The 224,767-nt window shown below is 62.8% G+C and carries 224 protein-coding genes, 6 tRNA genes and 1 pseudogene (1 of these 231 cut by a window edge); 114 read left to right on the top strand and 117 right to left on the bottom strand.

Annotated features, from left to right (window positions below; translation table 11 throughout):
* The 3 genes and pseudogenes from KUV74_RS20870 to KUV74_RS12100 all read left to right on the top strand — a co-directional run.
* Positions 1-159: pseudogene (locus tag KUV74_RS20870) on the top strand (C4-dicarboxylate ABC transporter permease); the annotation flags it as partial.
* A gap of 176 nt (positions 160-335) precedes the next feature.
* On the top strand, positions 336-1,352 hold the full coding sequence (gene araD1, locus KUV74_RS12095) for an AraD1 family protein (protein WP_222516430.1): 1,017 nt from the start codon (positions 336-338) through the stop codon (positions 1,350-1,352).
* Positions 1,353-1,483: 131 nt separating this feature from the next.
* Positions 1,484-3,061 (top strand): aldehyde dehydrogenase (NADP(+)), encoded by a 1,578-nt coding sequence (locus KUV74_RS12100; RefSeq protein ID WP_222516431.1) that lies wholly within the window; start codon positions 1,484-1,486, stop codon positions 3,059-3,061.
* A gap of 568 nt (positions 3,062-3,629) precedes the next feature.
* On the opposite strand, the gene KUV74_RS12105 is transcribed toward KUV74_RS12100, so the two are convergent.
* On the bottom strand, positions 3,630-4,595 hold the full coding sequence (locus KUV74_RS12105; RefSeq protein ID WP_083970676.1) for a LysR family transcriptional regulator: 966 nt from the start codon (positions 4,593-4,595) through the stop codon (positions 3,630-3,632).
* A gap of 231 nt (positions 4,596-4,826) precedes the next feature.
* Between KUV74_RS12105 and KUV74_RS12110 the strand changes: the two genes are divergently transcribed.
* The 12 genes from KUV74_RS12110 to KUV74_RS12165 all read left to right on the top strand — a co-directional run bounded on the left by KUV74_RS12110 (position 4,827) and on the right by KUV74_RS12165 (position 19,543).
* Complete coding sequence (locus KUV74_RS12110; RefSeq protein ID WP_124804894.1) at positions 4,827-6,140, top strand: L-fuconate dehydratase; 1,314 nt, start codon at positions 4,827-4,829, stop codon at positions 6,138-6,140.
* A gap of 119 nt (positions 6,141-6,259) precedes the next feature.
* Entirely contained in the window at positions 6,260-7,348 is a 1,089-nt protein-coding gene (locus KUV74_RS12115; RefSeq protein WP_124804835.1) for a TRAP transporter substrate-binding protein, read from the top strand.
* A gap of 59 nt (positions 7,349-7,407) precedes the next feature.
* Positions 7,408-7,899, top strand: a complete 492-nt coding sequence (locus KUV74_RS12120) for a TRAP transporter small permease (protein WP_045995049.1) — start codon at positions 7,408-7,410, stop codon at positions 7,897-7,899.
* Entirely contained in the window at positions 7,896-9,152 is a 1,257-nt protein-coding gene (locus KUV74_RS12125; RefSeq protein ID WP_124804836.1) for a TRAP transporter large permease, read from the top strand. Before KUV74_RS12120 ends, KUV74_RS12125 begins: the two co-directional genes overlap by 4 nt.
* A gap of 58 nt (positions 9,153-9,210) precedes the next feature.
* A complete protein-coding gene (locus tag KUV74_RS12130) occupies positions 9,211-10,632 on the top strand; it encodes an FAD-binding oxidoreductase (RefSeq protein ID WP_222516432.1) in 1,422 nt (473 codons plus the stop codon).
* A 39-nt stretch (positions 10,633-10,671) separates the two neighbouring features.
* Positions 10,672-11,829 (top strand): fumarylacetoacetate hydrolase family protein, encoded by a 1,158-nt coding sequence (locus KUV74_RS12135; RefSeq protein ID WP_222516433.1) that lies wholly within the window; start codon positions 10,672-10,674, stop codon positions 11,827-11,829.
* Between the two features lie 501 nt (positions 11,830-12,330).
* Complete coding sequence (locus KUV74_RS12140; RefSeq protein ID WP_124804839.1) at positions 12,331-12,942, top strand: cytochrome P460 family protein; 612 nt, start codon at positions 12,331-12,333, stop codon at positions 12,940-12,942.
* Positions 12,943-13,675: 733 nt separating this feature from the next.
* Positions 13,676-14,425, top strand: a complete 750-nt coding sequence (locus KUV74_RS12145) for an SDR family oxidoreductase (RefSeq protein WP_108133185.1) — start codon at positions 13,676-13,678, stop codon at positions 14,423-14,425.
* Positions 14,426-14,608: 183 nt separating this feature from the next.
* On the top strand, positions 14,609-15,460 hold the full coding sequence (locus KUV74_RS12150; protein ID WP_108133184.1) for a fumarylacetoacetate hydrolase family protein: 852 nt from the start codon (positions 14,609-14,611) through the stop codon (positions 15,458-15,460).
* Positions 15,457-16,512: a zinc-binding alcohol dehydrogenase family protein gene (locus tag KUV74_RS12155; RefSeq protein WP_261395385.1), complete on the top strand. Its 1,056-nt coding sequence runs from the start codon at positions 15,457-15,459 to the stop codon at positions 16,510-16,512. The genes KUV74_RS12150 and KUV74_RS12155 overlap by 4 nt, the downstream gene beginning before the upstream one ends.
* Positions 16,513-16,656: 144 nt before the next feature.
* On the top strand, positions 16,657-18,357 hold the full coding sequence (locus tag KUV74_RS12160) for a UxaA family hydrolase (RefSeq protein ID WP_108133183.1): 1,701 nt from the start codon (positions 16,657-16,659) through the stop codon (positions 18,355-18,357).
* Between the two features lie 37 nt (positions 18,358-18,394).
* On the top strand, positions 18,395-19,543 hold the full coding sequence (locus KUV74_RS12165; protein WP_108133182.1) for a mannitol dehydrogenase: 1,149 nt from the start codon (positions 18,395-18,397) through the stop codon (positions 19,541-19,543).
* Positions 19,544-19,704: 161 nt separating this feature from the next.
* Here the strand turns inward: KUV74_RS12165 and nanR are convergent, their stop codons facing one another.
* The 5 genes from nanR to KUV74_RS12190 form a co-directional block, all read right to left on the bottom strand.
* Complete coding sequence (gene nanR, locus KUV74_RS12170; protein ID WP_108133181.1) at positions 19,705-20,436, bottom strand: transcriptional regulator NanR; 732 nt, start codon at positions 20,434-20,436, stop codon at positions 19,705-19,707.
* 141 nt (positions 20,437-20,577) lie between these two features.
* On the bottom strand, positions 20,578-21,654 hold the full coding sequence (locus KUV74_RS12175) for an Ldh family oxidoreductase (RefSeq protein WP_222516434.1): 1,077 nt from the start codon (positions 21,652-21,654) through the stop codon (positions 20,578-20,580).
* 105 nt (positions 21,655-21,759) lie between these two features.
* Complete coding sequence (locus tag KUV74_RS12180) at positions 21,760-23,139, bottom strand: TRAP transporter large permease (protein WP_108450206.1); 1,380 nt, start codon at positions 23,137-23,139, stop codon at positions 21,760-21,762.
* 24 nt (positions 23,140-23,163) lie between these two features.
* Positions 23,164-23,730: a TRAP transporter small permease gene (locus KUV74_RS12185; RefSeq protein WP_108133178.1), complete on the bottom strand. Its 567-nt coding sequence runs from the start codon at positions 23,728-23,730 to the stop codon at positions 23,164-23,166.
* A gap of 46 nt (positions 23,731-23,776) precedes the next feature.
* Positions 23,777-24,838 (bottom strand): sialic acid TRAP transporter substrate-binding protein SiaP, encoded by a 1,062-nt coding sequence (locus KUV74_RS12190; protein WP_261395386.1) that lies wholly within the window; start codon positions 24,836-24,838, stop codon positions 23,777-23,779.
* A gap of 378 nt (positions 24,839-25,216) precedes the next feature.
* Between KUV74_RS12190 and KUV74_RS12195 the strand changes: the two genes are divergently transcribed.
* The 4 genes from KUV74_RS12195 (at position 25,217) to KUV74_RS12210 (ending at position 35,237) form a co-directional block, all read left to right on the top strand.
* Positions 25,217-27,076 (top strand): DUF4231 domain-containing protein, encoded by a 1,860-nt coding sequence (locus KUV74_RS12195; protein ID WP_222516435.1) that lies wholly within the window; start codon positions 25,217-25,219, stop codon positions 27,074-27,076.
* A 360-nt stretch (positions 27,077-27,436) separates the two neighbouring features.
* A complete protein-coding gene (locus KUV74_RS12200; RefSeq protein ID WP_222516436.1) occupies positions 27,437-28,264 on the top strand; it encodes a hypothetical protein in 828 nt (275 codons plus the stop codon).
* 51 nt (positions 28,265-28,315) lie between these two features.
* A complete protein-coding gene (locus KUV74_RS12205) occupies positions 28,316-29,788 on the top strand; it encodes a type IV secretory system conjugative DNA transfer family protein (protein ID WP_222516437.1) in 1,473 nt (490 codons plus the stop codon).
* 22 nt (positions 29,789-29,810) lie between these two features.
* Positions 29,811-35,237, top strand: a complete 5,427-nt coding sequence (locus KUV74_RS12210; protein ID WP_222516438.1) for an ankyrin repeat domain-containing protein — start codon at positions 29,811-29,813, stop codon at positions 35,235-35,237.
* A gap of 14 nt (positions 35,238-35,251) precedes the next feature.
* Here the strand turns inward: KUV74_RS12210 and KUV74_RS12215 are convergent, their stop codons facing one another.
* Positions 35,252-36,001 carry a hypothetical protein gene (locus tag KUV74_RS12215; protein WP_222516439.1) on the bottom strand — a complete coding sequence of 250 codons (750 nt, stop codon included), beginning with the start codon at positions 35,999-36,001 and terminating at the stop codon, positions 35,252-35,254.
* Positions 36,002-36,538: 537 nt separating this feature from the next.
* On the opposite strand from KUV74_RS12215, the gene KUV74_RS12220 reads away from it, so the two are divergent.
* The 6 genes from KUV74_RS12220 (at position 36,539) to KUV74_RS12245 (ending at position 40,190) form a co-directional block, all read left to right on the top strand.
* Positions 36,539-37,183: a response regulator gene (locus KUV74_RS12220; RefSeq protein WP_045994188.1), complete on the top strand. Its 645-nt coding sequence runs from the start codon at positions 36,539-36,541 to the stop codon at positions 37,181-37,183.
* 112 nt (positions 37,184-37,295) lie between these two features.
* Positions 37,296-39,110: an excinuclease ABC subunit UvrC gene (gene uvrC, locus KUV74_RS12225; RefSeq protein ID WP_045994189.1), complete on the top strand. Its 1,815-nt coding sequence runs from the start codon at positions 37,296-37,298 to the stop codon at positions 39,108-39,110.
* A 94-nt stretch (positions 39,111-39,204) separates the two neighbouring features.
* Positions 39,205-39,753, top strand: coding sequence for a CDP-diacylglycerol--glycerol-3-phosphate 3-phosphatidyltransferase (gene pgsA, locus KUV74_RS12230; RefSeq protein WP_045994190.1), 549 nt, complete (start codon positions 39,205-39,207; stop codon positions 39,751-39,753).
* A gap of 92 nt (positions 39,754-39,845) precedes the next feature.
* Positions 39,846-39,920, top strand: a tRNA-Gly gene (locus tag KUV74_RS12235).
* A gap of 25 nt (positions 39,921-39,945) precedes the next feature.
* A tRNA-Cys gene (locus KUV74_RS12240) sits at positions 39,946-40,019 on the top strand.
* 84 nt (positions 40,020-40,103) lie between these two features.
* A tRNA-Leu gene (locus KUV74_RS12245) sits at positions 40,104-40,190 on the top strand.
* 6 nt (positions 40,191-40,196) lie between these two features.
* Here KUV74_RS12245 and KUV74_RS12250 read toward each other — a convergent pair.
* From KUV74_RS12250 to KUV74_RS12325, 16 genes are all read right to left on the bottom strand, one after another.
* On the bottom strand, positions 40,197-41,039 hold the full coding sequence (locus tag KUV74_RS12250) for a tyrosine-type recombinase/integrase (protein ID WP_222516440.1): 843 nt from the start codon (positions 41,037-41,039) through the stop codon (positions 40,197-40,199).
* A gap of 50 nt (positions 41,040-41,089) precedes the next feature.
* Positions 41,090-41,413, bottom strand: a complete 324-nt coding sequence (locus KUV74_RS12255) for a helix-turn-helix domain-containing protein (RefSeq protein ID WP_181248717.1) — start codon at positions 41,411-41,413, stop codon at positions 41,090-41,092.
* A gap of 62 nt (positions 41,414-41,475) precedes the next feature.
* Positions 41,476-41,748: an ArsR/SmtB family transcription factor gene (locus KUV74_RS21075; protein ID WP_222516441.1), complete on the bottom strand. Its 273-nt coding sequence runs from the start codon at positions 41,746-41,748 to the stop codon at positions 41,476-41,478.
* Between the two features lie 138 nt (positions 41,749-41,886).
* On the bottom strand, positions 41,887-42,234 hold the full coding sequence (locus KUV74_RS21080; RefSeq protein ID WP_409996590.1) for a Lar family restriction alleviation protein: 348 nt from the start codon (positions 42,232-42,234) through the stop codon (positions 41,887-41,889).
* Positions 42,194-42,607, bottom strand: a complete 414-nt coding sequence (locus tag KUV74_RS12270) for a hypothetical protein (RefSeq protein WP_222516443.1) — start codon at positions 42,605-42,607, stop codon at positions 42,194-42,196. Before KUV74_RS12270 ends, KUV74_RS21080 begins: the two co-directional genes overlap by 41 nt.
* 94 nt (positions 42,608-42,701) lie before the next feature.
* On the bottom strand, positions 42,702-42,947 hold the full coding sequence (locus KUV74_RS12275; protein ID WP_222516444.1) for a hypothetical protein: 246 nt from the start codon (positions 42,945-42,947) through the stop codon (positions 42,702-42,704).
* Positions 42,948-43,044: 97 nt separating this feature from the next.
* Positions 43,045-43,212: a hypothetical protein gene (locus tag KUV74_RS12280; RefSeq protein WP_222516445.1), complete on the bottom strand. Its 168-nt coding sequence runs from the start codon at positions 43,210-43,212 to the stop codon at positions 43,045-43,047.
* Positions 43,213-43,311: 99 nt separating this feature from the next.
* Positions 43,312-43,902, bottom strand: coding sequence for a hypothetical protein (locus KUV74_RS12285; RefSeq protein ID WP_222516446.1), 591 nt, complete (start codon positions 43,900-43,902; stop codon positions 43,312-43,314).
* 232 nt (positions 43,903-44,134) lie between these two features.
* Positions 44,135-44,545, bottom strand: a complete 411-nt coding sequence (locus tag KUV74_RS12290; RefSeq protein ID WP_222516447.1) for a hypothetical protein — start codon at positions 44,543-44,545, stop codon at positions 44,135-44,137.
* Positions 44,546-44,587: 42 nt separating this feature from the next.
* Positions 44,588-46,207 carry a YqaJ viral recombinase family protein gene (locus tag KUV74_RS12295; RefSeq protein ID WP_222516448.1) on the bottom strand — a complete coding sequence of 540 codons (1,620 nt, stop codon included), beginning with the start codon at positions 46,205-46,207 and terminating at the stop codon, positions 44,588-44,590.
* Positions 46,204-46,944 carry a recombinase RecT gene (locus tag KUV74_RS12300; RefSeq protein ID WP_222516449.1) on the bottom strand — a complete coding sequence of 247 codons (741 nt, stop codon included), beginning with the start codon at positions 46,942-46,944 and terminating at the stop codon, positions 46,204-46,206. Before KUV74_RS12300 ends, KUV74_RS12295 begins: the two co-directional genes overlap by 4 nt.
* Positions 46,945-47,017: 73 nt before the next feature.
* Positions 47,018-47,164, bottom strand: a complete 147-nt coding sequence (locus KUV74_RS12305; RefSeq protein WP_222516450.1) for a hypothetical protein — start codon at positions 47,162-47,164, stop codon at positions 47,018-47,020.
* Positions 47,165-47,174: 10 nt separating this feature from the next.
* Positions 47,175-47,426: a hypothetical protein gene (locus KUV74_RS12310; protein ID WP_222516451.1), complete on the bottom strand. Its 252-nt coding sequence runs from the start codon at positions 47,424-47,426 to the stop codon at positions 47,175-47,177.
* Positions 47,423-47,566, bottom strand: a complete 144-nt coding sequence (locus KUV74_RS12315) for a hypothetical protein (RefSeq protein WP_213226952.1) — start codon at positions 47,564-47,566, stop codon at positions 47,423-47,425. Before KUV74_RS12315 ends, KUV74_RS12310 begins: the two co-directional genes overlap by 4 nt.
* Before the next feature lie 193 nt (positions 47,567-47,759).
* The gene (locus tag KUV74_RS12320) at positions 47,760-48,146 is read right to left on the bottom strand and encodes a hypothetical protein (RefSeq protein ID WP_222516452.1); all 387 of its coding nucleotides are present in this window, start codon (positions 48,144-48,146) and stop codon (positions 47,760-47,762) included.
* Positions 48,143-48,325: a hypothetical protein gene (locus KUV74_RS12325; RefSeq protein WP_222516453.1), complete on the bottom strand. Its 183-nt coding sequence runs from the start codon at positions 48,323-48,325 to the stop codon at positions 48,143-48,145. Before KUV74_RS12325 ends, KUV74_RS12320 begins: the two co-directional genes overlap by 4 nt.
* 447 nt (positions 48,326-48,772) lie before the next feature.
* Here KUV74_RS12325 and KUV74_RS12330 point away from each other — a divergent pair, with 447 nt between their 5' ends.
* The gene (locus KUV74_RS12330) at positions 48,773-49,234 is read left to right on the top strand and encodes a hypothetical protein (protein ID WP_222516454.1); all 462 of its coding nucleotides are present in this window, start codon (positions 48,773-48,775) and stop codon (positions 49,232-49,234) included.
* A 407-nt stretch (positions 49,235-49,641) separates the two neighbouring features.
* Here the strand turns inward: KUV74_RS12330 and KUV74_RS12335 are convergent, their stop codons facing one another.
* From KUV74_RS12335 to KUV74_RS12345, 3 genes are all read right to left on the bottom strand, one after another.
* On the bottom strand, positions 49,642-49,986 hold the full coding sequence (locus tag KUV74_RS12335) for a hypothetical protein (protein ID WP_222516455.1): 345 nt from the start codon (positions 49,984-49,986) through the stop codon (positions 49,642-49,644).
* Between the two features lie 539 nt (positions 49,987-50,525).
* On the bottom strand, positions 50,526-51,164 hold the full coding sequence (locus KUV74_RS20995; protein WP_222516456.1) for a type VI secretion system-associated protein TagO: 639 nt from the start codon (positions 51,162-51,164) through the stop codon (positions 50,526-50,528).
* 62 nt (positions 51,165-51,226) lie between these two features.
* Positions 51,227-52,045, bottom strand: a complete 819-nt coding sequence (locus KUV74_RS12345; RefSeq protein ID WP_222516457.1) for an XRE family transcriptional regulator — start codon at positions 52,043-52,045, stop codon at positions 51,227-51,229.
* A 1-nt stretch (position 52,046) separates the two neighbouring features.
* Here KUV74_RS12345 and KUV74_RS12350 point away from each other — a divergent pair, with 1 nt between their 5' ends.
* The 18 genes from KUV74_RS12350 to KUV74_RS12435 all read left to right on the top strand — a co-directional run bounded on the left by KUV74_RS12350 (position 52,047) and on the right by KUV74_RS12435 (position 62,198).
* Positions 52,047-52,253: a transcriptional regulator gene (locus KUV74_RS12350; protein ID WP_261395391.1), complete on the top strand. Its 207-nt coding sequence runs from the start codon at positions 52,047-52,049 to the stop codon at positions 52,251-52,253.
* A 64-nt stretch (positions 52,254-52,317) separates the two neighbouring features.
* Entirely contained in the window at positions 52,318-52,806 is a 489-nt protein-coding gene (locus tag KUV74_RS12355; protein WP_222516459.1) for a phage regulatory CII family protein, read from the top strand.
* Positions 52,807-52,871: 65 nt separating this feature from the next.
* Entirely contained in the window at positions 52,872-53,567 is a 696-nt protein-coding gene (locus KUV74_RS12360) for a phage antirepressor KilAC domain-containing protein (RefSeq protein ID WP_222516460.1), read from the top strand.
* Positions 53,568-53,590: 23 nt separating this feature from the next.
* A complete protein-coding gene (locus KUV74_RS12365) occupies positions 53,591-54,496 on the top strand; it encodes a helix-turn-helix domain-containing protein (RefSeq protein ID WP_222516461.1) in 906 nt (301 codons plus the stop codon).
* Between the two features lie 2 nt (positions 54,497-54,498).
* A complete protein-coding gene (locus KUV74_RS12370; RefSeq protein ID WP_222516462.1) occupies positions 54,499-55,233 on the top strand; it encodes a hypothetical protein in 735 nt (244 codons plus the stop codon).
* Complete coding sequence (locus KUV74_RS12375; RefSeq protein WP_222516463.1) at positions 55,230-55,412, top strand: hypothetical protein; 183 nt, start codon at positions 55,230-55,232, stop codon at positions 55,410-55,412. The genes KUV74_RS12370 and KUV74_RS12375 overlap by 4 nt, the downstream gene beginning before the upstream one ends.
* Before the next feature lie 76 nt (positions 55,413-55,488).
* Positions 55,489-55,929: a recombination protein NinB gene (locus tag KUV74_RS12380; protein ID WP_261395392.1), complete on the top strand. Its 441-nt coding sequence runs from the start codon at positions 55,489-55,491 to the stop codon at positions 55,927-55,929.
* The gene (locus KUV74_RS12385) at positions 55,926-56,075 is read left to right on the top strand and encodes a hypothetical protein (RefSeq protein ID WP_222516464.1); all 150 of its coding nucleotides are present in this window, start codon (positions 55,926-55,928) and stop codon (positions 56,073-56,075) included. The genes KUV74_RS12380 and KUV74_RS12385 overlap by 4 nt, the downstream gene beginning before the upstream one ends.
* Positions 56,072-56,509: a DUF968 domain-containing protein gene (locus KUV74_RS12390; protein ID WP_222516465.1), complete on the top strand. Its 438-nt coding sequence runs from the start codon at positions 56,072-56,074 to the stop codon at positions 56,507-56,509. Before KUV74_RS12385 ends, KUV74_RS12390 begins: the two co-directional genes overlap by 4 nt.
* The gene (locus tag KUV74_RS12395) at positions 56,502-56,807 is read left to right on the top strand and encodes a hypothetical protein (protein ID WP_222516466.1); all 306 of its coding nucleotides are present in this window, start codon (positions 56,502-56,504) and stop codon (positions 56,805-56,807) included. The genes KUV74_RS12390 and KUV74_RS12395 overlap by 8 nt, the downstream gene beginning before the upstream one ends.
* Positions 56,804-57,271: a hypothetical protein gene (locus tag KUV74_RS12400; protein WP_222516467.1), complete on the top strand. Its 468-nt coding sequence runs from the start codon at positions 56,804-56,806 to the stop codon at positions 57,269-57,271. Before KUV74_RS12395 ends, KUV74_RS12400 begins: the two co-directional genes overlap by 4 nt.
* Before the next feature lie 109 nt (positions 57,272-57,380).
* Positions 57,381-57,548 carry a hypothetical protein gene (locus tag KUV74_RS12405; protein ID WP_222516468.1) on the top strand — a complete coding sequence of 56 codons (168 nt, stop codon included), beginning with the start codon at positions 57,381-57,383 and terminating at the stop codon, positions 57,546-57,548.
* Positions 57,549-57,714: 166 nt separating this feature from the next.
* Positions 57,715-58,329, top strand: a complete 615-nt coding sequence (locus KUV74_RS12410; RefSeq protein ID WP_222516469.1) for a hypothetical protein — start codon at positions 57,715-57,717, stop codon at positions 58,327-58,329.
* A gap of 318 nt (positions 58,330-58,647) precedes the next feature.
* Complete coding sequence (locus KUV74_RS12415; RefSeq protein WP_222516470.1) at positions 58,648-59,580, top strand: sensor domain-containing diguanylate cyclase; 933 nt, start codon at positions 58,648-58,650, stop codon at positions 59,578-59,580.
* A 270-nt stretch (positions 59,581-59,850) separates the two neighbouring features.
* The gene (locus KUV74_RS12420) at positions 59,851-60,354 is read left to right on the top strand and encodes a lysozyme (protein WP_222516471.1); all 504 of its coding nucleotides are present in this window, start codon (positions 59,851-59,853) and stop codon (positions 60,352-60,354) included.
* Between the two features lie 37 nt (positions 60,355-60,391).
* Positions 60,392-60,706, top strand: coding sequence for a hypothetical protein (locus KUV74_RS12425; RefSeq protein WP_222516472.1), 315 nt, complete (start codon positions 60,392-60,394; stop codon positions 60,704-60,706).
* Between the two features lie 80 nt (positions 60,707-60,786).
* Positions 60,787-61,293, top strand: a complete 507-nt coding sequence (locus tag KUV74_RS12430; RefSeq protein WP_222516473.1) for a hypothetical protein — start codon at positions 60,787-60,789, stop codon at positions 61,291-61,293.
* 638 nt (positions 61,294-61,931) lie between these two features.
* Positions 61,932-62,198 (top strand): hypothetical protein, encoded by a 267-nt coding sequence (locus KUV74_RS12435; RefSeq protein WP_222516474.1) that lies wholly within the window; start codon positions 61,932-61,934, stop codon positions 62,196-62,198.
* Positions 62,199-62,326: 128 nt separating this feature from the next.
* On the opposite strand, the gene KUV74_RS12440 is transcribed toward KUV74_RS12435, so the two are convergent.
* Positions 62,327-62,611: a hypothetical protein gene (locus KUV74_RS12440; protein WP_222516475.1), complete on the bottom strand. Its 285-nt coding sequence runs from the start codon at positions 62,609-62,611 to the stop codon at positions 62,327-62,329.
* A gap of 36 nt (positions 62,612-62,647) precedes the next feature.
* Between KUV74_RS12440 and KUV74_RS12445 the strand changes: the two genes are divergently transcribed.
* From KUV74_RS12445 to KUV74_RS12515, 15 genes are all read left to right on the top strand, one after another.
* A complete protein-coding gene (locus KUV74_RS12445; RefSeq protein WP_222516476.1) occupies positions 62,648-63,106 on the top strand; it encodes a hypothetical protein in 459 nt (152 codons plus the stop codon).
* Positions 63,069-64,394 carry a terminase large subunit domain-containing protein gene (locus KUV74_RS12450; protein ID WP_222516477.1) on the top strand — a complete coding sequence of 442 codons (1,326 nt, stop codon included), beginning with the start codon at positions 63,069-63,071 and terminating at the stop codon, positions 64,392-64,394. The genes KUV74_RS12445 and KUV74_RS12450 overlap by 38 nt, the downstream gene beginning before the upstream one ends.
* 1 nt (position 64,395) lies before the next feature.
* Positions 64,396-65,778, top strand: a complete 1,383-nt coding sequence (locus KUV74_RS12455) for a DUF4055 domain-containing protein (RefSeq protein WP_222516478.1) — start codon at positions 64,396-64,398, stop codon at positions 65,776-65,778.
* On the top strand, positions 65,771-66,931 hold the full coding sequence (locus tag KUV74_RS12460; protein WP_222516479.1) for a phage minor head protein: 1,161 nt from the start codon (positions 65,771-65,773) through the stop codon (positions 66,929-66,931). The genes KUV74_RS12455 and KUV74_RS12460 overlap by 8 nt, the downstream gene beginning before the upstream one ends.
* Positions 66,932-66,945: 14 nt before the next feature.
* Positions 66,946-67,098: a hypothetical protein gene (locus KUV74_RS12465; RefSeq protein ID WP_157033133.1), complete on the top strand. Its 153-nt coding sequence runs from the start codon at positions 66,946-66,948 to the stop codon at positions 67,096-67,098.
* A 95-nt stretch (positions 67,099-67,193) separates the two neighbouring features.
* Positions 67,194-67,919, top strand: coding sequence for a hypothetical protein (locus KUV74_RS12470; protein WP_045994880.1), 726 nt, complete (start codon positions 67,194-67,196; stop codon positions 67,917-67,919).
* A gap of 11 nt (positions 67,920-67,930) precedes the next feature.
* The gene (locus tag KUV74_RS12475; protein ID WP_222516480.1) at positions 67,931-68,890 is read left to right on the top strand and encodes a major capsid protein; all 960 of its coding nucleotides are present in this window, start codon (positions 67,931-67,933) and stop codon (positions 68,888-68,890) included.
* 53 nt (positions 68,891-68,943) lie between these two features.
* Positions 68,944-69,297, top strand: coding sequence for a hypothetical protein (locus KUV74_RS12480; protein WP_222516481.1), 354 nt, complete (start codon positions 68,944-68,946; stop codon positions 69,295-69,297).
* A gap of 3 nt (positions 69,298-69,300) precedes the next feature.
* Positions 69,301-69,675, top strand: coding sequence for a DnaT-like ssDNA-binding protein (locus tag KUV74_RS12485; protein WP_222516482.1), 375 nt, complete (start codon positions 69,301-69,303; stop codon positions 69,673-69,675).
* Entirely contained in the window at positions 69,675-70,049 is a 375-nt protein-coding gene (locus KUV74_RS12490) for a hypothetical protein (protein ID WP_222516483.1), read from the top strand. Before KUV74_RS12485 ends, KUV74_RS12490 begins: the two co-directional genes overlap by 1 nt.
* Before the next feature lies 1 nt (position 70,050).
* Complete coding sequence (locus tag KUV74_RS12495; RefSeq protein ID WP_222516484.1) at positions 70,051-70,338, top strand: hypothetical protein; 288 nt, start codon at positions 70,051-70,053, stop codon at positions 70,336-70,338.
* Positions 70,339-70,340: 2 nt separating this feature from the next.
* Complete coding sequence (locus tag KUV74_RS12500; protein WP_222516485.1) at positions 70,341-70,535, top strand: hypothetical protein; 195 nt, start codon at positions 70,341-70,343, stop codon at positions 70,533-70,535.
* 57 nt (positions 70,536-70,592) lie between these two features.
* Complete coding sequence (locus KUV74_RS12505; RefSeq protein ID WP_222516486.1) at positions 70,593-70,973, top strand: hypothetical protein; 381 nt, start codon at positions 70,593-70,595, stop codon at positions 70,971-70,973.
* Between the two features lie 50 nt (positions 70,974-71,023).
* A complete protein-coding gene (locus tag KUV74_RS12510) occupies positions 71,024-71,413 on the top strand; it encodes a hypothetical protein (RefSeq protein ID WP_222516487.1) in 390 nt (129 codons plus the stop codon).
* Entirely contained in the window at positions 71,410-71,808 is a 399-nt protein-coding gene (locus tag KUV74_RS12515; protein ID WP_222516488.1) for a phage tail terminator-like protein, read from the top strand. The genes KUV74_RS12510 and KUV74_RS12515 overlap by 4 nt, the downstream gene beginning before the upstream one ends.
* Positions 71,809-71,820: 12 nt before the next feature.
* Here KUV74_RS12515 and KUV74_RS12520 read toward each other — a convergent pair whose 3' ends face one another.
* On the bottom strand, positions 71,821-72,282 hold the full coding sequence (locus tag KUV74_RS12520) for a hypothetical protein (protein WP_222516489.1): 462 nt from the start codon (positions 72,280-72,282) through the stop codon (positions 71,821-71,823).
* 62 nt (positions 72,283-72,344) lie between these two features.
* Between KUV74_RS12520 and KUV74_RS12525 the strand changes: the two genes are divergently transcribed.
* The 14 genes from KUV74_RS12525 (at position 72,345) to KUV74_RS12590 (ending at position 85,841) form a co-directional block, all read left to right on the top strand.
* Positions 72,345-73,259, top strand: coding sequence for a phage tail tube protein (locus KUV74_RS12525; RefSeq protein ID WP_222516490.1), 915 nt, complete (start codon positions 72,345-72,347; stop codon positions 73,257-73,259).
* A gap of 10 nt (positions 73,260-73,269) precedes the next feature.
* A complete protein-coding gene (locus KUV74_RS12530; protein WP_222516491.1) occupies positions 73,270-73,665 on the top strand; it encodes a hypothetical protein in 396 nt (131 codons plus the stop codon).
* A gap of 282 nt (positions 73,666-73,947) precedes the next feature.
* Positions 73,948-74,250: a hypothetical protein gene (locus tag KUV74_RS12535; protein WP_222516492.1), complete on the top strand. Its 303-nt coding sequence runs from the start codon at positions 73,948-73,950 to the stop codon at positions 74,248-74,250.
* Positions 74,251-74,336: 86 nt separating this feature from the next.
* A complete protein-coding gene (locus KUV74_RS12540) occupies positions 74,337-76,295 on the top strand; it encodes a hypothetical protein (RefSeq protein ID WP_222516493.1) in 1,959 nt (652 codons plus the stop codon).
* Between the two features lie 3 nt (positions 76,296-76,298).
* Positions 76,299-76,655, top strand: a complete 357-nt coding sequence (locus tag KUV74_RS12545) for a phage tail protein (RefSeq protein WP_222516494.1) — start codon at positions 76,299-76,301, stop codon at positions 76,653-76,655.
* Positions 76,652-77,362 (top strand): phage minor tail protein L, encoded by a 711-nt coding sequence (locus tag KUV74_RS12550; protein WP_222516495.1) that lies wholly within the window; start codon positions 76,652-76,654, stop codon positions 77,360-77,362. The genes KUV74_RS12545 and KUV74_RS12550 overlap by 4 nt, the downstream gene beginning before the upstream one ends.
* A 436-nt stretch (positions 77,363-77,798) precedes the next feature.
* The gene (locus KUV74_RS12555) at positions 77,799-78,518 is read left to right on the top strand and encodes an NlpC/P60 family protein (protein WP_222516496.1); all 720 of its coding nucleotides are present in this window, start codon (positions 77,799-77,801) and stop codon (positions 78,516-78,518) included.
* Complete coding sequence (locus tag KUV74_RS12560; RefSeq protein WP_222516497.1) at positions 78,518-79,093, top strand: tail assembly protein; 576 nt, start codon at positions 78,518-78,520, stop codon at positions 79,091-79,093. Before KUV74_RS12555 ends, KUV74_RS12560 begins: the two co-directional genes overlap by 1 nt.
* Entirely contained in the window at positions 79,090-82,428 is a 3,339-nt protein-coding gene (locus KUV74_RS12565) for a host specificity protein J (protein ID WP_222516498.1), read from the top strand. The genes KUV74_RS12560 and KUV74_RS12565 overlap by 4 nt, the downstream gene beginning before the upstream one ends.
* Complete coding sequence (locus tag KUV74_RS12570; RefSeq protein ID WP_222516499.1) at positions 82,425-82,811, top strand: hypothetical protein; 387 nt, start codon at positions 82,425-82,427, stop codon at positions 82,809-82,811. Before KUV74_RS12565 ends, KUV74_RS12570 begins: the two co-directional genes overlap by 4 nt.
* Complete coding sequence (locus tag KUV74_RS12575) at positions 82,804-83,163, top strand: hypothetical protein (RefSeq protein WP_222516500.1); 360 nt, start codon at positions 82,804-82,806, stop codon at positions 83,161-83,163. The genes KUV74_RS12570 and KUV74_RS12575 overlap by 8 nt, the downstream gene beginning before the upstream one ends.
* A gap of 39 nt (positions 83,164-83,202) precedes the next feature.
* The gene (locus KUV74_RS12580) at positions 83,203-85,116 is read left to right on the top strand and encodes a prophage tail fiber N-terminal domain-containing protein (RefSeq protein ID WP_222516501.1); all 1,914 of its coding nucleotides are present in this window, start codon (positions 83,203-83,205) and stop codon (positions 85,114-85,116) included.
* Positions 85,117-85,125: 9 nt separating this feature from the next.
* On the top strand, positions 85,126-85,452 hold the full coding sequence (locus tag KUV74_RS12585; RefSeq protein WP_222516502.1) for a hypothetical protein: 327 nt from the start codon (positions 85,126-85,128) through the stop codon (positions 85,450-85,452).
* A 68-nt stretch (positions 85,453-85,520) separates the two neighbouring features.
* A complete protein-coding gene (locus KUV74_RS12590; RefSeq protein WP_222516503.1) occupies positions 85,521-85,841 on the top strand; it encodes a hypothetical protein in 321 nt (106 codons plus the stop codon).
* 126 nt (positions 85,842-85,967) lie between these two features.
* On the opposite strand, the gene KUV74_RS12595 is transcribed toward KUV74_RS12590, so the two are convergent.
* Both KUV74_RS12595 and KUV74_RS12600 read right to left on the bottom strand, forming a co-directional pair.
* Positions 85,968-86,999 carry an HAD family hydrolase gene (locus KUV74_RS12595; RefSeq protein ID WP_222516504.1) on the bottom strand — a complete coding sequence of 344 codons (1,032 nt, stop codon included), beginning with the start codon at positions 86,997-86,999 and terminating at the stop codon, positions 85,968-85,970.
* Positions 87,000-87,055: 56 nt separating this feature from the next.
* A complete protein-coding gene (locus KUV74_RS12600) occupies positions 87,056-88,681 on the bottom strand; it encodes an arylsulfatase (RefSeq protein WP_222516505.1) in 1,626 nt (541 codons plus the stop codon).
* A gap of 415 nt (positions 88,682-89,096) precedes the next feature.
* Here KUV74_RS12600 and KUV74_RS12605 point away from each other — a divergent pair, with 415 nt between their 5' ends.
* Positions 89,097-89,432: a hypothetical protein gene (locus tag KUV74_RS12605; RefSeq protein WP_222516506.1), complete on the top strand. Its 336-nt coding sequence runs from the start codon at positions 89,097-89,099 to the stop codon at positions 89,430-89,432.
* A gap of 1,567 nt (positions 89,433-90,999) precedes the next feature.
* Here the strand turns inward: KUV74_RS12605 and KUV74_RS12610 are convergent.
* On the bottom strand, positions 91,000-91,218 hold the full coding sequence (locus KUV74_RS12610; RefSeq protein WP_222516507.1) for a hypothetical protein: 219 nt from the start codon (positions 91,216-91,218) through the stop codon (positions 91,000-91,002).
* Between the two features lie 523 nt (positions 91,219-91,741).
* On the opposite strand from KUV74_RS12610, the gene KUV74_RS12615 reads away from it, so the two are divergent.
* The 3 genes from KUV74_RS12615 to nadB all read left to right on the top strand — a co-directional run bounded on the left by KUV74_RS12615 (position 91,742) and on the right by nadB (position 95,014).
* Positions 91,742-91,960, top strand: a complete 219-nt coding sequence (locus tag KUV74_RS12615; protein ID WP_045994191.1) for a hypothetical protein — start codon at positions 91,742-91,744, stop codon at positions 91,958-91,960.
* 356 nt (positions 91,961-92,316) lie between these two features.
* Entirely contained in the window at positions 92,317-93,462 is a 1,146-nt protein-coding gene (locus KUV74_RS12620; protein WP_045994192.1) for an FUSC family protein, read from the top strand.
* The gene (gene nadB / locus KUV74_RS12625; protein ID WP_124804848.1) at positions 93,443-95,014 is read left to right on the top strand and encodes an L-aspartate oxidase; all 1,572 of its coding nucleotides are present in this window, start codon (positions 93,443-93,445) and stop codon (positions 95,012-95,014) included. The genes KUV74_RS12620 and nadB overlap by 20 nt, the downstream gene beginning before the upstream one ends.
* Positions 95,015-95,039: 25 nt before the next feature.
* Here nadB and KUV74_RS12630 read toward each other — a convergent pair whose 3' ends face one another.
* Together KUV74_RS12630 and purU are read right to left on the bottom strand one after the other, a co-directional pair.
* The gene (locus tag KUV74_RS12630) at positions 95,040-95,732 is read right to left on the bottom strand and encodes an energy-coupling factor ABC transporter permease (protein WP_222516508.1); all 693 of its coding nucleotides are present in this window, start codon (positions 95,730-95,732) and stop codon (positions 95,040-95,042) included.
* Positions 95,733-95,937: 205 nt separating this feature from the next.
* Positions 95,938-96,792, bottom strand: a complete 855-nt coding sequence (gene purU / locus KUV74_RS12635; RefSeq protein WP_222516509.1) for a formyltetrahydrofolate deformylase — start codon at positions 96,790-96,792, stop codon at positions 95,938-95,940.
* 289 nt (positions 96,793-97,081) lie between these two features.
* Here purU and KUV74_RS12640 point away from each other — a divergent pair, with 289 nt between their 5' ends.
* A complete protein-coding gene (locus KUV74_RS12640; RefSeq protein ID WP_222516510.1) occupies positions 97,082-98,668 on the top strand; it encodes a ribonuclease J in 1,587 nt (528 codons plus the stop codon).
* 216 nt (positions 98,669-98,884) lie between these two features.
* Here KUV74_RS12640 and KUV74_RS12645 read toward each other — a convergent pair whose 3' ends face one another.
* From KUV74_RS12645 to mobA, 7 genes are all read right to left on the bottom strand, one after another.
* On the bottom strand, positions 98,885-99,169 hold the full coding sequence (locus KUV74_RS12645; protein WP_045994196.1) for a hypothetical protein: 285 nt from the start codon (positions 99,167-99,169) through the stop codon (positions 98,885-98,887).
* A 303-nt stretch (positions 99,170-99,472) separates the two neighbouring features.
* A complete protein-coding gene (moaA, locus tag KUV74_RS12650; protein WP_222516511.1) occupies positions 99,473-100,465 on the bottom strand; it encodes a GTP 3',8-cyclase MoaA in 993 nt (330 codons plus the stop codon).
* Positions 100,462-100,920 (bottom strand): molybdopterin synthase catalytic subunit MoaE, encoded by a 459-nt coding sequence (gene moaE, locus KUV74_RS12655; RefSeq protein WP_222516512.1) that lies wholly within the window; start codon positions 100,918-100,920, stop codon positions 100,462-100,464. The genes moaA and moaE overlap by 4 nt, the downstream gene beginning before the upstream one ends.
* 3 nt (positions 100,921-100,923) lie before the next feature.
* Complete coding sequence (moaC, locus tag KUV74_RS12660) at positions 100,924-101,742, bottom strand: cyclic pyranopterin monophosphate synthase MoaC (protein WP_222516513.1); 819 nt, start codon at positions 101,740-101,742, stop codon at positions 100,924-100,926.
* Positions 101,743-101,751: 9 nt separating this feature from the next.
* The gene (glp, locus tag KUV74_RS12665; RefSeq protein ID WP_222516514.1) at positions 101,752-103,002 is read right to left on the bottom strand and encodes a gephyrin-like molybdotransferase Glp; all 1,251 of its coding nucleotides are present in this window, start codon (positions 103,000-103,002) and stop codon (positions 101,752-101,754) included.
* The gene (gene mobB, locus KUV74_RS12670; protein WP_222516515.1) at positions 102,999-103,568 is read right to left on the bottom strand and encodes a molybdopterin-guanine dinucleotide biosynthesis protein B; all 570 of its coding nucleotides are present in this window, start codon (positions 103,566-103,568) and stop codon (positions 102,999-103,001) included. The genes glp (KUV74_RS12665) and mobB overlap by 4 nt, the downstream gene beginning before the upstream one ends.
* Positions 103,565-104,176 carry a molybdenum cofactor guanylyltransferase MobA gene (mobA, locus tag KUV74_RS12675; protein WP_222516516.1) on the bottom strand — a complete coding sequence of 204 codons (612 nt, stop codon included), beginning with the start codon at positions 104,174-104,176 and terminating at the stop codon, positions 103,565-103,567. The genes mobB and mobA overlap by 4 nt, the downstream gene beginning before the upstream one ends.
* 175 nt (positions 104,177-104,351) lie before the next feature.
* Here mobA and KUV74_RS12680 point away from each other — a divergent pair, with 175 nt between their 5' ends.
* On the top strand, positions 104,352-104,933 hold the full coding sequence (locus KUV74_RS12680; protein ID WP_108133103.1) for a cupin domain-containing protein: 582 nt from the start codon (positions 104,352-104,354) through the stop codon (positions 104,931-104,933).
* A 310-nt stretch (positions 104,934-105,243) separates the two neighbouring features.
* Here the strand turns inward: KUV74_RS12680 and KUV74_RS12685 are convergent, their stop codons facing one another.
* From KUV74_RS12685 to KUV74_RS12755, 15 genes are all read right to left on the bottom strand, one after another.
* A complete protein-coding gene (locus KUV74_RS12685) occupies positions 105,244-106,497 on the bottom strand; it encodes a uracil-xanthine permease family protein (protein WP_045994204.1) in 1,254 nt (417 codons plus the stop codon).
* A 265-nt stretch (positions 106,498-106,762) separates the two neighbouring features.
* Positions 106,763-108,502: an ABC transporter substrate-binding protein gene (locus KUV74_RS12690; RefSeq protein ID WP_045994205.1), complete on the bottom strand. Its 1,740-nt coding sequence runs from the start codon at positions 108,500-108,502 to the stop codon at positions 106,763-106,765.
* A gap of 66 nt (positions 108,503-108,568) precedes the next feature.
* Positions 108,569-108,841 carry a DUF2160 domain-containing protein gene (locus tag KUV74_RS12695; protein ID WP_108133102.1) on the bottom strand — a complete coding sequence of 91 codons (273 nt, stop codon included), beginning with the start codon at positions 108,839-108,841 and terminating at the stop codon, positions 108,569-108,571.
* Between the two features lie 11 nt (positions 108,842-108,852).
* Entirely contained in the window at positions 108,853-109,746 is an 894-nt protein-coding gene (locus tag KUV74_RS12700) for a carbohydrate ABC transporter permease (RefSeq protein ID WP_124804854.1), read from the bottom strand.
* Positions 109,739-110,626 carry a carbohydrate ABC transporter permease gene (locus tag KUV74_RS12705; protein ID WP_045994208.1) on the bottom strand — a complete coding sequence of 296 codons (888 nt, stop codon included), beginning with the start codon at positions 110,624-110,626 and terminating at the stop codon, positions 109,739-109,741. Before KUV74_RS12705 ends, KUV74_RS12700 begins: the two co-directional genes overlap by 8 nt.
* The gene (locus KUV74_RS12710; protein WP_222516517.1) at positions 110,623-111,726 is read right to left on the bottom strand and encodes an ABC transporter ATP-binding protein; all 1,104 of its coding nucleotides are present in this window, start codon (positions 111,724-111,726) and stop codon (positions 110,623-110,625) included. The genes KUV74_RS12705 and KUV74_RS12710 overlap by 4 nt, the downstream gene beginning before the upstream one ends.
* A 1-nt stretch (position 111,727) precedes the next feature.
* Positions 111,728-112,882: an ABC transporter ATP-binding protein gene (locus tag KUV74_RS12715; protein ID WP_222516518.1), complete on the bottom strand. Its 1,155-nt coding sequence runs from the start codon at positions 112,880-112,882 to the stop codon at positions 111,728-111,730.
* A 309-nt stretch (positions 112,883-113,191) separates the two neighbouring features.
* Positions 113,192-113,542 (bottom strand): hypothetical protein, encoded by a 351-nt coding sequence (locus tag KUV74_RS12720; protein ID WP_222516519.1) that lies wholly within the window; start codon positions 113,540-113,542, stop codon positions 113,192-113,194.
* A 224-nt stretch (positions 113,543-113,766) separates the two neighbouring features.
* Entirely contained in the window at positions 113,767-114,396 is a 630-nt protein-coding gene (gene upp, locus KUV74_RS12725; protein WP_045994211.1) for a uracil phosphoribosyltransferase, read from the bottom strand.
* A gap of 160 nt (positions 114,397-114,556) precedes the next feature.
* On the bottom strand, positions 114,557-115,240 hold the full coding sequence (gene ung, locus KUV74_RS12730) for a uracil-DNA glycosylase (protein WP_222516520.1): 684 nt from the start codon (positions 115,238-115,240) through the stop codon (positions 114,557-114,559).
* Positions 115,241-115,245: 5 nt separating this feature from the next.
* Positions 115,246-115,722 carry a xanthine phosphoribosyltransferase gene (gpt, locus tag KUV74_RS12735; protein ID WP_045994212.1) on the bottom strand — a complete coding sequence of 159 codons (477 nt, stop codon included), beginning with the start codon at positions 115,720-115,722 and terminating at the stop codon, positions 115,246-115,248.
* A gap of 3 nt (positions 115,723-115,725) precedes the next feature.
* The gene (locus KUV74_RS12740) at positions 115,726-116,271 is read right to left on the bottom strand and encodes an adenine phosphoribosyltransferase (protein ID WP_108133097.1); all 546 of its coding nucleotides are present in this window, start codon (positions 116,269-116,271) and stop codon (positions 115,726-115,728) included.
* A gap of 133 nt (positions 116,272-116,404) precedes the next feature.
* Positions 116,405-117,736, bottom strand: coding sequence for an NCS2 family permease (locus KUV74_RS12745; RefSeq protein ID WP_108133096.1), 1,332 nt, complete (start codon positions 117,734-117,736; stop codon positions 116,405-116,407).
* A gap of 318 nt (positions 117,737-118,054) precedes the next feature.
* On the bottom strand, positions 118,055-118,612 hold the full coding sequence (locus KUV74_RS12750; protein ID WP_231498667.1) for a cytochrome P460 family protein: 558 nt from the start codon (positions 118,610-118,612) through the stop codon (positions 118,055-118,057).
* A gap of 154 nt (positions 118,613-118,766) precedes the next feature.
* Positions 118,767-119,387, bottom strand: a complete 621-nt coding sequence (locus KUV74_RS12755) for a riboflavin synthase subunit alpha (protein WP_108133095.1) — start codon at positions 119,385-119,387, stop codon at positions 118,767-118,769.
* Positions 119,388-119,802: 415 nt separating this feature from the next.
* Here KUV74_RS12755 and KUV74_RS12760 point away from each other — a divergent pair, with 415 nt between their 5' ends.
* The 4 genes from KUV74_RS12760 (at position 119,803) to KUV74_RS12775 (ending at position 122,923) form a co-directional block, all read left to right on the top strand.
* Entirely contained in the window at positions 119,803-120,846 is a 1,044-nt protein-coding gene (locus tag KUV74_RS12760) for a methionine ABC transporter ATP-binding protein (protein ID WP_108133094.1), read from the top strand.
* On the top strand, positions 120,827-121,480 hold the full coding sequence (locus tag KUV74_RS12765) for a methionine ABC transporter permease (RefSeq protein WP_045992473.1): 654 nt from the start codon (positions 120,827-120,829) through the stop codon (positions 121,478-121,480). Before KUV74_RS12760 ends, KUV74_RS12765 begins: the two co-directional genes overlap by 20 nt.
* A gap of 104 nt (positions 121,481-121,584) precedes the next feature.
* Positions 121,585-122,379: a MetQ/NlpA family ABC transporter substrate-binding protein gene (locus tag KUV74_RS12770; protein WP_045992474.1), complete on the top strand. Its 795-nt coding sequence runs from the start codon at positions 121,585-121,587 to the stop codon at positions 122,377-122,379.
* A 79-nt stretch (positions 122,380-122,458) separates the two neighbouring features.
* Positions 122,459-122,923 carry a GAF domain-containing protein gene (locus KUV74_RS12775; RefSeq protein WP_045992475.1) on the top strand — a complete coding sequence of 155 codons (465 nt, stop codon included), beginning with the start codon at positions 122,459-122,461 and terminating at the stop codon, positions 122,921-122,923.
* 179 nt (positions 122,924-123,102) lie between these two features.
* Here the strand turns inward: KUV74_RS12775 and KUV74_RS12780 are convergent.
* The 3 genes from KUV74_RS12780 to KUV74_RS12790 form a co-directional block, all read right to left on the bottom strand.
* A tRNA-Val gene (locus KUV74_RS12780) sits at positions 123,103-123,179 on the bottom strand.
* 61 nt (positions 123,180-123,240) lie between these two features.
* Positions 123,241-123,317 (bottom strand) — tRNA-Val (locus KUV74_RS12785).
* Between the two features lie 24 nt (positions 123,318-123,341).
* Positions 123,342-123,418, bottom strand: a tRNA-Val gene (locus KUV74_RS12790).
* Between the two features lie 441 nt (positions 123,419-123,859).
* Here KUV74_RS12790 and KUV74_RS12795 point away from each other — a divergent pair.
* The 4 genes from KUV74_RS12795 to KUV74_RS12810 all read left to right on the top strand — a co-directional run bounded on the left by KUV74_RS12795 (position 123,860) and on the right by KUV74_RS12810 (position 129,428).
* Positions 123,860-124,618 (top strand): DeoR/GlpR family transcriptional regulator, encoded by a 759-nt coding sequence (locus tag KUV74_RS12795; protein WP_222516521.1) that lies wholly within the window; start codon positions 123,860-123,862, stop codon positions 124,616-124,618.
* Between the two features lie 389 nt (positions 124,619-125,007).
* On the top strand, positions 125,008-126,510 hold the full coding sequence (gene glpK, locus KUV74_RS12800; RefSeq protein ID WP_222516522.1) for a glycerol kinase GlpK: 1,503 nt from the start codon (positions 125,008-125,010) through the stop codon (positions 126,508-126,510).
* 103 nt (positions 126,511-126,613) lie between these two features.
* Positions 126,614-128,242: a glycerol-3-phosphate dehydrogenase/oxidase gene (locus KUV74_RS12805; RefSeq protein ID WP_222516523.1), complete on the top strand. Its 1,629-nt coding sequence runs from the start codon at positions 126,614-126,616 to the stop codon at positions 128,240-128,242.
* 109 nt (positions 128,243-128,351) lie between these two features.
* Positions 128,352-129,428 (top strand): endonuclease/exonuclease/phosphatase family protein, encoded by a 1,077-nt coding sequence (locus KUV74_RS12810; protein WP_222516524.1) that lies wholly within the window; start codon positions 128,352-128,354, stop codon positions 129,426-129,428.
* Between the two features lie 218 nt (positions 129,429-129,646).
* Here the strand turns inward: KUV74_RS12810 and KUV74_RS12815 are convergent, their stop codons facing one another.
* Positions 129,647-131,026, bottom strand: coding sequence for a class II fumarate hydratase (locus KUV74_RS12815; RefSeq protein ID WP_045992480.1), 1,380 nt, complete (start codon positions 131,024-131,026; stop codon positions 129,647-129,649).
* A gap of 407 nt (positions 131,027-131,433) precedes the next feature.
* Here KUV74_RS12815 and KUV74_RS12820 point away from each other — a divergent pair, with 407 nt between their 5' ends.
* Together KUV74_RS12820 and KUV74_RS12825 are read left to right on the top strand one after the other, a co-directional pair.
* On the top strand, positions 131,434-131,817 hold the full coding sequence (locus tag KUV74_RS12820; protein ID WP_222516710.1) for a phasin family protein: 384 nt from the start codon (positions 131,434-131,436) through the stop codon (positions 131,815-131,817).
* Between the two features lie 271 nt (positions 131,818-132,088).
* Complete coding sequence (locus tag KUV74_RS12825) at positions 132,089-132,688, top strand: carboxypeptidase-like regulatory domain-containing protein (RefSeq protein ID WP_108133089.1); 600 nt, start codon at positions 132,089-132,091, stop codon at positions 132,686-132,688.
* Between the two features lie 101 nt (positions 132,689-132,789).
* Here KUV74_RS12825 and hda read toward each other — a convergent pair whose 3' ends face one another.
* Both hda and KUV74_RS12835 read right to left on the bottom strand, forming a co-directional pair.
* Complete coding sequence (gene hda / locus KUV74_RS12830; RefSeq protein ID WP_045992482.1) at positions 132,790-133,491, bottom strand: DnaA regulatory inactivator Hda; 702 nt, start codon at positions 133,489-133,491, stop codon at positions 132,790-132,792.
* The gene (locus KUV74_RS12835; protein WP_045992483.1) at positions 133,488-134,582 is read right to left on the bottom strand and encodes an AI-2E family transporter; all 1,095 of its coding nucleotides are present in this window, start codon (positions 134,580-134,582) and stop codon (positions 133,488-133,490) included. Before KUV74_RS12835 ends, hda begins: the two co-directional genes overlap by 4 nt.
* A 174-nt stretch (positions 134,583-134,756) precedes the next feature.
* On the opposite strand from KUV74_RS12835, the gene purM reads away from it, so the two are divergent.
* A complete protein-coding gene (purM, locus tag KUV74_RS12840) occupies positions 134,757-135,830 on the top strand; it encodes a phosphoribosylformylglycinamidine cyclo-ligase (protein ID WP_108133088.1) in 1,074 nt (357 codons plus the stop codon).
* Positions 135,827-136,567 carry a phosphoribosylglycinamide formyltransferase gene (purN, locus tag KUV74_RS12845; RefSeq protein WP_045992485.1) on the top strand — a complete coding sequence of 247 codons (741 nt, stop codon included), beginning with the start codon at positions 135,827-135,829 and terminating at the stop codon, positions 136,565-136,567. The genes purM and purN overlap by 4 nt, the downstream gene beginning before the upstream one ends.
* 117 nt (positions 136,568-136,684) lie before the next feature.
* Here the strand turns inward: purN and dcd are convergent, their stop codons facing one another.
* From dcd to KUV74_RS12870, 5 genes are all read right to left on the bottom strand, one after another.
* Positions 136,685-137,251, bottom strand: a complete 567-nt coding sequence (gene dcd / locus KUV74_RS12850; RefSeq protein ID WP_045992486.1) for a dCTP deaminase — start codon at positions 137,249-137,251, stop codon at positions 136,685-136,687.
* Between the two features lie 159 nt (positions 137,252-137,410).
* Positions 137,411-138,214, bottom strand: coding sequence for an iron-sulfur cluster carrier protein ApbC (gene apbC, locus KUV74_RS12855; RefSeq protein ID WP_222516711.1), 804 nt, complete (start codon positions 138,212-138,214; stop codon positions 137,411-137,413).
* A gap of 177 nt (positions 138,215-138,391) precedes the next feature.
* Positions 138,392-140,023 carry a hypothetical protein gene (locus tag KUV74_RS12860; RefSeq protein ID WP_222516525.1) on the bottom strand — a complete coding sequence of 544 codons (1,632 nt, stop codon included), beginning with the start codon at positions 140,021-140,023 and terminating at the stop codon, positions 138,392-138,394.
* 248 nt (positions 140,024-140,271) lie between these two features.
* A complete protein-coding gene (gene arfB / locus KUV74_RS12865; protein WP_045992488.1) occupies positions 140,272-140,682 on the bottom strand; it encodes an alternative ribosome rescue aminoacyl-tRNA hydrolase ArfB in 411 nt (136 codons plus the stop codon).
* A 178-nt stretch (positions 140,683-140,860) separates the two neighbouring features.
* Positions 140,861-141,259 (bottom strand): DCC1-like thiol-disulfide oxidoreductase family protein, encoded by a 399-nt coding sequence (locus KUV74_RS12870; protein ID WP_045992489.1) that lies wholly within the window; start codon positions 141,257-141,259, stop codon positions 140,861-140,863.
* A gap of 111 nt (positions 141,260-141,370) precedes the next feature.
* On the opposite strand from KUV74_RS12870, the gene KUV74_RS12875 reads away from it, so the two are divergent.
* Positions 141,371-142,354 carry a YihY/virulence factor BrkB family protein gene (locus tag KUV74_RS12875; RefSeq protein WP_083970369.1) on the top strand — a complete coding sequence of 328 codons (984 nt, stop codon included), beginning with the start codon at positions 141,371-141,373 and terminating at the stop codon, positions 142,352-142,354.
* On the opposite strand, the gene KUV74_RS12880 is transcribed toward KUV74_RS12875, so the two are convergent.
* From KUV74_RS12880 to KUV74_RS12970, 19 genes are all read right to left on the bottom strand, one after another.
* Complete coding sequence (locus KUV74_RS12880) at positions 142,290-142,511, bottom strand: DUF1049 domain-containing protein (RefSeq protein ID WP_045992490.1); 222 nt, start codon at positions 142,509-142,511, stop codon at positions 142,290-142,292. The two genes, KUV74_RS12875 and KUV74_RS12880, sit on opposite strands and share 65 nt — an antisense overlap.
* A gap of 189 nt (positions 142,512-142,700) precedes the next feature.
* On the bottom strand, positions 142,701-144,143 hold the full coding sequence (locus KUV74_RS12885; RefSeq protein WP_222516526.1) for a phospholipase D-like domain-containing protein: 1,443 nt from the start codon (positions 144,141-144,143) through the stop codon (positions 142,701-142,703).
* Positions 144,144-144,312: 169 nt separating this feature from the next.
* The gene (locus tag KUV74_RS12890) at positions 144,313-144,927 is read right to left on the bottom strand and encodes a HupE/UreJ family protein (protein ID WP_108133082.1); all 615 of its coding nucleotides are present in this window, start codon (positions 144,925-144,927) and stop codon (positions 144,313-144,315) included.
* Positions 144,928-144,983: 56 nt separating this feature from the next.
* Entirely contained in the window at positions 144,984-145,634 is a 651-nt protein-coding gene (gene ureG, locus KUV74_RS12895; RefSeq protein ID WP_045992492.1) for an urease accessory protein UreG, read from the bottom strand.
* Positions 145,635-145,735: 101 nt separating this feature from the next.
* Positions 145,736-146,431 carry an urease accessory protein UreF gene (locus tag KUV74_RS12900; RefSeq protein WP_108448796.1) on the bottom strand — a complete coding sequence of 232 codons (696 nt, stop codon included), beginning with the start codon at positions 146,429-146,431 and terminating at the stop codon, positions 145,736-145,738.
* Complete coding sequence (gene ureE / locus KUV74_RS12905; protein ID WP_222516527.1) at positions 146,431-147,072, bottom strand: urease accessory protein UreE; 642 nt, start codon at positions 147,070-147,072, stop codon at positions 146,431-146,433. The genes KUV74_RS12900 and ureE overlap by 1 nt, the downstream gene beginning before the upstream one ends.
* 55 nt (positions 147,073-147,127) lie before the next feature.
* Entirely contained in the window at positions 147,128-148,831 is a 1,704-nt protein-coding gene (gene ureC, locus KUV74_RS12910; RefSeq protein WP_045992494.1) for an urease subunit alpha, read from the bottom strand.
* Entirely contained in the window at positions 148,828-149,181 is a 354-nt protein-coding gene (locus KUV74_RS12915; RefSeq protein WP_045992495.1) for an urease subunit beta, read from the bottom strand. Before KUV74_RS12915 ends, ureC begins: the two co-directional genes overlap by 4 nt.
* A 74-nt stretch (positions 149,182-149,255) precedes the next feature.
* Complete coding sequence (gene ureA, locus KUV74_RS12920; RefSeq protein ID WP_045992496.1) at positions 149,256-149,558, bottom strand: urease subunit gamma; 303 nt, start codon at positions 149,556-149,558, stop codon at positions 149,256-149,258.
* 61 nt (positions 149,559-149,619) lie between these two features.
* The gene (locus KUV74_RS12925; RefSeq protein WP_108133077.1) at positions 149,620-150,543 is read right to left on the bottom strand and encodes an urease accessory protein UreD; all 924 of its coding nucleotides are present in this window, start codon (positions 150,541-150,543) and stop codon (positions 149,620-149,622) included.
* 256 nt (positions 150,544-150,799) lie between these two features.
* Entirely contained in the window at positions 150,800-151,498 is a 699-nt protein-coding gene (urtE, locus tag KUV74_RS12930; RefSeq protein WP_045992498.1) for an urea ABC transporter ATP-binding subunit UrtE, read from the bottom strand.
* Positions 151,499-151,637: 139 nt separating this feature from the next.
* A complete protein-coding gene (gene urtD, locus KUV74_RS12935) occupies positions 151,638-152,471 on the bottom strand; it encodes an urea ABC transporter ATP-binding protein UrtD (protein ID WP_045992499.1) in 834 nt (277 codons plus the stop codon).
* The gene (gene urtC / locus KUV74_RS12940) at positions 152,468-153,643 is read right to left on the bottom strand and encodes an urea ABC transporter permease subunit UrtC (RefSeq protein ID WP_222516528.1); all 1,176 of its coding nucleotides are present in this window, start codon (positions 153,641-153,643) and stop codon (positions 152,468-152,470) included. Before urtC ends, urtD begins: the two co-directional genes overlap by 4 nt.
* A 3-nt stretch (positions 153,644-153,646) precedes the next feature.
* Entirely contained in the window at positions 153,647-155,281 is a 1,635-nt protein-coding gene (urtB, locus tag KUV74_RS12945) for an urea ABC transporter permease subunit UrtB (RefSeq protein ID WP_222516529.1), read from the bottom strand.
* Positions 155,282-155,382: 101 nt separating this feature from the next.
* Complete coding sequence (gene urtA, locus KUV74_RS12950) at positions 155,383-156,738, bottom strand: urea ABC transporter substrate-binding protein (RefSeq protein WP_213227086.1); 1,356 nt, start codon at positions 156,736-156,738, stop codon at positions 155,383-155,385.
* 396 nt (positions 156,739-157,134) lie between these two features.
* The gene (locus KUV74_RS12955) at positions 157,135-158,229 is read right to left on the bottom strand and encodes an isocitrate/isopropylmalate dehydrogenase family protein (protein WP_222516530.1); all 1,095 of its coding nucleotides are present in this window, start codon (positions 158,227-158,229) and stop codon (positions 157,135-157,137) included.
* Between the two features lie 110 nt (positions 158,230-158,339).
* Positions 158,340-158,909 (bottom strand): GNAT family N-acetyltransferase, encoded by a 570-nt coding sequence (locus tag KUV74_RS12960; RefSeq protein WP_222516531.1) that lies wholly within the window; start codon positions 158,907-158,909, stop codon positions 158,340-158,342.
* Between the two features lie 214 nt (positions 158,910-159,123).
* Complete coding sequence (locus KUV74_RS12965) at positions 159,124-159,792, bottom strand: FMN-binding negative transcriptional regulator (RefSeq protein WP_222516532.1); 669 nt, start codon at positions 159,790-159,792, stop codon at positions 159,124-159,126.
* Between the two features lie 61 nt (positions 159,793-159,853).
* Complete coding sequence (locus KUV74_RS12970) at positions 159,854-160,315, bottom strand: GNAT family N-acetyltransferase (RefSeq protein ID WP_222516533.1); 462 nt, start codon at positions 160,313-160,315, stop codon at positions 159,854-159,856.
* A gap of 183 nt (positions 160,316-160,498) precedes the next feature.
* Between KUV74_RS12970 and KUV74_RS12975 the strand changes: the two genes are divergently transcribed.
* Positions 160,499-161,959: a PLP-dependent aminotransferase family protein gene (locus KUV74_RS12975; RefSeq protein WP_222516712.1), complete on the top strand. Its 1,461-nt coding sequence runs from the start codon at positions 160,499-160,501 to the stop codon at positions 161,957-161,959.
* 124 nt (positions 161,960-162,083) lie between these two features.
* Here the strand turns inward: KUV74_RS12975 and KUV74_RS12980 are convergent, their stop codons facing one another.
* From KUV74_RS12980 to KUV74_RS12990, 3 genes are read right to left on the bottom strand one after another with little or no spacing between them, the layout of a single operon-like run.
* Positions 162,084-163,607: a tripartite tricarboxylate transporter permease gene (locus tag KUV74_RS12980; RefSeq protein WP_108133069.1), complete on the bottom strand. Its 1,524-nt coding sequence runs from the start codon at positions 163,605-163,607 to the stop codon at positions 162,084-162,086.
* On the bottom strand, positions 163,607-164,062 hold the full coding sequence (locus KUV74_RS12985; RefSeq protein WP_045994006.1) for a tripartite tricarboxylate transporter TctB family protein: 456 nt from the start codon (positions 164,060-164,062) through the stop codon (positions 163,607-163,609). The genes KUV74_RS12980 and KUV74_RS12985 overlap by 1 nt, the downstream gene beginning before the upstream one ends.
* Complete coding sequence (locus tag KUV74_RS12990; protein ID WP_045994007.1) at positions 164,059-165,048, bottom strand: Bug family tripartite tricarboxylate transporter substrate binding protein; 990 nt, start codon at positions 165,046-165,048, stop codon at positions 164,059-164,061. The genes KUV74_RS12985 and KUV74_RS12990 overlap by 4 nt, the downstream gene beginning before the upstream one ends.
* 252 nt (positions 165,049-165,300) lie before the next feature.
* Between KUV74_RS12990 and KUV74_RS12995 the strand changes: the two genes are divergently transcribed.
* From KUV74_RS12995 to KUV74_RS13010, 4 genes are read left to right on the top strand one after another with little or no spacing between them, the layout of a single operon-like run.
* Positions 165,301-165,906: a helix-turn-helix domain-containing protein gene (locus KUV74_RS12995; protein ID WP_213227107.1), complete on the top strand. Its 606-nt coding sequence runs from the start codon at positions 165,301-165,303 to the stop codon at positions 165,904-165,906.
* The gene (locus KUV74_RS13000; RefSeq protein WP_045994009.1) at positions 165,903-166,562 is read left to right on the top strand and encodes a response regulator transcription factor; all 660 of its coding nucleotides are present in this window, start codon (positions 165,903-165,905) and stop codon (positions 166,560-166,562) included. Before KUV74_RS12995 ends, KUV74_RS13000 begins: the two co-directional genes overlap by 4 nt.
* A complete protein-coding gene (locus KUV74_RS13005) occupies positions 166,559-167,968 on the top strand; it encodes a sensor histidine kinase (RefSeq protein ID WP_222516534.1) in 1,410 nt (469 codons plus the stop codon). The genes KUV74_RS13000 and KUV74_RS13005 overlap by 4 nt, the downstream gene beginning before the upstream one ends.
* Positions 167,965-169,170 carry an ABC transporter substrate-binding protein gene (locus KUV74_RS13010; protein WP_261395405.1) on the top strand — a complete coding sequence of 402 codons (1,206 nt, stop codon included), beginning with the start codon at positions 167,965-167,967 and terminating at the stop codon, positions 169,168-169,170. Before KUV74_RS13005 ends, KUV74_RS13010 begins: the two co-directional genes overlap by 4 nt.
* A gap of 134 nt (positions 169,171-169,304) precedes the next feature.
* On the opposite strand, the gene KUV74_RS13015 is transcribed toward KUV74_RS13010, so the two are convergent.
* The 5 genes from KUV74_RS13015 to KUV74_RS13035 all read right to left on the bottom strand — a co-directional run bounded on the left by KUV74_RS13015 (position 169,305) and on the right by KUV74_RS13035 (position 174,461).
* Positions 169,305-169,625 carry a septal ring lytic transglycosylase RlpA family protein gene (locus KUV74_RS13015; protein WP_371931866.1) on the bottom strand — a complete coding sequence of 107 codons (321 nt, stop codon included), beginning with the start codon at positions 169,623-169,625 and terminating at the stop codon, positions 169,305-169,307.
* 179 nt (positions 169,626-169,804) lie between these two features.
* A complete protein-coding gene (gene cobA, locus KUV74_RS13020) occupies positions 169,805-170,647 on the bottom strand; it encodes a uroporphyrinogen-III C-methyltransferase (RefSeq protein ID WP_045994011.1) in 843 nt (280 codons plus the stop codon).
* A gap of 201 nt (positions 170,648-170,848) precedes the next feature.
* Entirely contained in the window at positions 170,849-172,315 is a 1,467-nt protein-coding gene (locus tag KUV74_RS13025; RefSeq protein ID WP_222516535.1) for a sodium-dependent transporter, read from the bottom strand.
* A gap of 235 nt (positions 172,316-172,550) precedes the next feature.
* On the bottom strand, positions 172,551-173,639 hold the full coding sequence (gene hppD, locus KUV74_RS13030) for a 4-hydroxyphenylpyruvate dioxygenase (protein WP_222516536.1): 1,089 nt from the start codon (positions 173,637-173,639) through the stop codon (positions 172,551-172,553).
* Positions 173,640-173,855: 216 nt separating this feature from the next.
* Entirely contained in the window at positions 173,856-174,461 is a 606-nt protein-coding gene (locus KUV74_RS13035; RefSeq protein ID WP_222516537.1) for a LysE/ArgO family amino acid transporter, read from the bottom strand.
* Between the two features lie 153 nt (positions 174,462-174,614).
* Here KUV74_RS13035 and KUV74_RS13040 point away from each other — a divergent pair, with 153 nt between their 5' ends.
* Positions 174,615-175,505: a LysR family transcriptional regulator ArgP gene (locus KUV74_RS13040; RefSeq protein WP_222516538.1), complete on the top strand. Its 891-nt coding sequence runs from the start codon at positions 174,615-174,617 to the stop codon at positions 175,503-175,505.
* A 91-nt stretch (positions 175,506-175,596) separates the two neighbouring features.
* Here KUV74_RS13040 and KUV74_RS13045 read toward each other — a convergent pair whose 3' ends face one another.
* A complete protein-coding gene (locus tag KUV74_RS13045; RefSeq protein ID WP_222516539.1) occupies positions 175,597-175,899 on the bottom strand; it encodes an MTH1187 family thiamine-binding protein in 303 nt (100 codons plus the stop codon).
* Positions 175,900-176,114: 215 nt separating this feature from the next.
* Here KUV74_RS13045 and cfa point away from each other — a divergent pair, with 215 nt between their 5' ends.
* The 3 genes from cfa (at position 176,115) to KUV74_RS13060 (ending at position 180,611) form a co-directional block, all read left to right on the top strand.
* Entirely contained in the window at positions 176,115-177,281 is a 1,167-nt protein-coding gene (gene cfa / locus KUV74_RS13050) for a cyclopropane fatty acyl phospholipid synthase (RefSeq protein ID WP_222516540.1), read from the top strand.
* Between the two features lie 332 nt (positions 177,282-177,613).
* Positions 177,614-178,546 carry a GGDEF domain-containing protein gene (locus KUV74_RS13055; protein ID WP_213227121.1) on the top strand — a complete coding sequence of 311 codons (933 nt, stop codon included), beginning with the start codon at positions 177,614-177,616 and terminating at the stop codon, positions 178,544-178,546.
* A gap of 106 nt (positions 178,547-178,652) precedes the next feature.
* Positions 178,653-180,611, top strand: coding sequence for an ATP-dependent DNA helicase RecQ (locus KUV74_RS13060; protein ID WP_222516541.1), 1,959 nt, complete (start codon positions 178,653-178,655; stop codon positions 180,609-180,611).
* 119 nt (positions 180,612-180,730) lie between these two features.
* Here KUV74_RS13060 and KUV74_RS13065 read toward each other — a convergent pair whose 3' ends face one another.
* The gene (locus KUV74_RS13065; protein ID WP_045994019.1) at positions 180,731-182,293 is read right to left on the bottom strand and encodes a sigma-54-dependent transcriptional regulator; all 1,563 of its coding nucleotides are present in this window, start codon (positions 182,291-182,293) and stop codon (positions 180,731-180,733) included.
* 284 nt (positions 182,294-182,577) lie between these two features.
* Here KUV74_RS13065 and phhA point away from each other — a divergent pair, with 284 nt between their 5' ends.
* The 3 genes from phhA to KUV74_RS13080 are packed head-to-tail and all read left to right on the top strand — an operon-like array spanning position 182,578 to position 185,070.
* Positions 182,578-183,489 (top strand): phenylalanine 4-monooxygenase, encoded by a 912-nt coding sequence (gene phhA, locus KUV74_RS13070; RefSeq protein ID WP_222516542.1) that lies wholly within the window; start codon positions 182,578-182,580, stop codon positions 183,487-183,489.
* A 38-nt stretch (positions 183,490-183,527) separates the two neighbouring features.
* Positions 183,528-183,878, top strand: a complete 351-nt coding sequence (locus KUV74_RS13075; protein ID WP_045994020.1) for a 4a-hydroxytetrahydrobiopterin dehydratase — start codon at positions 183,528-183,530, stop codon at positions 183,876-183,878.
* 1 nt (position 183,879) lies between these two features.
* Positions 183,880-185,070 (top strand): aromatic amino acid transaminase, encoded by a 1,191-nt coding sequence (locus KUV74_RS13080; RefSeq protein WP_108133056.1) that lies wholly within the window; start codon positions 183,880-183,882, stop codon positions 185,068-185,070.
* Positions 185,071-185,407: 337 nt separating this feature from the next.
* On the opposite strand, the gene narL is transcribed toward KUV74_RS13080, so the two are convergent.
* Entirely contained in the window at positions 185,408-186,052 is a 645-nt protein-coding gene (narL, locus tag KUV74_RS13085) for a two-component system response regulator NarL (RefSeq protein ID WP_045994022.1), read from the bottom strand.
* A 92-nt stretch (positions 186,053-186,144) separates the two neighbouring features.
* Positions 186,145-187,986, bottom strand: a complete 1,842-nt coding sequence (locus KUV74_RS13090) for a histidine kinase (RefSeq protein WP_108448820.1) — start codon at positions 187,984-187,986, stop codon at positions 186,145-186,147.
* A 249-nt stretch (positions 187,987-188,235) separates the two neighbouring features.
* Here KUV74_RS13090 and KUV74_RS13095 point away from each other — a divergent pair, with 249 nt between their 5' ends.
* The 9 genes from KUV74_RS13095 (at position 188,236) to KUV74_RS13135 (ending at position 201,104) form a co-directional block, all read left to right on the top strand.
* Entirely contained in the window at positions 188,236-190,947 is a 2,712-nt protein-coding gene (locus KUV74_RS13095; protein ID WP_222516543.1) for a nitrate/nitrite transporter, read from the top strand.
* A gap of 82 nt (positions 190,948-191,029) precedes the next feature.
* Positions 191,030-194,797 carry a nitrate reductase subunit alpha gene (locus KUV74_RS13100; RefSeq protein WP_222516544.1) on the top strand — a complete coding sequence of 1,256 codons (3,768 nt, stop codon included), beginning with the start codon at positions 191,030-191,032 and terminating at the stop codon, positions 194,795-194,797.
* Entirely contained in the window at positions 194,794-196,350 is a 1,557-nt protein-coding gene (gene narH / locus KUV74_RS13105) for a nitrate reductase subunit beta (protein WP_222516545.1), read from the top strand. Before KUV74_RS13100 ends, narH begins: the two co-directional genes overlap by 4 nt.
* Positions 196,343-197,098, top strand: a complete 756-nt coding sequence (gene narJ, locus KUV74_RS13110; RefSeq protein ID WP_222516546.1) for a nitrate reductase molybdenum cofactor assembly chaperone — start codon at positions 196,343-196,345, stop codon at positions 197,096-197,098. The genes narH and narJ overlap by 8 nt, the downstream gene beginning before the upstream one ends.
* Positions 197,095-197,772: a respiratory nitrate reductase subunit gamma gene (gene narI / locus KUV74_RS13115; protein ID WP_108133049.1), complete on the top strand. Its 678-nt coding sequence runs from the start codon at positions 197,095-197,097 to the stop codon at positions 197,770-197,772. Before narJ ends, narI begins: the two co-directional genes overlap by 4 nt.
* Before the next feature lie 11 nt (positions 197,773-197,783).
* The gene (locus KUV74_RS13120; protein WP_108448824.1) at positions 197,784-198,599 is read left to right on the top strand and encodes a peptidylprolyl isomerase; all 816 of its coding nucleotides are present in this window, start codon (positions 197,784-197,786) and stop codon (positions 198,597-198,599) included.
* A gap of 149 nt (positions 198,600-198,748) precedes the next feature.
* Positions 198,749-199,360, top strand: coding sequence for a molybdenum cofactor biosynthesis protein B (moaB, locus tag KUV74_RS13125; protein ID WP_222516547.1), 612 nt, complete (start codon positions 198,749-198,751; stop codon positions 199,358-199,360).
* Entirely contained in the window at positions 199,357-200,619 is a 1,263-nt protein-coding gene (glp, locus tag KUV74_RS13130) for a gephyrin-like molybdotransferase Glp (RefSeq protein WP_222516548.1), read from the top strand. The genes moaB and glp (KUV74_RS13130) overlap by 4 nt, the downstream gene beginning before the upstream one ends.
* Positions 200,620-200,678: 59 nt before the next feature.
* Complete coding sequence (locus tag KUV74_RS13135; protein ID WP_222516549.1) at positions 200,679-201,104, top strand: putative zinc-binding protein; 426 nt, start codon at positions 200,679-200,681, stop codon at positions 201,102-201,104.
* 171 nt (positions 201,105-201,275) lie between these two features.
* On the opposite strand, the gene KUV74_RS13140 is transcribed toward KUV74_RS13135, so the two are convergent.
* The 3 genes from KUV74_RS13140 to KUV74_RS13150 all read right to left on the bottom strand — a co-directional run bounded on the left by KUV74_RS13140 (position 201,276) and on the right by KUV74_RS13150 (position 204,544).
* Positions 201,276-201,626, bottom strand: a complete 351-nt coding sequence (locus tag KUV74_RS13140; protein WP_124804880.1) for an antibiotic biosynthesis monooxygenase family protein — start codon at positions 201,624-201,626, stop codon at positions 201,276-201,278.
* Positions 201,627-201,915: 289 nt separating this feature from the next.
* Positions 201,916-203,337 carry a YfcC family protein gene (locus KUV74_RS13145; RefSeq protein ID WP_222516550.1) on the bottom strand — a complete coding sequence of 474 codons (1,422 nt, stop codon included), beginning with the start codon at positions 203,335-203,337 and terminating at the stop codon, positions 201,916-201,918.
* A gap of 10 nt (positions 203,338-203,347) precedes the next feature.
* Positions 203,348-204,544 (bottom strand): M20 aminoacylase family protein, encoded by a 1,197-nt coding sequence (locus tag KUV74_RS13150; protein ID WP_222516551.1) that lies wholly within the window; start codon positions 204,542-204,544, stop codon positions 203,348-203,350.
* A gap of 125 nt (positions 204,545-204,669) precedes the next feature.
* On the opposite strand from KUV74_RS13150, the gene KUV74_RS13155 reads away from it, so the two are divergent.
* The gene (locus KUV74_RS13155; RefSeq protein ID WP_213227135.1) at positions 204,670-205,593 is read left to right on the top strand and encodes a LysR family transcriptional regulator; all 924 of its coding nucleotides are present in this window, start codon (positions 204,670-204,672) and stop codon (positions 205,591-205,593) included.
* Between the two features lie 65 nt (positions 205,594-205,658).
* On the opposite strand, the gene KUV74_RS13160 is transcribed toward KUV74_RS13155, so the two are convergent.
* The 17 genes from KUV74_RS13160 to accD all read right to left on the bottom strand — a co-directional run.
* Positions 205,659-206,042: a hypothetical protein gene (locus KUV74_RS13160; RefSeq protein ID WP_124804884.1), complete on the bottom strand. Its 384-nt coding sequence runs from the start codon at positions 206,040-206,042 to the stop codon at positions 205,659-205,661.
* Positions 206,043-206,199: 157 nt separating this feature from the next.
* Positions 206,200-208,380, bottom strand: a complete 2,181-nt coding sequence (locus tag KUV74_RS13165; RefSeq protein WP_222516552.1) for a hypothetical protein — start codon at positions 208,378-208,380, stop codon at positions 206,200-206,202.
* Positions 208,381-208,382: 2 nt separating this feature from the next.
* The gene (locus tag KUV74_RS13170; RefSeq protein WP_045994426.1) at positions 208,383-208,922 is read right to left on the bottom strand and encodes a hypothetical protein; all 540 of its coding nucleotides are present in this window, start codon (positions 208,920-208,922) and stop codon (positions 208,383-208,385) included.
* Between the two features lie 605 nt (positions 208,923-209,527).
* On the bottom strand, positions 209,528-210,724 hold the full coding sequence (locus tag KUV74_RS13175) for a lyase (RefSeq protein WP_222516553.1): 1,197 nt from the start codon (positions 210,722-210,724) through the stop codon (positions 209,528-209,530).
* A 352-nt stretch (positions 210,725-211,076) separates the two neighbouring features.
* On the bottom strand, positions 211,077-211,631 hold the full coding sequence (locus KUV74_RS13180; protein WP_261395409.1) for a GNAT family N-acetyltransferase: 555 nt from the start codon (positions 211,629-211,631) through the stop codon (positions 211,077-211,079).
* Between the two features lie 293 nt (positions 211,632-211,924).
* On the bottom strand, positions 211,925-212,317 hold the full coding sequence (locus tag KUV74_RS21085) for a GNAT family N-acetyltransferase (RefSeq protein ID WP_222516554.1): 393 nt from the start codon (positions 212,315-212,317) through the stop codon (positions 211,925-211,927).
* A 453-nt stretch (positions 212,318-212,770) separates the two neighbouring features.
* Complete coding sequence (locus KUV74_RS13190; protein ID WP_222516555.1) at positions 212,771-213,376, bottom strand: hypothetical protein; 606 nt, start codon at positions 213,374-213,376, stop codon at positions 212,771-212,773.
* Positions 213,377-214,298: 922 nt separating this feature from the next.
* On the bottom strand, positions 214,299-215,558 hold the full coding sequence (locus tag KUV74_RS13195) for a D-amino acid dehydrogenase (RefSeq protein ID WP_222516556.1): 1,260 nt from the start codon (positions 215,556-215,558) through the stop codon (positions 214,299-214,301).
* 218 nt (positions 215,559-215,776) lie between these two features.
* The gene (locus tag KUV74_RS13200; RefSeq protein WP_222516715.1) at positions 215,777-217,075 is read right to left on the bottom strand and encodes an MATE family efflux transporter; all 1,299 of its coding nucleotides are present in this window, start codon (positions 217,073-217,075) and stop codon (positions 215,777-215,779) included.
* A gap of 183 nt (positions 217,076-217,258) precedes the next feature.
* On the bottom strand, positions 217,259-217,840 hold the full coding sequence (locus KUV74_RS13205) for a YceI family protein (RefSeq protein ID WP_108448841.1): 582 nt from the start codon (positions 217,838-217,840) through the stop codon (positions 217,259-217,261).
* 142 nt (positions 217,841-217,982) lie between these two features.
* A complete protein-coding gene (locus tag KUV74_RS13210; protein ID WP_222516557.1) occupies positions 217,983-218,567 on the bottom strand; it encodes a cytochrome b in 585 nt (194 codons plus the stop codon).
* 235 nt (positions 218,568-218,802) lie between these two features.
* Positions 218,803-219,993, bottom strand: a complete 1,191-nt coding sequence (locus tag KUV74_RS13215; RefSeq protein ID WP_239452535.1) for an O-succinylhomoserine sulfhydrylase — start codon at positions 219,991-219,993, stop codon at positions 218,803-218,805.
* 110 nt (positions 219,994-220,103) lie between these two features.
* A complete protein-coding gene (gene purF / locus KUV74_RS13220) occupies positions 220,104-221,621 on the bottom strand; it encodes an amidophosphoribosyltransferase (RefSeq protein ID WP_045992459.1) in 1,518 nt (505 codons plus the stop codon).
* 69 nt (positions 221,622-221,690) lie between these two features.
* On the bottom strand, positions 221,691-222,293 hold the full coding sequence (locus tag KUV74_RS13225) for a CvpA family protein (RefSeq protein WP_071211105.1): 603 nt from the start codon (positions 222,291-222,293) through the stop codon (positions 221,691-221,693).
* Complete coding sequence (locus tag KUV74_RS13230; protein WP_108133032.1) at positions 222,293-222,970, bottom strand: SPOR domain-containing protein; 678 nt, start codon at positions 222,968-222,970, stop codon at positions 222,293-222,295. The genes KUV74_RS13225 and KUV74_RS13230 overlap by 1 nt, the downstream gene beginning before the upstream one ends.
* Positions 222,967-224,340 (bottom strand): bifunctional tetrahydrofolate synthase/dihydrofolate synthase, encoded by a 1,374-nt coding sequence (gene folC, locus KUV74_RS13235; protein ID WP_108133031.1) that lies wholly within the window; start codon positions 224,338-224,340, stop codon positions 222,967-222,969. The genes KUV74_RS13230 and folC overlap by 4 nt, the downstream gene beginning before the upstream one ends.
* 3 nt (positions 224,341-224,343) lie before the next feature.
* Positions 224,344-224,767: the 3' portion of an acetyl-CoA carboxylase, carboxyltransferase subunit beta gene (gene accD, locus KUV74_RS13240; protein WP_222516558.1), read on the bottom strand. 644 nt of this gene lie beyond the right edge of the window; only the last 424 of its 1,068 coding nucleotides appear in the window; its start codon lies off the right edge, out of view — the gene reads right to left on this strand; the stop codon is at positions 224,344-224,346.

Genomic DNA, 224,767 nt, shown 5'->3' on the forward strand with positions numbered 1-224,767 from the left:
CCGTTCGGTCCCGCGGCCTTCTACCTGAAGGGCGTGGCGCCACCGGAGATCAGCCTCAAGGACATCTTCGTCTCGGTGCTGCCCTTTATCGCCCTGCAGCTATGCGTACTCGCGGCGCTGTTGGTGTGGCCCGAGATGGCCATGTGGCTGGTGCAATGAAGCGGATCGGCCCCTCTCCGGGACCAGGCGCCAGGCTAGACGCCAGCAAAGCCACCTTTCCATAACGTCAACCCATACCTTTGTATGTTGACCATACACCACCCCAGGGGCGTAAGATGCCTCTGGGGCCAACCGTGAACCGGGACAAGGCGCCCACGTCACGCAAGGATATCGCCATGCATCATGACACCCCCGAGACCCTTCGCATCATCCAGTGCCGCCACCAGGGCAGCGTCAGGGCCGCCCTGGTCGAAGGACCGGACCGTGTGCGACTGACCGACGCCGACACCTATACCCTGGCACGCCGTGCGCTGGCCGAGGGCAAGGGCCTGGCGACCACGGTCAAGGAAAGCCTCGGTGACGAGACCCTCGGCTACGCCGATCTGGTCGCGAGCGGTCAGCTACTGCCGCCGCTGACCCATCCGGATCCCGCGCACTGCCTGGTCACCGGCACCGGCCTGACCCATCTGGGCAGCGCCGATACCCGCAGCGCCATGCACGCCGACTCGTCCGAAACCGACGACGCCCAGCTGACCGATTCCATGCGCATGTTCAGGCTCGGCGTCGAGGGCGGCAAGCCCGCCGAAGGCCAGGTGGGCGCCCAGCCCGAGTGGTTCTACAAGGGGGATGGCGACTGCGTGGTGGCCCCCGAGGCGCCGCTGCCCTGGCCATCCTTTGCCGAGGATGCAGGCGAAGAGCCGGAACTCGCCGGGCTCTACCTCATCGATGATCAGGGCCGCCCCCATCGGCTGGGCTTCGCCATCGGCAACGAATTCTCGGATCACATCACCGAACGCTACAACTACCTGTGGCTGGCCCACTCGAAGCTTCGCGCCTGCAGTTTCGGCCCCGAACTGCTGATCGGTGAACTACCCTCTCATCTGGAGGGTACTTCGCGTATCACCAGAGACGGCGAGACCCTGTGGGAGAAGCCGTTCTTGACCGGCGAGGACAACATGGCGCACAGCATCGCCAACCTGGAGCACCACCACTTCAAGTACCCAGGTTTCCGTCGGCCCGGTGACGTCCACGTCCATTTTTTCGGCACCGCCACCCTGAGCTTCGCCGACGGTGTCAGTGTCAAACCGGGCGAGCGCTACGAGATCGAGCTACCGGCCTTCGGGCGTCCACTGCGTAATCCGCTGGCGCCGCCCACCGAGGACGAAGAACAGACCAGCGTCACGCCGATGTAATCGACCGGAGACAGGCTTCGACTGTCCCGAACAATGACGACACGAGCATTGAACGCAGGTCGAGCCGGCGTTGACACTGGTACCAGACAGCAAACCGACAACCCCATCCCCGCAAGCGAAAAGGAGCCAACATGACTCTGGAAGGAAAGCAGCTGATCGGCAGCCAGGCCGTCGAGGCCAAGGGCGAGCCCATCCACGCCGTCAATCCGGCCACCGGTGAGACCCTCGAGCCTGGCTACAAGGCAGGTTCCAAGGCCGAGGTCGAGCGCGCCTGCGAACTGGCCTGGGCAGCCTTCGATAGCTACCGCGAAACCGGCCTCGAGGCCCGTGCGACCTTTCTCGAGACCATCGCCGACGAGATCGAGGCGCTCGGTGATGCCCTGATCGAGCGCGCCATGCAGGAGTCCGGCCTGCCCCAGGCACGTCTGCAGGGCGAGCGCGGCCGTACCTGCGGCCAGCTGCGCCTGTTCGCCTCGGTGGTGCGCGCCGGCGAATGGCTCGACGTGCGGCACGATCCGGCCCTGCCGGACCGTGAACCGATGCCGCGGGTCGACCTGCGCCAGCGCCATATCGCGCTGGGTCCGGTGGCGGTGTTCGGCGCTTCCAACTTCCCGCTGGCGTTCTCGGTGGCCGGTGGCGACACCGCCTCCGCCCTGGCCGCCGGCTGTCCGGTCGTGGTCAAGGCCCACTCGGCCCACCCCGGCACCTCGGAGCTGGTCGGCCGCGCGCTGCAGAAGGCGGTGGCCCGCTGTGAACTGCCGGAAGGCGTGTTCTCGCTGCTGTTCGGTTCCGGTCGCGAGGTCGGCCAGGGCCTGGTCAGCGACGCGCGGATCAAGGCGGTGGGCTTCACCGGCTCGCGCAGCGGTGGCACCGCCCTGATGAAGACCGCCCAGGCGCGTCCCGAGCCGATCCCGGTGTACGCCGAGATGAGCTCGATCAATCCGGTGTTCCTGCTGCCCGAGGCGCTCAAGGCCCGTGGCAAGGAGCTGGGCGAGGCCTTCGTCGGCTCGCTGACCATGGGGGCCGGCCAGTTCTGCACCAACCCGGGGCTGGTGATCGCGGTCAAGGGCGAGGCGCTGGACGGCTTCGTCGAGGCCGCCGCCGAAGCGGTCAAGGGTGCCGGCGCACAGACCATGCTGACGCCGGGCATCCACGACGCCTACACCCAGGGAGTCAACACCCTGGGCGGCAGCGACAAGGCCCGTGAAGTGGCGCGCGGCCCCCAGGGCGACGGACCCAACCAGTGCCAGGCCGGCCTGTTCGTGGCCAAGGCCAGCGACTTCCTCAATGATGAGGCGCTGCAGGCCGAGGTGTTCGGTTCGACCTCGCTGGTGGTCGAGTGTGCCGACCTGGACGAGGTCAAGGCACTGGCCGAAGGGCTCGAGGGCCAGCTGACCGCGACCCTGCAGATGGACGACGGCGACATCGACGCGGCCCGTGGCCTGCTGCCGATCCTCGAGCGGCGTGCCGGTCGGGTGATGGCCAACGGCTGGCCCACCGGGGTCGAGGTGTGCCACGCCATGGTCCACGGTGGCCCCTATCCGGCGACCTCTGACTCGCGCACCACCTCGGTCGGCAGCGCCGCCATCCACCGCTTTCTGCGCCCGGTGTGCTATCAGAACCTGCCGGACGCCCTGCTGCCGCAGGCGCTCAAGGATGGCAACCCGCTGAACGTCAGCCGCCTGGTGGACGGCAAGCGCGAGGCGTAAACCGCCTGGCACACGTCTTCAACCAAGGGTCTTGAACCGACGTAGTTGAAACCATTGCTGAAGACATCGCTGAAAACATGGCTGAACACGTAGCTGAAGCCATGGTTGAAGCGAACGGACGGAGGCGCCGATCATCGGCGCCTCCTGTCTCGTCTTCTTTTTCTTGTTCTTGTCATTCTGTCCCGGTCTTTCTGCCCTGGTCTTTCTGGCCCCGTCTTTCTGTCATCGTCCTGCGGTCCGAATCGCCTGATAAAGACCTGCTGGGAACGATGGCCTTGGGTCATTATTCCACGACGGCTTTCAAGACGCTTAGCTCGCCATCACGTCGCTTATCAAGATTGCCTTGAAGACAGTCATCGAGACATCTATCCAGACACCCATTCAGACATCCTCCCGCCACCGTCTCCTCCTGCCTTTGCAATCACATCCGATCCATAATCGGTGACGTCTCGCGCTTATTCGGCGAATATCTTGGCCATTATTGCCGGCATGAAACGCCCAACTTATTGGCCAAGACATCCCAGAAACATCCTTTCACGCCCACGATCATTCCTGCCCACGATATTGCTCATGGCGCATCCTCTTCTCCGACCAGGCTGGCGACAAACTCGGTCAGTAGTTCAGGCCAGGGCTCGCCCTTGCGCGTGAGCACGCCGTAGTAGCCCAGCGGCTCACCGATGGTCAGCGGCAGTACCGCGAAACGGCCTTGAGAGAAGGTGGTCTTGACCACCGAGCTTGGCAACAGCGACAGGGTATCGGTACTCGCCACCAGCTGAAGCGAGGCCTGGGTGGAGGTGGTCTCGATGACGTTGCGCGGCGAGGCGACGCCGGCCTCGGCCAGGGCCGCCTCGAACAACCCGCGCATGGGGCTCGCCATGGGGTGCAGCACCCAGGGCCAGCGCACCACCTCGGCCAACTCAGGCGTCCCCTGACACAGCGGATGGTCGGGTCGCGCCACCACCGACACCGGCTCCTCCTTGAGCGGCAGAAAGTCGAACAGATGACGCTGGGACGGCTCGGTGTAGCGGCCAATGACGGCGTCGAGCAGCTTGTATTCGAGATCCACCAGCAGTCGATCGCTAGAGTTCTCGATCAACGAGATGGCGAGCCGCGGCCGGTGCGACTTCAACTCCGCCATGGCCCTTGGCAACATCACCGGGGCGGCACCGGGTACCGAGCCAAGCGCCAGCCGACCGTGCCCGCCTTCGCGCAGTGAAGCCAGTTCTTCGACCAGCCGATCGGTGTCGTTGAGCAGACGCCGTGCATAGCGCAATACCGTCACACCGGCGTCGGTCGGTTCCATCCGCCCGGGCTCACGCAGAAACAGCGGTATTCCGAGAAATCCCTCGATGTCCTTGAGCATCTTGCTGGCCGCCGGCTGGCTGATATTCAGCTGCCTTGCAGCCGCGTGCATGTTACGACTTTCGTCCAAGGCGACCAGCAATACCATATGCCTGATCCGTAGCCACGTCTTGGCGTGAATACCGCTGTCATGGGGCATGTAGCGCATCATCCCGATGATTGAAAAACACATGATAACCTGAGGTTATCAAATGGCCAAAAACTTGGATTGGCCGTTCTTTTAGCGCTCTGTTTAGACTGCCCTCACTGACAATAGAACGACGAGACAGCAGCAACAGAGGAACGGGAGAGCAACCAGAGAGGTAGGCGCTTTCCGCAAGCAGCCAACCGCTGATCGACGCCCATGATGCTTTCCCTGGCCACTCGTCGGACAACCAACAATATTCACCACAAGGCCGCCAGCATGACCACCATCACTCGGGTCGACGCCCGCGATATCCGCTTCCCCACCTCACGCCAGCTCGATGGCTCCGATGCCATGAACGAGGCACCGGACTACTCGGCCACCTACGTCATCCTGCACACCGATCAGGAAGACGAGGGCCACGGTCTGAGTTTCACCATCGGCCGCGGCAATGATCTCTGCGTCGCCGCGGTCAACGCCCTGGCACCCACCCTGGTGGGCCGCAAGCTCGAGGACATCACCGCCGACATGGGCACCTTCTGGCGCGAGCTGACCAGTGGCGATAGCCAGCTGCGCTGGCTGGGTCCGGAAAAGGGCGTGATGCACCTGGCCAGCGCCGCCCTGGTCAATGCTATCTGGGACCTGTGGGCCAAGCGTGAAGGCAAGCCGATCTGGAAGCTGCTGGTCGACATGAGCCCGGAACAGCTGGTGCGCTGCCTGGACTTCCGCTTCGTTACCGACGCCATCACCCCCGAGGAGGCCATCGCCCTGCTGCGTCGCAAGGCCGGCACCAAGGGCGAGCGCGAGGCCGAGATGAAGGCCGAGGGCTACCCCGGCTATACCACCTCCGCAGGCTGGCTTGGCTATTCCGAGGAAAAGATGCGTCGACTGTGCCGCGAAGCCCTGGCCGAGGGCTGGCAGCACTTCAAGCAGAAGGTCGGTGGCGACATCGAGGAAGATCGCCGGCGCGCGGCGATCCTGCGCGAGGAGATCGGCGAAGAACGCACCCTGATGATGGACGCCAACCAGATGTGGGATGTGGACGAGACCATCGTCAACATGCGCCGTCTGGCCGAGTTCAATCCTCACTGGATCGAGGAGCCCACCAGCCCCGACGACATCCTCGGTCACGCCGAGATCCGTCGTCGCCTCAGGGGCGGCCTGGAAGGTGGCATCGGCGTCGCCACCGGCGAGCACTGCCACAACCGGGTGATGTTCAAGCAGCTGCTGCAGGCAGGCGCCATCGACTTCTGTCAGCTCGACGCGGCGCGTCTGGGCGGGCTCAACGAGGTCATCATCGTGGTGCTGCTGGCGGCCAAGTACGGCGTGCCGATCTGCCCCCACGGCGGTGGCGTGGGCCTATGCGAATACACCCAACACATCTCCCTGTTCGACTACATCGCCGTCTCCGGTTCGCTGGAAGGTCGCCTGCTGGAGTACGTCGACCACCTGCACGAGCACTTTGTCGACCCGGTGCGTATCCGTCAGGGTCGCTACCTGGTGCCCGAGGCGCCGGGCTACAGCATCACCATGAAGCCCGAGTCCCTCGAGATGCATCGCTACCCCGAAGGCGCGGCCTGGCAAGACGCCTGAGCCGCTCCACCGGCCAGCGGCCCCGGGATGAAACGCTTCCCGGAGCCGCTGGCCAGCACGCCAAGCAAGGGCCAGAGCGTTACGCAATGGCCAGCACGCCACGCAAATTGGAGAGAAGCATGACAACAATCACAACGTCCGTCGCCCCCTTCACCCGTCGCCGCCTGGGCGCGGCCATCGCCGCCCTGACCATCGGCAGCCTGACGCTGGGTGGTGTTGCCACCGCCCAGGCCGCCAGCGAGATGCCGCCGATCCCCGAGGTCGACGGCCCCGTGGCCGAGGGTGACGGCAACGACTACACCCTCAAGTTCAGCATCGGCACCACCCAGTCCGGCGCCCAGTACCGTGGCCTCGAGTACTTCGAGGACATCGTCGAGGCACGCAGTGACGGCCATATCCAGGTCGAGCTGTTCCACAGCGCACAGCTTGGCGATGACCTCCAGGCGGTCAGCGCGCTGCAGTCCGGCACCCTGGAGATGACCGCGCCGTCCACGTCGCCGCTGGTCAACATGTTCCCGGAATTCGCGGTGTTCGACCTGCCGTTCCTGTTCCCCACTCCGGAAGTGGCCGACGAGGTGCTCGACGGCGAGATCGGTGATCGCATGCTGGAAACCGCCAGCACCAATGGCCTCAAGGCCCTCGGCTGGGCCGAGAACGGCTATCGCCAGCTGACCAACAGCCAGAACGCGGTGGCCTCGCCCGAGGATCTGGATGGCCTCAAGGTCAGGACCATGCAGAACCCGATCCACCTGGATATCTGGAAGACCCTGGGCGCCAACCCGACGCCGATGTCCTTCGCCGAGCTGTTCACCGCCCTCGAGCAGGGCGTGGTCGACGGCCAGGAGAACCCCTGGATCACCATTCAATCGTCCAAGTTCAACGAAGTGCAGGACTACGCCACCGAGTCCAACCACGTCTACACGCCCTTTATCACCCTGGTCTCCGAGCGCTTCTGGAGCCGTCTGCCCGAGGGCTATCAGGATCTGCTGTCCGACGCCGCCAAGCAGATGGGCGACTACCAGCGTGAAGTCAGTCGCACCCTCAACGACCAGATCAAGCAGGAGCTGATGGACGAGGGCATGAACATCACCGAGCTGACCCCGGAACAGGTGGCCACCTTCCAAGAGACCCTGTCGCCGGTCTATGACGAGTGGCGCGAGAAGATCGGCGGAGAGCTGATCGACGATATCCGCGCTGTTTCCCAGTAAGCCCTAGCCCGACCCCGCCGCTGTCGGCGGCGGGGTCGTCGTCACCACGGAGGTGACCCATGACCACCCTATCCTCCACTTCCACCCCGGGACTCCTGGGGTGGTTGATTACCACGCTGCGCATCGCCGTCGGATTGCTGGTGCTCGGCGTGGTGTTCTGCGTGACCGCCAACGTCTTCGGTCGCTTCGTGCTCAATACCTCCTACGCCTGGGCCGAGGAGCTGTCCCGGGTGCTGTTCATCTGGCTGGTACTGCTTGGCGCCGGACTCGGCAGCCTCGAGAAGGAACACGTGGCGGTGACCTACTTCAAGGACCTGGCCCCGGCCGGGCTGCGCCGCGTGCTGGGACTGACCGCCGTGGCGGTGATCTACCTCGTCTGCATCTGCATCCTGCTCGGCTTCAAGGAGCTGATCTCCGGCTATACCAGCGCTACCCCCATGCTCGGCATCCCCAAGACCTGGCTCTATAGCGCCATGCCGGTGATGGCAGGGCTGACCCTGATCGCCAACACCCTGGCCCTGGTGGCCCTGCTCAGGAGGTCCGAACCATGATCCTGTGGAGCATCCTTATCGGGCTTGCCATCTGCATCGTCATTGGCATGCCGATCTCGTTTGGCCTCGGCGCCATCAGCCTGTTCATCTTCTTCTATTCCGACTATTCGCTGTCGCCCATCGTCGCCCAGGCAGTCAACGGCCTGGACTCCTTTCCGTTGCTGGCCATTCCGCTGTTCATCCTGGTCGGCGAGGTGATGAGCGAGGGCGGCATCGCCACCCGCCTGGTCCGACTGGCCAGCGCCATGGTCGGCTTCGTCGCCGGTGGCCTGGGTCAGGTGGCGGTGATGACCTCGATGTTCTTCGGTGGCATCAGCGGCTCCGCCGTGGCCGACGCCTCGGCGGTCGGCAGCATGATGATCGAGCCGATGAAGCAGCATCGCTACAGCGCGCCCATGGCCACCGCCATCGTGGTCGCGGCCTCGGTGGTCGGCATCATCATCCCGCCGTCGATCCCGATGATCCTGTTCGGCGTGGTCACCAACACCTCGATCTCCCAGCTGTTCCTGGCCGGCATCGTGCCCGGCATCCTGATCACCCTGGGACTGGCGGCCACCACCTACGTGCAGTCACGCAAGAACGGCAAGGGCCAGGCCTTCTCCTTCCCGGAGCTCGCCAGTGCCCTCAAGGACGCCATCCTGGCGCTGTTGCTGCCGGTGATCATCGTCGGTGGCATCCTCACCGGGGTCTTCACCCCCACCGAGAGCGCCGCCATCGCGCTGGTCTATGCCTTCGCGGTGTCCTTCTTCGTCTATCGCAGCCTGTCGCTCAAGCGCTTCTTCGAGCTGTGCGTGAGCACCGGTCGACTGACAGGTGTGGTCATGCTGCTGCTGGCCTTCGCCAGCGTGCTGGCCTGGCTTCTGACCGCCAACATGATTCCCCAGCAACTGGTAGTGAGCCTGTCGGCCATCACCGAGAACAAGCTTCTGCTGCTGCTGATCCTGTCGGCCTTCCTGCTGGTGGTGGGCTTCTTCATGGACCTGACCCCTGCCATGGTGATCCTGGCACCGCTGATGACGCCGGTGGTGGTCAAGCTTGGCATCGACCCGGTGTACTTCGGCGTGCTGATGTCCTTCATCCTGGGTATCGGCCTGATCACCCCGCCGGTGGGCACCGTGCTCTATGTCGGCTGTGGCGTCGGCAAGGTCGGCATGGAAAGCCTGGTCAAGAGCCTGCTGCCCTTCTACTTCACCCTGGTGGCACTGCTAGTCGTATTCCTGCTGTTCCCGGGAGTGGTGCTGTGGTTCCGATAACCCCGAACTTGAACAACCTGGGCGGCCCCTGGCCGCCCGCCGAGCGGAGAAGCCCCCGATGAGCGCCAACGACGACCTGCTGACCTTTCTGCGAGAGACCCTGGGCAGCACCGGCGTGCTGACAGACGACCTCGAGCGCTATCGGGTCGACTGGGCCGGCGCCCGCGGCGGTTTGCCGTTGGCGGTGGCTCGCCCGGCGACCTCTGAGCAGGTGGCGCAGGTACTCGGCTACTGCCATCGCCACGATATTCCGGTGGTCCCCCAGGGCGGCGGCAGCGGTCTGGTCGAAGGTGCCCTGCCGGACAGCCAGACACCGGAGCTGGTCATCAGCCTGGAGCGGCTTAATAAAATTCGCTCCATCGATCCGATCAACTTCACCGTGAGCGTCGACGCCGGCTGCGTACTGCAGACCATCAAGGACGCCGCCGAGGCCGAGGATTGCACCTTTCCGCTGGCCCTCGGCGCCCAGGGCAGCTGCCAGATCGGCGGCAATATCGCCACCAACGCCGGCGGCCTTAACGTGCTGCGCTACGGCATGATGCGCCAGCTGGTACTGGGTATCGAGGTAGCACTGCCGGACGGCCGTCTGCTCGACGACATGAAGGCACTGCACAAGAACAACACCGGCTACGACCTGAAGCAGCTGTTCATCGGTGCCGAGGGTACCCTGGGCATCGTCACCGGCGCGGTACTCAAGCTCTACCCCCGTCCCCAGGTAACACGCACGGCGCTGATCGGCTGCCCCGACGTGGCCTCGGTGCTGAAACTCTACGCCCAGGCAAGACGCAGCTGCTGCGACCTGCTGACCGCCTTCGAGCTGATTCCGCGGGCCTGCATGGAGCTTGCCCTGGAGGCCGATCCCTCACTGCCGGACCCGCTGGATGCACCCCACCCGGTGTACGTGCTGATGGAAGTCGCCGCCAGCGGGCCTGCCGATCTCGACAGCATGATCGAGTCGCTATTCGAGCGAGGACTCGAGGAAGGCCTGCTGGAGGATGGTGTGCTGGCCACAAGCGATACCCAGGCGGCCCAGCTATGGCAGCTGCGCGAGGCCATGCTGGAAGGCCAGCAGCGCCGCGGCGAGCACCTGCGTACCGACGTCTCGCTGCCGATCTCCCAGCTTACCGCCTTCCATGACCAGGCGGAGGCGGCGATCACCGAGGCCTCGCCAGACTCTCAGGTCATCGCCTACGGCCACGTCGGCGATGGCAACCTGCACTTCAATATCCTGCCGCCGGCGCATCTGGACGACGACGACAAGCGCAGTCTGCTGCATGAGCTGGAAGAGCAGCTGTTTGCCATTGTCGCCGAGTTCGACGGCAGCATCAGCGCCGAGCACGGCATCGGTCGCGTCAAGCAGCCCTACTTCCTCGAAAGCCTGTCGGCGCCGGAGCACGACATCATGCGTGGCCTGAAGCGCCTGCTGGACCCCCGCGGCCTGATGAGCCCCGGGCGTATCCTGCCGAGAATGCAGCGCTGAGCCATCGACTTCCCCTTTTCAACAGATAGAGGTCCTAACATGAGTCCCCGCCTTACCGCCCGCGACATCCTGCCCGACGACGCCGACCGTGCCCTGCTGGTCGGCCGAGTGTGGCGCGACGACCAGCAAGGCCCCGTCCTGGTAACCGTTCGCGATGGCCAGCTTATCGACCTGTCGGCCACCATCAATGTCATGGCCGACCTGCTCGAACGCGACGACGTCGCCGAGCTGATCGCCAACGCCGAGGGCGAGTCCCTGGGTAGCCTGGACAGCCTGCTGGAAAATTCCTGCCAGACACCCCAGCGCGCCCCGCACCTGCTCGCGCCCTGCGACGTCCAGGCGATCAAGGCCTGTGGAGTGACCTTCGCGGTCAGCCTGCTGGAACGCGTCATCGAGGAGCAGGCCGGTGGCGACGCCGCCCGCGCCGGCGAGCTGCGCGAGGAACTCAAGCGCGTGATCGGCGGTGACCTGTCGAAGATCCGTCCCGGCTCCGACGAGGCCATGGCGCTCAAGGCCGAGCTTCAGTCCCGTGGCGCCTGGTCCCAGTACATGGAGGTCGGCATCGGCCCCGACGCCGAGGTCTTCACCAAGTCGCAGCCGCTGTCCGCGGTGGGCCAGGGCGCGGCGGTGGGGCTGCACCCGTCATCGCGCTGGAACAACCCTGAGCCCGAGATCGTGCTGGCGGTGGATGCACAAGGCAACGCCCGCGGCGCGACGCTGGGCAATGACGTCAACCTGCGCGATGTCGAAGGACGCAGTGCCCTGCTGCTGGGCAAGGCCAAGGATAACAACGCCTCCTGTGCCATCGGCCCCTTCATTCGCCTGTTCGATGACCACTTCTCGATCGACGACGTGCGCTCGGCCATGGTCAGCCTGCGCATCGAAGGCAACGACGACTTCCTGCTGGAAGACCAGAGCGACATGCGCGAGATCAGTCGCGACCCGCTGGACCTGGTCGGCCAGACCATCGGCGCGCATCACCAGTACCCCGATGGCTTCATGCTGTTCCTCGGCACCATGTTCTCGCCGATTCAGGACCGCGACGGGCCCGGCCAGGGCTTTACCCATCACCTGGGTGATGTGGTCACCATCTCGACGCCTCGCCTGGGCGCTCTGGTCAATCGCGTCGAACGCTCCGACCAGCTGCCCCCCTGGACCTACGGTATCCGCGCCTGGCTCGCCCACCAGCGCGGCTGACACCACGCAAGACCCGCACGAACCGACATCTCCCTTCTGCCTCGCCCTCGGCGAGGCTTTTTTGTTTCAGGCCGCCAACTGTGCCATTACGCGCTGCTACTCAAGCATTCGCGCATGCGGTATGCGAGTTCCCGCGCCGGACATGGCGAGTGACATGGGCCTGACATATACCTTCAAGACCCCTCCCGCCGATGTCAGTCAGTGAATCGACATATGACGGTTGTTCTTGCGCAAGGCGCGTTACATCGCGAATGCAAGGTCAGGAACAACGCAAGGTCAGGAACAAGACCGGCAACGTCATCGCTGCACTCGCGCGAGCGAGGGGACCAAGGAACATCGACCATCATCAGACAAGGGCCTCAAGGCCCGGATAAAGGACAGGGAGCAAGCCAAAGGCCACCCAAGAAGCCTGCGCCGCCCTTGCCGTGACTCGTCGCCGTCAGCGCAGCACCCGTGGATGGATGCGTCCAGGTGCGCCTCGGTGACCAAGGAGGACAGACCATGCTCAGGATTTCCCGTCTCACCGCCATCGCCGCCGCCATGGGCGCCAGCCTGATCGCCTTCGACGCGGTCGCCGAGACCTACTTCGAGATCACCGACGGGGAGCTCACGCGCCCCACCGGCTTCCGCGAATGGGTGTTCGTCGGCACCCCGCTCACGCCCAATGACATGAACAACGGCAAGGCGCCTTTTCCCGAGTTCCACGCCGTCTACATCGATCCGGAAAGCTGGGACCACTGGAAGGAAACCGGTGAATTCCGCGATGGCGCCATCATGATCAAGGAGCTGATCAGCGTCGGCAGCAAGCAGGCGGCCAGCGGCAACGGCTACTTCATGGGCGAATACATCGGCCTCGAGGCGACCATCAAGAGCAGCGAGCACTTCCCGGACGAGCCCGGCAACTGGGCCTACTACAGCTTCTCGACGCCGGACCACTCGAGCCTCAAGGAGACTGCGGCGCCCTTCCCCACCGCAGCCTGCAACGCCTGCCACGCGGCGGCGGCTGCCGATGACTTCGTCTTTACCCAGTACTACCCGGTACTGACCGCCGGCAAGGGCGCCGGCGACGACGCCGGTGGCGGCACCCAGTCCCAGCTTGGCAACGACGGCTGATCGCCTGTCTGCCCCCGTTCCGACAGTCCAGGGCCTGAACCATCGGCCAGGGAGTCAGAGTCAGGAACGGGGACCATCTGGAATATGGTGCCTAAAGGTGCCACTGAAAGGTGCTATGTAGAAACGTGCGGTACGTGCACATGCGAACCGCAGCCGGCCGTATAGACATATAAACACCCGATACCCAGTAGCACGAAGGCCGGCAAGACAAGCACCTGGCACCACCGAGCATGAAGCGATGGCGGTGACCCTGCGTCACCCTATGGCCTTGCAGGGTACGTCTACCGGCGAGCCACTGGATTCGCCCCGGAGTCCAGAAGTGGCATAGGGGCTGCCCCGAGAGAAGGATGTCTCTCGGCAGCGATATCCGCCATCCTTCTTGCGTTCCCTGCCCTCCTGGCGGCCCTCCCCGGCCGCCTTTTTTTATGTTCTCGGCGCCCTCTTCCCGCGGACGAGCGATATCCGTCCCAGCTCTTTGCTATCGGCCATATTCCGCTGCCCCGGCTCTCTTGATCCTTTACGACCAAAGTCGGCCCTTGGCGCCAATTGCAATCCAGCCAACCTGCGCCATACTACGGATAACGTCATGCTAGCAGCCTGTCATACCACCTAGCGAAAACCGCGACACGAGCAGGCTTCAGTTAGACGGAGAGCACCAGGCCTTCGTCACTACGACACCTGATGTTTCGCCGCCATAGCAACAACCTCGTCGCCCCTGCCAACAGGAGACATCATGCGTCTGTCAGGAAAGACCGCCTTGATCACCGCCGCCGGCCAGGGCATCGGTCGCGCCACCGTCGAGCGCTTTATCGCCGAGGGCGCGGAGGTCCACGCCACCGACCTCGATCCGGCCAAGCTCGAGGATCTGGCAGATCGCCGGGGTGTCCGCTGCCACACCCTGGATGTGACCGACCCTGCGGCGATCGCCGAGCTGGGGGCGAAGATTCCGACACCGACCATCCTGTTCAACTGTGCCGGTTACGTGCATAGCGGCAGCCTGCTGGAGTGCTCCATCGAGGACTTCGATCGCTCCATGGCGATCAACGTCACCGCCATGTACCACACCATCTCGACCTTTCTTCCCGGTATGCTGGAGGCCGGTGGTGGCAGCATCATCAACATGGCGTCGGTCGCCAGCAGCCTGAAAGGTGTTGCCGGACGCTTTGCCTACGGCACCAGCAAGGCCGCCGTCATCGGTCTGACGCGCTCGGTGGCGGCGGACTACGTGACCCACGGCATCCGCTGCAACGCCATCTGTCCGGGTACCGTGGAGTCGCCCTCCCTGGCGCAGCGTATTCGCGCCCAGGCCGAGGCTCAGGGACAGGACGAAGCCCAGGTGCGCCAGGCCTTCCTCGACCGCCAGCCAATGGGACGCCTGGGCAGGCCAGAGGAGATCGCCGCACTGGCCGTCTATCTGGCCTCCGATGAATCGGCGTATACCACAGGCACCAGCCAGATCATCGACGGTGGCTGGCTGGCGTGAAGACACTGATCGACGGCAATGCCATGACGTCGGCGCGATATAACGTCACCGGCACCAGCCAGATCATCGATGGCGGCTGGCTGGCGTGAAGACACTGATCGACGGCAATGCCATGACGTCGGCGCGATATAACACCATCAATTCAGCAAAAACATCCATCCAATCAACGACAAAGGACACCCCATGAAACTGCTGCGATTCGGCGCCCCCGGCCAGGAAGCTCCCGGTATTCTCGACGCCAACGGACGTGTCCGTGACCTGTCCGGCGTCATCGACGACGTTGCCGGAGAGGCCCTCGGACGTGACAGCCTGGCGCGCATCGCCGGCCTCGACCTGGAAAGCCTGCCCGAGGTCCCCGCCGACACCCGTATCGGCCCCTGCGTCGGCCAGGTCGGCAAGTTCATTTGCATCGGCCTCAACTACGCCGATCACGCCGCAGAGAGTGGCGCCGAGGTGCCGCCGGAGCCGGTGATCTTCAACAAGTGGACCAGCGCCATCTGCGGCCCCGACGACGACGTCATCATTCCCCGCGACTCCTCCAAGACCGACTGGGAGGTCGAACTCGGCGTGGTCATCGGCAAGGGTGGTCGCTATATCGACGAAGCCGACGCCCTCGAGCACGTGGCGGGCTACTGCGTGATCAACGACGTATCTGAGCGGGAATTCCAGCTGGAGCGAAGCGGTACCTGGGACAAGGGCAAGGGTTGCGACACCTTCGGGCCCCTCGGCCCCTGGCTGGTGACCCCGGACGAGGTGGAAGATCCCCAGGCGCTGAACCTGTGGCTCGAGGTCGACGGCAAGCGCTACCAGGACGGCAATACCCGCACCATGGTCTATCAGGTGGCCTACCTGATCAGCTACCTGAGCCGCTTCATGAGCCTGCAGCCTGGTGACGTCATCTCCACCGGCACGCCGCCTGGTGTCGGCCTGGGCCAGAATCCGCCGGTGTTCCTGCGTCCGGGTCAGACCATGCGCCTGGGCATCGAGGGCCTCGGGGTACAGACCCAGAAGGTCGTGGCGGACTCCGACGCATGAGCCAGTCCGACCAGCCAATGACCGTGGCGGTCTGCGTCGAACCAGGGCAGATGGCCCTGGAACAGCGCCCCCGCCCCGAGCTTGCCGGCGGCGAGGCCCTGGTGCGCATTTCGCGCATCGGGGTCTGCGGCACCGATATCCACGCCTTCGGCGGCAACCAGCCCTACTTCGAATACCCCCGGGTGCTGGGGCACGAACTGGCCGGTACGGTGGAGGCCCTTGCCGACGACGTGGACGAGGCGACCCGTGCCCGCCTCGAGCACCAGCCGGTGTACGTGATCCCCTACCTGCACTGTGGCGAGTGTCGTGCCTGCCGACGCGGCAAGACCAACTGCTGTCAGGCGATGCAGGTGATCGGCGTCCATCGCGACGGCGGCATGGCCGAGTGGCTGAAGGTTCCGGTCGATCATCTGGTGGCCTGCCCGGCACTGGAACCAGACGAGTTGGCACTGATCGAGTGCCAGGCCATCGGTGCCCACGCGGTGCGCCGGGCCGCGGTGGATGCGGACGAACTGGTGGCGGTGGTCGGCGCCGGACCCATCGGCATCGGCGTCGCCCAGGTCGCCCGCGCCCGCGGTGCACAGGTACTGCTGCTCGATACCAGCGCCGAACGCCTGGCCTTCTGCCGCGAAGCGCTCGGCTTCGAGCAGACCCTAGTAGTGGGCGAGGACGATCCGCAGGCGCGCCTGGCCAGTCTCAACGACGGCGCCCTGGCCGACGTGGTGTTCGACGCCACCGGCAATCCGAGCGCCATGGAGGCCGGCTTCGGCCTGGCCGGACACGGCGGACGCTACGTGTTGGTCAGCATCGTCAAGTCAGACATTCGCTTTGACGACCCGAGCTTTCACGGCCGCGAACTGACCCTGCTCGCCAGCCGCAACGCCACCCGCGAAGACTTCGACTGCGTCACCGAACTGCTGGAAGAAGGCCGTATCCAGGTGCGCCCGATGATCACCCATCGTGCCAAGCTCGAGGCCCTGCCGGAGACCATGCCGGTGTGGTGCGGCGGCGAGGCCGGCGTGATCAAGGCGATGATTCACCTCGATCGATAAGTCGGCGCCAGGACCGGCGAGCCCCCTTCGACGGGCACCGAACACTCTTTCACCAGGCGGCGTACGGCACCCACCGTCATCTGCTGCACCCGATCACCAGGCCGTCACGATAACAACGTCAACGCCTTTGCCGAGGACCGTCCCATGTCCACACAGTCATCGACCACCACGTCATCGACCACCGCTGCATCGAACAAGGCAGCGTCGTCCAACGCGACCATCGCCAGCGACCAGCCCGCCCAGGAAAGCCTGCGGGTCCATCCTGCCGACAATGTGCGTGTCGCCCTGCGCGACCTGCCCCAGGGGCACCGCATCGACGAGGGTGCCGACACCCTGACGCTGGTGGAAGCCATCCGCCACAAGCACAAGTTCGCCCTCGAGGATCTGGCCGTCGGTGACACCGTCACCATGTACGGCGTCACCGTCGGCCGGGCCACCCGGGCGATCGCCCGTGGCAGCGTGATCCGCACCGACAACCTGGAGCACTTCACCCACTCGGATACCCCGGTCACCCGCCGGGAGCACTGGCAGGCACCGGACGTTTCCGCCTTCGAAGATCACACCTTCGATGGCTTCCATCGTCCGGACGGTGGCGTGGGCACCGCCAACCTGTGGCTGGTGGTGCCGCTGGTGTTCTGCGAGAACCGCAATATCGAGGTGCTTCGCCAGTGTGTGGCGGACGCCCTGGGTGACGACCCCTTCCGCGACTACAAGCAGATGGCACGCCAGATGCTTCATGGCGATAGCCCGAGCCATGTGACCGAGCCTCCCTCCTCGCCCTTTCCCAACGTGGACGGCGTGCGTTTTCTGACCCATACCCTGGGCTGCGGTGGCACCGACGACGATGCCCAGGCGCTGTGTAACCTGCTGGCGGGCTACATCACCCACCCCAACGTGGCCGGCGCCACGGTGCTGAGCCTTGGCTGCCAGAAGGCCCAGATCGCCATGCTCAAGCAGGCGGTGGCAAGCAAGGACCCGCAGGGCCTGCGCCCGGTGCACTACCTCGAGCAACAGGCCAGCACCAGCGAAGACGCCTTGATCGAACAGGCCCTGGGCACCATCTTCGATGGCCTGCGCGAGGCCAACCAGGTAACCCGCCAGCCGGCGCCGCTATCGGCCCTGCGTATCGGGGTGGAGTGCGGCGGGTCCGACGGCTTCTCGGGTCTGTCGGCCAACCCGGTGGTGGGCGGTGTCATCGATCGCCTGGTTGCCCTCGGCGGCAGCGGCATCCTCAGCGAATTTCCCGAGCTCTGCGGAGTCGAGCACGAACTGCTGTCGCGCTGCGTCGACGACGCCACCGCCGAACGTTTCTCGTCGCTGATGCAGGCCTACCAGCGCCACGCCGACGCCGTCGGCGCGAGTTTCTCGATGAACCCCTCGCCGGGCAATATCCGCGATGGTCTGATCACCGATGCCATGAAGTCCGCCGGGGCCGCCAAGAAAGGCGGCGACAGCCCGGTGGTCGAGGTCCTCGACTACACCGAGACCGCCACGCGACCCGGCCTGGCGCTGCTGTGCAGTCCCGGCAACGATGTCGAGTCCACTACCGCTCTGGTCGGCTCCGGCGCCAACCTGGTGATCTTCACCACCGGGCTCGGCACGCCCACGGGTAACCCGGTGGCACCGACCCTCAAGGTCGCCAGCAACTCGGACCTGGCCCGCCGCATGGCGGACATCATCGACTTCGATAGCGGAGCGGTGATCCGGGGCGAGGCCTCCATCGACGAGCTCGCCGATGACCTGCTGGCGCTGTGCATCGAGACCGCGTCTGGGCGCTACACCACCCGCGCCGTGGGGCTGGCCCAGCACGACTTCATTCCCTGGAAGCGTGGGGTGTCCTTGTGAGAGAGCCTGTGAGCTTCCCTTGAGAGAGACTGGCAACATGCAAAACGCAACCACCGTCACCCTGATGCAGTTCGGCATCGGCCGTTTTCTGCTGGCCCACGTCGACCTGTTCGCCAGCCAGGCGCGGGACGAACACGGCAGTGATATCCGTATCATTGCGGTACAGAGCTCGGACCGTGCGGCCGGGCGAACCAAGGCCCACGCCCTGGCCCGGGACCCGGTCTACCCGGTCAGGATGCGCGGCCGACGTGATGGCGAATTGATCGATACCACCCATCAGGTCGACAGCATCACCACCGCGCTGGTTGCCAGCGAAGCCTGGGCCGAAGTGGAGCGGCGTTTTCGCGATGAGGTAACTCACGTGGTCTCCAACACCTCCGAGGCGGGCTATCAGGTCCCGGCGGGCGATGGCCCACGGCGGGACTGCCCCGAGAGCTTCCCCGCCAAGCTGACGCACCTGTTGAAGACACGCTTCGACGCCGGCCGTCCCGGCGTCACCCTGCTGCCATGCGAGCTTCTGACCGACAACGCCCTCAAGCTCAAGGACGTCATCCTGGAATTGGCACAGGCCCACTACGACGACGATGGCTTCATGGCATGGCTCGAGCGGGACTGCGTGTGGGCGGTGACCCTGGTGGACCGCATCGTCTCCGCCGAGCTGGATCCGGTGGGCGCCGTCGCCGAGCCCTATGGCCTCTGGGCGATTCAGCAAACGCCCGGGCTGGTGATGCCGTTCTCCCACCCGGACGTACATCTGGTCGACGATATCCGTCCCTTCGAGCGGCGCAAGCTGCACCTCTTGAACCTGGCTCATACCTGGCTGGTCGCTCGCGTCCTGGATCTCGGTCTCGGCGAGGAAGTGACACTGGTTCGCCAGGCGATAGACGACCCCCGCCTGGGAGACGAACTGGAGAAGATGCTGCGCCAGGAGGTGGTGCCGGTGCTCGATCAGGAACTTCCGGGCATGGAACTCGAGGACTACGTCGACAGCATTCTGGATCGTTTCCGCAATCCATGGCTGGACCACCGACTGGGAGATATCGCCCAGAATCATCCCCAGAAGCTGGAGCGAAGGCTGGCGCCGGTGGTACAGATGGCCGCCCGCCAGGGTCGGGACGTACCACGCCTGGCCAGCGCTTTCCCCTCGACGGCTTCCGCGTCGACCTCGTCCCTGTCCTCGACCTGACAACGTCCTGGGCAAACTGGCGGATCACTCAAACAAGGCACCCTTCAATAACACGCCGCCGCCGGATGTCATCCGGCGGCGGCGTATGGCTTCGGCTCACGCCCTTGGCCCAAGGCCGTTCTCGTTGCCCGGTGCAGCACGGGTGCTTCCGCTCCCTCAGCTCAGGCGTCGTCCTGGCGACTCTTGAGGCGTTGCTTGAGCTGCATATAGGTGCCGTAGTGACGATCGAGGTGCCGTCGCATGGCGGCCTCGGCGGCTTCCGGGTCCCGGGCGGCGATGGCCTCGACGATCTCGGTGTGGGCCTCCAGGGCAGCCAGGTCCTCCCCGGGCTGCTGCAGCGCCAGGGCGCGACGGTCATCGAGCCACTCGGATAGTGCCTGATGGATGGCGTCGTAGATGGGGTTGTGCCCGATACTCGCCAGGACGCCATGAAAGTCGTTATCGGCCCGCTTGACGGCGGCATCATCGCCGATCACCGAACGCTGATGCGCCAGAGCGTCGCGCAACGCCTGGATCTCCTCATCGCTTGCGTGCTGCGCCGCCTGACGGGCCAGCGCGACCTCGAAAAGCGCCCGGGCCTCCTGAAAGTACTGCTGCCCTTCGGGTTTGGCCAACAACTGCCGGGTGACCCCGGACAGCCTCGCCATCACGGCCTCGGCGGTGGGCCGGATAACCCGTGCCCGAGTGCCGCTGTTTATCGCGATCAAGCCTAGCTGCTGCAGGTAGAACAGCGCCTCCCGCACGGCCGGGCGCCCGACCCCGAACTGCTCCATCAATTCACGTTCGGACGGCAATTGATCATTCTCGCCCAGCCGCCCTTCGAGGATTTCAGCCTCCAGTTGTTCGGCCACCTGCTCGGACAGCGTCTTGCGCTCCACCCGATATTTGCTCATCGACGCGGGTCTCCCTCGATCCATCACCCGGAGCGTCTCCGGGACACGGCGCACATGGTACTGCAAGGCGCACCCCCTGGGCAGCAAGGCGTCACTGCGGCACACTCGCCCCGGGCCAGGCCAAACCTCGACGGCGCTCGATCAATGCTCGGTCAGCGCCGTCAGCGCAAAGCGCTCGGCGATCTGGCGATACTGATCGCGCTGGGCATGGTCCAGGGGAATGCCGGTCTGCTTGCGCTCGTCGCGGGTCTGCCACTCGCGATCCCCCGGCGCCAGCACCCGCTGACCCTCTACCGGCGTCATCTCGCGCAGATCCTTGAGGTACTCGGCCAGGCGACGCTCGAAGGCGCTGCGCTCCTCGAAGGCGCCCGGGTCCATCACCAGAAAGAAGTGGCCGACGCCGCGGGGAGTCGACATGTCCGGCCCGCCCATCGGCAGCAGGCGAAAACCGTGGACCATGTTGGCCAGGGTCGAACTCAGCACCTCGACCATGCCGCCAAGCCCGGCCCCCTTGAAACCGAAGCCGGCGCCACCTACCGGCAACAAGGCGCTGACCTGGCGGGCGTCGGTGGTCGTGCTGCCGTCGCTGGTCGCGGCGATGTCCGCCGGCAAGGGCCGTCCGATGGCCGCATACTGCTTCACCCGATTCATGGGCACCGAGCTGGTGGCCATGTCCAGCAGATACGGATCCTCGCCGGCCACCGGTGCAGCGAAGGCGATCGGATTGGTGCCGTGGAAGGCCCGCTGACTACCGTGGAGCAGGACGAACGGATCGGAATTGCAAAAGGCCATGCCGAGCATGCCCTGCTCTGCCGCGGCGAGGGCGTAGCAGCCGGCGGCACCGAAGTGCGACGAGTTGCCGACCGCCACCGCACCGATGCCGACCTCCCGGGCCATGCTGACGGCATGATCGATGGCCCGATACCCGGCCAGATGGCCGAAGCCATCATCGGCGTCCAGTACCGCAGTGCCGGCCAGACGCTGCTTGATGCTCGGCGTCGGGCTGCCCTTGATCCGCCCGCCTTGCAGGGCGTTGAGGTAGTGCGGCAATAGCCTCAGGCCGTGGCTGTCGGTGCCCATCAGCGAGGCAGTGACCAACGCCTTGGCCACCGCTTCCCGGGAGGCCTGATCGGCGCCGGCAGCCGCCAGCGCCTGTTCGATAAAGCGATACAGATCCTTGTAATCGACCCGACAGGCCTCGTATTGACTGGCACTCATGGGGATTCCTTGTGAGGGGGATAAGGGCCGCAAGGCGCGCACCGATCGCTCGGCGCCGCCTTGACTCGGCCATACCGCGTCACCGCCGCAGCGGCGACCCGGGACTCAGCGGTAGACCAGCGTCGGCAACCACAGCGAAATCGCCGGAATAAAGGTCACCAGCAACAGCGCCACCACCAGAGGGATCAGGAAAGGCAGGGTGCCGCGCATGCACTTCTCGAAGGAGATATGCGACACCCGCGACAGCACGTAGAGCACCATGCCTACCGGCGGGGTCAACAGGCCGATCATCAGGTTGAGCACCATGATCACACCAAAGTGCACCGGATCCACCCCGGACGCCACCGCTACCGGCAGCAGCACCGGCACCAGGATGGTGATGGCGGCGATGGTCTCCATGAAGCAGCCCACCACGATCAGCACCAGATTGATGATCAGCAGCACGGCGATGGGATTGTCCTGGAAGGGTCCCAGCAGTCCCATGACGTGCTGGGTGACCTGGTTGCTGGTCAGGATCCAGGCGAAGATCGAGGCGCCGGCAACGATGAACAGGATCACCGCGGTGGTCTCGATGGTTTCCATGCTGACCTTCAACAGTCGCCGCCAGGTCAGGGTACGGTAGACCAGTCCCCCCAGAATCAGCGCATAGACCACCGCCGCGATCGCCGCCTCGGTCGGGGTAAAGGCACCGGTGACGATGCCGCCGACGATGATCACCGGGGTCAGCAGCGACAGGAAGGCCCGCGAGAACGTCTTGCCCAGCACCGAGACCGAGAACCGTGCATCGCGCTGGTAGCCGCGACGCCGCGACAGCCAGGTGATCATCACCATCAGCGTCAGACCCATCAGCAGGCCCGGCACCAGGCCGGCGGCGAATAGCTGCCCCACCGAGACCGACGCCATCACCCCATAGATCACCATGGGCAGGCTTGGCGGAATGATCGGGCCGATGGTCGAAGACGCTGCGGTGATGCCTACGGCGAACTCCTGATCGTAGCCGGCGTCGCGCATGGCCTTGATCTCGATGGTGCCGAGGCCACCGGCATCGGCCACGGCGGCACCGGACATCCCCGAGAAGACGATGCTGGCACCGACGTTGACGTGGCCCAAGCCCCCACGCATCCAGCCCATCAGCGCCTTGGCGAAGTCAAAGATGCGGGTGGTGATGCCGCCGTTGTTCATCAGGTTGCCGGCGAGGATAAAGAAAGGGATCGCCAGCAGCGGGAAGCTGTCGATGCCATTGACCATGCGGTGCACCACGACCACGTCGGGCACGCGTCCTGTCAGCAGAACGTACATCAGGCAAGAGCCGGCCAGGCTGATGGCGATGGGCACCCCGCAGACCAGCAGGGTGAACAGGGCGGCAAACAGAAACGAAAGGTAGTTCTCGAAAAACGCCAGCGCGATGCAGCCGACGACCGCCAGTGCCGCCACCACCGGGGGCACTGGCGATCCGCGCCGGGCACTGATCATTGCTTCAGTCATGGGGTTGTTCCTTGTTCGAGGCGCTCAGTCGTCTTCATCGCGACACATCAATTCACTCTCGCCGGTGCGCCAGTGACGCACCGCCAGTTGGATCGAGCGCACCAGCATCAGCACCACCCCGAAGAGCACCACGTAATAGAGCAGACTCTTGGGCAGGTCCACCGACACCATCATCGAGTTGGTGCGCTGGGCCAGCTGCCAGGTGATCCAGGCCAGCATGCCGAGAAAGGCGATACGCACCAGATCCACCAGGGTCCACATGACCCGGGCGGTGGGCTCCGACAGGTAGCGATAGAAGAATTCCACGGCGATATGCGAGCCCTTGCGGGCGGCCATGGCGCTGCCGAGAAAACCCACCGCTACCAGCAGGTAGCGGGCGATCTCCTCGGTCCAGGCGATGGAGTTGCCGAGCACGTAGCGACTGAAGAACTGAACAAAGACGTCCAACGCCAGCAGCCAGAAGACCACCAGCGTCAGATAGTCCTCGATGCCGTAGTCACCCGGTCGGATCCGGTCGTCGTCATCGGGCACCTCGAAGGCGCTGGTGGTCTCGTGTTCGACGCCAGGGTCACTCACGTCAGATCGGGTCATGAAGGATCTCCCGAGGGAGGGCGCACGGCGCCCTCCCCTCCGTCGTTTACTGGCCGATAGCCTGGAGGCGATCGTAGGTTTCCTGGTCCCAGGTCGCCGCGTCACCGTTGTGAGCCGGCATCACCGCCTCGCGGAACGGTGCGGTGTCGACCTCGTTGACGGTGACGCCCTGCTCCTCGAACCAGGCCACCAGGTCCTGCTCCTGCTGCACGATGTCGGCGGTGATCTTCTCGCCGGCCTCTTCATAGACGTCGCGGAAGATCTGCCGATCCTCTTCGGACAGGCGATTCCACAGCGGACCGCCGGCAATCGTGATCAGGGAGTCGGTGATATGACCGGTCAGGTTGATGACGTCCTGCACCTCGTAGAAGGCCTTGGCCTTGATCGTGGGCAGCGGGTTTTCCTGGGCGTCGACGACACCCTGCTGCAGGGCCAGATAGACCTCGGCGAAGGCGATCGGCGTGGGATTGGCGTCGACCTGCTCGGGGAACATCATGTACATCGGCGCGTTGGGGACGCGGATCTTCAGGTCCTGCATGTCCTCCGGCGTATTGATCGGCTCGTTGGACGTGGTGTGGCGCTTGCCGTAGTAGTTCATCGCCAGCGGCACGTTGCCGGTGGCGTCCTCATAGCCCTGGGCGATCTCGGCGAACAGGTCGCTGTCGACGTAGGCCTGCCAGTGATCGAAGTCACGGAACATGTAGGGCGCACCGGCGATGCCGATGGGACCGTAAGAACGGCCGGCGAACTGATTGCCGGTAAAGATGAGGTCGACGGTGCCGAGGCTCAGCCCCTCGTTGATGTCGGCTTCCTTGCCCAGTGAAGAGGCTGGGTGCACCTCCACCGAGTAGCGGCCATCGGTGCGTTTCTCGATCTCTTCGCCGGCCCAGACGGCCCACTCGTGGTAAGGCTCCGAAGTCTCGTAGACGTGGGCGAAGGTCAGCGTTTCCGCCTGGGCGGCCGCCGACAGACTGACGCCGACCATGGCGGCGATCAGGCTACGACGAATGAAGCGGGCGGGCGGCTGGCAGTGATTGGGGCGCATCTTGTTGTTCTCCCGGGCTCTTGTGGCGTGTGGAGTGTGCAAGGTGGATGCACGCATTCGCATGGACAGGCTCCATGCCTGGGCGACTGTATACGTGTCATACCACCGAGACTGAATCTAGTTGTCCCCACTGGCCCATGCAAGGAAGTGACGACGAGACTTTGGTCGATGCTCCACCAACGTCGGCCATGACGAGGCACCAGTGCAAGGGAGCTTTGCAGGCGTGTGCGGAAGATCATGGCGCCTACCCACAGGACCTGGGACTTATCCTGCATCGCCCTGACATCACCGGCCTGAGCCTGGTCCCGCAGACGCTCGCCCTGGACGCCAGCAGCCTGCCGTCAGACTCGCTGGCCGGCGAAACGAGGCGACCTCACCTATGCTCCAGTAAGCCACGACGCGATCCCCAGAGGATCCCTTCGACGAGCCCGGAGACACGCCGTGACCGACAACGCCTATCTCGCCCCTCGACTCACCCTGCGCGTGGGCGTGACCGGGCACCGCCCCAAGGACCTGGCGGAGGCCGACCATGATGCGCTGGGCAAGGCGGCTCAGGACATACTCGAACGCCTCGCCACCGAGACGCGCCGGCTGGGAGCACAGGCCGAACCCGGCCTCTATGCCGATGAGCCTGCCTGCATGCGACTGGCCAGCGCCATCGCCGAGGGAGCCGACCGGCTGGTCGCCGAGGCGGCGGCCTCACGTGGCTACGAGATCAACCTGATCCTGCCCTTTCGACGTCGGCAATACGCCGACGACTTCAATGGCGACGCCCTGGCCGACTACTGGCGCTGGTTCGAGCATCCGGCGGTGACCAGCTGTACCGAACTCGACCTCGGCGAGCCCGGCGATCAGCGGGAAGCCGGCTACGAGGCGGCCGGCCATCTGGTGCTGGCGCATTCCGACGTATTACTGGCGGTATGGGACGGCAAGCCCTCCCGAGGGCGTGGAGGTACCGCCGAGATCATCGACGAGGCACGCCTGCGTGGCCTGATCACACTGTGGCTCGACCTGCAGGGCCAGTTGCACCTGTGGGTCCCCCGAGAGCACGTCGTCGAGCCCCTGGAAGACGGCGACTGGAAAGCCCTGACGCCAGGTGACATCAGCCAGCTACTGAACGACCGACTCGAACAGCTGCTGTTGCTGGGCCGCGGCCCCGACGACGCCAGCTGCCCGCTCAAGGGCCTTGGCGACTTTGCCCGCCAGACCCTACGGCCGCGCACCCGTCACTGTGTTCATGAGTGGCTGCGTGCCCTGCTGGTACGCGACATACCCTTCGCCGCATCGGTCGACCTGGGGCTTGAACGTGAACGCAGCGGAGCCTGGAAGGAAACACTCAGAGCCGCACACCATCTTGGCGGTGATAGCTACGAGGCGACCCTGGACCAGCGCCTGCGACAACGCTGGATCGCCGCAGACAATCGCGCCATCGACTACGCTCACCGCTTTCGCAGCGCCTACACCACCAACTTCCTGCTGGCAGCGCTCGCCGTGCTGGTGGGTCTGCTGGCGGTGCTGGCGTGGGACAGCAAGGGCGTCAAGGCGCTGCTGGTCAGCATGGAGCTTGCGATCATCGCCAGCATCCTGCTCATCACCTGGCTCGGGCGTCGTGGGCAGTGGCAGAGCCGCTGGCTGGCCTACCGCAGCCTGGCCGAGGCGATCCGCCCGGCACGGCTATCGCTGCTGATCGGTACCTCACCCGTCGGCGCCGCCGAGCCGCCGGTGGACAACGGTCGCTTCGACTGGATTCCCTGGTACGTGCGCTGCTCACTGCGGGAAATCGGCCCACCCGACGCCGTCGTCTCCGGTGATAGCCTCAGGCGGGCCCTGGACGTGGCCCTGCACGAAGAGATCGACGGCCAGATCGGCTATCACCAAAAAACCGCCGAGCGCCTGGAGACTCAGGACGATCGCCTCGAGTACCTGGCGAAGGGGGCGCTCTGGCTGACGCTGGCCAGTGGCGTCCTGTATCTGGTGTGCTATCTGGTCTACCTCAACGGTCCGGCACTTCCGGCGGAGCTCTACAAGCCCGTAGCCACCCTGCTCGGCGGCTTTCTGCCGGTGCTGGGCGCGGCCATCTTCGGCATCCGCGCCACCGGCGATCTACGTGCCGCCGCTCAGCAGTCCCGGCGCATGAGTCAACGCCTGAAGCGCCTGGGCAGCAAGCTGACCTCTCGCCTGAACACACCGGAGCGCCCCGTGGTCCGTCGTCTGCTCGGTCAGCTGCAACTGACCATGGCCGACGACCTCAAGGTCTGGAGCATGATCTACAGCGAGCGGGAGCTGGTGCCCGGATTCTAGGACTTGTCTGAAAAGTGCCTGCACTCGGTAATACGGCGTTAAAAATCGGCTGGTGCGCCAGCCCGGTCAAAATGCTCATTTACACCCCGTAAACTGCGCTTTCTCACCGATTTTTGCCTTGTCTAACCTTCGCTCGTCGACTTTTCGGACAGCGCCTAGGCCCGTCGGAAAAGTACCTGCTGACCTGGCCGCCTTGAACACGGGATTCATGATCGAGAGACACCAGATTTTTGCCGCTCTGATTGGCGCCGAAGCCGTTGCCAAGACGACGGCGGCTATCTAGGGTGAAGACAGCCCCCCGGCCCCTGCTGCACCACCGGGGCTTCTGAAGCGGTAGCCCCAATACAGGCGGAGGCCTGCATGGACCGAGATCGCTGGGAGACATTTCTCGAGAAGCACCTCACGCCTGCAGACCAGGCCTTTCCCAGCGTGCCGCCCGTCCCGGGGGACTGGAAGACGCTGTCCCCCGAGGACAGTCTGCCGCTGTTGCTGGACCTGACCCAGGCCCAGCTCGCCGACGATATCCGGCCCACCTGCGAGTGCTTTACCGCCCTGGCGATCCGCGCCATGCCACTGTTGTGCTATCGCCGCCATCTGCTCTGCGACGTCCTGCTGGAGACCGAAGAAGGCCCCGGCCTGTTCGCCTTCATCTATGGCCAGAGCGGTGTCTGGCCGCTGGACCTGACCAGCAAGGCGCTGTTTCGACTGAACAGTGTCTATGGCGATCCTGCCACTTCCCCAGCCGCGGCGCTGGAATACCTGCACCTGTTCACCGGGTTCATCATCGGAGGTGCCGAGAGCGGCCGTTTTCGTGTGCTGGAATCCGCCGACTATTTTCCCTGGGTCGATGCCGATCCGCCGCCTCAGGCACTCGATGCGGTCCGTCAGGCGCTGGCCAAGGTGAGCTATCCCCCCCGTGTGGTTTGCGCCAACGACGAAGCCGACGCGCCAGCCCCCATGACCTTGCACAGCGGGGATCTGGCTGAACAGCGCTCTCTCAACAGCGACGTCGACAGTCCGGTCGTCGCCTGGCATATCCAGGTACCGGTGGTCTACGGGCGCTCGCTGTGGGACTGCGACTTCACGGTGCTGCGCGACGGCGAGGTCCACATGGAGGAGGACCGCACCCTGCTCGACGATCTGCCGCTGCGACTGGAACGCTTTATCGGCGCGGTGCGCCTGCCCTGAACCTGTTTGCCCGCGCTGAGCCCCCTTGCCTGCCAACGAGGACCCCACACCATGACCCTGGTACCGGATGATTCGCCTCTGCCCCCTCGTCGCCTGCCGTCATCGGTGGAGGGGGACGGTCTGCTGGTGGGCTGGTCGCTGGAGCAGGGTCAGCCTCATCAGCCGTTCGGTTTCCGCATCGGGGCGCCAAGCACCAACGCGAACCAGGAGCAGCTCGATCCGATCCTGTTCGAGGGCAGCGGCCATCTGATGACCATTGCCCCCACCGGCTCGGGCAAGGGAACCGGCTGCATCATCCCCACCCTGCTGCGTTATCCGGGGCCGGTGATCGTGGTCGACCCCAAGGGCGAGAACGCGGCGGTGACCGCCCGTCGCCGCCGCCAGATGGGCCACAGGGTCATCGTGCTCGACCCCATGGGCATCACCGACCTGCCGGCGGATCGGCTGGACCCCACCGACATCGTCATCCCCAATTCACGCACCGAGCTCGATGACATCGCCATGCTGTCGGAGCTGATGATGGAGTCACACGGCTTCGACGGCCGTGACCGCTTCTGGCTGCAGCGCGCCCAGCAGGTGCTCAATGGTCTGCTGCTCTACCTGATCCGCAGCCAGCCGGAACAGCGCAAGGGGCTGCTCGGCAAGCTACGCAAGATGGTCAGCCAGGATACCGAAGAGCTGGCCAAGCTGGCCGAGCGCATGCGCCAGATGCAGGATCCGGACCTGGAAGCCACCGCCGCCAGTCTGACTCTGCCTGCCGAGACCACCCTGGCCGGCTACATGGCCTTCGCCCAGAACAGTCTCGGCTTCCTGCGCGGTGAAGCGGTACTGGAGGCTACCCAGGACTCCACCTTTTCGCTGGACGACGTCACCCGCGGGGAACTGTTATCGATCTACCTGGTGATTCCCCCCGAGAAGCTCGAATCCCACGGCCGCCTGCTGAGACTGTGGATCGGCGTACTGATCGCGGCGGTGGTGCGCCGACGCCGGGCGCCAACGCTGCGCACCCTGTTCCTGCTCGACGAAGCGCCCCAGCTCGGCCCTCTTCCGCAGCTGCGACAGGCCATCACCCTGCTGCGCGGCTACGGCCTGCAGACCTGGAGCTTCTGGCAGGACATGAGCCAGCTGCGACAGCTGTATCCCCAGGACTGGCAGACCATGCTCAACAACTGTCGGGTGGTGCAGTCCTTTGGCGTACCGAACATGAACGCGGCGATGGACCTGGCGACCCTGACCGGCTTCCCGCGCCCGGAGGAGCTGCTCGACCTGGATTTCGACGAGATGCTTTTGCTGATCGCCGGCGACGAGGCACGCCTGGCCAGGCGACCGGAATACCGCAGCGACCCGCTGTTTCGTGGCCAGTTCGACCGCAACCCCTTGCACGACAGCAGCCGAGAGATCATGCCCCAGGCGCTGCGTCCGCAACGTCGTCTGCGCAGAGTCAGTCCGGCACGGCCCAAGCCTACGCCACCACCGGTGGTCGATCCTGCCTTCCTGGATCGACTGCTGGCGCAGTGGGCCTGACGCCCGGGACAGGACCCAGCCCATGAGCGACGTCTCCCGCGAGCCCCCGAGCGCCACAGCGACCGACCTCCCCCCTCCCGGGACAGCCGGTTCATCCGGTTCATCTGAAAACACCTTTCCGTCGCTGAAACACCCCAGCATCTTTCTTGCGTCACCCGGTGACGTGGCCTACCTGCGCCGCGCCTGCAGGGACGAGATCGAGACGCTGCATCACCAGGCCGCCGACGATCACGGCCTTCGGCTCTACGCCTGGGAGGTCGATACCGCCGAAGACGGTTTCGATGATGCGGTGCCGGCCCAGCAGCAGATTCCCCACCCCTCGGATCCCCTCTGCAGAGGGGTGATCTGCCTTTTCGGTGAAAAGGTCGGTAGCCCTCTGGCAAGCCAGCACCCCATCGATGACCTGCGGGTCCTCGATCCCATGAAGCCCGACGACGGCGGCGATACCCCAGGCCTGGTGATTCCCTGGGATAACGCCTGGGCCGACCGTGGTGGATTCGCCCTTACCGGTTCCACCTTTGAACTGCTGGCCACCCTGGCCTACCGCGAGCGACAGCGCCAGGAGGCATCGGCCGGATCTCGCGCACTGCCACTGCTGCTGTGTCTGGTCGGGCCGAGGGACCTGCTGGACACCACCGAGCCACTGAAAGCCGCCTGGGGCAACTATCGTCACTTTCATGAATGCCAGGACAAGTGCGGAACGGATTCGGCCTGCATCACCCGGCGCCTGGAAGACCGCACCCAGCAGCTCAAGCAACTGATCAATCTGGTGGCCTTCGTGCAACGTCGCGGCCACGTCATTCGTGTCATCGATTCTCAGGACGCCTTTATCGGTGAATTGAGACGTTTCATGGAGCGGGACCTGAACCTGGCCCTGACGGCGTCGGATCGAGACCCCTTCAAGGGTCTGGAGTCCTACGACGTCGGGGACCACGCGCTTTTCTGCGGGCGATCCGACCAGCGAAGCACCTTGAGAGAGGAACTCAAGCAGCGCTGGAACCAGCAGGACCGGGTCCCTGTGGTCTGGGTCGAGGGCGGAAGCGGCTCGGGCAAGTCGTCGTTCCTGCGTGCCGGCATCATCGGAGCCCTGGTAGCGGACAGCGCCGATCATCGCTGCCTTGATTGCATATTGCGCCCTTCCGACCTGGCCCCGGATAGCCGAGCCACGGACGCAGGAAGTGGCGACAGATGCGTGCTGACGATGCTCTTCGACGCCATCGTGAAACGCCTGGAAGGCGCCGGCTGGTGCGATGAACCAACTGCCAGGCGAGCTCGCCGTCTGCTGGGAAGGACGTCAACGGACCTGCGTATCGAAGCCCTGAACGAGGAGTTGTGTCTGCTGCTGGACGCCGCCACCACGCGCCTGGCTCGACCTCCTCGTCTGCTGCTGGGGTTCGACCAGTTCGAGGAGATCGTCGACGCTCTGTATGGCGAACAGCAGGAAGCCGAGTTCTGGGATCCGCTGGTGCAGTGGCTCCACGCGGCCCATTCATGCCGCGCCCTGGCCCCGCGTCTGGGCATCTTTGTCACCCTCCAGGGAAACCGTCAGGAGCTGGTGGAGCGCGACAGTCTGCTCAACGAACTCCATGCCACTGGCCAGGTAACGAGGATGTCGTTTCCTCCTGACAACAGTCTCGACGAAATTATTCGCAAGCCCTTTCGGCTGACCGGACGCCTGGCCATCAGCGACGCCCTGGTGGCCCGGCTCAAGGACAATATCCAGCGGATTCGCGGCCATCATGGTCGAGGCGACGCCCAGGACAGCCTGCTGCCGCTGTTGTCACTGGCGCTGCGCAATCTCTACGAGCACGGCCTGCGGCTCGCCGAAGAAGCCACCATCGCTGACTCGGCGTCCCTGGGTGACGCTATCACCACGAGCTTTGGCCGCAGTGGGGACCGCCAGGCCGACGACGACACCCAAGAGCTCGGCACCAGCGCCACAGCAGGTTTCACCGAGAGCGCGTCTGGCTCCGAGGCCTTCCAGGCCACCGGTCACCTTCGTCCCCCCGACGGGGGCGACCGCCAGCGGGAGCCCCCCCTGTGGGTACTGGACACCGCCAACGCCGAGGGCCACGACAGTATCGAAGGCGCCATCACCCAACTCGCCAATGAGGCCTTCGAGCAGGCCAAGGCGGCGTCCGGCGCGCTGTGGTCGGATAGCGTCGTCGGTGACCTGCTGCGTCGCCTGGTGGATTGGCGCCAGGTCGGCGAAAAGCATTTTACGCTACCCGCCACGGTCTTCCCCGCGGCGGATTCCACAGACGCCTTTCAACTGGCCCGGGCGTTGCGCGAGCGGCGCCTGCTGATCGATGAACGCCACGGGCGTGTCCGCCTGGTCCACGAAGCGGTACTCCATCACTGGCCCCAGGCCAGCGAGTGGCTGGAACGGGAGCGACCTGTGCGCGAATGCGTCCGTCAACTGGTGGGGGAAGCCGAGCACTGTCTTGCCAGCCCGCCCGACGCCGCGCGCTGGAACGCCTATCGCCTGCTCTACCTGGATCGCGCGGCCCGGGTGCTGGCGATCTGGCATGATGTGCTCGGCGAAGGCCCGCCAACGACCAAGGAGCTTGCCCGCCTGCGGGAGTTCTGCCTCACCCTGCTGCTGCTGGAAGCCGATCCTGCAGCGGTGGTCACCCAGAGCCCTCGCAAGCCGACACACCTGATCCTGGCCACCTTCTACCAGCGCGCCGATATCATCGCGGCAATGGTGGCCAGAAGGCCCGAGGCGGTCGATCTACCGCGCAAGGATGGCCGCACCGCGACCTTCTGGGCGGTCTGGAAAAACCGCCTCGACCTGTTGCAACCGCTGCTGGCGGCCGGTGCCGATCCTGACCACGTCGATGAGGACCACTGGCGCCCCGTACACCTGGCGGCACAGGCAGGAGCCGTCGACTGCCTGCAGCGTCTGGTGGAAGCAGGGGCCAGTCTGGACGCACAGCAAGCGCCCCACGGCCAGACACCGATGCACCTGGCCGCGCTCGCCGGCCAGCACAGGGTGCTCGACTACCTGATACAGCAACGCGGCCAGAGCCCCGACCTCACCAACGCCAACCGTCAGACCCCGCTGGAACAGGCGATCGCCAACGATCGAGCCGACACCATCAGCCACCTGATTGCCCTCGGGGCTGACCCGGCAGCCCCCCATCAGACGCACTGGAGCTATCTGCACTTCGCCGCCCGCGGCAATCATGTGAAGGCCGCCGAGGCGCTGGTGGCCCAAGGACTCGAGATCAACGCCAGGTTGGCCAACGACGCCACGCCGTTGCACCTGGCCGCCTACAATGATCATCCGGAAATAGCCCGCTGGCTGATTGAACGCGGCGCCGACCTCGGTGCCCTCGCGCTCGCCGCGGACTGGGGCAAGGAAAGCAGCGCCCGGGAACGGCAGGATGCTTGGCGCAAGGAAGGCGCAAAGGGAGTCCCGTCAGGCAAGCTCGGCGACTTCGAACACACCCCCTTGCACATCGCCGCCGCCCGCGGAGCCACCAGGGTGGCCGAGCTGTTGCTCGAGCACGGGGCCGATCCCGCCGCGGCGATCGGCGACGGCCGCACAGCGCTGCACCTGGCCGCCGAGCACGGCCACCCGGATACCCTGGCCCTGCTCTGCCATACAACTGCCACACTCGACGCCAGAGACCATCGAGAAGACACCAAGGCAGAGCAACCGATCCATCAGACCGCGCTGCAGGCATCGGTGACCGGTGGTCATGTCGCCTGTGCCGAGGTACTGCTACGCGCCGGCAGCGACCCGAACACCCAATTGCACTGGCCTGGTCGCAGCCCCTTTGCCGGCTGGAACCTGGTGCACCTGTGCGCCGATCAGGGACATGCCGAGCCAATCAGGCTGCTGGCTCGCCACGGGGCCGACATGCAGGCCACCACCCCGGATGGCCGCACGGCGCTTCACCTGGCCGCCCTGGCCAATCGAGCCGAGGTCGTCACGGCATTGCTGGATCTCGGCGGCGTATCGGTGGATGTCCTCGACAAGCACGCCATGAGCGCCCTGCAGCTCGCCTGCATCAAGGGCGCGAGCGAGGCGGCCAAGGTCCTGCTCATCGGGCAGGGGGTCCTCGAGCAGGCGGACATCGAGCAGGCAACCGAGCCAGGCGTTGCCACAAGAGAAAGCGCCAAGGCGCCCCTAGCCCCCACTCTGCTCCACCTGGCCTGTGTCGGCGGCGCGCTGGACCTGGTCGAGACGCTTATCATGGCGGGGGCAGACTGTGACGCCAGCGACGCCGAGGGCTGGCACCCTCTGCACCTGGCCGTACAGTTCAATCACCAAACCCTGGTCGAACGGCTTGTAGCCGCCGGCGCAGAGGTCGATGCCTGCGCAGAACAGCCAGGCGTCACCGCCTTGCAACTGGCCGCCGAAGGCGGTTACAAGGACATCGCTATCGTGCTGGCAGACGCCGGAGCCGATATTGACATGGCCACTCGTGACCGCGATGCACCGGTGCTGATCGCGCTGTCACTAGGCCAGTTTCCACTGGCGCTGGCCTTGATTCAGCGAAACGCCGATGCGGCCATGCGAACTCGCGACGGACGCAGCGTCGCCCAGGTATACGCTGAACGTCTGACCCGGACATGCACTCGCGACGACGCTGGACGCGCCCTCGAGGACGGCCCGGTGGCCGACCCCAGGATACTTGCCTGGCTCGAAGGCGCGGGTCAGTCCACCGCGGTTATCGAGAAAGCGGTGGCGGCCTTGCGCGCCCCTGCGGCGGATGGGGACCAGGAACAGTGCGCAGGCACCTCGCCCAACGACATGGACCCCGATCCAGCGATTGCCCGCGGCGCTCTCGCCCCGACCCTGGAAGGCAACCCCTGGCAGTACCCCTGGCGGCGCTGCAGGCCGGCATTTGTCGAGTCCCACTGGCCCTGCGGCAGCCGTATTGATGGAAAGCATCTCGCCGACAACAGACTGGTGGCCGACGCCTGCCGACTGCCCTGGTACCCCGACGCCACCCTGATACGCCTGCAACATCCCGACTGGATGCAGGGCCTGGCGCTGTACTTCGTCGAGGAAGGTGCGGCTGGGGTCCACGCGCCGCGCCCGCTGACCCGGCTGACCGGTACTGCACCGCCGATCCACGAGTTGAACGCTCGCCAGCCGATCCAGCTTTGCGCCGCCAATGCGCTCGGCTACCTGCGCTTCTTCTGCTTCTTCGTCAGGGGGCCGGACGGTCCCTTCTATATTGTCGATTCGCTCGAGGATCCGCTGCTCCCGGTCCATCCCGATATTCAGGCCATCGTCGCCGGAAGCTGTCACGCGCCGCGCCAGGACCCGGCCGATGACGAAGACGTCTATCGCTACCTGGCGACGCTCTACTATGCCGACGCCTTTTTTCTCGCCCGCTTCATGCTGAGCGCCAGCGGCAACATCGAGATGCTCGATGACGAACCCATCGCTGCCGGATTGCCCGAGCGCATCCACGCGCCGCTGGACTGACCAAGCTACGGACGTCAGGACGACGGAACCGAAGAGGCGGTGGCATCTGAACCGCCCCCGGCCATCAGCCGCGATTCGCTCATCGCCAGCGCTTCGGCGATTCGCTCGCCCCCTAGCGGGCCCTTCCTCGAGCGCCAGTACGCCAGAATCTGCGGGAACTGATTGAAGCAAAGCCCCTGTTGACTGACGACCCGCCGATCCAGCGGAAAAAGGCGCAAGCCTTGCTGCATCAGGCCGTCCGCTCGCCCCTCTCCCCTCGCTCTCAGCAACTCGACCAGGGTCAGTGGATCGTCGCTACCGAAGCGTTCTCTGGCGGCGGCTCGCGCCTCCATCACACGCTCCAGCAGGGCGCGTGCTCGCAGTTGCAGCCGCCTGTCGAGGCGCGCAGCAAAAATGACGGGGGCCAGCCGATTGAGGTCCGCCTGGGTCACGCCGGGCAGCCACACCAGTACACCGGAACGCATGGAAGGCACCAGATCCAGGCGATTCACCTGATCACAGAACAGACAGGCCGTCACGATATCATCGACATCGCGACTGTCAGTCCCCTGGGTCACCGCCTGCTGATACTTGGCGCTGCGAAAGCCACAAAAGCGACAACGGTAGTCGTCCCTGGCCCAGACCGCTTCACGCGCGCCTGGCGGGGCGCAAGGTGTCCCCGTGCACTGATAGCCAAGGACGTCATAGGCGCTGGTGGGGCGCGCCAGGCGAAAACGCAACTTGTCGGCGAGCAGGGAGTCTTGTTCAGACAGGGGACAGGACATGGCGCAACCTTGGCCAGACTGGCCATCCAGAGGACTCGATCGGGACACGGGGCCGCACTACGCAGCCAGTGCGCACCAGATCAAGGCGTGTCGTGGACGCAATCGTGCTTTCATTGACGCCGGTCAACTTCAGCATAGCCTGCCGGCGCGTCCGCATGACGGTTTCGCCCGTCCATCGCCATGGTCTCGCCTTGGCGGCGCCCGGTTCACGCCTACGACACTGCACACCCGCCCTGCGGCTGGTAACATGAAATGACGCGACAGGCGGCATCACATCAAGCCAACCAGGACGTTGGGGCTCATGCAGCAGTCCCGGGCGACAAGCGCCCGATACCGAGGCGCGCCGCTATCAGAGATATAGCACACTATCAATGCAGCTATGCTGAAAACGCCGTCGCCCCCCGGAGACCCAATTCCCCTTAGGATCAATTTGTGACAGTCTACTGCGAATCATCATGAGAAGACCCCGCAATGAGCATTGGCTCGCCTCGGTCAAATCCATGATCCCAGTTTTCACCTTTTCCAGGAGTATCGGCATTGATCAGGGTTCTTGTCGCTGACGATCATCACCTGGTACGCACCAGCATCGTTCATCTGCTCAATGCAGAGAAGGACATCAATGTCGTCGGGGAAGCCGCGGACGGAGAAGAGGCCATTGCTCAGACTCGCCGCCTCAATCCCGACGTGGTGGTGATGGACATTCGCATGCCGGGCATCGGCGGGCTCGAGGCCACTCGCAAGATCCGCCGACTGACCTCGGACATCCGTATTCTTGTGCTGACGGCCTTTATCGAGGAAGCCTTTGCCCAGCGGCTGCTGGAGGCCGGTGCCCACGGCTTCATCAGCAAGGGTTCCCAGCACGACGAGATGGTCAAGGCCATCCGCGCGGTGTTCGCCGGACAGCGCTTCGTCAGCCCGGAGATCGCTCAACGGCTGGTACTGTCGCGCATCGACCACGAGGAAAATCCGTTCGATCAGTTGTCCCAGCGCGAGCTTCAGGTCGCGATGATGATCGTAAACGCCCAACGCGTCGCCGACATCGCCGATCGCATGTTCCTGAGCCCGAAGACGGTCAACACCTACCGCTATCGCATCTTCGAAAAGCTCGGCGTCAACTCCGACGTGGCGCTGACCCACCTGGGACTACGGCATGGACTTGTCGAAGGCTTCAAGGAAGACTAGAAGCCAGCCTGAGGCTCTTACCCAATGTGCCGTCGGGGACGATACGTCCCCCGCCAGGCTCTGGTAGCATGAGCTCCCTGACGTGATGTGACAGGGTGAGCCTTACCAGACCATGACCTTCGATGCCCGACGCTTTCTCGAGACCGTCAGCGAATCACCCGGTATCTACCGGATGTTCGATGACCAGTCCAATACCCTCTATATCGGCAAGGCTCGCCGCCTGAAGGCCCGCCTGGCGAGCTATTTCCGCGGCGCACTCAATACCAAGACTCAGGCGCTGGTCGCTCGCATCCACGACATCCAGGTCACGGTGACCAACAGCGAGACCGAGGCGCTGCTGCTCGAACAGACCCTGATAAAGCAGCTCAGACCGCCCTACAACATCCTGTTGCGTGACGACAAGTCCTACCCCTTCGTGTTTGTCACCGACCGTCATCCCTTCCCGGCTCTGGAACACAAGCGCGCACGGACCCGCCACGATGACGGCCGCTATTTCGGGCCCTATCCCTCCAGCGGCGCCGTGCGCGAAACGCTATCGCTGATGCAGAAGGTGTTCCGTATCCGCAACTGCGAGGACGGCGTCTTCGCACACCGCACCCGGCCCTGCCTGCAGTATCAGATTCAGCGCTGCAGCGCCCCCTGCGTGGGCTACATCAGCGAAGAAGACTACCGCCGCGACATCGAACACGCCATCCAGTGCCTGGAAGGACGCAGCGAATCGGTCAGCCAGGAGCTGACCCGCGACATGGAGGCCGCAAGCCAGGCCCTCGACTTCGAGGAAGCGGCACGTCTGCGCGACCAGTTGCAGGATCTGCGCCGTCTGCAGCAGCGCCAGGTGGTGGATACCGGCAGCGGAGACGCCGACGCCTTTGCCCTGGCCTCCCAGCCGGGTGCCCTGTGCATCTCGGTGCTGTCGATTCGTCAGGGGCGTCTGCTGGGGGCGCGGCACTACAGCCCCGCCAACAGCCTCGATCTCGGGGAGCCGGAACTGCTGGGTGACTTCGTCAGCCAGTACTACCTCGGACAGGCCCGGGAGATCCCCACCGAAGTGCTGACCAGCCACGCCGTACCCGACGCTGAACTGATAGCCCGGGCGCTGAGCGAGCATGCCGGACGCCGGGTACGCATGACCGACAAGGTCCGCGGTCACCGCGCCCAGTGGCGTGAACTCGCCCGCACCAACGCCGAGCAGCAACTGGCCGGCCAACTGGCCAACCAGACCCAGCTCGCCAAACGTTTCGAAGATCTTCGCCAGGCACTCGAGCTCGACGAGACGCCGCAACGGCTCGAATGCTTCGATATCAGTCACAGCCACGGCGAGGCCACGGTGGCATCCTGCGTCGTGTTCGACCAGGACGGCCCGCGCAAGAGCGACTATCGGCGTTTCAACATCAAGGGAGTCGCCGCCGGCGATGACTACGCAGCGATGCAGCAGGCGCTGACTCGTCGCTTCAAGCGCTTCAACGAAGGGGAAGGCGTGTTACCCGACATCCTGGTCGTGGACGGCGGCAAGGGCCAGTTGAACATGGCGCGGGAGGTGCTCGCCGAGCTCGCCATCAACGGCGTGATCCTGCTCGGGGTGGCCAAGGGCACCACCCGCAAGGCTGGCCTAGAGACCCTCTTTGTCGAGACCGTGGATCGCTCTCTGGCGCTGCCACCGACCTCGCCGGGTCTTCACCTTATCCAGCACATCCGCGACGAATCGCACCGATTCGCTATCGCTGGCCACCGTGCCAAGCGAGACAAGGCCAGGCGCACCTCGACGCTTCAGGATATCCCCGGCGTCGGCCCCAAACGCCGACGTGAACTGCTGCGCTTCTTCGGCGGACTCCAGGGCATCAAGCAGGCCACCCGCGATGAACTGGCTCGGGTTCCCGGCATCAGCGCCACCATGGCAGACACAATTCATCGTGCCCTGCATGGATGAGTTGAGGTATCACGGATAGAATGAACCACTTTGACGGGCGCCAACGTCGTCCGTCGCTTCTTGTCGCCCCCCTCCAGCAAGGACAGCGGTATCGATGAACATTCCCAACATTCTGACCCTGGCACGCATCGTCTTCATCCCCCTGCTGGTGGTGCTGTTCTACCTGCCCTTCGAATACAGCATGCTGACCGCCGCCGCCCTGTTCGGCCTGGCCTCCATCACCGACTGGCTGGATGGCTATCTGGCGCGCAGGTGGGACCAGTCGACGCCATTTGGCGCCTTCCTCGACCCGGTGGCGGACAAGCTGATGGTGGCAGTGGCGCTGGCACTGCTGATCGAGCGCTACGACGCCGCCTGGCTGACGTTGCCGGCGCTGGTGATCATCGGCCGCGAGATCGTCATCTCGGCACTGCGCGAGTGGATGGCGGAGATGGGCAAGCGCGGTTCGGTCGCGGTGTCCTGGATCGGCAAGGTAAAGACCACCCTGCAGATGGTCGCCCTGCTGCTGCTGCTGGCCTTCCCTCCCGGCCACCTGATCGCCGAACTGGGCGTTGTCACCCTGTACGCCGCCGCCATACTGACGCTGTGGTCGATGATCCAGTACCTGCGGGCCGCCTGGCCGCACCTTAGCCGCTCGCTGTAGGCAGTGCTCTGGCGATCCGGGGCCTATTCGAAAATTCAGGGAAAAGCGTTTGACAGTCACCGACTTATCCGTATAATACGTCCTCGAGTCAGGCGGGAATAGCTCAGTGGTAGAGCACAACCTTGCCAAGGTTGGGGTCGCGAGTTCGAATCTCGTTTCCCGCTCCATCATCAGACGATGGATGACTCATGAGGCTGGATGGCAGAGTGGTTATGCAGCGGACTGCAACTCCGTGTACGCCGGTTCGATTCCGACTCCAGCCTCCATTTTTCCTTTCAGGTGTGCCCCGCTTCCCAGAAGCCGTGTCCGATCCCTTCGGACCCTATCGCCTTACCTCTGGCGACGTTCCTGCCCGGATGGCGAAATTGGTAGACGCAAGGGACTTAAAATCCCTCGGTGGCAACACCGTGCCGGTTCGAGCCCGGCTCCGGGCACCAATAGTTTCAATGCCTTACGCTACCTAGTCCCTCGGCGCCCTCCTCTCTGGTCGCAATTTGGTCGCAAAGCTTCGGCAGCCTGCCAGCCACTTGATCCAAACGCGAGTCGAACATATGCGCGTACCGGCTGGTCACCACCAGGCTGCTGTGGCCAAGTAGCGCCTGCACCGTCGTCATCACCTCCCCCGCCTCAGCCAGCAGGCTGGCGTAGGTGTGGCGAAGGTCATGAAAGCGCAGATCATCACGCTTTATAGCCCGCCGGGCAGCTTCAAACGCCTTACGCAATTGATGAGCGTCAGATGCAAACGGCAGGTTGGCCACCAATGCCGCACCATCCTCCGGCAGCGGCACGACCCTGGCCTTGCCACTCTTGGTCTGCCCTGGTCGCAACACGATGCGACCACCCTGGATGTTGCCAGGGTCCAGCGACAGGAGCTCGCCGCGGCGCAGTCCCGTCAAAGCAGCCAGCGTGATGATTCGCCGCTCCTCCGGATACTCTTCCGGCACAGCCTCAACCAAACGCCGAATATCCCCTGCGGTCAGGTAGACGTGGCGCTCGTTTTTCGGGGTAGGCTTGCGCAGCTTGCCGTCCAGCGGCTGATCCAGCCAATCCCACTCCCGATACGCCAGGCTCAGCACTCGCTTGACCACCTGGGTCCGGTTATTGATTGTGCTTTGGCTGAGCCGCCTCCTACGCATATCCTTCTGCATCGACCGGGCGGCATCCAACACCTCCTGACCAAGAAGCACGTCTTGCGCGTTCTCGTCGAACCAGCGGGCGACTGCACGAATGCTCGCGCCCTGGCTGTTCGTGTCGTACTCGTCGACCCAGCGCAGAAGACCCTCCATGAAGGTCCTCCGCTCCTGCCGACCCATGAGGCCATTGAATTGAGCCTCGTTTAGTTCAGCCTCTCGCTTCGTGGCGAACTGCCTTGCTTCCTTTTCCGTGATAAACGTTCGCTGATATCTGCCGCGCTCACCCGACTCGGTGACGACCCACCTGTTCCGAGATGCGCGGTATCGAACCGTGATACCCATTTTTGTTGCTCCCCTCGTGAGGGGCCGCGCTTGCAGCTCTCAATGTAAGCGTCGACCGCCTCTCGCTCAAACCGTACGTTGCCGCCCAGGGCGACATAGCCAATCAGGTGCTTGATCGCGTAGACCTTGCGCTCACTGATGGCCAAGAGTTCCGCCACCTCGCTCGGCGGCATCAGGGGTGTCATGATCAAGCTCTCCTTCAGGGCAAAAGAAAGCCGCCTCGGTGGGCGGCATGATGATCGGCAGTTCACTGGCGGTATCGTCGCCGCCATTCAAGGAAGTCGCGTAAACAAGGTTCATCTGCAAGGCGGTAGTACACGGTACGGCCTGACCGATCCGCTTTTACAAGACCTGCTTCGCGCATTTTGGTGAGATGCTTGCTGGTCTGATTCTGGGTCAGAGATAGCACCTCAGAAATCCTAGACACACAGATCGGATCGAATTTTTGGACTACATTAAGAATTTCGGCACGAGTAGGGAAAGCGGCTAGATACAGTAGCTCGTCGACATCGAAGGACATGAATGGCTTCCAGTTTTTGCGTTTCACCTACTATACCCCGCACCCTTGCTCGGATGGGCACAATGATGCTCACCAGGCTCACTCTGTTTTCCACGGGCGCCGCTGAACCTATACCTGGCATACCAGGAACCGCACCAGCTAAGGCTCATCGCTGCCTCCCGGCTTCGGCGCCGCTGCGATCATGTCGCAGTAGATCCCCTCGACATGGCACCCTGCTTCCGAAGCAATCTGGCCTGACTCTGCCATCTCCCGCGTCGGCTTCACCGGCACCACCTGCCAGCCGTCTGGCACGTATCGGTCGTTCCACTGAGAGCCGCACGCTCCACCCTCCTCGTTGGACTCAAATCGGCCACCGCCATCAGTGCAAGCCACGATGCAGGACTGTCGTGGTGTGCCCATGCGCTCGAAGTCGGCTTCTCCTCCGCAGAACGGACAGGGCAAGAGCTTATTCATCGCCACCTCCCTCGGCCTGTTGGCGGTATCCATCACGCAATTTGACGGCCTTGGCCCTAACCGGCTCGTCACCCATTCGCGGGAACATCAGAAACTCGTGAAGCGCCTCCGCCTTCTTGGTCGCATCGCGGCGCGCGAGGCTGGCCTCTTTGGTCCTGCTCAGCACCGCCTTTGCATCGTCGGCGTACTCAGGCGTCACGCTTCCGTAGTGCGCCATGGAATGCAGGATGGACTGACACGACGTAAGCTCGCGCACCAAGTCGCTTTGGTGTGCCGCCAGCGCATCCCGGCCTCGCTCAGCGGCCCGTCGATGGTGGCGTTCGGCCTCAAGATCGTGTGCGAGTTCGCAGTTGTGTTCTTCTACCTGCTCCAGCCGCTGCTGTAGCGCTTCAATCGAACTGCTCATACCCTTCTCCTCTGCTCTCTGTACGCCCGCTTCGCCTCTCTCAATACCAGCGCCCCGTCCGCCATGATCAGCAGGCCGAGAATGATGGCCGCGATCATCCCGCCTTCCTCCATGCTGGGATTCCGTCGAGCGTGCCATCGCGCTGGATCCGCCCGTGCTCGTGCCACTGCCGGATCGCCTCGTGCGCGGCCTCCGGCGCTTTCACCAACCGGTACTGGCCCATCACGGCGCCAAGCACCGCCGCCACATGCCGGGCGCTGAACCGCACCGGCAGCCCTTCCCGCACCCTGATCTCCTGCTGCACGGACACCAAGCCGCGCAGCCTGTCTACTCGTTGCATACCCACTCCCTCCACATCTGATCGGCCAGCGCCTGCTCAAAAGCCCTGGCGCCGACCTCGCCCCATACCTCGATGTCGTTGATCCACTCGCCTGGTGTCACCATGCGCCGAACCACGCACCGGTTCCGTGCACCACCGCCACGGGGAAGAAGATCGCCCCGGCAATCAGGAAGCCCCAGGCCTCCTCTGTGAAGCAGACGACGAGGTGCGTCAGCCATGAGCCGAACACCCACAGGAAGATCAGCAGTCCAGCGATTGCTTGCATGTTATGGTCTCCACGAAAAAGCCCCGGCGCGTGCCGAGGCTGGAAAGAAATTGCCGCTTCACGTGCGGCACCCGGGGCGCCCCGGTAGTCGATGATGGGCTACAGGTAGTCCAAGGCTCTTTGATCGCGGGCAGCCTGTTCAGCCTGCTGATACTCGCCGCCGGTGATCTCGACGAATTCTGCGCCTCGCTCCGGCGGCTGGCTGGCAGCTACGTACAGCTCGCCGTTCTGCAGGTCTACAACCATACTCGCACCGGAAAACATCAAATCTGACGCGATGTAGCCGCCGCACAGCCATTGGCCATCGAGCTCGCAAGGCTCTGGCGCCTCATTGATCCAGCGATCCAGCAACTCCTTATGGGCCTGCTTGAGCTCCTCGCCCTTCACGCTGCGAGCCCCCTTGGCGCGAGGCCGGCGAGAGAATCTCGCCTTGGGGTCGGGTTTCGTCCAGAGCTCCGGGTATTCCGGCTCGCCCTCGAAGTAGACGCCGTGCAGCGACAGCCTGGTCATCCCAGTCACATTGACGGCTACACCGCCGAGCGACTTGGCGAACTCAGCGGCGCTTTCCTGAAAATCACGCTTTGCTCGGAGATGGGCTTTCATTGCCTCAACGGGTTCGATATGGCCGTGATCGTCGTGGAGCGGGTTTCCGGACAGCAGTTTGGTAATCTTGAAGTAGCGCTTTGTCATGGTGCCTTCCCCTGAATAAAGGTCGCCCCATCGACTGCAGGGCCAACGAAATTGATGCCCCATCTCGGAGGGGTGGCCGGCCCGCCCTGCCGCCTACTGCTGTGCAGTGAACTCGCCCGCGCTCAGCACGAGTGGAGCTGAGGAGACGGCGGCCAGCGGGCTGACTCCGTTTTGAGGCACGGTGGCCTGGCCTCGTCCCGGTCATTGGCGCCACCGGGCACGGCGCGTTTATTCATGCCGCCCGCTTGATCCGCAGGCGCATGCGATAGGCGTTGCTGGCTTGGCGACGGGCCGCGTTGATGCTGGCCTGAAACTGGACCGAAGCGGGCATCAGCTTGACCCGGTTATTGATGCTGGAATAACAGGTCGATATGCCCTGAAGCCGCAGGTGGCTGACGACTTGACGAATGGACATGCACTGGGCCTCGATACAGTCCTGCACCGTTCGATCGATGTCCGTCCAGTCACGACGACGCCACGCGCCGCGGCGACAGGGATCAGTAAAACCACTGCGCTTGGCCAGGCCATGGACCTGGTCTCGCCCAAGCCCCAACTCTGTTGCGATGTCCTGGTAGGTGGCGCCCTCATCGAGACGGCGCTTCACGTACTTCTTTTCCGTGGTTTTCCATTGGTGCTGTTCCATACCGCCTCCCACAAAAAAAGCCCCGGTGTGGGGCCTGTTTGCTCAAGCGGCGCGAAGATGCTCCATAGCATCGTCATACCCGCTCCAGTTATCGACGCCGGCGGCTTCCAGCGCATCCAGCTTGTCCCGAGCAGCCAGTAGCGCCTCGTACTCCTTGCGACTGATCGTCACCGTGTTGGGCTGCTCGACTTCGCGGGCTGGCTTGAGTGCGGCACCACGTTCGGCAGCGGCAGCGATCTTGCTGGTGTCGAGGGGGCGGCGCTCCTCGGTAGCGGACTCGTCCTTGCCGGCGGCGATGGACTTGTCGATGGCTTCCTTGTTGGCCGCCTGTGCCTTCGCCTTGGCTTCTTCCTCCTGCCGGATCTTCTCCCGCTCCGCCTCGAGCCGCTTCTGCTCCTCCTGCTTGTGGTGCGCGATGCGGTTCTCGACCTGAAGCTTGATGAACTCGGCATCCCGCTGGATCAGGTCGCGCCAGTCGCTAAACAGGAAGCCGTAGTCGCCCTGGTACTTCTCGATCAGCGCCTTGTTCTCGCTGATCTGGTTGGCGAGCTGCTGGCACTCGACCTTGGCTCGGGCCACCTCGTCATCGGCCGCGGACTGCAGGGTGGCGATGGTCTTCTTGCCTTTCATGGCGCCGGCTACGTTGAAGCTGTGACGGGGCTCAACCGGGCAATCCAGCTTGGCCAAGAAGTCGTCAAAGGCCTGGTGCGCCTTCTGCTGGATCTCTAGTCGGCGGTTCTCTTTCTCGGCCTTCACCAGCTTGTCGAGATGCAGGCGCTTCTGGCGCATGGTCTCGCGCAACTCGTCGATGGTGCTGAACAGCTCAGAGATGCTTGCCGTCTGTTCCAGAGCAGCCTTCTTGCTGGCCTCAAGCTGCTTCTCGCCCTTCTGCAGGAACTTCACAGTCTCGGCGGCATCGGCGAAGTGCTGATCGGTAGTCAGCTTGGTGCGGATACCTTCGATCATGCCCATGGCACGGGCCTTGAAGTCGGGCAAGTTACTCGCCTGAACTGCCCCGGTGAGGTCGATCTTGAGCGCCGGCAGTGCTTCGGGCGCCTCGCCCTGGGGCGCGACTGTCTGCTCGGTAGGTTGGTAGGCTTCGAGATCTGCGCTGAACTGCTCCCAGCCGGCGACAAGCTGGCTGGCATGGAAGTCATCGAGAGCGACCCAGGTGCTGACCGTGTTTTCCTCGGTACCGTCCGTGACCATGTAGAGCCACTTGTCTGCACCACTCACTACCAGCTGCTGAACCACCTGCCAGTAGTCCTCTTGCGGCACCTCGCCCGCTCTCACTTCCTCAGCCTTCGAAGCGTTCCACTGTTTGCACTCCCAGCCAATATCCTCAAGCATCGTGATGCCATCGAACGAGGCCAGTAGAGTGCCGTCATCAGCCACCGCGGTGACCGGGTAAAGCTCCTCGCCAACGATGCGTTCCGCGATGGGGCGAGCCGCGGCCTCGATGCGGTGGCCTTTTTCGAGCACGTTCTTCTGGAACCACGCACTGAACTCCTGCTCTGAGCCGGTAGCCTTCATGTGAAGCAGCTCGTTGCGCTTCACGTTCTTCGAGCAGGCCATCATGATCGAGGCCTCGCTGGCAGTGAAATAGCGGGAGCGGTAGGCACACCACTCGTCGCTGCCCTGAACCAAGTCGATGATCTTCATGCCGCTACCTCCAAGATCTGCTGTTTCTGTTCCTCGCTCAGCTCAGCTTTGCTGCTGACCATGTTGATGATCTGCTCAGGCGTGCGCTTGCCGGCTTCGATGGCGTCTCGCCACTTGGGGAAGTTCGCGTTAAAGGAGTCGACGGGATAATGCTCAAGCGCTGGTCGTGCCGGCTGCTGCTGAGCCGGATTGATTTCCCGCTCGGTAGGAATGTCCTGAGCCTCCTCGACGGTGATCAGGCCGCCCAGGGCGTCGGCGAACTTGTCGCGCAACGCATAGCCGCGGGCGCGCCACATGAGCATCCGCTTGGGGTAGGTCTGCCAAGGACCTGCTTTACCCCACAACTTGGCTCGCTCGGCGTCTGCCTGGCTGAAGGTGACCGTGTGCGGCTTGGCGTCACCCTTGCGCCAAACGGTACAGGTGGCGGCCATGCTGGCATCGTCGAATGACTCCTCGTGGCCACCAAAGGCCGAGTGGCTCTGTACCAGAGCAAGCAGAGCGTCGCCGTATATGGCCGGCTTACCGTTGATAACGGCGATGTTCTGCAGCGCCTGGATCGGATTCAGGCCTAACTCCGCCCCCATCATCATGGCAACCAAGGTGTCCTGAGGCTTCTGCTGATATGCCTGCGGGACCATCTGGCTGCTGGCCAGCATCTGAGCCATCTCCATGGCCTCGCTCATACTGTTTGGCTGCAGGGCAAAGCCGCCCCCATTAGGTCGTGCGATTACATTCATGCTGCTATCCTCTTACTTGATGGCATCCAAACACGCCCCAGTCCGATGGCAGTCGGCTCTGGGGCGCTTTTATTCAATCGACGCCGTTACGCATCGGATTGGTGCTTTGCATCATCAACCGCATGGCGTCGTAGCCGTGGCGATGTCCGAATTCCCGGTCGATCGGCTGGCTGCTGCACCCGGCCAAGGCCAGGGCGGTGATCAAAATCAGTGCTCGCATGCTTCCCTCCTCATGCCGCCCAGGCGTCCCGCTTCTCGTGGTATTCGCTGAGCAGTCGTTCGCTGTCGTCGTCGGTGAGCTTGGCCTCGAGCCACGCCGCCGGATAACCGCGGCGGTCGAGGATGTCGAACTCGAATTCATCCGGCTCTGGCGGATCGGCGTCGCCAAACCCTGAGCCGGTGGTGCGCATCGGTGCCCCGGGGCTGTAGAACGTCACCCGGCACCGGCACGGAATACCTGCAACGGTGGTCATGAACGTCATGCCGCCGCCCTCCTCCGGTAGTGCTGGTCCAGGGCGATCTCGATCGCTCGATTGACCTCCGAGCCGCCCCGATAACCGTTGCTCAGAAACACCTCGGCAACGGCCATGATCAGACCGTCCATCGACAGCTGGTCAGCCATCAAAGCCTCTTTGATCGCGTCATCGACCGGGTACGCCCCCGGCTCTCGGCCAGCGTCTCTCAGCGCCTCGATGTCCCTCGAGTGTTTGCTCCATCCGCTCGTGCACATACCTACCTCCTGCCGCACCAAGCGGCGCCGATGAATGCGATGGCGTACAGAATGGCGAACACCACCAGCCAGGATTTATCGGGGGTCATGACTCGCCTCGGGCTTTGGCAAGAGCGGCGCGGGCCTTCATGTAGTCCGCGGCTAATAGCCTGAATTTTGCCCACTCGTCGTCGGGTGTTCGCTCCACCTCGTCATCTCCATCAAGCTGGTCGGCCAATCTCCCAAACACCTCAAGCGCCTCATACAGCTCCGGCGCCGCGGCGATCAGGTGGGCGTTGGCTTTTGTGACACCCTTGCCCATATCGACGAGTCCCTCGTCGGTGAAAGCCGGGTACTGCCTAACCTCGGCCACCTGCCATCCATCGTTGGTTTCCGCCCTCAAGCCATCGCCGCTATCGCCGCCCAGGGGGCCGAAGATGTCGCCGCCGTTGATCACCTCCCACGGCCCCGGTGTAAATTTCGTCTCGCTCATACCGCCCTCCAAATCTCAATCGGCGGCGTCACGCCCCGGGCCGCCATGGCCTTGCGACGCTGCCAGCGCTCTTTGCGCAACCACCGCTTGCGGTGCTCGCTCGTGATGATCTTGTCGGCCCATTGCTCGCCGATGAGAGGCCGCAGCCCGAGGCGACGGCGTGCTGTATCTGCGGTCATGCGACCTCCTGGAAGAAAAAAGCCGCTCGGGTGAGCGGCAATGCAGGCAAATAATTAGCGTTCGTACGTAGACGTAAGGGGGCATTCCGGGCTAAGTCTTACCGCCCCATCTAGAGCCCTCCTCAAAGTTCGTCCATGCACATGATTCCACAACGCTTTCTAACCACTAGGACGAGCTCTTAAGCGCCCCCGTTTTGACGCTTCACCCCAACACATGGCATTCGTACGACATATACTCACAAGCATTAATAACATTCCCAGATAAGCTAAAACTTTAATCACAAACAGATCAGCCACTTGCACCATTAAAAAATAAAAAACTCCTTCCCCCCCAGACGGTCTATACTTATAAAGGCAACAAGTCTTTTGTTTTCGAACGGAGTAGATAGTAAAAGACAATTAAAAAAACTTAACATTTATAACCATCAACTAAAGGATAAAAAACTCATGTCAATCGTAATGAAAGAAGACATCACCAAAACCGATGAATCTTCATTAGACAGGGCTGAAAACGAGGGACTTTGCATGAACGAAGTTCGCTCGCCCGAGAAAAAAGGCATTAAAACGCCGCCTCCTCACGCACACGAAACAGAGGAAAACAACTCTAAATCATCGAAAAAACCAGAAGGATTTTTCTCAAAACTTGGGAAAAGTGCATGTAAACAAATCGGAAAAATAAAAAACCTTTTTTCAAGAAAATACGAAAAAACACCTATCAAGACATCAACAGGCGAGGCAAATTTCAAAAGAATATTTTATATTGAACTTCCTAAACCCTCTACAACAGGATTCCACCCGCCACCATTCATTCGAAATAGCGGTGGTTATTGCTTATTTCCAGAACATAAGATCGCCTCAAACCCTAATGAGAAAAGACTAGAGCAACCATGGAAACAACGAGATAGCTAGTCCAAAAAACCACATAGTGTCACAATAAGAGATCAGGCTTTCTCCAAAACATGGAATTAAACCTACCACCGTTCACCCGCTGCCTTCGGGTGAACTATTGGAATAAGGCATACCGCACCCTATGCCCATAGAATATTTTTAGCCTCATAGATTGGTCGCTGATCCTCAGCGACGAGGTGGAGCGTGGCATGGCGGGCCTGGTGATCGACAATCAAAATCAACGATAAACTCATGGTCATACTGGGAGCAAAACACAGTAACGTCGCAAATTCGTTCGATTTCATTCTCACATTCATAAAACCTTGCGTCGGACCAAAAATCATCAGCGGTGGCTAGATCGACATACACCTCACAATTCGGGCAATCAGCATCCAATGCAATCGATCAGGCGGCATTGGTCCCACTCATCACTCCCCATCGCTCGTAGGCTCCGTTGTCACGCCCTTTAGTTCGGCGATCTCTCGCTTGAGCACCCGAATTTCAGCCTCGTAGCTTGCTGGTGACCGGACCTTCATTTTCAGGCTGCATGCTTCTTCCTGGCGGAAGGTCTCGCCGTTGCGCACTTTTTCAGCTCGCATTGCAATACGGCGCAGCCGCTTGGTCTGCGTCCTCGACGCCCTGGCCATGCGGGCTATGTGATCAAGTGCGTCATGCAGCTGGTTGATAGCGTGGTGGTAGTCGGTGCCATTGCTCACTGCCTTCCCCCTGTCCGTTGTCATCCGAAAGCGGTGGCCGGTGCTGATCTCCGGCATGGGTCGAAGTGTTCCGGTCCATCGTTGCCCGCTACACCGGTTTCGCTGCGCATCAGCCTACGCATTCACCGCTTTCGGATGGGCTCTGCCGCGGCAAAGCCCGGAATCCTGCCGGTCAGCCCCGGCTGCCTCACCACTACGCAGGTGACGCGCTTCGCGCTTCGCTCATAGCTTCCTCCCGTTGTCATCCATCAGCCCTCTCGGCGAGAAGGCTGGTGGATAACCCTTTAGGGTCGCGGCTCGCCCTCTGTTGGGGCCTCGCCTCGCCAGCTCCGACTTCGCTGGGTCTCCGGGTCGGCTACATCCGGTAGCTCGGGTGGTGGGCTGCTGCCCTGTCCACGCCTCCAAATATAGGCATACCTATTTGTGACGTCAACAGCTTTACCTATATTTTATCGCAGCCGCCTATATATCATTGTTTTCCCTATGCGGAATGCGCAAAGGAAAACCGCCTCAAGGGCGGCTATCGGGCGTGAGCGCTACGAGCGGGCACAAAAAACCCGTCGAATGGACGGGTTGTCAGTACTCACCAGGCCTTGCTACCAGTGGCAGGCCTCGCGGAGCGGGGCTATCTCGCTCTCCAAGTCGTGGACGTCGAACGTGACTGTGATGGGCGACTCGTTAAACGGTGTGGCTCGGACCAGCAGCGTTTCGGCGCCAAACATGGACTTGATGACGGGAATTGACTGGCCGCCCCTGAATAGGCCGAGCAGGCTGTTATCAGTAGATGCATCCATACCGATCGTTCGTGCATTGCGAGAGTCGACGCGAAGGTCGACGTCACCCCAGTCGTGGTAACGACTGCTTGCCATGTGGTGCCCGTTGAACTCGATATACAGTGCCGTCGTGTTCTCCATGCACCGAAGCTGGAGCCTAGCAGGCGCAGCGCGTCCAGAGCGATATTTGTGGGGAACAGGCTCGTTGGAATACGTGGTGAGCCAAACATTCATCGAGTCGTCGATGAGGGATGTGTCCTGGCTGACCGACCAGGGGGCACTCGGCTCGGGAGGTGTTGGCGGGAGACTATCTTGCTGGGGCTCGCTGGCCTCGGCGGCGGACGAGGGTGGAGTGCTACTCCCTTCAGATCGCAGCGATTCAGGATCTTGTCCAAAAATCGCGGCCAAGATCAGTACTATGCCGGAAACGCCTATGGTCAAGACTGCATTCTTGCTGGGCACCCTATACTCCTGCTCGTGGGGCTGACCTCAGTAGCCAAGCGCCCTCACCCACATCATAGTGATCAATCGAAGTTTTCCCACCAGAAGACCCTTCCTAGGATCTTAGGGGCGTCCGGATCGGCAAGGCTGTAAACCTCCTCCGGGTACTCAACGCTATTCTCGCTGACCACGCGCACGCGGTTCAGAGGCATGCGGTAGAGGCGCTTCACGCGCAGCATGCCGTCATGGTCGAGGGCGTAGATCTTGCCATCGACGACGCTCCGGCTCCCCTTGTCGATGCCGATAGTGGCGCCATCGTTGATGGCCGGGCACATGGAGTCACCCTTAACGATAGCGAGAGCGGCGTTTTCAGGCTGCACTCCAGCCCTCGACAGGCGCGGCAGGCTAAAGCGCTCCTCCGCCCCGTGGTTCTCGATGACCTGGGTGGCACAGCCATCGCCAGCGGCAAACTCCACCTCTCTGAACACTGGCAACATCACCTCGTCAGGACGCAGCGGCTCGCTACCCTCGATGATCTCGTGGTCAATCAGCTCAGCATTGCCTTCTGCTGGGCGGCGCGGGCGCAAGGTCGAGACGTTGCTGGCACCGAGCATTTCCCCTTTACCCGTTGCCAGCCATTCAGCGCTGACAGAGCACACGTCAGCGATCTGGACGAGGTATGCACTTGAGCGGGATTCACCCTTCTCGAGATCAGAGATAGTGGCCTGCCGAACCCCTACCGCGTCTCCAAGCTGTTTCTGCGTTAAGCCTGCGTTTTTCCGGGCGCGGCGAACCCGATCTCCGATGTTCATACCAGAGAAAGATATAGGCGCACCTATACCGTTGCAAAAAGGAGTTCCTGTATCTACTATATAGGCATTCCTTTTTTCAAAGGCCGGCATGATGGAATCTCCTATTTCTCGACTCATCAAGCACTTCGGTACCCAAGAGCGAACCGCTGAGGCGCTCGGGGTCAGTCAGGCAAGCGTTTCCGGCTGGTCCAGTGGAAAGCACGGCATTTCCGAGCTTCACGCATTGAAGGCTGAGCGACTCACTGGCGGAGCCGTTACGGCTGTCGAGCTTTGCCCCCGCCTGGCGTCCGCCGCCTAACCACACCGAAAGCTTAACCAACCACGCCCGCGAGCGGCACGGTATCGATCAGGAGAATTTCCCCATGGATAAACAACCAGTACGCGACATGGACGCCTTCATCGATCCGGTGCACGACGCGGCGTTCAACAACTGCATCAAGGCCCTTGCCGTAAACGTCGGCATGTCTGCCAAGAGCCTTTATCGCCGTCTGGACGACAACGACGCGATGCCGCTGCGCTTCGTGGACTTCGTTTCGATCTTCTGGAGCGTCGACGACGAGTCGCGCAAGGAAATGATCCAGCCGTTCCTGGAAGACATGGGGATGGTCGCTGTGAAGCGCACAGAGGCAGGCGTGGGCCGTGGTGACGTGCTGGGCTCGGTGCTGGACAGCCAAACAGAAGCCGGTCGCCTGGCCGGCCTGATCCACCAAGTGATCGCCGACGGCGAGGTGGACGAAGACGAAGCAGCAAGCCTGGATGCGCAGTTCAGCGCTATCGAGGCAGCGACAGCCAAGTTGAAAGCAGACCTGGCGTCGATGAAAAGACCTGCCCTGCGATCAGTCGGGCAGTAAACGCAAAACGCCCGGCGTGCTGGGGAGCAAGGGCCGGGCGCTTCTACCGAAAAGGTGATCAAAGTATGAACGACATCATCGAAACCAGCAAGCCCACCATGTCGAGCCGCGAAATCGCGGAGCTGACCGGCAGCCGCCATGACGCTGTCCGGAAGTCAGCCGAGCGCCTAGCTGCTGATCAAATTTTAACCTCGCCACTGGCGACGTTCGCCTATGAGCATCGCGGCAACACATACCAAGAGTACCGGTTCGACAAGCGTGACTCCTTGGTGCTGGTTGCTCGCCTGTCGCCTGAGTTCACAGCAGCTGTCGTTGATCGCTGGCAGCAGCTGGAGCAGCAATTGATCAAGCCTGCCCTGCCCGACTTCACCAATCCTGTCGAAGCCGCCCGTGCCTGGGCCGACGAGGTTGAGAGCAAGCTGCGCGCCGAGGCCGCCCTTGAGCATGCCAAGCCTGCCGTTGAGTTCGTCGAGCGCTACGTCTCCGCCGACTCCGGCAACAAGGGTTTCCGCCAGGTCGCCAAGCTGCTCCAGGCCAACGAGCGCGAGTTCCGCGCCTTCCTGCAAGACAGCCGTGTCATGTACCGCCTGGGCGGCGAGTGGATGCCGTACCAGCAGCACATCGACGCTGACCGCTTCGTCGTCAAGACCGGCGTCACCGATGACGGTGGAGACTCCTACAGCCAGGCCAAATTCACACCCAAGGGCGTCAACTGGATTGCCGGCCTTTGGGCTCAGCACAAGATCGCAGGTGCCGCATGAGCGTAGAAGCAATGACTTGGGCCATGAACCAAGAGATCGTCACTGATGCCGGCGCCCGCTTCGTTCTGGTGGGGCTGGCCAACCACGCAGATAACTGCGGGCGTCACGCCTTCCCGTCCAACGCCACACTGGCCAAGTACACCGGCCTGTCTGGTCGCACTGTTACCCGCAAGATCAATGACCTCCTGTCCCTGGGCGTGATTCGCATGGGGAATCAGGCCATCGCCGCTGCTCACATTGAGCGCGCCGATCAGCGTCCAGTGGTTTACGACATCGTGATGACCGATCTTCCCCGCAAGCGGGGTGACAAGACGTCATCCCGTAAGAAACGGGGTGACACTGGTGCAGCAACGGGGTGTCAGCCTGACACTAACGGGGTGACACCTGTGCAGGAACGGGGTGACACAGTGTCACCCGAACCGTCCTTTGAACCATCCACTGAACCGTCCAATGAACCAGTGTTGGAGCCGGGGGCTACGCCGCCCGTCTCGACCGGCGATCTGGTGGAGCGTGATCAACCTGCTGACGAACCCCGTGTCGCAATCCCTGCCGACATGCCTGGGCCGAAGGATCAGGGCGCCAAGACCTTCAAGCCCTGGGCGAACTACGCCGTGACCTACCGCCGCCGCTACGGCGTCTGGCCGATCTGGAACGCCAAAGTTGCCGGGCAGCTTGGCCAACTGGTTGACCGGGTGGGTGCTGACCTGGCCCCCGGCGTCGCCGCGTACTTCCTGAGCATCAACTCGCAGTACTACGTCACCAAGGGCCACCCCGTCGGCCTGCTGCTGGCTGACTGCGAAAACATCGCGATGCAGATGCAGACCGGAAACCAGATGACCGCCACTCGTGCCCGCCAGATGGACGGCACGCAAGCCAACGCCAGCGCCGCCGACGAGGCCAAGCGCCTGCTGGGTAACTGGGGGGAATGACCATGCCGCTGACACGACAGGACGCCGAACAACTTCTCGAGCAGCTCTACGCCACCGCCGAAGTGCTGGGCAGCGAGATCAAGCCCGCCGCCGCGTCGCTGATGATCCGCGACCTTAAAGACCGGGAGCGCGGTGAAGTCGAACAGGCTCTGGCCCGGTGCCGCTCCGAGCTGTCTGGCCGCTTGACCCTGGCCGCGATCCTCGAGCGCATGTCGAGCAGCGATGACCACCTGACGCCCAACGAGGCGTGGGCCAAGGCGCTGGAATCGCAAGACGAGAACGCCACCGTGGTCTGGACCGACGAGATCGCCAAGGCCATGGGCGCCGCCAGTCCGGTGCTGGAACTTGGCGACAAGGTGGGTGCCCGGATGGCGTTCATCTCCGCCTACGAGCGTGAGGTCGCTGCATCCAAAGCCAGGGGTGATAAGCCTCGCTGGTGGCCCACCCTTGGGGACAGCAAGGAGCTCCGCAAGGAGGCCATTGACGAGGCCATCAAGCAGGGCCGATTGGAGTCGCCCAAGGTGAAGCACCTGCTGCCCGCGCCGACTCGCCCGGAAGACGAGCCAGGATACGACCCGGAAAAGCGCGCCAAGGTCATTGCCCATCTGCGCGACCTTCTGAACCACAACGACGAGGCCGCACGCCAGCGCCGCCAAGAGGAAGTCGAGCGCTTCGAGAAGCGCCGCCAGGAAGTGCTGGAGCAGGCCGAGAAGCATATGGCGGGGGTGCGGTCATGACCACCTTCACCGATTCCGCCGCTGCCATCGACGAGGCCGTCTGGCTTGCCGAGCAAGAAGACCGCCCCCAGGCCATCGTCCGCAGCGATGGCGGCCTGGCGGTCATGAGTTACAGCGATGCCTGGTTCGATCGTCGCGAGATTCTTGAATCCATCACTCCAGTGGAGGGCGCGGCATGACCCTATTTCTGATCGGCCTGTTCATTGGGGCTTCCCTGGGTGTTCTTACCCTGGCAGTGATCGCGGGAGGCAAGGGATGAGCAGGGAATTGACCTACCAGATCGCCACCCTGCGGGACCTGGGTGGCGTTATCCAGATGGCGGCCCGAATGGCTGCTCGGGGCCTGGAGGCGGGCCCTGTCGAGCTGGTGCTTCGCCGGCCCAAGAACCAGCGCAGCCTCGACCAGAACCGCCGCCTATGGGCCGTGCTGGCCGACGTCAGCCGGCAGGTTGAGTGGTATGGCCGGCGCCTCTCCAAGGAGGCCTGGAAGGACATTTTTTCAGCCGCCCTGGAGCGTCAGGACGTGGTGCCGGGCCTCGAGGGTGGCTTCGTCATGATCGGCGGCCGCACCTCGAAGATGACCAAGCAGCGTTTCGCCGACCTGCTGACCCTGATCGACGCCTTCGGGGCCGAGCGCGGCGTCCAGTGGAGCGATCCCGCTCTGCGTGTGTTCGACGAATACCGGGAGGCCGCATGAACCCGACATTCGCCCTATTCGCCTTCGCCATCGTGGCCTGCCTCGGCGCCTGTGCCGCCTTGGCTTGGGCGCAGCGCGAGGAGAAGCGCCGGGCCCGCGAGCCCATCCAGGAGCTGTTGGACAGGATCGACAGGAGGGATGCGTGAGGAGATCAGACCTCCAGCGGAAGACGCCACTCCGCAACCGGGCGCCGATGGCTCGCAAGCCTATGCAGAAGCGCCGCAAGGCAGTACGGAAGACGTCGACCGACACCCGGTGGCGCAGTGAGCGTTACCTGGCGTTCATCCGGTCCCTGCCCTGCTGTGCGTGCGGCGGCCCTGCCACGGACGCGCATCACGTCATCGGGCTGCACTGGGGCCTGTCTGGCATGGGCACCACAGCCCCGGACAGCTTCGCCATGCCCGCCTGCCGGGAGTGCCATCAGGCGATCCATGCCAGCCCCGAGATGCAGGCCCGACAGCCAGGGTGGCTAATCGACACCATCAACCGCGGCCTCGACCACTTCACAGACGAGCCCATCGTCGGCGCCCTGGCCGACGCCCTTGAGTTCATTGCCGCCAAGGAGGATGCCCATGGCTGACCACATCGACAACGCCCTGCTCCGACACGACGAGATTATCGCCAATATCAGAGACCGGGCCTGGTTAATGATCCACGCAGATGAAGAGAAGCCGCGCAACAAGTACCACCGCGAGATCAAGCCTGGCGTGTGGGTTGATGTCTACGACGTCCTCGCCGCCTGGGCCGTCGACAATCCAGCGCTGCAACACCTGATCAAGAAGTCGTTGCAGCCCGGCGAACGGGGTCACAAGACCCGCGAGCAGGATCTGGCCGACATCGTGGCGAGCGCCAAGCGCGCCCAGGAGCTGGAGCAATGATCGTAGGCATCGACCCGGGGCAAGTAGGCGGTATCGCCGGCATTCAGACCTCTGGAGAGTGCGTCGCTCGCCCCATGCCGGTGACTGGCAAGGACATCGACGGCCACGCAATTGCCGCAGAGCTTCAAGCCCTTGAGCCAGAGGTGGTGATTCTTGAAAAGGTGCACGCGATGCCCAAGCAGGGCGTCTCCAGCACGTTCAAGTTCGGTATGGGCTTCGGGCTGGTCATCGGCGTCTGCGAGGCGCTCGGCATTCCCTATCGACTCGTTACCCCTCAAGCCTGGAAGAAGGTCGTGCTGGCAGGCACCGCAAAGGACAAGGACGCCGCTATCTCGTTCGTCCGCCGGGCCTACCCTGCCGTCGACCTCACTCCTGGGCGAAAGCGAGTGCCGCACGACGGCATAGCTGATGCTGTGTGCCTTGCGGAATACGGGCGAGTGCTGATGAACAAGGGGGCCGCATGAGCGACAAGCAATCCGAGAAGCCGCCCGACCGGCGCTACGTGAACAATCCGAGGAGGGCGTGATGGGTAAGCCGAGTTGGAGCGCGGCCCCATATTGGGCTGGATCACTGGTGCAGCGCGACGATGGCCGCTGGGTGTTCTTCGAGGGCGAGGCCGTCATCTACGACGGCATACCGGGCGGCGAATGGGTCAGCGAGACGAACCGGCATGAGCCGATGGGGATCTCTGAGCCGCCGCCTGGCGTTGGGTGGCGCGACACCCTGGAGCGCCGCCCTTGAAGTGGTCACGGAAAAGCGCCTACTCGATCCAAAGCGGCGAATTCGTGATCAGCAAGACGACTCACAGCGGCGTCGACCGCTACACCCTCTGGCGAGGGTTTCAAAGCATCAGCGAACACAGCACGGCGAACGAAGCCAAGGCACGAGCAAAACGGGAGAGCGCGGCATGATTACGACTGATCCGAAACTGGCATGGGCCATGGCACTCGATACCGGTGTTCGCTCTCAGATGGGCCCCATCCTCGAGGAGCTGGAAAGCGGTGGCGGCGTGCAGTTCACCAAGAAGGGTGGTACCGGCGCTGCCCACGGCATTGAGTACGGGCCGGTCTACGCCCGCATCTGCCGTCTGGAGCGTGAGCAGCCCACCCTGGCTGCAATCGGGCATGTGCTGTGCCATCCCTCGACCGAGCAGGCGAACGCCTATCTGGATGACGCTGTAGAAGCCGTCGAGGGCAAGGTGATCGCCAGCATCCCGAACTGGGGTGATGGTCGAGCCTGGCGCCCCGCGAAGAAAGAGCGCGTGCACTACCTGATCCACGTCGCCCTACTGGAGCGGCAACGCAATCTGTCGAACGAGCAGCTGGCATGGGGCCCTGAGCGCATCGGCGCCACGATGGCCGAGTGGTACGGCGTGGCAATCAACACCCGAAAGTGGCATCAAGACTGGATGCCGGTGTGGTCCGTGATCCAGGGGTCGATCAACCACTGGGAGGGCGAAGCCATGGAGCCAATCAGCGAGACGATCGGCGATATGGTGAGAAACATCAGAAAGGCTGCATAAAGTGCTGGATTTCTAAGCCCCGATGCTGTAGCTTATCTTTAAGCTGGACGGCGTACACCCAAACAGCTAGCACATATCAAAGCCTCGCCCTCTCCGGCGGGGTTTTTTCGTATTTCACTAAGCTGCACGATAGCTTAGCTATTCAGGCCGCTCAAACAACGACATACTTCTGCCTCATACCGAAGGCCACGGGAATTGTACTCTTGGCCAATACACCAGCTCGACACTATTCTGCATTCTTCACGAAAATCTAATACGAATGTTAAGAAAGTTGTACAATATAGACAGAAGTCAAAGAGACTGATGCCGGGATGAGCCATGCGGGAATCTGCAAAAAACGAAGATCAGCTCAGCGAGAACGAGATACGCTGCATTTTCCAGAGTCTTGATGCGCTCATTTACGTCAGCGATCTAGATACCCACGAACTTATCTTCGTCAACAAAGCACTCCAAAGTAAATTTGGAGAGCCTTTAGGTAAAAAGTGTTGGCAATATTTACAACAAGACCAAGTCGGTCCGTGCAATTTCTGCACAAATTCTCTGATAGCGCCAGGGAACAAACCCTCGCTAGATCCAGTTGTGTGGGAGTTTAGAAACACTAGAGATAATCGGTGGTATCAATGCCGAGATATTGCAACCGTGTGGCCTGACGGCCGACTGGTTCGCATCGAAATAGCCATCGACATTACTGCGCAGAAGGACCTTGAGGAGAAGCTTCGTGTATCTAAAAAGGCTGCACAAAGGCTCGCATTACAGGATGAGTTGACCCATCTTCCTAATCGCCGATCCTTTCTAGCTGAGTGCGACAACGTACTTACATCCAGTGGTGATAATGCCCCGTTTTCTCTAGTAATGATTGATCTGGATAGCTTCAAGGCTGTTAATGATACCTATGGTCACCCAGCAGGAGACCATGTCTTGCATGCTGCTGCTCAACGCCTAAAAAGTCTAACGCGATCGTCAGACATCATTTGTCGTTTTGGAGGCGAAGAATTTGCCCTTGCGGTGCCTGGGGCGTCTACAGACGAAGCTTTATTATTGGCTGACAGGTTACGAAAAAATCTCAAAAGCTCACCTATTAATTACAAAGATTTTTCCATTACTGTCACTGCAAGCTTTGGAATTTCTGGCACGAATGGACAGGAAGCTTCGAGCCTCTCCCGACTATTAAGAGAAGCTGATATTGCTATGTATCAAGCTAAAAGAAACGGGCGAGATCGCGTGGAGGTCTACTCCTCGAATGAGGTGTGATTCTAAACTCTTCATTCGGCGCAGCAGGCTGTTGCACGACTCAATGATTCCTCGAAGTTAGTAACCGCATACCGTCCTTGATACTCGATCCGTTAGTTCAGGCAGACTTGTTCTTTCCTGCGCCCTGGCCTCCCGCCGGGGCGTAGTTCGTTATGCCGCCCTGCGAGCCTTCCCTCGCCCTGGTCGGGCGGCACCCTTTTCCGTGATTGACGCCGCCACCTGGTGTCTTTGCCCGTTCCTGCGGGCTGTTTTATTCCCCGAGGTGTTGCCATGCAGACCAGCCAGCGCGGACTGAACCTGGTCGCCGAGTTCGAGGGCCTCGAGCTTGAGGCATACCCCGATCCTGGGACCGGCGGCCATCCTTGGACCATCGGACGGGGCACAACTCGTTACCCCGATGGCTCCCCCGTTCAGCCCGGCGACACGATCACCGAGGATGAGGCATTCGCCTTCCTCCGTCATGACGTTGCCCGGTTCGAAGATGACGTCGAGCGCCTGGTGGTTGTACCGCTCAACCAGAACCAGTTCGACGCCCTGGTCTCGTTCACCTACAACGTCGGCCCTACAGCTCTCGAGACCTCTACCCTCCTGCGCAAGATTAATACCGGCGACTACCGTGGCGCCGCGGACGAGCTGCCGCGCTGGAACAAGGCTGGTGGTCGCGTATTGGCTGGGCTGACCCGACGCCGCAAGGCTGAGCGCGAGTTATTCCTGACGCCTGAGAGCGTCCAGTTTCACTGGCTTGACGAGACCGTCAGAGTTTCAAAGCCGTAAATCCGTATTGTCTACGCAGGCCCACCCAGGAGGCGGGATGTCTGAAACGAGTCCCGATACTGCCTTGAAGGCCAAGCCTATTCTCGAGAGGCACGTCCAAACCGTGCTCTTAGCCCTCGTCGTCGGCCTGCTCGCCTGGTCAGGAAACACCACCCTGACTCTGATCGAGACATCAGCGCGCCAGGACGAGCGCATATCCCAGCTGATCACATTGACCGAACAGCTTCGCGCTGACCTGCGAGAGGTCGGCAACGACTACATGACGATCAACGACGCAGCCATGTACCGCGATCAGATCAACAGCCGCATTGATGCCCTGGGCGCCAGGGTGTCGCGCTTGGAGAACCGGTGATGAACTGGAGCGAAGTTGGTGGATTCCTATCAGAGATCGCACCGAGCGTTGGCCAAGCGCTCAAAGAGGCTGCCCCTGGCATGGTTCAGGTCGCAGGCGCCGCGGCTGGCAATGCCGTTGTACCTGGCGCTGGTGGCCTGGTCGGTGCTGCTCTGGGTAAGCGCGTCGCTGACGCACTGGGCACTGAGGCCACGCCGCAGGCGGTAGTGAGTCACGTACAGGCTGATCCGGAAGCGGCCAAGGCCAAGCTGCGCGAGCTCGATATCGAACTGACCCGTCTCTACCTGCAGGATCAGCAGGACGCCCGGGCTATGCAGGTCGCCACGCTCCAGGCTGACAACGCCGGCTGGCTGGCCCGCAACTTCGTGTACCTGCTCGGCACCCTGGTGATCGTCGCTGTGTTCGCCTACATCGGCGCGGTGACGTTCGTGGAGCTGACGCCCACCGGTGAGCGGTATGCCGACATCGCGGTGACGGGCATTGCCGCAGGCCTGGTCAGCAGCGTGATGGGCTTCTTCCTCGGCAGCCGGCAGCGGCAAGAGAGCAGAGCGCCCCGTACGTTCATGGACGCGATTAGAACAAAGTGAACCCGACGGGTATTCAGTCAGCCTCGCTATCTCGGTTGAGTTTTTCTGCTTCTCGTTCAGCTGCTTCGCAGTCGTGGTAGGAAGCAATTACGTCATCGTTCAGGTGCGTATCGACCACCTGCCAGTAATCGACCTTGGTGCTGTCGGGGTCCGTGAGCACTGAGCGAACTTGGAATCTGGCAGGCATTGTGGAGCTACCTCGCAATCAAAGGGGGGCAGCCACAAGGATAGCCTAGGTGACAGGCTGCAAATCGAACGATAGAGCTGCTGCTTCGGCACGGGCTTCTGCCTCATCCACATGCCGCGAAACAACCTCGCGGGACTCCTCATTGTAGTGTCGAGATAGCTTCACCACCGCCCACCTCACTTGACGGCGCGTAGGGGTTAAGTAGCTCTCGACTAAATACTTGTTCACCGCGACCGCTCCTGATGGTGGACTAAAGCGGCAGCAGAGTAGTCGCTGAACGATCCGGTGGCAAGACGCCTATCATCGATCTATCAACGCTTTCTACTTTACGACCGCGGCTAAGAGCGAGTCACTATCGTTCGAGATCGGTGAGGATCCCGCAGGTTCACACGTGATCAAGATGAGGTGATGGATGCAATGCCCTGAATGCCCGAGAGGACGAGACGACTGCATGCCGCTGTCGAACCAGATTTCCGACTGTGGTGGCTCATTCCTCTGCGTGGGCTGCAACCGACCGCAGGATCGGGCGGTGCCTGGTGATCGATTCACCCACTGCTGGAAGAACGACGCTGTGGACGAGCGAGGCCACTGGGATCGCCGCGACCTGCTCGACACAGTGATGGTCATGACGCATGCCCTTAGCCAGGACGAGAACATCCGTGTAGCCGAAGGCATGACTGACGAGCAGATGAACGAAGTCGTGTTCACGCCTGACTGAACACCCTGCAGCACCCGGAGGTGGTCCCCACTTACTAAGGGCGGACGCTGTGAAGCGCTGCACTCCGTAGTCGCCGACGACTCTCAGGCAGCCTCTATGCGATGGTGGCGAAATCGGAGCATCGCTCCTCATCTCGTTCGAAACACAAGGTATGGAACTCCTTCTAGCCCGAAGTAAAAAGAGCCCATCAACTCTTCACCGACCATAGATGCTTTGCTATCTGCCCGTCTCACGACGAAGGAATAAAGCTGTTTAGCCGAATCATCGATGTACCGGTAGTGGATATAGCCAGCTGTAGAACCTTCGTCGTATGTGAAGCCGAGTATCTCTGCAACGGGGAGAGAAAAATTTTGCGGAATATCAGGCGCTTGTTCGTTTGGCAATTTTATTTGCTTAAAAGCTAACTGGGCCATTTTGCCTCCTGCCTAATAAAATTTTGGATATCAATAATGGCCAGACCCACCAAGTACAAAGCGGAGTTCGCCGAGCAGGCCCGCAAGCTGTGCTTGCTGGGAGCCACGGACGCCGAACTCGCTGACTTTTTTGGAGTGGCAGAATCCACTATCAATAAGTGGAAGCTCAATCACAAGGGGTTTTCGGAGTCCATAAAAAGCGGAAAGGTGATGGCAGATGCGGAGGTAGCCACTCGCCTCTATGAGAGAGCTCTCGGCTATAGCCACCCCGAGGAGAAAGTGTTCAACAACCAGGGCGAGATCGTCACCCACCAGACGACTAAGCACTACCCGCCTGACACTACCGCCGCCGCCATATGGCTGAACAACCGCAAGCCAGACAGGTGGCGCAACAAACCCGAACCAGACGGACAGGACGACGCACCTCAACCGGTCAACGTCGTCTTCAAGGTGCAGGATGCCAGCGACCCCGATCGAAACCGAGGCGACGCTTAATCGCCCGCAAGGTCAGTTCCTGGCGATGCAGCAGAAGTTCCGGGCCTATGTTGCCGGCTTTGGCTCTGGAAAGACCTGGGTCGGCTGTAGCGGGATCGGCGCCCATGCTTGGCAGCACCCGCGCATCAACATGGGGTACTTCGCCCCGACCTATCCTCAGATCCGGGACATCTTCTACCCGACCATCGAGGAGGTCGCACACTCGCTTGCCTTGCGCGCGGAGGTGCGAGAGGCAAACCGCGAGGTCCACCTGTATAGCGGCCGGCAGTACCGCGCCACGGTGATATGCCGCTCGATGGATAAGCCGGGCAGCATCGTCGGCTTTAAGATCGGGCATGCCCTGGTTGACGAACTCGACCTGATGGCTACTGCCAAGGCCGAAATGGCCTGGCGCAAGATCATGGCGCGGATGCGCTACAAGGTCGACGGGCTCAGGAACGGCATCGACGTGACGACGACGCCCGAGGGGTTCAAGTTCGTCCATCAGCAGTTCGTCAAAGCGTTGCGTGATAAGCCGTCCATGGCTCAGCGCTACGGTCTGGTTCAGGCATCGACCTATGACAACGAGGCGAACCTGCCAGATGACTACATCGACGCTCTGCTGGAGGCCTATCCGCCGCAGCTGATCGATGCCTACCTGCGTGGCCTATTCGTCAACCTGACCACTGGCACGGTCTACCGTCAGTTCAATCGGGCGCTGAATGCTTGCATGGACACCGTGCAGCAGGGCGAGCCGCTGTTCATCGGCATGGACTTCAACGTCGGCAAGATGGCGGCGGTGACCCATGTTAAGCGTGACGGCGATCCTCGCGCGGTGGACGAAATCATGGGGGGGCACGACACCCCCGACATGATCCGCCGCATCAAAGAGCGCTATTGGCGCTATGACGGCGACGATTACATCAAGACCTGCGAAATCCACGTATACCCCGACGCCTCGGGCGACTCGCGCCGGTCAGTGAATGCGTCGACAACGGACATTGCTCAATTGCGTGACGCCGGCTTTCGGGTGGTGGTGAACGCCAGTAACCCACCCGTCAAGGACCGCGTCAACTCGATGAATGCGGCGTTTTGCAACGCCAAGGGCGAGCGCCGTTACAAGGTAAACCCCTATGCATGCCCAGCTTATACCGACGCGTTAGAGCAGCAGGCATGGAACAAACAGGGCGAACCTGACAAAGAGAACGACAAGGATCACCCCAACGACGCTGCCGGGTACTTCATTGTGAGGGATTACTTGGTCAACAAGCCGAAGGTCGGCATGAAACGCATTCGAGGACTCGCCTGATATGCCTGTCACCACGACACACCCCCAATACGACGACAAGCTCACCGATTGGGAGCTGATGCGCGACAGCATCGAAGGGGAAGGCGCTATCAAGGGTGCTGGCATCGGCTACCTGCCGAAGACCAGCGGTCAGCTGGCCCTCGAGCACCAGGCGAAAACCGACGAAAGCGCGATGCTGTCGCTCGACGAGGCCCGGGAGATCTACCAGTCCTACAAGCGGCGCGCCCAATACCCGCTGTGGGTGAAGGACTCACTGCGTACGATGATGGGGCTTGTGTCTTGCCAGGAACCCGATATAAACCTACCGACCTCCCTAGCCTCCCTTCAGGACGAGGCCACGGCCGACGGCTTCCCGCTCAAGACACTGTTCCTGCGCGCCGTGCGGGACTTGCTGGCCTACGGCCGGCAGCCGCTGCTCGCAGACTGGGATGGCGACGGCCGACCCTATGTGGCCCTCTACGGCGCGCTCGACGCCATCAACTGGCGCGAAGCTGACGTCGATGGGCGTCGCGATCTAGTGCTGACTGTTCTGCGCGAGGCCGTGCACAAGGGCGACGAGTTCAGTCACGACAGTGAGGCCCGCTACCGAGTGCTCGACCTCAACGAGGGCCGATACCGGGTGCGTCTGCTGGATGAGCATGGTGAAGCAGTCGGCGAGGAAGACATGCCGGGCACTAACCAGGCGCCGCTCGACTTCGTCCCCCTGGTCTTCTTGGGCAGCACCGACAACAACGCCGACACCGACGAGATTCCGCTGCTGACCATGGCGAAGGCGGCGCTCAAGAGCTACCAACTCTCGGCAGACTACTACACCAGTCTCCATTACACCTCGCATCCCCAACCGTGGATCGCCGCGGACCTGGGCGAGGACGAGCAATTCAGTGTCAGCGGCCCCATGGCCGCCTGGAATGTGGGCAAGGACGGCAAGGTCGGGTATCTCGAGTTTCAGGGCGCGGGCATCGAGGCCAACCGCACGGCGATGCAGGACCAGCGCAACACCGCGCTCGAGGCCGGAGCCCGGGTGATCGACGCCGGAGCCGACGAATCCGGCGAGGCCCGCAAGGCCCGCCAGAGCGATCAACACACCAGCCTGTACAGCGTCGTGGTGACGGCCGCCGAGGGCATTGAGCAGCTGCTTCGCTACTTCGGCCGCTGGCTGAACTTGCCGCAGGCCGACATCGATGCCATCACGTTCAAGGTCGAGCCCGAATTCACCAAGGCCGAGATCGATGCCGCAATGATGGGCATCGTTCGCGATCTGCGCCTGGCCGACGAGGTGCCGCAGGCGGTGCTGTTCGAGTCGTTGCGCAAGGCCGGGGTCACCAATCTCGCCGACCAGGACCTGTTTGCCCTGCTCGATGGTCAGGTAACCGACGATGAGTGATCGTGAGGACGCACAGCGCCGGATCGTCACCGCTCTGGCGCAGCATGTCTCATACCTGCACCGCACCGGCACGGCGCACGTCAATAAGGCGCTGGCGATCATCGACGAAATGAGCGCCGAGCTTCCCCGGGAGATAGGCGAGCGCCTCGACAACCTGACGCCTGCCGAGCTCCAGGCGTTCGCCCGGGGCCGCTACCACACGACTCGGCTCAAGGGGTTGCGCGAGGCAATCGACCGCTGGGCGGCAACGCTGGCTGAGCGTATAGAGACCATGAGTCTCGAGGAGCTGGCGGCCCTGGCCGATCAGGAGGCGGGATACGTCCGCGACCTCATCGCCCATGCGGTAGAGGGCGAGATCCCGCCGGCTCCTGCTGTGGCATCGGCCGCTCTCTCCCGACCGGTGATGGGGGAGTTCGTCGAGGACATGCTGGCCGACATCGGGCCAGCCACCCGCAACCGGGTCTACAGCACCATCCGCCAAGGCGTCAGCGAGGGCCAGAGTAACAGCCAAATCATCCGGGCCCTGCGCGGGACACCGGCGCTCAAGTTCCGCGACGGCGTGCTGCAGACGACACGCAACAACGTCGACAACGTGGTTCGCACGGCCCGGCAGCACATGAGCAACGAGGCCTACCGGGAGACCTACAACGCCCTGGGCGTCACCCATGTGGTTTGGGTGGCCCAGCTCGAAGGACGGACATGCCGCCGATGTGCGCCGCTGGACGGTCGGCGCTGGAAGATCGACGAGCCACACCCGGAACCGCCGCTTCATCACCGGTGCCGCTGCAGCCTGGCGCCCTCCCTCGACGGAGACTTCATGGGCCAGCGGCCCTACGTGCGCGCCCTCAAGGTCGCCGGACGCGACGACCAGGCCAAGTTCCGCAGCATCGGCAACATGACCAAGAAGCAGCGCGAAGCTGCCGGCCTTGAGGTTGGTCAGGTTAGCGCAGGCACCACATACGCCGACTGGTTCGCGAGCCAGAGCGCCCGGTATCAGCGCGAATGGCTGGGAGACCGGCGCTACCGCCTCTACAAAGAGGGCGGCTACAGCCTGGACCGATTCACCGATCCTCGGCAACGCGAGTACACGCTGGACGAGTTGAGAGCACGCGACCGCGAGACATTCGCCGAGGTGTTTGGCGAGGCGGCATGAGGTAGGCTGACAGCATGACCCCAGCCGATCCCGATTTCATCACCTGGTGGCGACTGTGGCGCCTGCTGCAGTCCGGCAGCGGAACGCTCGCCGACCAACTCCAGGCCCGCCTCTGCTGGAACCTCTCTTTCGAGGTTCGACGCCGCCTAGGCGATTTCGAAGACTGACCAACAATTTTATTCAAAGCCCCGCCATTGAGCGGGGTTTTTTAATGGCTGCTCGCCAGGCGGGCGGCCTCAACGCGCTCAAGGAGCACAACACCATGCCACTGGAAATCGACTTCTCTGAACTCGGCATCGAGCTGGAAGAAGACAAGGCCAAGGCTCTCAAGGAGGCGCTGGACGCCAAACATGAGGAAGCGCTCAACAGCGAGGTCAGCGGCCTCAAGTCAAAGCGCGACCAACTGCTCGAATCACAGAAAACGCTCAAGTCTCAGCTCAAGCAATTCGAGGGGCTGGACCCCGAGCGGGCCCGCAGGCTCGAGCAGCAGCTGGCCGAGAACGAGGAGGCCCAGCTGATCGCCGACGGCAAGCTCGACGAGGTGCTGAACAAGCGCACAGAGCGGATGCGGGAAGGCTATGACCGCCAGCTGAGCGAGGCTCAGCAGACCGCAGAGAGCGCCAAGGCGTTCGCCGACAAGTTCCGCGGCCGGGTCATGAGCGACGAGATCCGAACTGCGGCCGCCGAAGTCGGCATCGTGGACTCGGCTGTTCAAGACGCAGTCTACCGCGCAAGTTCGCTGTTCGAAGTCGATGACGAGGGCAACGTTGTGCCCCGAGAGGAGGCCGGTCTGGATGCAGACGGCAAGCCTCTCACCCCTTCCGCATGGCTTGAGTCCATGCGAGAGAAAGCTCCGCACTGGTTCCCGCAGCCCAAGGGGTCAGGGGCGCCGGGTGGCGGAGGTGGTTCCTCAGCGCCAAGGGCGTGGAAGGACGCGAAGTCTACCGCCGAAAAGGTGGAAATCCTGAAACGCAAGCAAAACCAATGAGGTAGCGCCCTATGGCACTCTCTGATATGAAAGTCTTCAACGACTTCCTGTACTCGGCAGCCACCGAGACCATCCGCCAGCAGATCGAACTGTTCAACGCCGCCACCGGCGGTGCTCTGCAGCTCCAGCAGGCGGGCAACGTGGGCGATTTCGCTCACGAGGCCTCCTACAAGGCCATCGCCAACCTGATGCGTCGTCGCAACGCCTACGGCACCGGCGCCGTCACCCCGACCACTCTGGCCCAGATGGACCATGTAGCGGTGAAGATCGCCGGCGGCACCTCCCCGGTGGAGTTCCAGCCGCAGCAGTTTCAGTGGATCCAGCGTCAGCCCGAAGAGGCCGGTGTGGTGATCGGCGAGCAGGTCGCTCGAGGCGTCATCGCCGATGAGGTGAACACCGCTATTCTGGCCCTGCAGACCGCGATGATCGGCAACTCCGCCGTGGCGCACGACGCCACCGCTGGCACTCTGAATCTGAACGCCCTCAACAAGGGCGCCGGCAAGTTCGGCGATCGCATGATGGACATCATGGTCTGGGTGCTCCACTCCAAGCCGATGACCGACCTGTTCGACGGCGCCCTGACCAACGGCAATCAGCTGTTCGAATTCGGCACCGTGCGCGTCACCCAGGATGGGTTCGGCCGCCGGTTCGTGATGACCGACTCTCCTGCGCTGTACGAGGCCGATGGTGGCGGTGCTGGCACCGACCACTACCACACCCTTGGTCTGGCCGAAGGCGCCGCGGTTGTCGAGGACAACAACGACTACTACGCCACCGTCGAGGAGAAGACCGGCGACGAGAACATCCGCCGGATCTTCCAGGCCGAGTACACCTACAACCTCGGCCTCAAGGGCTACTCCTATGGCGGCACCAAGTCGCCCGACGACGCCACCATCGGCACCGGCGGGAACTGGTCGCAGATCGCCAGCGATGTTAAGGACACCGCCGGCGTGATTATTACTAGCCTGTGATCCACCGCGGGCGGCCTGCGGGTCGCCCGCCGTCCCGACGATAGGAGAGCCCCATGCATCTGATCTACACCACGCGCCGCCGCGGCTTCGAGCCAGGGCGCCAATACCGCAATCCCCGATTCTTTGCCGGCGCCGACAAGGCCGCCACCAGCGTCACCGTCGAGGGCCATCACCCCGACGTGGTCGCCGCCTACGAGGCCGCCGGCATCGAGATCGAGGTGATCGGCGCCGAAGAACCGCGTCCGGACGATGCCGAGTCCGACGAGCGGGCCCGCCGCGCCGAACTGATGGACGCCATCGAGCAGACCACCGGCAAGCGCCCCGGTGCCAACACCAAGACCGAGACCCTGGAACAGCGGATGGCCGAGATCGAGTCCAGCAGCCAGGACGAAGACGGGCAGGAGTAACCCATGGCCACCTACGTCACCGTTGACGATGTCGACACCAAACTGGGCGCGGGCTGGGAAGGCACGGGCGACAAGACGCGCGCCGTGCTGGATGCTAACACCTGGCTGACCGCCAAGCGGGTCCGGCTCTCCGATCCTGTCAATGATGACGTGGTCATGGCCGGCGCCCTGCTGGCCCAGGAGGCGGCGAATGGCCGGCTCTACGCCGACACCGACGGCGCCGTGAAGCGCGAGCGGGTCAGGGCCGACACCGTCGAGGTGGAGACCGAGTACCAGGACGGCGCCCAGGCGCAGACCGGCGCGCTGTCGATGATCTCCGACCTGCTGGCCCCGTACCTGCCGAAGACCAACGGGGTCACCATCCTCAAGAGGTTGTAATGGGCTACATCCAGGACAAGATCAACGCCAAGGTGCCCAAGGCGTTCGACGGCAAGCTGAGTGACGCCGTGCGGCCCTTCACTGGCTCCCGCGAGATAGCCGGCGAGTACGATCCAGTGACTGGCAGCAGTACGATAACGGTGACCTACTCCGGGCGCGGCGTGTTCGGCTCATTTCGCCAGGAGGAAGTCGACGGCCAACACATCTTGAGCACCGACGTGAAGCTGATCGTGCTGCAGTCCGAGCTCACACTCGACAGCGACGGCAGTCTTGCGACACCAAAGGTCGATGACACACTCGACGGCAAGACGGTGAAGAGCATAGGGCAAGACCCGGCTAGTGCGACGTGGACGCTCGGGCTGAGGAGGACGTGACATGGACAATGTTGTGAGCCTTTCGGATCGCAAGCCACACCTTCGCGGGCCGGCCAAATGCCTGGGATGTCAGCACGAATGGGTGGCGGTCCGTCCGGCGGGCCCGCCGGAATATCTCGAGTGTCCCAGTTGCGGGCTGCACAAGGGCGTGTTCGACGGCAATCATGCACCGCCTGAAGATGATGTCGTATACACGTGCTTATGTGGTTGCCAGCACTTCTTTGTCATGACCTACAGCGTGTTTTGCCAGGGCTGTGGCACGGTGACCGACTATTCTGCGCTGGAGTGATCATGGGCCTTCGTGACGACTTGCAAGCAGATCTTGACGAGGCATTCGACGATGACCTGGACGACGCGGTGACGACGTTCACCGGCTCGCGCACTGTCGTGTCGGGCGAGTTCGACCCCATCGACGGCATGCTGGTGGTGAATGTAGGGCAGGATCCGGCCAAAGCCACTTGGACTCGGCAGCTCAGGAGACCGTAAACTGAGTTGGAACAAGCGGCTACAATAGCTACACCTCCCAAACCCGACGGTTACAGAATGGGCAATGACAACGAATTACTGGATCAATTCGCCGTTGAGGCGATGAAGTCTCTGGTCACGGCCGAGGGCGTAGAGCTTCTCAACACCGACACCCGGCATAGGGCAGCGATCGCAAGAACCGCGTACAGCATCGCGGCGGAGATGTTGAAAGAGCGAGAATTGGCTCACAAAGAGCAGGAATGGTCTGCAGTCAATGTTCACGACCTCGTCAAACGCGCAAAGACCAAGTCTTTCCTGCGTCACTTTGGCATATCCAGCGTTGCTCAAGCCATGAAGCTATCCCTTCAGGAGCTGCGCAGAACGGAAGGGGTTGGTCCAGCCCTCATTGAAGATTTGCAGCAAGCTTTGAAACCCTACGGTGGCTTACGATCACGCTAGCTTCTAGCAGCCCGGCCAAAGTGCCGGGCTTTTTACCTCTGGAGGGAGCAATGGCACGCAAGGGCTGGAGCAAATCACTCTCAGGCTTCGCCCGCGAGGTCGAGGCCGAGCAGAACAAGCGGCTGCGGGCCACGGCCTTGCAGGCGCTGAACGGTGTCATCGAGCGTTCGCCGGTCGATACCGGTGCCTTCCGCGGGAACAACAGCGTATCGGTCGGGCAGCCGGATCGCGGCTATGACCCGGACTCACAGGACCGGTCAGGCAGCGAGGCCTTGGGCAACGGTATGCGCATTATCGGTCGCGTCACCAAGGCCTTTGACGTGATCTACATCCAGAACAACCTGCCGTATGCAGAGGAACTGGAGAATGGCAGTTCTACTCAGGCCCCCGCCGGCGTCTACGCCATCACCTTCGACAACCTGCGAGCGCAGAACACATGACCTTCGACGAGATCCGCATCGCTATCGAGTCGCGCATGGTGGCGTGGGATGGCGTGCCTGTGGCCTATGACGGCGCCCCCAACGGACCGAGCGTGGATGCGGCCATCGCCAACCAAGAGCCATGGGTGCGGCTGACCATCCAGCACGGCGATAGCTTCATCGCAGGTCTTGGCTCCGAACCCTGCGTTCGCCGCCCCGGGCTGATCATGTGCCAGGTGTTCACCAAGGACAATCAGGGCAGCCGGCAGGCGTACCAGATCGCCGACTCCCTGGCCGCGCATCTACAATTCTGGCGTACCGGGCACCTTGAGACTCTCGCCTCCTCAGTGCAGCGCGTAGGCCCCTCTGACGGATGGTATCAGGCCTTACTACGAACCCCGTTCAGACAAAGTTAACCCATACCCACGCTACACAAAAGATGAATAGCTATCATATGCCGCCCACACCCAAATGGCCGTGTAGGCCATAAAAATCGTTCGTGAGAAACCTCTAAAGTTGGAGTTTGGAGATTTATCAGAATAGAAGAGGTGTATCGATAGTAGGCCTGGAATCACTGCAATTATGAAATTCACAGCTGGTGCTGTGACTTCACTAACATCAATCACAAAAAAATATACAGCAAAAACACAGGTTACCAATGCCAGCATCATGCAAGAGACAAAATACACATACAAAGAACTGAATAGTGACATAAAATTACTGCGCAGAGGGCGCTTCTCATCAAACAAAAAACGCCATCTCCTATATGCCTCACCGCAATTCTCACACTTATAATCTTTTACCGAAATCTCAGCGTCGTAGTGGTCACACTTATAACCATTTGAAGAATTAGCAGCATTAGAGTGATCACATTTATTGTCTTTTGACATTACTCGTCCCTGGGTAATCGAAAAAATATAAGTTTGCCACAATTAGCTCTTGGAGAAAAATCATGTCCAGCGGCTCTCAGATCGCAACCTACCTCGCTCCCGAGTCTACGCCAGGGGAAACGCCCGATCCGGCGACCTGGGACACCCTGCGCCTCACCGGCAACACCCTGACGCCCAACGTCTCCACCGAGGTCTCTGCCGAGATCCGCGAGACGCGCATGCAGGGCGGCGGCATCATCACCAGCCTCGACTACTCCGGCGACCTGGCCGGCGAGATGAGCGCGGGCACGTTCGACAAGCTGCTCGAGGCAGCCTTCTACGGCACCTGGGCGACTGATGTGCTGGAGATTGGTGCTGACCGCCACACCTTCACCATCGTGAAGGCATTCAAGGACATCGGCGTCTACTCAACCTTCAAGGGCGTGCACATCGGTGCAATGCAGCTCGACATCCCCGAAGAAGGCAAGGTGACCTGCAGCTTCACCGGCATGGGCCTCGGCTATGAGGACGGCGAGGCCGACCCGACCGCTGCTGGCACCGTGAATCCTCAAACAACCACCGTGGCGATGGGCTCGGCCACCAGTGTTGGCGACATCCTGGTCGACGGCGCCACGCTGGCCGGCGAGGCCTGTATCAGCGCCCTGTCCATGTCCATCGACAACACGCTGCAAACCCAACGCTGCCTCGGCAAGGCCGGTCCCGGCGCCCTGATTGCCACGTCGGCCAACGTCTCCGGCTCGCTCACCATGGCCTGGAGCAAGGCAGCCTGGAACCAGTGGAAGAAGATGCTGACCCGCGAAGCCATCGGTGTTTCCTTCCCTCTGACCGATGCCGCTGGCAACAGCTACACCTTCGAGCTGCCCGAGATCGAGATCGATGGCGAGCTGCCTGACGGCGGTAACGAGGACATCGTGCAGGTGTCACTCAATTACACCGCCAAGAACACTCCCATCAAAGTCACCCGCGTGCTGGCATAAGGATTCCCCGATGGCTTTCAATGCAGAGCAGAACGACCCCGCCAAGATCGATGGTGGCGCCTGGGTAGAATTGCGCGGAGCCAAATGGCTGATTGCCCGCTCAGGCAACGCCGCGTACCGCGAGGAGCTTGAAGTCCTGCGCACCAACCTGCCCGAGTCACAAGCGGAGCGCATGGAGGCTGAGGCGCGGGCCCTGGCAAAGGGCATTCTCCGAGGCTGGGAAGATGTCATCGACCGTAATGGCGACCCTATTCCCTTCACGGTGGCCAATGCCACTCGCGTGCTGCTCGACAACGACGACCTTGCCATTGAACTGGCCCAAGAATCACGCCGGCGTGAGCACTTCCGCAGGGAGGACATTGCCGAGCAGGGAAAAAAGCCGCGGCAGCGCTCAAGTATCGGCTGACAGCAGCCGGACGAGAAACCAAGCTCGCCACGATCGCAAAGGCGCTCAATCTCTCGAAACAGGTTGAGCCGCCAGAGATCGACGAGCGCTGCGCTTTCTGGCTGCATCTGTTCGACCTGCTCTCCCCTTCAAGGCCTGCTGGCTTCGGTACCATCCGGCCCATACCGTTGTCTGAGATGGCTGCTTTGCGTCAGATGATGGTGCTACCCTGCTCATCGGATGAATTCATCTCTGTCATTCGGGAGATGGACTGGGCATACATGGAAAGCAGGGGATAACAACATGAAGGGATGGCTGACGCTTGCGGCCGCCGCGCTTCTGACGGGGGAGGTAACAGCTGCCGACCATGATGCTTGCAGCGTGCGGTCGCAGCTTGCCGAGGAGATCATGTGGCATCGTCAGGCAGGCACCCCGATCCGCGAAGTGGTAGACCTGACCTCTCAGGACGGCCCTAGCTCTCCGTACATAACGGCGATGATCAACATGGCTTATGAGCGGCAAGCGGCAAGGTCCGAGGAATACCAAAAGATCCAGAGAACCGAGTTCGGGAACGTGTTTTATCTCCACTGTATGCAGCAGGAGTAAGTCCTCCCGCATTGATTCTCACCGATACCTCCCCTCACTTGTACTCACCCGCCGTTGAGCGGGTTTTTTTATGCCTGGAGATTGTGATGCCCTATTCCAGCCGCCTCGAGTTAGTGATCGACAGCCGAAACGGGGAGCGCTCCTTGTCGCGCATCGAGCGCAAGCTGGAGAGCGTGGATCGCCAAGGGCAAAAGAGCCAGCGATCCCTCTACAACATCGGCAAGGCTGTCAGGCTGGCCAGTGGCGCAGCGGTAGGCCTTGGTGCCATAGGCGGGGCCATGGGCGTCATGGCGAACTACGCCTCGAATGCCGCCGTCGAGATCGAGCGCATGGCCGGCCTAGCCAATACCAGCGTAGAGAGCTTCCAGCGCATGACCTATGCCGCTGGTCAGCACAACATCGAACAGGAAAAGGTCTCAGACATCCTCAAGGATGTGAATGACCGTGTAGGCGAGTTCCTGCAAAGCGGCTCCGGTGAGATGGCCGACTTCTTCGACAATATCGCCCCCAAGATTGGCGTCACCGCTGAGCAGTTTCGCAACCTGTCTGGCCCCCAGGCGCTCCAGCTCTACTATGACAGCCTCGAGAAAGCGGGGCTGAACCAGCAAGAGATGACGTTCTACATGGAGAGCATGGCCGACGAGGCCACCTCTCTGATTCCTCTGCTTCGCAACGGCGGCGAGGAGTTCCGACGGCTTGGTGATGAGGCGCAGAAGAGCGGCCGCATCCTCTCGAGACTGGAGATCGACCGGCTCAAGGACATCAAATCGGAGTTCTCCGACCTTGGGGCGCTGTTGACGACCGAAACATCGCGCGCGGTGTCTCAGTTCGACAACTTGATGAAGTCCTCCCTGGAGGGGATTGCCGGCGGTGTCGAGTACCTGGCGCAGCGCTTCAACGTCCTCATGGATACGTTTCGCAATGCTGACGAGATGCGCAGCCTGGTAGCGATCAATGAGCAAATCGCTGAGATTGAAAACCGAGTCAACCGTGGCATCGGCGCTGGCGGCGGCGCCTTGGGCACCGGCACCCTGGGCGCCGAGATCCGAGCGGCAGCAGGACAAACCGAGGATGACCTCGCCGAACTCATCGCCCTGCGCGCGAGGCGCGAGGAGCTGATGTCGGAGGCGGGGAGCGACAATCGCCCCGACCCAGAGGAGCTTGTTCTTCCCCGCCTCAATAGCAAAGAGCGGGCCGAAGCAGAGCGGGAGCTGGCCAAAGCAGAGCGTGAGCGTATCCGAGAAGAGGAACAACTGGCACAGACCCAGCAGACGCTTCTCGACCGGCTCTATCCGCTGGAGGCCGCACACCGCCTGTATCGCGAAGAACTCGATCTGCTCGATCTCAAGGCCGCAGCCGACGACACACTGAATCTCGCAGACGCCCAGGAGCGACTACGCACACAGTATTCGGTTGAGCTGACCGGCGGCTTCATGGAGCAGATCGCCACCGGCGGGCTGGCTGAGAAGGTCAAGGAGACTGACGACCTCACTCGTGATCTCGGATTGACCTTCTCCAGCGCGTTCGAGGACGCCATCGTGGGTGGCGAGGGTTTCCGAGAAGTCCTGGCCGGCATTGCCGAGGACATTGCTCGCCTTGCGGTTCGCAAGAGCATCACAGAGCCTGCGGTGGACTGGCTTGGAACCGCGCTTTCATTAGGCGCCAGGGCCTTCGGCGGGGGCAGCCCTGTCCAAGGCGGTTTCACCTCAGCCATCGATACCGGGGCAACCTTTATTGGGCAGGCGCACGATGGCATTGACCGCGTTCCCCGGGAAGGCACCTGGCTGCTAGATGGGGGTGAGCGCGTTATGACTTCACCCCAGGCTGACAAGCTCGATCGGTTCCTAGCGTCACAGCAATCCACTCCGGCTGCTACTGCTACCACCATTAACATTCAAGCCCCCATCACCGTGCAGGCACAGCCGGGCACAAGCGATCGAGACGCAGAACGCCAAGGGCGCGCTGCGGGTAAAGCCCTTGAAGCAACAATGGTTCAAGTCATTCAAAACCAGATGCGCCCCGGCGGGCTGCTCGCCAAGAGGTAATCCATGGAGATCGACGTCCTCCCCGATATTGGCCGGGAGCCTGATTATGGGCTGACCGGCGGCGGCTCGTTTGCTGTGGATGCGGTGAGCTTTGGTGACGGGTATGAGCAGCGTCGCCCCGCCGGTATCAACTCGTCCAGGCGAGAGTGGACCGTGACGTGGAGTCTCATCACCCAAGAGCAGATGGAGCGCTTGCGGGATTTCCTGCTGCAACGCCTGGGTGTTTATGCCTTCCTGTGGCAGGTCTCCGGTGAGCCTGAGGCATGGCGCGTGGTCTGCAAAGAGCACCCTAAAGTCTCCGAGGACACCTTCAAGCGGCATACCCTGACAGCCACGTTCACCGAGGACTTCGGGCTATGAGCCAGATCATCGCTTCCGATGCCCAGCGCCTAGAGCAAGATGCGATCGTCACCATGTTTGAGCTTGATGCTCGAAACTACGGTGATGGCATTCTGCGCTTCGCGCCCTACCCGATCGACGGCGGCCCAGTTCGGTTCAATGGCTACGAGTACCAGCCGGTGCCGATCAAGGCCGAGGGCTTCGAGTGGAACGGCCAGGGCACCCTTCCCCGGCCGACACTCACGGTCACCGCCATGGAGCTCGCGTTTTTGTCGCTGGTGATCAGTGCCGACGACCTGGTCGGCGCCCCGGTCAAGCGCCTGCGCACCTACCGCCGGCACCTGGATGACGGCACGGCGCCCGACCCCGAGGCCTTATTCCCGATCGACTACTACGTGATCGAGCGCAAGGCCTTACAGAACCGCCGGCAGATCCAGTTTGAGCTGTCGGTACAGATGGATCAGGAAGGCCGGATGATTCCCCACCGGCAGATCCTGCGGGACTCGTGCACGCATCGTTACCGCTGGTTTGATGGCACCCAGTACCGCTACGAGGGCGTGACCTGCCCTTATTCTGGCTCCGGCGAGTGGGAGGCTGATGGGTCAGATGCCCTGCCCGGTATGGGGCGCGATGTGTGCGGCAAGCGGTTGAGCGACTGCCGGTTGAGGTTCGGGCAGAACGGCGTATTACCAACACGAGCATTCCCCGGCGTTGGCCGGGTGCGATAGGAGAATGACCATGGCAAATGTAATCAGCACTCATGAACCATACAGCGGTAGTGACCCGCAAATGCTGCTCAGAATTTGCGAGGCCATAAAGAAGACCTCGCTTTTCCATGAGTTTGAGAGGGTTCCCGGTTCAACTCTTCGTAAGGCCGGGGAATAGGCTTTCCGCAACCGACCTTGGAATGTCGTCCCCGCAGCCCTGCATGGCGCAGGACTCTAGCGCGGTAGCCATTGCTGCCCTAGCCCGTGGCTCATCGATTGTTTTCAGCATATCGAAGATGACACCAAACATAGCGGCCTGCTGCAGCATTAGTTTTTGTTCAGGCGACATGACGCTCTCCACTGCGATGGGTGAGTCAACAAGCGTCGCTCTACCCTTGTCACCCTGCAACTGGGTATATCCCCACCCTGTCGCTATCCAGCATTTAACGGAGCGTCAATGTTTGATCAATATCAGGCGCAGATCCGTGCTGAAACCCTGGCCGCCTATCCCGATGAGGCAGTGTGGTTGATCACCGACCATGGCTGCCGGCAGGTAGCCAATGTGGCAGACGACCCCCGATCCACCTTCGCCATCGCCAAGCGCGACATGGCAGCGGCCACCGCCCAGGGCCTGCGGGCCATAGTTCACTCACACCCGGACTACCCGGACTGCCCCAGCGAGGCCGACATGCGCGGGCAGATTGCCTCGGGCGTGCCGTGGGGGATCGTGGCCACCGATGGCAACACCACGACACCCATTCGCTGGTGGGGCGGCGGCGACCGGCCTGAGCTGGTCGGCAGGGGCTTCGTCCACGGCGTGACCGACTGCTACGCCCTGATCCGCGACTACTACGCGATGGAACTGGAGATCGATCTTCCCGAGTTCCCTCGCTCATGGGAATGGTGGCTCAAGGGGCAAGACCTCTACCGCCAGGGGTTCGAACAGGCGGGATTCCGCGTCATCGACGCGGATGAGGCCATGCCCGGAGATATGTGGTTCGCCCAGCTTCGCAGCGACGTGCCCAACCATGGCGGCGTCCTGGTGGAGAACGGGCTATGCCTGCACCACCCGTCTGGCCGGCAGCCTGTCGACCCCACCCGGCTCTCGCGCCGAGACCCGGCCGCCCGCTGGCTCCCCTACATCACCCACTGGCTCCGTCACACGTCGAGGGACTGATGAAAACGCTCTATCTGCATGGCTTTCTTGGGGCTCGCTTCGGCGAGTCCTTTTCGTTGGACGTCCGTGATCCTGCTGAGGCCATCCGTGCGCTGCTGATCCAAGTTCCAGGCTTCGAGGCTGTCATTCGTGATGGCGACTGGCACGTCGTGCGCGGCCCCCTCGATGGCGGCGTGTCGCTCGACGAAGAGGGATTGATGGTCGGCATGGATGACGAAACCGAGATTCATCTGCTCCCGGCGGTCGCCGGAGCTGGGGGCGATGGTATCTGGCAGACCATTGCGGGCGCCGTCCTGATGGTTGCCAGCTTCTGGGCTGGCCCCGTTTTCGGGCCCGGGATGTTCAATGCCGGCCTGGCTCTTGCCTTGGGTGGAGTCGCACAGATGCTGTCGCCCACCCCGCAGACAGGCGACTACGGCGAGCGGGAGCGACCCGACGAGCGCCCTTCTTTCCTGTTCGATGGACCCACCAACACCAGCACCCAGGGCCTGCCGGTGCCGGTGATCTACGGCCGCGTGAAGGTCGGCAGCGTCGTGGCATCTGCCGGCATGACTGCTGAGGAGCTGGACGAATGATCGACCCCACCATGGACGAGGCCTACCTAGAGGATGTTCAGCAGTCCCTGTACGGAGAGAAAGGCGGCAAGGGCGGCGGCGATGAAGCCCGTACGCCCCGCGAGGCGCCCAACACCCTTCGCTCCACCTCCAAGGCCAGGATCATCGACGTGCTGGGCGAGGGCCCCATTGTCGGCCTGACCAATGGCCTCAAGAGCATCTATCTCGATGAGACGCCGCTGCAGGACGAGGGCGGCGACTTTAACTTCCAAGGCGTGACCGTTCACACCCGCACTGGTGAGCCTGATCAGTCGCACATCGCCGGCTTCCCTGCGGTGGAGACTGCCAACGATGTATCGACCGAGGTGACCAACGCCACGCCAGTCATTCGCACCGTCACCAACCCGGAGGCCGATGCCGCTCGCGTTACCGTCCAGGTGCAGGCGCTAAGCTATCAGAACGTCGAGAATGGCGATCTGCTGCCCACCGAGGTGGCGGTGGCCGTCGATGTTCGCCCCAATGGAGGCAGCTGGTCCGAGAAGCGCTACGACATCATCAAGGGCAAGACCACCAGCCCCTACCAGCGGTCCTATCGTGTGCCGCTCACCGGCGATGGCCCCTGGGACATCCGCGTGCGCCGAGTGACGCCCGACAACGGCAGCGCCACCCTGCGCAACGCGACGTACTGGGCCACTTACACCGAGATCATCGACGCCAAGCTACAGTATCCCGATACCGCACTGGTCGGGCTCGAGGTCGATGCCCAGGATTTTGGCAGCCAGATCCCCTCGCGGAGCTACGACGTCAAGGGCCTGATCGTCCGGGTGCCGACCAACTACAACCCCGAGACTCGCGAATACACCGGCCTGTGGAACGGCTCGTTCAAGCTGGCATGGACCGACAACCCCGCGTGGTGCTTTCTCGATCTGGCCACCAGCGAGCGGTACGGCGCCGGGCTGGAGAACGTCGACAAGTGGGGCCTCTACCAGATCGCCCAATACTGCGATGAGCTGATCCCTGATGGCTTCGGCGGCCAAGAGCCTCGCTTCACCTTCAACACCGTGCTGTCGAGCCGAGAGGAAGCCATCAAGGCGCTCGACACCCTGGCGACTGCGTTCCGTGGCATGACCTACTGGGGCGCCAATACCGTCATGGCGACAGCCGACATGCCGGCCGATCCGGTCAAGCTGGTGTCACCGGCCAATGTCGTCGACGGTGAGTTCGAGTACAGCGGTACCGCGCTCAAGGCCAGGCACTCGGTCGCTCTGGTGAGCTGGAACGACCCTGGCGACAACTACCGCCTCCAGGTCGAGGTCGTTGAGGATGCCGATGCCGTCCAGCAATTCGGCTGGAAGCAGATCGACGTCACCGCCGTAGGCTGCACCAGTCGCGGCCAGGCGCACCGCCTTGGCAAGTGGATGCTCTACAGCGAGCGCGCTGAGACCGAGACGATCACCTACCAGGCCAGCGTCGACCATGCCGACCTGCGTCCGGGCGACATTATCGCAGTCAACGACCCGACCACGGCCGGCGCCCGGCTCTCTGGCCGAATCGTTCGCCCGGGGCTCTCCGCCCTGGTGCTTGACCAGGTGCCCGAGCAGGTCAGCGGCAGCGATTGGTATCTGGACGTGCTGCTGCCCACCGGGGGGATTGAGCGCCGGCAGGTCGATCGGTTCGCCGGCGATCATGTCGAGCTGGTCAGCCCGCTCTCAGCTGAGCCGATCCGCGGCGCCATTTGGATGCTGTCGAGCCAGGACGTAGAACCGCGCAAATTCCGGGTGCTGTCCGTCGCTGAGCAGGAGACGGCGATCTACCAGATCACCGCCGTTGAGCATGACCCGACGAAGTACGATCGCGTCGAGCAGGGCCTCAACCTGCCGGACGAGGATTACACGCTGATCCCAACCGGCCCGGTGGCGGCGCCCTACTCCATTACCGTCGAGGCATCCAAGTACCTGGCCGGCGGCACCGAGCACCAGAAGATCACTGTCAGCTGGACGCCCAGCGATGATGCTCGCGTCGTCCGTTACATTGCCGAGGTGCAAGGGCCAAATGACGTGTCATGGGGTGAGGCCTTCACCGGCCCGGGCACGTCGTTCGACATCCTCGATGCAGAGCCGGGTGAATGGCAGATCCGAGTCCGCGGCATCACCGGTACCGGCTCCGCGTCGCCCTGGGCGTACCGGACCACCAACGTGGCCGGCCTGCTGCTGCCGACGCCGCCGGATAGCGTGGACATCCGTACGGGAACCTTCGAGATCACGCTGATCCCGAATGGTCTCTACCCTGGGCAGATGTGGGAATTCTGGCGCTCTAACGTCGCACTCGACACAGGACTGATCGAGTCGAATGCAGTGCGCGTCGGTGTGGCGCCCACCCTGATCGACACCGACCTCGAGCCCGACACCACGTATTACTACTACGTGCGCGGCATCAACGCCTACGGCGTCTCGAGCTGGTACCCGGTGCAGGCCACCACCGAGAACGACCCCGGCAAGATCATGTCGGTGATCAGCGGGCAGATCAAACAGACTGATCTGTTCACGGACCTGAGCCAGAACATCGACGGGCTTAACTCCAGCTATGTGCTGAACGTGACCGGCGGCGGTCGAGTGGCGGGCTTCGGCACGGCCTACGACGATGACCAGGACGTCTTCGACTTCGGCGTACTGGCGGACCGGTTCTACATCGCCCAGCCAGGTGACGGCGCCGCCGAGGTGATCCCGTTCATCTTCACCGATGGCACGCTGTACCTGAAAGAAGCGCTAATCCAATACCTGACGTTCACCAAGCTCAAGGCGTCCGATGGCTCGTTCATCGTCGAGAACGGTAAGGTGAAGGCCAGCTACATCCAGGCCGATGAGCTCCATGTGAATTACGGCAATCTGTTCAACATCGACGTGCAGAACGCCCACATTCGTAACGGCGCCATCACCAACGCCAAGATCGGCAATGCAGCGATCACGCGAGCCAAGATCGGAGATGCACAGGTCGACACGCTGCAGATTGCCGGGCAGGCGGTGACCATCCCAGTCGGCACGTCACGCACCTCTGGAAGAAGCAGCAACGGCAGTTGGGTCAGCTGGCTATCGGTGTACCTCAATGCTGAGGGCGGCCGAGTATTCGCCAACTTCGCAGCAACGAATGCGACAGGTGGCGGCGGCCGGCCCTACTTCCGCTGGAAGGTCGATGGCAGTGTCTGGTTCGAGATTCCCACGGGCACCGGCGAGCTCAACCACGCCTGCACCCTCGATGTCGGCAACCGCCATGGCGTCACTATTGCCATTGAGTGTCTCGGTGCCGGCACCGTCAATTCCACCCAATCCACCCTGACAGCAGAGGGCAAAAAGCGATGATCGTCGCAATCTACTGCGAACTGACCGGTGCCATCCTGCGCGTCACAGACTGCCCCGAAGACCATGTCGAGATGCAGTGCGGAGAAGACGAGGGCTATATCGAGGTCGAGGCAGGCTTCGACGACGCTGGCCACTACCTGGACCTGGCAGACGGCCAGATCAAGCCAAAGCGGCGCCGAGATGCTCAGGTTGCCGTCGAGGGCTTAACGGCCACCATCACCGGGCTGGAGCCTGGCACCCTGCTGGCGATGGACGGCCAACAGATGGTCACCACCAGCGACAGCGCCCAAGTCGACGTCGACGTGCCGGGCACCTACCAGATCCAGCTGGTCGGCCCCGCCTGGCGCCTCGATGAAACCCTGGAGGTGGCGATCGATGGATAGGTTGAGCATTCGCCGGTTCTCCTCGCGGGCAGAGGCCGAGCGGCACTATCTGGAATTGGTGGACAACGAGGCCGAGGCGGCCCGCTATGTGTCGCCCGCCCAAGACGCCGTCTACCAGCTCAAGCTGGCCGAGGCTGCACAAGGGTCGGGGCCTATGGTCGAAGCTGAGGCAAACGCCACGGGAGCTGACGTGGCCACGGTCTGCCAGCGCATCAAGCGCGCTCGCACCCGATGGGAAAAGCGTGCTGGCACCATTGAGGAAGCGCGCATCACCGCCAAGGCCGATATTCGACGATCAGGCACACCCGCCGAAATGCATCGCGCCCTGACCCGCTTTCGCAACGCACTCTAACAGCCCGCCACGCGCGGACTTTTTTGTGGGAGACACACCATGGCAGTGACGCTTACCGGCGTACTGAAAGACCCCTATGGCCAGCCGCTGCCCGGGGCGACCATCCGCTTTGACGCCGTCAGGACATCCGCCACCGTCCTGAACCACATTCGTGCCGAGGCGATCACCGACGCCCAGGGCGACTACTCCATCTCCGTCGAGGTGGGTCGCTACGACGTGCGCGTGATGCAAGGCCGGTCATTCCTCGAGCTCGCCAAGAATCTGGAGGTGCGCGCTGACTCCACCGCCACCGATCTCAACGAGCTGGTGGTCGAGTGGCAAGGCGAACAGGACCTGACGCCTGGCATCGTGATCGAGTTCCGGGCATTGGTGGACGAAGCCCGCGAGTACCGGGATGAGGCTGCAAGCTCCGCTGATTCAGCATCAAGCGATGCCGAAGCCACGGCAGCAGACAGAATCCAGACAGGTCAGGACGCCCAGGCCACCGCTGCAGACAGGCAACAGACAGGGCTGGACGCCCAAGCGACGGCCGCCGATCGACAACAAACAGGCCTCAATCGCCAAGCAACATCCGATGACCGACAGTACATGGACGGGCGCGTCACCTATGTGAATGATCAGGTCGATCACATCGATAGCCAGCGTCAGGCTGTTGATACTGCGGCTGGCAACGCTGCGAACAGCGCCAGTGCCGCCGATGGGCACGCAAACGATGCCGGCGACTCCGCCCTAGAAGCCCAACACTGGGCCCAATACCCGAACGATACACCGGTGCCAGAGGGTGACGGCTCCCAGTTCTCCGCCGCTCACTGGGCGGAAGTTTCCCGGCAGCGTGCCGTTAACGCCATGGTCGCCCAGGGCGCCTGGGACGCGAGCACCGGCTCCCTGCCGCCCGAGCCGACCGGGGCCAGCTACTGGCTGGTCACTGGCGCGGCGAATGGCGAGACCGTTGGCGGTGTCGAGTACCGCAACAAGGACATGCTGCTCTGGACGCCCAACGAGAGCGGTGGCGGTGGCACCTGGTCGAAAATCGATAACACCGACAGCGTAGCCAGTGTTGCCGGCAAAACTGGCGCCGTCACGCTCGTACCGGGCGACGTTGGCGCAGACCCCGCTGGAACAGCGGCAAGCGCCGAGCAGGCCGCCAAGGACCACGCTGACACCAAGGTTAGCGAGGCTCAGGCCTACGCGGTACAGCGCTCGAACCATACAGGCTCGCAGACCCTGAGCACGATCTCGGATGCAGGCACAGCGGCAAGTCGGGACGTGGGCACAGCTTCCAACAACCTCATGGAGGTTGGAGCCTTTGGCCTGGGGGTTGCCGAAGGGTGGACAGTAGACTCTCTCAACATCGACGAGCTGAAAACCGCAGGTATTTTCAGCTTCTCGGGTAGCGCAGGAACCCCACCTCCCTGGTTTTCAGGAGAAGGTGGAGCTGTTGTCGTATCCCGACACGGTGGGACGTTCGTGACCCAGGTGGCCACTGCCGGCGGCTCTGGGAAGATGGCGGTAAGGGTAGGCAATGGAACATCGTTTAGCTGGGGAAAATGGCGGCTGATTTACACGTCAAACTCTATTGTCTCCAGTGTTTATGACACTGGAGGCATCCCGGGAGGTGGGATATTAGAGGTTGGATACAATACTAATGGAAGTTTTTTGAAGCTCGCCGATGGCACGTTGGTCTGTGTATTTACAGGCTCTAGAGATATAACCACAGACACAGCTTCGGGCAGCTTATTCAGATCCCCGTTCAGTATTACCTGGACGTTCCCCTCAGCTTTTCACACCGTTCCTTATGCAAGTTTTGAGTTCCGAAAGTCGGGCTCCCTGATCTGGTTTGTGTCCGATGACACTGGATCCAAGGTTCAGATGAGTATGTATGCGATGAGTTCGCACAACGGCAACTACTCGGGCGGATTCTTCCGCGCGTTTGCCGTAGGTCGATGGAAATAAGGAGAAGTTATGAAAGCTATTTTCACGCCACAGAACAGCACAGACATCGCCTACAGCTACCGGGCAGAAGGCGACGTCCTACACGTTACCGTCAACGGAGTCGAGGACTCCTTCGACTTCACCGGCATGCCGGACGGGTCTGCCAGTGACTTCGAGACCGCCTTGGAGCCGAACCCGCTAATCCAGGCCACTAAGGCCGACGGTGAGCTGACTATCACGCTGTTGGGCTGGTACGGCAATGTCCCAGTGCAGGGCGAAGAAGAGACCGACGAGGCTTTCCAGGACCGCCTGGCAGAGTACGAACTGGCCAAGACTGAACGCGAGGTGACCATCTAATGGGTGCAGTGAACTGGGTGCCGGCGCCGACTTCCGAAGAGCTGCTTGACCACGCAAAGGCGACTACCATGCGCCGCATCAACACGGCCTACGAAGCCGAGCTGGCCAGCATCCGCAGCGAGTATCCCGAGTCGGAGCAGATGACGTGGGACAAGCAGGAGCGTGAGGCACGGGCATTCTTGGCTGACTCAAGCACTGCCACGCCCCTAATGGATGCCATGGCTACTGGCCGGGGAATGGACAAGACCGAGCTAGCGACGCGGATCATCGCCAAGGCCGATGCCTGGATGCAGGCAAGCGGCCTGGCGACAGGAAGGCGCCAGGCTCTTGAGGATCAGGTGAAGGCTGCCGAGACATTGGAAGCGGTTGAGGCAATCAGCTGGGAGTAACATGAGATGGCAGAGGAGACACTTCCAGTCACCATTCTTCTTGGCCGCAAATTTTGAGAGCAACACCCAAATGACGAGCTAATTTTTCGCAATCAAACCATGCGGCCAAGGCGCGGCCAAATACATTTAATCAGCGTATGGGTATACCGCGTCCCAATCACTCTCCATGTCAATTAAAGACCACCCTCTAGAGGCTGCCTCATCGAGGCCCTTGTCTAGTTTCCCGATTTCACTATCTCTATCGTACTCTGCTTCTCTTTCACTATCTGTATGATGAATCATTATACCTAGGCGCGGCCCGTCCCCTTCCGTAACCCAAATCATCATTGGCACGTCACCATCAGAATTCCCTCCAGCTATAATAGGCCTTTGTCCAATATGCCGATCAATAGCTTCTATTTTCGCCGGCCCATCGTTATACCAAGATACTCCCGGTGTCTTCATCAGGAGTAATTCACCATCTTGATCGACTACTTCTGTATTGGTACTGCTTCCGATAACATTTTGAGGCTCAATGCCATAAGTTTGAGTGGCAAAAGCCCTCATGAAATGCAGTCCACCAGCAGAGACAATGTAGGTCTCAAAGTCCTTATCACGGAGAAAACTAAGAAGCTCCAACATAGGCTGGTACACCATGTCGTCGTATCGGCGGTTCGTTTCGGGGTGTCGGGCTTCATCTAGCCAGCGAGAAACGATGTCGCTGAAATTGTCAACGCTGAGGTTTGCGTGGGTAAGATCGAAGACTTCCTGAAGCCCTTGCTCGCCCCGTTCAAGTATTGCCTGGGCATCCCCCTGAGCGGCGGCTCTCTGTGCATCGGTGGCAAGGAGGTCGCTGTCGAGCGTGCCCGCTCGGTCCATGGCGAACAAGAGCTGGAAGTAGAGAGGTTGCTCGCCCCAAAGGGTCCCATCATTGTCGAACACTGCAATACGCTGGGGTTCCGGTACATAGTGTTCGCCACCGGGATTGCTAACGGATTCGACGAAGGAAATGATCTGCTTCTTGTTGTCTCCGTCGTTCCAGGAGGGGAGCGGGTCTGCGTGGCTCAGCCCTGCAAAGGAGAGCAGCGAAAGGACCGTAAGGATCGGTGGTGTAAGGTGATGGTGTCGCATAGTCAAATCCCTTTCAATGATCGAGAAAAAGGGGCATACGTCGCGCATGCCCCTTGTCGTCTCCTTGCTATATCAAGCTTGGTGTTCTGTTAGCTCGTTCGGACTTACTGAACGGTGGTCGGCTGCTGGAGGTTTTCCAGTACCTTGTCCAGGCTGAAGCTGGCGGCCTCCATGCGTGGCGGGAACTCTTCGAAGGTTTGCAGGAAGTTCGCCACGTACTGCTGAGCCGGCACCAGCATGAACATGTGGTCGAGCTGCCAGTCATAGAAGGTGTTGGAGGTGAGCTGAGAGCGCTCGTAAGGGTCGCGGCGCAGGTTGAAGATCAGCGGGACGCGAAGCGGGGTGAACGGATTGGCCCAGACCTTCAGGGTGCCCTCTGCACGCTGCTCCATGAAGATCAGTTTCCAGTCATCGTAGCGCATGGCGGTCAAATCGCCATCATCCGAGAAATAGAAGATCTCGTGCCTTGGGGCTTCTTCAGATTCCCCGGTCAGGAACGGCAGGAAGTTGTAGCCGTCGAGGTGCACGTTGTAATCGCGTCCAATGGCCTGCACACCACCTTCGAGAAGATCGTCCTTGACCGAGTCATTGCCGGCCGCCGCCAACAGGGTGGGCATCCAGTCCATATGGTGCATGACCTCGTTTGAAATGGCGCCTTCCTCGATCTGTCCGGGCCAGCGCACCATGGCAGGCACTCGCCAGCCACCTTCCCAGTTGGTGTTCTTCTCGCCACGGAACGGTGTCATGGCAGCATCAGGCCAAGTGTTCATATGGGGGCCGTTGTCGGTCGAGTAGAACACGATGGTATTGTCAGCGATGTCGAGCTCGTCCAGCTTGTCGAGAAACTGGCCCACGTGCATGTCATGTTCGACCATGCCGTCGGAGTACTCGTCCTGGCCGGATATGCCGCGCATCTCGTCCTTGACGTGTGTGCGGAAGTGCATGCGTGTCGCATTCCACCATACAAACCAAGGCGTGCCTTCTGCTGTTTTGCGTTCGATGAAGTCCAGCGCAGCCGCGGATGATTCCTCATCGATAGTTTCCATTCGCTGTTTGGTCAGAGGTCCAGTGTCTTCAACCTCACCGTCAGCAGTAGAGCGAATCACCCCGCGAGGGCCGTAGGCTTCACGGAAGGTCTCACCGCTGGCGAGTTCCATGTCACCCGGATAGTCCGGGAGCTCGGGCTCTTCCTCAGCATTCAAGTGATAAAGATTACCGAAGAACTCATCAAAGCCATGATTGGTCGGAAGATGCTCGTCGCGATCCCCCAGGTGGTTCTTGCCAAACTGCCCGGTGGCGTATCCTTCGGCCTTGAGAAGACCGGCGATTGTCGGGTCTTCGACGCTGATGCCTTCCTGAGCACCTGGCATACCAACCTTGGACAGCCCTGTGCGAAACACACTCTGGCCAAGAATGAATGACGACCGACCAGCGGTGCAGGACTGCTCTCCATAATAGTCGGTAAACATCATTCCTTCGTCGGCGATGCTGTCGATGTTGGGGGTCTGGTACCCCATGAGACCATGAGTATAGGCAGATATATTGGACTGTCCAATGTCATCACCCCATAAAACCAATATATTAGGTTTTGTTGATGAAGACTCTTGTGAACTCCCCTCTTCTTCTTGGCTTTGTTGAGCAAATGATATCGTTGATATAGAACCAAACAAGACAGCCACTAAAGTGGCTGCACTCCTTCTAGAAGTGAGACTTTTATTAAAGATAGCCACATCTTTTCTCCCTGAATCATGAATCCTTATCTCTTGAATTGTCATTTAATAAAAAATGACTACTCAAGTTTAGTACACATTTAAAAATTTTCAAGAACAAAAATATTTAAAATATGTTACAAAGGAATTAAAAAACACGCATACAAAAAGATATTATTATATTTCAAAGAACATATGCCAAAATACAATCTAACGTAATTTTAATAAACAAGAAATTATAAAAAGCCAGACTAAAATGCTTTTAGCGGATTATCTTTTAGCTACGCTGCGCTATTTCACCCAACCATCAATTTCTTTCTCGTGACGTATTGCGCCTGGACAGGTACGGAAGTTTTTCTACGCTTAGTGAGGGGTAGGAAGCTCACCATGCAACTACCCGAATGACTTTCCTTTACACTCGCAACAGGAAAACTCTATGTTAATCAGAAGCTTATGCTCCGTCTCAGTTATTTCTTTAGCCCTCCTTTTTTCTGCGAGCGCCCTATCTTCTGATGCCGAAGAGGAGCATCGTGAGAGCATGGATAAGAGAGCCGCTCAGACTCAGCCCGGCGAAGGCATGATGGAAAAACACAACGAAGGCATGATGGAAGGAAGTGATGCTGCTACAGAAAGGCGTCAGGAGATGATGGTGGAACCCACAGACCCTAGTAGCACGGAAGGAGCATTGAAAGACCAAAGTGATGATGCAATGGAAGGTAGCGACGCGCTCAACGAAAAGAGAGGTGAAATTTTGCAAGAACAGGATGGTTAATTTTTCATCATATTTTCAATAACAAATTAACTCCGTTATTTTCTGCGCTTGGAAAAACTATTCCACGATGGAGCAATTCATTTTCTGGGGAGCGCACACTATCGTTTCATCGTGGTCTCTCAAGTCTACGACAGCAATAACTTGCACCACTAATGGAATCAGCGCCGTGTTTCGCTTGTTCGTTGAGACCGCCGTCCTAAGTGGGAGGTGAAAGCTGAAGCCGAAGCATACCTTCGACTCGAAACGATGACGCGACAACGTGATCTGATAGGTGTCCATTGAGAGCCTTACCAATCAGGCTGCATGGATGCTCTAAGATTTACGTGACCGCAACTCCTGCACTTGATGATGAAGCACCTACCCCAAGGGCCATCTGGCGTCACCTCGAAGAGCGTCCACCCCTTCTTGCCTACCTCTTGAAACTCGGTAGACTGACAAGCCAAACAGCGCATTTCCAGACCGCCCTCAACCACCTGATACCTGATCATTTGCGTGATCATCTCGCCCCCTGCCAACAGTGTGTTAAGGGTTAGCGTAGACTAGGGCTGCACGACAAACCTTAGGCATGTAGTGGCAGACTCGTCAGGAAGGCCTAAAGCGGCTTGCCCGAGCCACTACCATCGCTTGGCTCTCGGCATAACCACACACATTCCCCACATCAAGCCCAATCAAAGGTGCCCTCCCCCCCCCTACTATCGTGCTATGCTGAAACTCGACAGAAGAACTAAGCTCTATGCCGATTTGTCATGGCCTTGCAGAAAACTCTCACGTTCTGTGCAAGTACAGGCCGCCCCCAGAACACGTGGTGATTTTTGCGCTACAGTTAACAACAACACCAAGGAGGTCGCACCAATGTCGATTTCATCATCAATAAAAGTCGAGCCCAGATACACTAATTCTGGAAAAACGGTGACCTGGGAGATAATTGAATATACTAGCAACGGCCGAAGAGCTGCTCTGGCCACTCATGGAAGCGAGACTAGAGCACGACATGACGCTTCGGTGCTTGCGTTTGAAAGGGAAATATCCAGCTCTGCAAAGCGTGTACGAACAAGAAAATAGAGACTATTTCTCCCTATCTTCCAATATTTCCAGCACGCACAAAGCGGAACTAGAGAGCCTAACTATTCTCTTTCTACTAGTTTCGCTTCTCCAATTATTTGAATCAGCGACGTCTTGAATAGAACGCAGCAGAACTCGAAGAAGCTCAATTTCGCTTTGTTCATCTACGCCGCCATCTTGGCGTTGACTCTTTCCATCTTTATGCAAGAAAAATCCTATTTCTACGCTTCGCCGAAAAATGCTGGCATAGAGCTTCGCACTAATCCATAGCAAGCGCGCGAATCGGCACAAGGATTAAGCACCTGTTTCAGTAATAGTTTGTCCTACACGACCGTCCTGTTCGCTCAACCTATCGCGTTGATTAAGAGCGTGCCACCTGTCTGCACTGCGCTGCGACCAGATTGTGTCGCCGTCGACGATGCTGGTCTCCCTAGCGACGGTGCCGCTGCCGTAGGCGGCAAGGGCGAAGGAGGGAAGCGCGGCCAACGCCAAGAAAGCGCGGCCGTTACTCACCGGCCAGGCTGACGCTGCACCCTGTGTAAACGCCTTGAGGATACTTCTCCTCGATCGTCTGTGATTCCGAGACATTGAGACTGACGTAGGTGGGCACAGTGCCAAGCTCCTCGCGGATTTCATTGAATGCCGCTTGGATATGCCGATCGATGATCGACTCCATGGACTGCTTGGTCTCGCGGTACCGATCGACAGTGCTGTCGATGCGCATTATGACCTCCTGTTCGACACGACCTGCCATAGGGTATCCCATGGCGCGCTGTGCTGGCAGGTGGTCGCAATTTGGTCGCACGCACAACGCCTGGTAGGCATTTATGTCCAACATTTCGCGATTTTAAGCTACTGATTTTTATGAAAACCGCATTGCAAGCGCGGCCGCCAATTAGATCAGATCGAACTTAAAATCCCTCGGTGGCAACACCGTGCCGGTTCGAGCCCGGCTCCGGGCACCAACCCTATCGATGTCTTACGTGACCCACTCCCTCGACGACCTGCCTTGTGGTGGTGTTCTGGTCGCGTTCTGGTCGCCCTCTTGTCGCTTTCGCATCGCCTTCTCATCGTTCCCCACATCCTTGCTCATCGCTTGCGCCGAAATATCAATAATGGCGAATAAAGAAATACCTCCTATAGTGAATTGTGCCGGTTCAGTTCACGGACGGCAGAGCGCCATATCGCCTCGATGGAGTGAGCGCGGGCCTTCACAGGGTTCAGGGACGACTTCCAGGAGATGCCACATGAAACGCACGCTAGTCGGATCGACCATGATCGCCGCATTTGTGATGGCGGGCAGCACCTTCGCCATGGATTCGGAAGCCCTGCAGGAGCACATGCAGGAAATCGAGGAAAAAGCTCAGCAGAACAGCGAAGAGGACCGGGTGGAAGCCCTCGAGCAACAGGTCGAGGACCTCAAGGAGCTCATTCACAAGATGATGGAAGAGGACGCTGCCGCCTGAGCCTTTGGCGCTGAGTCCTGCCAAGTCATGACGTGCAGCCATAACGTGTGACCATGACCCACCACGATGACTCACCATGATGAAAGGGGCCCCAGGGACGGGGCCCCTTTCCGTTGTCAGCCACCTGGACACCGTCCCTCGAGACATCATTTGGCTCGGGACGGCACGCGAGCCTGCGTGGTAAACTTCACCCCCATTTTCATCAGCACTGCACGGTCTTCAGCATCTTGAGCGACAATGCTTCTCTACCCCGAGATCCCCTGCCCGACGATCTCGGACAGCGTATGACGGCGCCTCCCACCGCCCACCCTCAACCGGCTCGAGAGCCGGCCCCAGGCCGACAGAGAGGCTGAACCATGCTGCTCGGACGCCTGCGCGACCCTTTCATCAATCACCGCCATCGCCGCCTCTTCCACGTACTCCGGGTCAGTCTGGCACTGATCGTGACCTTTGCCATCGTCCAGACGTTCCCCTTCCAGCACAGTGGCTGGGCGCTGGTGAGCACGGTCATGGTGATGGGCAACCTTCCCCATATCGGGGGCGTACTGGACAAGGGGCGCCAGCGCCTGGCCGGCACCCTGATCGGCGCCGCCCTCGGCCTGGCGCTGATCATCCTCCCGCTGCCAGGCTGGGGGGTACAACTCGGCGCACTGATCGGCATCGCCATCGCCACCTGGGTGGTCTTCGGCGGTCGCCAGGCCTACAGCGGACTGATGTTCGCCATCAGCCTGCTGCTGGTGATCGGCGACGGCTCGCAACAGCTCAGCGTGGCACTCTGGCGAAGCGCCGACGTACTGCTCGGCACCCTGGTCGGCATCGGCGCCACCCTGGTCTTCCTGCCACACAAGGCCACCGACATGCTGCGCTTCCTGCTGGCCGACTGTCTGGATCGCATGGCGCGGTTGTATCACACCCACACCAGTGCCACATCGGCACCGGGCATCGATACCCAGGCACTGTTCAAGGCCGCCAGCCAATTGCTGGTCAAGCAGCGCGGACTGACCGACGCGGTCCACCGCGAAGGACGCCTGACCCGCGGCGAAGTCGACGAGCTGATCTCCTACCAGCGACGCATGCTGTCCACCCTGGAGCTATTGCTCGAGACCCACTGGACCACGCGCGCCGGTCACGAACAGATCGATGCCATGGCAGGACTGCGCGATCAGCAGCACGCCCTGGCGCGGGATCTCGGCACCCTCGCCTTCGAGGTGCGCACCGGACGCCCGGTCACGCTCGAGGTCACGCCCTTCGCGCTGGACGATTTCGCCGACCTCGCCTCCACGGCACGCGCCGAGGATGGCAGAATGCTGTTCAGCCCCAGCGGCTATCTCTGGCTGAACCGGGAGCTGGCCCGCCTGACCGAAGCAACCGCCCGCCGCCTGGGCGGACTCGAGCGGCTACCCAGCAGGCGCCTGCGCCGCCGCGCCCCCCGACACGGGCTCCACCGAGCCCCCTCTTTCGACCGCAAGGAAGGAACCACGCATGGCAAACGCCCCTCTTGACGTCCTCATCATCGGTGGCGGCGTCGCCGGTCTGGCGATGGCCCTGGAGATCGCCGATCGCCGGCCGGTCACCCTGCTGCGCCCCGGTGTCGAGGCGCAAGGTGCCAGTCGCTGGGCCCAGGGTGGTATTGCCGCGGTGCTGTCGCCTCAGGACGACATCGAGGCCCACATCCAGGATACCCTGATTGCCGGGGACGGGCTGTGCGATGAAGCGGCGGTGCGCTTCACCGTGGAAAACGGCCCCGACGCCATCGCCTGGCTGTTGAGTCTTGGCGTGCCCTTCACGCCGGATCCCGAGGCGGCCAGTGGTTATCCCTATCACCTCACGCGGGAAGGCGGCCACAACGCTCGCCGAATCATCCACGCCGACGACGCCACCGGCCGGGCCGTGACCGACACCCTGCTTGCCCGGGTGCGCGCCCATCCGCAGATCACGCTGCGCGACGACCTGATCGCGGTCGAACTGCTCACCGATGACCTGGGTGCCTGCTGCGGTGCCCGCTGCCTGGACGCCCACCAGCGCCCTCACGACCTTGTCGCCCAGGACACCGTCCTGGCTACCGGCGGCGCCAGCGGGCTCTACCTGCATACCACCAGCCCCGCCCCGGCCAGTGGCGAGGGCATGGTCATGGCCTGGGAGATTGGCGCCGAACTGATGAACCTGGAGTTCCAGCAGTTCCACCCCACCTGCCTGTTCGATCCACAGGGACCGCCCTTTCTGGTCAGCGAGGCGGTAAGAGGCGAAGGCGGCCTGCTGCTGAACGTGCGTGGCGAGCGGTTCATGCCCGCCATCGATGAGCGCGCTGAACTAGCCCCGCGAGACGTGGTCGCCCGCGCCATCGACGCCGAGATGCAGCGCACCTCGAGCGACCATGTGCTGCTGGACATCCGTCACCTCGGCGACGCCGCCATACGTCACCACTTCCCCACCATCCACGCTCACTGCCTCACACGCGGCCTGGATATCACCACCCAGGCCATCCCGGTGGTGCCGGCGGCCCACTATAGCTGCGGCGGCGTCGCCACCGACCATCGGGGAGCCACGCGCGTGGCGGGGCTCTACGCCATCGGCGAAGTCGCCTGTACCGGACTGCACGGCGCCAATCGCATGGCCAGCAACTCCTTGCTCGAGTGCCTGGTCTACGCCAGATCCGCCGCTCGCCACCTGAGTGAGCCGGCGCCGGGACGCACCTTGACACCACGGCCGAGCGCAACAACCGGAGATCGACAGGTTTCCAGCGAGAGACTCGCCTCGTTGCGCCAGCGCGTCCGCCAGATCATGAGCGCGAGGGTCGCCATCGTGCGCCAGGACGAAGGGCTGGCCGAGGCACGCACGACCCTCGAGCAACTAGAATCGGAGTTTCATGACCTGACTCGGGGCGGCGCCGCGAGTGTCGAGCTGCACGCCTGTCGCCAGGCGCTCACTCTGGCCAGTCTGACGGTCGCCAGCGCCTGCACCAGGCGAGAATCCCGGGGGCTGCACTACAATCCGGACTGCGCCCGCCACGCGGACCCGACACCGCAACCGTCACGCCAGATCAAACCGGCCTGAGGCAAGGTCGCCGGCCCTGCTCAGCTCACGGGCCCCGGCCGCCGCGACCATCGTCGTCCAGGTAACGGCTGTCGTTGAAGGTGGCGACCCAGTGTGGGTGGTAGAACATCAGAATGCTCAGCAGCATGCCGCTGATAAAGGCCTCCGACGGCATCAGCAGCGGCAGGAAACGCGCGTACTCACTGGCCTGGAATAACGCTGACGGGTCGCTGGCGCCGAGCCGCGTCAAACCCAGCACCGCGAGCCCCGAAGCCAGTGCCGACAACGCCGCGCACCAGAACCCGCCGATAAACAGGAAAGCCATGGGATGAGATGGCAGCCGTCGATCGACCAGGCGCCAGATCAGCACCGTCACCAGCATCGGTACCAGGCCGGTGACCACCAGATTGACGCCCAGCAGTGGCCAGGCGACGCGCCCGGTCAGCACCAGTGACAGATTGACCAGCAGACAGCTCAAGAGCGCCAGGGGGCCTCGAAAGACCAGCGTCATCAGAGTGGTGAACAGCAGGTGCAGACTGAGCCAATCGACCGCCTGGGCCCTTAGTTGCCACAGCATCGCCACCATCAGCGTTGCCGCCAGCCAGCGATGCTGCAGGCCAGTATCTTGAAAGAGGGCGCGCCAGGGACGCTGGAAAAGGGCAAGCACCAGGGCCGACAACGCCACCCCCGCGCAAACCCAGATCAGCCAGGGGGCAAGGATCACCTGAGCAAAGGACATGGCCCCTCCTCTTCCTGCTGCCTACCTGTGCGGGCGATTCCGGCTCGGTTGGCATGCCTGGGTGAGTGACCGGACCAGGCTTTCGACACTCCCTCGATCACCCATTCCCGCGCTCACCCATTCTCACGCAAACCCACTCCCACGCTCCCCCACTCCCGCCCAGGCGCCGGGCGTCGATAGAACGGCCGGCGCCCTTGATGCCGGCTCAGGCAAAGACGACGGTCTTGTTGTCGTGGATCAGCACCCGATCCTCGAGGTGCCAACGCAGCCCCCGTGCCAGCACGGTCTTTTCTACATCGCGCCCAAAACGCACCAGGTCATCCGGCGTATGACAGTGACTGACCCTGTGAATATCCTGCTCGATGATCGGCCCGGCGTCGAGTTCCTCGGTGACGTAGTGGCAGGTCGCACCAATCAGCTTGACGCCGCGCTGGTAAGCCTGGTGATAGGGCTTGGCCCCGGCAAAGGATGGCAGGAAGCTATGGTGAATGTTGATGACTCGCCCACTGTAGCGCTCGCACAGATCAGGCGGAAGAATCTGCATATAGCGCGCCAGCACGATACTGTCGGCCTCGGACGCCTCGACCAGACGCTCGACCTCGGCGAAGGCGGCACTCTTGTCGTCTGCCGAAACCGGCACATGATGGTAGGGAATACCGTGCCACTCGACCATCTTGCGCATGTCGTCATGGTTCGAAATCACCGCCGCGATCTCGCAATCGAGCTCTCCAGCGGTCCATCGATACAACAGATCCACCAGGCAATGAGATTCCCTGGAAACCATCAGCACGACGCGCCGCTTCTGACGAGTGTCGCGCAGCGCCCAGTCCATCTCGAATTCACGCGCTACCGGCGCAAAGGCCTCGCACAGGGCTTCCTTCGACATGCCGATGGAGTCGGCCAGGATTTCGTAGCGCATGAAGAAGCGAGCAGAGGCCAGGTCCGAGTGCTGATTGGCCTCGGTGATGGAACCACCGTGGCCAGCAATGAAGTTCGACACCCTGGCGACAATACCCAGTCGATCGGGACACGACACGACCAGACGATAGAAATGGGACATAACACCTGTATCCTTGGACCAACTCTCGGTGACCAACCTTGCACCACCATGGGGAGGGGCGATGAGCACGCCCATTCGGGGCATGCATTGTAGCGAAAAGTGAGATGGCGAACGACCGCTGCACGGGTCCTTTGACCTCTCGCGTTGAGTCGTGCGCGGTCGATCCCGTATAGTGAAATGAACACCGTCCACGATGCCGAGCATGATGCCGATTCCGCGAGCCCAGATTCGACCACGACGACGCCCACCGGTGCATTTTCTGCCCCTGGGAGGCTGTGGCGAGATCGGCATGAATCTAAGCCTGTACGGCTATCAGGACGCCTGGATTGCCGTCGACTGTGGCATGCTTATTCGCCAGGACCTTCCAGGTGAGCCGCTCCAGGTGCCGGACACCTCGATACTGGATACCCGCGGCATCCGTCCGCAGGCGCTGCTCATTACCCATGGCCACGAAGATCATATCGGTGCCGCCGCCTGGCTATGGCCACGCTGGGCCTGCCCTATTCTGGCGACCCCTCTGGTCGCCGCCATGTTGCGCGTCAAGTTCAGCGAACGGGGACTTCCCACCGACGCGATAGACGTCATCGAACCCGGGGACGCCAGGGACATCGCAGGGTTTTCCCTTCGTTTCCTGCCGCTGACCCATTCCATCCCGGAAAGCTGCGCTCTGCTCATTCAGGCAGGCAACTCGCGCATCCTGCATACCGGCGACTGGAAACTGGACCCAGAGCCGCTGATCGGCCAACCGGTGAACGAAGATCTGTTTCGCGCCCTCGCGCCGGTCGATCTGGTGGTGGGTGATTCCACCAATGCCAACGTGGCCGGCCATTCACGAAGTGAAGGCGAGGTCGCAAGGGCCATGGTGTCTACCATCTCCCGCTGCCAGGGCCGCGTTGTCGTTTCCTGCTTCGCCAGCAATCTGGCACGGGTCCTGGCCATCGGCCGCGCCGCTGCTCGTTGCGGACGCCGGGTCAGCCTGCTCGGGCGCTCCATGGAGCGCATGGTGGGCCATGCCAGGCAACTGGGCTATCTCGACGACTTTCCTGCGCTGGTGCCCGTCAGCGACCTGGGCTATCTACCACCCGAGGAAGTGCTGGTTATTGCCACGGGGAGCCAGGGCGAACCCCGCGCCGCGTTGTCGCGCCTTGCCCAGGGAAGGCACCCCCACTTCGAGCTGACCACTGGCGATACCGTCATCTTCTCGGCCAAGGCCATTCCCGGCAACGAGCACCTTATCGAGCGGCTCAAGCGCGGCCTGGCGCGCTTTCAGGTCACCATCATCGATGATACCAGCCACCCCGAACTGCATGCCTCCGGGCACCCCGCACAGCAGGAACTGGAACGCTTCTATCGCTGGCTCCAGCCGACCAGGCTGCTGCCGGTCCATGGCGAGGAAAACCATCAGTCAGCTCATCAGGAACTGGCCTCTCGCCTGGGCATCGAGGCTCCACTGGCACCTCGCAACGGCGATCTGATCCGCTTCGACCAGGGCGGCCTGACCCGCGAGGAAAGCTTCCCTCTGTCTCAGTGCATCATCGAACGCGGGGGCATCGACCGGCGTCAATCTCCGGCACATGCGCGCAATCGCCACGGCGTACTCTTCCTCGCCATCAGCCTGGTAGCGACCGACACCGGCTGGGCCAGAATTGGCCGGCTGATGATCGACTCAAGCCAGACCAGCCCCCTGGACGAGGACAATTTCATCGACTGGCTCGACGAACAACTCGACGACCTGGCCGTCGATACCCTGTCGGCGCTCCGTCGTGGCCTCTACCCTCGTATTCAGGCCTGGCTGGGCGAACACTTACAGCGTCTGCCACAGGTCGAACTCCAGTTGATGGCGAGCGATATCGAAGGCATCGCCGGCGACGTCTGAGCCTCCCCCCTATAAACAAAACAACCGGCCCTGGACGTTTCCAGGGCCGGTCGCGGCTCGACGTTCGCCGTACTTGTGGCCGTGCCGTCACCATTCACGCGCTTTGCGTCATGCACGCGCCTTGGTGACACAGCGGCCAAGCTGCACTGGCGACGCGACACGTCCGTGCAAGGTCAGGTCAACCGAACTCGCGTGACCACACCTGCGCCAGCAGAATCACTTGGCGTTCTTGGGCGGACGTCCACGCTTGCGCTTGGGCTGCTCCGATACGAGATCATCCAGCGACAGGCCGGCTTCGGTGATCTGCTCACGGATCTCCGCCAGCTTCTGGGCCTTCTGCATCTCTTCTTCCTGGCGCTGGCGCTCCTCGTCGCGCTTCTGATCGATGACCTCCTCGACCACTTCCGCCAGTTTTTGCAGCTGTTCCATGCTCAGTTGACGAGCCGCTGCCCGTGCCACGTTCTTGTTTCTCGCAATGCGTTCCAATGATTCGCTGGACATAGCTCACTCCATAGCTTTGACACCAAGCGGCGCACGCCGCAATTCACTTGAAGAAAAGTATATGCAACCGGCCACTCTTGGCAAGAAATGCTGGAGATTTTTCCTTGTCAATTACCGAAATATTGGCGGTCTTTATACGTCAACAGCGAGCTCATTGGACGAGCCCAGTCACCCCTTGACCGGTCAATATTGGTTGAAACGCTGACACCTCGAGGAAAAAAGACAGCGGCCAGGATACAAAGAGCGGGCGCCCAAGGCGCCCGCGCAGGTAAGGAAACAAACGGTCACTTGGCGAAAGCGCTGTCAGCCACCGGTCATGTTCATGAAGCGAACCACCTGAACATCCCCATCGGTGGTGAAATGGTGCCGCTCAGGCTTTAGCGGCATCGCCTCCACGATGGCGGCCTTGAGCTTCTCCATGTCACCGGGGTAGCGCCTCAATACCGCCCTGAGATCCACCGAATGCTCGTTGCCAAGGCACAGCAGCAGACGCCCTTCCACCGTGACCCGAACACGATTGCAGGAAGAACAGAAGTTATGGCTATGGGGCGAGATGAATCCGACCCGAGTCTCGCTATCCTCCATACGGTAGTAGCGAGAAGGCCCTGCGGTGGCTTCCGTCGTGACCATCAGGGGGTAGCGCTGCTCGATCCTTTCGCGCACTTCGTCACTTGAACAATAGGTCTCGGCACGGGAATGGTCGGAAACATCGCCCAGCGGCATCTCCTCGATAAAGCTGATATCCAGCCCCTCTGCCCTGGAGAACTCGACAAGATCCAGCACCTCGTCTTCGTTGCGCCCCTTGAGTACCACCGCATTGAGCTTGATGCGCTCAAAGCCGGCCTGCCGAGCGGCGCTGATGCCGTCCAGCACCTTGTCGAGGTCACCGGTACGCGTCAGCCGTCGAAAGCGCTCGGGATCCAGCGAATCCAGGCTGATGTTGAGACGCTTCATGCCGCCCTGGCGCAGCGCCTCGGCATGCCGCCTCAGGCCCGCCCCGTTGGTGGTCATGGCAAAGTCCCGAAGCCCCGGCAAGGCCCCTATACTGGACACCAGTTGCTCGATATTGCGACGGACCAGCGGCTCCCCCCCGGTCAAACGAATCTTTTCCACGCCGAGCTCGGTGAAGGCTTGCGCCACCTGAGCGATTTCCTCCAGCGTCAGCACCTGGGCACGTGGCAGGAAGGTCATCTCCTCGCTCATGCAGTAGACGCAGCGAAAGTCGCAGCGGTCGGTGACAGACAATCGGACGTAGGTCACCCGGCGACCGAAACTATCGATCAACTGTTGTGTCATTGCGAAGCGACCTCCCAACGCTTGGCGTCGTCATGATCCTGACGACGTTCAGATACCCAGTAATCGCCGCTTTCGGTGTGCTCCTTCTTCCAGAATGGCGCCCGGGTCTTCAGATGGTCCATCAAGAATTCGCAGGCTTCGAAGGCGGCACGCCGATGGGCGCTGGCCACCACCACCAGTACGATGGGATCACCGGGCTCCAGACGACCGATCCGATGGATCAGGGTTACCTCATCGAGCGGCCAGCGCTGTCGCGCCTCAGCTTCGATCTCGGCCAGCGACGCTTCGGTCATGCCGGGATAATGCTCAAGCGTCAGCGCCGTGACGTCCGGGCGTTCATTGAAGTCCCTGACCAGTCCGGTGAAGCTGACCATCGCTCCGATGTCGGTGCGATGCTCAAGCATCCGGCGCTGTTCATGGCCCGCATCGAAGGCCTCTTGCTGCACGCGTATCATCGATCAGCCTCCTGTCACCGGCGGGAAGAAGGCCACCTCGTCCTCACAGGTCAGACGGGTACCGTCGCTCGCCATCACCTGATTGACGGCGCACAGCACACGCCCTTCATCCAGCCCCTTGAAGCGATCATCCAGGGTCTTCAGTGCCTGCTTGAGACCGGCAACATCGGCACTGGGCAACCTGTCCAGGGGCACCGATGCTTCACCGACGCCAAGCCTTTCGCGCAGTTCAGCCAGGCACTTCACCCTGACACACTGCTCCGCGGCGGACGCAAGCCCCAGGGTCAACGCCGGGCTGTTCTCGGGGCTGGTCACGATCGGCGTTGCCGTCGCAGCGGTCGCGGTCGCGTTCCGACGCAGATAGTCACCGGACTTGCCGCCCTGCTTGGCATCCACGTGGATTTCGCCGATCTCCATCTCCTTGTCCACCGCCTTGCACATGTCGTAAAGGGTGAGACAGGCCACCGATACGGCCGTCAGGGCTTCCATCTCGACCCCGGTCCGTCCGGTCAGACGGCAGGTGGCGGACACCCTGACACAGCTGGATTCGGCGTCGATCTCGAAGTCGACGCTGACCTTGGACAACGCCAGCTGGTGGCAAAGCGGGATCAGCTCGTGGGTGCGTTTCGCGGCCTGAATACCGGCAATCCTGGCGGTCGCCAGCACGTCGCCCTTGGGCAACTTGCCATCGCTCAACAGCGCCAGAGTCTCCGGCGCCATGGAGATGCTTCCGGTCGCCGTCGCCTCCCGTCGGGTCGCTGCCTTGTCGCCGACATCGACCATGTTGGCTTCGCCGCGTGCGTTGAGATGGGAAAGCGTCATGTTCAAGCCTCAGGAAAATCGAAAGAGAGGGAGTACCATCACGATATCATCGATGGACGCCGAGTCCGTATCCTCGGGAATCTCGACCAGGCAATTGGCCGAGACCATGGACGACAGAATACCGGAACCCTGATTGCCTGTATTGACCACCCGCAAGGTCCCGTCCGCATCACAGTGAAAGACACCGCGACTGTAGTCCGTACGTCCGACCCTGCTGCGAAAGGCGCTACCGGCCACGGCCTTCCAGCGTGGCTGAGTGGGTGAGCGCCCTTCCAGAGCCGCCAGCATCGGCACCACAAACACCAGACAGGTCACCATGCAGGCCACCGGGTTACCCGGCAGTCCCAGCAAGGGTGTCTCGTCGGGGCCAATCACCCCACATGCCATGGGCCGGCCTGGCCGCATGGCGATCCGCCACAGGGTCAACCTGCCAAGACGCTCCACCGCTTCCCGGGTGTGGTCGGCCTGTCCCACCGACACTCCGCCACTGGAGACCACCAGATCCGCGGTCCGGGCGGCGTCAGCGAGCTGTTCGACCAGGGCGTCGGTGTCATCGGCGACGATGCCGAGATCGATTACCTCGGCGCCATGCTCCTGCAACAACCCCATCAGAGAATAGCGGTTGGCATCATAGATCGCCGCCTGGGCGCGTGCCTCACCGGGTGCCGTGACCTCATCGCCGGTGGAGAACACGGCTACCCGAGGACGTCGCCGCACCCGGACCTCGGCCTGCCCGAGAGACGCCAACAGGCCAAGCGCGGCGGCTTCGAGGCGCCTGCCTGCTGCAATGGCCACCTGGCCGACACGCAGATCCTCGCCCGCCTGGCGCACGTTCTGCCCCTGCTTGACGCTGTCGGCGCGTGTCACCCTCACACGATCGCCATCTCGCTCGAGCTGTTCGAGCATGACCACGGTGTCGGCCCCTGGCGGCAAGGGCGCCCCCGTGGTGATGGCAATACACTCACCGTCGCCCAGGCGACCCTGAAAAGGCTGCCCCGCCAGGGCTTCTCCCACCTGGAGAAAGACCTCGCCGGGGTCCTCGGTCGACCAGTTGAGCGCCACCCCATCCATCGCCGAGTTGGTATGCCCGGGCACATCGAAAGGCGCTTCTACCGCCTCGGCCAGCACTCGGCCGTGGGCCCTGGCCAGGGGCACCTTTTCCGCCGCCAGGCGACCAGCCACCAGCGTCAACAGGGCATCGCGCGCCTCCTCGACGCCGAGCATGCGCTCACCAAGATCGAAACAGGAGAGCGTTGTCATGACGGTTCTCCTCCCTGGTGCGCGACAAGCCATTCGGGCCATCGCCTCACCCAGGCCTGGACCCAGGCGGCGATGGCGTCATGATCATTGAGATCGAGCACATCGCCCCTGGCCGCCAGGGGGGCGTCACTGGCGACGGCCTGAATCCATGGATCGTCTTCCGCCATCAGCGGCTTTTCCAGCGCCGGCCGATGGAGCTCCAGCTTGGGTAAAGGCCAGTCCTTGAAGCCCTCGACCAGCACCAGCTGCGGTTCCAGCGGCGCGACCATGGCCAGCAGGGTTGCCAGATCGGCCTCTTCGCCGCCCGGCGTCTCCATCATCAATGCCAGCCGGGCGCGGGAGGCGATCAGGATAGGTTCGGCCCCCGCCATACGCAGGCGATGACTGTCCTTGCCAGGCTGGTCTACCTCGAAGCGGTGGTGGGCGTGCTTGATCACCGCCACCTTGAGCCCGGCGCCCTTCAACATCGGTACCAGACGTTCGAGCAGGGTGGTCTTGCCGGTCCCGCTCCAGGCGGCGATACCCAACAGCGGCTGATCGGGGCGCAAGCTCAGCGCCTGCGTCATGAGTCACGCTCCTGGCGACACGCCTCCAGCCGTCGCCTTTCCTCTTCGGTGTTGAGATTGGCGAAGGCGGCAGCGCAGTCGCTGACGTCGACCCGATCCCAGCGGTGGCGATCGTACCAGCGGTCGATCTTGCGTTCGCCCTGCTCCAGTACCGCCGCCAGATCCTCATGCAGGTGACGGGACAGCAACGCCACCACGGGGTGCAGCCGCTCACCGTCATGGGCGACGACAATATCCAGCCCATCGCGCCAGCCAGCCACCAGCCGGGGCACCAGATCGGCGGGCAGCGCCGGGCTGTCACAGGGCACCACCACCACCCAGGGCGTAGAGGACGCGACCAGACCACTGTAGATGCCCATCAAGGGGCCGTGGTAACCCGCCTGGTGATCCTCGACCACTCGATCGGCGAGAGTCGCGTACTCGTCCAGATGGCGATTGGCATTGATCATCACGCTAGCCACATGGGGCTTCAGACAGGCAACGGCGTGCGCCGCCAGCGGCTTGCCGTCGAACGGCACCAGCCCCTTGTCGACTCCCCCCATGCGTCGCCCCTGGCCTCCCGCCAAAACCACGCCGCTTATCTCCTTCGCGTCCAGCCTCGCCACCATTGCACCTCTTTTATTGGTCGTCGACAGCATCCTCCATGATGCCTTAGCCACCCGCAGGCTGCCATGAGCGTATCGGGGTAGACAGTAGACGCCAGGGATGTCGGACAGCGACGTTAGCGGGTATCATGTGTCCATCATTATGCACAACATCGGCTTTGCCGAGACGGGAAACAGGATGGAAGACAGTTTCGACGTCGGCGCCAGATTGCGCCAACTACGACAGGAAAAGCAGCTTTCTCAACGCGAACTGGCGAAAAGAGCCGGCGTGACCAACAGCACCATTTCGCTGATTGAGCTTAACAATGTGAGCCCATCGGTCAGCTCGCTTAAGAAGATTCTTGACGCCTTGCCGGTATCGATCAGCGCTTTCTTCGCGGGTGACGAACCGAACCACCCCAGCCCCTTCTATCGTGCCGCGGAGCTCACCGAGATCGGCGATGGCCATCTGTCCTGGCGGCTTGTCGCGGCCAGACGCCCGGACCGACGCATGTCGGTGCTCCACGAGCGCTATCCGCCCGGAGCCGATACCGGCGAAGAGATGCTTGAACACGACGGCGAGGAAGGCGGCGTCATCATCACCGGCGAGATCGAGATCACCGTCAACGGCGAGACAGGTCTGCTCGGCCCCGGCGACGCCTACTACTTCGACTCACGCCTGCCCCATCGGTTTCGCAACCTGGGGGATCAGGAATGCGTGATTGTCAGTGCGAACACTCCCCCGACCTTTTCCGATGGCGGAGAGCAGCTGCACCATTGAGAAATGCCTTCGACAGGGCATGATTGTCAGTGCCCTGTCGCCAACACCTGCCCCCCCCCACCTTTTCCGATGGTGGAGAGCAGTTGCACCATTGATGAAAGACTACGGCAGGGCATGATTGTCAGCGCCCTGTCGCCAACACCCGTCCCCCCACCTTTTCCGACGGTGGAGAGCAGCTACATCATTGAGTGAACCTGTAGGCAAGCAGCTGCACCATTGATGAAAGACGACGACAGGGCATGATCGTCAGTGCCCTGTCGCCAACAGCCGATGGCCCGGCTGTCGCGCCGGGCCATGGTAATAGCAGGGTTCATTCGTCCTCGCTGGCCCGGGGCAACACCAGGTTGAGGGCGATGCCGATCAAGGCGGCGAGGCTGACCCCCTGCAGGGCGAACTGGCCATCGCCGAACTGCATCCCACCGATGCCGAACACCAGGATCAGCGAGACCACCACCAGGTTACGCGGGGCGGTCAGGGGTTTGCCGGCGCGCACCAGGGTATTCATGCCGACCACCGCGATGGAGCCGAACAGCAGGGTCATGATCCCGCCCATCACCGGGGTAGGAATGGTCTGCAATACTGCCCCCAGCTTGGCAACGAAGGCCAGAGTGATGGCTACCAGTGCGGCGGACACCATGAACATCGGATTGAAGGCGCGGGTCAGGGTGACCGCCCCGGTGACCTCCGAGTAGGTGGTGTTGGGCGGCCCACCGAACAGCGCCGCCGAAATGGTCGCCAGGCCGTCGCCCAACAGGGTGCGATGAAGGCCTGGTTTCTCCAGGTAGTTGCGTCGGGTCACCGAGCCAATCGCCACCATGTCACCGATATGCTCCACCGCCGGCGCGATGGCGACAGGGATCATGAACAGGACCGCCGCCCAGTGAAAGCTCGGCGCGGTGAAGGATGGCAACGCCAGCCAGGCCGCCTCACGTACCGGGCTGAAGTCGACCACCCCCATCAGCAATGCCATCAGATAGCCGGTGACGATCCCCCCCATGATCGGCACCAGGCGCAACAGACCGCGCCCGAAGACCGCCAGGATCAGCGTCACCAGCAGGCTCGACATGGACAGCACCATGGCCTGGGTGTAACCGATGGTCTCGCTGTTCTCGCCGGTGGCCATGCTCACCGCGACCGGTGCCAGGGCCAGACCGATGACCATGATCACCGGTCCTACCACCACCGGCGGCAGCAGCCGATGCAGCCACCCCGTCCCCTTCAGCCGAACCGCCTGGGAGATCGCCACGTAGACGAAACCGGCAGCGATCAGCCCGCCCAGGGTGGCGGAGACACCAAAGTGGGCGATGGAGCCCTGAATAGGGGCAATAAAGGCAAAGGACGACGCCAGAAACACCGGAACCGTCAGACGCGTGGTCAGATGGAACACCAGGGTGCCGATACCGGCGGTGAACATGGCGACGTTGGGATCGAGGCCGGTCAGCAATGGCACCAGCACCAGGGCGCCGAACGCCACGAACAGCATCTGGGCACCGACCAGCGCCAGCCGAGGCAAGGAATCCGCCGATGGGGCGACGGGCGAGGAAGAGGACGAGGGGTCTGACATGGAGGGCTCCGCGGTGGACAAACGCCGGCTATGGTACCAACGCACGCGCAACGTTTCGGCAAAATTTTGCGCGTCTTTCGACGCCACCGCCAACGCTTGGCAGACGCTCCTCTCATCCAGCCTGTGCTATCCAGCCGGCGCCATGTATTGCCCACAAGACACCGGGCCCCCGCTGTCTCCAGCGAGGGCCCGGCGTCCTGCACATCAGGGGCCATGCACGAAAGGCGACCTGCGAAGCGCCGTCACCTGCGCACAGGTCCCCGTCCTACTCACGGGTACCGGCCGACATCCATTCCTCCATCATCTGCTCGTAGGGCACCGTGGTGCCCTGGGGCATCTCGTTGTCCAGCTTGGCCTTGGGCGCGCCGGGCTGGCTCAACCATTCTTCGGGGTCCTTGGGTTCATTGAGCACCGGCGCGTAGGTGGCAAACACCTTGGCCCGCGCCAGACGCGCCATGATGTTGTCGAGGTCACCGGCCAGATTATCCAAGGCCTCCTGGGCGGAGATGTCGCCATTGACCGCGGGGGCCAGATTCTGCCACCACAGCGGCGCCATGCGCGGATAGTCAGGCACGTTGGTGCCGGTAGGCGTCCAGTTGGACTCGTTGGGACTGCGGTAGAATTCCACCAGGCCACCCAGCTTCGGCGCCATCTCGGTCATCTGGTCAGAGAAGATGTCGGACCGGCGGATCGGCGTCAGCCCCGCCATCAGCTTCTCCAGCGAGACGGTCTTGGACACGGTGAACTGGGCAAACAGCCAGGCTGCGCTGCGCCGATCCTCCGGCGTCGAATCGAAGAAGGTCCAGGCCCCCACGTCCTGATAGCCGACCTTCATCCCCTCTTCCCAGTACGGGCCGGTGGGAGACGGCGCCATGCGCCACTTGGGATTGCCCTCATCGTCGGTCACCGCCACATCGGGACTGACCATGTCGGCGGTAAAGGCGGTGTACCAGAACATCTGCTGGGCCACGTTGCCCTGGGCCGGCACCGGCCCGGCCTCGCCGAAGGTCATGCCCTGGGCTTCGGGCGGCGCATAGTCTCGAAGCCACTCCACCATCTTGGTGACGGCGAACACCGAGGCCGGTGAATTGGTGGCGCCGCCACGGCTGACGCTGGCCCCCACCGGGTGGCTCTCTTCATCGACCCGAATGCCCCAGTCGTCTACCGGGTTGCCGAACGGCACCCCGGGACTGCCCATGCCGGCCATGGACAGCCAGGAGTCATGGAAGCGCCACCCCAGCGACGGATCCCGACGGCCGTAGTCCATGTGGCCGTAGACCTTCTGACCGTCGATCTCGCCGACGTGCTCGCTGAAGAACTCGGCGATGTCCTGATAGGCGGTCCAGTTGGTGGGCACACCCAGGTCATAGCCGTAGATGTCCTTGAACTGTGCCTTCAGGTCATCGCGCTGGAACCAGTCATAGCGGAACCAGTAGAGGTTGGCGAACTGCTGATCGGGTAGCTGATAGATGCTGCCGTCGGGCCCGGTGGTGTATTGAATACCGATAAAGTCGTCCAGATCGAGGGTCGGCAGCGTCAGGTCCTTCCACTCGTTGGCCATGGCCTCGCTCAGGTTGATGGTCGAGCCGTAGCGAATGTGGGTACCGATGGCGTCCGAGTCGTTGACGTAGGCGTCATAGATATTGCGCCCAGACTGCATCTGGGTCTGCATGTTCTGCACCACATCACCTTCGCCGATGATGTTGTGGGTGACCTCGATACCGGTCAGCTCGGTAAACGCCGGCGCCAGCACGTCGCGCTCCCAGGTGTGGGTGGTCAGGCCCTCCGCGACGGTGTTGATCTCCATGCCTTCAAACGGCTCGGCAGCCTTGGCAAACCATTCCAGTTCAGCGATGCGTTCCTCGCGGCTCAGGGTCGAGTCCTTGAACACCTCGTCGGCCAGGCGCTCGATCACCGCCGTTCGATCGTCCTGGGCCAGGGCGCCGCCGCTGAGCAGCAATAGCCCCACAGCACCTAGTCTGGTCAGCTTGAGTCTAGCGTTCATGGTCACCTCTATTGTTGTCGTCGACCGTCAGGTCGATCGTTGTCGTCGAAGGGAGCCTGGCCCCCGCTAGCCCCATCGCAGCAGGACCAGCATCCACACCACCGATACGCCCAGCGCCAGCCACAGACTCAGGCTGGTGAAGCCCACGACCGCCAGATGGATGTAGGCCGCCGACAGCATGCCGATGAAGAAACGGTCCCCCCGGGTGGTGCTGATCGGCAGAAAACCGCGCCGTTCCCGCGTCGGCGATACCAGCTCCCAGGTCGTCATGACCACCAGCAACAGCGCAATGACACCAAAGAAGATCGCCGTGGGCAGGGTCCATACCATCCAGTCCATGTCGGTGCTCCTCAGGTCCGGCCCAGGGCAAAGCCCTTGGCGATGTGATGGCGCACGAAGAACACCACCACGATGCCTGGCACGATGGTCAGTACCCCGGCCGCCGCCAGGGTGCCCCAGTCGATGCCCGAGGCGGTCGAGGTTCGCGTCATCACCGAGGCGATGGGCTGGGCCTCGGTGGAGGTCAGAGTGCGTGCCAGCAACAGCTCGACCCAGGAGAACATGAACAGGAAGAACAGCGTCACGCCGATGCCGGAGCGAATCATCGGAATGAACACCTGGACGAAGAAGCGCGGGAAGCTGTAACCATCAATAAAGGCGGTCTCGTCGATCTCCTTGGGCACGCTGGACATGAAGCCTTCGAGGATCCATACCGCCAGCGGAATATTGAACAGACAGTGGGCCAGCGCCACGGCGATGTGGGTATCGAACAGGCCCACCGTGTAGTAGAGCTGAAAGTACGGCAGCAGGAACACCGCCGGTGGCGCCATCATGTTGGTCAACAGCCAGAAGAACAGGTGCTTGTCACCGATGAAACGGTAGCGACTGAAGGCATAGGCCGCCGGCAGCGCCACGCTCATGCTGATCGCCATGTTCATCAACACATAGGTGATCGAGTTGACGTAACCCATGTACCAGCTCGGGTCGGTGAATATCTTGGCGTAGTTGGCCAAGGTCAGCGATTGCGGCCATAGGGTCAGCTCGCCGAGGATCTCGCTATTGGTCTGCAGCGACATGTTGACCAGCCAGTAGATTGGCAGCAGTACAAACACGATGTAGGCCAGCATCAAGAAGCCACTGCGAAAGCGTCGTCCTGTCGAGCGGCCCTGTCGACGGCGGCGGGCCGCCTCCTTTTCCGCGCGCTTTCGCACCTGGTCGGGACTGGATGGCGTGGAATCAGTCATGGCGAGCCCCTCCCTGCCGGTCCTTCTGCAGATTCATGATGGCGGTATAGAACACCCAGCAGACCAGCAGGATGATCAGGAAGTAGATCAGCGAAAAGGCCGCCGAAGGCCCTACATCGAACTGGGCGGTGGCCATGATCGCCAGCGATTGACTGAGGAAGGTGGTCGCGCTTCCCGGCCCGCCGCCGGTCAACACGAAGGGTTCGGCGTAGATCATGAAGGAGTGCATGAAACGCAGCAGCACCCCGATCACCAGTACGTTGGTGAGCTTGGGTAGCTGGATATAGCGAAACACCGCCCAGCGTGAAGCGCGATCGATGCGCGCCGCCTGATAGTAGGCCTCGGGAATCGCCTGCAGACCGCTGTAGCAGAGCAGTGCGATCAGCGAGGTCCAGTGCCAGACATCCATCAGCACGATGGTTACCCAGGCGTCCAGCGGACTCGAGGTGATGTTGTAGGGATAGCCGATCTGGCGCAGGCTCCAGCCCATCAGACCGATGTCGCCACGGGTGAATATCTGCCAGATGCTGCCCACCACGTTCCACGGGATCAACAAGGGCAAGGTCACCAGAATCAACACCAGCGACGCCCGCCAGCCACGCTTGGGCATCAACAGCGCGATTCCCACCCCCAGCGGCACCTGAATCGCCAGAATGGTCAGCGAAAACGCAAACTGCCGGGCCAGCGCCGCCTGCAGCGCCGGATCGTTGAGCATCTTGACGAACCATTCGGTGCCGGTGAAGAACCGGGTATTGGCGTCGAAGACGTCCTGCACCGAGTAGTTGACCACCGTCATCAGCGGCACGATGGCGGAAAAGGCGACCAGCGCCAGCATCGGCAGCACCAGCCACCAGGCGCGATTGTTGGGGACCTTGTTCATGACGCCACCTCTACACGGGATTCATCTACGTACAAAGTCAGCCATCTTTCTGGGAAACGCACCGACACGCGCCCGGAAAGCGCGAGCCCGCCCTCCTCCACGCGCACCTTGAAGCGCGCCTGGTCTAGCGCCAGCGTCAAGATCGAGTAGGTCCCGAGATCCTGGCAGTGGTCCACCACGGCGCTGAGGGTCCCGCTCGTGCCGTCCTCGGCAAGCTCGATGAATTCCGGACGAATGCCCAGCTTGAGGTTGTCGCTGCGTTCACGAGCATCAAGCAGCGAGCGGTGCATCGCGGCGGACAGTTCGAGGAGCTGGCCGTCGATCAGGATGTTGTCGCCATCGATGCACGGCGTGAAGAAGTTCATGCCGGGACTACCGATGAAGTAGCCGACGAAGGTGTGGGCGGGGCTTTCGAACAGCTCGCGCGGGGTACCGAACTGGACGATTCGACCGTCGTACATCACCGCAATCTTGTCGGCAAAGGTCGAGGCTTCGAGTTGATCGTGGGTCACGTAGATCATGGTGATGGCGAAGCGCTGATGGATCTCCTTCAGCTTGCGCCGCAGCTTCCACTTGAGCTGCGGGTCGATCACCGTCAGTGGCTCGTCGAACAGGATGGCCGCCACATCATCACGGACCAGGCCACGCCCCATGGACACCTTCTGTTTCTCGTCGGCACTGAGGTTGCGCGCCTTGCTGGCCAGGCGGTCGGTCAGGTCGAGGATGTCCGCGACCTCCTCGACCCTCTCGCGAACCCGCTCCTCCGGGGTCTTCACGTTGCGCAGCGGGAAGGCCAGGTTGTCGTAGACCGTCATGGTGTCGTAGACCACCGGGAACTGAAACACCTGAGCGATGTTGCGCTCTTCCGGCGGCAGCTCGTTGACCATGACCCCGTCGAAGCGCACCTCGCCCTGGGAAGGTACCAGCAGCCCGGAGATGATATTGAGCAGGGTCGACTTGCCGCAGCCGGATGGCCCCAGCAGGGCATAGGCACCACCCTGCTCCCACACGTGCTCCATCTGTTCGATGGCGTAGTCGCTGCGCTTCGAAGGCGACGCCGAATAGCTGTGCGCCAACTGTGAAAGGCGAATCTCGGCCATGCTAGCGCTCCTCCCCTGACGCCGACGCCGGCGGTGCCTGCCGTGAAGACGGAAGCGGCGGACGCACCCCTCCGTCACCGGCTTCCGGCGGCACGTGCAGGGTCTTGCCATCCATGTCGAACACGAACAGGCGATGCACCGGTACATAGAGTGTGATCGGCTCATCCACACGAAAGCTGTGAACACCGGAAAGATGCGCCACCAGCGACATCCTCTCGTTGCCCACGTGCAGGAAGGTCTCGGAGCCACTGATCTCGGCCAGCTCGACCTTGACGTCAAGCGCCAGGTCATCGTCTGCCCGGGGCTGCATGGCCAGATGAGCCGGCCGCACACCGAAGCGGTAGCCGCCCTCGTCAAGCACCGCCAGAGCTTCATCGAGCGGGAAGTGCACCTCGTCGTCGAAGCTGACCTCACCGTCGCGGATGCGCCCTTCCAGCACATTGATGGGGGGTTCGGAGAACATCTCCGCCGCGGTCAGGGAGGCCGGCTGGCGGAACACCGTAGCGGTCGGGCCATGCTGAACCAGGCGCCCCTCGTGCAGAATTGCCGTATTGCCACCCAGCGCCAGCGCTTCCGCCGGTTCGGTGGTGGCGTAGACCGCGATGCAGTCACGCCGGGCGAACAAGGCACTCAACTCCTCGCGAAACTCCTCGCGCAGCTTGTAGTCGAGGTTGACCAGAGGCTCATCGAACAGCACCAGGTCCGCGTCCTTGACCAGCGCCCGTGCCATGGCGGTGCGCTGCTGCTGGCCACCGGACAGGTCCAGTGGCTGGCGGTCGAGCAGGCCTTCGATGTGCAGCAGCTCAGCGATCTCGTGGACACGTCGCTGGATCTCGCTCTTGGCGACACGGGCCAGCTTCAGCGGAGAGGCAATATTGTCGAAGACACTCTGGTGGGGGTAGTTGATGAACTGCTGGTAGACCATCGCCACGTTGCGTTGGCGAACCCCCTTGCCGGTCACGTCTTCACCCTGCATCAGGATGCGCCCGCGGGTCGGCTGGTCCAGCCCGGCCATCAGGCGCATCAGGCTGGTCTTGCCGGCCAGGGTGCGGCCCAGCAGGACATTGAAGGAACCCGGCTCCAGGGTCAGGCTGATGTCATCGATGTGGGTCTCGCTCGCCACCTTGCGGGTGACGCCGTCGAGGATCAGGGACATGGGCGTACTCTTTCGCGCAGAGGTTCCCCTCGTCTCCGAGGGGCGTCATCTGTACGGTAGTAGAGAATCTCTACTCGCCCGTGATGTTTTTAAACGAAAGGGCCCACCACGCGCCAGAAGACACCCTTTTTATTTCCCATCTTTCTGTTTTTGCTTTACTTCTCCCATGTCATCAACTTTTGTCTAATGCGAAAAGCCACCGCCCTGATAGCTGAGCCTCGGTGCAGATGTTGTTTCCAGAAAAAAAAAGCGCCCAATGTTCGCAAAGGAACATTGGGCGCACGACGGAGGCGGGAGAACCCGCTGACGTCAGTTCAACAGCGTACGCACTGGCTTATCCAGCGCATCATCGACCTTCCCGCCCGCTCGCTCGACGCTGTCGTGTGCAGCATCCACCCGATCGGAAACCCCACCCCGAGCATCGTCGACGTGATCCGCGACCCCGTCCCGGGCGTCATCGACACGATCATTGACGTTGTCCTTGGCGTTTTCCACGGCGCGATCTGCGGTGCAACGACCAGACACCCCCACCGTGGCCTCGAGTGCCGCATTCTTGGCGACCTTTTCAGCATCGCAGTCGGGGCGTATCACCCCAGCTTGAACGCTTGCCGCCAGACTCAGAATTACTGCAGCACTAGCTGCCACACGCAACAACTTCATCCATGCCTCCTTGATTCTTGAATCAACCACCGACAGCCACAACGAGAGCGCGGCGTCTGTCCAGACGGACAATGGCTGAACTGCGTTCCCGCCCAACTGACTTGCGGACACAGCAAAGCAGACATTTCACCTGAAATGTCTGCTTTCGATCATAGGCATGAAACCACTGGGTAAAATGCCACCGCTGGATAGTCTGGCCGTGGCATTGGCGGGATATCGCGTGCTTAGCGGGTACCGAAGATCTTGTCCCCGGCGTCGCCCAGTCCCGGCACGATATAACCGTTTTCGTCGAGGCGCTCGTCCACCGAGGCGGTGTAGATCTCGATATCCGGGTAGGCTTCCTGAACGCGGCGGATGCCTTCGGGAGCTGCCACCAGCACGATCACTCGCATCAACTGGCAGCCACGGTCGCGCAGCATGTCCAGGGTGGCCACCATGGAACCTCCGGTGGCCAGCATCGGATCGATGACCACCGCCATGCGCTCGTCCAGGTCGTTGGCGAACTTGGAGAAATAGGGCACTGGCTCGAGGGTCTCTTCATCGCGGTAGAGACCGACCACGCTGACCCTTGCACTGGGAATCAGGTCGGTGACACCTTCCAGCATGCCAAGTCCCGCTCGCAGGATCGGTACGATGGTGACCTTCTTGCCCTTGAGCTGCTTGACGGTGATGGTCTCGCCACTCCAGCCATCGATGTCATAGTCCTGCAACTCCAGGTCCTGGGTCGCCTCGTAGGTGAGCAGTTTTGCCACCTCGCCGGCCAGTTCACGGAAGCTCTTGGTGCTGATGCCGGCTTCACGCATCAGACCGAGTTTGTGCTGGACCAGGGGGTGATCGATGGCATGGACGCTCATTGGCGAGTCCTCTTTGATAACGGGAGGTGGTGCTTGGACGACCTTCGTCGCATGGACGCGGGCGACAAATTGCGCGCCATTCTACCTGCAACGCCGCGTCAGGTTAACCCGCAGCGTGCACCGAAAGCCGGCGGACGACCACGCCGTCCGCCCAACACGTTCATGGAGTCGGCGGCAGCTGCCAATCCACCGGGGACCGCCCGTGCTCGGCGAGAAAGGCGTTGGCCCGAGAGAAATGGTGATTGCCGAAAAAGCCGCGGTGGGCCGACAACGGCGACGGGTGCGGCGACTCCAGCACCAGATGCCGCTCCTGATCCACCAGCGCCTTCTTCTGGCGCGCGTGGCTGCCCCACAGCAGAAAGACACAGGGCGGCGCCTCGGCGTTGACGGTCTCGATGGCGCGGTCGGTGAAGGCCTCCCATCCCTTGCCCCGGTGGGAGCCGGCGTTGCCCTCCTCCACCGTCAAGGAGGTGTTGAGCAGCAACACCCCCTGGCGCGCCCAGGCCTCGAGGTGGCCGTGGTTGACCGGAGTCACCCCCAGGTCCTGGGCCAGCTCCTTGTAGATATTGACCAGTGACGGCGGCGGCTTGACGCCCTCGCGCACCGAAAAGCACAACCCATGAGCCTGGCCAGGACCGTGGTAGGGATCTTGCCCCAGGATCACCACTCGTACCTCGTCCAGCGGCGTCAGCTCGAAGGCCCGAAACCAGTCCGACGAGTGCGGATAGATGGTCTTCCTGGCGGCCTTCTCTGCCGCCAGAAACGCCTTGAGCTGCTGCATGTAGGGCGCCTGGAACTCGACTCCGAGCCAGCGCTCCCAGCTGTCGGGCAATACCTGAACCATGTCGCTCACCGCCGCTGGTCCGCCAGGGGCTCGACGTAGGCCACGCCCATGTCCCAGGGGAACTGGATCCAGCAGTCCTGGGCGACCTCGGTGAGGTACTGATCCACCAGCGGACGACCCTCGGGCTTGGCGTAGATGGTCACGAAGTGCGCCTTGGGCAGCATCTCGCGCACCTTGCGCGCGGTCTTGCCGGTGTCCACCAGATCATCGACCAGCAGCCATCCTTCGCCGTCGTGATCCACGCCCTTGAGCACCTCGAGGCTGTCCTGCTCCATATGGTCGTAGCTCTTGATGCAGACGGTGTCGATCAGGCGAACATTGAGCTCCCGAGCGATCAGCGCGGCGGGAATCAGCCCACCCCGGGTGATCGCAATGATGCCCTTGGTATCGCGCTCGATCAGGCGATGACACAGCTCGCGCACGTCGCGATGAAGCTGGTCCCAGGACACCACGAAATGGCGATGGTAGCGTTGACTGCTCATGGGTCACTCGTCCTCGGTGAAGGAACACACGGCGAACACGCTGTGGCCAGCGTCACGGATTCTCTGGGAGCCGCCGAGATCCGGCAGATCGACGATGGCAGACGTCTCCACCACATGTCCCCCGCTGCGGCTGATCAGTTCGGCCGCGGCCAGCATGGTGCCACCGGTGGCAATCAGGTCGTCCACCACCAGGATACGGTCGCCATCGCGGAAGGCATCGGAGTGCAGCTCTACCTCGGCCTGGCCGTATTCCAGGGTGTAGGTCTGACTGATGGTCTTGAACGGCAGCTTGCCCTTCTTGCGTACCGGCACAAAACTGCAGCCCAGCTCGTAGGCCACCGGCGCGCCGACGATGAAACCGCGGGCGTCGATGGCGGCGATGGCGTCCAGATCCATCTCCTGATAGCGGTGCACGAAGCTGTCGATCAGCTTGCGAAAGGCCGCACTGTTCTGCAGTAGCGGGGTGATGTCACGAAAGTTGACACCCGGCTGGGGCCAGTCGGGAACGGTGCGAATGACGGACTTGATATAGTCGCCGTAGATACTCATGGCGGTTCTCGCTAGGGGTCGAAAGAAGAATGCATGACACATGCGGCGCCTTGTCTCGGCGCCGCACGGCGGGGCTGGCCAACCTGCCGGCTCAGCCGGTCCTGGTCAGCCAGCCCCGGTCAGCCCGATGGGCTCAATCGAGGTAGATCATCTTGATCGCGAACAGCACACCGAGGATCACCACGGCGGCGTTCAGGTCCTTGAAGCGACCGGACAGGGCCTTGATCGCCACGTAGCTGACGAAGCCGAAGGCGATACCTTCGGCGATGGAGAAGGTCAGCGGCATGGCCAGGGCGGCGATCAATACCGGCGCCGCCTCGGTGGCGTCGTCCCAGTCGGCGTGGGCAAGGCTTCCCGCCATCAGCGACGCCACGTACAGGAGTGCCCCCGCGGTGGCATAGGCCGGAATGGAGCCCGCCAGCGGAGCGAAGAACAGGCTGGCCAGAAACAGTACCGCGACCACCACGGCGGTCAGACCGGTACGCCCACCGGCGGCGATGCCGGCGGTGCTTTCCACATAGCTGGTGGTGGTCGAGGTACCGAGGGCAGCGCCGGCCATGGAGGCGGTGGAGTCCGCCATCAACGCACGGCCCAGGCGCGGCAGCTTGCCGTCCTTGTCGAGCAGGCCACCGCGATGGGCAACGCCCACCAGGGTACCGGAGGTGTCGAACAGATCGACGAACAGGAAGGCAAAGACCACGCTGATCATGGCCACGTCGAAGGCACCGGCCAGGTCCATGGACATCAAGGTCGGCGCGATCGACGGCGGCATCGACACCACCCCGCCGAATTCATTGTGGCCCAGCAGCATGGCCACCAGGGTCACCCCCAGAATGCCGATCATCACCGCCCCGGTGACGCGCAGATGGGCCAGCGCGGTAATCACGAAGAACCCGGCCAGGGCGTACAGCGGGGCCGGCTCGGACAGATCGCCCACCGACACCAGGGTGGCCGGGTTGTCGACGATGATGCCGGCATTCTTCATCGCCACCATGGCCAGAAACAGACCGATACCCGCCGCGATGCCGAGTCTCAAGGTGATCGGAATCGAGTTGATGATCCACTCGCGGATGCGAAAGATGCTGAGCAGAAAGAAGGTAACACCGGACAGGAAGACCGCTCCCAGCGCTGCCTCCCAGGTGTAGCCCATGCCCAGCACCACACCGTAGGTAAAGAAGGCGTTCAAACCCATGCCTGGCGCCAGAGCGATGGGATAGTTGGCCCACAGCCCCATTACCAGACAGCCCACCGCGGCGGCGACACAGGTCGCCACGAAGACCGCCCCGTAGTCCATGCCCGCCTCGGACAGGATGCTCGGGTTGACAAAGATGATGTACGCCATGGTCAGGAAGGTGGTGATCCCGGCGATCACCTCCGTCTTGACGGTGGTGCGGTGCTCACTGAGCTTGAAGAAGCGATCGAGCGGGCTCTTGCCGGAGCTCGGTTCAGGCTGCTGGTTGGACATGCGCTGGGTCCTGCACGTGGAGTCAATAGGGGAGTGTCCAGGACGAGAGTTCGCCGAACGCGCCCTGCCACCCTGCGACTAGTGACACCATATAGCAGGCCGTCCAGGGAATCACGACGATCCTGCACAACCTGGCCAACGCACAGGGAGCACGCAGGGTCGTCCGCGCGACCTCCAGCGCCACCACGTCAAGCAAGGCTGCCCGCCCCATAAAGCGGCATCCCAGCCCTCGACGATCGGCCGGGGCCAAACGCACATCGGGCGCGGTACGGCGAGTCCGCCGTACCGCGCCCGATGTCGGCGACTCTCGAAGGCGCGCTACTCTACCAGAATCGGATAGGCTTCGGTATAGATCCAGTCCTTGTCCTGGGCCGGGACATGACAGCCAAGACAGTCGGCCTTGTAGTCGGCCGAAACGTTGGTGGAAGGATCATCGGTCTTGAACAGCGCCCAACCCCAGCCATCGCCCCAGCTGCCATTGCTGTCGGCAAAGCGGTCGGTGGAGTCCTTGACCATCACGAACCATTGCTTGATGGTCTCGTTCTCGTAGCTCACCCCGGCGCCGGTGGTGTAGTCGCCGGTGCTGTGTGCCCGCAACTCCTTGACCAGCACGGCGCCGTCGGGGAAGACCCCGTTCTCGCGGAAGGACGCGACGCTCTCGGGCTCGGTATAGACGTTATGGAAGCCACTGGCGTCCCCTTCGGGTACGAACCAGGAGCCCAGATGCGCCATCTCGGTGCGGAAGTTGTCCGGCAAGGAGATGGTGCCCTCGCTGTCCACCCAGGGAGACAGATCCTGGGCCACGGCAGCCGTGGCAATTCCCAACGCCGCTGCGGCGCACACGCCTGTCGCCAATGCCTTGGCTGTCATTTTCATGGTAGTCCCTCGCTGATCACGGTCGGTGCACTTAAAGGAATGTTACATCCGGTTAAGTTAGCAGCTTCTCAAGCGAGGGAGACCACCGCCGACGCCCGTCCGGGCGCTGCGGCACAAAGCTACAGCACTTGGCTGCAAAGGTACTTGTCGACGCTCAGCCCCTGGCCGCCATGACCCGCTCTACCGTCTCGACGATGGCCTGGGTCTGGGGATCGATCTCGAGATTGACCCTGTCCCCCGGGCGACGGTCGGCCAGTGTGGTACGGGCCAGCGTTTCCGGGATCAGGTCGACGCAAAAGGCCGGCCCCCGGGTATCGTTGCGCAACTCACCAATGGTCAGGCTGATGCCGTCCACGCCGATGTAGCCCTTGGCAAAGACAAAGCGCTCGAGTCCTTGCGGCAACAGGAACCACAGGCGACGGTTGTTGGGTGCCTCGTCGAGTTCCACCAGCTCCGCCTGCCCCATGACGTGACCGGACATGGCGTGCCCGCCGATCTCGTCACCGAAGCGCGCCGCCCGCTCGACGTTGACGCGATCACCGACGCTCAGACCGCCGAGATTGGTGACCCGCAGGGTTTCGCGCATCAGGTCGAAGCTGACCAGATCCCCGTCGATATCGGTGACGGTCAGACAGACTCCGTTGTGGGCCACCGATGCGCCCAGCTCCAAGCCTTCACACAGGTGACGCGGCATCCGCACCAGATGGCTGCGAAAGGCCTCCGCTTCCTTGATCTCGACCACCTCGGCGGTGCCCTGAACGATACCGGTGAACATCTTTGTCTCCTTGCCATCACGGGGCCTTCCCCGAACCGGCCCAGTCTAGAAGCCGTGCCTCCAAAGGTCCACGCTTGCGCTATTGTTCAGAAAACCTATCGCCAGTCACGGCGTCCGGCGGGCGGATCCACTACGACGTGGCGCCTACCTCGAAAGACCTTGCCAGTGGCTATGCGTAAACGATTGACAGGGTCCTTCGCTCGCCCTATCCTTGCCCGCTACATTTTTAGGCGCCGATTTGTACCCGGATTGCGGGCGCCCGTGCCGCGACGCTCACAAGGCGTCGGTGCATGAAGTGCAGCTAAAAGGGTGTGTCCAGCGTTGATGGCCACCCGTCAGGGTGGCCTTTTTTTATGCCTACCCATTGCCGTTCTCTTGCCCGCCCAGGTCCCTCGGTGCCCACCCGGTAGCTGAGATGATACGACTGACCAACCTTTCCAAGACCTTTGGTGCCGGCTCACGCGCCGTCAAGGCGCTAGCCGACGTCGACCTGCACGTACCCCAGGGGCAGATTCACGGCGTCATCGGCCTGTCCGGCGCCGGCAAGTCGACGCTGATTCGCTGCGTCAACCTGCTCGAGCGGCCTACCTCCGGCACCGTGGAGGTGGATGGCCAGACGTTGACCAGCCTCTCCGGCCCCGCCCTCAATCAGGCGCGCCACCGTATCGGCATGATCTTCCAGCACTTCAATCTGCTGACCTCGCGCACGGTATTCGCCAACATCGCCCTGCCGCTGGAACTGATGGGCGTCAAGCGCGACGAGATCACCAAGCGCGTCACGCCTCTGCTGGAGCTGGTCGGCCTGGCCGACAAGGCCCAGCAGTATCCGGCACAGCTGTCCGGCGGTCAGAAGCAGCGCGTGGCCATCGCCCGCGCCCTGGCCAGCCGCCCTCAGGTACTGCTGTGCGACGAGGCCACCTCGGCGCTGGACCCCCACACCACCGCCTCGATCCTCGAACTGCTCAAGGACATCAACCAGAAGCTCGGGTTGACCATTCTGCTGATCACCCACGAGATGGAGGTGGTCAAGTCGATCTGCCATCGCGTCAGCCTGATCTCCGGTGGCAGGCTGGTCGAGGAAGCCGATGTCGGTGACTTCTTCACCGCCCCGCGCACTCAGCTCGGCCGCGACTTCCTCAACGAATTCCTCGAACTCGAACCGCCCAGGGAGCTGATCGACCGCCTCGAGCAGACCCCCGGGCCGAATTCGCATCCGGTGGTACGCCTGGCGTTTTCCGGCGACGCCGTGTCCACCCCGCTGATCTCGCGGCTGGCGCGGGAGTGCGGCGTGGACGTCAGCATTCTGCAGGCCAAGGTCGAGTCCATCCAGGAGCGAACCCTGGGCCTGATGATCGCCGAACTGATGGGGGACGCCGAGGACACCCGGCGCGCCCTCGCCTACCTGCAATCTCACGACCTGACAGTGGAGGTGCTTGGCCATGTCCAGCGCGATGTTTAACCTCATCCTCGAAGCCACCCTCGACACTCTCTATATGGTGGCGGTGTCCGGTGTGATCGCGGCCCTGGTCGGCATCCCTCTGGGCGTGCTTCTTTATGTCACTCGCCCGGGCCAGATCCTGGCCCAGCCGGTGCTGCAGTCGGTCCTCGGCATCATCACCAACATCGGCCGCTCGATCCCCTTCATCATCCTGATGGTGGCGATCATTCCGTTCACGCGCATGCTGGTGGGGTCGTCCATCGGCACCAACGCTGCCGCCGTGCCGCTGACCATCGCCGCGATTCCGTTTATCGCACGCCTGGTCGAGGGCGCGCTGAACGAGATTTCTCCCGGGCTGGTGGAAGCCGCCCAGTCCATGGGTGCTACCCCTTGGCAGATCATCACCAAGGTACTGCTGCCGGAGGCCCGCGGGGGCATCTTCACCGCCCTGACCGTCACCGCGGTGACCCTGGTCAGCTACTCGGCCATGGCCGGCGCCGTGGGCGGAGGTGGTCTTGGCGACCTGGGCATTCGCTACGGCTACAACCGCTTCAATCCGACCATCATGCTGATCACCGTTGCCATCCTGGTGGTCATGGTTCAGGCCTTCCAGAGCCTGGGTGACTATCTGGTGCGCAAGAGTGACCACAAGTGACATGCACCCTGCATGGCCTTAATAACCAAATTGCATTAGCGAAAGACGTGTTATTCCATTAACATCGCCACACACGTCACACACCGTTTCGGGAGACACTGAAGATGCGCAAGACACTGCTGGGCGCCCTGGCGCTTTCCACCCTGTCACTGGCGATCAGCCAGGCCAACGCCGATGAGCACAGCCTGAAGGTGGGCACCGTCGCCGGCCCCGAGACCGACGTCATGCAGGTCGCCGCCGATCTGGCCGAGGAGCGCTATGGTCTAGAGATCGAGATCATCGAGTTCACCGACTACGTGACGCCCAACGCCGCCCTGGCCGACGGCAGCCTCGACGCCAACGCCTACCAGCACGAGCCCTACATGAACGCCATGGTCAACGACCGCGGCTACGACTTCGCCATCGCCGGGCGCACCTTCGTCTACCCGATCGGGGCCTACTCCGAGAAGTACGAGAGCATCGAGGACCTGCCCGAGGGCGCCACCATCGCGCTGCCCAACGACCCGTCCAACGAAGGCCGCTCACTGATCCTGCTCCACAACGAGGGCCTGATCACCCTGGACGACCCCGAAAACCTGGAAGCCACGCCGCTGAATATCGTGGAAAACCCCCACGACTTCGACTTCCGCGAGATCGAGGCGGCCCAGCTGCCGCGCGTTCTGCCCGACGTGGATATGGCCTTCATCAACAATACCTTCGCCCAGCCGGCCGGCCTGACCCTGGACGACGCCCTGGTCAAGGAAGGCCCCGAGTCGCCCTACGTCAACATCATCGCCGTGCGCGGTGGCGACGAGGATCGCGAGGAGATCCAGCAACTGGTCGACGCCTACCAGAGCGACGAAGTCGCCGCCAAGGCAGAAGAGCTGTTCAAGGGCGCCGCCGTTCCTGGCTGGAAGTAAGCCTGACGCGCGCTCCCTCTCGAGGCCGGCCCCAGGGCCGGCCTCGCCGTTTTCACCCGCGGACACTGCCACACTCGACATGTCTTCCTACGATCTTCTCGACCGCCAGCTCACCGCCCTGCTCGACTCCGGCGACTGGCTGACCAACGCCGCCCAGACCTCGGCCTTCATCATGCAGGAAGTCCCGCGCCTCAACTGGGTCGGCTTCTATCTGCAGCGCCAGCCGCGCATGCTGTCCCTGGGCCCCTTTCAGGGCAAGCCAGCCTGCCATCCGATCCCCTTCGACAAGGGTGTCTGTGGCGCCGCCGCCCGCAGCCGCCAGACCCAACGCGTCGACGACGTCCACGCGGTCGCGGACCATATCGCCTGCGACAGCGCCTCGCGCTCCGAGCTGGTGGTACCGGTGCTCGACAAGGACGGTGAACTATGGGGCGTGCTCGACCTGGACAGCCCCGACCAGGGGCGCTTCAGCGAAGACGACCAGGCCGGCATCGAGCGCCTGGTGGCCACCTTCCGCCGCTTGAGCGGGCTCGGCGACGCCTGAACCGTCCCAACGGATGAATCGCGCCGCCCCGGAGGCGGCGCACTCACTTCAATGCCAACCCGCGGCTCGGCCACTGCGTTGATCAGCCGGTGGCAGCAGTTGCCAAACACCGGCGACGGCGACGACCCTAGAAACGACAAAAGCCCCGAGGCGAGGCCGCGGGGCTTTTGTCTGTAATCTGGTAGGACCAGGCGGATTTGAACCGCCGACCTCCACGATGTCAACGTGGCGCTCTAACCAACTGAGCTATGGTCCTGAAGCAGGAAAGCGAGATGGCACGTCGCAATACGCCTTGCAATGGCACTGCGAGGTAGTGCTGGTAGGACCAGGCGGATTTGAACCGCCGACCTCCACGATGTCAACGTGGCGCTCTAACCAACTGAGCTATGGTCCTGCATCACTCGATGTGCGATCTAGCTGGTAGGACCAGGCGGATTTGAACCGCCGACCTCCACGATGTCAACGTGGCGCTCTAACCAACTGAGCTATGGTCCTACACGGCTGCCGAAACGAGGGAGTCACCACCCTCGCTGCTGACAACGGATGCGAATTCTACGCCTTCGGCAGAATTTTGCAAGCCCTTGAGTTCACCGAATGATTTTTTCCTTCGAGGGGCCCGTGCGGCGTCTCGAACGCCTTCACCGCAGCGCGATTCCACCATCGCCAAATCCGGTCGCGTTCGTTTACGATCATCGGGAATGCGTCTGGTGAAGCGAGATCCACGACAGCCTCATCGGCGTCCCCAAAGCGACGTCCTCGCCGGCAATGTACCAGGACGTTCCATTCACCAGGGCCTGCCTGTTCCAGGGCCATCGATGCACAAGGGCTTTCCATCTATCGAGGCCTTCCATCTATCGAGGCCTTCAATCTACCAGGGCCTTTCAGGCACAAGGGCTTTCCATCTTTCAAGGCCTTCCAAGCACAAGGGCAATCGGGATGAACCAGCAGCAGCGTCAGGACGCCATCATTGCACTGGTCAGTCGCCAGGGATACGCCAGCATCGAGCAGTTGACCGATCACTTCGCGGTGACCCCTCAGACCATCCGCCGCGACCTCAACACACTGGCAAGCGAAGGCCGGTTGCGCCGAGTCCACGGTGGCGCGGGCCTCGAGTCGAGCACCGTCAATACCGCCTACGCCACCCGCAAGACGCTCAACCTCGACGCCAAACGACGCATCGCCGACGCCGTGGCGCGCCGGGTGCCGCACCACGCCTCGCTGTTCATCAATATCGGCACCAGCAATGAACTGGTGGCCGAGGCACTGCTTGAGCATCAAGGCCTGGAGATCATCACCAACAACCTCAACGTGGCGTCCATCCTGCATCACAAGGAAGACTTCAAGGTGATCGTCGCCGGCGGCCAGGTCAGACCCCGTGACGGCGGGATCATCGGCGAAGCGACCATCGACTTCATCCATCAGTTCAAGGTGGACATTGGGCTGATCGGGATCAGCGGCATCGATCAGGACGGCTCCCTGCTCGAGTTCGACTATCAGGAAGTCCGCGTCGCTCAGGCGATTATCGAGAACTCACGTCAGGTGTTTCTGGCCGCCGATCACTCCAAGTTTCACCGCAACCCGGTGGTGCGCCAGGGCAACGTATCCCAACTCGACGCCCTGTTCACCGATCGTGAGCCACCGGAGGCCATCGCACGGCTACTGCAGGAACACGGGGTCGCCCTGCACCTGGCCTGATCCTGCACCTGGCCTGGCCCAGCAGCTCTGTGTCATCTTGCGAAAACGTCAGGCCATCCCGATTCCTCTTCGGCCCCGTGGACGCCTTGGCGCACAAACCCAGCCGAGGCGACGTTCTTCCCCTGCTCTCCAGACGGCACGACCAAAGTGCTATCGAAAACTTTCGCGCTCTGGTTGTTCGTTCACGACCTCAACGCTACCTTTATTTTCGATAACGAACTTGTTGTGGCCTCGTACGACCATTGATCACCCGCGGCGGCGACGTTGCATAGGGGCACCCGACGTCGCTGCATCTGGCCATGTCCCTGCCGGCAGCACTAGACGGAAACCGTCTGCTCACCGAAGGTGAAGGTATCGCTCGACCACAACAACCGTCAGGACACCGGAACATGCCAACACGCTATATTCTCGCCTTTGATCAGGGCACCACCAGCTGCCGGGCCATCCTGTTCGACCAGGACACCCGCATCGTCGGCATCGCGCAGAAGGAATTCACCCAGCACTACCCCAAGCCAGGCCAGGTGGAACACGATGCCATGGAGATCTGGGGCAGCCAGATGGGAGTCGCACGAGAAGTGCTGGAAACCCAGGGCGTCAAGCCGTCCCAGGTAGCCGCCATCGGCATCACCAACCAGCGCGAGACCACCCTGATCTGGGACCGACACACCGGCAAACCGATCCACAACGCCATCGTCTGGCAGGATCGACGCACCGCACCGCTATGCGACGAGCTCAAGGCCCAGGGGCTGGAAGCCCATATCCGCGACACCACCGGCCTGGTGGTCGACGCCTACTTCTCCGCCACCAAGATTCGCTGGATCCTCGACCAGGTGGACGGTGCCCAGCAGCGCGCCGAGGCCGGCGATCTGCTGTTTGGCACCATGGACAGCTGGCTGGTGTGGAACCTGACCCGCGGCGAACGCCACCTTACCGATGTCTCCAACGCCTCGCGCACCATGCTGTTCGACATCAAACGGCTCGACTGGGACGACCGACTGCTCGAGGCCCTCGATATTCCCCGGGCGATGCTGCCCGAGGTCAGGCCATCCAGCGAGGTCTACGGCACCACCGCCAAGGAAATGTTCGGTGGCGCCCAGATCCCCATCGCCGGTATCGCCGGTGACCAGCAAGCCGCCCTGTTCGGCCAGGCCTGCTTCGACAAAGGCATGGTCAAGAACACCTACGGTACCGGCTGTTTTCTGCTGATGAATACCGGCGAGACCCCGGTGCCTTCGACCTCGGGCCTGCTGACCACCATCGCCTGGGGGCTCGACGGCAAGGTCACCTATGCGCTGGAAGGATCGATCTTCATCGCCGGCGCGGCGGTGCAGTGGCTGCGCGACGAACTCAAGATGATCGACTCGGCGGAAGACTCCGAATACTACGCCAGCAAGGTCGAGGATGCCGGTGGTGTCTACGTGGTCCCCGCCTTCGCCGGCCTCGGCGCTCCTTACTGGGACATGTACGCCCGTGGAGCGATCTTCGGCCTGACCCGAGGCTCGGGCAAGGAGCATATCACCCGCGCCACCCTGGACGCCCTGGCCTACCAGACGCGAGACATCATCGACGCCATGCAGAAGGACTCGGGGATCACGCTCAAGGCCCTGCGGGTCGACGGCGGCGCCGTCGCCAATAACATCATGATGCAATTCCAGGCTGACATGCTGGCGGTCGACGTCGAACGCCCCAGGGTCATCGAGAGCACCGCCCTGGGGGCGGCCTACCTGGCGGGGATCGCGGTAGGCATGTGGAACCTGCCGGAGCTCGCCACCCGGGGCGACATCGAACGCACCTTTACGCCCGCCATGGAAGACGCCGAACGGGAACGACGCTACAAGGGCTGGAAAAAGGCCGTGCGACGGACCATGAACTGGGAGCGCGACGAAGAGTGAAAAGAAGGCCGTACAATTATGGCCCATGAACCGGGAGCGCGACGAAGACTGACCACACCGGGGCCTTGCGTCCCGACTCCTTCAGGAACCGCGGGGGACATGCATGCAACTACGTGACGCCAACCTTCAGCGCCTGAAGGAGGAGCACTTCGATGTACTGATCATCGGCGCCGGCATCAACGGCGCCGCCAGCGCCGCTGCACTGGCCGGCAAGGGCGCCCGGGTGGCCTTGATCGACCGTGGCGACTTCGCCGGCGAGACCAGTCAGCACTCGTCCAATCTGGTGTGGGGTGGCATCAAGTACATGGAAAGCTATGACTTTTCGCTGGTGCGCAAGCTATGCAAGAGCCGCAACCACCTGATCAGGAGCTTTCCGTCGACGGTCCAGGAAATACGCTTTCTGACCACCATCGACAGGGGCTTTCGCTATCACCCTCGCATGCTCTGGGCGGGCACCTGGCTGTACTGGCTGATGGGCAACGCCTTCACCCGACTGCCGCGCTACTTGACGCCAAAAGGCATCAACCGACGCGAGCCACTGGTCGATACGCGTGCGGCGATCGGTGGCTTCGAGTACTCCGACGCCTACCTGCATGACAACGATGCCCGCTTTGTCTACAGCTTCGTACGCTCGGCGCTGGACTACGGCGCGGCGGCGGCCAACTACGTCGAGTCGCGGGGGGCACGACGCAGCGACAACGGCTGGGTCGTCGACGCCCGGGACAACCAGAGCGGCGAGACCTTCAGCCTGCGCGCCGGAATCATCATCAATGCCACCGGCCCCTGGGTGGACGACCATAACGCCTTGAGCCGACAGACCACCGATCACCACCACGCCTATTCCAAGGGCATCCACCTGATCGTGCCACGGCTGTCCGAGCGCCAGCGCGTGCTGGCCTTCTTTGCCGACGACGGGCGGCTGTTCTTCGCCATTCCCATGGGGCCGCGCACCTGCATCGGCACCACCGACACCAAGGAAGAGCGCCCGGAGGTCGCGATCAGCGACGCTGACATCGACTTCGTGCTGGACAACATCAACAAGCGCCTGAGTCTGAAACGCCCGCTAGACCGTTCGGACATCATCGCCACCCGCTGCGGCGTGCGCCCGCTGGCGGTCAAGGCCAACGCCGGCAATGGCCGCGACTTTCTCCAGATGTCGCGCAAGCATGCCATCGACATCAACGCCAATGAGCGCCATATCAGCATCTTTGGCGGCAAGCTCACCGACTGCCTCAACGTCGGCGAGGAGATCGTCAGAGAGGTGCAACGATTAGGCCTCGAGCTGCCACAGCCGCGCGCCCGCTGGTACGGCGAACCTTCGGACACTGACAGGCGAGAATTCCTGCACCAGGCAAGCCTGCTGGGCCTCGATGAGCGCACCCCCTCCTCGTCCAGTGAACCTCTGAGCAAGCGCCTGTGGCGTCGCTACGGCCTCAACGCCTTCGACATGCTGGAGCAGATCCGCCAGGACCCGCGACAGGGAGAGCTGTTGATCGAGGGTACCGAGTACCTTCGCTGCGAGCTCGAGCACGCCGCCCGGCGAGAGATGATCACACGACTCGAGGACTTCCTGCGCCGCCGCTCCAAGATCGCCCTGGTGGTGGACACTCAGACCCTGCACGGGTCACCTGGCCTCGATGAGGCCGCCCGAATCCTGTTCGGCGACGAGGCCCATGAACGGCTCGAGGAATACTTCGCGAGTGCCACACCGACATCGCGCGAACGCGCCTGAGGTCCTCAACGGCGCTCCTTGGCTCTATCGTTAAAGGCCGAGGACCGTTAGGCTCGTCATCATCATTGTTGCGCCGAGCCGGTGCGCCGGACCGAAAAGGGACCCCTGCATGCTCTCACTTGTCATCGATACCCTCCTGATCGCGGTGGTGACCATCGTCGCCGGCGCTACCCTGATCGCCAGGATTCCGTCCCACTGGTGGTGGCTCAGGGCCTGTGAGTTCCCCCGTGTCCAGATCGGACTCATCGGGTTGTTCTGTGCTTTGGCAAGCCCGTTGGCGAGCGACTCCCTGACACTCTGGATTGCCACGGTCGGCCTGGTCGTCTTTGCCATCCAGGCTTTCTATGTACTGCCCTGGACACCGCTGTGGCCGGTGCAGGTCATGGCCGCCAAGGGCGACGCCCCGGAGCGTTGCCTGACGCTCTTGATCGCCAATGTACTGACGCCGAACCGGCGCAGCGACGACCTGCTGGAGATCATTGCCGAGCGCGACCCGGACCTGGTGCTGACCCTGGAATCCGACCAATGGTGGGGCGACAAGCTCGATGACGGCCTGGCAGACGACTATCCCCACGCCGTGCGGGTCCCGCTGGACAACCTCTACGGCATGCACCTGTATTCCCGCCGCCCGCTGATCGACCCCGAGGTCAAGTGGCTGATCCAGGATGACATCCCCTCGATCCACTGTGAGGTGGAACTCGAAAGCGGAGATCACATCCGCTTTCGCGCCCTTCACCCCAGGCCACCGGCGCCGAGCGAGAGCGAGGAATCGCTGTGGCGGGACGCGGAGCTTTCGCTGGTCGCCGAAGAGATCCACCAGAACCCGGTACCGACGCTGGTCGCCGGCGACCTCAATGACGTGGCCTGGTCACGCAGCACGCGCCTGTTCTGCCGCGTCAGCGGCATGCTGGACCTGCGGCGCGGCCGCGGCATGTTCTCGAGTTTCCACGCCGGCTATCCGTTCCTGCGCTGGCCGCTGGACCATGTCTTCGTCAGCGAGCACTTCACCCTTGCCAAGATGGATCGACTGCGGGCCTTTGGCTCAGACCATTTCCCGATCCTTGCCACCGTCTGTTATCGCCCCTCCAGAGCCGACGAGCACGACACCCCGGACGCCGACAACGAAGAGCATCACGACGCCCGTGAAACCGTCGAGGAAGCCAGGGAGCGCGATCAGTCGAGTTGAGTTCCCGCCTTCCAGGCGATGTCCATGTCGTGGTAACTAGTGTGGCGGTAAAACGTGTGGCGATGGACTGGCAGCAATAGAAAAAACGGGTAGCAATAGAAAAGAAGAGCCTTGCCGTCGTGGCAAGGCTCTTCTTCTTCAAGGGGCGCTATTCCAAGGGCGCTATTCCAAGAGGCGCTATTCCAAGAGGCGCCATGTCGGCCGCGGCCTCGTCACCTCTATTCGGGAATACCGCCACGGGTCAGGGAGGCAGGATCCAGCAGGCGTTCGAGCTCGTCGCGTCCGAGGTCGGTCTCCTCCTCGGCCACGTCGATGATCGGCCGACCGGCCTGGTAGGCCTTCTTGGCGATGGCCGCTGCGGCGTTATAGCCGATCACCGAATTCAATGCCGTCACCAGGATGGGATTGCGCGCCAGTGGCTCACTCAGGTTGTCCTCACGCACCTTGAAGGTGGCGATCGCCTTGTCCGCCAGCAGCCGCGATGTCTGGCTCATCAGAGTGATCGACGTCAGCAGATTGCTTGCCACCAATGGCAGCATCACGTTGAGCTGGAAGTTGCCGCTCTGTCCGGCCACGGTGACGGCTGTGTCCAGACCGATCACCTGAGCGGCGGCCTGGGCGGCGGATTCGGGTATCACCGGATTGACCTTGCCCGGCATGATCGAACTGCCCGGCTGCAAGGCTTCAAGCTCGATCTCGCCAAGCCCCGCCAGCGGGCCGGAGTTCATCCAGCGCAGATCGTTGGCGATCTTCATCACCACACACGCCAGACCCTTGAGCTGACCCGACAGCTCCACCGCTGCGTCCTGGGAGCCAAGGCTGGCAAAGAAGCTGTCATTGGGCGTCAGAGCGAGCCCGGTGCGGGCGGAGAGCTCGGCGGCCATGCGCTCGGCAAATTCCGGATGGGCATTGATACCCGTGCCGACCGCAGTCCCCCCCTGGGCCAGCCGACACAGCCGCACCATGGCGCTGTCGAGACGCTCGATGGCCTGCCCCACCTGGCTCGACCAGCCACCGAGTTCCTGACCAAGACGCAGTGGCATGGCATCCATCAGGTGAGTGCGTCCGGTCTTGACCACCTCGTCCAGCTCTTCTGCCCTGGCGTCGATGACACCTCTGAGGTGCTCGAGCGCCGGGCGTAGCGTACCGGTAACTTCCAGCGCCGCCGACAGGTGCAGGGCGGTGGGAATGACATCGTTGCTCGACTGCCCCATGTTGACGTGGTCGTTGGGTCCGACGCTCAAGTCATCGGAGCTCGCCAGGTGGGCGATCACCTCGTTGACGTTCATGTTGCTCGAGGTGCCGGACCCGGTCTGAAACACATCGATGGGGAACTGATCATCGTGCTGACCCGCGATGATCGCGTCTGCCGCCTCGACGATGGCACGACGACGATCGTCGTCCAGCAATCCCAGGTCGCCGTTGACCACCGCCGCCGCTCGCTTGATGCGAGCAATGGCGTGGATAAAGGCTGACGGCATCGGCTGGCCCGACACCGGGAAGTTGTTGACCGCACGCTGCGTCTGGGCGCCATAGAGCGCATTGGCGGGAACCTCGAGCTCCCCCATGCTGTCGCGTTCGATACGGGTCTGCGTCATGGATCACTCCTGATCGTCAAAGGCAAAGGGTTAAAGGTACGGTCCTTCGTTTTCTCTTGAATACCATGGTGGCGAGACTTCCTGCTTGCAAGGCTTGCAGGGATCACATCGCTGTCATGTCTCCACACTAGGCTGAAGGTGATCCAGGGGCACGGTGAACTTGCACGCCGGTATCCCATCAAAGGGCGAAGAAGGCTAGATAACGGACTTTTCGTCGTTTTTTCGCTGTTTCAAGCATTCTTTGGATCCAAACCCCTTTTCCCCCGATTCTCGACCCAATCCATGTTGCGATGCACAAAACCCTCTGCTATTGTGCACTGCAACAGACGACGCAACGGCATCGACCACTGGGAATGGTCCCACGGTCATCGCCGACAAGTAGTTCGAAACCCCAGGAGGTTCACATGATGCGCACTATCGATACCAAAGCACTGTTCAACAACGAGCAAGTCGAAAACCTGTTCTTCGGCCCGGCCCGCGCTTACGCCAGCCTGACCGTCGACTTCGCCGAGAAGCTGACCAGCGCCCAGCTGGAAGCCGCCAAGGCCTACACCGAGACCGGTCTGGCCCAGGCTCGCGCCTTCACTTCCGTCAAGGACGTCGAAGGTCTGCGCTCCTACATGGAAGGCCAGCAGAAGGTCGCCAAGGACCTGACCGAGCGCCTGAAAGGCGACGCCGAGAAGGTCGTGGCCCTGCAGCAGGACTTCGTCTCCAAGAGCCAGAAGCTGGCCGAAGAGAACGTCAAGGCGGCCACCGACACCGCCACCAAGGCTACCGCCAACGCCAAGTAATCTGGCTACGGCAGACGCCTGAACGACTCAGGTCGTTCACCAAGCGGCCCCCGATTTCAATCGGGGGCCGTTTTGCGTCTGCAGCCAGCGTCAATCAAGGCGCTGCCTTGTGACACCGCCACCAAGGCTAGCGCCAACGCCAAGTCATCATGACTGGCTCGGGCAGACGCCTATCCGGCCACGCACACGCCACGCGTGGCAATTCCGACGCCGATTCCATAAGCTGACAGCACACAGGGCCCAACGACATTCGTTGCAAGGAGACCGTGCCATGAAGGCACCCTACCCGCTGTTGTCACGCCGATTCCGCCTGGCGGTAATCGCCATCCTCGCCTTGCTGATCACCGGCTGTCAGAGCGTCAGCACCACCGGCACGTCCCGCGCCCCGGAGGTCATCGATATCGGCGAACCCGACACCCCGATCGAACAGCCGGGCCCGAGAGACGACCAGCCCACCGCCGATCAAGCCAGGGTCCCCAGGGAGATCCCCTTCCCCGCCGACGTCTACGCCCAGCTGCCGAAGAGCGGCAGCGCCGTGCTGTCCGGCAGACTCACCCTGAACACCCCCGCAGGCCCGGTCATCGGCGGTGGCGAGACGGTATCGGTCGCACCGATCACCAAGTACTCCGCCGAGGCGGCGGCCCAGGCGCTGGCCGGCCGGGCGGTGGAACGCGCCGACCCACGGGCCCGCGAATACACCCACACCACCCGCACCGACACCAACGGCTACTTTCAGCTACGCGACCTGCCCCCCGGCGACTTCTACGTTTCGGGCACGGTGGTCGATCCGGCCAGTGGCAGCCGCCAGATCGTGATCAAGGAAGTCACGCTAAGAAATGGTGGCCACAGCGAGATTCAGCTCAGCCGCTGATATCGCGTACCGATTCGACCTGGCCCTGACAACAGGACGGCGACCCATTGCGGGTCGCCGTCTTGCTTTCCTGGAGAGCTTTGCTGGAGATGCCCAGACCGCTACCAGTCCAGTGCCTTCTTGACGAAGGGGATGGTCAACTTGCGCTGCGCCGACAGCGAGGCGTTGTCCAGCACCTCGAGCGAGCGAAACAGCTCACTGAGCTCGCGTGCACCACGATGCAGGATGTAGCGTGCCACCTCGTCGGGCAACTCCATGCCACGCAGGTGGGCACGCAGCTTCAACGCTTGCATGCGGTCCTCGTCGGACAGCTGCCTGAGGTGGAAGGTCATGCCCCAGGTCAGCCGTGACGCCAGGTCCGCCAGCTTGATATCGAGCTGCCGGGGCGGGCGATCCGCGGCGATCAACAATCGCTTGCCGCTGTCTCGCAGCCGGTTGAAGGCATGGAACAGCGCCTCCTCCCAGCGCTTGCGCCCCACCACTCGATCCAGATCATCGATGGCCACCAGGTCGAGACGCTCCACATCCTCGAGCATCAACGGCGGGAAGTGGCCCAGCTCCTCCAGTGGTAGATAGAGGGTTCGCAGGTCCCGCGCGGAGGCCTGGTGGCAGGCCGCCTGCAACAGGTGGCTACGACCGACGCCGTCGCCCCCCCACAGGTACAGAAAGGGCTCGCCGTTGTCATCGAACTGATGGCTCAGGCACTCCACCAGGGTGGCGTTGGCTCCCGGATGGTAGTTGTCGAAGGTCGCGTCGTCGCGCAGTCCGACGCCCAGAGGCAACTGCGCGGGGGCTCGACTCATGAGGACTCCTCGTTGGCGGCGGAGGGCTCCTTGTCGGATTCATGCTCCGCGTCATAGAGCGACGAATTCTTATACGTATCATGCAGGTAGCGCAAGATGACCATCACCATGGCCGCCACCGGCAGCGCCAGCAGCACACCGGTGAAGCCGAACAGCTGGCCGCCGGCCAGCACCGCAAAGATGACCGCGACAGGATGCAGGCCAATCTTGTCCCCCAGCAGCTTCGGCTGCAGCAGGGTGCTTTCCACCAGTTGCCCGAAGCCGAACACCAGCCCCACGCCCAGCAGTACCAGCCAGTCGCCGAACTGGAAGAAGGCCACCACACCGGCCACCGAGATCCCCACGATCACGCCCAGATAGGGCACGATGCTGGCAAGTCCTGAGAGCAGCCCGATCAGCAGGCCAAAGCGAACACCCAGCAGCGTCAGTCCGATGGCATAGATGACGCCGAGACACAGCATCACGATCAACTGGCCACGCAGGAAGGCCGCCAGCACCTCGTCGCACTCCTTGGCCAGCCGAACGGCCGTCGGCTCCCACTGACGCGGCAGCAGCCGCCTGACCTTGCCCACCAGCACGTCCCAGTCCAGCAGCAGGTAGAAGGTCACCACCGGAATCAACGCCAGATTGGCCAGCCAGCCGACCAGCGCCATACCCGACCGCGACACCTGGGCCAGTACGCTGGCGGCGACGGTACCGGTTTCTTTCCAGTTTTCCAGTACTGCCTTGCGCAGTGCATCGAAGTCGGTGCTGAGATCGAGCCCGGTCAACGACTGCAGCTCCGGCAACACCGTGCTCTGAATCCAGCTCAGTACCGCCGGCAGCGCTTCCACCAGCTGCCCGATCTGCTGTCCCAGCAGCGGCACCAGCAGCAGCAGCGTCAGCCCTACCAGCAGCGTCAACAGCACAAACACGACGCAGACCGCCCATTGACGCGACAGCCCGCGCTCCTCCAGGCGATCGGCGATAGGGTCACCCAGGTACGCCAGCACCATGCTGACGAAGAAGGGCGCCAACACCGGTTCGATGCTGACGAAGAACCACAGCACAACAGCCGCCACCGCGGCGACAATCCACCACTGCTTGCTCATTCGCTTTTCCCCGAAAGAAACCACCATTCCCTGTGATGCCCGACCGATAGTGTGCCATGGCTGCGATGGCCGAAGCACAGTGCTACAATCTCCGCCCCCAACGTGCCCATTGTCTCACGTTCGTCCGCTGGTGCGCACCACGCCCGCGGCTCGACCGACTCCACAGGATCTGTCATGACCGACTCCTCCTCCTCCCCCGAAAGGGCTTCGCTCAGCTACAAGGACGCCGGTGTCGATATCGACGCCGGCAACGCCCTGGTCGATCGCATCAAGGGCGTCGCCAAACGCACCACCCGCCCCGAGGTAATGGGCGGGCTGGGAGGCTTCGGCGCGCTGTGCCAGCTGCCCAGCGGCTACCGTGAGCCGGTTCTGGTCTCCGGCACCGACGGGGTCGGCACCAAGCTGCGCCTGGCCATGGACCTGGGTCGCCATGACACCATCGGCATCGATCTGGTTGCGATGTGTGTCAACGACCTGGTGGTCGCCGGCGCCGAGCCGCTGCTGTTCCTCGACTACTATGCCACCGGCAAGCTGGACGTCGATATCGCCGCCGACGTGGTCAGCGGCATCGGCGAAGGCTGCGAACGTGCCGGCTGTGCTCTGGTCGGTGGCGAAACCGCCGAGATGCCCGGCATGTACGAAGGTAGCGACTACGATCTGGCCGGCTTCTGTGTCGGCGTGGTGGAGAAGGACGAGATCCTCGACGGCACCAAGGTCGCCGCCGGTGACGTACTGCTGGGCCTGAGCTCATCCGGCCCTCACTCCAATGGCTACTCCCTGATCCGCAAGATCCTCGAGGTGGCTGACGCCGACCTGTCCACCGACATCGACGGCCAGTCACTGGGCGACGCCCTGATGGCGCCGACACGCATCTACGTCAAGCCGCTGCTGGAACTGCTGCGCCACGACGACTATCAGGTCCACGCCCTGTCCCACATCACCGGTGGTGGCCTGCTCGAGAACCTGCCCCGGGTACTTCCCGAGGACCTCACCGCCCACGTCGATACCAGCCTGTGGCAGCGCCCTGCGGTGTTCGACTGGCTCAAGCAGCAGGGCAACGTGGACGAACATGAGATGCACCGCGTGCTCAACTGCGGCATCGGCATGGTGCTGGTGGTACCTGAAGATCAGGCCGACCAGATCCGCGCTCACCTGCAGGCCCAGGGCGAAGGCGTCCATCGCATTGGCCACATCGCCGCGCGCCAGGGCGACGAGGAGCAGGTGCAACTGGAGATGCCGGCGTCATGAGCGAGGGCGTGAACGAGGGCGAGCTCAACGGCTTCACCCCGGAAGAGGCCACCCAGCCACGGGTGGTAGTGCTGATCTCGGGGGGTGGCACCAACCTGCAGGCCCTGATCGACGCCCAGAGCCACGACGAACTGGGTGGCGAGATCGTGGCCGTGGTGTCCAATGTCGCTGACGCCTATGGTCTGAAGCGGGCGCGTGATGCCGGCATCAACGCGGTGGCCCTGCCCCACCGCGAGTACGACAGCCGCGATGCCTTCGACGGCGCCCTGATCAAGGTGATCGAGCGCCACGAGCCTGACCTGGTGGTGCTGGCCGGCTTCATGCGCATCCTGACGCCGCGTTTCGTCCAGCGCTTCATGGGACGGATGATCAACATCCATCCGTCGCTGTTGCCGGCCTATCAGGGCCTGCACACCCACGCCAGGGCACTGGCCGACGGCATCGACGAGCACGGCTGCAGCGTACACTTCGTCACCGAGGAACTCGATGGCGGGCCGGTGGCGATCCAGGCCGTGGTCAAGGTCAACAAGGATGACACCGAAGAGACCCTCAAGGAGCGAGTGCTGAGTCGTGAGCACCTGATCTTCCCGATCGCGGTACGCTGGTTCCTCGAGGGACGTCTGCGCCTGCAGGGCGACATCGCGACCATCGACGGCCAGCCGCTGCCGCCGGGCGGCATGCGACTGTCCCACGAGGACGCCGCCGAGGAACTCGACGAGGACGACGAGTCCCGGTGAAATCTGGCCGCGCTGTCGCCTGAAACAACAAGGCCCGCCGAGCGATCGGCGGGCCTTGTTGTCTGTGGGCCTTGCATGCAGCAGTCGCGTGAGCGGTAAGCCCTCGCCTCTTCGCACTCAGGTGCGCGGCAGAGTCACTCCACGCTGGCCCATGTACTTGCCGCCACGATCGGCGTAGGAAGTGTCACAGATCTCGTCAGATTCCAGAAACAGCATCTGTGCCACGCCCTCGTTGGCGTAGATCTTGGCCGGCAGATTGGTGGTGTTGGAAAACTCGAGGGTCACGTGACCTTCCCACTCCGGCTCCAGCGGCGTCACGTTGACGATGATGCCGCAACGCGCATAGGTGGACTTGCCCAGGCAGATAGTCAGCACGCTGCGCGGGATGCGAAAGTACTCGACGGTCCGCGCCAGCGCGAAGGAGTTGGGCGGAATCACGCAGACGTCGCCCTTGATGTCGACAAAACTCTTCTCGTCGAAGGCCTTGGGATCGACCACCGCCGAGTGAATGTTGGTGAACACCTTGAACTCGTCGGCGCAGCGTACGTCATAGCCGTAGCTCGAGGTCCCATAGGAGATGACCCGCCGGTCGTTGACGTAGCGAACCTGATCGGCCTCGAAGGGCTCGATCATGCCCTCGTTCTCGGCCATGCGGCGGATCCATTTGTCGGACTTGATGCTCATGGGACTTCCTGCTGGGTGCTCGAAGAGTGGACGCGTTCGGTGGGGCCACATGATAGCGGCCCCTCGCTGCCACGTCACGATACAAAGGTGATAGGCGCCTGACAGGCGCTTGATGAGGATCAGCCGGCGACGCCGCCAGGCGTCACCCTCCGCTGGCCCTTACTCGCTGAAGCTGATGCTCGGCCCCTGGTCGCCACCTTCACCGTCGATCTGCTCGGCCACCTGGCGCGCCATGGTGCGGAAGGTCGTCGCCACTTCGCCGTCGGGCTCGGCGACCACGCTGGGACGTCCACCGTCCACCTGCTCACGAATGCCCATCGACAACGGCAGGCGCCCCAGCACCCGGGTTTCGTACTCCGCGGCGATGCGCTCTCCGCCCCCCTCGCCGAAGACCGGCTCACTGTGGCCGCACTTCGAACAGGTATGCAGGCTCATGTTCTCGACCACGCCCAGCACCGGGACCTTGACCTTGCGGAACATCTCGATGCCCTTGCGCGCGTCCAGCAAGGCGATGTCCTGGGGCGTGGTGACGATCACCGCGCCGTCCACCGGTACCTTCTGGGCCAGGGTGAGCTGGATGTCACCGGTGCCCGGCGGCATGTCCACGAACAGATAGTCCAGGTCGCTCCAGCGTGTCTGGTTGAGCATCTGCTGGAAGGCCCCCGCCACCATCGGGCCACGCCACACCATGGGCTCGCGAACGTCGACCATGAACGCCATGGACATGGCCTGGATGCCGTGGGCCTCCAGCGGCAGGAACTGGTTCTCGCCGCTCGCCTGGGGGCGCACGCCTTCGCCGACTCCCAGCATCTGCGCCTGGCTGGGCCCGTAGATATCGGCGTCGAGAACGCCGACGCGATAGCCTTCGGCGGCCATGGCCAGCGCCAGATTCACGGTCACCGTCGACTTGCCGACACCACCCTTGCCCGATGCCACGGCAACGATATGCTTGACCCCTTCGATCACGTCTCGCTCCTGTTTCCAGATGGGCGCGGTTAATCCGCCGGGCCAGTATAGGGCCCAGGCGGCGCGAGGTTAAGCGAAGCGGGACCGCCAAACGCAGCGGCGGGCCCGAAGGCCCGCCGCTGTTGCTTCCCGCAACCTTGCCGACGTCACCGCCGGCAACCGTCTCGCTGACGCTCAGTTGGTGCTTTCGGTGCTGGCGTCGTCGGTGACCGAGGCTGCCGCATCGCGCACCTTCTCGGCAGCCTGACGGGCCACGTCCTTGACCGTCTCGACGGCCTCGGCGGCACCGGAGGCTACCTCATCGGTCCACTGGGTAGACGACTCCTCGCCCTCGGCGGCCGCATCGGCGGAGCCCTCTTCGCTGGCCGCATCCGCCTGGGAAGCGTCGGCGGAGGAACCTTCCCCGCTCTGGGAGGCGTCGGCAGAAGCCTGATCACCCTCGCTGCCACCCGGGGTCTTCTCCATGGACTCGGACGAGGCCACGTCCTCGTCCTCGGCGGCGCTCTCGTTGGAGCCCTGCTCGCTGGCCGAGGCCGCGCTGTTGCCCGAGGACTGAGAAGAGTCCTGCTCCTGCGACGACTGTTCCTCTGCCGCCGACCGCTTCGCCGACTGAACGGCGATATCGGCCTGGCTCATGCCATCACTGCTCTGGTCGCCGCTGTTTTCGCCGCCACCACTCTGGTCGCCATTGCTCTGGTCGCCACCCCCGGAGCTGATGACCTCGACGGAGCCGCTGCTGCTTTCGCCCTGGGACGAGGCCTGCTCATCGGCACTACCCTCGCTGTCGCTGCCTTGACCGGAGGATGCGCCGTCAGAGAGCTCGGCGGTGGCACGATCGAGGTTCTCGAGCTCGATGCGCCAGGTGTCGAGTTGATTGTTGAGACGAGCCAGACGCTGGCGACGCTCGTCGGCACGGGCCTCGAGTTCATCGATCCTGGCCTGCAGCTCATCGCGGCGGGCGACCGCTTCCTCGGCACGGGACTCGGCATGGCGAACACGCGCCTCGGCCTGCTCGCGTTGCTCGGCGGTGCTGGCCAGCGTCTGCTCGAGGCGGGCCTGGGCCTGCTCGGCCTGCTTCTGCGCCTCCTGCTGCTGGCTCTCGAGGCTCGCCACTTCTTCCTCGAGTGAACCGACGGCGCTCTGCTTCTCTTCGATGGAGCTTTCCAGATCACTCAGGCGCTTCTCGGCGTCATCGACCTCACCGGTCAAGGACTCAGCCTCGGACTTGAGCGAATCACGACGCTCCACCAGCTGCTGCTGTTCGTTCTGCGCCTCTTCCAGACGATTGCGCGCCGCCACCAGGTCGGACTGCAAGGATGCCTGGGTGGATTCGAGTTCCTTCAGATCGGCCTGTACCTGGGCGGCCTGCTCTTCGGCTGCCGCCTGGGCGGTACGCGCTTCGGCCTCCTCGGCCTTCAGGGTTTCGAGCTGGGCACGCATTTCCTCAAGCGAGGTCTCGGCCTCTTCCCACTGGGATACCTGGCTCTCGAGCTCGGCACGCTGGGCTTCCAGGGTAGCCTGGCTCTCTTCCAGCCCGGACACCTGCTCGCGCAGGGTCTCGACGCGTGACTCGCTGGCATCGAGTTCCTTGGTCAGGGCAGTGCGTGCCTCGCCGTTGGAACTGGCGCTGAGCTGGGCACCGATGGCCCAGATCAGGCTGACGCCGGCCACCGCCGCCAGGCCCTTGACTCGGTTGTCCTTGAACAGCTCCTTGGCATCCTTGCCGGAGGCTGAAGACTGGGTCGCCTCGGAGGTGTTGCCATCCTTCTCGGTGTTGTTGTCCTTGTCGGGATTGATCTCTTCCATTCGGGGGTCTCCCTTGGGGTGGGACGGGTCCTGAGGTTCGAGGACCAAAGTGATCACAGCATACTGCCTGACTGCGGGCGCGTCAGGGGTGTGCTCCATCAAAAATACGCGCTAGCGAGCATTAGAAAATTGCCGTGTACCCTATCCGAGCATGTTTTCCGCAGAGCGTCGAGCCCCATTACCGAAGCGCAGGAGTCTGCGGAAAGCCGCCCTCACAAGCGTTCAGGATGCAGCGCCTGTTCGACGCACTACGTCTCCGGCTTGCCGCGTAGCGACTTGAGCTTGCCCCGCTGCTTCTTGCCTTCGAGGCGACGCCGCTTGGCCGCCTTGCTGGGCCGGGTGGCGCGACGCGCCTTGGGAATCACCAGTCCCTGCTGCAACAGCGATTTCAGCCTCGCCAGTGCCGCTGCGCGGTTGGCCTCCTGGGTGCGTTCCGACTGGGCCTTGATGATCACCACTCCGTCCTGGGTGATGCGATGATCATTGAGCGCCAAAAGGCGCTCCTTGACGTCGTCAGGCAACGACGATGCCTGAATATCGAAGCGCAGATGAATCGCCGAGGCGACCTTGTTGACGTTCTGGCCACCGGCTCCCTGGGCACGAATCGCACTCATGGCGATCTCGCTATGAGGGACCGACAGACGTCGACTTAGTTGCATCTTGCCTCCCTCCTGGTGGCTTGATAAATGACGGTAGATGAACGGCGTTGGTGGCCAGTATCGCTGGTCGGTGCCGATGCCCGGTGCTGATACCCAGTGCTGATGCCCGTTGCCGATGCTCAATGTTGATGATCAACGCCAGGCCGTCGGCGGCCCCATCCGGTGGGAGCGACACACTTCAAGGCCTGATCGGACCGACGCCGAGCCCCTTGAGCATGACACGACGAACGGCCTTGAGCAGCGGATAGCTGAGGCGTGCTCGCCGTCTCGACGACAGCCACCACAGCATCCCACGCGACAACGGACCTCGACCTCGCCCGGCCACTGCCGCCATACGTACCGCCTGATCACCATGGTAGCGCTCGTCGCCGAGCTCCAGCACCATACCCTCGTCCAGGCGACAGCCCAGACGCTCCAGACGCCGGACCTCTTCGGGGTGATGGCGCGCATCAACGAGATCCAGCCGTCCCTTGGACAGTCCGTAGCGCGACACGAAGCTCCGACACAATGGACACTGTCCATCATAGATCAGCCTGGCGTCGGATTCGGTGCGGGATTCCTGGTCTGCAGATGCCACTCGTTCCTCCCGGCGTACCCCCGCCCTTAGACCATCTGGTTGGGCAAGGGTTTGACGCTGACACTGGCTCCCAGCGTATCATGCCCTATCCCTCAAGGACGATTCGGGCCCATGACAGCACCGCGCTGGTACCAACACGCCGTCTTTACTCTGCTGCCACGGCTCGCCTTCTTCATGTGGCGGGTGCTGACCCACTTTCTGCACAATCGGGGAATGCTGCTGGCGGGCGGGGTCGGCTTCAATATTCTGCTGTCCACCATTCCGCTGTTCGCACTGATGGTGGTGGCGATGGCTCAGGTCGTGGACGAGCAGCAGCTGCTCAATGTGATCGCCATGCAGGCACGCCACATCGCCCCGACCCACGCCGAGGTGATGCTGGAGTCGGTGCGCGCACTGCTGGACTCCCGCGATGCCATCGGTATCTACGGCATCCCGGTGCTGCTGATCTTCAGCTCCTTCGCCTTTCGCATGCTGGAAGACGCCCTGGCGCTGATCTTCAGAAAGCCCGACGTCAAGGACACCCGCAGCCTCTGGGTGTCCTTCCTGTTGCCCTACGCCTTCATGCTGGTACTGAGTGCGGCGCTGCTGGCGCTGGCCATGGCGGTCAGCCTGGCCAGCACCCTCAATGGACTGTGGATGGCGCTATACGGCCGTGAGTTGCCCATGGCCTCGCTGTCGGAGCCGGCCCTCAACCTGACCAGCTTCGTCGGCGTCTTCCTGCTGTTCAGCGCCATCTACAAGGTCCTGCCGGTGGTACGCATTTCCCTGAGGCGCGCCTTGGCCGGGGGCTTTGCCGCCGCCCTGATGTGGGAAGGGGTCAGGATCGCCCTGGTCTACTACTTCGCCAACCTGTCACTGGTAAGCGCGGTCTACGGCCCCCTGGCGACCCTGATCGTGGTGCTGCTGAGCCTCGAGATCGGCGCCGTGATCCTGCTGCTGGGCGCCCAGGTCATCGCAGAGCTCGAGCACAACTGCCGCCTCGGCCTGCCCTGGCACCAGGACCCTCGCAAGCGCTCGCGGGTCGATGCCCTCAGCGGCGCTGCGGCTCCTTGCCCTGCAGGCGACGAATCAGCCCCATCAGGCCGCGACCGCTGATCATGCCCAGCAGGTAGATCACCACCACCAGCAGGGCCATCGGCATGGCAATGGTCCAGCCGAGCAGTTTCACCTGCACCATCTCGATGTTCTGCACCACCAGGATGGCGATCAGCGCCAGAATCACGACCTTTACCACCAACCAGAACTTTTCCATCGAAGACTCTCCTTGTGCCCGACACGGGCGTTGCGATGTCGCCACGCCGAGCTCGAAATTGTGTCAAATCGAGCGTCGGCCAGCGTGTGAAACATGGTCGCGGGGTGGCGGACTGTCAAGCTGGCCGGTCGAGGCACATCCTGCTCCCGCGTCGGTATCTCCACCGTCCTGCACAGCCCACCAGCGAGGTCAGAAGGTGGACAGGCCGCTGGCCTCCATCAATCGATAGCGCCAGCCATCGAACCAGCCAGCCTCGTCCCGCGGCGCCCAGGCTCGGCTGGTTCGACGTCCGTCGCTCGAGTCCCAGCGCTGGTCGAACCAGGCGCCGATTTCGTCGATGGCGGCGACCCCTCGCCCTTTTAGCAAGACGCTGCTTTCAAGATTGAAATCGTCGAGATTGCGTCGGGTCAGGTTGGCCGAGCCCAGAATCACGGCGTCTGCCAGCTCGTCCTGCGCCGGACCCCTTCTCACCAGCACCACCTTGCTGTGGCACTGCTCACCGTCGGTGACACACCAGCGCACCTGAACGCCCGCGTCCAACAGCTCTTCGGCCACCGGCTGGTTGGGCAGGCCTCCCTTTTCGAAACCGAAGGCCTCACGATTGGGGTCAAGCAGCACCCGAACCGCCACTCCTCGCTCGCTGGCCTCCTTCAGCGCCTGGACCACCCCGCGGTGGGCGACGTAGAAAGCGGCGACATCCAGCCGATCGCCAGCGACGGTGTCATCGACCTGAGCGTGCACAGCGTCACGGATGGCGGCTTCGGTCAGCAGTTGCGCCATCGCGCTATCCGATGGCTCGGCCTCGGGCGCTGGCGACTGCGATACCTCGACGCCGGACCAGGACGCCACCTCAGCCTCGGAGGCGATGACGTCACGGGCCACCGGCCCATCGATCCTCAGCGCCACGTTGGAGTGCAGGCTGCTGCCGTCGTGAGGATTGGCCGAGGTGATCAGTGTCGACCACCCTTCGGCGTGATCCACCGTCAGCGTCTTGCGATGATTGGCGCGAAAATTGAGCAGCGCCAGGTAGCTTCTCAGGGTCACCGGCTCGCCACCGAAGGCATTGGGCAGCCAGCCCCCGTCCGGGTCGTTGCCAAGCCGATCCAGTCCCAGATGCCAAAGGCCTGACCACAGCGGGTTGGAGGCGCGCAGGCGATCGAGACGGGTGATGGCAAGCTCGACCCCCGCCGCCTCGAGGCGCTGATAGAGCGGCACCCGCTGGCCTCCATAGAGAGTATTTAGGGGGTCGGTGATCACTACCACTCGCGGCGCCGGTTGGCGCTGGCGGGCGGCGATCAGCGCATCGGCAAGGCGTTCGGCCAGGGGCAGAAAGTCGCCCCCGCCACTGCCCTCGAGGCGATTGAACAGGAACATGTCGACGACGATCAGCCGGCGGGCACCCTCGATCATCGCCACCGCTTCGTCAAAGATGTGCTGATCAAGATGACGGCGGCCACCCTCGTCATACCAGGTTCGATCGGCGAGAAATTCGACCTCGCCCACTGGCCGCTCGGGCCAGGCCTTGCCGACGTTTTCCGGTAGTGGCTTGATACTCTGCCACAGCCCCATCCCCGCCCAGGCGACCAGCAGTACTGCCCCGCTCCATTTGATCGTGCGTCCCAGCCTGGCCATAGCGTCCTCTTGGCGAATTCATCCGTGGCGCACGAGCATAGCCCAAAACGTTTCACCCACACACGTACCCGTCTCCGCCGTCGCAGGCGGGACGATGCAGCAGCCTCAAACGCTCGCGCCCGGCACAGGGCCGGGCGCGAGAGACCATCGACGGTCAGTGGGAGATCGCTCAGCTCAGCGCCAGCACCCCACCGCAGACCGCGATGGCGGCGCCGAGGGCACGCACCAGGCGCTGTTCACGGCTGGCCAGCCAGCCACCCAGCACCCGCGCCAGCATGGTGATGGCAAGCGTCGAGGCCGAAAAGCCCACCACGTAGGCGACGAGTGAGGCGGCTGCGGGCATCTCGGCGCCGTGGGCGATGCCATGCATCGTCATCAGGGCGATCACCAGGCCTCCGCCAAGCGCTGCCGGCAGACGCATCAGCGCCGCCACCATGACCCCGGCGATCAGCACCGACAGGGCAATTCCCCCTTCCACACCGGGCAAGGCGCCGGCGGGAAGCGCGCCGGACAGCGCCAGACCAGCCCCGGCCAGCATGCCAGCCAGTGCCATCAGCGGGGTAAAGCGTCGCATGGCTGCCCCCTGCCCCAGACTCCACAGGCCAATAGCCGCCATCGCCAGCAGGTGATCGAGCCCCAACCAGGGATGCATCAGGCCGGCGGCAAGGCCGCCATGCTCGACGCCGTGGCCGGGGTGCGCCAGCGCCAGCGGTGCGACAAGGCCAGCGGCCATGGCGCCGGCGATCGCCAGGGAACGGGAAGAAACACGAGAACGCTGTGTCATGACAGACTCCTTGTTGACTGAGAACGCAACGCTTCGGCTGCGTGGTAACGGGCGATTCAGGCTTCCACTGCCTCGGCTCGCCGGTCGGGCAACATGCCCCGCTCGAGAATGAAACCGATGATGGTGTCGAGACCGACGCCGTCATACAGATTGGTGAAGACGAAAGGACGTTCGCCACGCATCTTGCGCGAGTCACGGTCCATCACCTCCAGCGAAGCATGCACCTGCTCGGCAATGTCGATCTTGTTGATGATCAACAGATCCGACTTGGTGATGCCCGGCCCGCCCTTGCGCGGGATCTTGTCACCCGCGGAGACGTCGATGACGTAGAGCGTCAGGTCCGACAGCTCAGGACTGAAGGTGGCCGACAGGTTGTCGCCGCCGGACTCCACCAGCACCAGTTCGAGCCCAGGATGGCGGCGGTGCAGCTCGTCGATGGCCGCCAGGTTCATCGAGGCGTCCTCGCGGATCGCGGTGTGCGGACAGCCGCCGGTTTCGACGCCGAGGATGCGATCCGGCGACAGCGCCTCGTTGCGGGTCAGGAAGTCGGCGTCTTCCTTGGTGTAGATGTCGTTGGTCACCACGGCGATATCGTAGTGATCACGCAGGGCCCGACACAGCTGCTTGAGCAGCGCCGTCTTGCCCGAGCCCACCGGGCCGCCCACGCCGACGCGCAGGCACTGGGAGGGAGTGGTTGAAGTGGTCATGGTGTTCTCCTGCCTGTCATGTAAGGCCATTCCCCGACGTGTCGAAGACCGGAGAATGGCGCCGTCGATACCCCGGTATCGATGGCATCGTTGTCACTCGCTCAGCTGCGAAACAGCCGCGAGTACTGGGTTTCGTGCAGGCCGCTGGCCAGGGCAAGCCCCGGCAGCGCCGGCCCCATGTCGTCATCGTCGATGATCAGGGCACGCCCCACCGCCTCGACCAGCGCCGGACGCAGCCGCTCGACCAGTCGCTGGGCCGCGGTATGCCCGAGCGGCAGCGCCTTGCAGGCTGCCGCCAGCTGGTTCTCGAGCCAGGCCCAGGCAAAGCCCAGCATGGCCTGGCGCGGCGGCAACCCGCGGGCTACCGCCAGGGCGCTGAAGGCGGTCACATAGCCAGGCTCGTCAGGCAACCCGGCTTCGGGCGCCAGCCCCAGGCTGCGCATCAGGCGCACCAGCGACGCGCCCAGCTGGCGATCCTCCTCGCGCAGCTCTCGGGTCTCGCGTACCGCCCCCAGCCAGCAGTCCCAATGCGCCACCCTATCCTCGTCGCCCTGCTGCCAGGCCTCGACGAGTCGCGCCAGGGCAGGCAGTTCCGCCACCGCCAGGCCATCCTCCAGCACGCCCTCGAGCCAGTCGCCAAGACTCTTTTCATCGTGAACCCAGCCCAGTTCGAAGGCGCTCTCGAGCCCCTGGGACCAGGCGAAGGCGCCGATCGGCAACGCCGGGCTGACCAGCTGCAGCAGCCCCAGCAGGGCCAGATCATCGTGCGCCTGTGACGCAGACTCGATCCCGGCCATCAGGTGATCCCCTGAGCGTGGCTGTGTGAGGAGCCATGTGAGGAGCCATGTGAAGAGCCATGTGGCGAGCCGTGTGAATGGCCATGCCCGTGCGAATGCCCGTGCCCATGGTCATGGTCATGAGAATCGCTGTGCGAATGACCATGCGAATGCCCACCCATGGTGTAGGCGCCCGGCTCGGGATCAAACGGCGCCTGGTGGTGCTCGAGCCGCGCACCAAGCCGCTCGGCCAGCTCTTCCAGCACATGGTCCGGCGCAAAGCGCACGTAGCAGCAGGCGTCACCCTGGTACTCGCCCTCGCCGATACCGAGGGTCACGTGGCGGTTGCCCAGGTGGTAGCACAACCGAGCCAACGCAAGGCCGGCGTCCGGCCCCGGCGCTACCCAGGCGGTAACCACCGGTTCCGGCGCAGCGATGACCCGGACGCGGCTGCCGTCCTCGGCCTGAAGACCGTCGCCGTGGCGCAGCACCGGACCGCGTTCGAGAAACAGACCCGCCGCACGCCCGCTGTCCAGGGTCACCCGCAGGCGCCCCTTGATGCGATCGTCGTAGCTCAGGGTCAGGGTGTCCTGGACGCCGTCTTGCCCATCGCCGACGGGCAACGGCCCGAGCCGGCGGGTCAGCGACAATAGCGAACTCATGGATGACTCCTTGGTACTGTCAGCGGCACTGTCGAAAACCGTCATCATCGCTGACTCAAAAAAGGTGATAGCGCTGGGCCAACGGCAGCACGTCCAGCGGTTCACAGGTCAGAAGCTCGCCATCGCAGGTGACCTCGTAGGTCTGGGCGTCGACCTTGAGATCCGGGCAACGGTCATTGAGCTTCATGTCGCCCTTGCGCACCGCACGCACATCCCGGCAAGCCACCAGGCGGCTTTGAAGCCCCAGCCGATCCTTGAGCCCCGCATCCAGCGCGGCCTGAGAGACAAAGCTCACCCGGGTCGCCGCGGCGGCCTGGCCCAGCGCCCCGAACATCGGACGGTAGTGCACCGGCTGGGGTGTCGGGATAGAGGCATTGGGGTCGCCCATGGGGGCCATGGCGATCATTCCCCCCTTGAGCACCAGCGCCGGCTTGACGCCGAAGAAGGCCGGATCCCACAGCACCAGGTCAGCAAGCTTGCCCACCTCGACAGAACCGATCTCATCGGCCAGGCCGTGGGTGATGGCGGGGTTGATGGTGTACTTGGCCACATAGCGGCGGGCACGCAGGTTGTCGGCGCCACGTTCTTGATCTTCCGGCAGTAAACCACGCTGCACCTTCATCTTGTGAGCGGTCTGCCAGGTCCTGCACACCACCTCACCGACGCGTCCCATGGCCTGCGAATCCGAGGCGATCATCGAGATGACGCCGAGGTCATGCAGGATGTCCTCGGCGGCGATGGTCTCGCGGCGAATGCGCGAATCGGCGAAAGCCACGTCCTCGGGAATGTTGGGGTCGAGGTGATGACATACCATCAGCATGTCCAGGTGCTCGTCGACGGTGTTGACCGTGTAGGGCCGGGTCGGGTTGGTCGACGACGGCAGCACATAGTCCTTCGAGCAGGCGGTGATGATGTCCGGTGCGTGGCCGCCCCCGGCGCCCTCGGTATGGTAGGTATGGATGCCGCGCTGCTTGAACGCCGCCAGGGTGTCCTCGACGAAACCGGACTCGTTGAGGGTGTCGGTGTGGATCGCGATCTGAACGTCGTAGCGCTCGGCCACGCTCAGGCAGGTATCGATGGAGGCCGGGGTGGTACCCCAGTCCTCGTGCAGCTTGAGCCCCATGGCGCCCGCTTCGATCTGGGCCTCCAGCGCCTCAGGCAGGCTGGCGTTGCCCTTGCCGAGCAGACCGATGTTCATCGGCAGGCTGTCGCAGGCCTTGAGCATCTGATGGATGTGCCAGGCCCCCGGCGTGCAGGTGGTGGCGTTCGATCCGGTGGCAGGCCCGGTACCGCCCCCCAGCATGGTGGTGATGCCGCTGGCCAGGGCCTCGTCCACCAGCTGCGGACAGATGAAGTGCACGTGGGCGTCGATGGCGCCGGCGGTGAGGATCTTGCCCTCGCCGGCGATGACCTCGGTGCCGGGTCCGATCACGATGGTGACGTCCGGCTGGGTGTCTGGATTGCCGGCCTTGCCGATGGCGGCGATGCGACCCGCCTGAAGGCCCACGTCGGCCTTGACGATGCCCCACCAGTCAAGGATCAGGGCATTGGTGATGACGGTGTCCATCACCGTCTGGTCGAGACGCTGGCTCTGCCCCATACCGTCACGAATGACCTTGCCACCACCAAACTTGACCTCGTCGCCGTAGTGGGTGGCGTCCTTCTCTACCTCGATCCACAGCTCGGTGTCTCCCAGGCGCACCCGGTCTCCGACGGTGGGGCCATAGATGTCGGCATAAGCCTGACGACTGATCTTCATCGGGCGTCCTCCTGGCCGCTGTCGCCGCTGGGTGCACCGGCATCGTCCAGCGCGCCCATGACTTCACCGCGAAAGCCGTAGATATGACGACGTCCGGCGAAGCTCACCAGGGTGACCTCACGGCTCTGCCCCGGCTCGAAGCGCACCGCGCTGCCGGCGGCCACGTCCAGACGAAAGCCCCGCGCCCTGTCGCGATCGAACGCCAGTGCCGGGTTGGTCTCGGCGAAGTGATAGTGGGATCCGACCTGAATCGGTCGATCTCCGCGATTGGCCACCTCCAGCGTGACCCTGTCGCGACCCTCGCACAGGGCGATGTCACCGTCCTTCAGTTGGTATTCTCCGGGGATCATCCCGCGCCCTCCCTATTGGTATCAGCGTATGAGCCTGTCGCGTCGCCCCCGGATCAAGCCGGGGCCTGGCAGCGTCACGAGATCGGGTTGTGCACCGTTACCAGCTTGGTGCCGTCGGGAAAGGTGGCCTCGACCTGCACCTCGTCGACCATTTCCGCCACCCCTTCCATCACCTCGTCACGCCCCAGTATCTGGCGCCCTCGGCTCATCATCTCGGCCACACTCAGGCCTTCCCGGGCACCCTCCATGATCTCGCAGCTGATCAAGGCCACCGCCTCGGGATAGTTCAGCTTGAGCCCCTTGGCGCGTCGCCGCTCGGCCACCAGGCCAGCGGTAAACAGCAAGAGCTTGTCCTTGTCACGCGGTGTCAGCTCCATCCTTTCATCCTCGATGTTGGTCAGGGTGGCCAGGGGTCGCCTGTCCCGCCCGGCATGACATTCAGGTAAACCAGATGCGTGGCACACAGGCCTCGCGATCCATCAGCATCGGACGCAGCAACGTCCAGGCCGCCTCGCACAGCGACCAGGCCTCGCGCCGCGAGTGACCGAGGTAGCGCAGCAGCAGGACGCCATCACGTACGGTGACGGCCCAGCGCTCGGCTTCACCAGCGCCGGGACTGCCGGCAAGGTCATTCCCTCCCTGCCCCAACCCTTGGCGCAGACGTTCGATCGCCGCGGACTCGTCTTCGAGCCCGACCGCCCACAGGGTTGCCTGGACGCTGCACCCTCGCTGCCCCCAGGCGCCGTGAAAACGACGATGGTCAGGGTCGAGGGGCTGGCGCTCGATCCACAGTGGTCGTCCGTCCCGGGATAACCGGAAGCGCTGTTCGAGGTGGCCGCTGGCAAACGGCAGATCACTGGCCGGCCGGCCCAGCGCCAGCACCTCCCAGCCCAGGCAGCGGGCGCTGCCGGAAAGCTCGATCTCGGTGGCCTGCACCCCTCGCGAGCCGTCGAAGGCGATGGTTTCCTGGGGCAACCACTCGAGCAGCCCGCCCTCCTCGACCACCAGACGAGTGCGCTGGGACCAGGCCACGGCGTTGCGGTCGGCCCGATACAGCTTGTTGGCCGCCGGTGTGGTCAGCAGCGCCCGCGCGCCCGCGCCCACCCGCGCCTGGATATCCAGGATATCGCCGCTGACCAGCCCCCCCGGGGGATGCAGCAGATAGACGTGGCAGGTGCCGTCGCGGCCTTCGGGGTAGAAGGGACGCTGCACCCGCAGGGGGCCGCGATGATCCACCCGATAGAGGCGAGTGGCCTGGCCATCATGGCGAAAGCCGAGATCGAGGCTGGCCTCCCAGCGCCGTCCCGCGTCGAAGCGATGGCCGTGCCGATCGGTCGAATCCTGTGTTGTCTGCGCGCTCATGGCTCTCCCGGGCGGTCCGTCGAGTCGGCGTGGCAAGCGAAAGTAAAAAAGGCCACCACCATTGCCCAATCAAGGTGCAAGCCCCGTACCAGCTTCTCGAATCTCTATTTTTCTACTTAATTTTCAATTTCTTATAGAACAACCAAGGATTGCACCAGAGAAAAGCACGCCTTTGGTCGCGCACAAAAAAAGTGCGCAACCTTACGATTGCGCACCATTGATGTGCAGCGATTCATCCTGATTGACGCGCTACCGCTCAGACGGTCAGGTAGCGCTTCACCACGGCGTCGTCGAGCTCACCGATATCACCGACGGCGACTCTCCGCCCGCGATCGAGGATGGCGAAGTGGTCGGCGAAGCGACGGGCAAAGGGCAGTTTCTGCTCCACCAGCAGCACGGTCAGCCCATCATCGGCGATCAACCGACGGATGACTTCGCCGATCTGGGCGACGATATTGGGCTGGATGCCCTCCCCCGGCTCGTCGAGGATCAACAGCTTCGGCTCGATCACCAGGGCGCGCCCGATCGCCAGCTGCTGCTGCTGACCGCCGGACAGATCGCCGCCACGCCGGTGACGCATCTCCTTGAGTACCGGGAACAGCTCATAGATCCGTTCGGGCACCTGGCGCAGGCCATCACCACGGGCGGCGAGGCCCGTGCGCAGGTTCTCCTCAACCGTCATCAGCGGAAAGATCTGGCGTCCCTGGGGCACATAGCCCACGCCCAGGCGTGAGCGATCCTCGAGGCGACGCTTCTCCAGCGCGACACCGTCGGCGTAGTGAAGCTCACCGCCGGTGATCGGCACCTCGCCCATGATCGCCTTCATCAGGGTGGTCTTGCCGACGCCATTACGACCCAGCACACAGGTACAGGCCGCCCTGGGCACGTCGAGATCGAGATCCCACAGGGTGTGGCTCTCGCCATAGAACTGATTGAGCCCGCGAATGCTCAGCATCGATCCACCTCCTTGCCTGTCTCTCGCGCCCACCGGCCGCAGACCTTCGCCCACAGCGTGGCCAGCCTGCCGCGGGATGCGCCGTCCGCCCAGTACAGCGCTCTTACCGAAGACTGCTGAGGTACTCGCTCCAGTCCGATCATGCCGCCTCCTCGTCGCCACCCAGGTAGACCTCGATCACCCTGGGGTCGCTTGCCACCTTGTCCATACTGCCCTCGGCCAGCACCGAACCCTGATGCAGCACCGTCACCGTGCGGGCGATCGAACGCACAAAGCCCATGTCGTGCTCCACCACCACCACCGAGTGCTTGCCGGCGAGGCTCAACAACAGCTCTGCGGTACGCTCCATCTCCTGCTCGGTCATCCCCGCCACCGGCTCGTCGACCAGCAACAGTCGAGGGCGCTGCATCAACAGCATGCCGATCTCGAGCCACTGCTTCTGTCCGTGGGACAGGATGCCCGCCTGGCGGCGACTGAGCGACGCCAGGCCCACCGTCTCGAGCACCTCCTCGATTCGCGCCAGCACCTCCCCGGTCATGCGCGCCTTGAGCGTCGGCCACAGACTCTTGTCCATGGCCATCGCCAGCTCGAGGTTCTCGAACACCGTCAGCGCCTCGAACACCGTGGGCTTCTGGAACTTGCGCCCGATGCCGAGCCGGGCGATCTCCGGCTCGTTCTTGGTCAACAGGTTGTGGCGGCTGCCGAACCACACGCTGCCCTGATCCGGGCGCGTCTTGCCGGTGATGATGTCCATCATGGTGGTCTTGCCAGCACCGTTGGGGCCGATGATGCAGCGCAGTTCGCCGTCGTCGATGGTCAGGTTGAGATCATTGATGGCCTTGAAGCCGTCGAAGCTCACCGACACGTCCTCGAGATAGAGGATCGGGCCGTGGCGCACGTCGACCGGCGATTGTTCCGGGACCAGGAAGTCGAAGACCCGATCGCGATCGGCCAGGCTCTGAAGAAAGCTCATGGGGTGGCCTCCCTGGGGGTTGCATCCAGCGTGTCGGTTGGCGTGTCGGGTTGCGTGTCGCTGTCATCGTCGCTGCCTTGCTGGCGAGAGCGTGACAAAAGCCCGGCGATGCCCTGGGGCAGCAGCACCGTCACCAGCACGAACAGCGCACCGAGCGCGAACAGCCAGGCCTCCGGCATCACCCCGGTGAACACGCTCTTGGCGTAGTTCACCGCCAGCGCACCGATCACCGCGCCATAGAGGGTGGCACGGCCACCCAGGGCCACCCACACCACCACCTCGATGGAGAACAGCGGCGAGAACTCGCTGGGGTTGATGATGCCAACCTGGGGCACATAGAGGGCGCCGGCGACCCCGGCCAGCATGGCCGAGACGACGAACACGAACAGCTGATAGCGCTCCACCCGGTAGCCGAGAAAGCGGGTGCGGGACTCGGCGTCGCGCACCGCCACGCAGACCCGCCCGAGCTTGCTGACCACGATGGCGCGGCACAGCAGGAAGCCCAGCGCCAGCGCCACGCCGGATGCAATGAACAGCCCCAGTCGTGTGGCGTCGGCGGACAGGTCGAAGCCCAGCAGTTCCTTGAAGTCGGTCAGGCCGTTGTTGCCGCCAAAGCCCATCTCGTTGCGGAAGAACGCCAGCATCAGCGCAAAGGTCAGCGCCTGGGTGATGATCGACAGATAGACCCCGGTGACCCGCGAACGGAACGCCAGGAAGCCGAACACCAGCGCCAGCAGGCCCGGCGCCAGCAGCACCATCACAAAGGCAAAACCGGCCATGTCGAAGCCAAGCCAGTACCAGGGCAGACTGTCCCAGTCGAGGAACACCATGAAGTCCGGCAGCAGTGGATCGCCGTAGACACCGCGGTCGCCGATCTGGCGCATCAGGTACATGCCCATGGCGTAGCCGCCGAGGGCGAAGAAGGCGCCGTGGCCCAGGCTGAGAATCCCCAGGTAACCCCAGACCAGATCCACCGCCACCGCCAGCAGCGCGTAGCACAGGTACTTGCCCAGCAAGGTAACGGTATAAGTAGAGACATGCAGCGGATGCTCCGGCGCCAGCAGCAGATTTGCCGCCACCACCAGCGCCATGGTGGCACCGAGCACCGCCAGGAAGATCAGAGTCGACCGCTCGCCAAACGGGCGAGCCAGCCATAGTCGGGATGATGGCATCGCTCAGCCCTCCGCCGCGCGGCCCTTCTGGGGAAAGAGTCCCCTCGGGCGCTTTTGAATGAACAGAATGATGAACACCAGCACCAGGATCTTGGCCAGTACCGCCCCGGCCCAGGGCTCCAGCACCTGATTGATCACCCCCAGCGAGAGCCCCGCCACCAGGGTGCCCCACAGATTGCCGACCCCGCCGAACACCACCACCATGAAGGAGTCGATGATGTAGTTCTGGCCGAGGTTGGGACCGACGTTGGTGAGCTGTGACAGCGCCACCCCGGCAAGGCCAGCCACCCCCGACCCCAGCGCGAAGGTCAGGATGTCGACGCGGGTCGCGCGAATGCCCATGGAGCGTGCCATGGCACGGTTCTGGGTTACCGCCCGTACCTCCAGTCCCAGCCGGGTGCGGCGCATCACCAGCATCAGGGCGGCAAACACCAGGATGGCGAAGCCGAGCACATAGAGGCGATTGAGGGTCAGCGACAGCGCCTCGTTGATCACCAGCGAGCCGCTCATCCACTCGGGCGTCACCACGGTACGGTTGAGCGGTGAGATCAGGGTGCGCACCAGCTGCTGCAGGATCAGGCTGACGCCGAAGGTCGCCAGCAGGGTTTCCAGCGGACGCCCCTTGAGGAACTGGATGACGCCTCGCTCGATGGCCACACCCACCAGCGCCGCCACCAGAAAGCCCGCCGGAATCGCCAGCAGCAGCGCAAGCCCCGGCTGCCCCGGCAACAGCTGCTGCATCGCCCAGGTGGTGTAGGCCCCCAGCATGATCAGCTCGCCGTGGGCCATGTTGATCACCCCCATGACGCCGAAGGTGATAGCCAGGCCGATCGCCGCCAGTACCAGCACCGAGCCCAGCGACAGGCCGAAGTAGAGCGTCTCGGCGGCGCGGTTGAGCTTGAGCGCCTGCTCGCTCTCGGCCAGCGCCGCCTGGGCGGCTTCCGCCAGCGCCACGTCGTCGCTGCGGCTGGCCTGCATCAGCGCGGCCCTGGCCTGGCCATTGAGGCTGCCGGACAGCGCCTCGACCGCCGCGACGTCCCCCTGCTCGACCCGTGCGATGGCAATGGCCTGCTCCAGGGTCGCGGCCACCTCGGGGTCGCTCTCGGCGGCGGCCAGCTCGCTCAGCGAATCGACGGCCTCGGCCTCGACCTCGCCCAGCAGATCCCGCGCCGCCGCCAGCCGCTGGGCGGGGTCGTCGACACGCAGGTCGATCAGCGCCAGGGTGCTGTCCAGATAGCCCCTGAGACTGTTGTTGATGGAGACGCGGTCGAGCTCGCGGCGCGATATTTTGCCCGCCGGTTCCAGCGTCAGGGCGTCGGCCACGGGCCAGTTGCGACCGCGATTTTCCAGTACCACGACGATAGCGCCGCTGTCCTTGACGCGGGCGAGCTTGCCCTCGGCGAAGCTCTCGAGCCAGCGCCGGGCGCGCTCGTCACCGCTCTCGGCGATGGCGTCGATGGCCGCTTCCTTGTCGCGGAAGCTGGACTCGGCCAGCGCCGACAACAGCGCCGGCCCCTGGTCGGAAGACGCGGCCTTAGAAGCGCCGGCGTCCTGAGCCCAAGCCTGGCCCAGCCCCAGGGCGACGAGGCAAAGCAGCACCAGCGCGCTCAGCCAGTGACGACCTGCAATTAAATTCATGGTGAGGTCCCTTGAGACACCCGGGTGCCGACGGCACCACGGGCAGGGTTGGCGTGATCCGGGCCGGTGCGCCGTGCACACCGGCCCCTTGTCGTTATGTTCTATTCGCTGGAGGCGACGTCTGAGCCACCACCGCAGCTACCCTGCACCACGTTGTAGTTGCCGCACTCAAGCGGAGCACGCCAGTCGCTGATCAGATCGCGGGAGCCTTCCAGATAGTCGGACCAGGCGTCGCCGGCCACGGTGGACGGGGTCTGCCACACCACCGAGAACTGGCCGTTGTCCTGGATCTCGCCGATCAGCACCGGCTTGGTGATGTGGTGGTTGGGCATCATGGTGGCGTAGCCACCGGTGAGATTGGGCACCGACACACCGATGATCGCTTCCTTGACCGCATCTACATCGGTGGTCTCGGCCTTGCGCACCGCCTCGGCCCACATGTTGAAGCCGATATAGTGGGCTTCCATGGGGTCGTTGGTGACGGCGTTGTCGTCGCCGGTGTAGTCGTACCAGGCGTCGATGAAGTCGTAGTTGACGTCTTCATCCACGCTCATGAAGTAGTTCCAGGCCGCCAGGTGGCCGACCAGCGGCGCGGTGTCGAGACCGGACAGCTCCTGCTCGCCCACCGAGAAGGCCACCACCGGGATGTCCGAGGCCTCGACGCCCTGGTTGGCCAGCTCCCGGTAGAAGGGCACGTTGGCGTCGCCATTGATGGTGGAGACCACCGCCGTCTTCTTGCCGGCACCACCGAACTGCTTGATCTCGGAGACGATGTTCTGCCAGTCGGAATGACCGAAGGGGGTGTAGTTGACCATGATGTCCTCGTCGGCCACGCCCTGTGATTTCAGGTAGGCTTCGAGGATCTTGTTGGTCGTGCGCGGATAGACATAGTCGGTACCGGCCAGCACCCAGCGCTCAACACCGACCTCGTTCATCAGGTAGTCCACCGCAGGAATCGCCTGCTGGTTGGGCGCAGCGCCGGTGTAGAAGACGTTTTCGGAGGATTCCTCGCCTTCGTACTGCACCGGATAGAACAGCAGACCGTTGAGCTCCTCGACCACCGGCAGCACCGACTTGCGCGACACCGAGGTCCAGTTGCCGAAGATCACGTCGACCTCTTCCTGCGCCAGCAGCTCGCGGGCCTTCTCGGCAAACAGCGGCCAGTTGGAGGCCGGGTCCACCACCACCGGCTCAAGCTCGCGGCCGAGCAGGCCACCCGCTTCGTTCTGCTGCTCGATCAGCATCAGCATGGTGTCTTTCAGGGTCGACTCGCTGATCGCCATGGTACCGGACAGGGAATGCAGGATACCGACCTTGATCGGGTCCTCCTGGGCGAGCGCCGGTGCGGCGATGGCCAGCGACAGCGTGGACACGGCCAGGCTGGCCAGCGCCTTTCTAGAAAGCGCTTTGGAACGGTGGGCACAAACCTGCGTAGAAGAGATCGAAGCGGTGGGCATGGGAAACCTCCAGGGGTTGCCTTGTCGTTGTGATGGACCATCGTCGAGAGGGAGCCAGGCGGTTCAGGTAAAACCGCTGTATCGCTCAGGCCTGACGTCTTGCGACGTCGACCTCCATCACCACTTCAAGCAAGTCCCATGCCAGCCATATAAAACATTTATAAATTCCGACATTACGTCGGCCAAGACGGGGGCTTACCCACCCCGCCTTGCGCCACAAGAGAGCATCTCGCGCCACCGGGGCGCACCAATGCACCACATGTGGTGCACTTCGCTACCCCGCCCCCTACTTCTGCACCACCACAGCGCCAAGCACCGGTGCACCCCGCAACGGCCGGCACCAGAATGGACCGCATATTACTGGCCCACTCTGTTCAATCTGCCGCGTTAGTACCATTACGCTGGCAGACGGTCGAGCTGGCGGAGCACCTGTTCGGTAAAGGCGCTGCAGCCGGTATCGCCGCCGAATTCCCGGGGCCGAGACCGGCCATCGGACAGTACGCCGTCCACCGCTTGACGCAACCGACCGGCGGCGTCAGACAAACGATCGTCGGCGTGCTCCACCGCCAGCCATTCGAGCATCATGGCCCCGGACAACAGGGTGGCGATGGGGTTGGCGGCGTCCTGCCCGGCGATATCCGGGGCGCTGCCGTGGGCCCCCTGGAACAGACCGTGGCGATCGCCCAGTTCGGCAGACGGCGACACCCCCATCCCGCCGACGGTGGCCGCCCCCAGGTCCGAGATGATGTCACCGAACAGATTCTCGGCAACGATCACGTCATAGAAGTCCGGGCGCTTGACCAGGTGCACCGTCATGGCGTCAACGTAGGCATAGTCGAGTTCGACGTCGTTGAACTCGGCGCCTACCTCGTCGCATACCCGACGGAAGAAGGCGTAGCTTCTGAGGATGTTGGCCTTGTCGCAGACGGTGAGCCGCCGCTTGCCGTCCTTCGGTGCGCCCTGACGTCGCCGTGACAGCTCCAGGGCGAAGCGCGCGACTCGCTCGGTGCCCTTGCGGGTGATCACCAGGCTGTCGCTGGCCATCTCGTCTCGCAGCACCACCCCGGCGCCGCGGCTGGCGTAGAGGCCTTCGGTGTTCTCGCGCACGATGACATAGTCGATGGTACCGGGCTGATGGTGTCTCAGCGGCGACTCGACCCCGGGCAGCAGGCGGATCGGACGCACGTTAGCGTAAAGGTCCAGTCCGAAGCGCAGCTTGAGGTGCAGGTCGTTGCCCACCTCGGTACCGTCGTCGTAGGTCACCCCCGGCAGCCCGGCGGCTCCATGCAGGATGGCGTGACTGGCCCGACAGGCGTCCAGCGTCGACTGGGGCAGCACCTCGCCGGTCTTGTCATAGTGCCCCGCTCCACCGTCGAGCCAGTCGAAACGCAGCACGTCGCTACCCAGCAGCGCTTGCAGTACCTGCACCGTGGCGCCCGCCACCTCCGGGCCAATACCGTCACCAGCGATGGTGGCAATTCGATAACTCACAGAGATTCCCTCGTCTTGTTGTTGTCCATTGATGGTGGCCTCGCAGTATCGTGGTGCAGCGATGTTCTATCCATGGGACCTTATGGTCGATGGCGATGGCGATGGCTACGTCAGAGATCACGCCGCATGATCAGATCCCTGTCCACCACATCGCCCATCTGAAAACTGTGGGTGCCTACCTCGACAAAGCCCCGGGAGCGATAGAAGGCGATGGCGGGATGATTGTTTTCCCACACGCCCAGCCAGACGAAAGCCCTGGCCTGTTCTCGCGCCTCGGTGATGGCCTTGTCGTACAGCATCTTGCCAAGCCCTCGGCCCTGGGCCTCGGCCAGCAGACAGATGCGCTCGATCTCGAGACCATTGTGCTCGCTCAGATCGGTCTGGGCCTCCCCCCAGTTGAGCTTGAGATAGCCGACCGCTACGGGCCCCTTGGCAACGCCCTCGCGCTCCTTTCCCGCTTCACCCGTCTCGCTGCGGCCGGCCTCTTCCAGCAGCCAGAATCGCGACTGTGGGCAGGCCAACTCGCGCTGCACCCTTCCCAGGTCAAAGGCATCACTCAGATAGCGCTCCATGGTCGCCTTGGAGTAAAAGTCGACAAAGGTCTGGTAAAAGGTGCGGCGCCCCAGGGCGGCCAGCGTTTCGGCGTCCTCCAGCGTTGCCTGCCTCAGGCAGTCATTCATCTCGCGTCCTTACTCCATCGTTGTTCATACCCGCACGCAGGATCGTCGTCATGGGTCGCCACTGAGCACGGCGGCGGCGTGGTCAGCAAGCCCATCCCCTCGAAGGCCTTCGCGGATGCCCTCGCGTTCTTCCTGGGCTTGTGCTGCCGGGCTTGTACTAGTCAGCCAAGTGCTTGCCCACCAGTCGCCCGATCTCGAATGCCAGTCCAAGGGGTCAATCGCCTTCGTACCTTGGCGCTGGATCATCTCCACACAGCACGGCAGCGTCACAAGCCGAACGCCCATCCTCTCGAAGGCCTTCGCGGATACCCTCGCGTTCTTCCAACGGCTTGTGCTGGCTGGCCTTGTGTTTGCCCACCAGGCGCGTCACCTCAAGCTCTACCCCCACAATGCCACGACGCATCCCCTCCAGGTAGTCTTCGGGGGCGTCGTCCACCGCCCAGGGCGCTTCCCGGCCCGCCTCGAAGCGATCGACCAGCGACGTCAGGTGCGAGGTGAGCCAATCGCTTTCACGCGGGAAGACGAGCCGACCATGGGCATGCACCACCTGGTAGTTCCAGGTCGGCACCACGCGACCATGGCGGCGCTTGTCGGGATACCAGCCAGGCGAAATATAGGCGTCGGGGCCATGAAAGATCGCCACCGCCTCGATCGCTGCCGCGTCTGCTCGCTCACCCTCACCCAGCCGCCAGAGGGCATTGGCTCGGGCGATATGGCCACGCAGCACCAGCGCGCCCTGTGCCGTCTGCTCGACCATCAGGGGCAGGTGGTCGATACACACCCCCTGGTCACCGTCGGTGACCAGGGTCGCAAAGGGATAGGCTCGGACCACCGCCATCATGGCGTCTTCGTCGGTCATGGCGAAGTGTCTTGGCTGATACAAGGGTCACGCGCTCCTTCAGAGTGGTTGGCATCCATCAATGTTGACTGCGAGAAGTAGAAGTTTATGTGCCCGCAGGGTCATCCAGGTTCAGGGTATAGGCGTAGAAGGCGTCGTTGCGTTGCCAGTTAAGTGACTCATACAGCGCCTGGGCGGTGTGGTTGTGGGTCTGGGTATTAAGCGTCAACTGGCCCACGCCCTGCTCCCTCGCCAGGTTCGCGGCGGCCTCCATCAGCTCACGGCCGATCCCCTTGCCACGCGCCTCGGGCGCCACGAACAGGTCGGCCAGGGTCCAGCGCGGTCCCACCCGTACCGTGGATAGCGTCGGATAGAGCTGAACGAAGCCTTCGAGCACACCCTCGTTGTCGCTGACCAGCAGGCGCGAGTCGGCGAGCACGAGGCGCGTCTGGAGAAAGTCGCGGGCAGCCTGGATGTCGCTTTCCTGTGAATAGAACACCCGGTAGCCATCGAGCAGCTCACTCAGGGGTTGTAGATCGGCGATACAGGCAGGACGAACATGGTTCATGAGTCACCTTTCACATTGGCGGTCGTGTGCGCCGGCTGGCCAGAGGCGCACCGGCTCGTCGGGATGACAGGCACCCAGTCTTGCGCAATAGTGGTCCCACCATAAGAACCAATACTGTCCAGAAAAGGGGAACCAGTGCCCAGCCTTCACCGTCACGCCGAATGGATCACCGAAGCGCTGGCCATGCGCCTGGCGCCACCCGCCGCCGAACCCCCGTCGGGTTCGCTGTCCCAGCGCCTGTACGCGGCCCTGCGCGAGTGGATACAGCAAGGTAGCTTGCCCGCCGCCAGCGCCCTGCCCTCGTCTCGACGGCTGGCCGCGGACCTCGGCATCGGCCGCAACACGGTGCTTGCCGCCATGGACCGCCTGGTGGCAGAAGGCTTCGTCGAGGCGCGCCCGGGGGCCGGGCTATTCGTGGCGTCTTTGGCGCTGCCCGAACCCAGCCCGTTGCCCGGCGCCCCCATCCAGGCGAGCCGCTGGCATTCTCGGCGAGGTCAGCGCCTGCTGGAGAGCTGCGGCGAGATGGAGGGCTCCCGGGATGCCTTCGCCCCGGGCGTCCCCGCCCTCGATCTGTTCCCGCGCGAGGCGTGGCAGCGCCTGCTACGGCGCCATCGCCACCAGGCCAGCCTGGATGCCTTCGGCTACGCCACCAGCGGCGGGCATCACGCCCTCAAGACGGCGCTGTGTGACTACCTGCGTCTATCGCGCTCGGTCAATTGCCAACCACATCAGATCCTGATTACCCAGGGCGCCCAGCAGGGCTTCGAGCTGATCGCCCGCCTGCTGGCCGACCCCGGTGACAGCGTCTGGGTCGAGGATCCCGGCTATGCCGGTGCCAAGGCCTGCTTCAACATGGCCGGGCTAACGCCCGTCCCGGTACCGGTGGACGCACAGGGCATGCAGCCTGAGGCTCTCGCCCCGGATAGCCCGCCACCTCGACTGATCTATGTCACCCCCTCGCATCAGTACCCCTGCGGCGTGACGATGCCGGTGGCACGGCGTCTCGCCCTGCTCGACTTCGCCCGCCACCACGGCGCGCTGATCATCGAGGACGACTACGACAGCGAATTTCGCTATACCACTGCGCCGGTGGCCTCCCTCCAGGGGCTGGCCGGGGGCGGTCCGGTGCTCTACGTCGGCACCTTCAGCAAGGTGCTCTACCCGGGCCTCAGGCTCGGCTACCTGGTACTTCCCGAGGCCCTGGTGGACGACTTTCGCCGCGCCAACGCGCGACTGCATCGGGAAGGCCAGTACGTCTCCCAGTCAGCGCTGGCAGACTTTATCGTCGAGGGACACTTCTCTCGCCACATCGCGCGCATGCGCCACTGCTATCGACAGCGTCAAGCCTGTCTAAGGGAGGCCCTGGCGCCTGCCGTAGAGCAAGGACTTGAACTGTCGGCCGGCCAGGCCGGCATGCACCTGGTGGCAAGGCTCGCCTCACTGAAACAGGAGCAACGCCTGATCGAGCGCGGACGGCGCGAAGGCGTCACCCTGTCGCCGCTATCGGGTCACTACCTGGCGCCTGATGCCATGCCTGGGCTGGTGCTGGGCTACGCCGGCTCGACACCGGGGCGGATCGCCGAGGCCGGCGGCTGGCTGGCCAGGACCTGGATCGATGACCGACAACACCAGCCGGCGGGCTGATATGCCTCCGCATACGCCCGCTCGGTCATGATGCACACAAAAAAAGGGCGCCCCATCGGGGCGCCCAAGGTCGTTAGTCGAGTCGAGCCCGAAGGCCTTCGTCAACCACCGGGAGCGGGGTCGCTCAATCGCCCGGTGTGGTGTGGCCGGTCTGAACCTCCATGCGCTTTCTCAGGATCGGGCCGACGATGTACGGCAGGATCAGGCCGAGACCGGCGAACAGCCACAGGCCGATGGCCAGGCCGCTGTCCCACAGGATCGTCCAGTCGCCGTCGGAGATGTCCATGGCGTGGCGCAGGTTCTTCTCCATTTCGGGGCCAAGCAGCAGACCCAGGATCACCGGCACCAGCGGGATCTCGAGCTTCCTGAGGATGTAGCCACCGACCCCGAAGGCCACCATGAAGTACAGATCAAAGGTGGTGTTGGAGATCGAGTAGATGCCGACGAAGGCCACCATGGTGACGATCGGCAACAGGTACATCGGCGGCACCGACAGCAGCTTGACGAAGATACCGACCAGCGGAATGTTGAGCACCAGCAGCAGGAAGTTGCCGATCAACAGCGCCGCGATCACCCCCCACACGATGTCCGCGTTCTGGGTGAACATCAGCGGACCAGGGGTGATATTCAGCGAGATCAGCAGCGCCAGCAGCACCGCGGTGGTGCCGCTACCCGGGACGCCCAGGGTCAGCATGGGCACCAGGGCACCGCTGGAGGCGCCGTTGTTGCCGGCCTCGGGGCCAGCCACGCCGCGCGGGTCACCTTCACCGAAGTAGCCCTTCTTGCCGACCACCTTCTTCTCGAGGGTGTAGCCGATAAAGCTGCCCAGCGAAGCACCGGCCCCCGGCAGGACGCCGGCGATAAAGCCGAGGATGCCGCCACGGATGCTCGAAGGCATGATGCCCTTGATGTCGGCCCAGGAAAGCTTGAGCTTGTTGACCTTGATGGTCTTCTTGCCCTTGCCGGCACGGTCCTCGATAAAGAACAGAAGCTCCGAGATGGCGAACAGGCCGACGATGGCGATGATGAAGTCGACACCCTCGTAAAGTTCGAGCACCTGGAAGGTGTAGCGCTGCACCCCGGTATTGTCGATACCGATGGTCGCGATCATCAGACCGATGCAGGCGGCCACCACGGTCTTCATCGGGTTCTTGCCGGTGATACCGCCAAGGGTCGCGAAGGCCAGCAGGAACAGCGCGAAGTATTCCGCAGGACCAAAGGTCAGGGCGAAATCGGCCAGGATCGGCGCCAGCAGGATCAGGCCCACGGTGGCGATCAGGCTGCCCATGAAGGAAGCTATGGCGGAGATCGCCAGGGCCTCGGCGGCCTTGCCCTTCTGGGCCATCGGATAGCCGTCGAGGCAGGTCATCATGGCCGGCTCGTCACCGGGAATATTCAACAGAATCGACGAGATACGCCCGCCGTACATGGCGCCAGCGTAGACCGCAGTGAGCATGATCAGGGCGGTCTCGGGCTTGAGCCCAAGGGTAAAGGCCAGCGGGATCAGGATCGCCACACCGTTGGCCGGGCCGAGTCCGGGCAGCGCGCCGATCAGGGTGCCGAGAAAGGCGCCCAGCAGCGCAAACATCAGGTTATGCGGGGCGAGCGCCACCCCGAAGCCATCGATCAGGTAGCCAAGGGTTTCCATCAGCCCACCTCCAGGAAGGACAGCACACCCAGGGGCAGGGGCAGGTCCAGCGCAAAGTTGAAGATCAGAAATACCACCACGCCGGAAATACCGCCGACAATGAAGGCCTTGACCGGCGGCGCGCCCATGCGCCAGCACAGGGTGCCCACCGCCAGCAGGGTCGCCAGGATAAAGCCGAGCGGCTGCAGCAGGGCCGCGTAGAGCACCAGCACCACCAGGGCGATGATCAGCTCGACGCCGGTGCGGCTCCAGGGCCAGGCATTGTCAGGATCCGGGCGCACCACCATGTACAGGCTGGACAGCCCCAGCACCACGGCCAGCAGGTAGGGGAAGGTTTCGGGGCCTACCGCCTCGGCCCCGCCAAAGGGTTCGGGAAACTGGGTGGCGCCCCAGCCGTACGCGACGGCCAGGACGATCATCAAGACCCCGAATACGCGGTCGTTGAACATGCTCATTGCTGGATCAGTCCGATATCTTTGGAGAGCTGGTTGATGTCGGCGATCTGCTCCTTGACGAAGGTCTCGAACTCACCGGCGCTCATGTGGAACGGCATCAGGCCGTTGCTTTCCATGACGTCCTTCCACTCCTGGCTCTCGTAGATGGTGTCCATGGCGTCGACCCAGTACTGCTTGGCGTCTTCAGGAATATCCGCCGGCATGTAGAAGCCGCGCCAGTTCGGACCCACGGCGTCGATGCCCTGCTCCTTGGCGGTGGGGATCTCGCTGAACTCGCCCGGCAGACGCTCCTCGGACAGCACCGCCACCACGCGCAGGTCACCGGACTCCATGAAACCCTGGGCCTCGGTGATGTCACCGGTGAAGGCGTCCACGTGGCCGCCGACCACCTGGGTCATGGCCTCGCCGCCGTTGTTGTAGGACAGGTAGGGGATCCTCGGCAGGTTCTCGACGCCGGCGGCCTGAGCCGCGATCAGCACCTTGAGGTGATCCCAGCCGCCCTTGGCGCTGCCACCGGCGAACTTCACCGCACGCGGGTCTTCCTTGATCGCGTCCATGATGGCGTTGAGGTCCTGGTACTCGCTGTCGGCGCTGACGGCGATGACCCCATAGTCCGCCCCCAGGGCGCCGACCCAGTTGACCATGTCGGCGGTCATTCCCGGGAACTGCCCCTGGGCCAGGCGTGTGGTGGTGGCGGTGGAAGCCGCGACCAGCAGCTGGTCATCACCGGCGCGCTTGCTGACGGTGTGAGCGTAAGCCACGCCACCACCGGCACCGGCCATGTTGACGGTCTGAACACCGCGCGGCACCAGGTCCAGCTCTTCGAGCACGGTACCGACGCTGCGGCAGGTGAAGTCCCAGCCGCCGCCCGGGTCGGCAGGCGCCAGGCACTCGACCTTGCCTTCGGGCTCAAAGGCAACGGCAGTGCTGGCTGCACCGGTGATGGCAGCGATGGCGATCAGTTTGACTGGCGTGTTCATGGACATGACGAAGTCCTCTGTTGTTGTCTGCTGACAGGAGGCACGAGCCGACATCCCGTCGCGATTGACGCCGAGACGGCGCCGAGATTTCCACTTGTTGGAAACTGACACCTGGCTTACAATTCTGTAAGGCAGAACGTCGTTCCCTTGGATGGAAAGCTAAGCCCGGACAGCATCCGGGTCAACGCGCGATCGCGTAATTCCGACCAAAGTTGAATGCCAGCGACATCATTCGCTATCACCGACAGGAAGGTTCACATGGCACAGGATCGCGTCGAGGCGGTCGAACGGGCCCTCTCGGTCCTGGAGGTCTTCGATACTCCTCAGGATAGTTTCAGTCTGGCAGAACTGGCCGACGCCACCGGCTTCTACAAGAGCACCCTGCTCAGGCTTCTGGCCTCGCTGGAACGCTTCGACTACACCCAGCGTGGAGAGGATGGCCGCTGGCGCATTGGCGGTGCTCCGGTGCGCCTCGCCCGTCGCCACGCCCCCAGTCGCGATCTCGCGGCGCTGATCCAGCCGCTGCTCGACGGCCTGGCGCGACAACTCGGCGACACCGCCAGCCTGCTCGAGGTGACCGCCGGCGTGGTTCACTGTCGCCTGGCCGCCCTGCCCGATCAGAGCCTGCGCCATGACCTTGTTCCCGGCAGCCAGTGGCCCCTGCGGGACACCGACGCTCCGGCGCCGGCCCTTGCGGGAGGCATCATGGTGTGTCGGCGGCTGCCGCTGGAAGGTCGTCACGAACTCTGGCTGGCCCTGTCCGGGCCCGAGGGACGGTTGGACACACAGGCCGCCGCGACACGGCTCGACGAGGCGGTGACACAGTTGATCGATCAGCGGGACACCCAAGGGAGGCGCGCATGACACTGCTGCTGGTGGAAGACGATCGGCTTCTGGCCGAGACCCTGGTCGATGCCCTCGGCATCGCAGGCCACGAGGTTGTGCATCTCGACAACGGCATCGACGCCCGCGACCGCCTCCAGGGAAATCACCGACTGGACATGGTACTTCTGGATCTGAACCTTCCTGGGCTCGGCGGCCTGGAGGTGCTGGAGGCGTTGAGACGCCACGACAGCTCGACCCCGGTGCTGATTCTCACCGCTCGCGGCGCGGTAGAAGATCGCGTGCGAGGGCTCGACCTGGGTGCCGATGACTACCTGGCCAAGCCCTTCTCGCTGGAGGAGCTGGAGGCCCGGGTACGCGCCCTGATGCGTCGCCGCGCCCCCTCCGGCCTGATCACCGTGGGCGAACTCAGCTTCGATAGCCTGGCCCAGCGCTTCAGCCTGGGCGACGAGGCGCTGGCACTGCCTCCGCGAGAGCAGCGCCTGCTGGGATGCCTGATGCGACACGCCGGCCAGCCGGTGGACAAGGCTACCCTGGTGCGTGAAGCCTTCGGCGAGGAGGAACTCGGCGACAATGCCATCGAGGTCTACGTGCATCGTCTGCGCAAGCGCCTTCAGGGGCATCGAGTGAACCTGCGCACGGTGCGCGGTCTCGGCTACCTGCTGGAAGCACCATGAGCGGGGATTCACTGCATCGCCGACTGTTGACCTGGCTGCTGCTGCCGATGCTGATCGTCGGCTCGGTGGTGCTGTGGCGGGCCTGGCTGGACGCTCGCCAGACCGCCGACCGGGCCTTCGACCGACTGCTCGACGCCGCCAGTCTGTCGATCGCCGAACAGGCCCAGTGGCAGGACGATCGCCTCTGGCTCGATCTGCCCCCGGCGGCCCTGGAAATGCTCGCCTCGCGCCACGACGAACGGGTGTTCTATACCCTGGTGGACGCTCGCGGTGAGCGGGTCACCGGTAACGCCAACCTGCCCGGCATCGAAGGCGCCGCCCAGGACGCAAGCGACGTCGTCTATGGCGACGTTGACTACCACGATATGCCTCTGCGCCTCGGCGTGCGCCGCTCTCGGCTTGAGGACTGGCGCCTGCGCGAGCCCTTCGAGATCCGGGTCGCCCACACGCGCGAGGGGCGCGACGCGCTCAGCGGCGAGCTGTTTCGCCAGAGCCTCGCCTACCTGCTGGCGGTGGCGGTGCTGTCGGTGGCCGCCCTGCTGATCGCCATTCGCCTGGCGCTGGCACCGCTGACACGACTGCGACGCCAGATACGCACCCGTGATCCGCGCACCCTGGCACCGCTGGAATTGCCGCTGCCGCGAGAGCTGGCCGAGCTGCGCGACACCGTCAACGAGCTGCTGGCACGGATGCGTCGGGTCAAAGCCAACCAGGAACGCTTTATCGGCGACGCCTCGCATCAGCTCCGCACCCCCCTGGCGGGGCTTTCCGCCCGGGCCGAACTGGCCCTGCGCCAGGACGACCCCGCCATCTGGCACTCGGCCCTGGGCGCCATGCAGACCACCAGCCAGAGCGCCTCGCGCCTGGCCATGCAACTGCTGTCACTGACCCGCCTGGACAATCCCGAGTACCAGCCCGAACTGGCCCCCACCGATCTGGTTCAGGTCGCCCGTGAGGCGGTGATGGCCCATTGGCAACGCTGTCAGCGCGTCGGCGTCGACCTTGGACTGGAAGCGCCAGAGGCACCGGTGCACGTGCGGGGGCTCGACTGGCAGCTGGGCGAGGCGCTGGCCAACCTGATCGACAACGCCTGCCACTACGGTGCCAGGCACATCACCGTCGAGGTCAGCGCCAACCCGATCGCGCTGGCGGTCGTCGATGACGGCCCGGGCATCCCCCACGAGCGTCGACTGCTGGTACTGCGCCCCTTCCACCGCGGTGAGCACACCAGCGAAGGCTCGGGTCTGGGCCTGGCCATCGTCGACGGCATCGCCCGCACCCACGGCGCTCGACTGAGCCTCGGTGACGCCCGGCAAGCACCACCGCCGGGCCTGCGAGTCAGCCTGCAATTCGGCGAAGGCGTCGACAAGGGATCGACGTCCGCCCCTTCACGGAGCCAGCCATGATATCCCGCACCCTTGCGCTGCCCCCCTGGATGACCGCCGTTGTCACGCTGGTGGCGTCGCTGGCGCTGTGGTCGCTTCTGCCTGATGAGTCCCTGGCGCAATCCATACCCGAGGCAGGGGCCGACTCCCCCCTCGAGGCATACCCGGGGAACGCCTCGCAGCAGCCAGCCTACGATGAGGTCACCTTCGAAGGTACAGGAGAGTCGTCAGATGCGCTGGTGATCCACGCGGCCCTGGATATCCCCTACGCCCTGCCGCTACTCGAGGACTTCCATCGTCGTCATCCGCGCTACACCATCACCTACCGCAACTTCTCGACGCTGGACGTGCATCAGCGCTTTCTCGACGCCCCCGCAGAGGCCGATGTGGTCATCTCGTCGGCCATGCCCTGGCAGTACCTGCTGGTCAACGAGGGTCACGCCCAGAGCATCGACACCGCCATCACCCAGCGCTGGCCGGACACGGCCAAGTGGCGTCAGGAGCTGTTTGCCTTTACCTTCGAACCCATCGTGATGGTGGTCAGCCGCCGCCTCGAGCAGCGCCTCGGCCCCGTCGACAGCCGCGCCGATCTGCTCGGCCTGCTGGCCGAGGCGCGCTCGCCGCTGCAAGGACGCCTGGTCACCTACGACCCCACCTCCAGCGGCGCCGGCTACACCTACGCCATCGAGGAGTCGCGCCTGTCCCCGCGCTACTGGGATCTGGTGGCGGCGCTGGGCAAGGCAGATACCGCCCTGGTAAATACCACCGGCGCCATGCTGGAAGGCCTCAGGCAGGGTCGCTACGACATCGCCTACAACGTGCTGGGCAGCTATGCCCGGGAAAGGATCGCCGATGACCCCGAGCTCAGGCTGGTGATTCCCGACGACTATGCCCTGGTCATTCGACGTCTGGCCTTCGTGCCTCGCCAGGCGCCGCACGCGGGGGCAGCGCGCCGCTTTATCGACTACCTGCTGAGCGCCGACGGCCAAAGGGTCATCGCCGAGGCCGGCGAACTCGGCGCCCTGCACCCCCAGCTGGATGGCCCGGGCACCGCCACCGCCATGCGCCGCGACTACCCTGACGGCCTGAGGCCGATTCCTCTGAGCCCCGGCTTGCTGGCGACCCTCGATGAGTTGAAGCGCACCGCCCTGCTCGCCCGCTGGCAGCGCGAATTTCACGATCAGCCGGTCGATACCCGGGCGATCGAGCAGTTCTCGCGGTGACGATGCGCCCTGCTATCGTTGCGCAGACACGACAAGGCCCGCCAGGCTTGCCTGGCGGGCCTTGGTCGATCACCTGCGATCGCACATCTTCGTTTCGACGTACCGATGCTTGTGGCCCCTGTTGGTGCCCCGGGTCACGCTCCGGGCAGGTAGGTCAGAAGGACCGGCGCGGTGCCGCGCTTGAGCATGCCTAGCTCGCGGGCGGCACGCTTGGACAGGTCGATGACCCGTCCCTTGACGAAGGGGCCGCGGTCATTGATCTCGACCTCGACGCTCTGGCCGGTATCACGACGGGTGACCAGCACCTTGGTACCGAAGGGCAGACTGCGATGGGCGGCGGTCAGCGCCTGCTGGTCGAAGGACTCGCCGCTGGCGGTTCGACGTCCCTGGAAGCGATCGCTGTAGTAGGAAGCCTGGCCGCGCTGGGAAGCAACCTCTCCGTCGTCACGGGCCATTGCCGGCGCGCTCGCAAGCGACGCCATGGCCAGAACAACGGCGGCCGCCCAGGCGGCCATGGTCGATCGACCGGACAGCATACGACGCAGAGAAATGGACAACATCATCTTCACCTCAGGTAACCCGCGAGACGCGGGGATTCAGAGCCTGGTGCGAAGTCTCCAGCGATGGCGCACGTTCAATCCGAAGAACGTTCTCGGGGTGACGGATGCTTGCCGTGCATCCACCCACGACTCCCCGCTTGCGCATGATCGAACCAGGCCAGTTGCTCGTGCAGCGATACCACGCTGCCGACGATGATCAAGGTGGGCGGTCGAATGATATCCCGATCATTCAACTTCGGCAAATTAGCCAAGCTGGATAGATGGACGCGCTGGCGCTGGGTAGTTCCCTGCTCGACCAGCGCCACCGGGGTGTCCGGACTCAGTCCCTCGCCGATCAGGCCCTGGCTGATGTAGTCGAGGCTGCCAAGCCCCATGTAGAACACCAGCGTCTGACCGGGGCTTGCCAGCGCCCGCCAGTCGAGTTCGCACCCCCCTTCCTTCAAGTGCCCGGTGATAAAGCGCACCGACTGGGCGTGATCACGATGGGTCAAAGGGATGCCGGCGTAGGCGCTGCAGCCGGAAGCCGCGGTGATGCCCGGTACCACTTCCACCTGAACGCCTTCGGCCACCAGGGTCTCAAGCTCCTCACCACCACGACCGAAGATGAAAGGGTCGCCCCCCTTGAGCCTGACCACACGCTTGCCCTGACGAGCCCAGTCGACCAGCGAGCGATTGATGTCCTGCTGGGGCAGGCTGTGATCGGAGCGAGCCTTGCCGACGTAGTAGCGATCCGCCGATGCCGGCACCAGCGCCAGGATTTCCTCACTGACCAGTCGATCGTGCAGCACCACCTCGGCCTCGCACAGTCGCCGCCAGGCTCGCAGGGTCAGAAGCTCAGGATCGCCGGGACCGGCACCGACGAGACTCACGCTACCGGCCGGAAAGCCACTGTGGGCAGGCAACTGGGAAGGGCTCATGACGGTGGACTCCAGAGTGAACAACGGGCGATGACAACGGGCATCATTATGCCATGCCGGAATTAAACGTCCACTTCGTTATTACCAAAAACACACTTCATTGCTGCTGCAAGGCGTCGTCACCCCACACCAGAGCGCCGCCTTCCCCGACGGGGAAAGCGGCGCTCTGGCGGCTTTGGCAGGGTCAGTGGGGTGACTGTCTTACCCCTTGGCGCTCAGCGTCCGCCGCAGCCTCGGGCTGAGGGTTTCACCGAGACCGGTCATCACGACCAGGATCAGTGCCAGCCACAGCCAGTGGGCGGCGAAATCTACAGCGACGATGCCCAGCGCATCGACGAAGATCACCAGGATGCCCAGGGGACTGACGTAGCGCACCATGAACAGCCACAGGGCGTGCATGCCCGCCGGCAGGTCCAGCTCATCGCGTACCGCTTCGCTCTTGAGGAAGAAACCGGCCAGCAGCGCCATGCCGAGTCCGCCCAGCGGCATCATCAGACGCGAGGTGAGGAAGTCGAGCCAATCGAAGAAGTGCTTGCCGGCCAGTGTCCAGTCGGCACCGATATTGAACGACAGCATCGCCAGGGTGCTCATCAGCCACAGCACGATGCCGGTGCCCCAGGCGGCCGCCTTGCGGCTGATGCCCTTGTTGTCGTTGAGCCAGGACACCGTGGCCTCGACCATCGAGATCGAGGAGGTCAGCGCCGCCATCGACAGCATGATGAAGAACAGGATGCCAAACAGCGTGCCCATCGGCATCGCCTGGAACGCCAGCGGCAGGCTCATGAAGATCAGGCCGGGTCCGCTGTTGGGCTCCATGCCGTTGGCGAAGATCACCGGGAAGATCGCCAGCCCCGCCATCAGCGCCACCAGGGTATCGGCCAGCGCGACGGTCAGGGTGGTACGACCGATGGAAGCACGTCTCGGCAGGTAGCTGCCGTAGGTGAGGATGGCCCCGGAGGCCAGTGACAGGGTAAAGAAGGCATGGCCCATGGCGGCCAGCATGCCTTCGCTTGACAGACTGGAAGCCTTGAAGTCGAACAGGAAGTGGACGGCCTGACCGAAGCCACCGGAGAACATGCCGTAGACGATCATGATCAGCAGCATGATCACCATGCCCGGCATCATCCAGCCGACGCTCTTCTCGATGCCCTGCTGCACCCCCTTGCCGACGATCACCATGGTGGCCACGGTCACCAGGGTGCTCCAGCCGCCGAGGCTGAAGGGGTTGGCATTGTTGGCGCCGAAGATGGCCGCCATGTCATCGACGCTGGAACCGACCAGTCCGCCGGAGATCATCTTCCACAGGTAGGCGAAGGACCAGCCGGCGACCACCACGTAGAAACTCAGGATCAAGAAGCCGCAGAGCATCGCCATCCAGCCGAACAGCGACCACAGCGAACTGCCCCCGGATTCCTTGACTACCCGGCGAATGGCGTCGATAGGGCTGCCCCGACCACGCCGCCCCAGGGCGATCTCGGTCATCATGATGGGCACACCGACCGACAGGATACAGACCAGGTAGACCAGCACGAAGGCGCCGCCGCCGTACTCTCCGGTCATGTACGGAAATTTCCAGATATTGCCCAGGCCCACAGCGGAGCCGGTCGCGGCCAGAACGAAGCCCCAGCGGCCTAGCCACTGGGTGCGAGAGGGTTCATTGGTTGTCATGACTCACCAGAGATCGCTTGCGCACTTTTGTTTGTCCACCATGGCGGTGGCGCCTGAAAACAGCCTGAAACAGCACAGACCCAGGGCATCCAGCGCGCCATTGTGACGGATTTTGTTGTGATTGGGCAGGCCGACGACGCAAAGTCGCGGCCAAGGGCCTACCTGGCGAAGGATCCGCTGCCGCTCACCTGGCCGACAAGACGCCAGTGACGACAGCGGCTGTAGCCGACCGACGTCAGTCGGCGTCGAGGACACCGCGGCGAATCTGATCTTCCTCGATGGATTCGAACAACGCCTTGAAGTTGCCCTCGCCGAAGCCATCGTTACCCTTGCGCTGGATGATCTCGAAGAAGATCGGACCGATCACGGTCTCGGTGAAGATCTGCAGCAGCACCCCCTGATCCGGACCGCCATCAATCAGCAGACTCAACTCACGCAGATCCTCGACCCGCTCTTCGTGGTTGGGCACCCGCACATCGACCTTCTCGTAGTAGGTGTCGGGGGTGGACAGGAAGCGAATGCCGTTGGCCTTCAACGCGCGCACCGTGGCGTAGATGTCGTCGGTGGCCATGGCCAGGTGCTGGATGCCCTCGCCGTTGTACTCGCGGATAAACTCGGCGATCTGGGAGTTGTCGTCGGCGGACTCGTTGATCGGGATATGCATCTTGCCGCAGGGTGCGGTCATGGCGCGGGAATGAAGCCCGGTCTTCTTGCCCTCGATGTCGAAATAGCGATTCTCACGGAAGTTGGCGATACGGGTATAGAAGTCGGCCCAGGGGTCCATCTGGCCCCGCGCCACGTTGTGGGTCAGGTGATCCAGCACCTTGAGACCAACGCTGTTGTCCTGAGCCGAGGTGCCGGCGATGGGCTCGAAGTCGATGTCGTAGATGGTACGTCCCTGTTCGTCGACCCGATCATCGACGAAATACAGCAACGAACCACCAATACCCTCCACCGCCGGAATGCCGACCTCGCCAGCACCGACAGGGTTATCGACCTGACGGGCGCCCTGATCGATGGCGTAGGACAGTGCCTGACGAGCATCCGCTACCTTCCACGCCATGGCGCAGGCGCCCGGACCGTGAATCTCGGCGAACTTGGCGGCGTGGCTGCCGGGTTCGGCGTTGAGCACGAAGTTCACCCCCTCCTGCTGAAACAGGGTGACCCGCTTCGAGCGGTGGCGGCGCGTCTCGGTAAACCCCATGGCGAGAAACAGCTCGCGCAGGGCGTCGATGCCAGCCTGATCCGGGGCGCTGTATTCGACGAACTCGAAGCCATTGGTGCCGATGGGGTTGTGGGTATCGATGGGAGCGACTGCGGTCATGTGGGCCTCCGTCATTGTGATTGTCACTCCCCATCCTAGGCTCCTCGACACGCGCCCCCCATCCCCCCGGAGCGGCTTGAGGTGGTAGCGCACACGCCCCGGCGTCGGCCCGCTGTAGCGCTGGCGTGACACCCCGTGTGCGCTCTGCACCCCAGGCGTCACGAAATCCTTACACGACGTCACGCTGGCATGACAGGCTGCCTATCGCTGGGACCTTTACACCGTCAGCGTCACCAGCTGCCACGCCACCAGCAGCATGATCACGGCGATGATCCCATCCACCCACTGCCATGCCCTCGGACTCTTCAGCCGCGGTGCCAGGGCGCCGGCGGCGCTTACCAGACCGAAGAACCAGACAAAGGAAGCAATGGTCGCCCCCACGTAGAACCCCACCGGGCTCTCTTGCAGCGAACCGATGGCGCCCAGCATCACCAGGGTGTCCAGATAGACCTGGGGGTTGAGCAGCGTCACCGCCAGGGTCGCCAGCACCACCTGGGCAAGGCTGGCACTGGAGGCAGACGATGCAACGTCCATGCCCCTGGGCCGTCGAACCCGACCAATGGCCAGCCAGGCCTGCCAGGCAAGAAAGGCGGCGCCGCCGTAGCGCGCCAACAGCATGGCCCCTTCGCTCTGGGCGATCAGGGCGCCGAGACCCATCACCCCCAGGCCGATCAGCACGGCATCGCACAGGGCGCAGATCCCCGCCACCCACCAGACGTGTTGTCGCCTCAGTCCCTTGGACAACACAAAGGCGTTCTGCGCGCCGATGGCGATGATCAGTCCCGCTCCGGTGCCCACGCCCTGGATCAGTGAAAGCCACATGGTCTGTCCTTCCTCACGATGATTGTCGACGCTGCGCCGATGTTGCGCGCTGCTGGATGTGGCAGAGACTAGGGCAAGCTGGTAAATAAGAGAAATCACTTCTCCCACTGCCTCATTACCATTTCTTATACTCAAGGACATGGATAGACGCCCATGCTGGACTACAAACTGCTCGATGCACTGGCCGCCGTGCTGACCCACCAGGGCTTCGAGCGCGCGGCCCGCGCGCTGGGGCTGACCCAATCGGCGGTATCCCAGCGCATCAAGCTGCTGGAGGCTCGCCTGGGACAGCCGGTGCTGGTGAGGGGCTCCCCGCCGACACCGACCGAACTGGGTCAACGGCTGTTGAACCACGTCCAGCAGGTACAACTGCTGGAGGGCGAGTTGATCCAGGATGCACCGCAGCTGGCACTGGGCCACCGTCAGCTACGTATCGCCATCAATGCCGATAGCCTCGCCACCTGGTGGCCGGGCGCCATCGCCGGCTACCTCAAGCATCAGTCGATTACCCTGGATCTGGTCATCGAGGATCAGGAGGTCGGACTTGAACGCATGCGCCTGGGCGAAGTGGCTGCGTGCCTGTGCGCCAGCGACATGCCGGTCCAGGGCGCCAGGGTCATCGCCCTGGGCGTGATGCGCTACCGCGCACTGGCGAGTCCCGACTTCATGGCCCGACACTGCCCCCAGGGCGCGGACGCCGGTTCTCTAGCCCAGGCGCCGGCCATCATCTTCGGGCCCAACGATCAACTGCAACACCGCTTCATGGCGGCCCATGGCGTCAACGGCCCCTTCCCGCACCACCGCTGCGCCAGCGTCGAGGGATTTCTGCACCTGGCCCACGCGGGCCTCGGCTTCGGGCTCATTCCCGAAATCCAGGCGTATCGGGAGCTCTCGACGGGGGAGCTTGAGGACGTTGTGCCGGGCTGGCATCTGGACGTACCGCTGTACTGGCACTACTGGCGCCACGGCGGCGAGCCGCTGGAGCGACTCGGCCGCCACCTGGCCGACCAGGCCGGTCACCATCTGTTGCCACCTGCGGACTGACTGGGCCCGGCAAGGTACGCGCCCCGTCTCATGCAGCGATCAGCGTCGCGAGGACGGGGCAGGCGGTGAAATGCGCTCTCGAAGTGAGCCGTCAGTCACCCAGGCGTCGTGCCACGCTCTCGACCTTGTCTGCCATGGTCTGATCGCGGTCGGTCCGGGTACCGAGTTTCAAGGTGGTGGTGATGCGTGGCGCCCCCATCTCGTGCACCACCTCATGGCAGCGCTTGACCACCGCCATGACCTCATCCCAGGGGCCTTCGATATTGGTGCCATAGGCGTGCATCTGGTGGCTGAGACCGGACGCCTGGATCTCCCGCTGGCAAGCGGCCACGTGGTCGGAGACCGAAACGCCCACACCCAGGGGGACCACGCAAAGATCGACGATAACGTGCATAACTTAAGCCTCCTTGATTCTGTGCCAACCCGCCCGCGTTCTTCGCTGGAAAGGCATGCCAGCTGAACTATGCTGTTTTGCAACAATAAAGATAGCCGAAGGTGATTCAGGCCCCTGCCGAGGTGGCGGTCCTGGCCTCACTTCGGAGCGGGCGACTCTCCTGCCCGCTTCTCGTTTCCCCGGACATGCCGCCTGCACGGACACCAGGAGGCCACATGACCAGCGACGCCCGCCCCCATCCCATCGCACTGCCGAACAATCGCCCTCGGCGGATCATCGAGCAGTTGCTCGAGGGCTCGGGCATTCGCCTCAACGGACCTGAACCCCACGATATCCAAATCTATCATCCCGATCTGTTCGCCCGCATCCTGCACCAGGGCACGCTGGGGCTCGGGGAAGCCTACATGGATGGCTGGTGGGAGGCGCGGCGTATCGACCAGCTTGCCCATCGGCTACTGCGCCACGGTCTGGGCCAACGCTCGCGTAGCGCCACAAGCCACCTCTTCTATCGCCTGCAGGCGGGCTTCTTCAACCTCCAGAGTCGCGCCCGAGCCTATCAGGTCGGCGAGGTTCACTACGACCTCGGCAACGACCTGTTTCGGTATATGCTGGACGACACCATGTGCTACTCCTGTGGCTACTGGCGCCAGGCAACGACGCTGCATCAGGCCCAGCTCGCCAAGCTCGACCTGGTCTGTCGAAAGCTGGCGCTGCGCCCTGGCATGCACCTTCTCGACATCGGCTGCGGCTGGGGCAGCCTGGCCCAGCACGCCGCACGTCACTACGGCGTCAGCGTGACCGGTATCACCATTTCCCGGGAGCAGGTGGCACTGGCCAGAGAGCGCTGCCAGGGCTTGCCCGTCAATATCCAGTTGGCCGACTACCGCGACCTGCAAGGCCAGTACGACCGGATCGCCTCGATCGGCATGTTCGAACACGTAGGACAGCGCAACTACACGACCTTCTTTCGGACGGTGGCCGACCTGCTGCCGGATGACGGGCTCTTCCTGCTGCATACCATTGGCTCCAATACTTCTCGCATCACCGCAGACCCCTGGATCCATCGCTACATCTTTCCCAACGGCGTGTTGCCGTCCGCCCGCCAGATCTGCCAGCACAGCGAGGAGATGTTGATGGTGGAAGACTGGCAGAACTTCGGCTCCGACTACGATCCCACCCTGCTGGCGTGGCTGGCCAACCTTGACGCCTGCTGGCATGACATTGCACGTCACTACAACACACGGCACTGCAATGAACGCACCTATCGGATGCTGCGCTACTACCTGGCGATCTGTGCCGGAGCCTTCCGTGCCCGCTACTTGCAACTGTGGCAGGTAGTCTTTTCCAGGGGGCGAGAGCTTCGCTATGACGCACCCCGGTGACCGCGAAGTTGCCGGAAATGCGCGCGCTTTCGGTGAATCATGACGGGAACCTGCCTAGTCACTCTCGCTGCGGCATATCCTTGATCAAGCCCTCACGCCGATGTCTGCCGATCGATCAACTCCCGGCTGCACGGCCACAACGCCCGCTATCAGCGGCCTGGCGAGAACGTTCAAGCCTTTCCTTCCTATGGCGCAATCCACAAATGCAGAGTTTTGTCTGATATTTCTTAGTCCCTTGGACTGATATACCCGCAATGCCCTGCCTTTAAGATGGTGGTAAAGGCCCGATACCTCGGGTTGACCCGCCATCCCGTGGCCAAGGACTGCCTGCTATGGAAGATCGTGACCCGCCGTCACCCTCCCCGACCTGCAATGAAAGCGCGAGTCTTGCCTGCCTCAAGCGTGTCCCGGGGGTGCTGTTCACCCTGAAGCGAGACGCTCGCGGCCGCCTGCAGCTTCCCGCCCTGACCGGTGAAGACCCGATGACGGCTCGCCTTGAGCCACTGCTGTCGATCAACGACGTGCGTCAGCGGCTCGGCGATCTGCTGGGTGACGCCTACGGTGAATTCATCCGGGCCATCGAACACTCTGCGCACTGGCTGTCGCCGGTATCCACGCGACTGCGCCTGCCGATCGGCGAACTCACCCCGCACTGGTATTCGCTGGAGGCACTGCCGGAGCGCTCGGACGAAGGCATCCTGTGGCACGGCCTGCTGGTGGACATCGAGGATCAGGTCGCCGAAGAGCAACGTCTTCGCTACCTGTCCGGCACCGACGAACTCACCGGGCTGACCAACCGACGTTCGATGATGGGACACATCGACAAGATCGCCTCCATGTCCAACCGCCATGGCACGCCGCTATCGCTGTTGCTGATCGACCTGGACCACTTTGCCCTGATCAACGACACCTGGGGGCGCGGACTCGGTGATCGGGTGCTCTGTCAGATCGCCGCCCTGGCATCCAGCCAGTTGCGCCAGGAGGACATGCTGGCACGCATGGGCAGCGACGAATTCGCCCTGCTGCTGCCGATGACACCCGCTGGCAGAGCGCGCGAGCTGGCGGAGCGCCTGCGCGAGAGCATCTCTCGTCAGGACTTCGGCATCGGTCGCCACAAGGTCACCGTCAGTATCGGTGTCTCTGACTTTGTTCGCGGCTTGAGCAGCGCGCAACTGATGCAGCAGGTCCACACCAACCTGATGGAAGCCAAGCAGCAGGGCCGCGATCGCGTGATCCAGCGCTGGTTGCCCCAGGGATCATCCTGACACCGCCACCTGAGCTGGCACGTCGTCGCTTCATGCCGGTGACTGTTTTGGGTACCCTTGCCCCCGATCCTGCCGCTGTCACAGGGCCCGCCATCAGGGAGCCAGCATGTCCACCACCATCGACCAGACCCTCGAGAACGTCTTCGGCCACCGCCACTTCAGGCCAGGACAGCGGGAGACCATCAACGCCATCGCAGAAGGCCGCAGCGCAGCGGCGATCTTCCCGACCGGCTCGGGCAAGTCGCTGTGCTATCAGCTGCCGGCATTGCACCTGCCCTACCTCACCCTGGTGGTATCCCCTCTACTGGCGCTGATGCAGGACCAGCTGGCGACGCTGACCTCGCGCGGCATCGCCGCCGCCAGCATCGATTCGAGTCAGGATCGCGATCAGGCTCGGGAGGTCATGGCAGCGGCCCGCAACGGCCAGCTCAAGGTCCTGATGGTATCGGTCGAGCGCCTGCGCAATGAACGCTTTCGCGCCTTTCTGCGCGACGTGCGGGTCTCGTTGATGGTGATCGACGAGGCCCACTGCCTGTCGGAATGGGGACATAACTTTCGCCCGGACTACCAGAAACTGCCCGACTATCGCCGGGAGTTCGGCATCGACCAGGTGCTGCTGCTGACCGCCACCGCCACGCCCAAGGTCATCGATGACATGCGTCGAGGCTTCGATATCGCGCCTGACGATGTCATCACCACCGGCTTCTACCGCGCCAATCTGGACCTTGCCGTCACCCCGCTGCCCGCCGACAACAGGGCTCGCCATCTGGCCAGTTGGCTGGCGCCAAGACTCGGCAACGGCGGCACCATTGTCTACGTCACCCTGCAGCAAAGCGCCGAACGCCTGGCGGCCTACCTCAAGGCTGCCGGGCTCGAGGTCGCCGCCTACCACGCCGGGCTCGACAGTGAGACCCGCCAGCGACTGCAGGCGGACTTCATGAGCGGACGCCTGCCCGGCATCGTCGCCACCATCGCCTTCGGCATGGGCATCGACAAGGCCGATATCCGCCAGGTGGTGCACTTCGACCTGCCCAAGTCCATCGAGAACTACAGCCAGGAGATCGGACGCGCCGGGCGCGACGGCAAGCCGTCGGAGTGCCTGATGCTGGCCGGACGTGAACACCTGCCGGTGCTCGAGAACTTTATCCATGGTGACGTACCACCGCTGTCGGGCATCGAGGCGGTATTGACCGACCTGGCGGATGCCTCCGATAGCTGGGAGCTGTCGCTCAACGCCCTGTCACGCCTCTCGGACATCCGCGAGCTGCCGCTGAAGACGCTGCTGGTCAAGCTGGAACTGGCCGGCGTGGTGCGCGCCAGCCACAGCTACTTCGCCGAGTATCGCTTCAGCCTGGCGATCGAACCCGACGCCCTGCTCGACCGCTTCCCCGGCGAGCGCGGCGCCTTTCTCGGCGCACTGCTCGATGCCTCGCACAAGGCCCGTACCTGGTATCGGCTGGACTTCGAACGCCTCGACCAGCTGGGCCAGGAACGCGGCCTCGACACCTCCCGCTCGCGGGTGCTCAAGGCGCTCGACTACCTGGCGGAACAGGGGCTGATGCGCCTGGAAAGCAAGCAGATGACCGAGGTCTACCACAAACTCGCGGCCGTGGACCCCGGACGGCTGGCCCCCGAGCTGCATCAGCAGTTCGTCGAGCGTGCGGGGGTCGAACTCGAGCGACTCGATGCCATGCTGGCGCTGTTCGAGGCCGACGACTGCATCAGCGCGCGACTCGTCGACTGGTTCGGTGACCCCAATGCCCCCCGACGCTGTGGCCACTGTTCGGCCTGTCGCGGCGAGACCGCCAGCCTGCCGCCCGCCCCGGCTCCGGCACTCCCCGACGAGGGCGAACTGCGAGCCTGGCTAACGGGCCTGGCACAGGCACTGGAAAGTGTCGAGCCAGGCAAGCCGCTGGACCTTGAGCTTGCTACCCGCTTCCTGTGCGGCGTCATCAGCCCGCGCCTGAGCCAGGCCAAGGCGCGACGCCTGCCGGGATTCGCCAGCCAGGAAAGCGCCCGCTATACCGACGTCAGGCAAGCCCTCGCACCACTATTCGAAGGCTAGCCTTGCGACCGCGAGCTATTCGAACGCCAGCTATTCAACCGTGAGCAGTGGGCCTCGATGCCTCGTCGGTGCCTCTAGCCCCCTCAGTCTCAGTCTCACTTTCACTCTCACACTCACCGTCAGCCTTCGCTGCCGGTGATGCCATAGCGATTCAGCTTGTTGGCGATGGTGGTGTGGGATACGCCAAGGCGCCGCGCCAACTGGCGACTGGACGGATGCTGGGGGTACAGCGAGGCCAATACGCGCCGCTCAACCTCGCCCAGGATGTCGTTGAGCGAGCCGTCCAGGTCGATACCGGCAAGACCCGCCGGCGCCCCCGAGGCCGGCAGCCGCAGATGGGCCGGCTCGATGAGCCCGGTCTCGCACAGCGACACCGCCTGGAACAGCACGTTCTCGAGTTGCCGCACATTGCCGGGCCAGTGATAGCTGGCCATGCGCGCCAGTGCCGCGGGGGAAAGCGCAGGCAGCGCGCAGCCGATCTGGCGCGCGGCTCGGTCGACAAAGTGCCCGGCCAGGGCCTCGATGCCATCCAGGCAATCCCTCAGCGGCGGAACGCTCAACGACAGCACGTTGAGGCGATGATAGAGGTCCTGACGAAACAGCCCCTGGCCGCACAGGGCCAGCAGATCCTGCTGGGTGGCACAGATCACCCGCACGTCCAGGTAGGTCTCGTCATCGGCGCCGACCCGGCGAAAGCCACCGTCCTGCAGAAAGCGCAACAGCTTGGCCTGCAGCCGCGGGCTCATCTCGCCGACCTCATCGAGGAAGATGGTGCCACCGGCGGTCAGCTCCAGCAGACCCAGCTTGCCCTCGGGGCGAGCGCCATCGAAGGCGCCCGGGGCATAGCCAAACAGTTCGGTCTCGGCCATGGACTCCGGCAGGCCGGCGCAGTTCAGCGCCATGAACGGCGCCTGACCGCGCTGGCTGGCCAGGTGACAGGCCCGCGCCAGCACCTCCTTGCCGGTGCCGGTCTCACCAAAGATCAACAGCGGCGCGTCCAGCGGCGCCATGCGCCGCGCCTCGTGGATCAGGGAGGCGAGTCGGGGGCTGGCCGCGAACATGGCCTCGAAGCCGCGCATCTCCTGGCGCTGCACCTGATAGATACGCTCGCCGATACGATCGGCGCTATGCAGCGTGACCACGGCACCGGCCAGCGAGGCCACGTCGTCGTGGTGTTCGCGATGCAGCGGCGCGATATCGGCCAGGTAGGTGGCATCCTTGAGCCGGATCCTGAGGCCGTTGACCCGAGCATTGTTGCGACGAATCACTTCCGGCAGGTCGAGCTCCGGCAGGTAGCGATTCAGCGACAGCCCGGGCACCTCGTCGACGCGCACGCCGAGCAACTGGCTCGCCGCCCGGTTGGCCGCCACCAGGTGCCCCTCCATGTCGATGGACATCACCGGGTCGGAGAGTGACGACAGCAGCGCCTCCAGCTCGAGCTGGTGGCGCTCGCTGGGCATCAGGCTGACCCGGCGCACCCCGAATACTCCGGACACCTGCTCAAGACTGGGCTTCAGCGTCGCCAGCTGGGCGTGCAACAGTTGCGGCACGTGCAGATAGATGGCGTTGCCGTGCTCTCCGCCCACCTCGCCCCGGGCCACGTTGACCCCATAGTCGGCCAGCAGGGCCACTATGTCGCGAAGGATGCCGACACGATTCTGGCAGTGAACTCTCAGGCGCATGAAGGGAATGGCTCCGCAAAAGGGTCACACCATCTGAAGTTTCCGTCAGGCTGGTCTGACTCGTATGTCAAGATTTCGTTACAGCCTATCGAAGACAGAGGAGCGCGTCCTGCATCTTTGGTCGATAGACACCATCTCGAGCGCCTTGCGTAAAGATTTTGTTACAGAAAAAGCCGACAACATGGCACCTGTCCCCCGAATGCGTGGCTGCGAGAGGAAAGCCCCCATGCCTAGACTCGACTCAGTCTCGATACCACAACAGTCGACAATCGCCGGGAGACACCATGCACGCACCTTCTTCGTCCACCCCGTCCACCAAGGGCACCGCCTATCAGGCCCGTGAGCCGGATGCCGACGGCATCATCCATTGGAGCGAGGTCGAGAACCGAACCTGGCAGACGCTGATGGAGCGCCAGTTGACGTTGATCGAAGGGCGCGTATGCCAGCAGTATCTGGACGGCCTCGAGCGCCTCGGCCTGCCCAGCGATCGTATTCCGCAACTGGGCGACGTCGATCGGGTGCTCCAGCAAGCCACCGGCTGGCAGACCGCCCAGGTACCGGCGCTGATTCCCTTCGACACCTTCTTTGAACTGCTGGCCAACCGTCGTTTTCCCGTGGCGACCTTCATCCGTACCCCCGAGGAGCTGGACTACCTCAAGGAACCGGACATCTTCCACGAGATCTTCGGCCACTGCCCGATGCTGACCAACGAGGCCTTCGCCGAGTTCACCGCCACCTACGGCCGCATCGGCCTTGCCGCCGAACCCAAGGACCGGGTCTACCTGGCCAGGCTCTACTGGATGACCGTGGAATTCGGCCTGGTGGACACCCCACAAGGCCGGCGCATCTATGGCGGCGGTATCATCTCCTCACCCAAGGAGACCCTGCACGCCCTGTCCGATACCCCTGCACATGCGCCCTTCGACGCCCTCGACGCCCTGCGCACCCCCTATCGCATCGACATCCTGCAGCCCCTTTACTACGTTCTGGACAGCCTCGACAGGCTTCAGGAACTGTCCCGGCGCGACCTGATGGCACTGGTCGAGGAAGCCAAGGCGCTGGGGTTATTCGAACCGCGCTTTCCGCCCAAGCCCAATTCAACGGTCAAGCCCAAGCCAACGCCCGGCGAGACTGGCGAGAACGTCCCGATCGCCCCCGACGGTGCCGACAACGACCGACGCAGCGAACACGCCTGAACATCCACACTCGCTCACCGACACCACCAGGAGACAGCATGAACGACACCACCCAGACCCTCACCGAGCAGTCCTGCGAAGCCTGCAGCTGGGACGCACCCCACGCCACCGAGGACGAGATCGAACAGTGGCACGCGCAGATCCCCGAGTGGCGGATCGTCGAGCGCGATGGCATCATGCAACTGGAGCGGAGCTACAAGTTCCGCAACTTTCGGCAGGCCCTTGCCTTTACCAACAGCGTCGGCGAGATCGCCGAGGAAGCCGGCCATCACCCGGCCCTGTTGACCGAGTGGGGCAAGGTCACCGTGACCTGGTGGTCCCACGAGATGAAGGGCCTGCACAAGAACGATTTCATCCTAGCGGCCAGAACCGACGAGGTAGCAAGCTAAAATGTTCGAGAAGATTGAGCGGGTTCCCGGGGATGCCATCCTCGGGCTCATCGAGGCCTTCAAGAAGGACACCAATCCCCAGAAGGTCGATCTTGGCGTCGGCGTCTACCGCGATGCAAAGGGCAACACTCCGGTGATGCGTGCGGTCAAGGAGGCCGAAGCCCTGCTGCTCAACAACGAGACCACCAAGACCTACATCGGCTCACACGGCGCCGCCCAGTACGGTGCCGTGGTGCTGCCGATGGTGCTGGGCCAGGACTCCCCCGTGCTCGAGGCCGGCCGCGCCAGCGTCACCCAGTCCCCCGGTGGTACCGGCGCCCTGCGCCTGGCGGCGGACTTCGTCGCGACCCAACTGCCAGGCAAGGGCATCTGGGTCAGCGACCCGACCTGGCCGAACCACCACGGCATCTTCACCGCCGCCGGCATCGAACTGCACAAGTATCCCTACGTCGACGCCGACAACCGTCTCGACTTCGACGGCATGCTGGAAGCCCTCAAGCAGATCCCCCAGGGCGACGTGGTGGTGCTGCACGCCTGCTGCCATAACCCCACCGGCTTCGACCTGAACCACCAGCAGTGGCAACAGGTACTCGAAGTGATCCAGCAGCGCGACCTGCTGCCGCTGGTCGACTTCGCCTACCAGGGCTTCGCCGAGGGCCTCGACGAGGACGCCTACGCCGTTCGCCTGCTGGCCGAGAACCTCGACAACGTGCTGATCACCAGCTCCTGCTCGAAGAACTTCGGCATCTACAACGAGCGTACCGGCGCCCTGATCGTGGTGGCGAAGAACAGCGAGGAGATGGAGAACGTCCGCTCGCAGATCGCCATCGTCGCCCGTGAGAACTACTCCAACCCGCCGGCCCACGGCGGCAGCATCGTGGCAGAGATCCTCAACTCGGCGGAACTCGCCGCGGTGTGGCGCGAGGAACTCACCGAAATGCGCGATCGCATCAACACCCTGCGTCGTGACTTCGTCGAGGCCTTGAAGCCCTACGGGCTGGACCAGAAGTACGCCCACATCGCCGAGCAGCGTGGCATGTTCTCCTACACCGGCCTGACGCCGGAACAGGTGGACCGCCTGCGCGACGAGTACGGCATCTACATGGTGCGCTCGGGCCGCGCCAACGTCGCCGGCTTCTCCCAGGAGAACCTGCCGTACCTGGCCAAGGCGGTGGCCGCCGTCAACGACTGACGCCCTGCCAGCGGGCTGTGCCAGCCAGCAAACGACGCCCGGGCCTGTCCCGGGCGTTGTCGTATCCGGACGCCCCCCCGGCGCTATCGTGAGGAGTCACGGTTCCTGCAAGCCTGTTTCTGCAAGCCCTGGGCTCTGTCCGAAAAGTCGACGAGCGTAGGCAGGTTTCGCAAAAGCCCTAGGCGCAGTCCGAAAAGTCGACGAGCGAAGGTTAGACAAGGCAAAAATCGGTGAGAAAGCGCAGTTTACGGGGTGTAAATGAGCATTTTGACCGGGCTGGCGCACCAGCCGATTTTTAACGCCGTATTACCGAGCGCAGGCACTTTTCAGACAAGCCCTAGCCCAGGCCATGCTTGGTGGCCCACACCGCTGCTTCCACCCGTGAGCGAAGATCCAGCTTCTTGAACAGATGCTTGACGTGGACCTTGACGGTGCCCTCGGCGATATCCAGCTCACGGGCGATCATCTTGTTGGACAGGCCGCGAGCCAGGGTCCGCAGGATGTCCCTCTCTCGAGCGGTCAGGCACGACATGCCGTCGTCGCCCCCTGCCGGCAGCTCGCCCTTGACCACGCTGGCCAGCAGCGACGCCATCTGTGGCCCCAGTACCACCTGACCCTGGGCCGCCTCGCGAATCAACCGCAGCACCTCCTCGGGGTCCATGTCCTTGAGCAGGTAGCCATCGGCGCCTTCCTTGAGCGCGCGCACCACGTCATCGTCGGAGTCGGACACGGTCAGGATCACGATGCGGCTCTTGACCCGGGCATCACGCATCCGCCTGAGCACCTCGATGCCGTCGATGGGCTGCATGTTGAGGTCGAGCAGGATCAGGTTGGGTTGCAGATCGACGGCCTTGCGCACCGCCTCGGCGCCATCCGAGGCTTCACCGACCACCACCAGACTAGGATCCATGTCCACCAGTTGACGCACCCCACGCCGGAACAGGGGGTGATCGTCCACGATCATCAATCGAAGCATGCTCATAGTGCTATCTCCAGAGTGGTTTCACCCGACCCGCTGCCGGGCAACACGTTCAGCAGGCCACGTCGTCGCGACCTCGCGCCCGTGAAAGCCCATCACTCGGACGCCACAGGTAACTGCGCCAACAGACGCGGCAGAAAGCGGACGGTCACCACGGTGCCGCAGGGCTTGATGCCCCTGACCGTGAGCTTTCCACTCAGGCTTCGTGCCCGCTCTTCCATGATCGCCATCCCGTGGGACATGGAAGGATCGGATTGCGGTCCGATGCCTACACCGTCGTCCGTGACCGAAAGTTGATAGTGCCCCGTGTCGTCGACGGCGAGGCTGATGGTGCAGTGCCGAGCACGTGCATGGCGGGCCACGTTGGACAGTGACTCGCGCACGATCTGCAGCACATGAATTTCCTCATTGGGGGTCAGCGACAGCCCGCTCCACTGGCCTTTCAGGGTCAGCTCGAAGTCGCCCCGCTTGGAGTACTCCAGCACCGTTTCCTCCAACGCCGCTTCCAGACCCGACTCATGGATGCGCAGACGAAAGGTGTTGAGCAGCTCCCTGAGCTGGCGGTAGGACGAATTGAGACCGTGCCGGAGTTCCGCGACCACCTGCGCCACCTGCTCGTGGCGTTGCTGATCGAGCTGCATCTGTAGACGGGTGACCTGGATCTTCAGGTAGGACAGCGACTGCGCCAGCGAGTCGTGAAGCTCTCGCGCAATCACCGCGCGCTCATCCATCAGCGCCAGCCGACGCTGTTCGTCGGCCTTCTCGGACAGCGACAAGGCCGCGGCAATCAGCCCGGCCACCGTCTCCACCAGCTCGATCTTCCACTGGGCCAGCATATGGCCGGGAGGCTGATGGACACGCAACTCGCCAAAATCCCGACCCGCTTCGCGCACCCTGACCGCGTATTCATTGCCGTTGGCATACAGTCCGGCAGCCGCCTTGTCTGATATTTCACGCCCGCGCGATGGTTCCTGAACGAAAGCGCTTTCCGCGCCGGGGCGAGAGCTGAGTCTGACAATATCCTTGCCATTGCCTCCCATGGACAGGCGCAGCTCGAAGGGGCCTTCGTCGGTCACCGCCTCCAGCTGGCGCAACACTTCCTCGAGCTCTTCCCGGGTCAGCGGAGTGACCCCATTGAGACGCCGCGCGGTCAGATAAAGCATACGCAACGCATCATTGCTGCGCTTCAGTTCATGGGTCTTCGCCGCGACACGCTTTTCCAGCTGACCGTACATTTCCGACAGGCTGGCATTCATCTTGTTGATTGTTCTGGATAACAAGCCTAACTCGTCGTTACCTCGGTAGATGGTTCTCCCCGAAAAGTCACCGACCATTACGCCATTTACAACACGAATAAGGTCACGAAATGGCGGCATGACACCGCAGACTATTCGATAGACAACCATCACCATAAATATCACGAGAACGGCGAGTGATGCCCCCTGAAAAACCTCAAGAAATACGACCTTTGACTCGGCATATTCTTGAAGCCTTCCCACCAGAATATCGACCTTGTCGACGAACTCGGCGACCTTGTCATCCAGCCGAAAGACGTCACCACCTTCGAAATCCACCGTGTTGGGACGCAGGGTTTCGTGCCAGCACTCCACCACCCTGTCGTAGGCCTCTCTGAGCGGATCATCGGCGTCCACCGGAATCAGCGCGATGATCGCGCCGGCAGCCAGCGTGGCCTCCATCTGTTCGTGCTGCCAGCGTCGCCTGGGATGATCCGCCGGCAGCAACTCCGACGTCGCCAGCAGTCGATAGGCCTGCATTCGCAGCGAGCCCGCCTGGTTGATGGCGTCGGCGTAACCTCCCGCGCTCTTTGCGATGACGATGGAGCCCAGCAGGCTGACCAGGGCCAGACAGGATATCGCCGCCATGGCGACCAGCATGCGCAGCATCAGTGATCGGCGCAGGTAAAAGGCGCCGTTCATCTACTACACCTTCCCTTTTTGACCCAGATCAAGGGTTTCATCATCTAGAAATTTCCGGAATGTCGCATCCATCTGAGAGGGCAGATAATACGTGACGAACACCTCAAAAACACCCGGATACCTCCATGGAGGTAATTAAGCAAATGCGCTGGATATAGCACGCAATTCTCTTGACCACAATCAAGTGCCATACAGATACATTGTAGCAAGGTTTAGGGGCCGAACCGGCACCCCTAAAGAGGAAAGCACATGCTCCAACATGACACCGTACCCCGGCGTCAGCAGAACAGAGCGCTAGGCCTATCCACACTCGCCTTCACTCTCTGCTTCGCCGTCTGGACCCTGTTCTCGATTCTCGGTATCCAGATCAAGGAGGACTTCGCGCTCTCCGACACCCAACTTGGCCTGCTGATGGCCACTCCCGTGCTGACGGGTTCGATCAGCCGACTCTTTCTCGGTGTACTGACTGACCGCTTCGGGGGCCGCTGGGTCTTCGGTCTGCTCATGCTGGTCACCGCTACCTGTGTCTACCTGCTGACCTTCGCCAACAGCTACGTGATGCTGCTGGTCGGCGCACTGGGTATCGGCCTTGCCGGTGGCTCCTTCATCGTCGGCGTGGCCTACACCTCGGCCTGGTTCGAGAAGGAACGCCAGGGTACGGCGCTGGGCATCTTCGGGGCCGGTAACGTCGGTGCCGCCGTCACCAACTTCGGCGCGCCCTTCCTGCTGATGGCAATGGGCTGGAAAAGCACCGCCCTGGTCTACGCCACCATCATGGCGATCATGGGCGTGGCCTTTATCCTGCTGGCCAAGGAAGACCCCCAGAATCAGTCGCGCAATGCCGTGCGCCTGCCGCTGTCCGAGCAGTTCGCGCCCCTGGCCGACCTGCGCGTGTGGCGCTTCTCGCTCTACTACTTCTTCGTCTTCGGTGGCTTCGTCGCCCTCGCCCTTTGGCTGCCCCACTACCTGATCGAGGTCTACGGCCTGAGCCTGTCAGCGGCGGGTATCGTGGCGGCGCTGTACACCATCCCGGCCTCGCTGTTCCGTATTCTCGGCGGTTGGATGTCCGACCGCTACGGCGCCCGTCGCGTGATGTACTGGACCTTCCTGGCCTCGGTCATCTGCACCTTCCTGCTGAGCTATCCGCCCACCCAGTACGTCGTCGATGGCGTCCGTGGTCCGGTCGAGTTCACCTTCGCCATGCCGCTGGTCGGCTTCATCCTGTTGACCATGGTGCTGGGCTTCTTCATGTCGCTGGGCAAGGCCGCCGTGTACAAGCACATCCCGGTCTACTATCCCAAGAGCGTCGGCCTGGTCGGTGGCGCCGTCGGCATGGTCGGTGGCCTCGGCGGCTTCTTCCTGCCGCTGACCTTCGGCATGCTCAACGATGTCATCGGCATCTGGCAGAGCTGCTTCATGCTGATGTTCGTCGTGGTTGCCGCCGCGCTCATGTGGATGCACTTCGCCATCCGCAAGGCCGAGCGTATCGAGGCCCGCGATCGCTGCGAGTCCACCGACCTGCCCGAGCTGTCCACCCCGAGCCGTTTCGTGCTCGAGGACTGGCGCCCCGAGGACGAGTCCTTCTGGCAGTCCACCGGTCGCAAGATCGCCACGCGTAACCTGTGGATCTCCATCCCCTGTCTGCTGCTGGCCTTCTGCATCTGGATGGTGTGGTCCATGGTCGTGGCCAAGCTTCCCCAGGTAGGCTTCGAGTACAGCCCGAACCAGCTGTTCTGGCTGGCGGCCCTGCCGGGTCTTTCCGGTGCCACCCTGCGGATCTTCTACAGCTTTACCGTACCGATCTTCGGCGGCCGTCGCTTCACCGCGATTTCCACCGCCTCGCTGCTGCTACCTGCCCTGTGGATCGGCTTCGCCGTCCAGAATCCCGAAACGCCCTACCTGGTGATGGCGATCATCGCCCTGCTGTGTGGCTTCGGTGGCGGCAACTTTGCGTCCTCCATGGCCAACATCGCCTTCTTCTATCCCAAGCGTGAGAAGGGCAAGGCCCTGGCCATGAACGCCGGCCTCGGCAACCTCGGCGTGTCGGTGATGCAGTTCCTGGTGCCCGTGGTCATCTCCACCGGCAGCTTCGTGATGTTCACCGGCAGTGGCCAGCCGATGTCCGACACTGATCTTCTGTGGCTGCAGAACGCCGGCTTCGTGTGGGTGCCGTTCATCGTCATCGCCACCGTCGCCGCCTGGTTCGGCATGAATGACATCGCCAGCGCCAAGTCCTCCTTCAAGGAGCAGTCGGTCATCTTCAAGCGCAAGCACAACTGGCTGATGTGCATCCTCTACACCGGCACCTTTGGCAGCTTCATCGGCTTCTCCGCCGGCTTCCCGCTGTTGACCAAGACCCAGTTCCCGGCCATCGATGCCCTCCAGTACGCCTTCCTCGGCCCGTTCGTCGGCGCCCTGAGTCGTGCCTGGACCGGTGGACTGGCCGACCGCTTCGGTGGTGCCCGGGTCACCTTCTGGACCTTCCTGACCATGATCGGCGGCGTGATCGGCGTGCTGTTCTTCCTGATGAACAAGGACATGTCGATCGCCTTCTACGGCTTCTTCGCCTCCTTCATGCTGCTGTTCTTCGCCACCGGCGTCGGCAATGCCAGCACCTTCCAGATGATCCCGTCGATCTTCCGCAAGGAAGTGCCGCGGCTGATGCCGAACCTGACCGCCGCCGAGCAGCTGGTCCACGCCGAGCGCGAATCCGCTGCCACCATCGGCTTCACCTCGGCCATCGCCGCCTACGGCGCCTTCCTGATTCCGAAGTCCTTCGGTACCTCGATCTCGCTGACCGGCGGTGCCGAAGCGGCACTGATCGGCTTCATCGTGTTCTACGTGTTCTGCACCGCCCTGACCTGGTTCTACTACAGCCGCAAGGGCGCGGAGATCGAACTGAACCTGGATGCGGGTCCCACCCGCAAGCCAAGCGCCGGTGCGGCCCAGACCCAGCACTGACGTTCCCGTCAAGACCGTGACATTCGAGTCCGCAAGGACCGCCTAGCCAGGCCCCCTTCGGGGGGCCTTTGAGGAGACCTCCATGAGTCATTTTCTCGATCGCCTGAGATACCTGACCAAACGTCCTCCGGAATTCGCCAACGGACACGGCGAAACCCGCGAAGAGACACGTGACTGGGAAGACGGCTATCGCGCCCGCTGGCAGCACGACAAGATCGTGCGCTCCACCCACGGGGTGAACTGCACCGGCTCGTGCAGCTGGAAGATCTACGTCAAGAATGGCCTGGTCACCTGGGAAACCCAGCAGACCGACTATCCGCGTACCCGCGCCGATCTGCCCAACCACGAGCCCCGCGGTTGCCCACGTGGCGCCAGCTACTCCTGGTACCTGTACAGTGCCAACCGCCTCAAGTACCCGCTGATTCGCCAGGAGCTGGTCAGCCTGTGGCGACGCGCGCTGGACAAGCACGCCGACCCGGTGGATGCCTGGGCCTCCATCGTCGAGGACCCGGTCCTGGCCAATCAGTACAAGCGTGCCCGCGGCATGGGCGGCTTCGTCCGCGCCGACTGGGACGAGGCGCAGACCCTGATCGCGGCGGCCAACGTCTACACCGCCAAGACCTACGGCCCCGACCGCATCATCGGCTTCTCGCCGATCCCGGCCATGTCGATGGTCTCCTACGCCGCCGGCGCCCGCTACCTGTCGCTGATCGGTGGTGTCTGCCTGTCGTTCTATGACTGGTACTGCGACCTGCCGCCGGCCTCCCCCCAGACCTGGGGCGAGCAGACCGACGTGCCGGAATCCGCCGACTGGTACAACTCCGGCTACATCATCGCCTGGGGCTCCAACGTGCCGCAGACGCGTACCCCGGACGCCCACTTCTTCACCGAGGTGCGCTACAAGGGCACCAAGACGGTATCGATCACCCCGGACTACGCCGAGGTCTCGAAGCTCACCGACGAATGGCTGTCCGCCAAGCAGGGCACCGACGCCGCCCTGGCCATGGCCATGGGCCACGTCATCCTGAAGGAATTCCACCTCGCCTCGCCCAGCGTCTACTTCACCGACTACGTCAAGCGCTACACCGACATGCCCTTCCTGGTGGCCCTCGAGCCCCGCGAGGACGGCACCTACGCCCCGGGCAAGCAGCTGCGTGCGGCCGACTTCGACGCCTCGCTCGGCCAGGACAACAACCCCGAGTGGAAGACCGTCGCCTGGGACGAGACCCGTGACCAGCTGGTGGTGCCGCGCGGTTCCATCGGCTTCCGCTGGGGCGAGAACGGCGACAACGAAAAGGGCAAGTGGAGCCTTGAGTCACTGGACGCCGACGGCCAGGAGATCGACCTGCGACTGTCGCTGGCCGACGCCCACGATAGCGTCGCCAAGGTGGCCTTCCCCTATTTCGGTGGCATCGCCCACGAGCACTTCGACCACGTCGAAGGCAACGAGGTGCTGCACCACTGCCTGCCGGCCAAGAAGCTGACCCTGGCCGATGGCAAGGAAGTGCTGGCGGTCACCGTGTTCGACCTGATGTGCGCCAACTACGGTATCGACCGTGGCCTCGGCGGCGAAGGCGAGGACGACGGCGCCACCGCACTGGACCAGCTGCGTCCCTACACCCCGGCGTGGCAGGAAAAGATCACCGGCGTGCCCGCCAACCAGTGTATCCGCATCGCCCGCGAGTTCGCCCACAACGCCGACAAGACCCAGGGTCGGTCCATGATCATCGTCGGTGCCGGGATGAACCACTGGTACCACATGGACATGAACTACCGTGGCCTGATCAACATGCTGGTGCTGTGCGGCTGTATCGGTCAGTCCGGTGGCGGCTGGTCCCACTACGTGGGCCAGGAAAAGCTGCGTCCACAGACCGGCTGGACTCCGCTGGCCTTCGGCCTGGACTGGCAGCGTCCGCCGCGCCACATGAACGGCACCTCGTTCTTCTACAACCACTCGAGCCAGTGGCGCTACGAGAAGCTCGAGGTCAAGGAACTGCTGTCGCCGCTGGCCAAGGCCGACAAGTACGACGGCAGCCTGATCGACTTCAACGTGCGCGCCGAGCGCATGGGCTGGCTGCCGTCGGCGCCGCAGCTCGGGGTCAACCCGCTGCGCCTGGCAGGCCCCGCCAGTGAGGCCGGTATGTCCACCGCCGACTACGTGGTCAGCCAGCTCAAGCAGGGCCGTCTTGGCTTCGCCGCCGAAGACCCGGACAACCCCCAGAACTTCCCGCGCAACATGTTCGTGTGGCGCTCCAACCTGCTGGGCTCCTCGGGCAAGGGTCACGAGTACATGCTCAAGTACCTGCTGGGCACCCGTCATGGGCTGCAGGGCAAGGACCTGGGCGAATCCGGCGGCGCCATGCCGCGGGAAGTCACCTGGCACGACGAGGCCCCCGAGGGCAAGGTGGATCTGTTCACCACCCTGGACTTCCGCATGTCGACCACCTGCCTGTACTCCGACGTGGTGCTGCCCACCGCGACCTGGTACGAGAAGGACGACCTCAACACCTCGGACATGCACCCCTTCATCCACCCGCTGACCGCCGCCACCGATCCGGCCTGGGAAGCGCGCAGCGACTGGGACATCTACAAGGGCATCGCCAAGAGATTCTCCCAGGTCTGCCCCGGCCACCTGGGCGAGGAAACCGACCTGGTCACCTTGCCGCTGCAGCATGACAGCCCCGGCGAGCTGGCCCAGCCCGAAGTGCTCGACTGGAAGCGCGGTGAGTGCGAGCCGATCCCCGGCAAGACCATGCCGAGCCTGATCGAGGTCAAGCGCAACTACCCCGAGACCTACGAGCGCTTCACCTCGGTGGGTCCGCTGCTCGAGAGCATCGGCAACGGTGGCAAGGGCATCGGCTGGAACACCGACAAGGAAGTCGAGCTGTTGCGTGGTCTCAACCACGTCAAGCTCGAGGGTCCGGCCAAGGGTCAGCCAAGACTCGAAAGCGCCATCGACGCCGCCGAAATGATCCTGGCGCTGGCACCGGAGACCAACGGTCAGGTGGCGGTGAAGGCCTGGGACGCGCTGTCGAAGATCACCGGACGCGACCACACCCATCTGGCGGTTCCCAAGGAAGAGGAGAAGATCCGCTTCCGCGACGTGGTGGCCCAGCCGCGCAAGATCATCTCCAGCCCGACCTGGTCTGGCCTGGAAGACGAGCACGTGTCCTACAACGCCGGCTACACCAACGTCCACGAGCTGATCCCCTGGCGTACCGTCAGCGGCCGCCAGCAGTTCTACCAGGATCACGCCTGGATGCGTGACTTCGGCGAGAGCCTGCTGGTCTACCGTCCGCCCATCGACACCAAGGCCACCAAGGCCATGGCGATGCCGCGGCCCAACGGTAACCCGGAGATCGCGCTGAACTGGATCACCCCGCACCAGAAGTGGGGCATCCACTCCACCTACTCCGACAACCTGTTGATGCTGACCCTGTCGCGTGGCGGCCCCATCGTCTGGCTGTCCGAGGAGGACGCGGTCGCCATCGGTGTCGAGGACAACGACTGGATCGAGCTGTACAACGCCAACGGCGCCATCGCCGCCCGCGCGGTGGTCAGCCAGCGGGTCAAGACCGGCATGGCGATGATGTACCACGCCCAGGAGCGCATCGTGAACGTGCCCGGTTCCGAGGTCACCGGTACCCGTGGCGGTATTCACAACTCGGTCACCCGCGTCTGCCCCAAGCCGACCCACATGATCGGCGGCTACGGACAGCTCTCCTACGGCTTCAACTACTACGGCACCGCCGGCTCCAACCGTGATGAGTTCGTCATGGTGCGCAAGATGAAGCACGTCAACTGGTTGGACGGCGAAGGACAGGACAGCGCCCAGGAGGCAGTGAAATGAAGATCCGTTCCCAAGTGGGCATGGTGCTCAACCTCGACAAGTGCATCGGCTGTCACACCTGTTCGGTGACCTGCAAGAACGTCTGGACCAGTCGTGAAGGCGTCGAGTACGCCTGGTTCAACAACGTCGAGACCAAGCCGGGCATCGGCTATCCCAAGGAGTGGGAGAACCAGGCGCGCTGGAAAGGCGGCTGGCTGAGGCGCGAGGACGGCACCATCGAGCCGCGCATCGGTGGCAAGTGGCGGGTGCTGGCGAACATCTTCGCCAACCCCGACCTGCCGGAGATCGACGACTACTACGAGCCGTTCACCTTCGACTACCAGCACCTGCACCAGGCCAAGAAAGGCCGCCACCAGCCGGTGGCGCGTCCCCGTTCGCTGATCTCCGGTCAGCGCATGGAGAAGATCGAGTGGGGCCCGAACTGGGAAGAGATTCTCGGCACCGAGTTCGCCAAGCGCCGCAAGGACGCCAACTTCGACAAGATCCAGGCGGACATCTACGGCCAGTTCGAAAACACCTTCACGATGTACCTGCCGCGCCTGTGCGAGCACTGCCTCAACCCGGCCTGTGTGGCGAGCTGCCCGAGCGGTGCGATCTACAAGCGTGAAGAGGATGGCATCGTCCTGATCGACCAGGACAAGTGCCGCGGCTGGCGGATGTGCGTGTCCGGCTGTCCGTACAAGAAGATCTACTACAACTGGAAGTCCGGCAAGTCCGAGAAGTGCATCTTCTGCTACCCGCGTATCGAGTCGGGCCAGCCGACGGTGTGCTCCGAGACCTGCGTCGGTCGCATCCGCTACCTGGGCGTGCTGCTCTACGACGCCGATCGCATCGAGGAGGTCGCCGCCTCCCAGGACGAGCGCGACCTGTACAAGCGCCAGTGCGAGATCTTCCTCGACCCCAATGATCCCGAGGTCATCGCCCAGGCCAAGCGTGACGGCATCGATGACAACGTGATCAAGGCGGCCCAGGAGTCCCCGGTCTACAAGATGGCCATGGACTGGCAGCTGGCGCTGCCGCTGCACCCGGAGTACCGCACCCTGCCGATGGTCTGGTACGTGCCGCCGCTGTCGCCGATCCAGTCGGCAGTGGACGGTGGCCACGTGGAAACCGACGGCGTGCTGCCCAAGGTCGAATCACTGCGTATCCCGGTGAAGTACCTGGCCAACATGCTCACCGCCGGGGACGAGGCGCCGGTGGTTCGCGCGCTCAAGCGCATGATGGCCATGCGCGAGTACATGCGCGGCAAGCACGTGGACGGTGAGTTGCGCCACGACGTGCTCGACGAGGTCGAGCTGAGCGAGGCCCAGGTCGAAGAGATGTACCGCTACCTGGCCATCGCCAACTACGAGGACCGCTTCGTCATCCCGACCAGCCACCGCGAGCAGGCCCGCGAGGCCTTCCCGGAGCGTGGCGGCTGCGGCTTCACCTTCGGCAACGGCTGCCAGGGCGGCAGCGACAAGACCAGCCTGTTCGGCGGACGCAAGCAGACCACCACCCTGGTCAACGTCGAGCAGTACGACCCCAGCCATCCGGAGGTCGAGCATGACTAATCCACTCGCCCAGGGTCTGCGCGCCCTGGCCCGGCTGCTCGACTATCCCGACCGGGAACTGATCGAGGGGCTTGCCGAGGTCAAGGCGGCGATCGCCGCCATGCCACTGCCGGGGGGAGCCCCCCGGCAGGCACTGCTCGACTGGTGTGATCGCCTGGCGGATGCCCGCCTGCTGGACGTCCAGGCGGCCTACGTCGCCCAGTTCGATCGTGGCCGCGCCACCTCGCTACTGCTGTTCGAGCACGTCCACGGCGAATCCCGCGACCGCGGCCAGGCGATGGTCGACCTGCTCGGCGAGTACGAGGACGCCGGCTTTGCCCTCGACAGCCGCGAGCTGCCCGACCACCTGCCGCTGCTGCTGGAGTTCCTCTCCACCCGCGAGGGTGACGAGGTGGCCCGCTGGATCGGTGACGTCAGCCATATCCTGGCACTCATCACCGCCCGTCTGGAGACCAAGCAGTGCGACCAGGCGCTGGTGACCCTGACCCTGCTGTCGCTGATCGGCGCCGAGAATCAGGTGGACCTCCACCGCGAAGCGGTCAAGGAAGAACCGGCCGACAACACCCCTGCCGCCCTCGACGCCGTGTGGGAGGAGGAGGCCGTGCGTTTCTCGGCCGAATCCGACCAGGACTGCGCGCTGACCTCCGCCGAGGGCAAGCGCCTCGCCGAACGTCGGGGCAGTATCCAGCCCGACACCGTTCGACTCCCCGATGCCATGCCCTCTCGACCCACTGGAGGTCTGTCATGAACTACCTGCACACCCTGCTGTTCGGCCTCTATCCCTACCTGGCGGGCAGCGTCTTTCTGATCGGTAGCCTGTTGCGCTTCGACCATGGCCAGTACACCTGGAAGACCGGCTCGAGCCAGATGCTGTCGTCCAGGCGCATGCGCCTGGCCAGTCCGCTGTTCCACGTCGGCATCCTGGTGATCTTCTTCGGTCACCTGGTCGGCCTGCTGACACCGCATTGGGTCTACGCCCCCTTCATCAGCGCCGGCACCAAGCAGGTGTTCGCCATCCTGGTCGGAGGCCTTGCCGGTATCGCCTGTCTGATCGGTGGCGCCATGCTGCTGCATCGCCGCTTCACCGACCCACGGGTCAAGGCGTCCTCCAGCTTCATGGACAACCTGATCATCGTGCTGCTGGTGGTTCAGGTCACCCTGGGCCTGCTGACCATTCCCGCCGCCCTGCATCACCTGGACGGCGGCGTGATGATCAAGCTCGCCGAATGGGCCCAGGCCATCGTCTTCTTCCAGGGCGGCGCCGCCACCCACCTCGAAGGCATTGGCTTCATCTACCACCTGCACATTCTGGTCGGTCTGACCATCGTGCTGGTGTTCCCGTTCACTCGTCTGGTTCACGCCTGGAGCGCTCCCCTGGGTTACCTGGGCCGTCGCTACCAGATCGTCCGGCGCCGTGCCTGAGGAGGCATGTCATGCAAACCATCCCCGTGGAAACCCTGCCGCACACAACGGTTCCCAGCATTCGTGTTGGTGACAGCGTGATCGGCGAGGAAGCCATCGCCGGGGAGATGCAGTTCCATCCGTCAACGGATCGCGAGGCCGCCGCCAAGGCGGCGGCCCGCGCCCTGGTCATCCAGGAACTCTTGCGCCAGCGCGCCGAGATCCTGGGCATCGAGACGGGCTCGTTGCACGAGCCCGACGAACGTGCGATCGCCGTGATGCTGGATCAGGAACTGCAAGTCCCCCCGCCCGATGAAGAGGCCTGCGTGCGCTTTCACGCGGCTCACCCCGAACGCTTCTGCGAGCCCACTCGTCTCAAGGTCCGGCATATCCTGCTGGCGGCGGCCCCCGACGACCTGGACGCCCGCGACGAGCAGTTCAAGAAGGCCGAAGGGCTGATCGACACCCTCAAGCAGCATCCCGAACGCTTCGACGAGATGGCTCAGCGGTTTTCGCAGTGCCCATCGAAGGACGAAGGCGGGAGCCTTGGCTGGGTCAGCCGCGGCCAGACCGTCAGCGAGCTCGACCGCGCGCTGGAACCCCTGCCCGAAGGCCTGCACGAGCGTCCGCTGCCGTCACGCTACGGTTGGCACGTGGTCGTCATCGACGCCCGTCTAGAGCGCCAGCCACTGCCCTACGCCGAGGTCAAGGACAGGGTCGCCCACGAGCTGACCGAACAGGCCACCCGCGTCGCCCTGCGCCACTACCTGCTGGCGCTGGAAAGCGAGATCGGCGTCGAGGGTTTCACCCTGGCCGACGATGACGTCGACGGCCCCCTGATGCGCTGACAGGTCGCTGAAAGAGCACAGACAGAGCGCCGACCAGGCGCCACTAGCGAATGACGCGTGCCGACTCCCCTTTCCCTCCCACCTGACACCCCCGCCAGACCTCAGGGTCCGGCGGGCTCCCTTCACGTTCTCTCCACCGGAGTCCTTGCATGTCTCATACGTCCACGTGCGCCGTGTTCACCCCGCTGGACATCGCCATCCTCACCGTGTCCGATACCCGTGGCCTGGACGAGGACGGCAGCGGCAACCTGCTGGCGGACCGGTTAGCCGGCGCCGGACACCGCCTGACCGAGCGCGCCCTGGTCCCCGACGACATCTATCGCGTTCGCGCCCAGGTCAGCGCCTGGGTGATCCGTTCCGACATCCAGGTGGTGCTGGTCAACGGCGGCACCGGCTTCACCGCCCGGGACAACACACCAGAGGCACTGACGGTACTGTTCGACAAGGTCGTCGAAGGCTACGGCGAGCTGTTTCGTCTGCGTTCCTTCGAGGCCATCGGCACCTCCACCATCCAGTCCCGCGCCGTGGCCGGGGTGATCGATCGCACCCTGGTGTTCTCCATGCCCGGCTCGCCCAAGGCCTGCGCCATGGCCTGGGACGACATTCTTGCAGCCCAGCTCGACGCCCGCACCCGGCCCTGCAACTTCGTCGCCATGGTGGTGAAGGACAGCCAGCGCTGCACCAGCCGCAGCGCCGATCACCACGTCGCTTCAGTCAACGGGATGACGGCTCGACACGAAGCCCTGGAGGTCACCCCATGAGCGAGACCTGCGGCTGTGACACCCCGACCAGGGGCCGCACCCTGATCGATCCCTGGCAGGCCCGCGAGCAGGTCATCGCCTTGACCCGCCCGCTGGAGGACACCGAGACGCTGAGAACGACCCACGCCCGTGGCCGCATCCTGGCCGCGCCGCTCAAGGCGCTGCACGACGTCCCCGGCATCGACAACAGCGCCATGGACGGCTACGCCCTGCGTCTGGCCGACCTCAAGCACCGGCTTGCCCTGCCCGTGGTGGCCCGAGTGCCCGCCGGCGCCGCCCCGATCACCCTGCCCTTCGACGGCTGTGCGCGCATCTTCACCGGAGCACCGATTCCCCGCGGTGCCGACGTGGTGGTGCCCCAGGAACGGGTACGGATCGACGACGCCGGCCAGATCCACTTTCCCACTGACTTGCAGCTGGGAGACCATATCCGACGGCGTGGCGAAGAGCTCACCCAGGGAGCGGCACTGCTCGAGCCGGGTGAGCCCCTCGATGCCATCCGCCTGGCGCTGCTGGCGGCCCAGGGCATCACCGAGGTGCCCTGCCGGCGTCGGGTGCGCGTCGCCGTCATCAGTACCGGCTCGGAGCTGGTCACGCCCGGCAAGCCGCTGGCCCCGGGCCAGATCTACAACTCGAACGCCGGCATGCTGCACGCCCTGCTGCAGGATCACAACGCCGAGCTTGTCGACCTTGGCAACATCAGCGACAGCGCCACGGCGCTGGAAGAAGCGCTGACCTTCGCCGCCCGCCAGGCCGATCTGATCGTCTGTACCGGCGGCGTCTCGGTGGGTGAGGAAGACCACGTCAGGCCCTGTCTCGAGCGCCTTGGCGGCATCAGCCTCAGCGGCGTGGCGATGAAGCCCGGCAAGCCCTTCACCCTGGGCTACATCGGCCAGTCACCGTCCACCGGCACCCCGCTGCTGGGACTTCCCGGCAACCCCACCGCGGCCCTGGTCGCCTGGCATTTGCTGGGCCTGGCGGTACTGCATCGCCGGCAGGGACGAACCATCGCCCCGCTGGCGAGCTTTGCAGTGCATGCAGGCTTCACCTACCGCGCCAACCGCACCCGCACCCAGTGGCTACGTGTCCGCCTGGATCACAGCGACATTGCCCCGGTGGCCAGGATCGCCGGCGACCAGGGCTCCAATATGCTCAAGAGTGCAGCACAAGCCGACGGCTACCTCCAGGTCCCCCCCGGCCAGCAGGTGGTGCCCGGCCAGCGCTATCCCTACCTGCCGCTAAGCCAGTTCGCCCGCTAGCGCGACGACCTGAACACCGATAGCACACCTAAAAAATGTTCCGACAAGGAGAGCCCACCATGGCCACCCCCTCACCCCTTCCCCTGGTCTACGCCTGCTCTGGCTGCTCCGATGTGGCCCAGCTCGCCAACAGCGTCGCCGTGGCGCTCGACCATCGCGGCATCGCCGAGATGTCCTGCATCTCGGGCGTTGGTGGCGGCGTGCCCGGGCTGGTGCGCAAGGCACAATCCGGGCGACCGATCGTGGCGCTGGACGGCTGCCAGATGCACTGCACCGCGCATTGCCTGGACAAGGCCGGCGTCAGCGCGTCCCACCATATGCGACTGTACGAGCAGGGCTTCAAGAAGCGACGCGGCCGCCACTACGATGACGATTGCGTAGAAGCCGTCATCACACAGCTCATTCCCGTGGTTGACGCACTCGCCTGCGGCGACGCGACCCTCGACCAGGGTGACTCCCCTGTCAGACTCGCCGCCCACCACTGAGCAAACGCGACGCGATAACGCCAGCCCCGTCGGGTGAAAGTGGCGTGGCGCGTGAGAGCAATACGCAAGAACGACAAGGCCCCGCCGGGCTGCAATCAAGGAGCTTTCCCGGCGGGGCCTTGTTATTGGCCATGTCATATTAGCGGTGCGTCATGACAGAGGCGTCGCTGCTCAGCTCATACCCGCTGTCTCGTCGAGCCCATACTCCCGCTCCACCAGTGCCACCCTGACGCGATAGCTTGCATACCAGCGCTCGCGGCCCCTGGCCTGGGCCTCGCGATGATCCAGGTTGGCCTTCCAGGCGCGGATCGATGCCAGGTCAGACCAGTAGGACACCGTGATGCCGGCGGCATATTCACCCGGCGAGCGCGCCGACTCCACCCCCAGAAACCCCGGCTGCTGTGCCGCCAGTTCGACCATGCGCTCGGCCATCTCGCCGTAGCCGTCATCCCCCGGCGTTCTCGTGGAGGTGAAGATCACCGCGTAGTACGGCGGTGTCGGTGTGGTGGCGAGAGGATTCATCGGGCGGGCCTTGTTAGCGATGGGAGAAGTCTCGATTTGTCGAGACGGAAAAGCCGCTGAAGCTTGTCAGACGCTGTCCCTCAAAGCCAGGCTCATGGCCACTGCGGTGGTCGAACCTCCAACGCCCGACATCCGACCACCTACGTCCATCTGCCACTCATGCGCTGACCAAGGCCATATCGCGACCGGTGCATCCAACCGAGATGGGCACCGGCTTGAACAGCCAGTGCCCACAAGGTGAGGAGACGCAGGCAGGATCGACGCCTCCTCGGCGGTCTTTGATGGCAGCCTACAAATGGGCACCCCAGGAAATGAAGACCGCGATCATCAGGAACACCCAACTTACCAGAAAGCACTTGATGATCAGAGGGAGGGCATAACGCACCCAGCGGTCATAGGGCACACCCGCCAAGGCCAGCATGGCGAGCGTTCCCCCCGAGGTGGGAGACACCATGTTGGTAAAGCCATCGCCAATCTGGAAGGCAAGTATCGATGTCTGACGGGTCATGCCGATGAGGTCGGACAAGGGAATCATGATGGGCATCGTCGCCACCGCCTGACCACTACCCGACGGAATGAAGACATTTATCAGCCCGTGGACCAGCGTCATGATGATGGTCGACAGCGCAACGGGAAGGTCGGACAGAGGAACCGCCAGATAATGAATGATGGTATCCGTGACCTGCCCCTGCTCCAGCAGAATCTGGATGGCCCGGGCCACCCCGATAATCAGAGCGCCAGAGGTCACCGAGGCAGCTCCCTTGAGCAGATGGCCGACGATGTCGCTGGCGCTCATGCGCGTCAAGACACCGCAGACGACGGCGATCGCCAGAAATACCCCGGAGATTTCGTTGATGTACCATCCAAGCGAAAAGACACCGTAAAGGATCGACGCCAATCCCGTCAGGAAGACCGCCACCACCACCAGATCCTGTCTGGCCATCCGGTACTCGCCAAGGGGCTTGTCCAGCGACATGCCTGCCGTGGAAATACCTTTGACCAGGCTCTTCTCCGGATTCCTCTGGATCTTCTTGAGATACCGTGACGTGTGGTGCGCCACCACACACAGAATCACTATCCCCATGGCGGACCTGAGGGCGATTCCCGAAAACAGCGGAAGTTCGGCAATCGCCTGTGACACCCCGACGGTATAGGGATTGACCGGTGACGTCGCAAAACCGAAACCAATGCCTCCTATCGCAATGCTGAGCCCCACGATCAGGTCTCCCTTCAAGGCGAGGCCAACGAAGACCGCCAGGGGAATCAACGCAATATTGCCTTCGTAGCCAACAGCCACTCCCAGCATGCCGAAGATAAATGTCATGGCCCAGACCGTCAGGGTCTGTCGCTCACTTCCGATCTTCGCCACCAGAAACCCCACGGCGTTATCCAGGGCTCCGGTCACCGAAAGCAGTCGGAAAAGCCCACCGGCGATAAAGACGATGAAGATAACACTGGCCGTGGACACCATGCCTTGAGGAATGGCAAAGAAGATGTCCATGGGCGACAAGGCAGGACTATTCACCAACTCGAAAGATCCCGGCACGACAGCTTCCCTGCCATTCACCTCAACTCTGTCGAATGTACCAGAGGGCACAAACCAGGTAATGGCATAGGAGACCAGCAATATAAAAAAGTTTAGCACCATCGGGTCCGGTATTTTTTCATACCACTTTTTATTTTCTATAACCGTGCTTGTATTGTTATTCATATAAAACCTCTCACGCCTTGTCATCAAGAGAATCGAGCGCAATCTTTACCATCAACTCAATCCCGAGCGGAATGATTTCGTCATTGAAGTCGTAGTAGGCACTATGCAGCGGAAAAGAGCCCTCGTCCTTGCCGGATCCGAGAAAGAAGTAAGCTCCTGGGCATCGATCAAGCATAAAGGAGAAGTCTTCGGCCCCCATGCTGGGCGCTACCTCTTCAGCCAGTCTGTCATGGCCCCACAGGGCCACCACCGAGGACGCGACCAGTTCGGCGGAATCCTTCGCATTGCGGGTCACCGGGAAGAGGCGTTCATAGTCCAGTGATACTTCACCACCGAACGTCTGACCAATCCCGCGACAGATACGCAGCATGGAGCTCTCTATGGAACTACGAACATGCTCTTCGAGACTTCTCACCGTGCCGCTGATCTTGACCTCATCGGGAATGATGGCAAACCCATCGAGGGACCCGCCCTCGATGCCACACAGACTGATGACACCGGATTCGAGAGGATCAACATCACGCGACACGACAGTGTGCAAGGCTTGCAACAGAGCGCCAGACATCAGGACGGGGTCGACGGCGCGGTGGGGATTGACGCCCCCATGGCCGCCTTTGCCACGTACCACTATTCTGATTTTATCCGTCGCCGCCATGATCGGTCCGGACCGGACTCCAACCATGCCGGAGGGCAAAGCGGGCCAGTTGTGCAAAGCGAAAATTTCGTCCACAGGAAAGCTGTCGAACAGCCCGTCATCGATCATGCCCGTAGCGCCGCCCAATCCCTCTTCCGCGGGCTGGAAGATGAGGTGAATGGTCCCGGAGAAATCCCGATTCTCCGAAAGCCAGGCGGCGACGCCGAGCAGGATGGTAGTATGACCGTCGTGGCCACAAGCGTGCATCTTTCCAGTATGGCGGGAAGCGTGGGGCACGCCCGACATTTCCTGCATGGGCAAGGCATCCATGTCGGCCCTGAGGCCTACGCGCCGTCCAGAGTCCCTGCGATTTCCCCTGATGGTCGCGACGATGCCGGTTTTTGCAATACCGGTCGTGTATTCGACTCCCAGGCGATCCAGTTCCTGGACAACCCGATGGGAAGTCTCATGCTCTTCAAACCCAAGTTCTGGGTACATATGAAGACAGCGACGAAATGCTTTAAAGTGATCGATATTTTTTGAAATAAAAGAAACAAATTTATTATTGGACATATCCAGCCTTGAAAAACTTGAACGTCGCCACCTTATAAGGAAAAAATGGCATCCTCGGAAAATATTGTTTTTGTATGGCTGCCATGCTACTTTTCGATACCGGTCGAACGTACCCAGGAAAGCCCATGGATTTCAAACGGATAACCTATTTTATTGAAGTGGCCGAGAGAAAATCCATTTCGGCTGCTGCGCGAGCGATACCGGTGGCTCAGCCAGCCCTGACGCGCCAACTCAAACTGCTGGAAGAGGAGGTAGGTGCCACACTATTACTTCGTTCAAATCGAGGTATCGCACTGACCTCCTCGGGCGAAGCCTTTTATGATGCCATGAAGCGCATGACGGCAGAGTATTCCGAGGCAAAAAAAATCGCACGCGATATCCAGCATGGTCACCGAGACAGTCTTAAACTTGGCCTCACCCCCCTGCACCCATGGATATCCAACATCACTCATCTATTGCTCGAGTTCAGGAACACCTTTCCAGGCACCGATGTATCGATCGAATCCATGCTGTCAGGCCATCAGGAACAAGCGCTGCTAGCGGCCGAACTGGATGCCGGCATCATGTTCTTTCATCCACCAAGTCAGCCGTTGCTGAGAAGTTTGTGCCTGTATAGGGATCATATGGTGCTGGCAGTCAGCAGGCACTCTCCATTGGCCTCCCACCCACCAACACGGCTTTCCGATATCAGTGACGAGGACTTTATCTGGTTCAAGCGGGGCTCGACGCCCAGTAGCTATGACCAGCTTCAGCGTGCCTTTGACGCCGCAGGCTTTCAGCCCAAGATTGTGCAGGAGTGCAGTGACAACACCACGATGCGATGTCTTGTGTCAGCCCAGATGGGGTGTACGCTACTCCCCTCCCTGGCCATGACTGATGCACCGGAAGATATCGTGAGCTTCAGGCTTGAGGACCTCACGACCGAGCTTTGCCTGATGCTGGTGTGGCATCCCGACCATCGTCTGCCCGCCGTCGAACGCTTGATCGGCCTTGCAGAGGAGCTCGACTGGGACGACAACAGGATCGACACCCGCGTCCCTCTTGCGTAGCGCCAACAGGCTTCAAAGGCCGTCATCTGTTCCCTTCAGCGCATCTACGTACGACCAACGAGCGATCAGGGGGAGCCGACGCCCGAGTCTACCCGCCCCTCGTTAATTGCATTGGTAAACGGATCATCAAACCCCGAGCCTACCGCGCCTTCATTGATACTCGGGGTAAAAGGATCGTCGCGTCCTGATCCGACTGCGCCTTCATTGATATCGTCGGTAAACGGATCATCGATGTCCGAGCCGATCACACCTTCATTCACGTCGTCAGTGAAGGGATCATCGAACCCGCTTGCTACCGCCGCTTCGTTGATATCTTCCGTAAAAGGATCGTCAAAGCCCGAACCCACCGCCCCTTCGTTGATCTCGCTGGTCCAGGGGTCATCAGTGGCCGCGGCGACCCCTGATGACAGGGCCAGCATCAGGAATAGACAACGGACGCCATACCTCATGACACACCCCATGACGGCAAAATGCCAGGATACAAGGCCCCATTTGCTGCCATGCTGACCCGCGTCCATAAAAAAAGGGCCGGAACCCTGCTCGGGTACCGGCCCCTCCTGCCATCTCTTTTCCTTCTACTTTCTTGCGTCTCTTGTGGGCTCGAGCCTAGCCGATGGGCTCTACCTCGACCAGCGGCTCCCGCGGCAGCAAGGGTCGCCAGTAAGCAAGCTCGGCGGCCACCGGCAACAGATTGACCGACACATCCTTGCGAGTCGGTTTGCACGGACGGCAGCGTCGCTCGATACCGGGCTGATTGAGCTGAATACAGGTGTACAGCTCCAGGCCACGGGCATCGATGGCGCTGACACACAGCTCGCACTTGAACGACTGGCCCATTTCGGTCGCGACCTTGAGGCGTCGTCCCTCCAGTCGATAGGTAATGATGCCTGCCGCGCTCTTCACCTTGCCATCGCCCTGTTCCAGGGTCTGCCCACACAAGCACCACTCGTAGTCCACCGGGAAGGCGGTGAGCCTGGGCCAGGCTTCAAATACACCGGACCATCGCACCGGGCTGGAACGACAACGAGAACAGTCCTTCGCCACGTAGTGCGTCACCTCTCCGCGCTCTGTCACGCTCCATCGTGCCGCAATATCCAGCGATGGCGTCGGGGTGTCGAAGGTGATCCAGTCCAGATGCAGTGCACCCTGCTGATCGATCTGGCGCCAGGCACGTAACTTGGCCAGGCGCCCTTCGGACGTGCGCATCCCGAAGACCACCTCATGGTGAGGCATGAACAGGAACCATCGTGGCCACGTGAGGGGTATCAGGCCCAGAGACATCTGGCTTGTTGCCAGCGGCAGGCGCGATATCTGCACCGGTGTCAGCGCGCCGAAGGAGGTCCCCGTCACCGTCAGTCCACTGCCACCGACGGCATTCAAGCCACTTGCGGGATTCCAGGCGAGATCGGTTCCGGGCCGCACCCCCGCACTGAGGGCGCCACTGTCCAGATCCACCGAGAACCCTCCGAGACCGATGTTTCCGCCCTGGTGTTTTACCGGCACCGAGACCGACCGCACGATGCTCGAGCGCAATTCCAGATCATCGAGGACGATACTGGACAGCGTCAGACCACCACCGATCGGCCCAAGCGGGATCGCCGGCAGGCCACCAATGGCCCCGCTGATGCCATCCGAAATCAGACCATCGGCGATGCCTTCTGCCACCGCCTCGACAATCGCCAGCACCACGGCGGCAATGATGACTCCGACGATACCGCCGAACAGACCTCCCAGACCGAGTGAGGCAAGCCACACCCACCAGGCCAGGTCCACATCGGTATCCACCACCGGCGTGGTGGCAGTCACCGTGATGGCCCCTGCATCCAGACCGATATCGATGAAGAACGAGAAATTCGACTCCGCCGACCAACCACTACCCGAGTCGGTGGCACGTCCCGTGACGGAAATGCGATTGGCGACAACGCGAGCCTCAAGACTTCGAAGCGTCCCCTGACCACCCGGTGCGGGGATACTGCGGTTTAGCCTCAAGGGGGTGTCGAAATCGGTGACAGGTCTGCCCATGGAGCTTGCGATACGTGGGCGCATTACCCTGGCCAGCAACCAGAAGTTGCTCATCGTCACCAGCGACTGGCTCCCGGCAGGGATCAAGCTGGAGGTGACGTTATTGATATTACCCCCGCCGTCGCTGGACATACGCACACCGAACGCAAGGCAATCACGATCCAGTGCCGTGGTATCGTTCACGGTGGTGACATCGATGTCGAAGACGGTTGTCGCATCCGTATCGTCGACGACCGGGATCGCTGGCGTCAGATCGATTCGACCGATGCTTGACTGAAGCTGGTCGAGCACGACTCCCGCCATCATGTTCTGCGCCTGCGTGAGGCTCAGCCCCGCAACATCCAGAAGCGGCTCAAGCAGTGACACCGACGCAGGATCGAACGCCACATTGACCGTGGGCGCACCGGCATTGAAGTCCATGGTGGCGAACTGATTGCTGCCCTCGGTCACCATGGCGATACTGTCCACCACCGTGATGGCGCCACCGATCGGGGCCACCGTCAACGCCAGGGGCGCGGTGATCTGGAGCTGAGAATTGGAAAAGGGAACGGTCAGCCCCATTCTCGGCCGAGGGCGGTCCAGGTCGGCGACGGGGGTATCGAAATTCAGATCGGCGCTCCCGCTGACACCGCCTGCATTGACTGGCACGCTGATACTGGGTGGAAAGATCCCTCCGGCGAGGAAGGCCGTGGCAAGTTGATTGTTGAGTTCGTTCTCGGAAATCTGAACGAGCATGTCAAAACCGGCTGTTCGATCCAGTGCCATGACTAGCCCTCCTTGTGAACAGCAAAGCCATCATCGTCCTGCGGCTTCGCACCCGGCTTGATCTCGCCGATACGACCACGCGGGAAGGCCGCAGCCTTGAAACCCGCCACCTTCACTCCGGGACCTACCACTGCTGTCTGTTCGACCTCCCCATGGGCCCGCTCGACGGCCTTCAGCTCCTGCCTTGACAATTTGACACCGGCCTTGAGCAAGGCCTCGACAGGATGCGCCATGTATAGGCTCGCGTTCGCCTCGTCCTTGGCCAACCACTCCATCATCAACTTGTCGGCCTCCTGGAGTTTCTTCATCACCTCTTCTGGTAACGCAAGAGGCTCGGCATCCCGACGGGGCGCTCCCTTGCGAGGACGGCAGCGCAGAGGACGCTTGGGGAGCGCGAAGTCTCCTCCAGGCACGAGGCGCACATTGATGTTGGCCTCAAAGCCCTGGGGCACCTTGGCCACCACGAGCTCTTCCGCCCGATCCTTGCCCAGCCCCACCTGAGAGCGGCATGGGCAGGGATCGGGGTCTTTTGACGTATTCATGTGTTGGCTCCTTGACGTTGAATGACGTTTGCAACTTCGCAGGGCAGCGCAGTACAGGTCGTCAACAAGAAGCTCGGCGAGAAATAACGCTACCCGGGTCATCGAAACGATGACCGAGCGGGGGTAGTCGACTTCCGGGACGTCAGCCCACCGAAACAGGAGGCAGGCGACCGGAATCTGATGCTATGCGAGGAAGGAGGGAAACATGCTCGGACACCGGAGCTTTGGATAACGGGCAAGGCGCCCCGACAGCGTCCCCGCGCTGACCTCTTTCATCTGACACGAAAAGGAAAGCGCTTCTGGCGGCGCAGCCCTGAATAAAATGTGCCTAAAAAGGCACCAGGGCCACGACCGCAGGACACCAAACATCTCGGCTAATTTATCAAGTACTTACCAAGTATTCCTGATGGATTCAATCAGAATGACTACCCCCGTAGAACACTCTTCCTAAGTAAACTTGGCCTTTGAAGCATAGACTGTCTTCGTCAATGTGACGATGTCCAATCAGCCATCAGGTCAACAAACGAAGGCACCCCGCCGAGAGGCTTTCTCGACGGGGTGCCTGAAGGAGTCGGCGTAACGTTCACCGGAACAACCGGTGGCCCTTAGCGATTGATCTCGACACGAATGATGCGATTGGTGGCGCTCTGATGAATCAGCAGCTCGCCATTCCGGGTCGGTCGCATATGCCGCACGATACCGGCGTAAATACCGCCAGACGGGATCGCCCAGCTCTGGAAGGTCTCGGTGGCGGGATCAAAGCGCACCAGGGCATCGGGGCGCATCCCGGATTCGTTGTACCAGACCACGCCATCGAGTACCGCGATCGCGTAGGGATGAGACTTCTCGCCGCTTGGCGACGGCCACTCCTGCACCTCACCGCTGCGGGGGTCATAGCGCCCAAGCCGGCCCCTTCCCGAATTGACGTACCAGATCATGCCGTCATCGGCGATATCGAGCCGGCGCACAGTGGTTGCCTGGTGGGGAAGCTCGATTTCGGTAAGCGCCATGGTGTCGGGATCGACTCGTACCAGGCAGTTGCTGCCATTGCAGGCCACCCAGGGTGTGCCCTCTGCATCGATCTTGATGCCGTAGGGCCGCGCCCCAGTGGTGGGCATGGCAACGAGTTCGACCTCACCGGTTTGTGGATCGAGGCGTCCGACGCGATTGGCGTGCTGCGCCGTAAACCAGAGAAGGCCGTCATCATCGAACACGGCCGTGTGGGGATCACGCACCGAGGGGTCAGGCATGTCGACCACCTCGATATCCCCACTGGCCGGGTCGAGACGCCCCAGCGTCCCGTTCTTGTTGCCGGTAAACCACACGCCACCGTCACGATCCAGCGTCACCGAGTGAGGCATGCTGCCGGGCGGCAGCGGGTATTCGCGCATCTCACCGGTCATGGGATCAATGCGCCCCACCAGATTACCCCACTGCCCCGCCCACCAGATCCCGCCATCTGGCGCCTCGGACGGATCCCGCGAACGTTGCCCTAGCGTCGGCACCACCCATTCATGGAAGCTGATATCGGTATCTCCCTCAAGCAACGTCGGTGCCCGTCGCTCATTGGGAGGAAAGTGCTCCGCCAGATAGTCGGCGATAGTCCCGCGGCGGGCAGGATCACTCGAGAGATCCACCATGGTGCCCATCAACTCGAGCCAACCCTCTCGGCTGTAGCCAAGGCTCTGGCTGATGCGACTGACCGGATGGCACACCGAGCACTGCACTTCGACAGCCTCCCTGCCCTCCCCCGATGGCAGGCCGGCGCCCAGAGCCGCCGACGAACCAGCGAGTATCACCATCGAGAGACATAGCCTCCGAAACCCAACGTGCCTGGTCATACGCCACCTCCCCGAGCCTGAACCTGAACCTGAACCTGAACCTGAACCTGAACGTATCGATTGCACCGAGTGCACAATTGGGTGTACCGCACTATTTGATCGCCGGCCTCGGTTAGCCTGATGCATCTTCAGCCACCCGCTCACCGATTCGATACCGGATACCACCGAGACGGCGCCGTCCCGCTAAGCACCATCCGTCCTGAGCCATATGGCGATCGACCACGCCAATGCCTATTCAGCGTAGGAAAAATGGCGCGGCCCTGCAGGTCCCGTTCGATGCCGCACGCACTTGCTCATTGAGGCCGCCGACTTCTTATTGCTCCGTAGCCCGATGTTGTCCATCACCAAGCCGCGCCATATAAAATGCTCCCACGTACTCACCACCTCGAAAGGCAAAATCCTTAGCCTCTCCCTCGATGCCAAAACCGAATCGTTTGTATAATTCAATGGCGCGTTTATTATCGACATAGACAGTGAGCTCCAACCGCCGAAGAGCAAGCCAATTGTCGGCCAGGTCGATCGCTGTAGAAAGCAAGGCTGTGCCCACGCCTGAACCTTGAGCTTTATCCTTTACTCCCATACCCAAGGAGCCGACGTGTCGTCGACGCGGGTTTTGACAAACCTCCAGGCCAAGGGTTCCGACGATTTCTCCATCCAGTAAAGCAACGTACATATACACATTGTCTGGTGTGCTGGCTAAGCGCTTTTCCCACAAGGCAATAGATGGGTGAGGAAGCTGGAGCGTAGCCTCATAAGCGCTTCTGCAGTCGTATATATCTTTAACACCACGAGCATCGGATGGCTCAGCTCTTCTAATCTCGACGTCCATGTTGGCCAATCCCTCCATTGGGAACATCAGCGAAAACATCCTATTCCTTTAACTATATCGCCCCACAAGCACCACCACCTTTCTATCCTTTGTATATTCTCTGACTACAGCCCATACCAAAGCACTACACATATGTGCTATAACACTTATACAAAAGAATAAAGATCTCTCAAACTTCCACAAATTTAACTCGAAATAATGATAAGATTCAGTCAGCTAAAGGTGCTCAATCCAAACGTGCACTACAGACATACACTGGACCTTCAAACGTGGACTCATGAAACACAGACGCACTATAGACTTGTATAACATGAAGAAACTCCCACGTTTTTCTACTCTACAGGCTTCCACAGAGTCTTAGATTGATCTTTATAGCCTAGCTCTTTATAGAACCTCTCCGCATCTTCATTAAAGGACATGACCTCCAGCCTAATTTGCTCCGCGCCTTGTGCTTTAGCCCAATCATCACAATGGGACATCAACATACGACCAATACCAGATCCTTTTGAGGCTTCATCTACGACTATGGAGCCGACTCGACATATCGGGCTACTTATCAGAAACGGAATCGACTCATTTCGAGTGATTTTCGCTGTTACAAATCCGACAATGTCGCCGGCAACTTCCGCTACCAGAAAAATTCTAGCCGTCTCGTCTATAGCGGTTAGAAGGAAGTCCTTTTCCGCGTCAGAAGGCTGGGCGGATGCAGCTTCTAAGTGCAACACCGTCAACGCGTTGATGGCAAAACCTCATGCGGCTGCACGATAATCTCTGCGTCTGGCTGCTTGGCTCGCAGAAATACCTGCTCTAGATCTTCGACAAAGACCCAGAGAAGGAATCCATTCCCGATAGCACTTGTAGCAGGTGGTTTGAGACCATATTCGCCTGCCTGAAGCTGGTGTAGCATAAGCAACACTTTGCCGTTGTACATAAGCCGATAAAAATCTGGGCGATCATGGTCGTTTGAGCAACCCGAGAATTACTTTGTACCAAGCGACACTTGCAGGCACGTCACAAACTGCAATCACGGTTTCAGTTCGCATCTTACCTCCGGGGCAATCTACCTCTACAACAATGGAGAAATTTATTTATAATAAATTTAATAATGCGTGAGATAATCGAACATAAAGGCCAAGTTTCAAATACGCCATATGCCATATTAGAACTATTAATGTTGATTACAACAAAACCCTTGACGCAGACTGACTTTGATTATTGAAAAGATATTCTGCTCTAACTATTTTTACGCACGCTTTCATCGAAAGCCATGCATACAAACCAAAAAAAGGCAGTGTAAACATAATTTTAATTAACACCTCAGAGGATGAAAAACCTAGAATGCTGGATAAAACCATTGGTGAAAGAGCTAAAAATGACATAATAACATAACATATTGAATAAAATGACTTACGCCATACCCTAGAAAATTTCGTCTTATACTTTTTCTTAAAAACCAACTTAAAGTCTCTTTCAACCTCCAGTCTTTCGAACATCTGTTTAGAAAAAATAAAATCGTGCAAGCATTGAACAGGGTCTTTCAGAGATAAAATGTACTCTATTTCATTAGATTTTACAGTTATCGTGCCTGCAATCGCCTGATAACCTTTACTAAGCACATATGGATGCAGAGTCTCCTTTCCCGAATCATTTAAAAACCCTTTTGCGAAATTATACTCTTCTCTTAGATTGATTTTATTTCCGGAAGAAACATCAAAAAACGTTTTCCATGCAGTAACGATAGCGGCAAAACCCAATACAAATCTAGCGACTGTATCCCAATCCATGCTCAAACTCCATACTATGGTATAATCATACCGGTGCGGTATAACCGTGGCACTTAAAATGAATATCTCTATAAACTTTGTTTTCATGGTAAATTCACTACACCTAGGCTTGGCATCCATAAACATTCCAAGAAAGAACACAGAACGCCCCGATCAGTCGTGTAGTAACTGGCACTCGCCTTCTCGCCAGCAAGACCTTGCTACGGGCCAACGGTATCTGCAAAGTGATAACTTCACCATCACGATGGACGTCAAATGCCTACTACTAACGACAACTTTAAATTTTGTCCAAAAGATCCCTCACACCAACATCCTCACCACCCTGCAACAGCAGTGCGGACACCTACCCTCTATGATGAGTCCGATGATAAAATAAGTACAAAATCAAGCTCGAGAACCTCTTGCGATCAGGTATCCCCTTCATGTTCCTGTACTCAAGAGGTTCTGGCCGCTAATTCTGAGTGCAACGCGTCCGCAATAAGCGGGAGTTCTCGAATTTCGCGCGGGCAGGCTACCGCCGAGGTGTGTCACTCGAACACGCCCCTGTAGTGCCTCCTTCACGTCACGACAAGTGCCTTGCTCTCTTGTGGTGCGACCACCGCCTCAATAACGCGAACAAAGCGCCTTCGCCCCCCCCTGGCCGGGAGTGCCGGTGATAGCTGCGTCTCATGAGGCTAACTTTACTTATCCTCTCCCAGCGTAGTCCGTCGGGCACGGTGATTCGAGCATGAGCTCAATCCCGAGGTGGACGTCTGTCGTTGTTTACAATCCTGCGTACGGTATGTGGAGGGAGACACCGAATCGTCGCCACAAACGACGACACCCCGGCGGGCAAGGCCCGTCGGGGTGTCGTTTGGTGGCGGCTGTGTCTTGGCGTTATGCCTTGACGTTATGCCTTGTCTTGCCTCTACAGCCTCAGGCTTCAGGCGGCGTAGCGGGACACGGCCAGACCATCGGGATTGATGGCGGGCGTACGACCGTCGATCAGGTCAGACAGTAGCTGAGCACTGCCACAACTCATGGTCCAGCCCAGGGTGCCGTGGCCGGTATTGAGCCACAGGTTGTCGTACTTGGTGGCGCCGATGATCGGTGTGGAGTCCGGGGTCATCGGGCGCAGGCCGGTCCAGAATTCGGCCTTGGCCAGATCGCCGCCTTCCGGGAACACATCGCGCACGACCATGGAAATGGTGGCACGACGCTTCTCAGCCAGGCTGAGGTCGTAGGATGCCAGCTCCGCAGTGCCGCCGACACGGATACGGTCGTCGAAGCGCGAAATCGCCACCTTGAAGGTTTCGTCCATGACGGTGGACTGGGGCGCGCCGCCGTCGTCGACCACCGGCAGGGTCAGGCTGTAGCCCTTGACCGGGTAGATCGGCAGGCGGATGTCCAGGTCACGGGCGAGGAACGGCGAGTAGCTGCCCAGCGCCATCACGTAGGCGTCGGCGGTCAGGGTGCCGGCGCTGGTGTGCACCGCCTCTACCTTGCCGGAGACCCGGGTCAGCCGCTCGATGGTGGTGTTGAACATGAACTCGACACCGAGCTTATCGCGGCAGTAGTCGGCCAGGCGATTGGTGAACAGGTGGCAGTCACCGGTCTGATCGTCGGGTAGATGCAGGCCACCGACAAACTTGCCGGGCACACGGGCAAGCGCCGGCTCCACCTGGGCGATGCGGCTGGCGTCCAGCAGTTCGTGGCGCACGCCGCACTGCTCGAGGACCTTCATGTCCTTGCCCACCGCTTCGACCTGCTTTTCCGTACGGAACAGCTGCAGCAGGCCACGCTGGCGATCTTCGTAGCGCAGCCCGGTCTCGTCACGCAGCGCATTGATGCAGGCGCGGCTGTGCTCAGCGACGCGGACCATGCGCTCCTTGTTGAGGGCGTAGCTGTCGGGATTGCAGTTGCTGAGCATCTGCATCATGAAGCGACCCATGTTCGAGTCCATCTTGGGCTGGATCTTGAGCGGCGCATGCTCCTGGAACATCCACTTGACCGCCTTCTGGGGGATGCCCGGGGCAGCCCAGGGGGAAGAGAAGCCGAAGGATACCTGGCCGGCGTTGCCGTAGCTGGTCTCCATCGCCACGGAGGGCTGACGATCGACCACCTTTACCTCGTGTCCCTGACGGGCCAGATAATAGGCGGTGGTAACCCCTACGACACCCGCTCCCAGTACCAGTACCTTCATGTCGCCACTCCTCTGTTCTCGTTGTCGATGGCCCGTCCCGATCCCGGGCGTTGAGCATGAGATAGGCCGTGGCCAATGGCCACGGCCTGCAATGAGAGGAGTATAGGGTCGAGTCCGAAGTGTTTTATTCTTTTTTTCCTACCTTTCGCGAACAGTGATATCGAAGTTATCACCAGCGGCAGGCTTTCCTTTCCTTCATTTACGTCAAAACAGTTGATTCAACCACCCTGGATTTCACCCTTTCCGCTACGCTTGGGGCGCGACAGGGTCCGCCGCAGCAACAGGTAGGCGCCAAGCCCCGCCAACAGGTTGCCCATCCCCGCTCCAAGTCCAAGGCCGCTAACACCGCCCATCAGCATTACACCGAGCCACAGGCACGGCAGGTAGAACACGAACAACCGCGCGGCAGACAGCAACATGGCGCGCATCGGCCAGCCGAGGGCATTGCCGGCCGACACCACCAGCATGCACACCCCGAGCGCGGCATAGCTCGGCAACATGAAGCGCATCAGCACCATCAGCGATTCGCTGACCTCCGGCGTGCCGGCCAGGGCACGGGCGACCCAGGGCGAAGCCAGCGCCAGCGACACACCCAGCATCAACTGCCACACCACCACCACCTTGAGGGCAAGGCGCATCAGGCGGTGCACCTGGGCCCAGTCGCCGGCGCCGTAACAGCGGCCGAGCCAGGGTGGCAGCGACATGGTCAGCGCCAGCACCACCATCAGCGACACCGTCTCCAGACGGCTGGCAAGTCCCCAGGCCGCCACGGCGGATTCGCCCAGGCGTGACACCGTGGAAATCGCCAGCATCGCCGCCAGTGGCGGCATCAACTGGCTGACCATGGCGGGACAGGCGACCCCCGCAAACGACCGCCCCGATAGCCGCCATTCCACCCGGAGGCCTTCGAACGCGAGCCAGTGGCGCCCCTTCAACTGCCAGCCGAGCAAGGCAAGGCCGCTGCCAAAGGCAAGCACCGTGGCCCAGGCGGCCCCGGACAGGCCCATCCCGTCCCAGTTGCCGATACCAAAGATCAGAATCGGATCGAGACACAGGTTCACCAGGCTGGTCAGCACCATCATGCTGCCGGGAAAGCTGGTGTTGCCGTGGGCACGAAACAGGCTGTAGCCGAAGTACACCACCGCCCCCAGCCAGGCGGCGACCAGCTGGGGTGCCCAGTAGGCGCGAATCAACTCCCGCGCGTGAGCGTCGGCCCCAAGGGCCCCGAAAATGGGACTCTGCAGGGCCCATAACACCAGCGCCAGCAGACCGATGGCGACTGTCCCCATCATCAGCGACAGGCTGCCCAGACGTTGGGCGCGGTCGTCTTCGCCTCCGCCCAGCGCCCGGGAAATCAAGGCGGCAATGGCGATCCCCATGCCCACCTGTACGCCGATGATCAGAAACGACAGCGGAAAGGTGTAGGACTGGGCCGCCAAGGGGGCGGTGCCCAGGCGCGCGACGAAGGCAGAGTCGACCAGCTGGAAGCCGAGCAGCGACAACACTCCGATCGCCATCGGCCAGGTCTTTTGCCACAGGGTGCGCCCCAGGGAGGTAGAGTCGGAACTTAGGTGCACGGTGTCTCCGGATGGTAGATAGGCCGCTTATGGTAAGCCATAACGAACCCTCGCTCAGCCTCCTTCAACGGCAAAAGCCCCGGGCACCTGTCCCGGGGCTTTCGTCATGTTGACCAGGGCGTGTTACTGACGAATGCCTTCGAAGGTCACGTAGAGCTCAAGGTTGTGCATCGGCTCGGGGAACTTGCTCATGTCGATGTCGTAGTCGGACAGCGCCAGCTCGGTGGAACCTTCGAAGCCTGCGCGATAGCCACCCCAGGGGTCGTCACCCTCGCCCAGCAGGGTCACCGGCATCTCGATGCTGTTGGTCACACCATGCAGGGTCAGGTCACCGCTCAGAACACCTTCGCCATCGCCGGTAGATTCAAAACCGGTGGAGGTAAAGGTGGCGGTCGGGTACTCACCGGCGTCGAGGAAGTCACCGCTCAGGATGTGCTTGTCGCGCTCGGCGTGGTTGGTGTTCAGACTGGTGACATCAACCTCGACCTCGGCGGACGCCGCCTCGACGTTTTCCGGGTCGTAGCTGAAGGTACCGTCGAAGGACTCGAAGCTACCCAGAATATAGGAATAGCCGAGGTGGCTGATCTTGAACTGGATAAAGGCGTGCTGGCCTTCAGAATCGATGGCGTAGTCGGCGGCCTGGGCCTGGGCCAGCGGCAGCAGCGAGGCGGCGGTCAGGGCGGCGATGGCGGTCTTCTTGAACATGTCACTCTCCTTGATGGTTACGCGGTGATTGCGTCAGCACTCTTTCTCTATACCGACCTCGAGTCATGCATCGGGCTCGGGCCGGTCGATTCTTGACGTCCGGACAACACTTGCCGGCGGTCTGAGGGTAACGTTGGCGTGCTCAGGCCTTCTCCCCGGTGGTCTTGTCAGCCTTGGCCCGACGCGCCAGGCGCGGGTCGACCATGCGAACCAGGGTGTCCTGACGGTTCAGGTAGTGATGCTTGAAAGCCGCCAGGGCGTGGCCCGCCGACAGGATGATCAGCGCCAGCGCACTGTACCAGTGAACCACGCCGGCGCGGGAGGCCTGCTCCGGCAGGTCGCTGATCAGCGCGGGCACGGTAAACAGGTCGAGCACGGCGATGCCCTTGCCGTCGGCGGTGGAGATGAGATACCCGCTGATCAGCACCGTGGTCATCAGCAGATAGAGCGCCAGATGGCCGAGCGCCGCTCCGCGACGCTCAAGCGCTGAACCGTGGGCCTCGGGGGATGGCTGCACCAGCCGCCAGAGAATGCGGCCAGCCACCACGAACAGCAGTAACATGCCGACGCCACGATGCCACCAGGGTGCCAGGTTGTACCAGTTGCTGTAGTAGTCGAGACCGGTCATCCACCAGCCCAGGGCGAACAGACCGAGAATCGCCAGCGCACTTGTCCAGTGCAGCAGGATGGCGAACAGGCCCCACCCCTGGCGTGAATTTCGCCACATGCCAACGTCCTTTGATTAATCGATGAAATCGAGCTTAACGCATCTTTAGACGGCAAACCGTGGAAAAATTTCGAACGATAGATACGATAAAACCGCGATATGGCGTGCCTGGCTGCTGCCCTTCCCCCGTAACGCAACGACCGCCGACGAGCGGACTCGTGCGGCGGTCGTGGTAAAGCAGCGCTTCAACACATCACTATTGGGAGGCTCCAGCATGGCAGCCTCGGGCGAACCTCTAGACCAGGGCGTCGAGCCCCCTGGCCAGGTCAGCCTTGATATCGTCGAGATTCTCGAGCCCTACGGCGATGCGCAGCAGGTTCTCGGAAATGCCGGCGGTCGCCTTCTGTTCGTCCGACAGGCGCCCGTGGGTGGTGGTCGCCGGGTGGGTAATGGTGGTCTTGGCATCCCCCAGGTTGCCGGTGATTGACAGCATGCGGGTGGCATCGACCACTGACCAGGCCTGCTCGCGCCCGCCCTTGACCTCGACCCCGACCACGGCGCCGAAGCCCTGCTGCTGGCGGCTCGCCACCTGGTGCTGGGGATGACTCTCGAGTCCGCTGTAGTGAACCTTCTCTACCGCCGGGTGAGCGTCAAGCCAGCGCGCCAGTTCCAGCGCCGAGGCGGCGTGAGCCTTCATCCGCAGGTTCAGCGTCTCCAGTCCCTTGGTGAAGATCCAGGCATTGAAGGGACTGAGGCATGGGCCGCAGGTCCGCACCACTCCGAAGACTTCCTCGAGCTCCTTGTCACGCCCGACCACGGCCCCGCCGATGGCGCGCCCCTGGCCATCCAGGTACTTGGTGGCCGAATGGATCACCAGATCGGCGCCCAGTGACAGCGGCCGCTGCAGCGCCGGCGTCAAGAAGCAGTTGTCGATGGCGAGCAAGGCATCGTGGCGATGGGCCAGTTCGGCCAACGCTTCGATATCGACGACCTCGGACAGCGGGTTGGAAGGCGTCTCGGCGAACAGCAGCCGAGTCGCCGGGGTCATCGCCGCTTCCCAGGCGTCCAGATCGGAAAGCTCCACATAGCGTGTGGTGATACCGAACTTGCCGAGATACTTGTCGAACAGGCTGACGGTGGAGCCGAACAACGAGCGCGAGGCGACGATCTCGTCACCGGCCTGAAGCAATGCCAGCGCGGTGGACAGGATGGCGGCCATGCCGGAACTGGTGGCCACACAGCGCTCGCCCCCTTCCATCGCCGCCAGGCGACGCTCGAAGGTACGTACCGTGGGGTTGGTGAAGCGCGAGTAGACGTTGCCCGGCTCATCACCGGAAAACTTGCGCGCCGCTTCGGCTGCGCTGCCGTAGACAAAGCTCGAGGTCGGAAAGATCGGCTCGGAGTGTTCCTGCTCCTGGGTGCGATCATGCCCCGCCCGGATGGCCAGGGTCTCGAGATTCCATTCGTCCTGCGTCGGGTCCAGCATATCCGTCTCCATCACTCGCCAGGGTGCCGTCGACTCGGACGGGTAGAGAGAGAGCGCCTTCGAGCACTCCCCCTGCCGACCGACGACGCCCTGCGGTTAGCTGTTGGGTATCAGTCGATATCGTCCTGATTGTGCATGCCGACCAGGGCGTGATCGCCAGCGCTCTGATCCTGCTTGGCGCCATCGTTGCGCGAAGCCTCGAGATCGGACAGGTAGGCCTCGTCGATGTCGCCGGTGATGTACTTGCCATCAAACACCGAACAGTCGAACTCGGCCAGCGCCGGATTGACCTCACGACAGGCCGCCTTCAGGTCCTCAAGGTCCTGGTAGACGATACGATCGGCGCCGATCAGCTCACCCACCTCGGCCTCGCTGCGGCCGTGGGCGATCAGCTCGCTGGCGGCGGGCATGTCGATGCCGTAGACGTTGGGATAACGCACGGGAGGCGCGGCAGAGGCAAAGTATACCTTGTTGGCGCCGGCGTCGCGGGCCATCTGGATGATCTGCTTGCAGGTGGTGCCGCGCACGATGGAGTCGTCCACCAGAAGCACGTTCTTGCCCTTGAACTCGATATCGATGGCGTTGAGCTTCTGGCGCACGGACTTCTTGCGCTGGGTCTGCCCGGGCATGATGAAGGTCCGCCCGATGTAGCGGTTCTTCATGAAGCCTTCGCGATAGGTGACCCCCAGGTGCTGGGCCATCTCGAGTGCCGAGGTGCGCGAGGTGTCGGGAATCGGGATGACCACATCGATATCGTGATCCGGCCATTCGCTCTTGATGCGATCGGCGAGCTTGCGGCCCATCTGCAGGCGGGTGCCGTAGACGTAGGCACCGTCCAGCAGCGAATCGGGGCGCGCCAGGTAGACGTGCTCGAAGATGCAGGGGGCAAGCAGCGGACGATCGGCACAGGACTGAGTGTGGTAGTTGCCATCCATGTCGACGAAGATGGCCTCGCCCGGCGCCAGGTCGCGCACCAGCTCGAAACCACCGACGTCCAGCGCCACCGACTCGGAGGCGATCATCACTTCCTGCCCCTCGCCCTGATCGCGGGTGCCGAAGACCACCGGTCGGATGCCCTGGGGATCACGGAAGGCGACCAGGCCTACACCGTTGATCACCGCCACCGCAGCGTAGCCACCGCGGCAACGACGGTGCACCCGACGCACGGCGTCGAAGATGTCGCCCGGCAGCAGATGGGGCCCCTGCTTACCCAGCTCATGGGCGAAGACGTTGAGCAGCACCTCGGAGTCTGAGCTGGTGTTGATGTGACGGAGATCCGAGGAGAACAGTTCCTTCTTGAGCTGCTCGGAATTGGTCAGGTTGCCGTTGTGCGCCAGCGCCAGACCGTACGGGGAGTTCACGTAGAACGGCTGCGACTCGGCCTCGCTGGACGAGCCGGCGGTGGGATAGCGCACGTGGCCGATGCCCAGGTTGCCCTTCAGGCGCGCCATGTGGCGTGTGTGGAAGACGTCACGTACCAGACCGTTGCTCTTGCGCAGCAGGAAACGGCCCTCGTTCCAGGTCATCATGCCCGCCGCGTCCTGACCCCGGTGCTGCAGCACCGTCAGGGCGTCGTAGATTGCCTGGTTAACCGCCTGCTTGGCCATCAGGCCGACGATACCGCACATTCAACTTACCTCATTTACCGTGAAACGCCGCCCGGGGGCCAGCGCAAGAGTCGTCTGTCACTGGCGAAGTCAGAGCGTGCTTGTGGCACCTTGCTTCGCATCGTCGATGGCAGATCCCTCTGCCTCGCCACCGGTCGGCGGCGATGGTTCTGCCTGGGGCAGCTCGCGCAGGGACTCGGGAAAGTCCGGCAGGCTGCCCTCGAAATCACTCAGTTGGCCAAGGCCCCAGTCGCGCAGTTGCTCGAAGTGGGGGCGCACGCTGGCATCCTGCCAGGCCGTCAATTGATCCAGCGGGGTAAAGCCGATCAGCAGCGTGACCAGGGTCAGCACCGCTGCCGCCTTCACCCCACCGAACAAGGCGCCGGTCAGGCGGTTGAGAAAGCCGGCGCCGGCCCACTCCACCGCCGCCTGGATCATCCGTATCAGGATGCCGCCGAGCAGGATCGTGATCACGATGATCAGGATAAAGGCCACGATAAGCCGGCCGTCCGGACTGTCGATCCAGTTGCCCAACACCTCGGCCACCGGCTCGGCGAACATGCGTGCCGCCAAAAGCGCCACGATCCAGCTGGCCAGGCCCAGCGCCTCACGCACCAGGCCACGGACGAACCCCGCCGCCACGGCCAGCGCCAGCACGGCGACGAAGACCCAGTCCACCCATGTCACCAGCATCAGCTATCCACCTTGACCAGAAGCCCCTGCAGATTTTCCCGGGACTTGAGCTCGCTCATCACGCCCTCGGCGTCCTCAGACGCCCCGAAGGGACCCACGTAGACCGTGGTCAGCGAGTTGTTGCGCTCACGTGAGTAGGCGGGGTAACCCTGGTCACGCAGCTTCTGCATCAGGCGCTGGGCGTTGCCAGCCTCGCCGAAGCTGCCCACCTGCACCGCCCACTCACCGCCTTCCACCGCGGTGGGGCCGCTCGTCGTACGCTGTTCGGCCTGGCGCGCCAGGGCGGCGATAGGATCTTCCCGCGGCTGGCTGGCCTCGGGTGCCGGTTCGGGCTCGGCCTGGCGCTCGGAGGACGCCTGTTCGGCCACCTGCTGCGCCGGTTCAGGATCCACCTGCTGTGGCTGGCTGGACTCGGAGGGTTCGCTCTGGCCCTCGTCGGCCTGCGAAGCGTTGCCCTCGCCAGGGGCAACCGGTGCCTGAATCTGCCCAAGCCCTTCCGGCGGGGTGGGCTCAGGCACGTCGCGGCGCTCCACATCCACCGGCGGGTCGATGGTCAGCACCGGGTCCGGCCGCTGCTCGGGGGATTCGGGCTCATCAAACAACATCGGCACGAAGATGACGCCCAGCGCCACCACGATAATGATCCCGCTGATCCGCTCACGCATTCCGTATTTCATGTCGCTCCCTCGATGACGCCACCGCCACTGGACTGGCGGCTCCATCTCGCCAGTATGGCAGCCACGGTGAAGAAGGATCCCGTCACCAGTACACGATCTGCCGGCTCGACGCACGATTCGAGCCAGTCGGCGCCGTCATCGACGCTATCGGCGTGGTGAAGGATGGTGCCACCTTGATGTTCGATACGTGCCGCGAGGTCGGCTGCGCTACGTCCGCGATCGCCCTCGAGCGTCACCGGCAGCCAGGCGTCCACCACCGGCGACAGCGCGGCGATGACCCCCTCGGCGTCCTTGTCCTCGAGCATGCCGATCAGACACAGGGTCCGCCCCTGGACGTCCCGTTGCACTTCACGCCGTTCGGCCAGTCGCCCGGCCAGATAGTTGGCGGCGTGAGGGTTGTGGCCCACGTCAAGGCACCAGTTACCGCGCCACTGCATCCGCCCGGGAAGACGCACCTCGGCCAGTGCCTGGCGACAGGCGTCTGGATCGAGTTCACCAAGGGCCAGCCACAGTGCCTGCAGCGCAGAAGCGGCGTTGTCCAGCGGCAGGCCGGGATCGCTTAGTCGTTCCAGGCCGACCGGCTGGCCTTGTGCGTCGCTGCCGCGCCACGACCAGCCGCCCTGTTCGCCATCAGGTCCTGCACAAGGTGCTGCTTGAGGGCCTGCATGGCGGCCCGAATGGGCGAAGGCCTCGCCGAGCGCAAAGATCGGCGCACCCAGCGAACGGGCATGGTCGGCAACGCTCGAGGGCAGGTCACGACTGCCCAGCACCGCCGGACGCCCGGTACGCATGATCCCGGCCTTCTCGCGGCCGATGATGGCAATATCGTTGCCCAGGAAGGCGGCGTGGTCCTGAGCCACGGTGGTCACCACGGCGACATCCGGATCCACCACATTGACCGCATCCAGGCGACCACCGAGGCCGACCTCCAGCACCGCCAGGTCGGGCTGGCGCCTGGCGATGGTCCACAGCGCGGCCAGGGTACCGACCTCGAAGTAGGTCAGGCTGACCGGGGATGGCGCGAGCCTGGCCTGCTCCACCGCAACAAAGCCTTCGATCAGCACCTCGTCGCTGGCCTCGCTGGCGTCCAGCCGAAGGCGCTCGTTGTAACGCACCAGATGGGGCGAGGTGTAGGCCGCCGTGGACAGCCCATGGGCCCGTCCCAGCGCCTCGAGCATGGCCACCGTGGACCCCTTGCCGTTGGTGCCGGCGACGGTGATCACCCGGCGTGCAATCGGCCGCTCGGTCAGACCGAGACGCTGTGCCACACAGGCGACCCGCTCGAGGCCCAGATCGATGCCGACGGGGTGGGCGGCCTCGAGTCGGGCGAGCCAGCTATCCAGTGTGGTGGGCAGACCGTCGTTGTCCATGGGCTAGCGCGGTGTGTCCTGGGTGCGTTCGCCGTCCTTCGGCTCCTCGCCTTGGGCAGCATCGGCTTCATCGCTTTGCGTCTGCTGCTCGGCCGTCTCCGGCGCGTGCTCGGCTTGGGCGCCTTCACTGTCTGCCATGGCCACCGCCAGGTCACGCTCGGCGGCTTCGGCGGCGTCCACCAGGTCGGGCTCACTGTCGTCGGCGATACCTACCGCAGGTTGATGGGTCAGCTTGCGCAGCACTCCACCCAACCGCGAACGCATCTCGTGGCGATGCACGATCATGTCGACGGTGCCGTGTTCGAGCAGGAACTCGCTGCGCTGGAAGCCTTCAGGCAGCTTCTCGCGCACCGTCTGTTCGATGACCCGAGGACCGGCAAAGCCGATCAGGGCGTTGGGCTCGGCCACGTTGAGATCGCCGAGCATG

The sequence above is a fragment of the Halomonas sp. DP1Y21-3 genome, assembly GCF_019801245.1.
Lineage (GTDB): Bacteria > Pseudomonadota > Gammaproteobacteria > Pseudomonadales > Halomonadaceae > Halomonas > Halomonas litopenaei.

Excerpts from the sequence above, each read along its gene's own strand:
- araD1 (WP_222516430.1), top strand. The coding sequence starts at position 336 with ATGCATCATGACACCCCCGAGACCCTTCGCATCATCCAGTGCCGCCAC.
- KUV74_RS12100 (WP_222516431.1), top strand. The coding sequence starts at position 1,484 with ATGACTCTGGAAGGAAAGCAGCTGATCGGCAGCCAGGCCGTCGAGGCC.
- KUV74_RS12105 (WP_083970676.1), bottom strand. The coding sequence starts at position 4,595 with ATGTGTTTTTCAATCATCGGGATGATGCGCTACATGCCCCATGACAGC.
- KUV74_RS12110 (WP_124804894.1), top strand. The coding sequence starts at position 4,827 with ATGACCACCATCACTCGGGTCGACGCCCGCGATATCCGCTTCCCCACC.
- KUV74_RS12115 (WP_124804835.1), top strand. The coding sequence starts at position 6,260 with ATGACAACAATCACAACGTCCGTCGCCCCCTTCACCCGTCGCCGCCTG.
- KUV74_RS12120 (WP_045995049.1), top strand. The coding sequence starts at position 7,408 with ATGACCACCCTATCCTCCACTTCCACCCCGGGACTCCTGGGGTGGTTG.
- KUV74_RS12125 (WP_124804836.1), top strand. The coding sequence starts at position 7,896 with ATGATCCTGTGGAGCATCCTTATCGGGCTTGCCATCTGCATCGTCATT.
- KUV74_RS12130 (WP_222516432.1), top strand. The coding sequence starts at position 9,211 with ATGAGCGCCAACGACGACCTGCTGACCTTTCTGCGAGAGACCCTGGGC.
- KUV74_RS12135 (WP_222516433.1), top strand. The coding sequence starts at position 10,672 with ATGAGTCCCCGCCTTACCGCCCGCGACATCCTGCCCGACGACGCCGAC.
- KUV74_RS12140 (WP_124804839.1), top strand. The coding sequence starts at position 12,331 with ATGCTCAGGATTTCCCGTCTCACCGCCATCGCCGCCGCCATGGGCGCC.
- KUV74_RS12145 (WP_108133185.1), top strand. The coding sequence starts at position 13,676 with ATGCGTCTGTCAGGAAAGACCGCCTTGATCACCGCCGCCGGCCAGGGC.
- KUV74_RS12150 (WP_108133184.1), top strand. The coding sequence starts at position 14,609 with ATGAAACTGCTGCGATTCGGCGCCCCCGGCCAGGAAGCTCCCGGTATT.
- KUV74_RS12155 (WP_261395385.1), top strand. The coding sequence starts at position 15,457 with ATGAGCCAGTCCGACCAGCCAATGACCGTGGCGGTCTGCGTCGAACCA.
- KUV74_RS12160 (WP_108133183.1), top strand. The coding sequence starts at position 16,657 with ATGTCCACACAGTCATCGACCACCACGTCATCGACCACCGCTGCATCG.
- KUV74_RS12165 (WP_108133182.1), top strand. The coding sequence starts at position 18,395 with ATGCAAAACGCAACCACCGTCACCCTGATGCAGTTCGGCATCGGCCGT.
- nanR (WP_108133181.1), bottom strand. The coding sequence starts at position 20,436 with ATGAGCAAATATCGGGTGGAGCGCAAGACGCTGTCCGAGCAGGTGGCC.
- KUV74_RS12175 (WP_222516434.1), bottom strand. The coding sequence starts at position 21,654 with ATGAGTGCCAGTCAATACGAGGCCTGTCGGGTCGATTACAAGGATCTG.
- KUV74_RS12180 (WP_108450206.1), bottom strand. The coding sequence starts at position 23,139 with ATGACTGAAGCAATGATCAGTGCCCGGCGCGGATCGCCAGTGCCCCCG.
- KUV74_RS12185 (WP_108133178.1), bottom strand. The coding sequence starts at position 23,730 with ATGACCCGATCTGACGTGAGTGACCCTGGCGTCGAACACGAGACCACC.
- KUV74_RS12190 (WP_261395386.1), bottom strand. The coding sequence starts at position 24,838 with ATGCGAATGCGTGCATCCACCTTGCACACTCCACACGCCACAAGAGCC.
- KUV74_RS12200 (WP_222516436.1), top strand. The coding sequence starts at position 27,437 with ATGGACCGAGATCGCTGGGAGACATTTCTCGAGAAGCACCTCACGCCT.
- KUV74_RS12205 (WP_222516437.1), top strand. The coding sequence starts at position 28,316 with ATGACCCTGGTACCGGATGATTCGCCTCTGCCCCCTCGTCGCCTGCCG.
- KUV74_RS12210 (WP_222516438.1), top strand. The coding sequence starts at position 29,811 with ATGAGCGACGTCTCCCGCGAGCCCCCGAGCGCCACAGCGACCGACCTC.
- KUV74_RS12215 (WP_222516439.1), bottom strand. The coding sequence starts at position 36,001 with ATGTCCTGTCCCCTGTCTGAACAAGACTCCCTGCTCGCCGACAAGTTG.
- uvrC (WP_045994189.1), top strand. The coding sequence starts at position 37,296 with ATGACCTTCGATGCCCGACGCTTTCTCGAGACCGTCAGCGAATCACCC.
- pgsA (WP_045994190.1), top strand. The coding sequence starts at position 39,205 with ATGAACATTCCCAACATTCTGACCCTGGCACGCATCGTCTTCATCCCC.
- KUV74_RS12250 (WP_222516440.1), bottom strand. The coding sequence starts at position 41,039 with ATGGAGGGTCTTCTGCGCTGGGTCGACGAGTACGACACGAACAGCCAG.
- KUV74_RS12255 (WP_181248717.1), bottom strand. The coding sequence starts at position 41,413 with ATGACACCCCTGATGCCGCCGAGCGAGGTGGCGGAACTCTTGGCCATC.
- KUV74_RS21075 (WP_222516441.1), bottom strand. The coding sequence starts at position 41,748 with ATGTCCTTCGATGTCGACGAGCTACTGTATCTAGCCGCTTTCCCTACT.
- KUV74_RS21080 (WP_409996590.1), bottom strand. The coding sequence starts at position 42,234 with ATGGATACCGCCAACAGGCCGAGGGAGGTGGCGATGAATAAGCTCTTG.
- KUV74_RS12270 (WP_222516443.1), bottom strand. The coding sequence starts at position 42,607 with ATGAGCAGTTCGATTGAAGCGCTACAGCAGCGGCTGGAGCAGGTAGAA.
- KUV74_RS12275 (WP_222516444.1), bottom strand. The coding sequence starts at position 42,947 with ATGCAACGAGTAGACAGGCTGCGCGGCTTGGTGTCCGTGCAGCAGGAG.
- KUV74_RS12280 (WP_222516445.1), bottom strand. The coding sequence starts at position 43,212 with ATGCAAGCAATCGCTGGACTGCTGATCTTCCTGTGGGTGTTCGGCTCA.
- KUV74_RS12285 (WP_222516446.1), bottom strand. The coding sequence starts at position 43,902 with ATGACAAAGCGCTACTTCAAGATTACCAAACTGCTGTCCGGAAACCCG.
- KUV74_RS12290 (WP_222516447.1), bottom strand. The coding sequence starts at position 44,545 with ATGGAACAGCACCAATGGAAAACCACGGAAAAGAAGTACGTGAAGCGC.
- KUV74_RS12295 (WP_222516448.1), bottom strand. The coding sequence starts at position 46,207 with ATGAAGATCATCGACTTGGTTCAGGGCAGCGACGAGTGGTGTGCCTAC.
- KUV74_RS12300 (WP_222516449.1), bottom strand. The coding sequence starts at position 46,944 with ATGAATGTAATCGCACGACCTAATGGGGGCGGCTTTGCCCTGCAGCCA.
- KUV74_RS12305 (WP_222516450.1), bottom strand. The coding sequence starts at position 47,164 with ATGCGAGCACTGATTTTGATCACCGCCCTGGCCTTGGCCGGGTGCAGC.
- KUV74_RS12310 (WP_222516451.1), bottom strand. The coding sequence starts at position 47,426 with ATGACGTTCATGACCACCGTTGCAGGTATTCCGTGCCGGTGCCGGGTG.
- KUV74_RS12315 (WP_213226952.1), bottom strand. The coding sequence starts at position 47,566 with ATGGCTGACCAGCTGTCGATGGACGGTCTGATCATGGCCGTTGCCGAG.
- KUV74_RS12320 (WP_222516452.1), bottom strand. The coding sequence starts at position 48,146 with ATGAGCGAGACGAAATTTACACCGGGGCCGTGGGAGGTGATCAACGGC.
- KUV74_RS12325 (WP_222516453.1), bottom strand. The coding sequence starts at position 48,325 with ATGACCGCAGATACAGCACGCCGTCGCCTCGGGCTGCGGCCTCTCATC.
- KUV74_RS12330 (WP_222516454.1), top strand. The coding sequence starts at position 48,773 with ATGTCAATCGTAATGAAAGAAGACATCACCAAAACCGATGAATCTTCA.
- KUV74_RS12335 (WP_222516455.1), bottom strand. The coding sequence starts at position 49,986 with ATGCCGGAGATCAGCACCGGCCACCGCTTTCGGATGACAACGGACAGG.
- KUV74_RS12345 (WP_222516457.1), bottom strand. The coding sequence starts at position 52,045 with ATGCCGGCCTTTGAAAAAAGGAATGCCTATATAGTAGATACAGGAACT.
- KUV74_RS12350 (WP_261395391.1), top strand. The coding sequence starts at position 52,047 with ATGGAATCTCCTATTTCTCGACTCATCAAGCACTTCGGTACCCAAGAG.
- KUV74_RS12355 (WP_222516459.1), top strand. The coding sequence starts at position 52,318 with ATGGATAAACAACCAGTACGCGACATGGACGCCTTCATCGATCCGGTG.
- KUV74_RS12360 (WP_222516460.1), top strand. The coding sequence starts at position 52,872 with ATGAACGACATCATCGAAACCAGCAAGCCCACCATGTCGAGCCGCGAA.
- KUV74_RS12365 (WP_222516461.1), top strand. The coding sequence starts at position 53,591 with ATGAACCAAGAGATCGTCACTGATGCCGGCGCCCGCTTCGTTCTGGTG.
- KUV74_RS12370 (WP_222516462.1), top strand. The coding sequence starts at position 54,499 with ATGCCGCTGACACGACAGGACGCCGAACAACTTCTCGAGCAGCTCTAC.
- KUV74_RS12375 (WP_222516463.1), top strand. The coding sequence starts at position 55,230 with ATGACCACCTTCACCGATTCCGCCGCTGCCATCGACGAGGCCGTCTGG.
- KUV74_RS12380 (WP_261395392.1), top strand. The coding sequence starts at position 55,489 with ATGAGCAGGGAATTGACCTACCAGATCGCCACCCTGCGGGACCTGGGT.
- KUV74_RS12385 (WP_222516464.1), top strand. The coding sequence starts at position 55,926 with ATGAACCCGACATTCGCCCTATTCGCCTTCGCCATCGTGGCCTGCCTC.
- KUV74_RS12395 (WP_222516466.1), top strand. The coding sequence starts at position 56,502 with ATGGCTGACCACATCGACAACGCCCTGCTCCGACACGACGAGATTATC.
- KUV74_RS12400 (WP_222516467.1), top strand. The coding sequence starts at position 56,804 with ATGATCGTAGGCATCGACCCGGGGCAAGTAGGCGGTATCGCCGGCATT.
- KUV74_RS12410 (WP_222516469.1), top strand. The coding sequence starts at position 57,715 with ATGATTACGACTGATCCGAAACTGGCATGGGCCATGGCACTCGATACC.
- KUV74_RS12415 (WP_222516470.1), top strand. The coding sequence starts at position 58,648 with ATGCGGGAATCTGCAAAAAACGAAGATCAGCTCAGCGAGAACGAGATA.
- KUV74_RS12420 (WP_222516471.1), top strand. The coding sequence starts at position 59,851 with ATGCAGACCAGCCAGCGCGGACTGAACCTGGTCGCCGAGTTCGAGGGC.
- KUV74_RS12425 (WP_222516472.1), top strand. The coding sequence starts at position 60,392 with ATGTCTGAAACGAGTCCCGATACTGCCTTGAAGGCCAAGCCTATTCTC.
- KUV74_RS12430 (WP_222516473.1), top strand. The coding sequence starts at position 60,787 with ATGGTTCAGGTCGCAGGCGCCGCGGCTGGCAATGCCGTTGTACCTGGC.
- KUV74_RS12435 (WP_222516474.1), top strand. The coding sequence starts at position 61,932 with ATGCCGCTGTCGAACCAGATTTCCGACTGTGGTGGCTCATTCCTCTGC.
- KUV74_RS12440 (WP_222516475.1), bottom strand. The coding sequence starts at position 62,611 with ATGGCCCAGTTAGCTTTTAAGCAAATAAAATTGCCAAACGAACAAGCG.
- KUV74_RS12445 (WP_222516476.1), top strand. The coding sequence starts at position 62,648 with ATGGCCAGACCCACCAAGTACAAAGCGGAGTTCGCCGAGCAGGCCCGC.
- KUV74_RS12450 (WP_222516477.1), top strand. The coding sequence starts at position 63,069 with ATGCCAGCGACCCCGATCGAAACCGAGGCGACGCTTAATCGCCCGCAA.
- KUV74_RS12455 (WP_222516478.1), top strand. The coding sequence starts at position 64,396 with ATGCCTGTCACCACGACACACCCCCAATACGACGACAAGCTCACCGAT.
- KUV74_RS12460 (WP_222516479.1), top strand. The coding sequence starts at position 65,771 with ATGAGTGATCGTGAGGACGCACAGCGCCGGATCGTCACCGCTCTGGCG.
- KUV74_RS12465 (WP_157033133.1), top strand. The coding sequence starts at position 66,946 with ATGACCCCAGCCGATCCCGATTTCATCACCTGGTGGCGACTGTGGCGC.
- KUV74_RS12470 (WP_045994880.1), top strand. The coding sequence starts at position 67,194 with ATGCCACTGGAAATCGACTTCTCTGAACTCGGCATCGAGCTGGAAGAA.
- KUV74_RS12475 (WP_222516480.1), top strand. The coding sequence starts at position 67,931 with ATGGCACTCTCTGATATGAAAGTCTTCAACGACTTCCTGTACTCGGCA.
- KUV74_RS12480 (WP_222516481.1), top strand. The coding sequence starts at position 68,944 with ATGCATCTGATCTACACCACGCGCCGCCGCGGCTTCGAGCCAGGGCGC.
- KUV74_RS12485 (WP_222516482.1), top strand. The coding sequence starts at position 69,301 with ATGGCCACCTACGTCACCGTTGACGATGTCGACACCAAACTGGGCGCG.
- KUV74_RS12490 (WP_222516483.1), top strand. The coding sequence starts at position 69,675 with ATGGGCTACATCCAGGACAAGATCAACGCCAAGGTGCCCAAGGCGTTC.
- KUV74_RS12495 (WP_222516484.1), top strand. The coding sequence starts at position 70,051 with ATGGACAATGTTGTGAGCCTTTCGGATCGCAAGCCACACCTTCGCGGG.
- KUV74_RS12500 (WP_222516485.1), top strand. The coding sequence starts at position 70,341 with ATGGGCCTTCGTGACGACTTGCAAGCAGATCTTGACGAGGCATTCGAC.
- KUV74_RS12505 (WP_222516486.1), top strand. The coding sequence starts at position 70,593 with ATGGGCAATGACAACGAATTACTGGATCAATTCGCCGTTGAGGCGATG.
- KUV74_RS12510 (WP_222516487.1), top strand. The coding sequence starts at position 71,024 with ATGGCACGCAAGGGCTGGAGCAAATCACTCTCAGGCTTCGCCCGCGAG.
- KUV74_RS12515 (WP_222516488.1), top strand. The coding sequence starts at position 71,410 with ATGACCTTCGACGAGATCCGCATCGCTATCGAGTCGCGCATGGTGGCG.
- KUV74_RS12520 (WP_222516489.1), bottom strand. The coding sequence starts at position 72,282 with ATGTCAAAAGACAATAAATGTGATCACTCTAATGCTGCTAATTCTTCA.
- KUV74_RS12525 (WP_222516490.1), top strand. The coding sequence starts at position 72,345 with ATGTCCAGCGGCTCTCAGATCGCAACCTACCTCGCTCCCGAGTCTACG.
- KUV74_RS12530 (WP_222516491.1), top strand. The coding sequence starts at position 73,270 with ATGGCTTTCAATGCAGAGCAGAACGACCCCGCCAAGATCGATGGTGGC.
- KUV74_RS12535 (WP_222516492.1), top strand. The coding sequence starts at position 73,948 with ATGAAGGGATGGCTGACGCTTGCGGCCGCCGCGCTTCTGACGGGGGAG.
- KUV74_RS12540 (WP_222516493.1), top strand. The coding sequence starts at position 74,337 with ATGCCCTATTCCAGCCGCCTCGAGTTAGTGATCGACAGCCGAAACGGG.
- KUV74_RS12545 (WP_222516494.1), top strand. The coding sequence starts at position 76,299 with ATGGAGATCGACGTCCTCCCCGATATTGGCCGGGAGCCTGATTATGGG.
- KUV74_RS12550 (WP_222516495.1), top strand. The coding sequence starts at position 76,652 with ATGAGCCAGATCATCGCTTCCGATGCCCAGCGCCTAGAGCAAGATGCG.
- KUV74_RS12555 (WP_222516496.1), top strand. The coding sequence starts at position 77,799 with ATGTTTGATCAATATCAGGCGCAGATCCGTGCTGAAACCCTGGCCGCC.
- KUV74_RS12560 (WP_222516497.1), top strand. The coding sequence starts at position 78,518 with ATGAAAACGCTCTATCTGCATGGCTTTCTTGGGGCTCGCTTCGGCGAG.
- KUV74_RS12565 (WP_222516498.1), top strand. The coding sequence starts at position 79,090 with ATGATCGACCCCACCATGGACGAGGCCTACCTAGAGGATGTTCAGCAG.
- KUV74_RS12570 (WP_222516499.1), top strand. The coding sequence starts at position 82,425 with ATGATCGTCGCAATCTACTGCGAACTGACCGGTGCCATCCTGCGCGTC.
- KUV74_RS12575 (WP_222516500.1), top strand. The coding sequence starts at position 82,804 with ATGGATAGGTTGAGCATTCGCCGGTTCTCCTCGCGGGCAGAGGCCGAG.
- KUV74_RS12580 (WP_222516501.1), top strand. The coding sequence starts at position 83,203 with ATGGCAGTGACGCTTACCGGCGTACTGAAAGACCCCTATGGCCAGCCG.
- KUV74_RS12585 (WP_222516502.1), top strand. The coding sequence starts at position 85,126 with ATGAAAGCTATTTTCACGCCACAGAACAGCACAGACATCGCCTACAGC.
- KUV74_RS12590 (WP_222516503.1), top strand. The coding sequence starts at position 85,521 with ATGCGCCGCATCAACACGGCCTACGAAGCCGAGCTGGCCAGCATCCGC.
- KUV74_RS12595 (WP_222516504.1), bottom strand. The coding sequence starts at position 86,999 with ATGCGCGACGTATGCCCCTTTTTCTCGATCATTGAAAGGGATTTGACT.
- KUV74_RS12605 (WP_222516506.1), top strand. The coding sequence starts at position 89,097 with ATGTTAATCAGAAGCTTATGCTCCGTCTCAGTTATTTCTTTAGCCCTC.
- KUV74_RS12610 (WP_222516507.1), bottom strand. The coding sequence starts at position 91,218 with ATGCGCATCGACAGCACTGTCGATCGGTACCGCGAGACCAAGCAGTCC.
- KUV74_RS12615 (WP_045994191.1), top strand. The coding sequence starts at position 91,742 with ATGAAACGCACGCTAGTCGGATCGACCATGATCGCCGCATTTGTGATG.
- KUV74_RS12620 (WP_045994192.1), top strand. The coding sequence starts at position 92,317 with ATGCTGCTCGGACGCCTGCGCGACCCTTTCATCAATCACCGCCATCGC.
- nadB (WP_124804848.1), top strand. The coding sequence starts at position 93,443 with ATGGCAAACGCCCCTCTTGACGTCCTCATCATCGGTGGCGGCGTCGCC.
- KUV74_RS12630 (WP_222516508.1), bottom strand. The coding sequence starts at position 95,732 with ATGTCCTTTGCTCAGGTGATCCTTGCCCCCTGGCTGATCTGGGTTTGC.
- purU (WP_222516509.1), bottom strand. The coding sequence starts at position 96,792 with ATGTCCCATTTCTATCGTCTGGTCGTGTCGTGTCCCGATCGACTGGGT.
- KUV74_RS12640 (WP_222516510.1), top strand. The coding sequence starts at position 97,082 with ATGAATCTAAGCCTGTACGGCTATCAGGACGCCTGGATTGCCGTCGAC.
- KUV74_RS12645 (WP_045994196.1), bottom strand. The coding sequence starts at position 99,169 with ATGTCCAGCGAATCATTGGAACGCATTGCGAGAAACAAGAACGTGGCA.
- moaA (WP_222516511.1), bottom strand. The coding sequence starts at position 100,465 with ATGACACAACAGTTGATCGATAGTTTCGGTCGCCGGGTGACCTACGTC.
- moaE (WP_222516512.1), bottom strand. The coding sequence starts at position 100,920 with ATGATACGCGTGCAGCAAGAGGCCTTCGATGCGGGCCATGAACAGCGC.
- moaC (WP_222516513.1), bottom strand. The coding sequence starts at position 101,742 with ATGACGCTTTCCCATCTCAACGCACGCGGCGAAGCCAACATGGTCGAT.
- glp (WP_222516514.1), bottom strand. The coding sequence starts at position 103,002 with ATGACAACGCTCTCCTGTTTCGATCTTGGTGAGCGCATGCTCGGCGTC.
- mobB (WP_222516515.1), bottom strand. The coding sequence starts at position 103,568 with ATGACGCAGGCGCTGAGCTTGCGCCCCGATCAGCCGCTGTTGGGTATC.
- mobA (WP_222516516.1), bottom strand. The coding sequence starts at position 104,176 with ATGGTGGCGAGGCTGGACGCGAAGGAGATAAGCGGCGTGGTTTTGGCG.
- KUV74_RS12680 (WP_108133103.1), top strand. The coding sequence starts at position 104,352 with ATGGAAGACAGTTTCGACGTCGGCGCCAGATTGCGCCAACTACGACAG.
- KUV74_RS12685 (WP_045994204.1), bottom strand. The coding sequence starts at position 106,497 with ATGTCAGACCCCTCGTCCTCTTCCTCGCCCGTCGCCCCATCGGCGGAT.
- KUV74_RS12690 (WP_045994205.1), bottom strand. The coding sequence starts at position 108,502 with ATGAACGCTAGACTCAAGCTGACCAGACTAGGTGCTGTGGGGCTATTG.
- KUV74_RS12695 (WP_108133102.1), bottom strand. The coding sequence starts at position 108,841 with ATGGACTGGATGGTATGGACCCTGCCCACGGCGATCTTCTTTGGTGTC.
- KUV74_RS12700 (WP_124804854.1), bottom strand. The coding sequence starts at position 109,746 with ATGACTGATTCCACGCCATCCAGTCCCGACCAGGTGCGAAAGCGCGCG.
- KUV74_RS12705 (WP_045994208.1), bottom strand. The coding sequence starts at position 110,626 with ATGAACAAGGTCCCCAACAATCGCGCCTGGTGGCTGGTGCTGCCGATG.
- KUV74_RS12710 (WP_222516517.1), bottom strand. The coding sequence starts at position 111,726 with ATGGCCGAGATTCGCCTTTCACAGTTGGCGCACAGCTATTCGGCGTCG.
- KUV74_RS12715 (WP_222516518.1), bottom strand. The coding sequence starts at position 112,882 with ATGTCCCTGATCCTCGACGGCGTCACCCGCAAGGTGGCGAGCGAGACC.
- KUV74_RS12720 (WP_222516519.1), bottom strand. The coding sequence starts at position 113,542 with ATGAAGTTGTTGCGTGTGGCAGCTAGTGCTGCAGTAATTCTGAGTCTG.
- upp (WP_045994211.1), bottom strand. The coding sequence starts at position 114,396 with ATGAGCGTCCATGCCATCGATCACCCCCTGGTCCAGCACAAACTCGGT.
- ung (WP_222516520.1), bottom strand. The coding sequence starts at position 115,240 with ATGGTTCAGGTATTGCCCGACAGCTGGGAGCGCTGGCTCGGAGTCGAG.
- gpt (WP_045994212.1), bottom strand. The coding sequence starts at position 115,722 with ATGAGCAGTCAACGCTACCATCGCCATTTCGTGGTGTCCTGGGACCAG.
- KUV74_RS12740 (WP_108133097.1), bottom strand. The coding sequence starts at position 116,271 with ATGAGTATCTACGGCGACTATATCAAGTCCGTCATTCGCACCGTTCCC.
- KUV74_RS12745 (WP_108133096.1), bottom strand. The coding sequence starts at position 117,736 with ATGTCCAACCAGCAGCCTGAACCGAGCTCCGGCAAGAGCCCGCTCGAT.
- KUV74_RS12750 (WP_231498667.1), bottom strand. The coding sequence starts at position 118,612 with ATGAAAATGACAGCCAAGGCATTGGCGACAGGCGTGTGCGCCGCAGCG.
- KUV74_RS12755 (WP_108133095.1), bottom strand. The coding sequence starts at position 119,387 with ATGTTCACCGGTATCGTTCAGGGCACCGCCGAGGTGGTCGAGATCAAG.
- KUV74_RS12760 (WP_108133094.1), top strand. The coding sequence starts at position 119,803 with ATGATACGACTGACCAACCTTTCCAAGACCTTTGGTGCCGGCTCACGC.
- KUV74_RS12765 (WP_045992473.1), top strand. The coding sequence starts at position 120,827 with ATGTCCAGCGCGATGTTTAACCTCATCCTCGAAGCCACCCTCGACACT.
- KUV74_RS12770 (WP_045992474.1), top strand. The coding sequence starts at position 121,585 with ATGCGCAAGACACTGCTGGGCGCCCTGGCGCTTTCCACCCTGTCACTG.
- KUV74_RS12775 (WP_045992475.1), top strand. The coding sequence starts at position 122,459 with ATGTCTTCCTACGATCTTCTCGACCGCCAGCTCACCGCCCTGCTCGAC.
- KUV74_RS12795 (WP_222516521.1), top strand. The coding sequence starts at position 123,860 with ATGAACCAGCAGCAGCGTCAGGACGCCATCATTGCACTGGTCAGTCGC.
- glpK (WP_222516522.1), top strand. The coding sequence starts at position 125,008 with ATGCCAACACGCTATATTCTCGCCTTTGATCAGGGCACCACCAGCTGC.
- KUV74_RS12805 (WP_222516523.1), top strand. The coding sequence starts at position 126,614 with ATGCAACTACGTGACGCCAACCTTCAGCGCCTGAAGGAGGAGCACTTC.
- KUV74_RS12810 (WP_222516524.1), top strand. The coding sequence starts at position 128,352 with ATGCTCTCACTTGTCATCGATACCCTCCTGATCGCGGTGGTGACCATC.
- KUV74_RS12815 (WP_045992480.1), bottom strand. The coding sequence starts at position 131,026 with ATGACGCAGACCCGTATCGAACGCGACAGCATGGGGGAGCTCGAGGTT.
- KUV74_RS12820 (WP_222516710.1), top strand. The coding sequence starts at position 131,434 with ATGCGCACTATCGATACCAAAGCACTGTTCAACAACGAGCAAGTCGAA.
- KUV74_RS12825 (WP_108133089.1), top strand. The coding sequence starts at position 132,089 with ATGAAGGCACCCTACCCGCTGTTGTCACGCCGATTCCGCCTGGCGGTA.
- hda (WP_045992482.1), bottom strand. The coding sequence starts at position 133,491 with ATGAGTCGAGCCCCCGCGCAGTTGCCTCTGGGCGTCGGACTGCGCGAC.
- KUV74_RS12835 (WP_045992483.1), bottom strand. The coding sequence starts at position 134,582 with ATGAGCAAGCAGTGGTGGATTGTCGCCGCGGTGGCGGCTGTTGTGCTG.
- purM (WP_108133088.1), top strand. The coding sequence starts at position 134,757 with ATGACCGACTCCTCCTCCTCCCCCGAAAGGGCTTCGCTCAGCTACAAG.
- purN (WP_045992485.1), top strand. The coding sequence starts at position 135,827 with ATGAGCGAGGGCGTGAACGAGGGCGAGCTCAACGGCTTCACCCCGGAA.
- dcd (WP_045992486.1), bottom strand. The coding sequence starts at position 137,251 with ATGAGCATCAAGTCCGACAAATGGATCCGCCGCATGGCCGAGAACGAG.
- KUV74_RS12860 (WP_222516525.1), bottom strand. The coding sequence starts at position 140,023 with ATGGAAGAGATCAATCCCGACAAGGACAACAACACCGAGAAGGATGGC.
- arfB (WP_045992488.1), bottom strand. The coding sequence starts at position 140,682 with ATGCAACTAAGTCGACGTCTGTCGGTCCCTCATAGCGAGATCGCCATG.
- KUV74_RS12875 (WP_083970369.1), top strand. The coding sequence starts at position 141,371 with ATGACAGCACCGCGCTGGTACCAACACGCCGTCTTTACTCTGCTGCCA.
- KUV74_RS12880 (WP_045992490.1), bottom strand. The coding sequence starts at position 142,511 with ATGGAAAAGTTCTGGTTGGTGGTAAAGGTCGTGATTCTGGCGCTGATC.
- KUV74_RS12885 (WP_222516526.1), bottom strand. The coding sequence starts at position 144,143 with ATGGCCAGGCTGGGACGCACGATCAAATGGAGCGGGGCAGTACTGCTG.
- KUV74_RS12890 (WP_108133082.1), bottom strand. The coding sequence starts at position 144,927 with ATGACACAGCGTTCTCGTGTTTCTTCCCGTTCCCTGGCGATCGCCGGC.
- ureG (WP_045992492.1), bottom strand. The coding sequence starts at position 145,634 with ATGACCACTTCAACCACTCCCTCCCAGTGCCTGCGCGTCGGCGTGGGC.
- KUV74_RS12900 (WP_108448796.1), bottom strand. The coding sequence starts at position 146,431 with ATGGCCGGGATCGAGTCTGCGTCACAGGCGCACGATGATCTGGCCCTG.
- ureE (WP_222516527.1), bottom strand. The coding sequence starts at position 147,072 with ATGAGTTCGCTATTGTCGCTGACCCGCCGGCTCGGGCCGTTGCCCGTC.
- ureC (WP_045992494.1), bottom strand. The coding sequence starts at position 148,831 with ATGAAGATCAGTCGTCAGGCTTATGCCGACATCTATGGCCCCACCGTC.
- KUV74_RS12915 (WP_045992495.1), bottom strand. The coding sequence starts at position 149,181 with ATGATCCCCGGAGAATACCAACTGAAGGACGGTGACATCGCCCTGTGC.
- ureA (WP_045992496.1), bottom strand. The coding sequence starts at position 149,558 with ATGGAGCTGACACCGCGTGACAAGGACAAGCTCTTGCTGTTTACCGCT.
- KUV74_RS12925 (WP_108133077.1), bottom strand. The coding sequence starts at position 150,543 with ATGAGCGCGCAGACAACACAGGATTCGACCGATCGGCACGGCCATCGC.
- urtE (WP_045992498.1), bottom strand. The coding sequence starts at position 151,498 with ATGCTGAGCATTCGCGGGCTCAATCAGTTCTATGGCGAGAGCCACACC.
- urtD (WP_045992499.1), bottom strand. The coding sequence starts at position 152,471 with ATGAGCTTTCTTCAGAGCCTGGCCGATCGCGATCGGGTCTTCGACTTC.
- urtC (WP_222516528.1), bottom strand. The coding sequence starts at position 153,643 with ATGCCATCATCCCGACTATGGCTGGCTCGCCCGTTTGGCGAGCGGTCG.
- urtB (WP_222516529.1), bottom strand. The coding sequence starts at position 155,281 with ATGAATTTAATTGCAGGTCGTCACTGGCTGAGCGCGCTGGTGCTGCTT.
- urtA (WP_213227086.1), bottom strand. The coding sequence starts at position 156,738 with ATGCCCACCGCTTCGATCTCTTCTACGCAGGTTTGTGCCCACCGTTCC.
- KUV74_RS12960 (WP_222516531.1), bottom strand. The coding sequence starts at position 158,909 with ATGAATGACTGCCTGAGGCAGGCAACGCTGGAGGACGCCGAAACGCTG.
- KUV74_RS12970 (WP_222516533.1), bottom strand. The coding sequence starts at position 160,315 with ATGAACCATGTTCGTCCTGCCTGTATCGCCGATCTACAACCCCTGAGT.
- KUV74_RS12975 (WP_222516712.1), top strand. The coding sequence starts at position 160,499 with ATGCGCCTGGCGCCACCCGCCGCCGAACCCCCGTCGGGTTCGCTGTCC.
- KUV74_RS12980 (WP_108133069.1), bottom strand. The coding sequence starts at position 163,607 with ATGGAAACCCTTGGCTACCTGATCGATGGCTTCGGGGTGGCGCTCGCC.
- KUV74_RS12985 (WP_045994006.1), bottom strand. The coding sequence starts at position 164,062 with ATGAGCATGTTCAACGACCGCGTATTCGGGGTCTTGATGATCGTCCTG.
- KUV74_RS12990 (WP_045994007.1), bottom strand. The coding sequence starts at position 165,048 with ATGTCCATGAACACGCCAGTCAAACTGATCGCCATCGCTGCCATCACC.
- KUV74_RS12995 (WP_213227107.1), top strand. The coding sequence starts at position 165,301 with ATGGCACAGGATCGCGTCGAGGCGGTCGAACGGGCCCTCTCGGTCCTG.
- KUV74_RS13000 (WP_045994009.1), top strand. The coding sequence starts at position 165,903 with ATGACACTGCTGCTGGTGGAAGACGATCGGCTTCTGGCCGAGACCCTG.
- KUV74_RS13005 (WP_222516534.1), top strand. The coding sequence starts at position 166,559 with ATGAGCGGGGATTCACTGCATCGCCGACTGTTGACCTGGCTGCTGCTG.
- KUV74_RS13010 (WP_261395405.1), top strand. The coding sequence starts at position 167,965 with ATGATATCCCGCACCCTTGCGCTGCCCCCCTGGATGACCGCCGTTGTC.
- KUV74_RS13015 (WP_371931866.1), bottom strand. The coding sequence starts at position 169,625 with ATGGCCCGTGACGACGGAGAGGTTGCTTCCCAGCGCGGCCAGGCTTCC.
- cobA (WP_045994011.1), bottom strand. The coding sequence starts at position 170,647 with ATGAGCCCTTCCCAGTTGCCTGCCCACAGTGGCTTTCCGGCCGGTAGC.
- KUV74_RS13025 (WP_222516535.1), bottom strand. The coding sequence starts at position 172,315 with ATGACAACCAATGAACCCTCTCGCACCCAGTGGCTAGGCCGCTGGGGC.
- hppD (WP_222516536.1), bottom strand. The coding sequence starts at position 173,639 with ATGACCGCAGTCGCTCCCATCGATACCCACAACCCCATCGGCACCAAT.
- KUV74_RS13035 (WP_222516537.1), bottom strand. The coding sequence starts at position 174,461 with ATGTGGCTTTCACTGATCCAGGGCGTGGGCACCGGAGCGGGACTGATC.
- KUV74_RS13040 (WP_222516538.1), top strand. The coding sequence starts at position 174,615 with ATGCTGGACTACAAACTGCTCGATGCACTGGCCGCCGTGCTGACCCAC.
- KUV74_RS13045 (WP_222516539.1), bottom strand. The coding sequence starts at position 175,899 with ATGCACGTTATCGTCGATCTTTGCGTGGTCCCCCTGGGTGTGGGCGTT.
- cfa (WP_222516540.1), top strand. The coding sequence starts at position 176,115 with ATGACCAGCGACGCCCGCCCCCATCCCATCGCACTGCCGAACAATCGC.
- KUV74_RS13055 (WP_213227121.1), top strand. The coding sequence starts at position 177,614 with ATGGAAGATCGTGACCCGCCGTCACCCTCCCCGACCTGCAATGAAAGC.
- KUV74_RS13060 (WP_222516541.1), top strand. The coding sequence starts at position 178,653 with ATGTCCACCACCATCGACCAGACCCTCGAGAACGTCTTCGGCCACCGC.
- KUV74_RS13065 (WP_045994019.1), bottom strand. The coding sequence starts at position 182,293 with ATGCGCCTGAGAGTTCACTGCCAGAATCGTGTCGGCATCCTTCGCGAC.
- phhA (WP_222516542.1), top strand. The coding sequence starts at position 182,578 with ATGCACGCACCTTCTTCGTCCACCCCGTCCACCAAGGGCACCGCCTAT.
- KUV74_RS13075 (WP_045994020.1), top strand. The coding sequence starts at position 183,528 with ATGAACGACACCACCCAGACCCTCACCGAGCAGTCCTGCGAAGCCTGC.
- KUV74_RS13080 (WP_108133056.1), top strand. The coding sequence starts at position 183,880 with ATGTTCGAGAAGATTGAGCGGGTTCCCGGGGATGCCATCCTCGGGCTC.
- narL (WP_045994022.1), bottom strand. The coding sequence starts at position 186,052 with ATGAGCATGCTTCGATTGATGATCGTGGACGATCACCCCCTGTTCCGG.
- KUV74_RS13090 (WP_108448820.1), bottom strand. The coding sequence starts at position 187,986 with ATGAACGGCGCCTTTTACCTGCGCCGATCACTGATGCTGCGCATGCTG.
- KUV74_RS13095 (WP_222516543.1), top strand. The coding sequence starts at position 188,236 with ATGCTCCAACATGACACCGTACCCCGGCGTCAGCAGAACAGAGCGCTA.
- KUV74_RS13100 (WP_222516544.1), top strand. The coding sequence starts at position 191,030 with ATGAGTCATTTTCTCGATCGCCTGAGATACCTGACCAAACGTCCTCCG.
- narH (WP_222516545.1), top strand. The coding sequence starts at position 194,794 with ATGAAGATCCGTTCCCAAGTGGGCATGGTGCTCAACCTCGACAAGTGC.
- narJ (WP_222516546.1), top strand. The coding sequence starts at position 196,343 with ATGACTAATCCACTCGCCCAGGGTCTGCGCGCCCTGGCCCGGCTGCTC.
- narI (WP_108133049.1), top strand. The coding sequence starts at position 197,095 with ATGAACTACCTGCACACCCTGCTGTTCGGCCTCTATCCCTACCTGGCG.
- KUV74_RS13120 (WP_108448824.1), top strand. The coding sequence starts at position 197,784 with ATGCAAACCATCCCCGTGGAAACCCTGCCGCACACAACGGTTCCCAGC.
- moaB (WP_222516547.1), top strand. The coding sequence starts at position 198,749 with ATGTCTCATACGTCCACGTGCGCCGTGTTCACCCCGCTGGACATCGCC.
- glp (WP_222516548.1), top strand. The coding sequence starts at position 199,357 with ATGAGCGAGACCTGCGGCTGTGACACCCCGACCAGGGGCCGCACCCTG.
- KUV74_RS13135 (WP_222516549.1), top strand. The coding sequence starts at position 200,679 with ATGGCCACCCCCTCACCCCTTCCCCTGGTCTACGCCTGCTCTGGCTGC.
- KUV74_RS13140 (WP_124804880.1), bottom strand. The coding sequence starts at position 201,626 with ATGAATCCTCTCGCCACCACACCGACACCGCCGTACTACGCGGTGATC.
- KUV74_RS13145 (WP_222516550.1), bottom strand. The coding sequence starts at position 203,337 with ATGAATAACAATACAAGCACGGTTATAGAAAATAAAAAGTGGTATGAA.
- KUV74_RS13150 (WP_222516551.1), bottom strand. The coding sequence starts at position 204,544 with ATGTCCAATAATAAATTTGTTTCTTTTATTTCAAAAAATATCGATCAC.
- KUV74_RS13155 (WP_213227135.1), top strand. The coding sequence starts at position 204,670 with ATGGATTTCAAACGGATAACCTATTTTATTGAAGTGGCCGAGAGAAAA.
- KUV74_RS13160 (WP_124804884.1), bottom strand. The coding sequence starts at position 206,042 with ATGAGGTATGGCGTCCGTTGTCTATTCCTGATGCTGGCCCTGTCATCA.
- KUV74_RS13165 (WP_222516552.1), bottom strand. The coding sequence starts at position 208,380 with ATGGCACTGGATCGAACAGCCGGTTTTGACATGCTCGTTCAGATTTCC.
- KUV74_RS13170 (WP_045994426.1), bottom strand. The coding sequence starts at position 208,922 with ATGAATACGTCAAAAGACCCCGATCCCTGCCCATGCCGCTCTCAGGTG.
- KUV74_RS13175 (WP_222516553.1), bottom strand. The coding sequence starts at position 210,724 with ATGGTGATACTCGCTGGTTCGTCGGCGGCTCTGGGCGCCGGCCTGCCA.
- KUV74_RS13180 (WP_261395409.1), bottom strand. The coding sequence starts at position 211,631 with ATGTTTTCGCTGATGTTCCCAATGGAGGGATTGGCCAACATGGACGTC.
- KUV74_RS13190 (WP_222516555.1), bottom strand. The coding sequence starts at position 213,376 with ATGGATTGGGATACAGTCGCTAGATTTGTATTGGGTTTTGCCGCTATC.
- KUV74_RS13195 (WP_222516556.1), bottom strand. The coding sequence starts at position 215,558 with ATGAAGGTACTGGTACTGGGAGCGGGTGTCGTAGGGGTTACCACCGCC.
- KUV74_RS13200 (WP_222516715.1), bottom strand. The coding sequence starts at position 217,075 with ATGGCGATCGGAGTGTTGTCGCTGCTCGGCTTCCAGCTGGTCGACTCT.
- KUV74_RS13205 (WP_108448841.1), bottom strand. The coding sequence starts at position 217,840 with ATGTTCAAGAAGACCGCCATCGCCGCCCTGACCGCCGCCTCGCTGCTG.
- KUV74_RS13210 (WP_222516557.1), bottom strand. The coding sequence starts at position 218,567 with ATGTGGCGAAATTCACGCCAGGGGTGGGGCCTGTTCGCCATCCTGCTG.
- KUV74_RS13215 (WP_239452535.1), bottom strand. The coding sequence starts at position 219,993 with ATGCTGGACCCGACGCAGGACGAATGGAATCTCGAGACCCTGGCCATC.
- purF (WP_045992459.1), bottom strand. The coding sequence starts at position 221,621 with ATGTGCGGTATCGTCGGCCTGATGGCCAAGCAGGCGGTTAACCAGGCA.
- KUV74_RS13225 (WP_071211105.1), bottom strand. The coding sequence starts at position 222,293 with ATGCTGGTGACATGGGTGGACTGGGTCTTCGTCGCCGTGCTGGCGCTG.
- KUV74_RS13230 (WP_108133032.1), bottom strand. The coding sequence starts at position 222,970 with ATGAAATACGGAATGCGTGAGCGGATCAGCGGGATCATTATCGTGGTG.
- folC (WP_108133031.1), bottom strand. The coding sequence starts at position 224,340 with ATGGACAACGACGGTCTGCCCACCACACTGGATAGCTGGCTCGCCCGA.